225 protein-coding genes, 5 tRNA genes, 1 other RNA gene and 3 pseudogenes (2 of these 234 only partly in view) are annotated in these 225880 nt (G+C 55.5%); 168 read left to right on the top strand and 66 right to left on the bottom strand.

All coding sequences use genetic code 11. The annotated features are described in order from the left end of the window. The 25 genes from rplN to ACZ46D_RS08770 form a co-directional block, all read left to right on the top strand. Positions 1–247, top strand: the 3' portion of a protein-coding gene (gene rplN, locus ACZ46D_RS08890) for a 50S ribosomal protein L14 (RefSeq protein ID WP_464927086.1). It extends 122 nt beyond the left edge of the window; 247 of the gene's 369 nt are visible here — the last part of the coding sequence; its start codon lies beyond the left edge, outside the window; the stop codon is at positions 245–247. 76 nt (positions 248–323) lie between these two features. Continuing rightward, a complete protein-coding gene (rplX, locus tag ACZ46D_RS08885; protein WP_464927085.1) occupies positions 324–656 on the top strand; it encodes a 50S ribosomal protein L24 in 333 nt (110 codons plus the stop codon). Positions 657–686: 30 nt separating this feature from the next. Next, positions 687–1226: a 50S ribosomal protein L5 gene (gene rplE / locus ACZ46D_RS08880; RefSeq protein WP_464927084.1), complete on the top strand. Its 540-nt coding sequence runs from the start codon at positions 687–689 to the stop codon at positions 1224–1226. Between the two features lie 21 nt (positions 1227–1247). Further along, complete coding sequence (locus tag ACZ46D_RS08875; RefSeq protein WP_464927083.1) at positions 1248–1433, top strand: type Z 30S ribosomal protein S14; 186 nt, start codon at positions 1248–1250, stop codon at positions 1431–1433. Positions 1434–1503: 70 nt separating this feature from the next. Then, the gene (rpsH, locus tag ACZ46D_RS08870; protein ID WP_464927082.1) at positions 1504–1902 is read left to right on the top strand and encodes a 30S ribosomal protein S8; all 399 of its coding nucleotides are present in this window, start codon (positions 1504–1506) and stop codon (positions 1900–1902) included. A 54-nt stretch (positions 1903–1956) separates the two neighbouring features. Beyond that, positions 1957–2499 carry a 50S ribosomal protein L6 gene (rplF, locus tag ACZ46D_RS08865; protein WP_464927081.1) on the top strand — a complete coding sequence of 181 codons (543 nt, stop codon included), beginning with the start codon at positions 1957–1959 and terminating at the stop codon, positions 2497–2499. Positions 2500–2556: 57 nt separating this feature from the next. Further along, the gene (gene rplR, locus ACZ46D_RS08860; RefSeq protein WP_464927080.1) at positions 2557–2922 is read left to right on the top strand and encodes a 50S ribosomal protein L18; all 366 of its coding nucleotides are present in this window, start codon (positions 2557–2559) and stop codon (positions 2920–2922) included. A gap of 65 nt (positions 2923–2987) precedes the next feature. Beyond that, positions 2988–3494: a 30S ribosomal protein S5 gene (rpsE, locus tag ACZ46D_RS08855; RefSeq protein ID WP_464927079.1), complete on the top strand. Its 507-nt coding sequence runs from the start codon at positions 2988–2990 to the stop codon at positions 3492–3494. Positions 3495–3604: 110 nt separating this feature from the next. After that, entirely contained in the window at positions 3605–3784 is a 180-nt protein-coding gene (rpmD, locus tag ACZ46D_RS08850; RefSeq protein WP_307632934.1) for a 50S ribosomal protein L30, read from the top strand. Between the two features lie 6 nt (positions 3785–3790). Beyond that, positions 3791–4228 carry a 50S ribosomal protein L15 gene (gene rplO, locus ACZ46D_RS08845; protein ID WP_464929278.1) on the top strand — a complete coding sequence of 146 codons (438 nt, stop codon included), beginning with the start codon at positions 3791–3793 and terminating at the stop codon, positions 4226–4228. A gap of 4 nt (positions 4229–4232) precedes the next feature. Further along, positions 4233–5540 (top strand): preprotein translocase subunit SecY, encoded by a 1308-nt coding sequence (secY, locus tag ACZ46D_RS08840; protein WP_464927078.1) that lies wholly within the window; start codon positions 4233–4235, stop codon positions 5538–5540. A 16-nt stretch (positions 5541–5556) separates the two neighbouring features. Next, positions 5557–6321, top strand: a complete 765-nt coding sequence (gene map / locus ACZ46D_RS08835) for a type I methionyl aminopeptidase (protein WP_464927077.1) — start codon at positions 5557–5559, stop codon at positions 6319–6321. A 134-nt stretch (positions 6322–6455) separates the two neighbouring features. Continuing rightward, positions 6456–6680, top strand: coding sequence for a translation initiation factor IF-1 (infA, locus tag ACZ46D_RS08830; protein ID WP_464927076.1), 225 nt, complete (start codon positions 6456–6458; stop codon positions 6678–6680). Positions 6681–6714: 34 nt separating this feature from the next. Continuing rightward, positions 6715–6828 carry a 50S ribosomal protein L36 gene (gene rpmJ, locus ACZ46D_RS08825; protein WP_307632939.1) on the top strand — a complete coding sequence of 38 codons (114 nt, stop codon included), beginning with the start codon at positions 6715–6717 and terminating at the stop codon, positions 6826–6828. Between the two features lie 37 nt (positions 6829–6865). Beyond that, positions 6866–7234 (top strand): 30S ribosomal protein S13, encoded by a 369-nt coding sequence (gene rpsM / locus ACZ46D_RS08820; RefSeq protein ID WP_464927075.1) that lies wholly within the window; start codon positions 6866–6868, stop codon positions 7232–7234. A gap of 39 nt (positions 7235–7273) precedes the next feature. After that, the gene (gene rpsK, locus ACZ46D_RS08815; RefSeq protein WP_307632941.1) at positions 7274–7666 is read left to right on the top strand and encodes a 30S ribosomal protein S11; all 393 of its coding nucleotides are present in this window, start codon (positions 7274–7276) and stop codon (positions 7664–7666) included. Positions 7667–7736: 70 nt separating this feature from the next. Next, positions 7737–8366 (top strand): 30S ribosomal protein S4, encoded by a 630-nt coding sequence (gene rpsD, locus ACZ46D_RS08810; protein ID WP_464927074.1) that lies wholly within the window; start codon positions 7737–7739, stop codon positions 8364–8366. A gap of 28 nt (positions 8367–8394) precedes the next feature. After that, complete coding sequence (locus ACZ46D_RS08805) at positions 8395–9432, top strand: DNA-directed RNA polymerase subunit alpha (RefSeq protein WP_464927073.1); 1038 nt, start codon at positions 8395–8397, stop codon at positions 9430–9432. A gap of 18 nt (positions 9433–9450) precedes the next feature. After that, positions 9451–9840 (top strand): 50S ribosomal protein L17, encoded by a 390-nt coding sequence (rplQ, locus tag ACZ46D_RS08800; RefSeq protein WP_464927072.1) that lies wholly within the window; start codon positions 9451–9453, stop codon positions 9838–9840. Between the two features lie 325 nt (positions 9841–10165). Then, positions 10166–11298, top strand: a protein-coding gene (locus ACZ46D_RS08795; RefSeq protein ID WP_464926980.1) for an IS3 family transposase whose coding sequence is annotated in 2 segments (ribosomal slippage) — positions 10166–10418 and positions 10418–11298 — 1134 coding nt in all. Because the reading frame shifts where the segments join, the coding sequence is not laid out codon by codon here. Between the two features lie 91 nt (positions 11299–11389). Then, positions 11390–12199: a sulfur carrier protein ThiS adenylyltransferase ThiF gene (gene thiF / locus ACZ46D_RS08790; RefSeq protein WP_464927071.1), complete on the top strand. Its 810-nt coding sequence runs from the start codon at positions 11390–11392 to the stop codon at positions 12197–12199. Next, positions 12200–12400 (top strand): sulfur carrier protein ThiS, encoded by a 201-nt coding sequence (gene thiS, locus ACZ46D_RS08785; RefSeq protein WP_464927070.1) that lies wholly within the window; start codon positions 12200–12202, stop codon positions 12398–12400. A 1-nt stretch (position 12401) separates the two neighbouring features. Then, complete coding sequence (locus ACZ46D_RS08780) at positions 12402–13169, top strand: thiazole synthase (protein WP_464927069.1); 768 nt, start codon at positions 12402–12404, stop codon at positions 13167–13169. 4 nt (positions 13170–13173) lie between these two features. Further along, on the top strand, positions 13174–14295 hold the full coding sequence (thiH, locus tag ACZ46D_RS08775) for a 2-iminoacetate synthase ThiH (RefSeq protein WP_464927068.1): 1122 nt from the start codon (positions 13174–13176) through the stop codon (positions 14293–14295). A 38-nt stretch (positions 14296–14333) separates the two neighbouring features. Further along, entirely contained in the window at positions 14334–15623 is a 1290-nt protein-coding gene (locus ACZ46D_RS08770) for an IMP cyclohydrolase (RefSeq protein ID WP_464927067.1), read from the top strand. 68 nt (positions 15624–15691) lie between these two features. Here the strand turns inward: ACZ46D_RS08770 and ACZ46D_RS08765 are convergent, their stop codons facing one another. Genes ACZ46D_RS08765 through ACZ46D_RS08745 form a run of 5 tightly spaced genes read right to left on the bottom strand, consistent with a single transcriptional unit; the run spans position 15692 to position 20561 of the window. Beyond that, on the bottom strand, positions 15692–16393 hold the full coding sequence (locus ACZ46D_RS08765; protein WP_464929277.1) for an ABC transporter ATP-binding protein: 702 nt from the start codon (positions 16391–16393) through the stop codon (positions 15692–15694). A gap of 5 nt (positions 16394–16398) precedes the next feature. After that, a complete protein-coding gene (locus ACZ46D_RS08760; protein WP_464927066.1) occupies positions 16399–17601 on the bottom strand; it encodes an ABC transporter permease in 1203 nt (400 codons plus the stop codon). Next, on the bottom strand, positions 17598–18647 hold the full coding sequence (locus ACZ46D_RS08755; RefSeq protein WP_464927065.1) for an efflux RND transporter periplasmic adaptor subunit: 1050 nt from the start codon (positions 18645–18647) through the stop codon (positions 17598–17600). The genes ACZ46D_RS08760 and ACZ46D_RS08755 overlap by 4 nt, the downstream gene beginning before the upstream one ends. Before the next feature lie 19 nt (positions 18648–18666). Continuing rightward, positions 18667–19929 (bottom strand): TolC family protein, encoded by a 1263-nt coding sequence (locus ACZ46D_RS08750; protein ID WP_464927064.1) that lies wholly within the window; start codon positions 19927–19929, stop codon positions 18667–18669. Beyond that, complete coding sequence (locus tag ACZ46D_RS08745) at positions 19926–20561, bottom strand: TetR/AcrR family transcriptional regulator (RefSeq protein ID WP_464927063.1); 636 nt, start codon at positions 20559–20561, stop codon at positions 19926–19928. Before ACZ46D_RS08745 ends, ACZ46D_RS08750 begins: the two co-directional genes overlap by 4 nt. 278 nt (positions 20562–20839) lie before the next feature. Here ACZ46D_RS08745 and hgcA point away from each other — a divergent pair, with 278 nt between their 5' ends. Next, complete coding sequence (gene hgcA / locus ACZ46D_RS08740) at positions 20840–21892, top strand: mercury methylation corrinoid protein HgcA (protein WP_464927062.1); 1053 nt, start codon at positions 20840–20842, stop codon at positions 21890–21892. After that, on the top strand, positions 21889–22206 hold the full coding sequence (gene hgcB, locus ACZ46D_RS08735) for a mercury methylation ferredoxin HgcB (protein ID WP_464927061.1): 318 nt from the start codon (positions 21889–21891) through the stop codon (positions 22204–22206). The genes hgcA and hgcB overlap by 4 nt, the downstream gene beginning before the upstream one ends. A 120-nt stretch (positions 22207–22326) precedes the next feature. Here the strand turns inward: hgcB and ACZ46D_RS08730 are convergent, their stop codons facing one another. The 9 genes from ACZ46D_RS08730 to ACZ46D_RS08690 all read right to left on the bottom strand — a co-directional run bounded on the left by ACZ46D_RS08730 (position 22327) and on the right by ACZ46D_RS08690 (position 31576). Then, positions 22327–23232, bottom strand: a complete 906-nt coding sequence (locus ACZ46D_RS08730) for a flagellar motor protein MotB (RefSeq protein ID WP_464927060.1) — start codon at positions 23230–23232, stop codon at positions 22327–22329. Next, positions 23214–24080 carry a flagellar motor stator protein MotA gene (gene motA, locus ACZ46D_RS08725; protein WP_464927059.1) on the bottom strand — a complete coding sequence of 289 codons (867 nt, stop codon included), beginning with the start codon at positions 24078–24080 and terminating at the stop codon, positions 23214–23216. The genes ACZ46D_RS08730 and motA overlap by 19 nt, the downstream gene beginning before the upstream one ends. A gap of 84 nt (positions 24081–24164) precedes the next feature. After that, on the bottom strand, positions 24165–24830 hold the full coding sequence (locus ACZ46D_RS08720; protein WP_464927058.1) for a hypothetical protein: 666 nt from the start codon (positions 24828–24830) through the stop codon (positions 24165–24167). An 81-nt stretch (positions 24831–24911) separates the two neighbouring features. Then, complete coding sequence (locus ACZ46D_RS08715) at positions 24912–26186, bottom strand: Ni/Fe hydrogenase subunit alpha (RefSeq protein WP_464927057.1); 1275 nt, start codon at positions 26184–26186, stop codon at positions 24912–24914. Further along, entirely contained in the window at positions 26183–27055 is an 873-nt protein-coding gene (locus ACZ46D_RS08710) for an NADH-quinone oxidoreductase subunit B family protein (RefSeq protein WP_464927056.1), read from the bottom strand. Before ACZ46D_RS08710 ends, ACZ46D_RS08715 begins: the two co-directional genes overlap by 4 nt. Positions 27056–27221: 166 nt before the next feature. After that, positions 27222–28124, bottom strand: a complete 903-nt coding sequence (locus tag ACZ46D_RS08705) for an FAD/NAD(P)-binding protein (protein ID WP_464927055.1) — start codon at positions 28122–28124, stop codon at positions 27222–27224. A 2-nt stretch (positions 28125–28126) separates the two neighbouring features. Then, positions 28127–29164 (bottom strand): 4Fe-4S dicluster domain-containing protein, encoded by a 1038-nt coding sequence (locus tag ACZ46D_RS08700; RefSeq protein ID WP_464927054.1) that lies wholly within the window; start codon positions 29162–29164, stop codon positions 28127–28129. Between the two features lie 115 nt (positions 29165–29279). Beyond that, a complete protein-coding gene (locus ACZ46D_RS08695; RefSeq protein ID WP_464927053.1) occupies positions 29280–30089 on the bottom strand; it encodes a septal ring lytic transglycosylase RlpA family protein in 810 nt (269 codons plus the stop codon). Then, a complete protein-coding gene (locus ACZ46D_RS08690) occupies positions 30086–31576 on the bottom strand; it encodes a hypothetical protein (protein WP_464927052.1) in 1491 nt (496 codons plus the stop codon). The genes ACZ46D_RS08695 and ACZ46D_RS08690 overlap by 4 nt, the downstream gene beginning before the upstream one ends. 1019 nt (positions 31577–32595) lie before the next feature. Here ACZ46D_RS08690 and ACZ46D_RS08685 point away from each other — a divergent pair. The 16 genes from ACZ46D_RS08685 (at position 32596) to recQ (ending at position 46095) form a co-directional block, all read left to right on the top strand. Beyond that, entirely contained in the window at positions 32596–32829 is a 234-nt protein-coding gene (locus tag ACZ46D_RS08685; protein ID WP_464927051.1) for a CopG family transcriptional regulator, read from the top strand. Continuing rightward, complete coding sequence (locus tag ACZ46D_RS08680) at positions 32816–33076, top strand: type II toxin-antitoxin system RelE family toxin (RefSeq protein ID WP_464927050.1); 261 nt, start codon at positions 32816–32818, stop codon at positions 33074–33076. Before ACZ46D_RS08685 ends, ACZ46D_RS08680 begins: the two co-directional genes overlap by 14 nt. A 248-nt stretch (positions 33077–33324) precedes the next feature. Next, complete coding sequence (locus ACZ46D_RS08675) at positions 33325–34980, top strand: CTP synthase (protein ID WP_464927049.1); 1656 nt, start codon at positions 33325–33327, stop codon at positions 34978–34980. Positions 34981–35022: 42 nt separating this feature from the next. Continuing rightward, positions 35023–35865 (top strand): 3-deoxy-8-phosphooctulonate synthase, encoded by an 843-nt coding sequence (kdsA, locus tag ACZ46D_RS08670; RefSeq protein ID WP_464927048.1) that lies wholly within the window; start codon positions 35023–35025, stop codon positions 35863–35865. Then, a complete protein-coding gene (locus ACZ46D_RS08665; RefSeq protein WP_464927047.1) occupies positions 35862–36506 on the top strand; it encodes a KdsC family phosphatase in 645 nt (214 codons plus the stop codon). The genes kdsA and ACZ46D_RS08665 overlap by 4 nt, the downstream gene beginning before the upstream one ends. Next, entirely contained in the window at positions 36503–37072 is a 570-nt protein-coding gene (gene lptC / locus ACZ46D_RS08660; protein WP_464927046.1) for an LPS export ABC transporter periplasmic protein LptC, read from the top strand. The genes ACZ46D_RS08665 and lptC overlap by 4 nt, the downstream gene beginning before the upstream one ends. A 26-nt stretch (positions 37073–37098) precedes the next feature. Next, positions 37099–37806, top strand: coding sequence for an orotidine-5'-phosphate decarboxylase (gene pyrF / locus ACZ46D_RS08655; protein ID WP_464927045.1), 708 nt, complete (start codon positions 37099–37101; stop codon positions 37804–37806). A 225-nt stretch (positions 37807–38031) separates the two neighbouring features. Further along, positions 38032–38280, top strand: a complete 249-nt coding sequence (locus ACZ46D_RS08650; protein ID WP_464927044.1) for a hypothetical protein — start codon at positions 38032–38034, stop codon at positions 38278–38280. 163 nt (positions 38281–38443) lie between these two features. Then, positions 38444–38746, top strand: coding sequence for a hypothetical protein (locus ACZ46D_RS08645; protein ID WP_464927043.1), 303 nt, complete (start codon positions 38444–38446; stop codon positions 38744–38746). A gap of 485 nt (positions 38747–39231) precedes the next feature. Beyond that, positions 39232–39513: a ferritin family protein gene (locus ACZ46D_RS08640; RefSeq protein WP_464927042.1), complete on the top strand. Its 282-nt coding sequence runs from the start codon at positions 39232–39234 to the stop codon at positions 39511–39513. A 259-nt stretch (positions 39514–39772) separates the two neighbouring features. Next, entirely contained in the window at positions 39773–40225 is a 453-nt protein-coding gene (locus ACZ46D_RS08635) for a hypothetical protein (protein WP_464927041.1), read from the top strand. Positions 40226–40332: 107 nt separating this feature from the next. Beyond that, positions 40333–41223 carry an NAD(P)/FAD-dependent oxidoreductase gene (locus tag ACZ46D_RS08630; RefSeq protein WP_464927040.1) on the top strand — a complete coding sequence of 297 codons (891 nt, stop codon included), beginning with the start codon at positions 40333–40335 and terminating at the stop codon, positions 41221–41223. Positions 41224–41295: 72 nt separating this feature from the next. Then, on the top strand, positions 41296–41592 hold the full coding sequence (locus ACZ46D_RS08625) for a hypothetical protein (protein WP_464927039.1): 297 nt from the start codon (positions 41296–41298) through the stop codon (positions 41590–41592). A gap of 18 nt (positions 41593–41610) precedes the next feature. Next, positions 41611–43317, top strand: a complete 1707-nt coding sequence (locus ACZ46D_RS08620; RefSeq protein WP_464927038.1) for a 2-oxoacid:acceptor oxidoreductase subunit alpha — start codon at positions 41611–41613, stop codon at positions 43315–43317. Then, a complete protein-coding gene (locus ACZ46D_RS08615) occupies positions 43314–44165 on the top strand; it encodes a 2-oxoacid:ferredoxin oxidoreductase subunit beta (protein WP_464927037.1) in 852 nt (283 codons plus the stop codon). The genes ACZ46D_RS08620 and ACZ46D_RS08615 overlap by 4 nt, the downstream gene beginning before the upstream one ends. 115 nt (positions 44166–44280) lie before the next feature. After that, positions 44281–46095: a DNA helicase RecQ gene (gene recQ / locus ACZ46D_RS08610; RefSeq protein ID WP_464929276.1), complete on the top strand. Its 1815-nt coding sequence runs from the start codon at positions 44281–44283 to the stop codon at positions 46093–46095. A 25-nt stretch (positions 46096–46120) separates the two neighbouring features. On the opposite strand, the gene ACZ46D_RS08605 is transcribed toward recQ, so the two are convergent. Next, positions 46121–46585, bottom strand: a complete 465-nt coding sequence (locus ACZ46D_RS08605) for a NanQ anomerase/TabA/YiaL family protein (RefSeq protein WP_464927036.1) — start codon at positions 46583–46585, stop codon at positions 46121–46123. Positions 46586–46688: 103 nt separating this feature from the next. Continuing rightward, complete coding sequence (locus tag ACZ46D_RS08600) at positions 46689–47663, bottom strand: LysR substrate-binding domain-containing protein (RefSeq protein ID WP_464927035.1); 975 nt, start codon at positions 47661–47663, stop codon at positions 46689–46691. A 232-nt stretch (positions 47664–47895) separates the two neighbouring features. On the opposite strand from ACZ46D_RS08600, the gene ACZ46D_RS08595 reads away from it, so the two are divergent. Then, positions 47896–48501 (top strand): PilZ domain-containing protein, encoded by a 606-nt coding sequence (locus tag ACZ46D_RS08595; protein ID WP_464927034.1) that lies wholly within the window; start codon positions 47896–47898, stop codon positions 48499–48501. Next, on the top strand, positions 48479–48916 hold the full coding sequence (locus ACZ46D_RS08590; protein ID WP_464927033.1) for a hypothetical protein: 438 nt from the start codon (positions 48479–48481) through the stop codon (positions 48914–48916). Before ACZ46D_RS08595 ends, ACZ46D_RS08590 begins: the two co-directional genes overlap by 23 nt. A gap of 133 nt (positions 48917–49049) precedes the next feature. Here ACZ46D_RS08590 and ACZ46D_RS08585 read toward each other — a convergent pair whose 3' ends face one another. From ACZ46D_RS08585 to galU, 10 genes are all read right to left on the bottom strand, one after another. Next, complete coding sequence (locus tag ACZ46D_RS08585) at positions 49050–52301, bottom strand: DUF748 domain-containing protein (protein WP_464927032.1); 3252 nt, start codon at positions 52299–52301, stop codon at positions 49050–49052. A 95-nt stretch (positions 52302–52396) separates the two neighbouring features. Continuing rightward, on the bottom strand, positions 52397–52852 hold the full coding sequence (locus tag ACZ46D_RS08580) for a phosphatidylglycerophosphatase A family protein (protein WP_464927031.1): 456 nt from the start codon (positions 52850–52852) through the stop codon (positions 52397–52399). After that, complete coding sequence (larC, locus tag ACZ46D_RS08575; RefSeq protein WP_464927030.1) at positions 52853–54046, bottom strand: nickel pincer cofactor biosynthesis protein LarC; 1194 nt, start codon at positions 54044–54046, stop codon at positions 52853–52855. It lies immediately after the preceding gene. Beyond that, entirely contained in the window at positions 54039–54800 is a 762-nt protein-coding gene (locus ACZ46D_RS08570; RefSeq protein ID WP_464927029.1) for a TVP38/TMEM64 family protein, read from the bottom strand. The genes larC and ACZ46D_RS08570 overlap by 8 nt, the downstream gene beginning before the upstream one ends. Beyond that, positions 54797–55714, bottom strand: coding sequence for a methionyl-tRNA formyltransferase (gene fmt, locus ACZ46D_RS08565; protein ID WP_464929275.1), 918 nt, complete (start codon positions 55712–55714; stop codon positions 54797–54799). The genes ACZ46D_RS08570 and fmt overlap by 4 nt, the downstream gene beginning before the upstream one ends. Before the next feature lie 33 nt (positions 55715–55747). Further along, positions 55748–56263: a peptide deformylase gene (def, locus tag ACZ46D_RS08560; RefSeq protein ID WP_464927028.1), complete on the bottom strand. Its 516-nt coding sequence runs from the start codon at positions 56261–56263 to the stop codon at positions 55748–55750. A 59-nt stretch (positions 56264–56322) separates the two neighbouring features. Further along, positions 56323–56595 (bottom strand): type II toxin-antitoxin system RelE family toxin, encoded by a 273-nt coding sequence (locus tag ACZ46D_RS08555; RefSeq protein WP_464927027.1) that lies wholly within the window; start codon positions 56593–56595, stop codon positions 56323–56325. Further along, on the bottom strand, positions 56595–56822 hold the full coding sequence (locus ACZ46D_RS08550; protein ID WP_464927026.1) for a toxin-antitoxin system, antitoxin component: 228 nt from the start codon (positions 56820–56822) through the stop codon (positions 56595–56597). Before ACZ46D_RS08550 ends, ACZ46D_RS08555 begins: the two co-directional genes overlap by 1 nt. A 62-nt stretch (positions 56823–56884) precedes the next feature. Next, a complete protein-coding gene (priA, locus tag ACZ46D_RS08545; protein WP_464927025.1) occupies positions 56885–59335 on the bottom strand; it encodes a replication restart helicase PriA in 2451 nt (816 codons plus the stop codon). 190 nt (positions 59336–59525) lie between these two features. Continuing rightward, positions 59526–60395, bottom strand: a complete 870-nt coding sequence (gene galU, locus ACZ46D_RS08540; protein ID WP_464927024.1) for a UTP--glucose-1-phosphate uridylyltransferase GalU — start codon at positions 60393–60395, stop codon at positions 59526–59528. 115 nt (positions 60396–60510) lie between these two features. On the opposite strand from galU, the gene tilS reads away from it, so the two are divergent. From tilS to ACZ46D_RS08525, 3 genes are all read left to right on the top strand, one after another. Continuing rightward, a complete protein-coding gene (tilS, locus tag ACZ46D_RS08535) occupies positions 60511–61986 on the top strand; it encodes a tRNA lysidine(34) synthetase TilS (protein WP_464927023.1) in 1476 nt (491 codons plus the stop codon). A 27-nt stretch (positions 61987–62013) separates the two neighbouring features. Next, positions 62014–62090, top strand: a tRNA-Arg gene (locus ACZ46D_RS08530). 238 nt (positions 62091–62328) lie between these two features. Beyond that, positions 62329–62727 (top strand): response regulator, encoded by a 399-nt coding sequence (locus tag ACZ46D_RS08525; RefSeq protein ID WP_464929274.1) that lies wholly within the window; start codon positions 62329–62331, stop codon positions 62725–62727. 101 nt (positions 62728–62828) lie between these two features. Here the strand turns inward: ACZ46D_RS08525 and ACZ46D_RS08520 are convergent, their stop codons facing one another. From ACZ46D_RS08520 to ACZ46D_RS08485, 8 genes are all read right to left on the bottom strand, one after another. Further along, positions 62829–63134 (bottom strand): DUF6763 family protein, encoded by a 306-nt coding sequence (locus ACZ46D_RS08520; protein ID WP_464927022.1) that lies wholly within the window; start codon positions 63132–63134, stop codon positions 62829–62831. Positions 63135–63166: 32 nt separating this feature from the next. Further along, on the bottom strand, positions 63167–63349 hold the full coding sequence (locus ACZ46D_RS08515) for a Rho termination factor N-terminal domain-containing protein (protein ID WP_464927021.1): 183 nt from the start codon (positions 63347–63349) through the stop codon (positions 63167–63169). Between the two features lie 46 nt (positions 63350–63395). Further along, positions 63396–63842: a universal stress protein gene (locus tag ACZ46D_RS08510; protein WP_464927020.1), complete on the bottom strand. Its 447-nt coding sequence runs from the start codon at positions 63840–63842 to the stop codon at positions 63396–63398. A gap of 53 nt (positions 63843–63895) precedes the next feature. Then, positions 63896–64234 carry an inorganic pyrophosphatase Ppa gene (locus tag ACZ46D_RS08505; protein WP_464927019.1) on the bottom strand — a complete coding sequence of 113 codons (339 nt, stop codon included), beginning with the start codon at positions 64232–64234 and terminating at the stop codon, positions 63896–63898. A gap of 152 nt (positions 64235–64386) precedes the next feature. Then, positions 64387–64773, bottom strand: coding sequence for an acyl-CoA thioesterase (locus tag ACZ46D_RS08500; RefSeq protein ID WP_464929273.1), 387 nt, complete (start codon positions 64771–64773; stop codon positions 64387–64389). 100 nt (positions 64774–64873) lie between these two features. Then, positions 64874–64996, bottom strand: a complete 123-nt coding sequence (locus tag ACZ46D_RS08495) for a hypothetical protein (RefSeq protein ID WP_464927018.1) — start codon at positions 64994–64996, stop codon at positions 64874–64876. Positions 64997–65048: 52 nt separating this feature from the next. Continuing rightward, a complete protein-coding gene (locus tag ACZ46D_RS08490; RefSeq protein WP_464927017.1) occupies positions 65049–65567 on the bottom strand; it encodes a thioredoxin family protein in 519 nt (172 codons plus the stop codon). Between the two features lie 37 nt (positions 65568–65604). Beyond that, the gene (locus ACZ46D_RS08485) at positions 65605–68853 is read right to left on the bottom strand and encodes a UvrD-helicase domain-containing protein (RefSeq protein ID WP_464927016.1); all 3249 of its coding nucleotides are present in this window, start codon (positions 68851–68853) and stop codon (positions 65605–65607) included. Positions 68854–69037: 184 nt separating this feature from the next. Here ACZ46D_RS08485 and ACZ46D_RS08480 point away from each other — a divergent pair, with 184 nt between their 5' ends. The 6 genes from ACZ46D_RS08480 (at position 69038) to ACZ46D_RS08455 (ending at position 73857) form a co-directional block, all read left to right on the top strand. Beyond that, positions 69038–69961: an NAD(P)/FAD-dependent oxidoreductase gene (locus tag ACZ46D_RS08480; protein ID WP_464927015.1), complete on the top strand. Its 924-nt coding sequence runs from the start codon at positions 69038–69040 to the stop codon at positions 69959–69961. 19 nt (positions 69962–69980) lie between these two features. Then, positions 69981–70442 carry a tRNA adenosine(34) deaminase TadA gene (gene tadA, locus ACZ46D_RS08475; RefSeq protein WP_464927014.1) on the top strand — a complete coding sequence of 154 codons (462 nt, stop codon included), beginning with the start codon at positions 69981–69983 and terminating at the stop codon, positions 70440–70442. Positions 70443–70480: 38 nt separating this feature from the next. After that, a tRNA-Ser gene (locus ACZ46D_RS08470) sits at positions 70481–70572 on the top strand. A gap of 113 nt (positions 70573–70685) precedes the next feature. Beyond that, positions 70686–71207, top strand: coding sequence for a transcriptional activator RfaH (locus ACZ46D_RS08465; RefSeq protein WP_464927013.1), 522 nt, complete (start codon positions 70686–70688; stop codon positions 71205–71207). A gap of 173 nt (positions 71208–71380) precedes the next feature. Next, a complete protein-coding gene (locus ACZ46D_RS08460; RefSeq protein ID WP_464927012.1) occupies positions 71381–72451 on the top strand; it encodes a Wzz/FepE/Etk N-terminal domain-containing protein in 1071 nt (356 codons plus the stop codon). A gap of 83 nt (positions 72452–72534) precedes the next feature. Continuing rightward, positions 72535–73857, top strand: a complete 1323-nt coding sequence (locus tag ACZ46D_RS08455) for a nucleotide sugar dehydrogenase (RefSeq protein WP_464927011.1) — start codon at positions 72535–72537, stop codon at positions 73855–73857. Here the strand turns inward: ACZ46D_RS08455 and ACZ46D_RS08450 are convergent. After that, positions 73855–74110: pseudogene (locus ACZ46D_RS08450) on the bottom strand (IS1595 family transposase); the annotation flags it as partial. The gene ACZ46D_RS08455 and the pseudogene ACZ46D_RS08450 overlap by 3 nt on opposite strands. Before the next feature lie 41 nt (positions 74111–74151). Here ACZ46D_RS08450 and ACZ46D_RS08445 point away from each other — a divergent pair. The 31 genes and pseudogenes from ACZ46D_RS08445 to ACZ46D_RS08295 form a co-directional block, all read left to right on the top strand. Then, a pseudogene (locus ACZ46D_RS08445) lies at positions 74152–74399 on the top strand (NAD-dependent epimerase/dehydratase family protein); the annotation flags it as partial. A 185-nt stretch (positions 74400–74584) separates the two neighbouring features. Then, positions 74585–75601, top strand: coding sequence for an NAD-dependent 4,6-dehydratase LegB (locus ACZ46D_RS08440; protein ID WP_464927010.1), 1017 nt, complete (start codon positions 74585–74587; stop codon positions 75599–75601). A 5-nt stretch (positions 75602–75606) separates the two neighbouring features. Then, positions 75607–76785, top strand: a complete 1179-nt coding sequence (locus ACZ46D_RS08435) for a LegC family aminotransferase (protein WP_464927009.1) — start codon at positions 75607–75609, stop codon at positions 76783–76785. Continuing rightward, complete coding sequence (locus tag ACZ46D_RS08430) at positions 76782–77411, top strand: acetyltransferase (RefSeq protein WP_464927008.1); 630 nt, start codon at positions 76782–76784, stop codon at positions 77409–77411. The genes ACZ46D_RS08435 and ACZ46D_RS08430 overlap by 4 nt, the downstream gene beginning before the upstream one ends. Beyond that, positions 77408–78415, top strand: a complete 1008-nt coding sequence (gene neuB, locus ACZ46D_RS08425; RefSeq protein ID WP_464927007.1) for an N-acetylneuraminate synthase — start codon at positions 77408–77410, stop codon at positions 78413–78415. The genes ACZ46D_RS08430 and neuB overlap by 4 nt, the downstream gene beginning before the upstream one ends. Continuing rightward, positions 78412–79572 carry a UDP-N-acetylglucosamine 2-epimerase gene (neuC, locus tag ACZ46D_RS08420; RefSeq protein ID WP_464927006.1) on the top strand — a complete coding sequence of 387 codons (1161 nt, stop codon included), beginning with the start codon at positions 78412–78414 and terminating at the stop codon, positions 79570–79572. Before neuB ends, neuC begins: the two co-directional genes overlap by 4 nt. Positions 79573–79591: 19 nt before the next feature. Beyond that, positions 79592–80647: a nucleotidyltransferase family protein gene (locus ACZ46D_RS08415; RefSeq protein WP_464927005.1), complete on the top strand. Its 1056-nt coding sequence runs from the start codon at positions 79592–79594 to the stop codon at positions 80645–80647. 17 nt (positions 80648–80664) lie between these two features. After that, on the top strand, positions 80665–81825 hold the full coding sequence (locus tag ACZ46D_RS08410) for an N-acetyl sugar amidotransferase (RefSeq protein ID WP_464927004.1): 1161 nt from the start codon (positions 80665–80667) through the stop codon (positions 81823–81825). Between the two features lie 10 nt (positions 81826–81835). Next, positions 81836–82606 (top strand): imidazole glycerol phosphate synthase subunit HisF, encoded by a 771-nt coding sequence (gene hisF, locus ACZ46D_RS08405; RefSeq protein WP_464927003.1) that lies wholly within the window; start codon positions 81836–81838, stop codon positions 82604–82606. Continuing rightward, a complete protein-coding gene (gene hisH, locus ACZ46D_RS08400) occupies positions 82593–83237 on the top strand; it encodes an imidazole glycerol phosphate synthase subunit HisH (RefSeq protein WP_464927002.1) in 645 nt (214 codons plus the stop codon). The genes hisF and hisH (ACZ46D_RS08400) overlap by 14 nt, the downstream gene beginning before the upstream one ends. Further along, positions 83237–83923 carry an acylneuraminate cytidylyltransferase family protein gene (locus tag ACZ46D_RS08395; RefSeq protein WP_464927001.1) on the top strand — a complete coding sequence of 229 codons (687 nt, stop codon included), beginning with the start codon at positions 83237–83239 and terminating at the stop codon, positions 83921–83923. The genes hisH (ACZ46D_RS08400) and ACZ46D_RS08395 overlap by 1 nt, the downstream gene beginning before the upstream one ends. 50 nt (positions 83924–83973) lie before the next feature. Further along, positions 83974–84798 (top strand): methyltransferase domain-containing protein, encoded by an 825-nt coding sequence (locus ACZ46D_RS08390; protein ID WP_464927000.1) that lies wholly within the window; start codon positions 83974–83976, stop codon positions 84796–84798. Between the two features lie 140 nt (positions 84799–84938). Next, the gene (locus tag ACZ46D_RS08385; RefSeq protein WP_464926999.1) at positions 84939–86735 is read left to right on the top strand and encodes an ABC transporter ATP-binding protein; all 1797 of its coding nucleotides are present in this window, start codon (positions 84939–84941) and stop codon (positions 86733–86735) included. Next, positions 86736–87515 carry a glucose-1-phosphate cytidylyltransferase gene (gene rfbF, locus ACZ46D_RS08380; protein WP_464926998.1) on the top strand — a complete coding sequence of 260 codons (780 nt, stop codon included), beginning with the start codon at positions 86736–86738 and terminating at the stop codon, positions 87513–87515. It begins immediately after the preceding gene. Continuing rightward, complete coding sequence (rfbG, locus tag ACZ46D_RS08375) at positions 87512–88579, top strand: CDP-glucose 4,6-dehydratase (RefSeq protein WP_464926997.1); 1068 nt, start codon at positions 87512–87514, stop codon at positions 88577–88579. Before rfbF ends, rfbG begins: the two co-directional genes overlap by 4 nt. Before the next feature lie 13 nt (positions 88580–88592). Beyond that, positions 88593–89141 carry a dTDP-4-dehydrorhamnose 3,5-epimerase gene (gene rfbC, locus ACZ46D_RS08370; protein ID WP_464926996.1) on the top strand — a complete coding sequence of 183 codons (549 nt, stop codon included), beginning with the start codon at positions 88593–88595 and terminating at the stop codon, positions 89139–89141. 42 nt (positions 89142–89183) lie between these two features. Then, positions 89184–90110 carry an NAD-dependent epimerase/dehydratase family protein gene (locus ACZ46D_RS08365; RefSeq protein ID WP_464926995.1) on the top strand — a complete coding sequence of 309 codons (927 nt, stop codon included), beginning with the start codon at positions 89184–89186 and terminating at the stop codon, positions 90108–90110. Positions 90111–90117: 7 nt separating this feature from the next. Next, positions 90118–90864: a cephalosporin hydroxylase family protein gene (locus ACZ46D_RS08360; RefSeq protein WP_464926994.1), complete on the top strand. Its 747-nt coding sequence runs from the start codon at positions 90118–90120 to the stop codon at positions 90862–90864. Between the two features lie 85 nt (positions 90865–90949). Beyond that, positions 90950–93085, top strand: a complete 2136-nt coding sequence (locus ACZ46D_RS08355; RefSeq protein WP_464926993.1) for a carbamoyltransferase family protein — start codon at positions 90950–90952, stop codon at positions 93083–93085. Between the two features lie 89 nt (positions 93086–93174). Next, the gene (locus ACZ46D_RS08350; RefSeq protein ID WP_464926992.1) at positions 93175–93939 is read left to right on the top strand and encodes a TylF/MycF/NovP-related O-methyltransferase; all 765 of its coding nucleotides are present in this window, start codon (positions 93175–93177) and stop codon (positions 93937–93939) included. Between the two features lie 65 nt (positions 93940–94004). Continuing rightward, entirely contained in the window at positions 94005–95141 is a 1137-nt protein-coding gene (locus tag ACZ46D_RS08345) for a TIGR00180 family glycosyltransferase (RefSeq protein ID WP_464926991.1), read from the top strand. A gap of 56 nt (positions 95142–95197) precedes the next feature. After that, positions 95198–96214: a Gfo/Idh/MocA family protein gene (locus ACZ46D_RS08340; RefSeq protein WP_464926990.1), complete on the top strand. Its 1017-nt coding sequence runs from the start codon at positions 95198–95200 to the stop codon at positions 96212–96214. Positions 96215–96243: 29 nt separating this feature from the next. Further along, positions 96244–97215: a Gfo/Idh/MocA family protein gene (locus ACZ46D_RS08335; RefSeq protein ID WP_464926989.1), complete on the top strand. Its 972-nt coding sequence runs from the start codon at positions 96244–96246 to the stop codon at positions 97213–97215. A 279-nt stretch (positions 97216–97494) separates the two neighbouring features. After that, positions 97495–98913, top strand: a complete 1419-nt coding sequence (locus tag ACZ46D_RS08330; RefSeq protein ID WP_464926988.1) for a hypothetical protein — start codon at positions 97495–97497, stop codon at positions 98911–98913. Between the two features lie 128 nt (positions 98914–99041). Beyond that, entirely contained in the window at positions 99042–100508 is a 1467-nt protein-coding gene (locus ACZ46D_RS08325; RefSeq protein WP_464926987.1) for a hypothetical protein, read from the top strand. Between the two features lie 132 nt (positions 100509–100640). After that, on the top strand, positions 100641–101486 hold the full coding sequence (locus ACZ46D_RS08320; RefSeq protein WP_464926986.1) for a class I SAM-dependent methyltransferase: 846 nt from the start codon (positions 100641–100643) through the stop codon (positions 101484–101486). Then, a complete protein-coding gene (locus ACZ46D_RS08315) occupies positions 101487–102632 on the top strand; it encodes a glycosyltransferase (RefSeq protein WP_464926985.1) in 1146 nt (381 codons plus the stop codon). A 56-nt stretch (positions 102633–102688) separates the two neighbouring features. Continuing rightward, positions 102689–104566: an asparagine synthase (glutamine-hydrolyzing) gene (gene asnB / locus ACZ46D_RS08310; RefSeq protein WP_464926984.1), complete on the top strand. Its 1878-nt coding sequence runs from the start codon at positions 102689–102691 to the stop codon at positions 104564–104566. A gap of 18 nt (positions 104567–104584) precedes the next feature. After that, positions 104585–105583 carry a methyltransferase domain-containing protein gene (locus ACZ46D_RS08305; RefSeq protein ID WP_464926983.1) on the top strand — a complete coding sequence of 333 codons (999 nt, stop codon included), beginning with the start codon at positions 104585–104587 and terminating at the stop codon, positions 105581–105583. 15 nt (positions 105584–105598) lie between these two features. Further along, positions 105599–106666, top strand: coding sequence for an NAD-dependent epimerase/dehydratase family protein (locus tag ACZ46D_RS08300; RefSeq protein WP_464926982.1), 1068 nt, complete (start codon positions 105599–105601; stop codon positions 106664–106666). 567 nt (positions 106667–107233) lie between these two features. Next, the gene (locus ACZ46D_RS08295; RefSeq protein ID WP_464926981.1) at positions 107234–108379 is read left to right on the top strand and encodes a glycosyltransferase family 4 protein; all 1146 of its coding nucleotides are present in this window, start codon (positions 107234–107236) and stop codon (positions 108377–108379) included. Between the two features lie 42 nt (positions 108380–108421). Here the strand turns inward: ACZ46D_RS08295 and ACZ46D_RS08290 are convergent. Then, positions 108422–109554 (bottom strand): IS3 family transposase gene (locus ACZ46D_RS08290; RefSeq protein ID WP_464926980.1). Its coding sequence is split into 2 segments (ribosomal slippage): positions 108422–109302 and positions 109302–109554, totalling 1134 coding nucleotides; the frame shifts between segments, so codons are not numbered across the junction. Positions 109555–109629: 75 nt separating this feature from the next. On the opposite strand from ACZ46D_RS08290, the gene ACZ46D_RS08285 reads away from it, so the two are divergent. From ACZ46D_RS08285 to ACZ46D_RS08165, 25 genes are all read left to right on the top strand, one after another. Continuing rightward, entirely contained in the window at positions 109630–110733 is a 1104-nt protein-coding gene (locus tag ACZ46D_RS08285) for an N-acetyl sugar amidotransferase (protein WP_464926979.1), read from the top strand. After that, a complete protein-coding gene (gene hisH, locus ACZ46D_RS08280) occupies positions 110730–111344 on the top strand; it encodes an imidazole glycerol phosphate synthase subunit HisH (protein WP_464926978.1) in 615 nt (204 codons plus the stop codon). The genes ACZ46D_RS08285 and hisH (ACZ46D_RS08280) overlap by 4 nt, the downstream gene beginning before the upstream one ends. A gap of 2 nt (positions 111345–111346) precedes the next feature. Next, complete coding sequence (locus tag ACZ46D_RS08275; RefSeq protein WP_464926977.1) at positions 111347–112123, top strand: AglZ/HisF2 family acetamidino modification protein; 777 nt, start codon at positions 111347–111349, stop codon at positions 112121–112123. Positions 112124–112167: 44 nt separating this feature from the next. Continuing rightward, the gene (locus ACZ46D_RS08270; RefSeq protein WP_464926976.1) at positions 112168–113022 is read left to right on the top strand and encodes a dTDP-4-dehydrorhamnose reductase family protein; all 855 of its coding nucleotides are present in this window, start codon (positions 112168–112170) and stop codon (positions 113020–113022) included. Between the two features lie 20 nt (positions 113023–113042). Continuing rightward, positions 113043–114053: a polysaccharide biosynthesis protein gene (locus tag ACZ46D_RS08265; RefSeq protein ID WP_464926975.1), complete on the top strand. Its 1011-nt coding sequence runs from the start codon at positions 113043–113045 to the stop codon at positions 114051–114053. Then, positions 114046–115176 carry a non-hydrolyzing UDP-N-acetylglucosamine 2-epimerase gene (wecB, locus tag ACZ46D_RS08260; RefSeq protein ID WP_464929272.1) on the top strand — a complete coding sequence of 377 codons (1131 nt, stop codon included), beginning with the start codon at positions 114046–114048 and terminating at the stop codon, positions 115174–115176. The genes ACZ46D_RS08265 and wecB overlap by 8 nt, the downstream gene beginning before the upstream one ends. Positions 115177–115183: 7 nt before the next feature. Further along, positions 115184–116437 carry a glycosyltransferase family 4 protein gene (locus tag ACZ46D_RS08255; protein ID WP_464926974.1) on the top strand — a complete coding sequence of 418 codons (1254 nt, stop codon included), beginning with the start codon at positions 115184–115186 and terminating at the stop codon, positions 116435–116437. Then, positions 116434–117390, top strand: coding sequence for a UDP-glucose 4-epimerase family protein (locus ACZ46D_RS08250; protein WP_464926973.1), 957 nt, complete (start codon positions 116434–116436; stop codon positions 117388–117390). Before ACZ46D_RS08255 ends, ACZ46D_RS08250 begins: the two co-directional genes overlap by 4 nt. Positions 117391–117786: 396 nt before the next feature. Then, a complete protein-coding gene (locus ACZ46D_RS08245; protein ID WP_464926972.1) occupies positions 117787–118077 on the top strand; it encodes a hypothetical protein in 291 nt (96 codons plus the stop codon). A 358-nt stretch (positions 118078–118435) separates the two neighbouring features. Next, the gene (locus ACZ46D_RS08240; RefSeq protein ID WP_464926971.1) at positions 118436–120337 is read left to right on the top strand and encodes a polysaccharide biosynthesis protein; all 1902 of its coding nucleotides are present in this window, start codon (positions 118436–118438) and stop codon (positions 120335–120337) included. A gap of 159 nt (positions 120338–120496) precedes the next feature. Next, a tRNA-Ser gene (locus ACZ46D_RS08235) sits at positions 120497–120584 on the top strand. An 18-nt stretch (positions 120585–120602) separates the two neighbouring features. Then, positions 120603–120701: signal recognition particle sRNA small type (ffs, locus tag ACZ46D_RS08230), an RNA gene on the top strand. 210 nt (positions 120702–120911) lie between these two features. Then, positions 120912–122654, top strand: coding sequence for a DNA polymerase III subunit gamma/tau (dnaX, locus tag ACZ46D_RS08225; protein ID WP_464926970.1), 1743 nt, complete (start codon positions 120912–120914; stop codon positions 122652–122654). A 105-nt stretch (positions 122655–122759) separates the two neighbouring features. Further along, entirely contained in the window at positions 122760–123068 is a 309-nt protein-coding gene (locus ACZ46D_RS08220) for a YbaB/EbfC family nucleoid-associated protein (RefSeq protein WP_464926969.1), read from the top strand. A 98-nt stretch (positions 123069–123166) separates the two neighbouring features. Then, positions 123167–123775, top strand: a complete 609-nt coding sequence (gene recR / locus ACZ46D_RS08215) for a recombination mediator RecR (protein WP_464926968.1) — start codon at positions 123167–123169, stop codon at positions 123773–123775. 180 nt (positions 123776–123955) lie between these two features. Then, positions 123956–124032, top strand: a tRNA-Val gene (locus ACZ46D_RS08210). A 137-nt stretch (positions 124033–124169) separates the two neighbouring features. Beyond that, complete coding sequence (gene thrS, locus ACZ46D_RS08205) at positions 124170–126110, top strand: threonine--tRNA ligase (RefSeq protein ID WP_464926967.1); 1941 nt, start codon at positions 124170–124172, stop codon at positions 126108–126110. Positions 126111–126193: 83 nt separating this feature from the next. Further along, positions 126194–126742 carry a translation initiation factor IF-3 gene (gene infC / locus ACZ46D_RS08200; protein WP_464926966.1) on the top strand — a complete coding sequence of 183 codons (549 nt, stop codon included), beginning with the start codon at positions 126194–126196 and terminating at the stop codon, positions 126740–126742. An 83-nt stretch (positions 126743–126825) separates the two neighbouring features. Beyond that, the gene (gene rpmI / locus ACZ46D_RS08195) at positions 126826–127023 is read left to right on the top strand and encodes a 50S ribosomal protein L35 (protein ID WP_464926965.1); all 198 of its coding nucleotides are present in this window, start codon (positions 126826–126828) and stop codon (positions 127021–127023) included. 99 nt (positions 127024–127122) lie between these two features. Beyond that, positions 127123–127476: a 50S ribosomal protein L20 gene (gene rplT / locus ACZ46D_RS08190; RefSeq protein WP_464926964.1), complete on the top strand. Its 354-nt coding sequence runs from the start codon at positions 127123–127125 to the stop codon at positions 127474–127476. 17 nt (positions 127477–127493) lie between these two features. Continuing rightward, positions 127494–128504: a phenylalanine--tRNA ligase subunit alpha gene (pheS, locus tag ACZ46D_RS08185; protein ID WP_464926963.1), complete on the top strand. Its 1011-nt coding sequence runs from the start codon at positions 127494–127496 to the stop codon at positions 128502–128504. Positions 128505–128618: 114 nt separating this feature from the next. Beyond that, positions 128619–131042, top strand: coding sequence for a phenylalanine--tRNA ligase subunit beta (gene pheT, locus ACZ46D_RS08180; protein ID WP_464926962.1), 2424 nt, complete (start codon positions 128619–128621; stop codon positions 131040–131042). Positions 131043–131045: 3 nt separating this feature from the next. Next, entirely contained in the window at positions 131046–131339 is a 294-nt protein-coding gene (locus tag ACZ46D_RS08175; RefSeq protein ID WP_464926961.1) for an integration host factor subunit alpha, read from the top strand. 66 nt (positions 131340–131405) lie between these two features. Next, positions 131406–131771 (top strand): MerR family transcriptional regulator, encoded by a 366-nt coding sequence (locus tag ACZ46D_RS08170; RefSeq protein ID WP_464929271.1) that lies wholly within the window; start codon positions 131406–131408, stop codon positions 131769–131771. Between the two features lie 82 nt (positions 131772–131853). After that, positions 131854–131930, top strand: a tRNA-Pro gene (locus tag ACZ46D_RS08165). Positions 131931–131993: 63 nt separating this feature from the next. On the opposite strand, the gene ACZ46D_RS08160 is transcribed toward ACZ46D_RS08165, so the two are convergent. Together ACZ46D_RS08160 and ACZ46D_RS08155 are read right to left on the bottom strand one after the other, a co-directional pair. After that, entirely contained in the window at positions 131994–133019 is a 1026-nt protein-coding gene (locus tag ACZ46D_RS08160; protein WP_464929270.1) for an MraY family glycosyltransferase, read from the bottom strand. Positions 133020–133059: 40 nt separating this feature from the next. Next, positions 133060–134799 (bottom strand): LTA synthase family protein, encoded by a 1740-nt coding sequence (locus tag ACZ46D_RS08155; RefSeq protein WP_464926960.1) that lies wholly within the window; start codon positions 134797–134799, stop codon positions 133060–133062. Between the two features lie 258 nt (positions 134800–135057). On the opposite strand from ACZ46D_RS08155, the gene ACZ46D_RS08150 reads away from it, so the two are divergent. From ACZ46D_RS08150 to ACZ46D_RS08130, 5 genes are all read left to right on the top strand, one after another. Next, positions 135058–135732 carry a response regulator transcription factor gene (locus tag ACZ46D_RS08150; RefSeq protein ID WP_464926959.1) on the top strand — a complete coding sequence of 225 codons (675 nt, stop codon included), beginning with the start codon at positions 135058–135060 and terminating at the stop codon, positions 135730–135732. Next, positions 135713–137128 carry a sensor histidine kinase gene (locus ACZ46D_RS08145; protein ID WP_464926958.1) on the top strand — a complete coding sequence of 472 codons (1416 nt, stop codon included), beginning with the start codon at positions 135713–135715 and terminating at the stop codon, positions 137126–137128. Before ACZ46D_RS08150 ends, ACZ46D_RS08145 begins: the two co-directional genes overlap by 20 nt. Before the next feature lie 224 nt (positions 137129–137352). Further along, positions 137353–139437 (top strand): LTA synthase family protein, encoded by a 2085-nt coding sequence (locus tag ACZ46D_RS08140; RefSeq protein WP_464926957.1) that lies wholly within the window; start codon positions 137353–137355, stop codon positions 139435–139437. 104 nt (positions 139438–139541) lie between these two features. Beyond that, on the top strand, positions 139542–140279 hold the full coding sequence (gene cmoA / locus ACZ46D_RS08135; RefSeq protein WP_464926956.1) for a carboxy-S-adenosyl-L-methionine synthase CmoA: 738 nt from the start codon (positions 139542–139544) through the stop codon (positions 140277–140279). After that, positions 140276–141022, top strand: a complete 747-nt coding sequence (locus ACZ46D_RS08130) for a methyltransferase family protein (protein WP_464926955.1) — start codon at positions 140276–140278, stop codon at positions 141020–141022. Before cmoA ends, ACZ46D_RS08130 begins: the two co-directional genes overlap by 4 nt. A 33-nt stretch (positions 141023–141055) precedes the next feature. Here ACZ46D_RS08130 and phoU read toward each other — a convergent pair whose 3' ends face one another. The 10 genes from phoU to corA form a co-directional block, all read right to left on the bottom strand. After that, positions 141056–141724, bottom strand: a complete 669-nt coding sequence (gene phoU / locus ACZ46D_RS08125; protein ID WP_464926954.1) for a phosphate signaling complex protein PhoU — start codon at positions 141722–141724, stop codon at positions 141056–141058. 16 nt (positions 141725–141740) lie between these two features. After that, positions 141741–142526, bottom strand: coding sequence for a phosphate ABC transporter ATP-binding protein PstB (gene pstB / locus ACZ46D_RS08120; protein WP_464926953.1), 786 nt, complete (start codon positions 142524–142526; stop codon positions 141741–141743). After that, positions 142520–143368, bottom strand: coding sequence for a phosphate ABC transporter permease PstA (gene pstA, locus ACZ46D_RS08115; protein WP_464926952.1), 849 nt, complete (start codon positions 143366–143368; stop codon positions 142520–142522). The genes pstB and pstA overlap by 7 nt, the downstream gene beginning before the upstream one ends. Beyond that, entirely contained in the window at positions 143365–144252 is an 888-nt protein-coding gene (gene pstC / locus ACZ46D_RS08110; protein ID WP_464926951.1) for a phosphate ABC transporter permease subunit PstC, read from the bottom strand. Before pstC ends, pstA begins: the two co-directional genes overlap by 4 nt. Further along, complete coding sequence (locus ACZ46D_RS08105; RefSeq protein WP_464926950.1) at positions 144236–145096, bottom strand: PstS family phosphate ABC transporter substrate-binding protein; 861 nt, start codon at positions 145094–145096, stop codon at positions 144236–144238. The genes pstC and ACZ46D_RS08105 overlap by 17 nt, the downstream gene beginning before the upstream one ends. Positions 145097–145291: 195 nt before the next feature. Further along, positions 145292–145936 carry a DUF599 domain-containing protein gene (locus ACZ46D_RS08100; protein ID WP_464926949.1) on the bottom strand — a complete coding sequence of 215 codons (645 nt, stop codon included), beginning with the start codon at positions 145934–145936 and terminating at the stop codon, positions 145292–145294. After that, the gene (locus ACZ46D_RS08095; RefSeq protein ID WP_464929269.1) at positions 145933–149223 is read right to left on the bottom strand and encodes an efflux RND transporter permease subunit; all 3291 of its coding nucleotides are present in this window, start codon (positions 149221–149223) and stop codon (positions 145933–145935) included. The genes ACZ46D_RS08100 and ACZ46D_RS08095 overlap by 4 nt, the downstream gene beginning before the upstream one ends. Further along, complete coding sequence (locus ACZ46D_RS08090) at positions 149223–150257, bottom strand: efflux RND transporter periplasmic adaptor subunit (protein WP_464926948.1); 1035 nt, start codon at positions 150255–150257, stop codon at positions 149223–149225. Before ACZ46D_RS08090 ends, ACZ46D_RS08095 begins: the two co-directional genes overlap by 1 nt. A gap of 17 nt (positions 150258–150274) precedes the next feature. Beyond that, positions 150275–151708, bottom strand: a complete 1434-nt coding sequence (locus ACZ46D_RS08085; RefSeq protein ID WP_464926947.1) for a TolC family protein — start codon at positions 151706–151708, stop codon at positions 150275–150277. Positions 151709–151999: 291 nt separating this feature from the next. Next, positions 152000–153082, bottom strand: coding sequence for a magnesium/cobalt transporter CorA (gene corA, locus ACZ46D_RS08080; RefSeq protein WP_464926946.1), 1083 nt, complete (start codon positions 153080–153082; stop codon positions 152000–152002). Between the two features lie 274 nt (positions 153083–153356). Between corA and ACZ46D_RS08075 the strand changes: the two genes are divergently transcribed. From ACZ46D_RS08075 to ACZ46D_RS08000, 16 genes are all read left to right on the top strand, one after another. Further along, on the top strand, positions 153357–153752 hold the full coding sequence (locus ACZ46D_RS08075) for a flagellar export chaperone FliS (protein ID WP_464926945.1): 396 nt from the start codon (positions 153357–153359) through the stop codon (positions 153750–153752). A 116-nt stretch (positions 153753–153868) separates the two neighbouring features. Beyond that, the gene (locus ACZ46D_RS08070; protein ID WP_464926944.1) at positions 153869–154477 is read left to right on the top strand and encodes a DUF116 domain-containing protein; all 609 of its coding nucleotides are present in this window, start codon (positions 153869–153871) and stop codon (positions 154475–154477) included. A gap of 162 nt (positions 154478–154639) precedes the next feature. Continuing rightward, positions 154640–156520 carry a hybrid sensor histidine kinase/response regulator gene (locus ACZ46D_RS08065; RefSeq protein WP_464926943.1) on the top strand — a complete coding sequence of 627 codons (1881 nt, stop codon included), beginning with the start codon at positions 154640–154642 and terminating at the stop codon, positions 156518–156520. 231 nt (positions 156521–156751) lie between these two features. Next, positions 156752–157102, top strand: coding sequence for a cytoplasmic protein (locus tag ACZ46D_RS08060; protein WP_464926942.1), 351 nt, complete (start codon positions 156752–156754; stop codon positions 157100–157102). A 29-nt stretch (positions 157103–157131) separates the two neighbouring features. Further along, positions 157132–157917: a sterol desaturase family protein gene (locus ACZ46D_RS08055; RefSeq protein ID WP_464926941.1), complete on the top strand. Its 786-nt coding sequence runs from the start codon at positions 157132–157134 to the stop codon at positions 157915–157917. Positions 157918–157966: 49 nt separating this feature from the next. After that, positions 157967–158788, top strand: a complete 822-nt coding sequence (locus ACZ46D_RS08050) for a rhodanese-like domain-containing protein (RefSeq protein WP_464926940.1) — start codon at positions 157967–157969, stop codon at positions 158786–158788. Positions 158789–158828: 40 nt separating this feature from the next. Beyond that, on the top strand, positions 158829–160409 hold the full coding sequence (locus ACZ46D_RS08045) for a PAS domain-containing sensor histidine kinase (protein WP_464926939.1): 1581 nt from the start codon (positions 158829–158831) through the stop codon (positions 160407–160409). Between the two features lie 42 nt (positions 160410–160451). Beyond that, positions 160452–162239: a sigma-54 dependent transcriptional regulator gene (locus tag ACZ46D_RS08040; RefSeq protein WP_464926938.1), complete on the top strand. Its 1788-nt coding sequence runs from the start codon at positions 160452–160454 to the stop codon at positions 162237–162239. Positions 162240–162616: 377 nt separating this feature from the next. Then, on the top strand, positions 162617–162832 hold the full coding sequence (locus tag ACZ46D_RS08035; RefSeq protein WP_464926937.1) for a hypothetical protein: 216 nt from the start codon (positions 162617–162619) through the stop codon (positions 162830–162832). Between the two features lie 67 nt (positions 162833–162899). After that, positions 162900–163208: a hypothetical protein gene (locus ACZ46D_RS08030; protein WP_464926936.1), complete on the top strand. Its 309-nt coding sequence runs from the start codon at positions 162900–162902 to the stop codon at positions 163206–163208. A 240-nt stretch (positions 163209–163448) separates the two neighbouring features. Next, positions 163449–165260: an ATP-dependent zinc metalloprotease FtsH gene (gene ftsH / locus ACZ46D_RS08025; protein WP_464926935.1), complete on the top strand. Its 1812-nt coding sequence runs from the start codon at positions 163449–163451 to the stop codon at positions 165258–165260. Positions 165261–165690: 430 nt separating this feature from the next. Further along, on the top strand, positions 165691–166224 hold the full coding sequence (locus tag ACZ46D_RS08020) for a cytochrome c3 family protein (RefSeq protein WP_464926934.1): 534 nt from the start codon (positions 165691–165693) through the stop codon (positions 166222–166224). 55 nt (positions 166225–166279) lie between these two features. Beyond that, complete coding sequence (locus tag ACZ46D_RS08015) at positions 166280–167206, top strand: 4Fe-4S dicluster domain-containing protein (protein WP_464926933.1); 927 nt, start codon at positions 166280–166282, stop codon at positions 167204–167206. A gap of 16 nt (positions 167207–167222) precedes the next feature. Next, the gene (gene nrfD / locus ACZ46D_RS08010) at positions 167223–168473 is read left to right on the top strand and encodes an NrfD/PsrC family molybdoenzyme membrane anchor subunit (protein WP_464926932.1); all 1251 of its coding nucleotides are present in this window, start codon (positions 167223–167225) and stop codon (positions 168471–168473) included. Between the two features lie 235 nt (positions 168474–168708). Beyond that, positions 168709–171036 (top strand): GAF domain-containing protein, encoded by a 2328-nt coding sequence (locus tag ACZ46D_RS08005; protein ID WP_464926931.1) that lies wholly within the window; start codon positions 168709–168711, stop codon positions 171034–171036. Positions 171037–171079: 43 nt separating this feature from the next. Next, entirely contained in the window at positions 171080–171397 is a 318-nt protein-coding gene (locus tag ACZ46D_RS08000; protein WP_464926930.1) for a MerR family transcriptional regulator, read from the top strand. 22 nt (positions 171398–171419) lie between these two features. Here the strand turns inward: ACZ46D_RS08000 and ACZ46D_RS07995 are convergent, their stop codons facing one another. Together ACZ46D_RS07995 and ACZ46D_RS07990 are read right to left on the bottom strand one after the other, a co-directional pair. Then, positions 171420–172232, bottom strand: a complete 813-nt coding sequence (locus ACZ46D_RS07995) for a 50S ribosomal protein L11 methyltransferase (protein WP_464926929.1) — start codon at positions 172230–172232, stop codon at positions 171420–171422. Between the two features lie 14 nt (positions 172233–172246). After that, entirely contained in the window at positions 172247–173185 is a 939-nt protein-coding gene (locus ACZ46D_RS07990; protein WP_464929268.1) for a DUF748 domain-containing protein, read from the bottom strand. Between the two features lie 154 nt (positions 173186–173339). Here ACZ46D_RS07990 and ACZ46D_RS07985 point away from each other — a divergent pair, with 154 nt between their 5' ends. Beyond that, positions 173340–174053, top strand: coding sequence for a lysophospholipid acyltransferase family protein (locus tag ACZ46D_RS07985; RefSeq protein ID WP_464926928.1), 714 nt, complete (start codon positions 173340–173342; stop codon positions 174051–174053). Between the two features lie 31 nt (positions 174054–174084). Here the strand turns inward: ACZ46D_RS07985 and ACZ46D_RS07980 are convergent, their stop codons facing one another. Both ACZ46D_RS07980 and ACZ46D_RS07975 read right to left on the bottom strand, forming a co-directional pair. Continuing rightward, a complete protein-coding gene (locus tag ACZ46D_RS07980; protein ID WP_464926927.1) occupies positions 174085–175005 on the bottom strand; it encodes a S66 peptidase family protein in 921 nt (306 codons plus the stop codon). After that, entirely contained in the window at positions 174989–175762 is a 774-nt protein-coding gene (locus tag ACZ46D_RS07975) for a type III pantothenate kinase (RefSeq protein ID WP_464926926.1), read from the bottom strand. Before ACZ46D_RS07975 ends, ACZ46D_RS07980 begins: the two co-directional genes overlap by 17 nt. A gap of 187 nt (positions 175763–175949) precedes the next feature. Here ACZ46D_RS07975 and cutA point away from each other — a divergent pair, with 187 nt between their 5' ends. Beyond that, positions 175950–176276: a divalent-cation tolerance protein CutA gene (gene cutA / locus ACZ46D_RS07970; RefSeq protein ID WP_464926925.1), complete on the top strand. Its 327-nt coding sequence runs from the start codon at positions 175950–175952 to the stop codon at positions 176274–176276. A gap of 268 nt (positions 176277–176544) precedes the next feature. Next, on the top strand, positions 176545–176898 hold the full coding sequence (locus tag ACZ46D_RS07965; RefSeq protein ID WP_464926924.1) for a hypothetical protein: 354 nt from the start codon (positions 176545–176547) through the stop codon (positions 176896–176898). 28 nt (positions 176899–176926) lie between these two features. Here ACZ46D_RS07965 and ACZ46D_RS07960 read toward each other — a convergent pair whose 3' ends face one another. The 6 genes from ACZ46D_RS07960 to ACZ46D_RS07935 form a co-directional block, all read right to left on the bottom strand. Continuing rightward, a complete protein-coding gene (locus ACZ46D_RS07960; protein ID WP_464926923.1) occupies positions 176927–177400 on the bottom strand; it encodes a YaiI/YqxD family protein in 474 nt (157 codons plus the stop codon). A 101-nt stretch (positions 177401–177501) separates the two neighbouring features. After that, on the bottom strand, positions 177502–177960 hold the full coding sequence (locus tag ACZ46D_RS07955; protein ID WP_464926922.1) for a glycine zipper domain-containing protein: 459 nt from the start codon (positions 177958–177960) through the stop codon (positions 177502–177504). A gap of 116 nt (positions 177961–178076) precedes the next feature. Next, a complete protein-coding gene (gene thiD, locus ACZ46D_RS07950) occupies positions 178077–178931 on the bottom strand; it encodes a bifunctional hydroxymethylpyrimidine kinase/phosphomethylpyrimidine kinase (protein ID WP_464926921.1) in 855 nt (284 codons plus the stop codon). Positions 178932–178946: 15 nt separating this feature from the next. Beyond that, positions 178947–179465, bottom strand: a complete 519-nt coding sequence (locus ACZ46D_RS07945) for an FKBP-type peptidyl-prolyl cis-trans isomerase (protein ID WP_464926920.1) — start codon at positions 179463–179465, stop codon at positions 178947–178949. 67 nt (positions 179466–179532) lie between these two features. Next, positions 179533–179754, bottom strand: coding sequence for a hypothetical protein (locus ACZ46D_RS07940; RefSeq protein ID WP_464926919.1), 222 nt, complete (start codon positions 179752–179754; stop codon positions 179533–179535). Positions 179755–179756: 2 nt separating this feature from the next. Next, positions 179757–181259 (bottom strand): hypothetical protein, encoded by a 1503-nt coding sequence (locus tag ACZ46D_RS07935; protein ID WP_464926918.1) that lies wholly within the window; start codon positions 181257–181259, stop codon positions 179757–179759. A gap of 230 nt (positions 181260–181489) precedes the next feature. Here ACZ46D_RS07935 and ACZ46D_RS07930 point away from each other — a divergent pair, with 230 nt between their 5' ends. From ACZ46D_RS07930 to ACZ46D_RS07910, 5 genes are all read left to right on the top strand, one after another. After that, on the top strand, positions 181490–181663 hold the full coding sequence (locus tag ACZ46D_RS07930) for an RNA polymerase II-associated protein (RefSeq protein WP_464926917.1): 174 nt from the start codon (positions 181490–181492) through the stop codon (positions 181661–181663). A gap of 26 nt (positions 181664–181689) precedes the next feature. After that, positions 181690–182067 carry a phosphoribosyl-AMP cyclohydrolase gene (gene hisI / locus ACZ46D_RS07925; protein WP_464926916.1) on the top strand — a complete coding sequence of 126 codons (378 nt, stop codon included), beginning with the start codon at positions 181690–181692 and terminating at the stop codon, positions 182065–182067. Next, positions 182064–182936, top strand: coding sequence for an ATP phosphoribosyltransferase (gene hisG, locus ACZ46D_RS07920; protein WP_464926915.1), 873 nt, complete (start codon positions 182064–182066; stop codon positions 182934–182936). Before hisI ends, hisG begins: the two co-directional genes overlap by 4 nt. 60 nt (positions 182937–182996) lie before the next feature. Then, entirely contained in the window at positions 182997–183593 is a 597-nt protein-coding gene (yihA, locus tag ACZ46D_RS07915; protein ID WP_464926914.1) for a ribosome biogenesis GTP-binding protein YihA/YsxC, read from the top strand. Positions 183594–183785: 192 nt separating this feature from the next. After that, a complete protein-coding gene (locus ACZ46D_RS07910; protein ID WP_464926913.1) occupies positions 183786–184061 on the top strand; it encodes a hypothetical protein in 276 nt (91 codons plus the stop codon). Positions 184062–184110: 49 nt separating this feature from the next. Here the strand turns inward: ACZ46D_RS07910 and lepA are convergent, their stop codons facing one another. Continuing rightward, positions 184111–185901, bottom strand: coding sequence for a translation elongation factor 4 (lepA, locus tag ACZ46D_RS07905; protein WP_464926912.1), 1791 nt, complete (start codon positions 185899–185901; stop codon positions 184111–184113). 255 nt (positions 185902–186156) lie between these two features. Here lepA and ACZ46D_RS07900 point away from each other — a divergent pair, with 255 nt between their 5' ends. The 4 genes from ACZ46D_RS07900 to greA all read left to right on the top strand — a co-directional run bounded on the left by ACZ46D_RS07900 (position 186157) and on the right by greA (position 193689). Then, on the top strand, positions 186157–187134 hold the full coding sequence (locus ACZ46D_RS07900; protein WP_464926911.1) for a sigma-70 family RNA polymerase sigma factor: 978 nt from the start codon (positions 186157–186159) through the stop codon (positions 187132–187134). 238 nt (positions 187135–187372) lie between these two features. Further along, positions 187373–188566 (top strand): DegT/DnrJ/EryC1/StrS family aminotransferase, encoded by a 1194-nt coding sequence (locus ACZ46D_RS07895; RefSeq protein WP_464926910.1) that lies wholly within the window; start codon positions 187373–187375, stop codon positions 188564–188566. Positions 188567–188638: 72 nt separating this feature from the next. Continuing rightward, a complete protein-coding gene (locus ACZ46D_RS07890) occupies positions 188639–192790 on the top strand; it encodes a tetratricopeptide repeat protein (protein ID WP_464926909.1) in 4152 nt (1383 codons plus the stop codon). Positions 192791–193203: 413 nt separating this feature from the next. Further along, complete coding sequence (greA, locus tag ACZ46D_RS07885; protein WP_464926908.1) at positions 193204–193689, top strand: transcription elongation factor GreA; 486 nt, start codon at positions 193204–193206, stop codon at positions 193687–193689. 142 nt (positions 193690–193831) lie between these two features. Here greA and ACZ46D_RS07880 read toward each other — a convergent pair whose 3' ends face one another. Beyond that, positions 193832–194425: a TetR/AcrR family transcriptional regulator gene (locus ACZ46D_RS07880; protein WP_464926907.1), complete on the bottom strand. Its 594-nt coding sequence runs from the start codon at positions 194423–194425 to the stop codon at positions 193832–193834. A gap of 204 nt (positions 194426–194629) precedes the next feature. Between ACZ46D_RS07880 and ACZ46D_RS07875 the strand changes: the two genes are divergently transcribed. From ACZ46D_RS07875 to ACZ46D_RS07850, 6 genes and pseudogenes are all read left to right on the top strand, one after another. Continuing rightward, positions 194630–194758, top strand: a complete 129-nt coding sequence (locus ACZ46D_RS07875) for a hypothetical protein (protein ID WP_464926906.1) — start codon at positions 194630–194632, stop codon at positions 194756–194758. Positions 194759–194842: 84 nt separating this feature from the next. Further along, a pseudogene (gene purD, locus ACZ46D_RS07870) lies at positions 194843–196787 on the top strand (phosphoribosylamine--glycine ligase). Between the two features lie 14 nt (positions 196788–196801). After that, positions 196802–197419, top strand: coding sequence for an L-threonylcarbamoyladenylate synthase (locus ACZ46D_RS07865; protein WP_464926905.1), 618 nt, complete (start codon positions 196802–196804; stop codon positions 197417–197419). 189 nt (positions 197420–197608) lie between these two features. Beyond that, complete coding sequence (locus ACZ46D_RS07860; RefSeq protein ID WP_464926904.1) at positions 197609–197935, top strand: Hpt domain-containing protein; 327 nt, start codon at positions 197609–197611, stop codon at positions 197933–197935. A 71-nt stretch (positions 197936–198006) separates the two neighbouring features. Then, on the top strand, positions 198007–198849 hold the full coding sequence (locus tag ACZ46D_RS07855) for an HDOD domain-containing protein (protein ID WP_464926903.1): 843 nt from the start codon (positions 198007–198009) through the stop codon (positions 198847–198849). Between the two features lie 7 nt (positions 198850–198856). Beyond that, the gene (locus tag ACZ46D_RS07850) at positions 198857–200641 is read left to right on the top strand and encodes an ATP-binding protein (protein WP_464926902.1); all 1785 of its coding nucleotides are present in this window, start codon (positions 198857–198859) and stop codon (positions 200639–200641) included. A gap of 24 nt (positions 200642–200665) precedes the next feature. Here the strand turns inward: ACZ46D_RS07850 and tsaE are convergent, their stop codons facing one another. The 3 genes from tsaE to ACZ46D_RS07835 form a co-directional block, all read right to left on the bottom strand. After that, positions 200666–201163, bottom strand: coding sequence for a tRNA (adenosine(37)-N6)-threonylcarbamoyltransferase complex ATPase subunit type 1 TsaE (tsaE, locus tag ACZ46D_RS07845; protein WP_464926901.1), 498 nt, complete (start codon positions 201161–201163; stop codon positions 200666–200668). 189 nt (positions 201164–201352) lie between these two features. Beyond that, a complete protein-coding gene (locus tag ACZ46D_RS07840; protein ID WP_464926900.1) occupies positions 201353–201625 on the bottom strand; it encodes a hypothetical protein in 273 nt (90 codons plus the stop codon). 11 nt (positions 201626–201636) lie between these two features. Next, positions 201637–202668, bottom strand: coding sequence for an NAD(P)/FAD-dependent oxidoreductase (locus tag ACZ46D_RS07835; protein WP_464926899.1), 1032 nt, complete (start codon positions 202666–202668; stop codon positions 201637–201639). A gap of 319 nt (positions 202669–202987) precedes the next feature. Here ACZ46D_RS07835 and ACZ46D_RS07830 point away from each other — a divergent pair, with 319 nt between their 5' ends. From ACZ46D_RS07830 to ACZ46D_RS07815, 4 genes are all read left to right on the top strand, one after another. Continuing rightward, complete coding sequence (locus tag ACZ46D_RS07830) at positions 202988–204358, top strand: M23 family metallopeptidase (protein ID WP_464926898.1); 1371 nt, start codon at positions 202988–202990, stop codon at positions 204356–204358. Between the two features lie 3 nt (positions 204359–204361). Beyond that, positions 204362–206227 carry a DNA mismatch repair endonuclease MutL gene (gene mutL / locus ACZ46D_RS07825; protein WP_464926897.1) on the top strand — a complete coding sequence of 622 codons (1866 nt, stop codon included), beginning with the start codon at positions 204362–204364 and terminating at the stop codon, positions 206225–206227. A gap of 153 nt (positions 206228–206380) precedes the next feature. Continuing rightward, positions 206381–207271, top strand: coding sequence for a phosphoribosylaminoimidazolesuccinocarboxamide synthase (locus ACZ46D_RS07820; RefSeq protein WP_464926896.1), 891 nt, complete (start codon positions 206381–206383; stop codon positions 207269–207271). Positions 207272–207317: 46 nt separating this feature from the next. Next, the gene (locus tag ACZ46D_RS07815) at positions 207318–208031 is read left to right on the top strand and encodes a hypothetical protein (RefSeq protein ID WP_464926895.1); all 714 of its coding nucleotides are present in this window, start codon (positions 207318–207320) and stop codon (positions 208029–208031) included. Between the two features lie 13 nt (positions 208032–208044). On the opposite strand, the gene ACZ46D_RS07810 is transcribed toward ACZ46D_RS07815, so the two are convergent. From ACZ46D_RS07810 to ACZ46D_RS07800, 3 genes are all read right to left on the bottom strand, one after another. After that, positions 208045–208983, bottom strand: a complete 939-nt coding sequence (locus ACZ46D_RS07810; protein ID WP_464926894.1) for a DnaJ C-terminal domain-containing protein — start codon at positions 208981–208983, stop codon at positions 208045–208047. Positions 208984–209030: 47 nt separating this feature from the next. Further along, entirely contained in the window at positions 209031–209441 is a 411-nt protein-coding gene (locus ACZ46D_RS07805; protein ID WP_464926893.1) for a single-stranded DNA-binding protein, read from the bottom strand. Between the two features lie 243 nt (positions 209442–209684). Further along, positions 209685–210824, bottom strand: coding sequence for an SPL family radical SAM protein (locus ACZ46D_RS07800; protein ID WP_464926892.1), 1140 nt, complete (start codon positions 210822–210824; stop codon positions 209685–209687). Between the two features lie 243 nt (positions 210825–211067). Here ACZ46D_RS07800 and ACZ46D_RS07795 point away from each other — a divergent pair, with 243 nt between their 5' ends. From ACZ46D_RS07795 to ACZ46D_RS07725, 15 genes are all read left to right on the top strand, one after another. Continuing rightward, positions 211068–212192 carry a hydrogenase small subunit gene (locus ACZ46D_RS07795; RefSeq protein WP_464926891.1) on the top strand — a complete coding sequence of 375 codons (1125 nt, stop codon included), beginning with the start codon at positions 211068–211070 and terminating at the stop codon, positions 212190–212192. A 3-nt stretch (positions 212193–212195) separates the two neighbouring features. Next, positions 212196–213146: a hydrogenase 2 operon protein HybA gene (hybA, locus tag ACZ46D_RS07790; protein WP_464926890.1), complete on the top strand. Its 951-nt coding sequence runs from the start codon at positions 212196–212198 to the stop codon at positions 213144–213146. Between the two features lie 39 nt (positions 213147–213185). Then, positions 213186–214322 (top strand): Ni/Fe-hydrogenase cytochrome b subunit, encoded by a 1137-nt coding sequence (gene hybB / locus ACZ46D_RS07785; protein WP_464926889.1) that lies wholly within the window; start codon positions 213186–213188, stop codon positions 214320–214322. Between the two features lie 184 nt (positions 214323–214506). Continuing rightward, positions 214507–216210, top strand: a complete 1704-nt coding sequence (locus tag ACZ46D_RS07780) for a nickel-dependent hydrogenase large subunit (RefSeq protein WP_464926888.1) — start codon at positions 214507–214509, stop codon at positions 216208–216210. A gap of 77 nt (positions 216211–216287) precedes the next feature. Beyond that, positions 216288–216776 carry a HyaD/HybD family hydrogenase maturation endopeptidase gene (locus tag ACZ46D_RS07775; RefSeq protein WP_464926887.1) on the top strand — a complete coding sequence of 163 codons (489 nt, stop codon included), beginning with the start codon at positions 216288–216290 and terminating at the stop codon, positions 216774–216776. 159 nt (positions 216777–216935) lie between these two features. Further along, positions 216936–217610, top strand: a complete 675-nt coding sequence (locus tag ACZ46D_RS07770; RefSeq protein WP_464926886.1) for a response regulator — start codon at positions 216936–216938, stop codon at positions 217608–217610. Between the two features lie 44 nt (positions 217611–217654). Further along, positions 217655–218014 (top strand): hydrogenase maturation nickel metallochaperone HypA, encoded by a 360-nt coding sequence (gene hypA / locus ACZ46D_RS07765; protein ID WP_464926885.1) that lies wholly within the window; start codon positions 217655–217657, stop codon positions 218012–218014. Between the two features lie 17 nt (positions 218015–218031). Further along, a complete protein-coding gene (gene hypB, locus ACZ46D_RS07760; protein ID WP_464926884.1) occupies positions 218032–218784 on the top strand; it encodes a hydrogenase nickel incorporation protein HypB in 753 nt (250 codons plus the stop codon). A gap of 21 nt (positions 218785–218805) precedes the next feature. Further along, positions 218806–221076 carry a carbamoyltransferase HypF gene (gene hypF / locus ACZ46D_RS07755; RefSeq protein WP_464926883.1) on the top strand — a complete coding sequence of 757 codons (2271 nt, stop codon included), beginning with the start codon at positions 218806–218808 and terminating at the stop codon, positions 221074–221076. Between the two features lie 4 nt (positions 221077–221080). Next, entirely contained in the window at positions 221081–221353 is a 273-nt protein-coding gene (locus ACZ46D_RS07750) for a HypC/HybG/HupF family hydrogenase formation chaperone (protein WP_464926882.1), read from the top strand. Between the two features lie 18 nt (positions 221354–221371). Next, the gene (gene hypD / locus ACZ46D_RS07745; RefSeq protein ID WP_464926881.1) at positions 221372–222466 is read left to right on the top strand and encodes a hydrogenase formation protein HypD; all 1095 of its coding nucleotides are present in this window, start codon (positions 221372–221374) and stop codon (positions 222464–222466) included. Next, on the top strand, positions 222459–223514 hold the full coding sequence (hypE, locus tag ACZ46D_RS07740) for a hydrogenase expression/formation protein HypE (RefSeq protein WP_464926880.1): 1056 nt from the start codon (positions 222459–222461) through the stop codon (positions 223512–223514). Before hypD ends, hypE begins: the two co-directional genes overlap by 8 nt. A 160-nt stretch (positions 223515–223674) precedes the next feature. Continuing rightward, positions 223675–223977 (top strand): c-type cytochrome, encoded by a 303-nt coding sequence (locus ACZ46D_RS07735; RefSeq protein ID WP_464926879.1) that lies wholly within the window; start codon positions 223675–223677, stop codon positions 223975–223977. Between the two features lie 42 nt (positions 223978–224019). Beyond that, positions 224020–225477 carry a DUF3373 family protein gene (locus ACZ46D_RS07730; protein ID WP_464926878.1) on the top strand — a complete coding sequence of 486 codons (1458 nt, stop codon included), beginning with the start codon at positions 224020–224022 and terminating at the stop codon, positions 225475–225477. Positions 225478–225679: 202 nt separating this feature from the next. Then, on the top strand, positions 225680–225880 hold the 5' portion of the coding sequence (locus tag ACZ46D_RS07725; RefSeq protein WP_464926877.1) for a M48 family metalloprotease. Its footprint extends 1116 nt past the window's final position; 201 of the gene's 1317 nt are visible here — the first part of the coding sequence; it begins with the start codon at positions 225680–225682; its stop codon lies off the right edge, out of view.

Raw genomic sequence — 225880 nt, 5'->3', positions numbered from 1 at the left:
CACTGTCAAAGAGGCGATCCCGAACGCGAAAGTTAAGAAGGGCGATGTTCTCAGGGCAGTCGTGGTAAGGACTGTTAAAGAGATTCGTCGCGAGGATGATACGATTGTTCGCTTTGATGATAACTCCGCCGTATTGCTGGCAAATTCAGGGGAACCGGTTGGCAGTCGTATTTTTGGACCGGTTGCCAGGGAGTTGCGTCCGAAGGGGTATATGAAGATTATTTCCTTGGCTCCTGAGGTTCTGTAACTGCGGATGAAACGAAGATCTGGATATTCAAAGAGTTCCCCCGTTCGTGATTTTGGGCGGTTGAGAGGCTGAAGGCATGAGAGCAAAAACACATTTGAAAGTTAATGATCAGGTTGAGGTGATCGCCGGCAAGGACAAAGGTCGGGTCGGCAAGGTCATCAAGGTCAATGCGACCGATGGCAAAGCCATTGTCGAAAAGATCAACATGATAAAACGGCATACGAAGCCCAGTCAAACGAATCAGCAGGGCGGAATCATTGAGAAGGAGGCGGCCATTGATGCTTCCAACCTGATGGTGATTTGTCCGAAATGTTCAAAGACTTCACGGGTAGGCAAAAAAATACTGGAAGATGGATCTAAGGTTCGCATTTGCAAGAAATGTACTGAATCTGTAGAGGCGAAAGCCTAAGAGGTCCTGATTTTTTTTTTGGAGGCAAGAATGGCTGGGGTAAAAGAGATATATCAGGGCGAGTGTGTCCCGCAGCTTATGCAGGAATTCGGCTACCAGAACATCATGCAGGTGCCGAAGATCACCAAGATCGTACTGAATATGGGCTTGGGTGAGGCTGTGCAGAACCCGAAGATCATCGACAGTGCGGTTCAGGAACTGACCATGATTGCTGGGCAGAAGGCGGTTGTTACCAAAGCGAAGAAATCCATCGCCGGGTTTAAGTTGCGTGCTGGAGTGCCCATTGGTTGCCGGGTAACGCTCCGTGGCGACCGGATGTATGATTTTTTTGCCAAGCTGGTTCACATTGCCTTGCCGCGAGTCCGGGATTTCCGCGGGTTATCCCTGAAGTCGTTTGATGGGCGCGGGAATTATGCCATGGGCATCAAAGAGCATATCATCTTCCCTGAAATTGATTATGATAAAATCGACAAAATCAAGGGACTCAATATAGCGATTACTACGACCGCCGAGTCTGATGATGAAGGTCGGTTTCTTTTGAAAGTAATGGGAATGCCCTTCAGGAAATAGCACAGGGTAAGGAGGAAGAAGTTGGCTAAAAAGTCTTTGATAGCAAAGTGCAAGCGGACGCCGAAGTTTCCAGTGAGGGCTTATAACCGTTGCGGGTTGTGCGGCCGGTCGAGAGCCTTTTATCGGAAATTCGGGGTATGCCGTATCTGTTTCCGGAGCTTGGCTAATCGTGGTGAAATTACCGGTGTTACCAAATCAAGTTGGTAACAGTGTTGATTGTGATCGCCGTAGATATGTTAACTGTTTGTTTTAAAAAACATCATAGGGAGCAAGCACTATGTGCATGACTGACCCCCTGGCTGATATGCTGACCAGGATAAGAAATGCCGGCATGGTCAAGTTCGAGACTGTTGAAATGCCGCTTTCGAAAGTGAAAACCGGTGTTGCCGCGATCCTGAAAAAGGAAGGTTTCATCAATGACTATCAGGTCCTTGATACGGACACGCAAGGTGTTTTGCGTATTGAAATGAAATACGACCAGAACAATGAGCGGATTATTACGAACCTGAAGCGGGTCAGCAAGCCGGGCCGCCGCATTTATGTGAAGCATGACCAGATCCCCAAGGTAATGAGTGGCCTTGGTATCGCGATTATTTCGACTTCCAAAGGAATTTTTACGGATAAAGAAGCACGGTCCATGAAAATTGGTGGCGAGCTTCTCTGTGAAGTTTGGTAGTTCGAATTTGTAATTGCTAACTATTGAGTATTTCGTAACGAGTGGAGAGTCGTCATGTCGAGGATTGGCAATCAACCTATCTCTGTACCTAAAGGGATTAAGCTTGATATAAATGGAACGTACGTTAAGGTCGCCGGGCCCAAAGGGACCCTGGAGCGGAATATCCGCCCTGAGATTGGCCTGCAGGCAGAAGGTGATAACCTGATCGTTGTCCGGAAGGACAACAGTAAAAGGACCAGGGCCTTCTCTGGCCTTACCCGGACCTTAGTCAACAATATGATTATTGGTGTGGATAAGGGGTTCCAGAAAAAATTGTCTATAGAAGGGGTTGGTTACCGGGCCGAGGTCAAGGGCTCTGTTTTGAACCTCAGCGTTGGCTATTCCAATCCGGTGGCGTTTGACCTTCCAAAAGGGGTTACCGCTGAGGTCGACAAAGCAAACAATGTCACCTTGGATTGCATTGATAAAGAGCTGCTTGGTGAAACTGCCGCGAAAATCCGCGCAGTGCGTCCGCCTGAGCCCTATAAGGGGAAAGGCATTCGCTACACGGATGAATACATAGCCCGGAAGGCTGGTAAATCTGCTTCTAAGAAGTAGAGGGACCGCGTAATCTTTACGCGGCTTGCAAGAGATAAATATTTATAAGGCAAAACAATGGGTAAGACAAATCCGAAAGAGATTGCTCGTGAAAAGCGGGTTAAGCGGATCAGGAAAAATATTGCCGGGACTCCGGAGAGACCTCGGTTGCGAGTCTTTAAAAGCGCCAAACATATCTATTGCCAGATTATAGACGATGTTGCCGGAAACACCTTGGCTGCCATGTCCACTGTGGATAAAGGGATGATTGCCGCTGATATCAAGGGAAAAGCCGAGAAGGCGCGTCAGGTCGGGTTGAAGATCGCCGAACTTGCCAAAGGCAAAGGTATTGAAAAGGTGGTTTTCGATCGGGGTGGCTATCTGTATCATGGCCGGGTCAAGGCTCTGTCGGATGGTGCCCGTGAAGGCGGTCTTGATTTCTAATTGGCTGTGCATGAAAAAAAATTCTTATCCCTGTAAAAAAATCCAAAGCAATTTGGGGGTGAACCTTGGCAGATTTTAATAAGAACACAAGTGGCGACGAGTTTATTGAAAAGATCGTTCATATCAACAGGACTGCGAAGGTAGTCAAAGGTGGACGTCGTTTCAGCTTCAGCGCCATTGTTGTTGTTGGTGATGGAAAAGGAAAGGTCGGTTGCGGTCTTGGTAAAGCCAATCAGGTTCCCGAGGCAATCAGGAAAGGGGTTGAGCAGGCACGCAAGGACATGAAAAGTGTTTCCATAACCAACATGAGTATCCCGCATGAGGTTTTTGGGAAGTTTGGCGCTGGCAATGTCATGCTGAAACCCGCAGTAGAAGGAACCGGTGTTATTGCCGGCGGGGCGGTCCGCGCCGTGCTCGAAGCGGTAGGTGTTCATAATATTCTGACCAAGTGTATCGGCTCTCATAACCCGCATAATCTGGTCAAAGCGACCCTCGATGGTTTGCGGCGGCTGCGTACTCCGCAGCAGATCGCACTGAGTCGTGGGAAATCCGTCGAAGAAATTTCTGCCTGAACAGTTCGTCCCCTGATTATAGAGTGCGAATGTCTGTCGGGGATTGATTAAGTTTTTCAATTGTGTGCTGAAAACAGCATGACCTTAATGAAGAGTGAATGGGTATCCATATGGCAAATCAGCTCAAAGTGACCCTGAAGAAAAGCAAGATCGGGAGCACTGAAAAAATACGTGCGACGTTGATCGGCCTGGGGCTGACAAAGATCAATAAAACGGTTATTCGGCAGGACACCCCTGAAATCCGGGGGATGATTAAAAAAGTCGAACATCTGGTTGAGGTGGAGGATTAATTTATGTTGACCTTAGGTAATTTGTCGCCGCAGCCAGGTTCGAGAAAGCCGAGAAAAAGAATAGGCCGGGGCCTTGGTTCTGGGCATGGTAAAACTGCTACGCGTGGTCATAAAGGGCATAAAGCCCGTTCCGGTGGCGGGATCAAGATTGGGTTTGAAGGCGGCCAGATGCCTCTCCAGCGTCGGTTGCCGAAACGCGGCTTTAATAATATCTTCAAGAAAGTCTACACCATTATTAATGTCCAGGAACTGGAACGGTTTGCCGCTGACACCAGGGTTGACCGCCAGGCCTTGATCGCTGCCGGGCTTGTTTCCAAGAATGACAAACTTGTGAAAATTCTTGGAAACGGCGAGTTGACGAATGCGATAACCGTTGCTGTCGACAAGGTGAGTGGTTCTGCGCGTCAGAAGATTGAAGCAGTTGGTGGCAAGGTTGAGGAATAAATAGATGCGCGCTGGGGTTCAGAATGCTGCAAATATCCCGGAATTAAGGCGCCGGATCTTATTCACGGTGATAATGCTGGCCGTTTACCGAGCCGGAGTGCAGATTCCCACGCCAGGAATCAACGGCGAGGCGCTGAATCAATTTTTTCAGAAAAGCGCTGGCTCCCTTTTTGATATGTTCAACATGTTTTCCGGTGGCGCTTTGGAAAAATTTTCCATTTTCGCTCTGGGCATCATGCCATACATCAGCGCCTCGATTATCTTTCAATTATTGACTGTGGTCGTTCCCCAACTGGAGGCACTCTCAAAAGAGGGTGAGTCCGGACGCCGCAAGATTACACAATACACCCGTTATGCCACGGTTATCTTAAGTCTGGTGCAAGGGCTGTTCATCAGTATTGGCCTGGAAAGCATGAGTGCGCCCGGAACCGGCGAGATGGTGGTCATCGCCGCTGGTTGGCATTTTCGGTTGATGACGATGCTGACGTTGACTTCCGGCACCGCTTTTATCATGTGGCTTGGCGAGCAGATGACCGAGCGTGGTATTGGCAACGGGATTTCCATGATAATCTTTGCGGGGATCGTGGCGAGAATGCCCGCTGCCCTTGTAAATACTTTCAAAATGGCCAGCGCGGGCGAGATATCCTATATTATGTTGCCAGTGTTGTTGGCCATGATTGCCGCAGTGATTGCTTTTGTCATCTTTTTTGAAACTGCGCAACGGCGTATTCCCATTCAGTATGCGAAACGGATGGTCGGTCGGCAAATGTATGGAGGGCAGCAATCACACCTTCCTCTGAAAATCAATATGTCCGGGGTTATCCCGCCGATTTTTGCCTCTTCCATCATGATGTTTCCCGCCACCATCGGACAGTTTATCCAGGTTGATTGGGTGCAGAAGATGAGCGCTGCGCTCAGTTGGGGCAGCCTGCCACACACCCTGCTTTTCATCGGTTTTATCGTGTTTTTCTGCTTTTTCTACACGGCGGTTACTTTTAACCCGGTTGACATCGCGGAAAACTTGAAGAAACATGGCGGCTTTGTTCCTGGGATCAGACCGGGGAAGAAAACTTCCGACTTTATCGACAAGATTGTGGTGCGGATGACTGTGATCGGTGCTGCTTATATCAGCGTTATCTGTGTGCTGCCGACCATCTTGATCAACAAGCTGCATGTGCCTTTTTATTTCGGCGGCACCGCCCTGTTGATTGTTGTTGGGGTGGCTATTGATACCATCGCCCAGATTGAGTCCCATACGGTTATGCGGAACTATGATGGTTTTATGAAGTCAGGTGGCTTCAAGGGACGTTGAGAGCGTTTTTAGTGGCATGAACATGGCAATTATTCTGAAGTCGCCTCGAGAAATAGAGCTATTGCACGAGGCCAACCAGATCGTTGCTAGGACCTTGGCCCTGCTTACCGAGAAGATTGAGGCAGGTTGCACAACGTTCGCTCTGGATGCGCTGGCAGAGAAATATTGTCGTGATTGTGGCGCTGAGCCTGCCTTTAAAGGATATCGCGGCTTTCCAGGCAGTCTGTGTGTGTCCATCAACGAACAGGTTGTGCATGGGATTCCATCCAAGAAGGTCATTGTCAGGGATGGCGATATAGTCAGCATAGATTTTGGTGTAAAATATAAAGGGTATTACGGGGATGCGGCGGTAAGCATTCCTGTGGGTACGGTTGCTGCAGAGTGGCGGTCCTTGCTTGAGGTGACGCGGGCAGCTCTTTATAAAGGGATTGCCCAGGCAATCCCTGGGAATAGAATAAACGATATCTCACAGGCCGTGCAGGAACATGTGGAAAAGCACGGTTTTTCAGTTGTCCGGCAGTTTGTCGGCCATGGCATTGGGAGCCAGCTCCATGAGGCCCCGGAAATACCAAATTATGTCCGGTCGGAACGTACACCCAAGCTCATGGCGGGCATGGTTCTTGCCATAGAACCCATGGTAAATCTTGGCACCCATGCGGTTGATGTATTGCGGGATGGGTGGACGGTTGTAACAAGGGATAGGAAGATTTCGGCGCATTTCGAGCATTCTATTGCGGTAACAGACGGCGCGCCCATAATTCTGAGCGAGTTGCCTGCGTAGCTTTTTTTGTTTTTATGAAAAAAAATAAGGCAAAAAAAAATAAATAAGGTAATATCCTCTGCTTTCTGTCTGCCAGAAACATCGTATGTTTGCATTAGGGCAGAGAGAAGTGCATTGTAGGAAATAAGGGGTTTATGACCAAAGAAGAAGCTATTCAGGTTGAAGGAACCATCGTTGAGCCTCTCCCCAATGCAATGTTTCGGGTTGAGCTCGATAATGGGCATAAGATATTAGCCCATATTTCCGGAAAGATGAGGATGCATTTTATTAAGATTCTCCCGGGAGATCGTGTCACTGTTGAATTATCTCCTTATGATCTCACACGGGGAAGAGTGACATTCAGGGCAAAGAAGAAGTAGAATATTTTTTGCCGCATAACAAAAGGGTTGCGCAATGAAAGTAAGATCTTCTGTGAAAAAAATTTGTAGTGACTGCCGGGTGTTCAAACGGAAAGGCGTCTTACGTGTTTCATGTAAGATAAAAAAGCACAAACAGCGGCAGGGATAATTTTTTAATTTATTTTGACTAGCAAGGGAGGCATGCCTTGGCACGTTTAGCTGGTGTTGATTTACCAAGAAATAAGCACATGGTTATTGCTTTAACCTACATCCACGGAATTGGCAGAACTTCTGCCCGCAAAATTCTGGATTCGGTTGGTTTGCCGCACACAACGAACAGCGATGATTTGTCTGAAAGTGATGTTACCAACATCAGAAAAATCATGGATGATGAGTTTGTTGTTGAAGGCGACCGTCGGCGGGAAGTAGCCATGGATGTCAAACGGTTGACCGATGCGGGATGCTACCGCGGAATCCGTCATCGTAAGGGGCTGCCTTGTCGAGGACAGCGCACCAAGACCAATGCTAGGACGAGGAAAGGTCCGAGGCGTTCAGCGATTAAAAGCAAAAAGTAGACATTAAATAATCATTCTGGATTGTTTATAGGAGTTATAATGGCTAGTCCGAAAGCGAGTCGTCCGAAACGCAAGGAAAAGAAGAACGTACCCGAGGGAATATGTTTTATTCACTCCACCTTCAACAACACCCTTGTTACTTTTGCGGACAGGCAGGGGAATGTGATTTCCTGGTCGAGTGCCGGTTGTTTGGGTTTTAAGGGGTCACGGAAAAGCACTCCTTTTGCTGCGCAAAATACGGTTGATGCTGCGGCGAAAAAAGCCCAGGAACATGGCATGCGCAAAGTCGAGGTCAGGGTCAATGGACCTGGGCCGGGACGCGAATCTGCTATTCGGGCTTTGCAGACCAACGGATTTGATGTGAGCGTTATTCGTGATGTGACCCCAGTGCCGCATAATGGCTGCAAGCCTCCCAAGCGTAGAAGGGTATAGTGGAGCAGGGCTGGTCGCAGGGCGTTTGATAATTAAAGTATGATTGCGTGAGATTGAGTGGAGGTCCAAATTGGCCAGATATACAGGCGCGGAATGCCGGCAGTGTCGGCGCGAAAAACTCAAGTTGTTTTTGAAGGGCGACAGATGCTATTCAGATAAGTGCGCCTTTGAGAGGCGTTCCTTTCCACCGGGACAGCATGGTCAGGCCCGGGTGCGCAAGGTTTCTGACTATTCCATTCAGCTGCGGGAAAAACAAAAAGTCCGCCGCATGTATGGTATGCTGGAAGGCCAATTTCACAAATATTTCGAGATTGCTGAGCGGATCAAGGGTGTTACTGGTGAAAACCTGTTGATGCTCCTGGAAAGCCGCCTTGATAATGTGATTTACCGCCTTGGTTATGCAAGCTCGCGGAATCAGGGGCGGCAGTTGGTACGGCACGATCATATTCAGGTGAACGGCAGGAAGGTGAACATTCCTTCTTACCGGGTTTCCGTGAATGACGTTATTACCTTGAAAGAAAAGAGCCGCAAGGTTGCCGCCATCAATGAGAGCCTTGAGGCTGTTGTGCGCCGTGGTGTGCCAAGCTGGTTGGAGCTTGATAAAGAGAACTACAAGGGTACTGTGAAAGCCTTACCGATTCGGCAGGAAATCACCATGCCGATTCAGGAGCAGTTGATTGTAGAGCTTTACTCCAAATAATTAGCCAACCGTGGAGCAATAGGAAACTATGACACTTGAGTCTGATCCGTTTTACAGAAATTGGCATGAGCTTATCATTCCTGAAAGACTGGAAGTAGACCAGGACAGCCATACAAAAAGTTTCGGCAAATTCACCTGTCAGCCTTTGGAGCGAGGGTTTGCCACGACTATAGGGAATTCCCTGCGCAGGATACTTTTGTCCTCTATTCAGGGGGCTGCTATTGTTTCGGTGAAAATTGATGGTGCGCTTCACGAGCTGTCAACCATTCCCGGGGTTAAGGAAGATGTTACCCAGATCATCCTTAATCTTAAAGAAGTGCGCCTGAAGCTCAATACTCCCGGCTCGCAGATCGTCAAGATTGAAAAGAACAAACTTGGCACTGTTACCGCCGGAGATATTACCTCCGGCGGAAAGGTGGAGGTGATGAATCCTGAGAAGGAGATTTGCACCATCACCGGCGAGGGTGTGTTTAAGGCGGAGTTTGAGGTGAAGTGGGGGAAAGGCTACGTCACCGCTGAGAAAAACAAGGCGGAGGAGCAGGTGATCGGGGTAATTCCCATCGATGCTATTTTTACGCCCATTGTCAATGTGAAGTCCCTTGTCAGCCAGGCGCGTGTTGGTCAGCAGACCGATTATGACAAGCTGATTCTGGAAATAACCACCGATGGCAGCGTGCGGCCTGAAGATGCCTTGGCCTATGCCGCCAAAATAATGAAAGAACAGTTGCAGGTTTTCATCGCTTTTGATGAGGAATCTGTTGAGCCGGCCATTGATGATACCCGCGTAGATCGTGTGTCGCCAGTCAATGAGAATCTCTATCGCAGTGTAGAGGATCTGGAACTTTCTGTTCGTTCCGCGAATTGTCTGCGGAATGCGGATATCCGTCACATCGGCGAATTGGTGCAGAAATCCGAGGCTGAGATGCTGAAGACCAAAAACTTTGGTCGTAAATCTCTTAATGAGATCAAGCAGCTGCTGTCTGAGATGGAGCTTTCGCTGGGCATGAAATTAGAAGGCTGGGAGCCTCCTGTTGTGTCAGACAAGGTGTCTGAAGAGCAGTCATAAATCCGGGAAGAGGTAGTTATGAGACATAGAAAAGCAGGCAGAAGACTTGGCAGGACAACATCCAACCGTCTGGCCATGGTTCGCAATATGGTGACTTCTCTGATCGAGCATGAGAGAATTATTACCACCGCCCCCAAGGCTAAGGAAGTTCGCAAGGTGGCGGATCAGATGATTACTTTGGCCAAGCGTGGTGATCTCCACGCCCGGCGTCAGGCCTTATCCTTCATGCAGGATAAAAAGGTTGTCGCCAAGCTGTTTGATGTTCTCAAGGATGAGTACATGACCAGAAACGGCGGGTATACCAGGATTATTAGAACCGGCAATCGCCTTGGCGACGCGGCAGAGATGGCCATCCTTGAGCTGGTGAATTACAGCGAAGGGAAAGGGGAGAAGAAAGAGGATAATTAGTTTTTAATCCTGTCTTAAAAAGCCCAAGCTGGTTTGAACGTACTGTTCAAACCAGCTTTTTTTTGTGAAAAATCTGTCGCGCATTGGTCGGAGATTTTTATAGGTTAGTGGTATGGTTGCTGCTTTCCTGACCGGGATGGTGGCTGGTCGAGGCAAACCGTTGTCCCAAATAACATTGTCGGCCTCTGGATGGCCAAAACGGCACAAAAAACCGTAACGAAATGGCCAAGAAAGCAGAGGATGTTGTGTAACTGACCTTGCCCCTAAAAACTGAGCCATTGCGAAGTTAGTGATTTCGGTCTAGAACCTCACCGAGGAGACGGACATGAAATCGAAACGATTCAGCGAAGAACAGATTATAAGCATACTGAAACAGGCCCAGGCGGGGATGAAAATCGTAGATCTCTGCCGTCAACACGGGATCAGCGATGTGACTTTTTACAACTGGCGCAGCAAGTATGGCGGGATGGAGGTTTCAGAGGCCAAACGGCTGAAGACGCTTGAAAAGGAAAACAAACAGCTCAAACAAATGCTTGCTGACGCAATGCTTGAAAACCGGGCGATCAAGGACGTTCTCTCAAAAAAGTGGTAACGCCTGTCGCTCGGCGGAACGTGGTGATCTATCTACAAGAGAACCATCAGTTCAGCGAACGACGGGCCTGCGATGTTGTCGGGTTGTGCCGGAGCAGTTGCCGGTACCAGGCGATACCCAAGAACGATGAAGAAATCAGGTCCCGCCTGCGAGAGCTGGCGGAACAGCGGCGCAAGTTTGGCGCTCCTCGTTTGCACACCATGTTGCTGCGGGAAGGCTATCAGATCAATCATAAGCGGACGGAACGGCTGTACCGGGAAGAAGGGCTCTCCCTTCGCTTAAAGAAGCGCAAGAAACGGACAAGCCATCTCCGGGTTGTCCTGGATCGTCCGGAACGGATCAATCAACACTGGTCCATGGATTTTGTTTCCGACAACCTTTTCAGTGGCCGCCGTTTTCGGGTATTGACTGTTGTCGATGACTTCAGCAGAGAATGTCCGGTTCTGGAGGCAGACCACTCGCTCACCGGGCAGCGAGTAAGCCGGGTGCTTGATCGTGTCGCCCTGACTCGCGGGTTGCCGGAGGTGATAACGGTGGATAACGGCCCGGAGTTTATCAGCAAAGCTCTTGATCTTTGGGCCTTTGAAAACAAGGTCAAGCTCAGGTTTATTCAGCCGGGGAAGCCGGTTCAGAACGCCTTTATCGAGAGCTTCAATGGGAAGTTCCGAGACGAATGCCTCAATGAGCATGTATTCGTCAGCCTGCACAAGGCCCAAGAAATAATTGAATTATGGCGAACGGATTATAATGTAAATCGGCCCCATAGCTCTCTGGACAACATGACCCCAGAAGAATTTTCAGCAGCCTTTAAACGGGCTCAAAAAGCCGAAATCGCTAATCGCAGACTGGAACAATCACAGGGGTAAGGTCATAACGGCTCCTAAAAAAATATACCATCGTGGGTGTCTGTCGGTTAGTATTACGGCTTTTGCAGGGGTTGAGCAAAAGGATATCAGCATGCTGCGGGTAAATGAAAACGAGGTTGCCTTTCAGGCCGGAATGACTGTTGCGGACTTGGCGCGGGCACAGGGTGGCGACGCTGACATCTTGCTCGTGAACGGCTATCCGGCCACCTTGCAAACCACATTGTCCGACGGGGACCAATGCTGGCTGTGGCAGCGGGGGAAAGCGCCTTCCGCGGAAGAGATGCGGCATCTGCTCTATGCCCGGCACAGCCCAGGCGTGCAGGACCGCCTCCAGGAAAAGGTGGTCGGGATTATGGGGCTGGGAGGCCTTGGTTCCTTGGTGGCCATCGCCCTTGCCCGAATGGGCATTGGCTCCCTGCTCCTTGTCGACTACGATGTGGTGGAGCCCACCAACCTCAATCGGCAACAGTATTTTGTGGACCAGATCGGCCAGAAGAAAACCGCAGCGCTTGGGGACATCCTGCAACGGGTGAATCCCCATGTTTGTGTGACCGCCATTGATAGGCGGTTGGCAGAAGACGATATCGGCGTGGTCTTTAAGAATGTCCACGCCCTGGTGGAGTGTTTCGATGATCCGGCCATGAAGGCTGCGGGTCTGCGGGCCGCTCTGCACAATCTCCCCGGAGTTTTTTATGTATGTGCCTCCGGGCTCGCTGGCTATGGCGAGAACAATGCGATTCGGACCAGGCGGTTGTACCCCGGCATATATCTTGTCGGCGATGAGCTCAGCGCTGCCGGGCCGGGACAGGGGCTCATGGCGGCTCGGGTCGGGATTGCCGCCCACCACCAGGCTAACCAGGTGGTCCGGCTCCTGTTGGGTGTTGAAAATGAGGCTGAGTAGATGAAGATTTTCTGTAACGGCGAAGCGCTGGAGATCGGCTCCGGAATCCGGGTGGCGGATTATCTCAGCCAGCTTGGCCTGGATGCCTCTTCGGTGGTGGTCGAGTGTGACGGGAAGATTTTGACTCGGGAAGAATATGGGAGCCATGTTTTGCAGGATGGCTCGGTCCTTGAATTGATACGGTTTGTGGGGGGCGGTTGAGATGTTGACCATTGCGGGAAGAAAATTTCGCTCACGGCTCTTCGGCGGTACCGGGAAATTCTCCTCGCCGGAGGTCATGAAGGAGGCGCTTGCCGCCTCTGGCTGTGAGATGGTCACCGTGGCGTTGCGCCGCGTTGATCTCAACAACCCGGCCGATGATATCATGGGCGTGCTGGACCGTGACCGCTACCTGTTTCTGCCCAACACCTCCGGAGCCCGGGATGCTGGTGAAGCGATCCGGCTTGCCCGCTTGGCCAGGGCCTCCGGCGGCGGGGAATGGCTCAAGCTTGAGGTGACCCCCGATCCGAGAACCCTGCTCCCTGACCCCATTGAAACCCTGAAGGCCACGGAAGAATTGGTTAAGGAAGGGTTCAAGGTGCTGCCTTATATGAACGCCGATCCGATTCTGGCCCTGCGCCTCCAAGACGCGGGCGCTGTTGCCGTCATGCCCCTTGGCTCGCCCATCGGCACCAACCAGGGGATATTGACCCGGTTTCAGATCGAGATCATCATTGCCCAGGCCCAGGTGCCGGTTATCGTTGACGCAGGGCTTGGCGCACCGTCGCACGTGGCCGAGGCCATGGAGATGGGCGCCGATGCGGTGCTGGTCAACACGGCCATTGCCGTGGCCGGGGATCCGGTCCGCATGGCCCGGGCCTTTGCCATGGCGGTGGAGGCGGGCCGGATCGCCTATGAAGCAGGCCTCGGCATGGTGACTAAGGATGCCGCCCCCTCCTCGCCCGAGGACGGGCTGGGATTTTTGCGTTAATCCCATGTTCACGATCCCCGAATTTCCCGCATTGCAGGAGGCGATCAGCCGTGCCACCGAGACAGAGGTGCTGCGAGCCCTTCACGCTGATCGTCCGGGTCTGGCAGGGTTGGCCGCCCTGTTGTCGCCTGCGGCGGAGCCGCATCTTGGAGCCATGGCCAAACGCTCCGCTGCCATTACCAGCCAGCGTTTCGGTCGGACCATGCAGATGTATGCGCCTGTCTATGTCTCCAGTTTTTGCGCCAACCGCTGCGCCTATTGCGGCTTTTCGGCGGATAATACTATTGAGAGGCGGGTGCTGACCTTTGCCGAGGCGGAAAGCGAGGCCATGATCCTGCACCAGCGCGGATTCAGCCATCTGCTCCTCGTTTCCGGCGAAGCGCCGGCCAAGGTCGGCGTGGATTATCTCGAAGAATTGGCCCTGCGGCTGCGTGATCGCTTTGCCGCCTTGTCCATCGAGGTACAGCCCCTGGCCACCGAGGAATATGCGAGACTTTTCCGCGCCGGCATTACCGCCGTGGCCGTGTATCAGGAAACCTATGACCGGGGGGTGTACAAGCAGGTGCATCTGGCCGGGCGCAAGGCTGATTTTGACTATCGGTTGGAAACCCCGGCCAGGGCTGCAGCCGCCGGCATGCGGGAGGTCGGGATCGGCGCTCTGCTTGGTCTTGCGGACTGGCGGGCGGAAGGACTGGCCCTGGGCCAACATCTTGCCTGGTTGCGAAAAAATTATTGGCGGACCGGACTCACCGTCTCCTTTCCGCGCATGCGTCCGGCGCAAGGGGAGTTCAAACCCTTGTTGCCGGTGAGTGAGAGAAATCTCAGCCAGATGATCTTTGCCCTGCGGATTTTCGACCCGAATGTCGGGTTGTACCTCTCAACCAGGGAGGAGGCCCGGTTTCGCGACGGCATGATCGGCCTAGGACCTACCCGGTATTCGGCGGGCTCTTGCACTGCGCCGGGAGGATACGGCCTGGCAGATGCGGGCGGGGAGCAGTTCGAGGTTGGCGATAGCCGGAGCCTCGCCGAGGTGAGTGCCGCCATCCAGCAAAAGGGCTTTGACCCGGTCCTTAAGGATTGGGATGCTGTTTTTCAAGTGCAGGGAGACGGGCAGCAGGCTGCCTGAACGATACGCGCAACCATAAGGAAGGAGGGGTGAACCCAATGGCAGATTTGAAGAAAATGTACACCACCATTCTTGGTGACCACTTTCCCATGGAGATGAAAATCACCTTTGGCGACCAGGAACTGGTCTACCGGAAGAAGACCTGGAAGATCGTGGCCGAGGACGGCAGCGTTGATGAGCGGGGGGTGCGCTATGGCGAGAACCCGGACCAGGAGGCGGCCCTTTACGAACTGACCAACGGTAATTTGGTGCTGGGCGACTGCCGGTTCATCGAGCCAGGTAAGGGGCTGGTCAGCGGGATCAAGGCGGAGGACATGCTCCAGGTGGGCAAGCATCCCGGCAAGATCAACCTCACCGACATCGACAACGGCTTAAACATCATCAAGTATCTCATGGACCATCCGGCCGCGGTGATCCTCAAGCATAACAACCCATGCGGCGCGGCCTGCGGCGAGACTCTGGCCCGCGCCTATGACCGGGCCAACCGGGCCGACCGCATCGCCGCCTTCGGCGGGGCGGTGATTCTCAACCGGCCCTGCGACAAGGAAACCGCCGAGCTTTTGAGCAAGAACTATCTGGAGGTGGTCTGCGCCCCTGAGTTCGAGACGGGAAGCCTGGAGATCCTCGCGGCCCGGAAAAATCTGCGGGTGGTGCGGATCAGCCGGATCGACCGGCTCGCCGACTATGAGAAATACCGTTATGTCGATTTCAAAAGTCTGATCGATGGCGGCCTCATTGTCCAACAATCGGCGGTGAACTCCATCCGTTCCGTAGCCGACCTGAAGCCGGCGGTGAGTATCTCGAAGGGCCAGGAATACAAGGTCGAACGGGAGCCCACCCAGCGGGAGATCGATGACATGATCTTTGGCTGGGCCGTGGAGCATGGGGTGACCTCCAACTCGGTCATCTACGTGAAGGATGGCTGCACGGTGGGCATCGGCACCGGCGAGCAGGACCGGGTCGGGGTGGCTGACATCGCGGTGTACAAGGCCTATACCAAGTATGCCGATATGCTTTGTTTCGATACCTTTGGTCTTCCCTATGCGGATATGGTGCTGGAGATCGAGCAGGGCAAGCGGAACAAGGCGGACCAGGAGAAGATTGACGGACAGACCAAGGCGGACAAGGCAGGCCTCCCCGGCTCGGTGATGATCTCCGACGCCTTTTTCCCGTACCGGGACGGTGCCGATGTCGGCATCCGGCAGGGGGTTTCCGCCATTCTCCAGGCGGGCGGCTCCATGCGCGATTTTGAGACCATCCAGGCCTGCAACGAGGCTAAGCCGCAGGTGGCCATGAAGTTCACCGGACAAAGGTCTTTCAAGCATTAAGAAGGCAGCAAAATATTTTTTAAAAAAGCCCGACCTGAAAAGGCCGGGCTTTTTTAAAGCAATCCGCCTCAGCCCGCATGGTTCCGCTTTTCGTCAACGATCCGACCATCGCTGAAGGTAAAGATCCGGTCAAAGCCTTCCACCATCCGTTGGTCGTGGGTGACCACCATGATGGCGGAGTTGTTCTCCACTGCCAGCTTCTTGAGCAGGGCCATGACGTGTTTGCCGTTTTCCGTGTCCAGAGCGGCGGTGGGCTCATCGGCCAGGATCACCCGGGGTCGGTTGGCCAGGGCTCTGGCAATGGCGGTGCGCTGCGACTCACCGCCGGAGAGCAGGGCCGGATAATGGTTTAGGCGGTGGCCCAGGCCCAGGTTTTCCAGAATAGCAATGCTCCGGGCTCGCGCCTCCTTGCTTCCCACCCCGTTGTTCTCCAAGGCGATCATCACGTTTTCCACCGTGGTGAGGAAGGGGATCAGGTTGTGGGACTGGAAGATGAATCCCAGTTTTTCCCGCCGCACCCGTTTGAGATCGAGGCCCGGCGGCCAGCCGCCGTCGGCGATCAGCTCTCCGTCCAGCACCACTCTCCCCCGGGTCGGTTCGGTAACCAGGCCGATGGTGGTCAAGAGCGTGGTCTTGCCGGAGCCCGAGGGCCCCAGGATGGCCACCAGTTCTCCGGGAGCCACGTCGAAGGTGGCGTCGGCCAAGGCCACGACCTCGGTGCCGCCGCTGCCGTAAATCTTGGTAAGGTTTTCAATCTGCACCGCGTACATTTGTCTCATCCTCCCAAGGCTTCCGCCGGTTCGACCCGCATGGCCTTGCGGATGCCCACCAGGCTTGCGCCGATGCAGATCAGGATCACGATGCCGAACAGGAGCTGCAGATCGATGGCCACCAGATCCACCCTCCGGGGAAATTTATCGTGGGTGAGCCAGATCAGGGCAAAACCGATGACGTAGGCGATCAGCCCCATGAGAAGCGACTGCTGGAGTATCAGTCCGACGATTACCCGGTTTCTGGTGCCGATCAGCTTGAGGGTGGCGATCACCCGCAGCTTGTCCAGAGTCATGGTGTAGATAATGAGCGAGATGATGACCCCGGAGATGACGAGGAGAATGGCCCGAAACAGGCCGAGCTGCATCTTGGCCTTCTTGATCATGCCCTCGGTGAGGATGCGTTCCTGGTCCTTGCCGGTCAGGGGGCGGAAGTGGTTCCAGCGGTTGATCCGCTCTTGCACCTGGGCAAGGTCCGCCCCTGGGGCGAGCCGTGCCACCACGGTGTTGGCGATGTGAGTCGAACCGACTATGCCTGCGATCTGTGGGGTGAGTTGGTTGGCCTGGTTTGGGGAAAGAAACGGCAGACGGCGGAGCTGGTCTGCGAGTTTTTCTCGGCTGTTACGGATGGCGTTGTTGTCATCCTTGAATTGGATTTTCTGGGCGTCGGCCAGGGTTACATAGGCCACCGGGTCGCCAGCCGAGGAAACCATCTTGGCGGTAAGACCTACCACGGTGTAGTCGTCCCCTGCCAACCGCAGCTGCTCACCCAGGGCGATCTTCATGGCGCGATCCACCACGATCTCGTAATGTTTTTGCCTGAGAGGCCGTCCGGCGACGATGGTGGGCGGGCCGCCCAGGCCTCCCAACTCATAGCCCACCAGGAAGAAACGGAAGGGCTTGCCGTTGCGTTCGCTCTGGATGTTTTGAAAGGAGAGGGCCGAGGCCTGCGCCACCCCGGGCACCGCCCTGATCCGGTATTTAATCTCCTCGGGAATGCGTGAGGTAGCGGCGAAGGGACCGCTGGTGTCCTGCTGCACCACCCAGAGGTCCGCCTCGGTGGCGCGTAGAATGGCGGTGGCGTCGGTGAACAGACCCCGGTAGATGCCGCCCATGCTCATCACCACCCCGAGGAGCAGGCCGAGGCCGAGGCAGGTCTGGATAAAGCGGCTTTTGTTGTGCCGGATGTCGCGCAGGGCCAGATTCATTTGCGTATCCGGACCTTCTGGCCGTCGCTGAACTTTTGCATTTTTTCCGGAGCGGCCAGGGCGATGGCCTCGTTTTCGGTAAGGCCGCTGGTGATTTCGATCATTCCCTGGGGGTCTTCAAGGCCGGTAACGACCTCCTGAAAGCGGAGGCGGCTGTTTTCTACCACCCAGACTCCGCGCTGCTTTCCCTTGGTCACCAAAGCGGTCTTGGGAAGGGACGGCGCTTGCTGTCTGGCGCCTGTCACGATCAGCACCTCGGCCTGTTCGCCAATGCGAAAGTTTTTCCGCGCCGGAGTAAAAGCCACGTCCACCTCGAGTTCCTCGGTGACCCGGTCGCTTTCCCAGGCAAGGCGGGCCACCTGGCCGGGAAATTTTTCACCCGGCGCGGAGCGGAGGGTGATGGTTGCCGGCCGCCCAGGGGCCACCCCCTTAAGCTGTGATTCGTCCACATTGGCCTTCACCCAGACGGTTTCCGGGTTGGCCAGCAGGAAAATCGGCAGCCCTGCGGTTACCGTGGCCCCGGGTTCAAGATCCCGCCGGATAATGACGCCGTCCTCCGGTGCCAAAATCAGGGCGTCGTCCAGCCGGGAGCGGCTCGCGACCACCGCTTCCTTGGCCAACAGATAGGCGGTTTGATACTGTTCCGCCTCCTGCACTGAAACCAGTTCCTTGGCAGCCAGGGCCTTGAACCGGGCCGCATTCTTTGTCGCCAGCGCCAAAGTTGCCTCGGCCTGCCGATTCTGGGCCTGCAATTCGCTGAGGTCAAGTTTCGCCAGGACCTGCCCCCGCTTGACCGCATCCCCCTGGTCCGCGCCGACCTCGGCGATCCGGCCTGTAATCTTGCTGGCGATGTTGACCACCACCTTGGCTTCCACCGTGCCGTTGCCGTAAATCTGGGCTGTCAGATCCCGCTTGGCAAGATGCACCACCTGCACCTTGGGAGGGGCAAAAACCGTGAGCCGGAGGACAAGGCCCAGGGCCAGAATCCCGGCCAGCGCCAGGAGATGTTTTTTTTGTATTTTCTGCATCGTCGGAAGTTGTCTCATATTTTTCTCCATTGCGGCTCTATGGTCTACCCAGAGCGCGGTCCAACCTGGCCCAGGCAATTTTTTGGTCGTATGCAGCTTGGATCTGGGCGGTTTCCGCGTTCAAGGCTTGGGCTTGAGCGTCAATGGCCTCGATCATTGTTCCCAATCCTTCCCGGTAGCGTTCCATGGCCAGGCGCTGGCTTTCCTGGGCTGACACCGTCTCTTTGTTGCTTGCCGCAAGACGGGCTTGGGCCTCGGTGATCCCCAGCCAAGCGGATTCCACTTCCTTGGCCACCTGCATCCGTAGGTTTTTTTGCTGTGCCTCCACCCCTTGCATTGCGGCGTCGGCCTCACGCACCTGTTCCTGGGTGGCGAATCCGGAAAAAACCGGCAGGGTGAGATTGACGCCTACTGCCCAGACCTGGCCTTCCGGGAGCATGCTCTGGGAGGCTTCGCCATAGCTGGCCGTGCCCGAAACGGTGGGAAGGTAGCCGCTGCGCGCTGCCCGCAAAGAGCCTGAGGCCGCATCCTTGAGGGAGGAGAGCCGCTTGAGTTCATTTCTGTTGCGTAATCCCTCATCCTGCAGGCTGGCCAGATCTTTTGGCGCGGAGTCCGCTTTTGCCTCCGGCTCGGCCAGGGTCCGGTCCGCAAGAGAGGTAAGTCCCATGGCGTTGGCCAGTTCCAACCGGGCCAGATTCCGGTTGTTCTCGGCTCTGATCAGCAGGCTTTTGCCTGCGAATAGAGCGGCTTCGGTCCTAGCCACCTCCACTTTGGAGCGGATCCCGTGCCGAAAAAACTCCTCGGCCTGGCGGGACAGCCCTTCTCGGGCAGCCACGGTTTTGCGGCTGGCCTCCACCTGTTTTTCCGCCGCCAGGACGAGATACCAGGCGCCCTTGACCCGAAAGGCCACATCCTGCCGGCTGACCGATACTCCTTCCGCGGCAGCGGCCTTGGCCCCGCGTGCAGCATCGGTGGCCCCGGCGGTACGGCCAAAATCATAGATATTTTGTCGGACCACCACCGAGGTGGTGGAAACCTCGGTTTCCTTGATGCCGCCCAGGGCGGTGAGAAAGGTGTCCCCCTTGTTCCAGTCGCCGGCAAGATTAATTTGGGGCCAGTAATTGGCCTTGGTCTGGCCGAGCTTGGCCTGCATGAGCGAGAGGTTTGCTGCCGCTTCTTCAATCTGGGGATGATTTTTGTCGGCGGTTTTAAGCGCCTCCGCCAGGGTAAGCGGTTCCTCCGCCCTGGCCGGGTGGCTGAGAAAGAGGGCGAGCATTAAAAAAATGAGTGTTTTTTTCATACGGGTTCCATGGGGTTGGTTTCTCTTGGCGCTGGCAAAGGGGCTGGTTGAATAAGCCGCAGGAAATTGTGCCACAGCTGCTCTGCCTCGGCATCCAGGTTGAAAGCACCCCGGGTGATGGACCAGCGCAGGGCGGTGAACTGGATCATACCAAGCAGGGTGATCGCTGTTTCCCTTGGGGAAACGGAGCGGAGCTCGCCGGTTTTTATTCCCGCACCAATGAGGTTGGTGAGGGTTTCGATGTATCCCCGCATCTTGTCGGCTATGGTTTTGGCCAGAAGCGGGTCTCCGAGGTGGATCTCTTCGGAAAACATGAAGCGGGGCAGGCCGGGGTTTGCGGCAATCAGGGCGGCGTGGGAACGAAAAATGATCTCAAGTTTTTCCAGGGCGGAACCTTTTCCAGCCGCAATGCCCGCGGCCTTGCCCATCACCACCTCGCTGATGAAATCCCCCAATGCTCCGAGAATCTCTTGCTTGCCCTTGAAGTGGCGGTAGATATTGGCATCGCTCATCCCTGCCCGTCCGGCAATCTCGGTGATGGTGAGGCCGTGCACCCCTTTTTCGCCGATGACCTGAAGCGCGGCCTGGACAATCTCTTCCCTGCGGATATGGGTGCTTTTTTTCGGCGGCACAGCGGCTCCTTCATGTGAATGCTCGTTCACATTACCAGGAGGTCAGAAACCCTGTCAAGGAATTTTCCGGGGGAAGGGCTGGCGGGGGGCCTGCCTGCAAAATAACAGTAAGCTTGCGCTGGCTTGATCAGGCTTGACGAGTGCTTATCTTACAAGCTAGGTTGAAGCAATCGTGGACATGAAAAAATTGTGGGGCAAGGCAGATGGAACAGAATAAAAACGTTTTTCCCGGCGGTCAGCAAAGCTGTTGAGGCCCGAAGCTCCCTCCTCGGGCAGGAGTGGCCATAGCTGAGCAAGCCTTTGTCACCGGCGTGCTTGCGACTCCGCTGGGCGCGATGCCGCTGGTCGCCACGGTGCTTGCCTGGCGGGACCGCTGGGGCGCATTCCGGGTTCGCCTGGGCTTTAAGCGGATGCAATATACCGTTGAGCCTGGCCTGTACGGAGTTGGTGCCCCCACAGAGGATGCGCCCGTTCTGATCACGGCCAATTACAAGTTGAGTTTCGACCATCTCCGTGCTGCCCTGGCGGGGCACGATGCTTGGCTTCTGGCCCTTGACACCAACGGGATCAATGTTTGGTGCGCTGCGGGCAAGGGGACTTTTGGCACTGTTGCGCTCTGTGCCCAGGTGGCTGCGAGCCGGCTTGCCCAACTGGTCCGGCATCGCAGGCTTGTTGTCCCCCAACTCGGTGCGCCGGGCATCGCGGCGCATGCGGTGAAGCAACAGAGCGGCTTTAGCGTGGTGTACGGGCCGGTCATGGCCCGGGATCTTCCGGAGTTTTTGGCTCGCGGGATGCAGGCCACCCCGGCAATGCGGCGCAAGACTTTTTTTCTGCCGGAACGGGCGGTGTTGATTCCGGTGGAACTCGTCATCGTCTGTAAATGGGCGGTGCCCCTGTCCGTTGTGCTGTATGGGGCGAGCGGTCTGTTTGGTTCGGGGTCATTCTGGGAGAATGTCCGGGTGCATAGTGGTTGGACAGTGGCTGGCCTGTGGAGCGGAATCGTTGCCGGGACGGTGCTGACCCCCTTGCTGTTGCCGGTGCTGCCTGGGCGCGCCTTTTCCCTGAAGGGGGGCGTGGCGGGGCTCATGGTCGCCTTGGTTGTCGCGGTCTTTTTTTTCCGGTCAGGGGGGGCGGGCAACACCCTGACCGGTTTGGCCTGGTTGCTGCTCATCCCGGCCATTGCTTCCTTTCTCGGCATGGAATTTACCGGGGCCTCGACCTACACCTCGCTTTCCGGGGTGAAGAAGGAGATGCGCATTGCTGTGCCGCTGCAGGTTGCGGCGGTACTCTGCGGGCTGTTTCTGCTGGTCTGGGCAAGGAGGTTGCAATGAAGGAAACGGGAAGGCTGTTATATCTCAAGGGAGTTGCCACCCTGCGTCTTGAACAGGAGGCCTGCATCGGTTGCGGCATGTGCCTGACGGTCTGTCCGCAGGAGGTTTTTTCTCTGGCGCACGGCAAGGCGCGGATCATCGAACAGGATGCCTGTATGGAGTGCGGGGCCTGCATGATGAATTGCCCGACTGGGGCGGTTTGGGTGCAAAGCGGAGTGGGCTGCGCCCAGGCGGTATTCAATACCATGCTGGGCCGCAGCAGCGACGCCTGTTGTTCGGTGGCGGGGAAACCGGGCGGCGGTTCCTGTTGCTGAGTTACTCCGTTCGTCCGGCAGGCCGTTGTACCGCAGTGCTAACGGGTTGAAATGGGGTGAGCCACAGAAGGGGCTGGAACGAAAAGTGACTTCGTAACGGCCCCTTGAGTTTCGCCGTGGTTACTTCATTCGCGCCGGCTGAACCTGGGGCGCAGCCTGCGGTGTGCTGGGGGTGGCAGCCTGAGCCGGGGCTTGCTGCGGTGGTGGTTGCGGCACAACCTGTGTCTGGGCAGGAGACTTGCCTGATTTATCGGGGTAGAGGCGCAGGCTTATTCTCCGGTTGCGGGGATCAAAAGGGTTGTCCTTGATAATCGGCTCCGTGGCCGCATAGCCGGAAACCCGGAGGAGGCGGCTGGGCGGGATGCCGTTCTTTTCCACCTCAAGCCGGGCGGCAGAGGCCCTGGAGGTGGAAAGCTCCCAGTTGCCGAATTCTTTTTTTGCATAACTCACCGCATCGGTATGGCCTTCGATTTCAATGCGGTTTGAGGTGTTTTTGATGTTGTCGCAGAGCACCTTCAAAATCTTCTGGCCGCTTTCGGTCAGGGTCGTGCTGCCTAAGGGAAACATGGGGTTTCCCTCCTTGTCCATGATGTCCACTTTGACCCCACCCTCGACCACCTCGATGCGCACCTGATCTTTGAGATCGGCAAGTCGCTGCTCGATTTCCTTTTGCAGCTGGTCCTTGAGCTGCTCCAGGCCTGCGGCGGTTCCCTCTCCTTCCGTTGCCCCGGAGGCGGCGGCTGGGGCTTGGGTAACGGTGATCTGGGCTGCGGGCTGTGCCTGTTCCGTGGAGATCATCTGCGTGGTTCCGCCCGCGCCGCCCTCGGCAAAGATGCTGTACTCCTGAAAATACTTGGCGAGCTCCTCCTTTTGCGGTTTGGTGGTCATGTTGACCAGCCACATGAGGAGGAAAAAAGCCATCATGCCGGTCATGAAGTCGGCAAAGGCCACTTTCCAGCTGCCGCCGTGGTGGCCGCCGCCTTGGACCTTCTTGACTTTTTTTATGATTATGCTTTTGTCTTCCATTTCTTGATGGCCTCCTCGGTCTCGGCGAAGGAGGGACGATCGTCGCCGGGGATGGCCCGTCGGCCGGCCTCAACGGCGAACTGCACCATGAAGCTGGTGGAATAGGCGGCAAGCAGGGAGGTTTTGATCACTCGCAGATAGGTCTCGCGTTCCTGGGCATGGTGCTCGAGCTTGGTGGCCATGGGTCCGACAAAGCCGTAACAGGCAAGGACGCCGAAGAAGGTGCCGACCAGGGCCGCGCCGATATGGTGGCCTAAAACCTCGGCCGATTCGTTGATGTAGCCCATGGTGATAACAATACCCAGAACCGCCGCGACAATACCCAGGCCGGGCAGGGCGTCGCCTACCCGGGCGATGCTGTGGGCGGGCAGCAGCCGTTCATGCTGGTTGGCTTCCAGGTCGATCTCCATGAGGTTGTCCAGCTCATAGGCCGGGTAATTGGCGCTGAGCATGGTGCGGACCGTGTCGCAGATGAATTCCGCCACCTCGCGGTCCTTCATGATGTTGGCGTATTTTTGGAACAGGGGGCTTTTCGGATGATCTTCGATGTCGGACTCGATGGCGACCAACCCTTCCTTCTTGATCTTGAAGAAAACGGCGTTCATCAGCAGCAACAGCTCCAGGTAATGCGCCTTGTTCATGTGGGATTCGGAAAAGATGCTGCCGATGTGTCCGACAATGACTTTCAAAGCCTTGCCCGGCGAGGCAATGATCAGACCGCCGATGGCGGCGCCGAAGATGATAATTACCTCCGCCGGCTGGAACAGGATGTGGAAGTTGCCTTTTCCCATGGCGTAGCCGGTGATAACCGACCCCAGGACAATTGCTATGCCGATGATTGTGAACATGTTGGTAAGTGTTTCCCCATGGAATGCGTATTGGGTTGATGTCGCGCTACTGCCGCCGAATTTCTTCCGCCGAGGCCGGAAAGGTTAGGGCTCCAGCCAGCGCTGACTGATAAGTTGTTCTTTCTGTTTTCTGAGGGCATAGGTGGCGATGGCGTCCTGGATTGCCCCGTTTGTCGGGGCAAACTGGATAGCCACCTGGCAGCCTCCCTCCGGAAGCGGGTTTGCTCGCGTAATCGAACCGCCGACTACGACCCAACAGGGTTGGTCCGTGTAGAGAAGCATGTGGACTTCCACGACATCTCCGGCCGCAAGCGTCTCATGGGAGGTAAGCATGATTCCGCTGGCGCTCAGGCTTACCTCGCCAACGCGCGTTGCTTCCTGTTGTCTGGCAATGAGATGAAAATCAAGGAGGTTGTCCAGCTTGGTGTTGATCTGGAGGAGCAACTGGGTCATGGAGGGTTTGAGATCTTTCGCCTCGTTGTAGCGGGGCATCTTGTAGAACGCAAACAGCAGATCCAGTTTGGCGTTGGCCTCAAGGAGCATCAGGGCAAAGGATGGATCGATTTCGTGGGGCAGCGGATTCAGACCGGCGCCGAGCCTGCCGGAGTCGGAAAGGGCAACGGGAATAATCCTGGCCACGGGCAGGACGCCGTTCTCGATTTTTTGCACCGAGGTGGCCAGCAGATCATCGATCCGGAAATTTTCCCGACGATTTTGGTCGCTGGTGGTTGCAGAGTTGTCGGTTGGCATGCGTATGAATCCCCTATAAAAGACTGAACATCATACCCGGTTGCGGGAATTTTGGAATTATTTTTTGCTGAGCCGGCAAGCTTAATGCACCGAGCAGGAGATGCAGGGGTCATAGGCCCGGACCAGCATCTCGGCCAGCAATTCGATCTCTTGGTCTTTTTTCCCGGTTTGGGCATACTGGCCGGCCAGCGCCTCGATGTCGTGCAGGATGTTGGCGTGGTTCTGGCTGGTGGGGATAACGCAATCCGCCTTGCTGATCTTGCCGTGCTTGTCGAATTTATAATAATGGTAGAGGATGCCCCGGGGAACCTCCACCGCGCCGACCCCTTCGCCTTGTTTCGCCTTTACCGGCTGGCGCGGTTCCTGCCAGGGGCTGCCCAGCAGGGAGTCGATGAGCTGCACGGAATCGAGGGTCACCTGGATGCATTCCACCAGTTGGGCCACATTGCTCATGTAGGGGTTGTGATTTACCGGCACCAGGCCGAGAAATTTCGAGATCTCCCGGGCGGTGGGGTGGAGCAGGGTAAAGTTGTTGTTGAGCCGGGCCAAGGCGCCGACGGCAAAGGAGGCGCGGGAGAGTTTGCTCAGCTTGGAGGTGAAGCCCTTGGCGCAGTATTCATTGGTCATGGCCCGGTATAGGTCTTCCTTTTTCACGACCCCGTCGGAGGAGACCAGCTTGCCGCCGATAAAGGGATAGCCGGTGTCGCCCTTGAGGGAGACGAATTCCGTTTCCCGGCTGAAGTCGGGGATGGTGAAGGTTTTAAACAGCTCCGCCGAGGCGAGCAGATCGGGAACCGAGGCCATCAGCCGCTGGCGGATTTTTTCCAGCTGGCCCTTTTCCGGCAGCATGGTGAAGCCCCCCACCACGGTCCGGGTGGGGTGCAACCGTCTGCCGCCGATAATATCGCAGGCATCGTTGGCCAGCAGTTTGAGTCGCAGGGCCCGCTGCACCACCTCCGGGTGGGTCTTGGCCAGGGGCAGGACGCTGCCTACGCCGAGGAAATCCGGGGCCGCCAGGAAGTACAGGTGCAGGATATGGCTCTGCAGGGTTTCCATGTGCTTGAGCAGGAGCCGCAGATTCGCGGTCTGGGTCGTGGGGGTGATGCCGAAGGCGTTTTCCACCGCCCGGATGCTGGCCAGGGTGTGGCCGATGGAGCAGATCCCGCAGATCCGTCCGCAGATATAGGGCGCGTTTTCCCAGTGCTTGCCCACCAGCATGGCCTCGAAGAAACGGGGCGTTTCCACCACCTCCCATTGCGCCTTTTTGACCACCCCGTTCTTGATGCTGATTTGGATGTTGCCGTGCCCTTCCACCCGGGTCAGGTGGTGGACATTGACCTCGCAGGAGAGCTTCATGATTTTTTCCTCCTGGCCGGGGCCTTTTTGCACCCAGAGGGTATAAGTTTCGTTTGCGCAGGCAAGCTGCTCAACTCAGCTTTATTTTTGGGGCGGAGGGTGTCGGCAAAGGCGGCAAAGCCGCCAAAACATTCCAACCGGTCGAGGATGGTCTCGCTGTCAAAGCCGTAAGTGTGCATGATTTTTTCCAGCTCTTTGAGGTTGGCCCCTTCCGCCGGGCCACGGCAACCCCAGCAGCCCCTGCGGTTACTGGTGCACCAGGCATCGCAGCCAGCCCGGGTGATCGGGCCGAGGCAGGGCTCGCCGAGCTCGAACAGGCAGATGTTCTCGTTGGCCTTGCACTCCATGCACACCGGGTATTCCGGGTGTCGTACCGCCTTGCCCACCACCAGATCGGTGACGATTCTTTCGACCTCCTCCTTTTTGATGGGGCAGCCGAAGATCTCGAGGTCCACCTGGACAAAATTCGCCAGGGGGTGCACTTCCATGGTCTCGATGGGGAAGTCGCCGTACACCTCTTTTTTTACCCAATCCAGATCGCGGAAGCGGTTTTTCAGCTGGTTGACCCCGCCAAAGCAGGCACAGGAGCCAAGGGCGACCAGGATCTTGGCGTTCTTGCGGATCGCTGTGAGTCGGGCGATCTCGTCTTTGCGGGTGACGCTGCCCTCGACAAAGGCGATGTCGTAGTTGTCCCCGCGTTCGCTCATCCCTTCCCGGAAATTGACGACCTCCACCAGGTTGAGAAAATCAAGCAGGGTGGCCTCGTTGTTTAACAGCTGCAACTGGCACCCTTCGCAGGAGCTGAGTTCAAAGAAGCCGACCTTTGGCCGGGCCAGGGGGACGCCGAGGTAGGAGAGTGGTTCGCTCATCTCAGGCAAGCGATTACATGGCACGGCATCTGCTTTGTTATCGGCCTGAGTGCATACCGATGTATGGCCCACAGGCCTCTGTCGCGCATCTGCCGCACCCTGTAATCGTTTGCAGTCCGGGGGGGTGCGCTTGACTTTGTCGTGCCCCTTGAGATCCTTTCCCATCTCAGATCGCCTCCTTGAGATTCATCACCGACCAGTAGTCAAAGACCGGGCCGTCCAGGCAGGTGTAGGTCGAGCCGATGTTGCAGCGGCAGCATTTGCCCCGGCCGCAGTGCATGCGGCGCTCCAGGGAGACGAACATCTTCTGCATGGGCAGTCCGGCCTCGGTGAGCATCTTGCAGACGAAATGGAACATGACCGGCGGCCCGCAGACAATGGCATAGGTGTTCTCCCGCAGGCTTGTGGTCTGGCTGATCCGTTCTTTTAAGAGTTCGGTGATCAGGCCGGTGCGTCCCTGCCAGCCTTTGTCCGCGCGATCCACCGTGATGCCGAGGTTGATGTCAAAGCGGCGCCATTCTTCGTACTGGTAGGTGAAGAGCAGCTCCGCCGGGGTCTTGGCGCCGTACATGATATCCACCCGTCCGTATTTGCTCCGGTTTTCCAGCACGGCTAACAGGGGGGAGCGCAGGGGCACGATGCCCAACCCCCCGCCGATGAGCAGGATGTCTTGCCCCTGCATCTTTTCCAATGGGAAAGAGGTGCCAAATGGGCCGGTTATCCCCACCTTGGTGCCTCGTTCCACCTTGGCCAGGAAATTGGTGAGATTGCCCACTGCCCGGATGCACAGTTCAAGGTCGCCGTGCCGCACCGGGGAAGAGGAGATGGAGAAGGGCGCCTCGCCGATGCCAGGCAGCTCCAGCATGACGAACTGGCCTGGCTTAAAGGAGAAACGGTTCCGCTGGTCAGGGTCGATGATCTGGATCTGGTAGAGTTTTTCGCTGGCGGTGAGCGGGTAGATGCTGGTGATCTCGGCGGGCAGGGTATACTCAAAGCTGCCGGGGTCTTGCTTGCGGTGCGCGCCTGAGGTCTGGCCGAGAATGTCGATAAATTGGAGTTTGTTCTGCATGTTTACTCCTTGCCCCGGACGCTGGCGATGACTTCAGGGGGGGTGATGTCGGCAAGGCAGGCTGTGCCGCAGCGACCGCAGCCGACGCAGAGGGACTCTTCAAAGGCCTCCACAAAGCCGCGGTGTTTGTGGTAGTAGCGGTATTTCAACCGGCTGGCGCTTGTCGGCCGGAAGTTGTGGCCGCCGGCCACCTTGGCAAAGTCGATGAGGTTGCAGGAGTGCAGGGATTTTGTCTTGCTGGCGTGCCTCAGGTCAAGATCGACCTGCTCCTCAACGCCATAGCAGTAACAGGAGGGGCAGACATTGGCGCAGGTCCCGCAGGAAAGGCATTTGTCGCCCCAGTAATCCCAGGCCTTTGATTCAAATTCAAGGTCGAGGATCTTGGTGAGATCCGAGGTGTCCACGGTGGCGGTGTAGCGCGTGCTTTTTTCCTTGGTGACATGCTTGTACAGGGTGTGGTCTTTGGCGCTCGGCTCCTGGCAGCTGATCTGGCTCAGCAGGTCAAAGGCCGTGGCGGTAAGGATCTCCGCAAAATATTTGCCGCCCAGATCGGTGAGAAACAGATCAAAGCCGTGGATGGCGGAATCGGTGCCCATGGAGCGGCAGAAACATTGGGGCTCCGGGTTGCAGCTCAGCCCAACGATGAAGAGGTTTTTTCGTTTGCCCATGTAGTATGGGTTCGGGTAGGTGCTTTGCGCCAGGACCAGATCGAGCTTGTTCAGGGCATTGATGTCGCAGGCATGCATGCCGAAGAAGGCCAGGGGCCGGTAGACATTGAGGTCGACATGCTTCTCCCAGCCGTCGCGGGTCATGGCAAAGGTGGACAAGGTTTCCTGGTAGGGAAGGACAAAGCGTTTGGGCGAATGCACCGTCTGGGTGTAATCAAGGGCGAGTTCGGCAAAATCGTAGACCACATCGAAATCGTACAGGGGCTTGCCGTTGCGGTCGTTGCCCTTGGCCACCGGGCCGACCACGATGTTGACGGCCAGCAGTTCATGGAGGCGGGCGAGCTCCTGTTTTTTGAAGACCTTGAAGATCATGACAGCCCTCCTCGGCAGAGTGGGGAACGGTGCGTGTTTCGTTATAAAGAGGGACTAATCTCTATTGGATATAACGATTGGTCTTCGGCTGTCAAGCGATTGTCCGCCGGCAAGGTTATCTCGCCACTACAAAAGCTCCGGGGAAGCCGGTGCCGGCCATGGTTTGTCCCATCTGTTTGGCTGCGGTCAGGGTTGATCCGGCCTTTACCTGGACGCGGTAGAAAACCTGATCGCCCCGCTCATAGCGGACAGTCTCGGTTTCCTTGCCCTCTTTGTTCATCTTGTCTTTCAGCCGGTCGGCATTCTCCTGGACGGTGAAGGAGCCGATCTGGACATAAAAATCACCCTTCTGGAAATCCTCGTGGGGCAGGAACCGGGCTGCGGTCTTGTTGTCGGCAAGCGTCACGGTTTCCGCCTCGCCCAAGGCGGTGATCCGGACCTGGCCGGTTCCTTCTTTCATGATGCCGAGATCTCGGGCCACATTGTAGGAGAGGTCGATGATTCTCGTTCCCACGAAGGGGCCGCGGTCATTGATCCGCACCGTAGTGGAGCGGCCGTTGCCGAGGTTTTCCACCAGGAGCCGGGTGTTCATGGGCAGGGTTTTGTGGGCCGCAGTCCAATCGTACATATTGTAGGTCTCGCCGTTAGAGGTCTTGCGGCCATGGAAGGGATTGCCATACCAGGAAGCAATGCCGGTTTCGACGTATCCTTCTGCCGAGGGCAGCGGATAGTAGGTCTTGCCCTCAATCTGATAAGGCTTTTGCGTAGCGGGGATTCGACCCGCCTTGGTTGCCGGCTTGGTTGGAGGAGCACCCTTGGGCGGCGGGGTGCTGGTGAGCACTGTCGTACAACCGGAAAAGGTTGCCCCGCACAGAAGCAGAAGGGCAGGGAGGAAGATTGTTCGGATATGTTTTGGGCAACTCATGGTTTTGTCTCGGTAGGGAGGTTGGGCTTGAGCCGTTCGGAGAAGAACGCCCCGGCCTTGCCAACGGTGTGCGGGGTATAGGGGAGGTAGCGTAGCCGCGCAGGCTCTACCCCCACATTGTCGAAAATAACCTTGTTGTCCGCGTCCGTCATGGAAAGATGCAGGTCCAGGATGGGTCGGAAGATGTGAAGCCAGCCGTCCGGCCCAAGGCCGACCAGGGGGGTTTCCCAGCGGCGCAGCTCATAGCCCTTGAGCCACAGGCTTGGGCTTGGCGCTCCGGTGATCTTGTCCCGCAGGAAAGGTCCTTGGGGGGCGGGGGCGTCCAGCTGCTCCTCCACCTCGCGGCTGCCCTGCACACTGAGCCGTGCCCAGGCGGGATGGTCAGGATTATCGGTGCGGAGCAGATGGGTGCCCTGGTCGTTAAAGCTCCACTGGCTGTGGCACACGGTGCAATGGGCCTTTTTTTCGTATTGTCTGTGGGCCGGGTGGACAGGCTGGGGCACCACCAGTTTTTTGCCGGTCAACCGGGTGGTGAGCACAAGGCGGTCCGCCTCAACCTGCAGGTTATCTAGGGGTAGTGGCAGCCCTTTGCGCCAGCCGTGGCAGCTGAGACAGGTGATGGCCGGGGTTGAGCCCTTGGCCGCCCCGTGTCCGCCCATGAGTTCGGCCCCGCTGTGGCAATCGATGCAGGCCATGCCTTTCTGCTGGTGGATGTCCGGAGCCAATTGATGGAACTCAACCCCGTAGGGGCGGGTTTCGGTGGTGTCGGTGCGGTAGGGGGTGCGGTACTCCTGGTTGAAGTCGTGCTCAAAACGGCCATAATAATCAGCACCCACGAAGTTGCCGTAATGGCAGTGCAGGCACTGGCTGTCCGCTGGGGATTTGCTGAAGGCATGGCTGGTCATCTTGCCGTTGGTGTAGGCGAGATGGCAGGCGGCGCAACCTGTGCCGCGCACTGTTTCCGGGTAGGTGTCGCCGGAACTGTACACATGGCAGCGCAGACAGCGCCGGCGCAGCAGGTCGTCGGCAAGGTCAAGCGGGGTGGCGATTGAGTCGTGGGCCGGGATTTCCGCAAGCGAAGCAAGGGGGCCTTGGGCGCCAAAGGCGACACGGACACCATTGACCTCGTTTTGCGCCGTGAAATGCAGTGAAGAGGCGGCCTGGGCTACTTGTTGCGCATGGCATGTGCCGCAGGCCTTCTGCATCTGGTCAGGATGGGCAGGGTGGCTGACAAGTCCGGCATGGGCCTGTTCCTGCGGTGCGCCCTCCGGGTTTCCGCCGTGGCAGTCGGTGCAGGCGAGATTGTGATTGAAATCGAGCCGGACCGTCGGATGGCAACCCTGGCATCCGGGCGGGTGGGCCGGAGCTTCCTGAACAGCGGCCTTTTCCGGAGTCTTGCCTTCCTTGCAGCCGGGCAGGGACAGGGCCACCAGCAGGAAGAGAAGCATCAGGATGGCGCTGGTTTTTATATAGAGGCGAAAAGGCATGGCGGAACGTGTTTCCTCAGGCTTGATAGATGTTCCCGCCATACTACCTTATTAGCGGCACAGGCAACAAGCCGCAATTGCATCGGAGAAGTCTTCGCCGACATTCTCTTTGACTTTCTGTATCCTGTCACATAGAATCGCTTGGTGTTGGAGTTGATAGCGGGACAAATGATATTCTTCTGGTAGTCTTAGATTGCTTGGTCGCCACTAAATTCTTGTTAGGTTCACCAGGGCCCTATGCGTGCATGTCGAGTCTTTTTCTGCGTTTTTGTAGTGCCATCCCTTTTGGTTGCTATGTCCGGTCTGGCAATGTCCCGCGATATATCCCCTGCGGAGATACAAACTTTGGTAGGGATGAAAATTCCTGATGAACGCCATTATCAGGGTCCTGGCTGGCGTCCTGGCTCTATCGGTGATGTCGTAAGTGGGTGGGTCTGCTTGGGAGGGACACGTTCCGGAGAATTCGTTGTTGATCCATGTTATCACCGTGATGGGTCCACAGCTCTTGTGACGATGCGCCATGTGTTGGCTTCACCTGCCTACTCAATAGTTGTAGATGTGCGGGCTATCAAGTCGAAATTGTTGCGGTTTCCCTCCGAAGTAAGGAGACGACTTCAATGGGACGACAAGAAGATACAAGAGAATCGTCGGTGTTCGTCTGCTTTTTTGGATTGCGATAAAGAAAAATCAATTGATGCGAATCCCATCATTTTCGCATTAGCCTTCCCAGAAAAAGGATTTAGTGATTGTTCACACTTCACTCGACGTATTAATCAAGTTTGGCAGCTCGACAAGCAGAGTCAGCGGATGCTCCCTGTATCGCCTAAAGGAGTTTTTTGTTGGTGGAGTGCATGCCTTCTTGAAGACACGTGTCAAGACGAGGACCAATGTAATAGTCCATAACGAAAAAAGTGGACACCATACTTAATTCATTGGCGGATGCCCATTCTGTGATGAAGATAGCTTTCGCTTGACGCTATGACGTTGTAGCGTTAAGTTGTGTGCAGGAGGTACTCGCCATGAGCGCACTCACCAAACGGGCAACCGTGTATTTTGACCCAGCCATGCACCGGGCGCTTCAGCACAAGGCGCTGGTGACATCCCGATCTCTTTCCGATATCGTCAACGAGGCGATACGTCATGCGCTGGCCGAGGATGCGGAAGACTTGGCCGCCTTTGAAGCGCGGGTCAACGAGCCGCTGGTTTCCTACGAAGCTGTGCTGAAAGAGCTCAAGGCCAATGGCCGTCTATAGCATCTTTTTCAAAGATTCTGTCAGGAAGGATCTGGACTCCATTCCCAAAAACGACCTGCAACGGATCATCGAGCGAATAGGAAGCCTTGCCGAGCAGCCCCGCCCCGTGGGGTGCGAAAAACTCTCCGGTCAGGAAAAGTACCGCCTTCGGCAAGGGAATTACCGCATCATTTATTCGATACAGGATACCCAACTGACCATCTGGGTGGTCAAGGTCGGCCACCGCCGAGAAGTCTACCGCAGTTAGAGAAAGCACAAGAAGGGCTCTGAGGGCTGTTCTCGGCTTTCATGGGTCTTTCCCCCACCGCCTCGTCTTTGCTGCAAGCGCCTCGGCAATTTCTCTTGTCGTGGGGGTATTTTCCCTTGGACAAAAGAGGGCGGAATACTGTATTTTGATGGGAATGTAATGCGGCCTGATTGTATGGGTTGCGTTGTTTACGCTGAAAGTCATCCACCGTGGTTTTTTTTCCTATTTTACGAGACCGGCGCCATTTCATGAAAACTACCAATCAGACCCATCGCACCAAGTTCATTTTTATTACCGGCGGCGTTCTCTCTTCCCTGGGAAAAGGACTGGCCGCTGCGTCCATCGGCGCTCTGCTGGAGAGCCGCGGGTTGTCCATCACCTTTCAGAAGCTGGACCCGTACATCAACGTGGACCCTGGCACCATGAACCCCTTCCAGCACGGCGAGGTGTATGTCACCGACGACGGGGCGGAAACCGATCTGGATCTCGGCCATTACGAGCGGTACACCTCGGTGGTCCTGGGGCAGCGCAACAACTACACCTCGGGTCGCATCTATCATTCGGTGATCAGCAAGGAGCGGCGGGGCGAGTATCTGGGCGGCACCGTGCAGGTGATCCCGCATATCACCGACGAGATCAAGACGGCCATCATGCAGTTTGAAGGCGAGGTGGACGTGGCCATCATCGAGATCGGCGGCACCATCGGCGATATCGAAGGGCTGCCATTTTTGGAGGCGATCCGTCAGTTCCGTACCGATGTGGGGAGGGAAAACTCTCTCTATATCCATGTCACCTGGGTTCCCTACATCAAGACCGCGGGCGAGGTGAAAACCAAGCCCACCCAGCACAGTGTCAAGGAGTTGCGGGCCATCGGCATCCAGCCGGATATCCTGCTCTGCCGCACGGAAGGGTTGCTCAGCAATGAGCTGAAGGCCAAGATCTCTCTGTTTTGTAACGTGGAGAAAGAGGCGGTGATCACGGCCCGCGACGTGGACAATATCTACGAGGTGCCGCTCTGTTTCCACGCCGAGGGACTCGACGATATCATTCTCAATAAGCTCAATATCTGGACCGGATCGCCGCGCCTGGATGCCTGGCAGGAGCTGGTTGAGAAGGTCAAGCATCCGAAACGCGAGGTGGAGATCGGCATCATCGGCAAATATGTCGATCTGACCGAGTCGTACAAGAGCCTGCACGAGGCCTTGGTGCATGGGGCCGTGGCCAACGAGGCCAAGGTGCGGCTCCGCTATGTGAGCGCCGAGGAGATCGAAGACAAGGGGGCCGACGGCTTGCTGGCCGGGTGCCACGGGGTGCTGGTCCCGGGCGGCTTCGGCAGTCGCGGGGTGGCGGGGAAGATTCAAGCCGTGACCTTTGCCAGGGAGAAAAAGGTGCCCTATTTCGGCATCTGCCTCGGCATGCAGCTGGCAGTAATCGAGTTTGCCCGCCATATCGCAGGGATGAAAGATGCGGATAGCACCGAGTTCAACCAGCTCACCAAGCATCCGGTCATTTATTTCATCAAGGAGTGGTATGATTACCGCACCGGCAAGGTCCAGATCCGGGATGAATCCACCGCCCTGGGCGGCACCCTGCGGCTGGGCGCCTACCCCTGCAAGATGGTGGAGGGCACCTTTGCCCATAAGGCCTATGGCAGAGACGAGATACAGGAGCGGCACCGGCACCGCTACGAATTCAATAACGCCTTCAAGGACGAGCTGGTGAAACACGGGCTCATCATCAGTGGCACCTCGCCGGACGAGAAGCTGGTGGAGATTGTCGAGTTGCCCGACCATCCGTGGTTTCTGGGCTGCCAATTCCATCCGGAATTCAAATCCGGGCCCATGAAGCCGCATCCCCTGTTCACAAATTTTATTAAGGCAGCCTTGGAGAACGCCGGACTTTAAAGCGGTTCCGGTTTTTATGCCGCCACATTAAGGAGAAAAAAAGTGGAGTCTGTGCGTATCCCAGATTTTTTTGAGGTCGGTCCCAACCGGCCTTTTTTATTGATCGGCGGCCCGTGCGTCATCGAATCGGCCGAACTGTGCCGCGAAGTTGCCGCGGGTCTCAAGGAGATCTGCGCTCGGCTGGGCATCTCCTACATGTTCAAGGCCTCCTTTGACAAGGCCAACCGGACCTCGCTCGATTCCTTTCGGGGCCCCGGCTTGGCCGAGGGTCTGCAAATCTTGGCCGATATCCGCCGGGATTTTGGCGTGCCGGTGGTTTCCGATGTGCATGAGGTGGCCCAGGTCGGGCCGGCCGCTGAGGTGTTGGATGTGTTGCAGATTCCCGCCTTTCTCTGCCGCCAGACCGATCTGCTGGTGGCTGCGGCCAAAAGCGGCAAGGTGGTGAGCCTGAAGAAAGGTCAGTTTGTCTCGCCCTGGGATATGCAACATGCGGTGAGCAAGATCAACGCAGTGGCTAAAAATCGCCTGATGCTCATGGAACGGGGCACCACCTTTGGCTACAATAATTTGGTCGTTGACATGCGTTCCCTGCCGGTCATGCGCTCCTTTGGCTGCCCGGTTATCTACGATGCGACCCACAGCGTCCAGCTGCCCGGCGGGGCAGGGGGCATCTCCGGCGGCCAGCGGGAGTTTATCCCCACCCTGGCCCGGGCCGCAGTGGCGGCCGGGATCGATGGGTTGTTCATGGAGATCCATCCCGATCCGGCCAAGGCCCTGTGCGACGGGCCCAACTCCATGCCCCTCCATGGGTTGGAGCCGTTGCTTGCCCATCTTTTGGAGATTCATACCCTTATCCAGCGACAGACAGGGGAGGCTCGGCCATGACCGACCCCGGCTCCTGCGGCATTTCGGGCGGGCAATACCCTTCCGACTGCGAGGTTATGGAGGGGTTGCGGCAGCGGGCTTTGGCTCGCACCGAGCAGGACGAGCGCGGCTATGTCTGGCGCAACTGCCTGCCGCTGGCCAAGGAAATCCGCCTGTTGCTTCTGGATGTGGACGGGGTTCTCACCGATGGCTCCGTGGTGTATGCCCAGTCGGGCAGCGAGCTGAAATCTTTTAACACCAAGGATGGCTTTGGCATTCGTCTTTTGCAGGAAGCCGGAATTGAAGTGGGCTTGATCACGGCCCGCAGCTCCGAGGCGGTGCAGCGTCGGGCCCAGGATTTGAAACTGGCCCATGTCTATCAGGGGGTGCGCAACAAGATAGAGGCCTTTGACAGAATTCTTGCCGAACAGAAGCTCTCTCCCCAACAGGTCGCCTACATGGGGGATGACTGGCTCGATCTGCCCCTGCTCAGCCGGGTCGGCCTGGCGGTAACGGTGGCCGATGCCGTGACCGAGGTCAAGGCGGTTGCCCATTATGTGACCAGGCGGGAAGGAGGCCGTGGTGCGGTGCGCGAGTTGTGCGAGCTGATCATTGAGGCCAAGGGGCTGCGGGAAGAGTTGCTTGCGAGGTATCTGCGATGATGACCGGCTACCGCAATATCCTCTGGTTGTTGCCCGTGGCCCTTTTGCTGTCCTGGCCGCTTTGGGGTGGAGCCTTCACCAGGGTTTTGGCTCCGCGCGGCGGTCTGGCCACCAACCTTGCCGCGCCGCTGGCCGCGACCACAGGTGCAGGTTTCAACATGGAAGGGGTCTTGTTTTCCCAGCTGAAAAACGGAGTGCGGGATTGGCAGATTCAGGCCAAGCGGCTTTTTTCCGGAGAGGATCAGGACAGAATGCAGCTCGTAACGGTGGAGGCGCAGGTTTTTAAAAACACCGAGCGCAGATTTGTTATCACCGGTCAGGAAGGAGAGTACAACAGCAAAACAAAAATTCTCAGCATGCGAAACGGGGTCAAGGTGCAGGCCGAGAATGGCATGTTGATTCAGTCCGACAGTCTCAGCTATGACGACCAGGCCCGAAAGATCACGACCAGGGTGCCGGTGCAGATTACCGGCAAAGGCCTGGATATCCACGGCAAGGGGATGGATTATGACATGCAGAAGGATGCCTATGATGTCAGCGGTCGGGTGAAGGTAGATATTCAGTAGGATTGGCACAAGGAAAAAGGTCGCACGTGAAAGATATTCCCTTAAAAGAACGGATCATCCTGGCCCTCGACGTGGAAACGCCGGAACAGGCCAAGGAATTGGTAAAAAAAACCGAGTCCCATCTGGGCTTTTACAAGGTCGGGCTGCAGCTGTTCATGGCCGATTGGTTCCAGACCGTTGACTGGCTGGTGGACCGGGGTCATAAGGTGATGCTTGACCTCAAGTTTTTTGATATCCCGGAAACCGTCAAGCTGGCCGTGGCCCAACTCCGGAAACACGGGGTGAGCCTGGCCACGGTCCACGGCAATGACCCGATCATCCGGGCGGCTCTGGAGGAAAAAGGCGGGATCAAGCTGCTGGCTGTGACCGTGCTCACCAGTTTTGGCGAAGAAGACCTGCGGGCCATGGGCATGACCCAGTCCATTGAGGATTTGGTTTATTTTCGGGCCAAACGGGCGTTGGAGCTGGGCTGTGACGGAGTGGTCTCTTCCGGCCTTGAGGCCGCCCGGTTGCGCGACGGACTCGGAGAGAGGCTGTTGCTGGTCACGCCGGGGATCAGGCCAGGGGCCAATGTCCTCGACCATGCCGACGATCAGACCCGGATCATGACCGCCGGCCGCGCCATCAAAAGCGGCGCCGATCAGGTAGTTGTGGGCCGTCCCATCTCCAAGGCCGTTGATCCCATCGCGGTCATTGACGCCATGCAGCAGGAGATTGCCCAGGCCCTCCAGTAAGGGAGGAGCCTGACGAACCTTCTGAGCACCGGACTTTCCTTCTCCCCCTATTTTCTCCCAGAAAATAGCGACTCTTTTTTGTGCGTGAGAAATACTTTTCTGCCACAAAGTCCACCTGGACAAGCCTCCGGGGCAACTTTTTTCCCACCTCTTTACATCCCTTTTCTGAAGGCCTATATTAATATAATAAGAAGCCAGAATAACCGAACAACAGGAGGATATGCCATGCACACCAAAGAAGAACTGTGTGAGAAGATCAAGGCGGTTTTCCCGGAGATCGGCGCCTGCGGTATCGACCTCATGGTTGATTACGACAAGAACAATAAGGCCTGGGTCGTTGACCTTAAGAAGGACAAACACGAGCTCAAGACCTTTCTGGAGGACTCCGAGGCGCAACAGTGCATGGACGGCAAGCAATGCGTGTCGTTGGGGCTGCAGATCGGTCAGCTCAGGAAGAATATCGAGCAACTGTAGCAGGTCACCATTACCTAAGAGGCTGAAACAACTAAAAAACAAACCGGATGCTCAACCCCTCATTTTTAGAGGATAAAAAAAGGAGGTGCGTCCCGAAAACACAGTGCATATTCAATGATACGGGCCAGTCTCAATGTGACAACTTCAACCAAAGGGGTGGGTCATGGACGTTAAGGATTATTGCAGGAATGTGGATACGGAACTCACGGCGTGGAAAGCGAAATTGTATAATGTCATCCGCCAGATGGATAAATTGCCGACAGGCGACAAACAGCGGATGTATGAAAAGGTCAATGGCTTGAATATTGTCATGACCGAGCTAGATGACCGCCTTGATCAACTACGGACGGCGTGCCCAACAGAGTGGAGTCCGGCGCGGAAAGAAATCAAAGGGAAAATAGCCGATCTGGGAAACAAGTACGAGGAGGCCGCACGCGAGTTTTTTGACTATGAGGTTGGCGGCTGACCCCTTTTTTTGGTTTTCAGATTGATTAACCCTTGTGATTCATTGGCAAATCCCGAAAGGAGGAAGCCCCATGCCTTCATTACTATGTCCCGAGTGCCAGCACGAACTTCTGCCCAGTGACCTTGTCGCCCAAGGGGATCATATTATCTGCGGGCGCTGTAGCAGGGAAATATATGAAAAAATAAAGCCTGCCGATAAATTGAAATGCCCGAAGTGCGGCGAGGTTGGTGAACGCAAGACCTTTGTCCTGACTGAATCGTGTTGCTCTGGATAGCCAAGGCTGCCCCGGATTGTCGGGGTAATTACCCGTAATCCGGGACGCAGTTCTTTTAGGTTCAGCCAGGAACTTTCAGGTCTGCAATCAACACTGAAGGGTAGGCCTGCAAAGATTTCCATATATCCGTTCGCGGTGAATGCAACAGTTCTGCAATGGCAAACTCCCTGGCTAGAACATTTCCTAACGTATTGTTTTCGGGAGGAGAAAGATGCTGGCGACCATTCCTTTTAATCTAGAGAAAATCCCCAAGGACGAGGTGGATAAAGAGCTCCTTAGGGCAGCCATCATTGCCGAACTGGACGCGATTAATCTGTATGAGCAGATGGCGAACCTTACAAGAAACAAAGATCTAAAAATTATTTTTCTCGATGTTGCCAGGGAGGAAAAAACCCATGTGGGTGAGTTCCAGGCCTTGCTCCTACAGAAAGATAAGGAACAGCAGCATGAACTTGAGAAGGGCAAGGAAGAAGTGGACGATTTGCTCAAGTGAGGGGGAAATATCCGGCTGGTGACGGGAAGGCCTCTGGGCATGCCCGCAGGGCCAGGTAGGCCTGCGTCCGGCAAGATTTTTCCACATGAGTGTGAAAAGGATGTTGGGTTTCTCCACTAACACCATACGAGGAGGAATAACCATGACAACAAAAATTCAATGGCGCACGGAAATGGACGATGCCCTGTGTCTGGGGCAGAAGGCGGGTAAACCGATCCTGCTCGATTTTTTCAACCCCGGCTGAATTGGCTGTCAACAGATGGATACAGTTACGTATCCCGAAAGTAAGGTTGTCCGCTTCATCGAAGAAAATTTTATCCCGCTCCGCGTCGCGTTTGACAGCAAGCCCCATGCGGAGAAGTACAACGTCAAGTGGACGCCTACCATTATAACCTTGAGTCCGGAAGCCCAGGAACATCACCGGACCGTGGGGTTTCTCGGACCCGAGGAGCTGATTCCCTCGCTTCTGTTGGGGCTTGGCAAATATCATTTTGAAAATGATCGTTTTGACGAGGCCTTGGCCCGCTTTGAGCAACTGGTTGACGGGTATGGTCAAAGCGGCAGCGTTCCGGAGGCCATCTTTCTGACCGGCGTCTGTCGCTACAAGCGGTCGCACGACCCTAAGCCGTTGAAAGCGGCCTATGAAAAGCTGAGCGCTGCTTTCCCCGACAATGAATGGACCAAGCGCGCCTATCCCTACCGGCTCCTCTGAGTAACGGCGCAACGGATCAGCCGAGACTGCCTCGCGCGTCCGGCTGATCCGCGTGTTCCGCCCTGTAAACGATTTCCTGCCGCCGGGGGGAGGACCAGGAAAGGCTTATGAAACAAAACAGCTACGACTGTATCATCATCGGGGCAGGGCCTGGCGGTTTGCAGGCCGCCATCCATCTTGCCCGTTATAACCGCAAGGTTCTTCTCATTGATCACGGCGGCGGTCGGACCCGTCATGCCCTGCATATCGAAAACTATCTCGGTCTCGAAATCACCTCTGGCAAAGAGCTCGTTGATACCGGCATCCGGCAGATAAAATCCTTTGGCGCCGAATTCAGACGTGAGCATGTTGCCTCGGTGCGGGCCGAGAATGGTTTTATTGTCAGCACGGAAAAGGACGAGTACCAGGCGCCCTATGCCATCGTTTCCGCTGGGGCTGTCGAGCATCCGCCAAAAATCAAGGGGATGAACCGGTTCTTCAGCCGGACGGTTTTTACCTGTGTTGACTGCGACGGCTACCGCACCACCGGCAAGAAACTCGTCATCCTCGGCGATTCTCTCGATGCCATGCGCCTTGCCTTTGCCATGCGGCAGATGTTTACCCCGGATATCACCCTCATCCTCCCGAACGGTCTCATGCCGGACGACCACGCCGAACTGCTGGCCGAGGACGGCATTGCCTTTCTGGTCGGCACTCCGCAGGAATTTCTTGGCGATACGGCGTTGGCCGGCGTGCAGCTGGCAGACGGGCAGGAGATTGCCTGCGAGGTGGTCATGCTCAGTTATGATTACACCTTAAACGATTCTTGCCTGGCCGGGCTTGCCCTGAAACGGGAGGGCAACGGGACCACGCTTGCAACCGATCATGCCTGTGAAACCTCTGTTGAAAACCTTTTTGCCCTGGGCGCCCTCAAGGCGGGCAAGGCCCAGGCCATCATTGCCGCCGGTCAGGGAGCCATGGTGGGCATCGAGATTAACCGCCGGCTGCTGGACCTGTGAACAGGCGACGGGAGATTGGGATTTTTCCCATCCCCGTTGACCATGAACCATCCACAATGAAGGAGGAGCGTCATGAAACGTCAGGTTGAAATGGAAGAAACCATGCTGCGTGCGCATCGGGATTTTCTGGGGCATCTCGAAAAATCCCTCAATCTTGTGGCTCAGGATATTGAAGAGGCCGGGGAGATGACGCATATCTGCACCGATGAGTGGTGCATCGCCACCGAGAGCGTGCTCGATGAGCTGGCCAAGGTAATTTTTGCGATCAGCGAACCGCGCTGGCTTGCCAAGGAAGACTCCAAGAAGATCAGCGACCTGCGCCATCGCATCCACGACCTGTATGCTCGCTATAAGGCAGTCAAAAAATAGTACAGGGAGCCACGGATCATGCCACTGGACATCCATCTGCTTATTGGCGGGGAAGCCGGTCAGGGGTTGGTCACTATCGGTCAGTTGCTCGGTAAGGCGCTGGTCCGTGCCGGCTATGAGATTTTTGTCAGCCAGAGTTATCATTCCAGGATTCGCGGCGGGCACAACACCTTTGCCATTCGCCTGGGCAAGGGGCCATTTTTCGCGCCCCGCGAGTCCATTGATATTCTGGTGGCGCTCAATGCCGAAACCGTGGCGCTGCATCGCGGCCAGCTGACCAGCGGGGCATTGCTCATTGCTGATTCCGCCTTTGCCCCGGATCTGCCGGGCACCATTGCGGTGCCCTTTGCCGAACTTGGTCCGGAGCGGCTCTGGAACACCGCGGCCCTCGCCCTGCTCGGCGAAATCTTGGGTATTCCCTCAGAACCGCTCTATCAGGCGCTGGAGGCGATGCTCGGCAAAAAACATCCGGAAGCCTTGGCCGAAAACCGGGAGGTCATGGAGAAAAGCCGGGTCTGGGCTGCGGCCCATATGCCGGAGCATGGCTTAACCCTGACCGGCGGGGCACCGAAAGCGGATCGTCTTTTGCTGAGCGGCAACGAGGCCATTGCCTTGGGCGCTCTGGCCAGCGGCCTCAAGTTCTGCGCCTTTTATCCCATGACCCCGGCCACCTCCATTGTCCTTGAGCTGATCAGCCATGCCGAGGTCATGGGCTGCGTGATCGAGCAGGCGGAGGACGAGATTGGTGCCATCAACATGGCCATCGGCGCGGCTTTCGCCGGAGCGGTCAGCATGGTGGCCACCTCGGGCGGCGGTTTTGCCCTGATGGCCGAGGGGGTCAGTCTGGCCGCCATGACCGAAACGCCGCTACTGATCGCGGTGGCCCAACGGCCCGGTCCGGCCACCGGCATGCCCACCCGGACCGAGCAGGCGGATCTGGAATTCGTCCTCCATGCCGGGCATGGCGAATTTCCTCGGGCGATCTTTGCCCCGGGCAGCATCGAGGCCTGCTACCAGTTGACCCAGAAGGCCTTGGCCCTGGCCGAGCAGGCCCAATTACCGATTTTTCTCCTGACCGACCAGTTCCTGGCCGATTCCTCCCGGCCGGTGGCGCCTTTTGACCTGGCGGCCATCGCCCCGGTCAGGACGGGGGAAGAGCCGGATGCCGTGGCGACCCCTTACCAGCGCTATCGTTTTACGGACAACGGCATCTCGCCCCGCCTGTTGCCGGGAATGTCAGCGCATCTGGTGGTGGCGGACAGCGACGAGCATGACGAAGACGGCCATATCAGCGAAGACCACGGGGTGCGCATCGGTATGGTGGAGAAGCGGCTCCGTAAATCCGCGCTGCTCAGGCAGGAGGCCGTTGCCCCCGAGCTTACCGGGGAAAAAGGCGCGGACCTCCTCCTCGTCTGCTGGGGCTCCAGCCAGGGTCCTGTGCTGGAGGCTGTCGCTGATCTGCGCGGACAGGGGAGGAGTGTCGCCAGCCTCCATTTTTCCCAGGTCTGGCCGCTGGTCCCGGCCCAGTTTGTCGATATTCTCCAGGCTTCCGGCAAGGTCGTCTGCGTGGAGGGTAATGCCACCGGCCAGTTTGCCCGACTCATCCAGCGGGAGACCGGCTTTGCCATGCCAAGCCGGATAGCGCGCTATGACGGGCTGCCCTTTACCGCTCGTTACATCCTGGATCGTCTGGAACGCCTTACAGCTGGGGAGGGAAAAGTATGACATCCATCGAGGAATACGGCAAATACGAAACCGCCTGGTGCCCCGGTTGCGGCAATTTCGGGATTCTCAATGCCCTGAAGCACGCCCTGGTTGCCTGCGACCTTGCGCCCCATCAGGTATTGTTGGTTTCCGGTATCGGCCAGGCAGCTAAAACCCCGCATTATCTGAAGGCCAATGTTTTTAACGGCCTGCATGGCCGCAGCCTGCCCGTGGCCATCGGGGCAAAGCTTGCCAATCCGAAACTCACCGTGATCGCCGAAAGCGGCGATGGCTGCATGTACGGAGAAGGGGGCAACCATTTCCTCGCGGCCCTGCGCCGCAATCTCGACCTCACCATCCTGGCGCACGACAATCGGGTGTACGGTCTTACCAAGGGTCAGGCCAGCCCCACCTCGGAGCAGGGGTTCGTGACCAAAGCCCAGCCCCACGGCGCTTTTGCCGCGCCCTTCAACCCGGTGGCCGTGGCGGTGACCATGGGCGCCTCTTTTGTGGCCCGCGGCTATGCCGGCATGCCGGAGCATCTCGCCACCCTCATCGCCCAGGCCATCAAGCATCGGGGCACGGCCTTGGTCGATATCCTGCAACCCTGCGTGTCGTTCAACAAGGTCAACACCTATCAATGGTACAAGGAACATTGTTATGAACTTGGTGAGGACCATGATCCGGCCGATCATGGCCAGGCCCTGCGCATCGCCCTGGAATTCGGGGAGCGTATTCCGCTCGGCGTTATCTACCAGATAGAAAAGCCGCTCTTCGAGGAACAGTTCGCGGTCCTCAAAAACGGGCCGCTTGCCCTCCAGGAGGTTTCCCGGGAGGGATTGCAGCATGCAATGCAGCGCTATGTTTAGGAAGCTGTCAGGCGGTAATTTTTTTCGGGATAGGCGATAAAGGGTGGCGGGAGTGTTGCCGTGATGGGTAAGATCAAAGATCGATTAAAAATATGGGAGAAGATCTTTGAATCGCATGCACACCACCCCCCTGGAAAGCCTCAAGAAGATATTCGGTTATACCACCTTTCGACCCCCGCAGCAGGAGATCATTGAAGGACTCATCCGGGGGGAAGATGCCTTTGTCCTGATGCCCACCGGCGGCGGCAAGTCGCTGTGTTATCAGATCCCGGCCCTGCACCGTAAAGGCGTGGGCATCGTGATTTCCCCTCTGATTTCCCTGATGAAGGATCAGGTGGATGCCCTGCTCGCCTGCGGGGTGCGGGCGGCCTTTTACAACTCGTCCCTCAAGAGCGAGGAGGCCCGCCAGGTTCTTGCCCAGTTGCACCGGGAGGAGTTGGACCTGCTCTATGTCGCGCCGGAGCGGTTGATGAGCGACGGGTTTGTCGAGCGGCTCCGCGAGATCCCCATCGCCCTGTTTGCCATCGACGAAGCGCACTGCATTTCCCAGTGGGGCCACGATTTCCGTCCCGAATACGCCAAACTCGGCCAGCTGCGCAAGCTCTTTCCCGACATCCCCCTGATCGCCCTCACCGCCACGGCCGAGCCCCATACCCGCAAGGATATCCTCGAACGTTTGGGTCTGAACCCTTCCCAATGCTATGTCTCCGGCTTTGACCGGCCCAATATCCGCTACACCGTGCTGGAAAAACACAAGCCTGTTGCCCAGCTTGCCAATTTTTTGCAGGGGCGGCGGGAGGAGGCAGGGATCGTCTACTGCCTGAGCCGGAAGCGGGTGGAGAAGGTGACGGAGCAGCTGCGGGAGGCCGGGTTTTCCGCAGCCTCCTACCATGCCGGGCTGCCAGCGGGGCAGCGGCAGCGGGTGCAGGAGGATTTCCTGCGGGACGATGTCCAGATCATCGTTGCCACAGTGGCCTTCGGCATGGGCATCGACAAATCCAATATCCGCTATGTGGTGCATTACGACATTCCCAAGAACCTCGAAAGCTATTATCAGGAAACAGGCCGCGCCGGCCGCGACGGGCTGGCCGCCGAGGCTCTGCTCCTGTTCGGCTATGGCGATATCGCCCTGGCCCGCGGCCTGATCGAGAACAGTGACAATGCGGAACAGAAGCGGATCGAACTCCACAAACTCAACACCATGGTGGGCTTTGCCGAGGCCTTGAGCTGCCGGCGCCAGGTGCTGCTCGGCTATTTCGGCGACCGTCTGGAGCAAGACTGCGGGAATTGCGATATCTGCCTCAACCCCCCGGAATTGGTCGATGTGACGGAAGACGCCCGCAAGGCGTTGTCCTGCGTTTTTCGGGTGGAGCAGCGTTTTGGGGTGGGGTATGTGATCGAGGTGCTGCGCGGCTCAAAAAAGGAGCGGCTCCTGCAACTGGGGCATGACCGGCTTTCCACCTATGGCATCGGTGCGGACAAAAGCCAGGAGTACTGGGGCAGCATTCTCCGTCATCTGGTGCAGCAGGGGTATCTGGAACAGGATGTGTCCAACTACTCGGTGCTCAAGCTGAGCGAGGCGGCCCGGCCCCTGCTGCGCGGGGAGCAAACCCTGAGCATGGCCAAACCCAGGGCCAAGGTCGCTGCCTTGCCCAAGGCGGTCCGGCGCAAGGTCGGCGATCTTGAGTGCAATCAGGAGCTGTTTGCCAGGCTGCGCGTGGTGCGAAAGAGTTTGGCCGACGAGGCCGGGGTGCCGCCCTTTGTTATTTTCAGCGATGTCGCCCTGGCTGAGATGGCAGCCCAGCTGCCCACCGACAATGAGGCCTTTTTGCGAATCCACGGCGTCGGCGCCCACAAGCTGGAACGCTACGGGGCGGATTTTCTTGGCGAGATTCAGGAGTTTTGCAAGACAACCGAGGGAGAGGATTAGAGCTTTTTAAGGGGAGGGGATAAACTCACAAGAGATGCATGCCTACCTTGACCACCACCTTTTTGGTGAAGACTGGACCCTGTTTGGTCATCAGCGATGGCATATGGGCATCGTGGGGGAACAACGCCATAAAATTTCCTGGGAATAAATCCACCCGGAGCAATCCTTGTTTGGGGTGTTTGTATAACTCCACATCCTTAACCCCGTCATACGGTTTTTCAATCTCCAGTTCATCGGCCTGTCTCCAGCCAATCACCTCTTCGCCAGTGATAACTACCTGAATATCCAGATATTTCCGGTGCGCTTCCAGCTCGGAGATTTCCGGAGCGCGGGTTTCATAGCTCATAACAATGGCGAAGAGGTCATCGCCAAGCAATGGGTACTTTTTTTCTTCCGCGTCGTGGGGCAACGAGAGGAGAAAATCAAAGGCCAGCTGCCATGCTTTGCCAAAGGGGTACGATGTACAATGATGCAAACGATCAACTATCATAAGTTGTCAATTCCTCTGGGGTTGTTGTTCCGCGCCGGTCCAAATCCCGCTCTGTTTACAGAAGTAACTCCACCCTGTCAAGCTGTGGGATAAGAGCACCGGCTCACGCCCCTGGCTGCTGGCAGGATTTTGCCAGCAGATCCTGCAGTTTCCAGAGCGAGGAGAGGCAGGCGCAGCCCTGACTGCACTCGTTGAGCAGGGCGCAAAAGTTGATGAATTCCTCCATCAGGTTGGTGGTGGCTTTTTTCTTGTATTGGATGATCTGCAGGGTTCGTTGCATGTCGATGCCCTCCACGGGCAGCCCTGCCAGCCACCCCTGTTCCACTTCCCGGCAGACCGCCAGTTTCGAGAGGCAGGCGACCCCTGCCCCCGATTCCACCGCCTTTTTGATGGCCTCGGTATGGCCGAGTTCCATGACCACCTTGAGTCCGGTGACGTGGCGGCCCAGTTTCTTCTTGAAGATCTGGGCCGTGCCCGAGCCCTTTTCCCGCATGACCCACTCGCATTTCTCCAGATCCTCCGGCACCCGGAAGGTCTTATGGGCGCCTATTTCGCTGGCCGGGCTGGCGATCACCATCAGCTCATCCTGAAGCCAGGGGATCGTGGCAATCTGGTCATTGCTGACCTCGCCTTCCACAAAACCCAGATCCATGCTGCCGCCGACGATGAGTTCCTCGGCATGGCTGGTGTTGCAGACCTCCATGTCGATGGCGACCGAGGGATGCATCTGCTTGAAGGCGCCGATCAGGTAGGGCAGGACATAATTGCCGACGGTGGAGCTGGCCACGATTTTGAGGGCGCCGACAACCTTGTCCTTCTTCTCGGTCATCATGGTCTCGATGTTGTTGATCTGGCAGAGGATTTCCTTGGCGAACGGCAGGAGGTAGCGGCCACGGTCATTGATCAACAGAGTGCGGCCCCGGCGGTCAAAAAGAGGGCCGCCCAGTTGGTTCTGTAACTCGCTGAGGGCCATGCTCACCGCCGATTGGGTCAGGAACAGTCTTTCGCTTGCCTTGGTCACCTGCTGGGTTTCGGCTACGGCAACGAAGATTTCCAGTTGTCTCAGGGTAATGCTCATCAGGGGTTCCTCGCGTGATGATGGTTGGGCTGGCATTCTTCCTCAGTATTTACCATAAGTAAAACTTGCCATAAACATCTATATTATTAATTTTTATTTATCATTGGGGTTCGTTACAGTGTCTTCAAGGTCAAGGCAGCACGGGAGAGGAAACAGGCAAGGGTCGTTTTCCTGGGCCCAAGGGTCTGGCTGGCCGAGTCGAAAGATATTTCAGCAAAAAGGAGGAATGGTCATGGGAAAGTCAGAAGATGCCATCTGCAGGATTGCCCCGGTTCGCAACGCCACTCCGGTCAGAAGTGGAGAGGCGTCGGCAAATCGGGCGGGAAACTGGTTCGATACCGGGGGCGGCAAGCATGCCCACGTCAGCCATGTACCGGGCGAGCAGCACGGGAAATTCCCCCGCTTCACCCCGCGCCTGGAGATGTATGTGTTTCATCAGGGGGTCGGCCGAGTGCTCGACATCAGCATGGGCGGCGTCTCGTTTTCATACATTGCCGACAATCCTCCGCCGCAGGAACTGCCGGTGGAAGGAATTCTCTTTACCCACAGCGGCCAGCACATCCAGGGGATTCCCTTTGAGATCATGGCCGATGAGGTGTGTTCCCGTTTTTTTTCAAGCGACTATTTCGTCAGGGAAAGACGGGTCCGTTTTGGCGAGCTTTCCGAGGGACAGATCAGGCAGCTGGAAAGCTTTATCCTGACCAATGCCCATATCCCGCAATTTTCCTACGACACGCGGTACACGGAGTACAAATCCGTGTATGCCACCTCGGGACTGCCTTATTTTGAGAGGAAAGTGCGGGCGAGGGAGGAGCATGCGGGTGTACGCCTGGCTTGACCGAGCCGACATCAGGATTTCCGCGGGGATGGACCGTTACTGCCAGCCCCTGATGCGGTACTCTATCGCCTTCATCTTTATCTGGTTCGGCTTGTTGAAGCCTTTGGGCATGAGTCCGGAAGCGGAGCTGATCAAGCGGACGGTCTACTGGGTTTCTCCGCAGATTTTCTTGCCGGTTCTCGGTTGGTGGGAAGTTACCGTAGGCCTGTGTCTCCTCTATCGGCCGTTGATCCGCATCGCCCTGCTGTTCCTGCTTCTCCAGTTGCCGGGGACGATGCTGCCCTTGCTCCTGCTGCCGGAAATTTGCTTTACCCATCCGCCCTTTGGGTTGTCCTTGGAAGGGCAATATATCGTGAAGAATATCTTTTTGGTGAGCGCGGCTTTTATGATTGGTGGCAAGGTCCGCGCCCAGTGATCGCCCTCAGCACCGGCTGCGCCCTTCCCTCGTGGCCGGGGCGACTGCGGCCTTGTCCAGCCTTTCTCCCCTGGCAAGGCCGCAGAGTTTTTTTTAAGAATGTGGGGGATATTTTCCGGCAGGCGCTGATTTTTCAGCGAAGGCTTAATTCGAGCTTGGCAGGGACACCCTCCTCCTGTTCTTCGGTCTGCACGGGAGCGCCGGTGCTTATCCTGGCGGTATCCCCTCCGAATCGGCTTGTGAGTTCCTGGACGATGGCCAACCCACGTTGTTCGGCCAAGGTCTGCAGCTCCGCTTGGGGCAGGGGTGCGGTTTCCACCAGATGGTCAAACAGGGCTCGATAGAAAGCGGAATCCTCGCTGGCCCTTCCGAGCAAGGCAAGAGCCGGATTGACCCGCTTGACCTTTTGGCCGGTGGTTTCTTCATAGCCGGACTGAAAGGCGGCCAACTTGTCTTCGCCCAGTTTTTCCAGGGCGCGTTGGGTTTTGGCGTTGTCAAAGGCCGGGGAGCCCGGTTTGGTCCCAAATTTCTGTACCAGGGTCCGGCGTAGCTGCGATCTCTTGATTGCCGTACCGTCAAGGCCAGGCTCAAACCCGCCATGCACGGTGAGTTGGAGCTGTTGCCGTTTGCCAAGAGCCTCTGCCACATTTTTAAGTTTTTCCTGCTCAGGTGGAGCCAGCTCCGCCCGGCCCGGTTCGAAGAGGATGGTGTCCGGATTTTCGGAACTGGTGCCGAACATGGAGCCCAAGGCGCGAAAAGGCGCGGTCACGATCTTGGTGAGCAGATTGAACAACGCCTGCCTGATCACGTGCCCGTAAGAGAATTCCGGATGGTCGATGTTGCCCCGGATGGGCACCGCGATATCGATCTTGCCCTCGCTGTCGGTGAGCAGGGCAATGGCTAGGTCCAGGGGCAGGTCCATGGCGCTTGGGCTCTCAACCCGCTCGCCCAGGGTAAAATCTTCCAGCACCACCGAGTTTTCCCCGAGCAGCTCGCTGTCCTTGATGTCATAGCCCAGATCGAGGTTGAGTTTGCCCGAGGCAATGCGCCGTCCGGCGAAGGTGGCGCTATAAGGGGAGAGGGGCATCATGGCGACATTGCGGAAGGTGACCTTGATGTCGGTGAACTGCTTGGGGTTGGACGGGATCAGGATGCCCTTGGCCTTGGCCTGACCGAACTCGCCGACTTTCCCCTCGAATTTGAGCGAGGCGCGGCTGGCCGGCTTGGTGGAGATGCTGGTGACCGCGCCCTTGCATTGCTCGATCCGGGTGGCAAAGGGCAGGACCAGACTCAAGTCGGCAAAATCGACCACCCCGTTATCCAGGCGGACCCGTTCCACCGCCACGGGAAAGGGCGGCTTCTTTGTTTCGTCTTCTTTTGCCTGTTTGCGAATCTTGGCCAGATTGAGGCTCCTGTCCTTGAAGATGGTGATTTTCACCCCCGGCTCCCGCAGCCGAATCTGCTCGATGGTCAGCCGGTCCGGGTTGAGTCCGAAGTCAAGGCCGCTGGCGGTAAGTTCTTTCCAGGCAAGAAGGCGCGCCCCGGTTCCCTCCTCGTTGAGCAGCAGTTTTCCGATCGTTGCCTCGCCCTTCACGGTGAGTGAAGGCTCTGTCTCGCCCGTGGCATAGCGCAGGTGCATGTTTGTCGAGAGGTTGCCGGAAACCAGGGACAGGGCGGCATGCTCTGTAACCAGGGAGGCAAGCGGCTTGAGGTTCATCTCGGTGATCCCGACCTGGCCCTCGATTTGGCCGAGTTTGCCGGCTGATTGCGCTATGGTTCCGCTCAGGCGGGTTGAGCCGCCTGAGCGTATTCCCGCCTGAGCCTCGAAGGAGACCGGTGTGTCGGCGGTGCTGCCAAAATCCTTTACCTGAGCCTTCAGGTCGGTCAGCTCATAGGTGAGGGGCGGGGTGTTTTTCTGGTCGACAAAGCCAAGGCGAAACCCGGAAACGTCGAGCTGGTTGAGCACCATTTTCCAGGGATGTTTTTGGTTCGGCCCGGTTTCTCGCGGTGTTGATTTCTGTCCGTTCACGGACCGGATGTTTTGTTTTGCAGATTTGTTGTGGTTGAGCGGATTTTGGGTATAGGTAACTTCCCCGCCGGTAAGGGCAAGACGTTTGACCAAGGCTTCCTGTCGGCCGAGGTCGAGGCTGCCTCCGGACAGCGAAAGGGCAAGATTTGCCTTCAGGCTGATGGGGGTGGCGCGGCTGGCATCGCTGTAATGCAGCCCGAGGTTGGTGGCGGTGAAAGAGTCGAGGGCAATCCGCCAAGGGGGCGTCTTGTCGGTGTCGGCTTTGGTGTTTGTGGCCGGAGGGTTAGGCGTTGCCTTGACAAGCCTTTGCCAGTTGCCGACCCCTGCGGTATTGACCATGGCCGCGAAGCGACCACCCTTGAGAATAATGGAGGGAAAGGAGATTTGGCGGGTGCCAAAGTCAATGTGGCCGTCCGAGGCGGTGAGGCTCTCGATGTTCAGGAGCGGCTCTGTCTGGTTTTTTTCGGTGAGAGATAGGCCCTGCACTTCAAGGCGGATGGGGTTTATCCGCAGCTCGGATTTTCCGTTGCTGGAGGAAAAATTGTAGCCTGCCGTCAGCTGCGCCGTGCCGGTTGGCTCCACCAGATTTAATCGGTCCTGGCAGAGGTGCCAGATTCCGGCAGGCTTGAAGTCTTTGAGTTCAATGGCGCCGGTGGCTGAGAGCGGTTCGAGTGACATTTCTCCCTGCCAGCCAAGGGTTCCGCTGTCAGGGAGGGAGGCGGAAACAGTATAGGCGCCGCGGTGTTCCGGCAGGGTGGAAATGTTTTTGAGCTCAAGGGCAATGGGTGTAACCGTGGTGCTGCTGGGCTTTGTTTTGGAATGGTCGGCTAGCTGCACCGTGCCGCCGGATAGGGCCAGGTGCTTCAGCAGCAGGCGTGGGGAAGTTTGCTTTCCCGTGTTTGGCTGCGGTTCTGATTTTGGCAGCCTCTCAATCAGCTCGGCCAGGTTGAGGCGGCCATCCTTGCCGATCACCAGATGCAGGGAAGGGCTTTCGATGACAAGGTCTCTAAAGGTCCAGGCCCGGCGGAAGACGCTTTCGAGCTCGAAGTCGACAAAGAGCCTTTGCACTGAGAAGAGCGGTTCGTCCCCGTCGTTGATTTGTAGGCGGAGGTCTTCGGCCTCGCAGGTAAAGAGCAGGGGATTGATCCGCACCTTGCCGAGCAGGAGTTTGCACCGGAGCTGCTCTTCGGCATACTGCGGAGCATAGCGGGAGATGAGGTAGGGGGCCAGGAAGAACCCCGCCATGGTATAGACGGTGAGCAGCGTGGCGAGGCTGATACCCAGGATGGAGAGCCGGCGGCGCCAGAGTGGCGGCAGGGGAAAGAACTGCCGCGCGGTGGCGAGAATTTTTGACATGGCATTCTCCGTGGGGAAAGTGTCCTTGGAACGGAGGGCGGCCCGGTTTTATGAGGCCACTACCATAAGGCCTGGGTCCAGGGGAGATTTTTCCTCTATCCTATTATAGCATAACAGAAAATTTGCAGGACGATGAGACTGTAAATCCCGGCCAGCACATCATCCAGGACGATGCCCATGCCGCCGTTGATCCGCTGGTCGATGAGGCGGATGGGGTAGGGCTTGAAGATGTCGAAAAAACGGAAAAGGAGAAAACCCAGCAGCCAGATCAAGGGGTTGTTCGGCGCACCAATGAGGGTGATGAGCATGCCGATGACCTCGTCGATCACCACCACGCCCGGGTCTTTGCGGTCCAGAATTTTTTCCGCCTGCCCGGCCGTGATGACGGCGATGAAAAAGATACCTCCCAAGGCAAGGGCATAATGGTTCGGCGCCAGTTGCCGCAGAAAAAAATGCAAGGGCAGGGCCAGCAGAGAGCCCCAGGTGCCGGGGGCCTTGGGCAGATAGCCCGCGCCAAAACCGGTGGCGATACCCATGAACAATCGATCCATTTACCTTTCCCCTTTAAACTTTTCGCGTTCGGCGCATCCCACTTCGGCGTACACCTCTTTGATCGGCACGTTGTTTGCGATTGCCACCCGTTTGCAGTCCTCATATTCCGGGGTCAATACCTCCCCGGCCGGAGTCGTTACCTTTTTTACCCGCACCTCGCCCCAGCGGGTGGGAACCGTACCCCCTTCCCGGGGCAGGGTCCAGCGCTGCTCCGTGCGGAAACGCAACCCGATGGCCGTGGTTTCGCTCAAGATGCATTCCTTAATCGGTAGGGATGCCGCCCGGTCGCAGATCACCCGCAAGAGGAAGCCGGGCCGCCCCTTTTTCATCTGGATGGGGATCAGGGCCACATCCAGGGCGCTTAAGGAAAATAGCCGTTCACTGAGATAGGGAAAGGTTTCCGGCGACCAGTCGTCCAGATGGGTTTCGATCACCTCCACCTCCAGGGCCTCGACTGCGATGCGGGCGGTGCCGAGCACCAGGCGCAGAAGATTGGGCTGGCCATTGGCCAGTTCCTGGCTGCCGGCCCCGTAGCCTACACCGGTTATGGTCATGGTCGGCATGGGGCCAAAATTGGTGGCCAGAGCCTTGACGATGGCAGCCCCGGTTGGGGTGACCAGCTCCTGGCTCAGTTCGACTCCGTAGGTGGGCACCCCATGCAGCAGTTCGCAGACTGCGGGTGCGGGCAGGGGCAGCAGGCCATGGGCACACTGGACCCAACCGCGCGGCATGGGCAGGGGGGCGCAATGCAGGTGGGTGATATTCAAGGCACCAAGACCGATGGCCGTGCCGACAATATCAACAATAGAGTCGATTCCGCCCACCTCATGGAAATGCACCGTATCCACCGGCCTGCCATGCACCTTGGCCTCGGCCTCGGCCAGCAGGGAAAAGATGGAAAGCGCTGTTGCCTTGACCGGCTCTGCGAGGTTGCTTGCGGTGATGAGCTGCCTAATATCCCCCAAGGTGCGGTGCGGATGGCTCTCAACGGTCTGGACCGAGAGCGTGGTGGCGGCGATGGCCCCGCAATTCTTTTTGCCCACGGTTAGGGTATAACCGTCAAGGCCAAGCAGGGCCAGCTGGCGTTGCAACTCCTCTTCCTGTAACCCGGCATCGAGCAGGGCACCAAGGAACATGTCGCCGCTGATCCCGGAAAAACAGTCGATATAGGCGAGGGTGCGCGGGTTAGTCATTTTTTTCCGGAGGATCAAGGTTGTTGGGGGTGTCGTTGGGAAAGGACCGTCTGCTGTAATGGGTGAGCCAGGCGAGAATCCGCTTGTGGTAGAAGGCATAGGGGATGGCGACTAGGGCGGAAAGTCCCAGGAGAATCGCAAATTTCAGATAGTTGCCTTGATAGATCTCGGCCCCCTGGAAGGAAAGGAGCAGGGTGCCCGGCATCCGGCCCACAAAGGTAATGAACAGAAATACCGGCAGCGGCATGTGGCTCATGCCCAACAGATAGGCTAGGGAATCTTTGGGGAAGCCGGGCAGGAGAAAGAGCACAAAGGGAATGATGAAATCACCCTTGCCGACCAGGTGGTTGAAGCGCCGGTAGAGGGCGGTGTGTTCCAAACGACGGCGGACCAGATCGCTCAGCAGACGACCGACCATGAAAGCCAGCCAGGAACCGATGGTAAGCCCCAGGGTGGAATAGACAAAGGCCGGCAGGACGCCGAAGAGGTAGCCGCCCAAGACGCCGCTTGCCTCGCCGGGGATGGGGGCGATTAGGACCTGGAGAATCTGCAGGGAGATGAAGATGAGCGGCGCGAAGATGCCTTTGGCCAGGATGACCTCCCGGATCTGTTCCCCGTGCTGCCGTGAATTTTGCAAATAGGAAAGGATTCTGCCGAAAAGGTTGTCCTCCTGGAGCGCGTAGAAGGTAACGGCAGCAATCCCGGCAAGAATGAGCAGAAGGTAGAAGATGCGGCTTTTCAGGAACCGGGTCATGTGGGGAACCTGATGCCAGAAGCAAGCGGTCTGCCCCGGAGAAAGGCGTCCGCGCTCATCCGCTTGGCCCCTTCAAGCTGCACCTCGCCGAGGCGGAGATAATCTTCACCCGTGGCCACCACCAGCCCTGCCTTGTTGGCTCGGCACAGGGTGCCGGGCGCTTCGCGGACAGGGCCAGGGATCACCTGCGGGGCAAAAAAACGCAGCCACTTGCCCTCCAGGGTGGTGTGCGCCATGGGCCATGGGTCCAGCCCTCTGATCTGGCAGCTGATTTCCCGGGCCGATCGGTGCCAGTCGATTGCGCTCAATTCCTTGGACAGCGGCGGGGCAGGGGTGGCCAGGCTGTCGTTCTGTTTCTGCGGGGGGAGGTTCCCTGTTTTGAGCCGTTCCAGGGCCTCGATGAGCAGCCTGCCTCCGAGTTGGGCCATCTTGACGGCCAGGGTGCCGGCGGTGTCGTCGGGTTCGATGGCCAGGCGCACCGGCAGAAGGATGTCCCCGGTATCCATGCCCTCGTCCATCTGCATGATGGTGATGCCGGTTTCCGGGTCGCCGTTGAGCACCGCCCACTGGACCGGCGCCGCGCCCCGGTATTTGGGGAGGAGTGAGCCGTGTACGTTGATGGTGCCTAAGCGCGGCAGGCTGAGTACCGGCCCGGTCAGGATACGGCCATAGGCGGTTACCACCATAAGATCCGGCTTATAGGCGCGGAGCTCTTCCAAAAACTCAGGGGTTCTGACCTTGGTCGGCTGGAGTACCGGAAGGCCCGCAGCCAGGGCCAATTCTTTGACCGGCGGCGGGGCCAGCTTGCGGCCTCTGCCCTTGGGCTTGTCCGGCTGGCAGACCACGGCGACCACCTCTTCTCCGTGGTCGAGAAGCGCCTGCAGCGAGGGCACGGCAAAATCCGGGGTGCCCATGAAGATGATGCGGTACCTGTTGGTTGCCACCGGCTATTGCTCCTCTTCGGCTTTGAGCATTTTCTTGAGCTTCTTTTTGTAGAGCGTTCGCTTGAGGGAGCTGATCCGGTCGATGAACAGGGTGCCGTGCAGGTGATCGAGCTCGTGCTGGATCACCCGGGCGTAATAGCCTTCCGCCTCGAAACTCATGGGCTGGCCGGTGATATCCTGCGCTTCCACCCAGATCTTGGCATAGCGGGGTACGTTGCTGCAATACTCCCGCACGCTGAGGCACCCCTCTTCGTCGATCTCTTGACCCTCGCCCTTGATGATCTTGGGGTTGGCCAGCACGATCAGCTCCCTGGGCGCATCCTTGGGCGAAATATCAATGACGCAGAGCTGCAGGGGGATGTTGATCTGCGGGGCCGCCAGGCCGACGCCGGGGGCGTCGTACATGGTTTCCGCCATGTCGGCCACCAGCTTTTCAAGTTCGGGGCCGAAGTCGGTCACCGGCTTGGCCGTGTCTTTAAGGATGGGAAAGGGGTAGGTGACAATCTCTCGCAGAGCCATGATGTGTCCTTAACTATGGTTGACGCTTTGAAAATGAAAACCGATGACATCTCGGTTCGTTACACCCTGCCGTGCACCTCTTCATAAACCCGGCTGCGGTGTTTGATGGCAAATACTACCACCTCGTTGTTGCGAATGGCATACACCACCCGCCAGTCTCCCACGCGAAGTTTCCAGTATCCTGCCAGTGTGCCCCTCAATGGCTTGCCGTAACGGGACGGGTCGGTGGTCAGGCGGGTTTCAATCGCAATTTTTATTCGTTCCCGCATGGCCTTGGGAAGGGCAGCGGCATCATCCTTGACCTCTGGATGAAAAACAACGGGAAAAGGCATCAGCCGAAAACCTGATCAGCAGTCAGGGCCTTGTTCCGGTCAAAGTTTGCCGCCCGGGCATCAACCACCTTGGTCAGGGCGATGTCCTCGCGCAGTTCCAGCGATTCCAGAAGCAGATCGTGGGCCACCGAGGAAAGGGACGCACCGTCCTGCGCGGCCAGTTTGGCGATGGTTGCGTACAGGTCTTTTTCGCAGACAATGTGGATGCGGGGATTGGGTGTCGGCATGGTATGCTCCTTATTTTTTACAAACTGTAACACTAGTGGTGCACCATGTCAATGCTGTGCTTCTATAGCATACTCTCCGGATCAACGTCCACCGACAAATTCACCGCTCCAGCCAACCGGGTGTGCTCCTGTTCCAACTCCAGGCAGAGGGAGTGCAGCTCTTCGAGGTCCGGCCCTTTGAGGAGGATCTGCCAGCGGAATCGGCCCCGCAACCGGGCCAGGGGCGCCGGGGCCGGGCCGAGGATGGCGGTTTTTTGATAGCGGCGCAACGTTTTTCCCTTGGCGGCGAGGACTTCTGCCCGTTTTTGCACCAACTCTTCCTGCTCGCCGTCGAGGACCAGGTTGATGAGGCGACTGAAGGGCGGATAGCCCAGGGCCTTGCGCAGCCCGATCTCTTTTGCGAAAAAACGGGGGTAATCGTGGTCGCGGGCAGCGGCGATGCTGTAATGGCCGGGTTGGTGGGTCTGGACGATGACCCTACCCGGCTGTTCGCCACGGCCCGCCCGGCCGGTCACCTGGGCCAGGAGCTGGAAGGTGCGCTCGCCTGCCTTGTAATCGGGCATACCCAGCCCGGCATCGGCCCAGACAATGCCCACCAGGGTGACATGGGGGAAATGATGGCCCTTGGTGATCATCTGGGTGCCGACCAGGATGTCCACCTCCCGGTCATGCACCGCCCGGAGGATACGGAGGAAATCCTGGCGGTTGCGGGTGGTGTCGTGGTCGAGCCGGGCGATGCGGGCCTTGGGGAACATCCCCGCAAGCTCCTCTTCGATGCGTTCCGTGCCGAAACCGATGGGAGAGAGGTTTATCGAGCGGCAATTGGTGCAGACCGTGCGGCTGTTGGTGGCATAGCCGCAGTAATGGCAGACCAGTTCGCCCCTCCCCTTATGCAGGGTCAGGGTTATCCGGCAATGGGGGCATTGCACCGCCTGGCCGCAGTCGGAGCAGAGCATGCAGCCGGCAAAACCGCGGCGGTTTAAAAAGACCAGGCTTTGCTCCTGCCGGGCCAGGGTTGCCCGCAGCGCCTGTTTGAGTTGCGGGGAAAAAAGCGGCGGCCGGCCGGAGACCGTGTTCACCGCCTGGAGATCGACCAGTTCCACCTGGGGCAGGGGCCGATTTTCTATGCGGCTCGGCAGGTTCAACAGGGTGTACTTGCCGTTGAGCGCGTGCTGGTAGCTGGCCAGCGACGGGGTGGCCGAGCCGAGCAGCACCGTGGCCCCGCCCTGGCTGCCCCGAAGCAGGGCCAGGTCGCGGCCTTGGTAGCGGAGGCTGTCTTCCTGCTTGTAGGCGCCGTCGTGTTCCTCATCGACGATGATCAACCCCGGGTCACCAAGGGGGGCAAAGATGGCGGAGCGGGCGCCGATTACGATGCGGGCCTCCCCGGAAACAACCCGCTGCCACTGGTCAAAACGCTCGCCTCGGGCCAGGCCGCTGTGGAGCAGGGCCACCGTCTCGCCGAAGCGGGAAAGAAAATGCGCCTCCAGCTGGGTTGCCAGGGCGATCTCCGGCACCAGGACCAGAACGCTGCGGCCCAAGGCCAGGGTGGTTTCCGCCGCCTGCAGGTAGACCTCGGTCTTGCCGCTGCCGGTGACGCCATGCAGCAGGAAGGGTGCGTATTGTTTTTTGGCGATGGCCGGATTCAGTTGGGTCAGGGCATTCTGCTGATCAACGGTGAGTTGGGTGGGCCTGGGGTAAAAAAGCGGGGTTTCGCCAAAGGGGTCGCGATACACCGGGCGTTCTGTCAGACGGATGATGCCCCTTTCTGCCAGCGAGGTGAGGGCTTTGGCCGCGCCGCTGTATGCCTTGGTCAGCTCCCTCCGGGGAAGCCCTTGCGTCGAATCTGTCTGCAGCTCCTCAAGGAGGGCGAGGGTCTTCGTTTCCGAGGGCTTGAGGGTGGCGCGGATTTCCGGGGCAAGCGGTTCGGCGGCCAGGAGCAGGCAGGTTTCGGTCTTCTGGCCGATGGATGCCCCGGAGATAATCTGTTCCAACGAGATCAGCCCCTGTTCCCCCCACTGCTCAATGAGCCGTCTTTCCTTGCCCCGCCAGAGCTTGCGCACGGTGGCGGCGCTCAGTTTTTTGTTGGCCAGCAGATTGGCGAGCCAGGGATGGTCCTGGGAAAGGTGTGGTTGGTCGGTAAGAAAATAGTGCAGCCCCGCCTCGGTAACCTTGAGCTGGCGGCCGCTTTGCGAGGTGAGTCCGCCGGGCAGCGCGCCCCGGATCACCTCGCCGATGGGATAATGGTAGTAGCGGGCCACCCAGCGAAAAAAGGGAACCAATGCTTCCGGGAACACCGGGAAGGCATCGAGGATCTCGGTCACTCGTTTGAGCCGGAACTCTGGCTTTTCTTCGGTTAAGGCCAGCACATAGCCGGTGAGCAACCGTTTGCCCAAGGGAACCAGCACCCGCTGGCCTGGGACGGGAATCTCCCCGCTGGTAGGGACGGCGTAGGTCAGGGTCTGCGGCAGGGGCGCGGCTACGGCGACTTCCAGATAGGTGGGGGATGCGGACATGGGGCCTGTGGGTGAAAGTGAGAGGCCGCCCTTCTGCTTGGCAGAGGGGCGGCCCGGTATGGAGACTCGGTATCAGCCCTTCCGGCCTCTAAGCCGTTGTTGAAAAGTAGAGGGCCAATTGATTGACCAACGCGGCATAAGGAGCCATAACGAAATAATCTTACAGAGATGAGTTGGTTCGCAACGGCTCCTAAAAATCCGCGCAGACTTCCTTGATGTGTTTCTTGAACTCCTTGCATACCACGGGGTGCCGCAGGGCATAGGCGACAATGGCCTTGAGATAGCCGAGCTTGTCCCCGGCGTCGAAGCGGGTGCCGGTGAATTCATAGGCATACATGGGCCGCTGTTTGGCCAGGGCCAGCAGGGCGTCGGTGAGCTGGATCTCCCCGCCGTGGCCGGGGGTGGTTTTTTCAAGCATGGCGAAGATCTCCGGGGTCAGCAGATAGCGGCCGATGATCGCCAGGTTGGAGTCGGTGGTGCCGGGCGCGGGTTTTTCCACCATGCGGTCTATCTGATACACCCCTGGCCTGACCTGGGTTCCCTCCACGATCCCGTACTGGTTGGTTTCCTCGGTCGGCACCTTCTGGATAGCCACGATGGGCGCGTCCAGTTCCTCGTGCAGGGTGAGCATCTGCTGGCAGCACGGGACCTTGCTCAAGACCAGGTCATCGCCCAGCAGCACCAGGAAGGGTTCGTCGCCGATGACGTTTCGGGTGGTCCAGATGGCGTGGCCCAGTCCCAATGGTTTTTTCTGGCGGACCGTGGTAATGTCGATGAGGTTTGAGATGTGGTTGATCTCTTCGCAGAGCGCATCCTTGCCCTTTTGCCGGAGGATGGTGTCGAGTTCGAAATCGTAGTCAAAATGATTCTCGATGGCGGATTTGCCCTGGCTGGTGACAAAAACGATCTCTTCGATCCCGGAGGCGACCACCTCTTCGACAATGTACTGGATGGTCGGCCTATCGACGATGGTGAGCATTTCTTTGGGGATCGCCTTGCTGGCGGGGAGAAAGCGGGTGCCCTTGCCGGCCACCGGGATAACAGCTTTGCGTACGTTCATGGGAGACCCGTTGCTGAGTGTTTTTCTGAAAAAAAGGAGACGCTTTAAGTATGGCATATCACATAGCCAAAGACAACCGCTTGTTCAAGGGAATAATGATCACCAGCCGGGACCTATGCATTTTTTCGTAAAAAAGGTGGGAGAAACCATTCGCCGTGAGGGGCTGCTTGTTGCCGGCGAGCGCTGTGTCGTGGCCGTTTCCGGTGGACCGGATTCCATGGCCCTGCTTCAGGTGCTGGCGCAGCTGGCCCCACCCCTGGACCTTTTTCTGGTGGTTGCCCATGTGGATCATGGCCTGCGGCCCGAGGAGGCGGAGGCGGAGGCGCGCCTGGTAGAGGAAGCGGCCCAGGGGCTGGGGCTTGCTTATGAGTGCGGCAGGCTTGATGTTGCCGCCTGTGCCCGAGAGCAGGGACTGTCCCGTGAGCATGCGGCCCGCAATCTGCGTTACGGATTTTTGGCGGAGGTGGCGGTGCGGTACCGGGCCACGAAGATTGCCGTGGCCCATACAGCGGATGATCAGGCCGAGGAGATCCTGCTGCGGCTTATCCGGGGGACCGGCCGTGCGGGCCTGACCGGGATGGCGAGGCTGCGTGATGGCCTTGTGATCCGGCCTTTTTTAGAAATAGCCAAGGAAGAGATTCTTGGCTATCTTGCCGCGGAAAACATTCCCTATTGCCTGGACAGCTCCAATCGGCAGCGGATTTATCTGCGCAACCGGATCAGGCTCGATCTGCTGCCCTACTTGCAAGAGCATTTCAACCCCAATATCGGCAATTCCCTCCGAGAAACGGCGGCGATTTTACAAGGGGAAGAAGAGCTGCTGGCAGAGATGGCCAGTCAGGCTTACAATCAGGTGGTTGCGGAGGAGGACGGCGAATCGGTCGGGCTGACGATCCAGCGGGCGGATTTTTTGTCTCAGCCCTTGGCCATCAGGCGGCGCATTCTGGAAACAGCCTGCTGGTATATGGGTTGTCGGCCAACTTTCAGGCAGATTGCCCAGCTCCTCTCTCTGGCTGAATCCGGGGCCGAGGGGGCGGAGTTGCATCTGGCCCAAGGGTTGCGGGTTGTCACGACAGAGGGGCGGCTGGGATTTAGCTATCCCCAGGGGCGGCAGGCGGTGCGTGGCAATCTTTCGGAGGCGGGCACGGAAGAGATTCCTTTTGCCAGGGAGTTTTCCGGCCCGGGGGAGTATTTCCTTGAAGATATTGGGGTAATGGTCACGCTTCGTCTTCTGGATGCGCTTCCTGCGGATTGGGAATCCCAGACTCCGGCGACCCTGTACTGCGATGCCGGAAAGATCCGTTTCCCTCTGATGGCCCGGTCCTTCCAGGTGGGAGACCGGTTTCACCCTCTGGGGGCACCGGGCCGGAAAAAGGTCGGTGACTTTTTTACCGATCATAAGATTCCCCCGGCCCAACGGAACCGGATACCCATCCTGGCCGACCAGGAGGGGATCATCGCCATCCTCGGTGTGCGCCCTGACCAGCGGGCGGCCATTGGCCCCAGTAACAGAAGGATCCTCGCCGTAAGCCTGCACCCTTTGGCGACCGGTGAAAATGGCTTTACTGAAAAAGCGATACATGGTAAGTAAGTGGCCACTGCGAACATGAAAACCCGAGGGCGGGTAGCTCAGTTGGATAGAGTGTTGGCCTCCGAAGCCAAAGGTCGTGGGTTCGATCCCCGCTCCGCCCACCAGAAAATATAAGGAATCAGCCGTAAAAGGTTGGTTCCTTTTTTTTGTGGATATGCCGCCTGGCTTGGGAAGAATCTTTCCTGCACTCTCTTCGCCTTCGCCCTGGAAGGACGATTTGTTCCATGAATAGCTTTGCTTCCTTTCCGGCCTCCGTTATAATCGGGAATCAGGGGCGTTACCAGCGCTCCGTCTGCTTCGATAATCTGGCGAAAGCCTCTACCTGGCAAGTGTTGCGAAATGATGGAGCCCGATCCTCACATGAAGGTGTTGGTGGTTGATGATTCGCTGGTCATGCGGAGGATCATCACCAATCACCTGCGGGCTTTGGGGTATTCCAACATCCTTGAGGCGGACAACGGGGAAAAGGCGCTGCGGATTCTGGAGCAGGAACCGGTGGACCTGATTCTTTCCGACTGGTGCATGCGGGTCATGCATGGCATTGAGGTGTTGCGCAGTGTCCGAAAAAATGAGGCAACCAAGAACATCCCCTTTATCATGGTAACGGCCGAGGCGCAGCCGCACCTGATTCTTGAAGCGATTCGGGCTCAGGTCAGTGATTATGTGGTCAAGCCCTTTACTCGGGAGAATCTGCGGGAAAGCATCGAGAAGGTTCTTGCCTTGGGGCAGGTGACTGGCTGAAGGCTGCAAGTAAAGATTTTACCGAATGAACATTGTCGGGGCTTGGGCACATCTCTTCATGCTGAGGTGGTTGCCTGGAAAGAACTGTCCTCAGGCGAATCTTACTCGTCAGGCTCTGGCAACGGCTCTCCCCAATCGTCATCCTCTTGCTTTTCTGCCGGGCAACCGCCCGGGGTGTCATCGTCCTGATCAGCCGAATCATCAAACAGCCCTGCTTCGTCTGGCGGGGCAATGGCGGCAAGATCGGCCTCCTGCCAGGCTTCGAGGGTGATTTCTTCGGGGGTCCCATCGTCATGCTGGAGTTCAACAATCCCCTCCTCCTCGTCAACGGTGACCACGAAAAAGCGGGCGCCATCCTCGATGGCCTCGTACCAGTTGCCTTCAATGGGTTCTATATCGGTCGGCATGCTTTTTTTCGTCCGGGGAGAGCGAGGTGTTGTTACATGAACAGGCAATCCTCCCGCCAGCTACAGTCTTCCTGGCTGCAATGCTCCAAGGCCGAGCCGAAACAGGGGAAGTTGCCTTCTTTCTCCTGGATGGCGCGGATGAGATCCTCTTTTTTCATCTTGCCGGGCTTGAGGCCAAGCTCTTTCGCCTTTGCTTTGATGTCGGGCATCTTCATGGAAAACCTCCGTGGATGTTGGAAATGATGCGGTAACTCCGTATCTTTAAAGGCAGGGATTCATGCTGAGCACAGGGCAGCTGGCGGTTTTGATTACTCGCTCGGTAACGCTGCCGAACAGGGCTTTTTCCACCCCTTTGCAGGTCTGGGTACCGATCATGATCAGGTCGCAGCTTTTGGCCTCGGCGTGGCGGACGATTTCTTTCGGGACATTGCCGTTGAGCACCGCGCTCGCATGGGGGATGTCCTTGTCCATGTTTTCGGCGATGAATTCCGTCATCTTGCGTTTGGCCCGTTCGAGCAGGTCCTTTTCCAGATTTTCCAGGGGCAGATGGGGCACGGCAAAACCGGCATAGGCGTCAAGGCTTTCCACGACAAAAACCACCTCGATGGCCGCCCCGAATTTGCGGGCGATCATGGTGGCGGCTTGTAGAACCCGGTTGGAATGTTCGGAAAAATCCGTGGGGACCAGAATTTTTGTGATGTTGATCATGGTCGAGCCTCCCGTTGGAAAGAGATGTTGGAACAGTCTGGCGCTTGCCTTATTTATGGCCTGGTACTTTCCACCACAAAAGGGGTGCTGCGTATGGCAATGCTTTTTTTCTTGACCCAGAGCCTGGCCATGGGGATCACCTCGCCGTCCATGGTGACGATGTTGGCCAGCTCTTCAACGTAGGAGATGTCCGGTGTTTTGAATTCGTAATAAAAGGTGTTGTCGCTGTAAGGGTCGACCACCAGAATGATTTTCTCCGGGTTGGTCGGGTGTTTTTGGGGGGCGCCGGAAAAGGCGATGTGGGTGTCGCGCAGGCGTTTTTCGTCGTTGGGGCGTTGGTACACCTGGATCTCAAAACGAATTACCGCCTGGGGGAAATTGGAGAGGGGCATGGCTGACCTCTGCACCGTGTGCTGATTGCCTTGTCGGCAACAACCGTATCGAAGCTCTTACTTCATAGTATACAGATTCTCCGGAGTGAATCAAAAAATAAAGTGATCGTGGGTAATTTTTCGCCACCATCCCTGGCCGGTCCAGGCAGGCATTATTTCTTCACCGGAATCGGGCGCATGGCTTCGTCAACTGCGACAAAGGTGAAAAGCCCCTCGATGGCCTTTTCCCTGGTTTCGTCGTACATCTGCTCAAGATATACGGTCACCCGCACCTGGATGCTGGTGTTGCCGATCTTGACCACCTGACCGATCAGTTCGACAAAGGTTCCGGCCGGGATCGGCGTCTTGAAATCGATGCGGTCCGAGCAGACGGTGACGATTTTTTGCCGGGAAAAGCGGGTGGCGGTGATAAAGGCCGCTTCGTCCATCCACTGCAGGGCCGTACCGCCGAACAGGGTGGCGTAGTGGTTGGTGGTGTTGGGGAAAACCGCCTTGGTGATGCGGGTTTCAGCGGATTCCATTCTCTGGGTAATGTTCATGGCGGCCTCGATGGCTGTCTGGGGGGAAAGCGTTGCGGAGGGAAAGGGTTGCGAGCAGGACGGGCGATGCGACCGATCCTGCCCGCACATGGTCTTTCTGCTAAAGCGAGATCAGATACAATGCCGCAACAACACAGAGAAAGATAATGCCGACCTTGAAACAGGCTTCCGGTTCATCGTGGCCGTAGCCGTGGGGGTCGTCGTGGTGATCGTGGGCGCTCATGGGCAAACTCCTCCTTGGTTGGTGATGGTTTCTGATTTTTGGAAAATATCCTTTATTCTACCCGCTTCACTCGTAATTTTTCACCCTCTTCCCGAACCCATTCCTCGACCTCTGTCGGGGATGGCATCCGTCCGGCGCATTTCACCGCGCCGTTGATGATCAGGGCCGGGGTTTTTGTGACCCCGAAGCGCCAGATCTCATCGAGGTCATGCACCGACTCCATGTCGGCGGCCAGGCCGAATTTTTGCAAGGACTCAAAGAGCATGGCGCTGAGTTTGTTGCAGGTTACACAGCCGGAGCCCAGCACCCGGACGGTGAGGATTCCCGGTTCGGCTCCTTGTCTGCCCTGACGGCGTCGGTATTCTGCGAGCAAGGCCTCCCGATAGATCGGTTCTGCTGTTGCGGGGACGTAATTTTCCCTGGCAATGGTACCGAAAAGAAAATCCACCGCGGCCTTTTCCTCCATCTGTCCGGTCAGTGCCTTGTTCAGGGCCTGGTCAAGGCCGATCAGGCCAACATTGGCCGCGCCGATTCGGATGGTGCGGGGTGCTGGTCTGTCCTTGTTTTCCATGGGATTCCTATTTGTGATAAGCGTTTGCCAATTTTCGCTAAAAAAGTGGCAGTTGCCGACCGCCGGCATTGCGTCGTTTGGCCAGGGGCTGCTCAGCCGTACTCAGCAAAGAGGCCGGAATCTCCTGGATAAAGCGGGAGACGCGGTGGTCGGCGGTTCGATTGAAAACGGTGCGGCTTGCCGCGGCGCTTAAGACCAGGCTCTCTTGCGCCCTGGTCATGGCAACATAGAAGAGACGGCGCTCTTCTTCCACATCGCTGTGCAGATTGGCAATGGTGCAGGGGAGGATTTCCTCTTCAATGCCGGCCAGAAAGACCACTGGGAATTCCAGCCCCTTGGCACCATGCATGGTCATGAGAGCCACGGCTTCGGCCCGTGCGTCATAGGCGGTGGCCAGGGCGTTTTGTCTAAGATGTTCGCAAAAGGTCTGGAGGTCGTGGCCAAAGGCGTTGGCCAGTTGGAGCAGCCGCTTGGCCTCGGCCCCCTGAGGATCGATGCCCAGTCCGGGCATGGCCTCGGCCAGGGGGAGGGCAAGTCCATGCTCCGCCGCCGTGCGGAAGTTTTTGAGGGTTTCTCCCATCCTCCCGATGCTTTTTGCCGCAGCGGCTGGGAGGGGAAGGGCAAGCGCTTCGCTGGGGAAATCAGGGCAGCGGAGGGGCAGCTCTTTTTCCAGGAGGGAGATGGTTGCCTCTCCGACCCCTGGAAGGTCTGCCATCAGCTGGAGATGCTCGCTTAAGCCCGCGTCCGGTGCACTGGCCAGGAGGAAATGGCAGGCGGCTTTCAGGTCGGCTTTCAGGTAAAAGGGGGTGGCGCCAACGAGCTGGAAGGGGATGCCTTTGCGATGCAGGGCTTCGGCAATGGGCTCGGCCATCTGGCTGAGCCGGTAGAGGATGGCGAAGTCGGCAAAGCTCCGGGCCTGGCCGCTGCTTTGGCCTGCATGCCGGGAAAGGCTGCTGATGCCGCCCAATCCCTCTTCGATGCGGTGCACGATAAACTCCGCCTCGGCCTGGGCATTTTCCGCCTGATGCCACTCGATGAGTGCCGCGCTGGTGCTTTCGGCCACCAGCTGGGTATCGCCGCTTTGCCGGTTCCGCCGGATGAGAGCGGCGGCGCCATCGATAATGGCAGGGGCGGAACGGTAGTTGCGGATCAGGGCCAGGGTGGTGACGCCCACCCTTTCGCGGAACCGCTGGAACAGGGTGAGGTCGCTGCCGCGAAAGCCGTAAATGGCCTGGTTGGGGTCGCCGATGGCAAATACCCGCGCCTGTTCGCCAAGCAGCAGAACCAGCTGGTACTGGGGATGGTTCAGATCCTGGAATTCGTCGACAAAGAGATGGGCCACCCTGCCACTGACCTGTCTGGCAAAGGCGGGGTCTCGGCTAAGGCGCTCCACGCACCAGGGGATGACCAGGTCGAGGTCAATGGCCTTGTTCGGCATGAGTGAGGCAAGATAGCGCGCAAGGAGATCCGGCAGGGCTCCGTCGGCAGGGAGCGTCCCCCGGTTGAGCTGGTCAACGTAGGCGGTAAGTTGTTTTTTTAGGATATGGTGTTCGGCCCGGGGCATGGCCGGGAAGGCCTTGCGCAGATAGAGGTCGCGTTCCTCCTCGCCGATGACCACGAGGTCGGGGGTTTCCTTGCGCAGCAGGGCCAGGCAATAGCCATGGAAAGTGCCCACGAAGATGGCCTGGGCTGCCTCGCCGAGGTCACGGCTCAAGCGCTCTTGCATCTCGCGGGCTGCCCGGTTGGTGAAGGTGATGGCCACCATCTCTTCTGGGTGGGCATGCTCCGCACCCAGCAGATGTTCGATCCTGGCCACCAGGGTAAAGGTTTTGCCGGTGCCCGGCCCGGCAGCAACGAGGATGGATTCTCCCTTGCTGGTGATGGCGGCCAGCTGTTCCGGATTGGGCTTTCTCTGGGCTTTTGGTATCTCGGTGGGCGGAGGGAGCTTTTTTTCAGGGGGCAGCGGGCTGCGGCCCTGTTTTTTTACGGGAGCAGGGTTTTTCCCGGAAAACAGGCTGATCTGGCCGGCCAGCTCCTGCCGCTCCCCTTCGGCAAAGACCCGGATCACCCCGAATTCGCCATCGTAACCAGGGGTGCGGATGACCTTGCCCGTGCGGAGGCGGGCCACTGCCTCGCCCAACACCGGGGACATTCGATTGATCTCTTCCACCGGCGTGTCGAGCAGCAGGTTGAACTCCGACCCGAAGCGGTCAATGACCTTTGCGTACAGGGCCATCACCCCCTTGGTGGCCGGTCCGGCGCCGAGAATCTCGCCCAACACCTCGGGCAGCGGGATAAGGCTGTGCACCGCAGGTGAGCCGGGCGGGTAGTACGGTTCGGTCCGCTCGGCCAGTTCCATGACCCGGTGCAACACCCCCACGGTCAGGGGCCTGCCGCAGACCGGGCAGATGGCCCCGATTTTCCGGGTCTCGGCGGGCTCAAGGCAAACCCGGCAGTTCCGGTGGCCGTCGGCGTGGTATTTCCCTTCTTCCGGGTAGAATTCAATCGTCGCGGCAAAGGCGTCGGTCAGGGGATTTTTGAGGGCCTCGCGCAGATCGAAAAAGTTGAAGCCGGTGTTGAAGATATTGGCCTCCCTCCCGAGCTTGCCCGGAGAATGGCAATCGGAGTTGGAGATCAGGGCGAAGCGGTCCAGGGCCGGGATGAGCCGGTTCATGTCCGGGTCCGAGGAAAGGCCGGTTTCGAGAGCAAAGACGTGCGAGCTGAGATCGCCGTAGCATTCCTCAATGGTATTGAAGCCGGAGCGGGAGCCGAACAGGGAGAACCACGGCGTCCAGATGTGGGCCGGAACCAAAAACCCTTCCGGCGCTTTTTCCAGCAGGATTTCAAGCAGATCGCGGGAGTCAAGGCCCAGGATGGGGCGGCCGTCGGACTCGATGTTGCCGATGCCGGCCAGGACGCTGTTGATCCGTTCGGCCGAGGCGAAATCGGGTACGTAGAGCAGGTTGTGGACCTTGCGCACCGCGCCGTGCCGTTTGTAAATGGAGCTGATCTCGGCGGTGAGCAGGAAGCGGCTGGGCAGGGCAACCGGGATTGCCTGCGGCAGGGCCGGGGGAATCACCTCATTCTTGAGCTTGAAAAATCCCGGTTCGGCAGGAACCAGCTGCTCCTTGAGCTGACTGAACCAGCCGGGATGGGTGAAGTCGCCCGTGCCGAGGAGGTGGATGCCCTTGACCCTGGCCCAGGCGGCAAGGCCCTGCAGGTTGCCGGCCTTGCTGGTCGCGCGGGAGAAGGGGGAATGGATGTGAAGATCAGCGATATAGCGCATTTTTTCGTTGCCGTTAAAAAAGAGGGAAACCGACGTGAACCAATGAATCTTACACAGATTCACTCTTCCTGTCCACGCCCTATTTTCCTACGAAAAAGACGGAAAAGGATGGCCTTCCTTTGAGAAAATCGCTATATATTGAGCAGTTCATTTCGAACTTTTTTTAATGAGAGGGAGACCGGAAATGGTTGAACAGATAACAGGCGTGGTGATTATCGGCGCTGGCCCGGCAGGGTTGCAGGCCGCCGTGCACGCAGCCCGGAAAAAGGCTTCGGTGCTAGTGTTGGGGCGGGTGGAAAACAGCAGTATTTCCCAGGCCCATGTTGAGAATTATCTCTGTGTCGATGGCGTGACCGCTGGGGCAGAGTTGTTGCGGGTCGCCTTGGCCCAGGCCACTCGTTTTGGCGCGGAGGTGTGGCCCGAGGATGTTCTAAATCTTGGCCAGGAAGGAGAGCTGTTCACGGTCAAGGTGGAAAGCGGACGGCAGGTCACGGCCCGAACCCTGATCCTTGCCACCGGCACCTCACGTAAAAAGTTGAAGGTGCCTGGCGAGAAGGAGCTGCTGGGGCGTGGGGTCAGTTATTGTGTGGATTGTGATGCCAATTTTTATCGCAACGCCAAGGTGGCGGTGGTGGGCAACGAATCCGCCGCGGTGGACGGAGCCCTGACCCTTACCAAGTATGCCGCCGAGGTCCATTTGGTTTGTAAGGATATGACGGTCACCAAGGAGCTTGGCGAAAAGCTGGCCGCCAGCTCGGTGGTGGTCCATAAGGGAGTATGGCCTCAGGAGATCGTCGGCGAAAAGGCGGTGAGCGGTCTTGTGCTGGACAGCGGCGAGACCCTTGCGGTGGACGGGGTCTTTGTCGAACTCGGGGCCAAGGGGGCCATGGAGCTTGCCACCAGCATCGGCGTCCTGCTCGACACGGAAACCTTCTCCTTTATCGAAACCAACAAGAAGCAGGAAACCAATATCCCCGGCATCTATGCGGCCGGCGATATCGCCGGGCCTCCCTGGCAGATGGCCAAGGCGGTGGGCGAGGGGTGCGTGGCCGGCTGGGAGGCCGCCAATTATGCCAACCGGCTCAAGCGTACGCAGGAAAGCGCGTAACGTGCCGGATTTTTTGCCGATGGACTCCCCCGAACAGTACATGGCAGTCGCCCTTGCCGAGGCGCGGCTTGCGGCGGAGCGGGGCGAAGTGCCCATCGGCGCGGTGCTGGTGGATAGCGATGGACAGATCATCGCCCAAAACGGCAATCGCACCATTGAGCTGTGCGACCCAGGAGCGCACGCGGAGATGCTGGTGCTGCGACAGGCGGGCCGTTTGCAGGGGAATTACCGGTTGCCCGGCACCACCCTCTATGTTACTCTTGAACCCTGCGTGATGTGCGCTGGTGCCTTGGTGCATGCCCGGGTGAGCCGCCTGGTCTATGGGGCTGTCGACCCCAAGGCCGGCGGGGTAGTTTCCCTTTTTCAGGTCGGACAGGACACGCGGCTTAACCATCTGCTGGCAGTGGAAGGCGGTCTGCTGGCCGAAGAGAGCGCCACTTTGCTTAAGGATTTTTTTCGGCAAAGAAGGGTGAGGGCATAGGGGAGGAGCGGCTTCAGCCGCGATAATCTGCGTGAAACGGAGAGGTGCCAGAGTGGCCGAACGGGAGCGACTCGAAATCGCTTGACCTGAGAGATCAGGTCCGTGGGTTCGAATCCCACCCTCTCCTCCAGTCCTGCCGGAAAAAGATTCGGCAGGGCGTTTTGAAGTAAGGGGAAAAATGCGAAATTTCTTGCTGCGCCCGACACGGGCCAGCCTTTTAATCCCAGTATCCCTTCGCCTTGCATGAATCAGGACGCAGCAAGAGAGTGGTTCGCCATCCGCACCAAGCCCCAGCAGGAAAAGGTTGCCAAACTGCATTACCAACGGCAGGGGTATGTGGTCTATCTTCCCATGATGCGTACCATTGTCCGGCACGCCCGACGGACAGAAGAGAAGCTTAAGCCCTTTTTCCCCGGCTATCTTTTCTTGCATCTTGCCCCTCTCGAACGGAATTGGGTGGCAATCTCCTCCACCCGCGGCGCCTTGGGCCCGATATGTTTTGGCGACCAGTATGTGCCGGTGCCAGCCTGGATCATCGCCGACCTGCAGGCCAAGGAAGATGGGAACGGAGCGGTCCCCTTGGCGGATCTGCAGAAAAAAGGGCTGACTCCGGGCGCTGCGGTTTCGGTGCAGCTTGATGATGACACCTCTGCTCAGGGCCTGTTTTATTCATTCTCCGGTCAGGAGAATGTGGTGGTGCTTTTAAGTTTTCTCAATCGCCAGGTGAAGGCTACGCTTCCTCTGGATAGAGTGCAACGGCAATAAGGAGCGAAGGCTGTTTCATCTTTTTTGTTTAAGTCCCGTTTTTGTTTGACACTGGCTGAAAATGTCATGTATACCGGGGCAACGGTTGAGCAGGCGTTCACCCGAAGGGCGGTAGCGTGCCTTTTTCCCATTGCAGTGAATTTGTCTGGGATTGTTTTCAGAGAGGAAAAGATATGAAAGAGCAAAAGGAACAACAGTCGCATCAAGTATCGTCAGGGGTTTATCCTGTTGCTGTCTGCCCAGCAGACGATGAAATCAACCTGATTGACCTCTGGCGTGTTCTGGTGCGGCAGTGGAAGGTAATTGGTGTGATCACCGGTTTGTCGGTTCTGGGGGCTGTGGCCTATGTACTCCTGGCAACCCCGGTCTATGAAGCAGAAGCGATTTTGCGGCCACCTGAGAGCAAATATGTGGAGGCCTTGAATATCTCTGGCATTAGCCAGATATCCAGCGCTGATATATTTGCCAAATTTACAGGAAATCTCAAAACAGGGATTTTCCAAAACAGTTCCCTGCGCCAGCAGTTTGTTGTTGAAAACCCACAGTTTTCTTCCTTGCAAAGAAACCTGCTGGGTATCAAGGAGGGGGCGAAAAACGAACTCGGTTCCGTTTTTGTGAGCCTTCAGGGTTACGATTCCAAACTCGTGGCGGATTGGGTGAACGGCTTCATTCTGCTGGCAGAGAGAAGAACTCTTGGCGAATTATTTGATGGTATTGAAATAAAAATAGCCAATCAAAAAAGCGAGATACAGAATCAGCTCCAGGTAGCACGGGATTTTGCAGGCCAACGTCGTCTGGACAGGATTGCCCAACTGGAGGACCAGATAGCCATTGCCCGGGCTTCGAAGATCTTTGACCGGAAACTCTCCAACTATACAACGATGGCGAGCCAAAGCGTTGGGGTGACCTTGAACACTGCGCAAGAGCCGCTGTATATGCGTGGAGTCAAGGAGCTAACTGCTGAAAAGGCAGAACTGGAAAAGCGCAAGAATGACGAGCCGTTTATTGACGGGTTCCGGGATAAACAGGAGCGTTTGGCGCAGTTGGATGCAGGCTTGAAGCAGTTGCAGGCGGCAAAGGCAATTGCCCATGCTGTTATAGTTGATCAGCCGGCGACTCAGGCCAAAATTCCTGTAAAACCGAGGCGGAGGTTTGTGTTGGCTTTGAGTGTTGTGTTTGGGGCCATGATCGGGGTTTTTGTCGCGTTTGTCGTCAATTTTATCGAGCAGAAGAAAAAAAGATAATGAGAAGCCGGCACTCTGCCTGCGGTTCCCGCTAGCCTGTAACCTCTCTTGGGGTGGGCCACAATTTGTATCGGACGGAAAAAATGAACACTCTGGAAACACTGATTAAACGGTTTGAAACCCGTCGGGCTGTTGTCGGTATTGTCGGACTAGGCTATGTTGGTTTGCCACTGATGTTGCGTTTTCAGGCCGTGGGCTTTCGGGTACTAGGTATTGATGTCGACCCCCGCAAGATACAAAAACTTAATGAAGGGCAAAGCTACATCGCCCATATCCCTGCCGCCAGAATTGCCGAGGCCCGCCAAGCCGGTTTTGAAGCTACCAGCGATTTCAGACGGGCCACCGAAGCCGATGCCCTGATTATTTGCGTCCCCACTCCGCTCAACAAAAACCGCGAACCGGACCTTTCCTTTGTCACCGGAACCGTCGAGGCCTTGGTCCCTTACCTGCGTTCGGGCCAGGTTCTTTCTTTGGAGAGCACCACCTATCCGGGCACCACTGAGGAAGAACTGCTGCCGCGCATCGCCAAGGCTGGCTTCGAAATGGGCGAGGACTTTTTCCTAGTTTATTCGCCGGAGCGAGAAGACCCCGGCAGCAAGAACTTCAACCCTGGCAATATCCCCAAGGTAATCGGCGGCCATACATCTGCTTGTCTCAAGGCTGGCAATGCCCTCTATGCTCCTGCCATTGATAAATTGGTGCCAGTCAGCTCCACCAAGGCGGCGGAGATGACTAAGCTGTTAGAAAATATTTTCCGTAGCGTCAACATCGCTCTGGTCAACGAACTGAAGGTGCTCTGTCTGCGAATGGGTATCGATATTCATGAGGTCATCCGTGCCGCCGCCACCAAGCCCTTCGGTTTCATGCCGTTTTATCCCGGGCCCGGGTTGGGCGGCCACTGCATTCCAATTGACCCCTTCTACCTTACCTCCAAAGCCCGGGAATACGATATTTCCACCCGCTTCATCGAGCTGGCCGGGGAGATCAACAGCGCTATGCCCTATTTCGTGGTTCAGCGGGTGATGGAAGCCCTCAACGACCACGGGAAAGCCATGAAGGGTGCTAAAATCCTGATTTTGGGCGCGGCCTACAAGAAAAACGTGGACGACGATCGGGAATCTCCGTCCTATAAATTGATGGAACTGCTGCTGGCCAGAGGCGCATCGGTGGAATATAACGACCCGCATATCCCGGCGCTACGGGCGGGACGCAAACATGATTTCGGCCTCACCAGCACCCTGCTTAATGAATTCAACCTGGCCCAAGCCGATTGCATTCTGCTGGTTACCGACCACGAAGCCTACGATGCGGCCTTCATTATGCAACACGCCAAGTTAATCGTGGACACCCGCGACTTCTTCTTCGCCGACACACCGGAAGCCGCCAATAAACTATATAAAGCCTAACCCGAAAATTTGGGTCTTAACTTTGCCCTTGCGTTTGCCACCAAAATAACTTTTATCGACTTCGATCTCTCCTGAAAAATGAGTCTCATCTTCGACGGCTTTGCAAATGAGTTCTCGAAGGCGATGGAAATAATACGAGGCAGTAGACTTGTTAACCCCCTACCAGAACCGCTGTTGTACGTGCTGTTGTCCCAGCAACAAAGTGTTCGATCAGTCGGTCTTGTTTAGTTTTACTCAGTCTACTTTTTCTCATCCGACCATCCTAAATAATTTTCATTATCTAGGACAACCCCATTTTTTAATATGTTCGTCGCCGCCCGCGAGGCGCAGGTCCTGCGCTTTGTTTACGCGGCCTCCATCATCTCGGCCTGACCAAGGTGGGGGATATCATCGGGTTGCGTTACTTTAATATTTTCCGCCGCCGTCAGGAGCTGGAAGGTGCTTATGCCGTAGTTATCCCCAAATGGGTGGCGGCAATGGTCAAAAACGAAGCGGTCTTCATCAACGGCGATGGAGAAACCAGCCGGGATTTCTGCTGCGTCAGGTTATTTCGTTCAATCCCATTTGCATGAGTTCTGGTCCGAGAAAGCTAAAGCTCGGGCGCCTTTCGTCTCAGAAATTCGACGCTGGCGAGGGGGCAATATGATGAGTTGCGCACAACAAGTGCGACTGGCAATAAGTCAACCGGTGCCTATCTATCGTATTATAAACCAAGCGGTATGAACCTATGAATCCAACGACCAAAAACTCGACCATTCTTGTCACCGGCGCCGATGGCTTTATAGGCTCTCACCTTACCGAATCCCTGGTTCGCCAAGGCCATAAAGTCCGCGCTTTTGTGCTTTACAACTCGTTCAACTCATGGGGCTGGCTGGATCATTGCTCAGCCGATGTTAGGGGCCAGTTCGAGGTATTCGCAGGCGATATCCGCGACCCGCACGGGGTGAAAGAGGCGATGAAGGGTTGCGACGCAGTGCTTCATCTCGCCGCCCTCATTGCAATCCCCTATTCCTATCACTCGCCCGACACCTATGTCGATACCAATGTCAAAGGCACGCTGAATGTATTGCAAGCGGCGCGGGAACTGGGCGTTAAACGCGTAATTCATACCTCGACCAGCGAGGTCTATGGCACCGCGCGTTTTGTACCGATTACCGAAGAACATCCTTTACAGGGGCAGTCGCCATACTCGGCGACCAAGATCGCAGCCGATCAGTTGGCCTATTCCTTCTACGCATCCTTCGGTCTGCCTGTGGTGATTGCTCGACCCTTTAACACCTATGGTCCGCGTCAGTCCGCCCGTGCGGTGATCCCGACCATCATCACCCAGATCGCTAACGGAAAACGCCAGATCAAGCTCGGCGCGGTATCACCCACGCGTGATTTCAACTTTGTGAAAGACACAGTGGCGGGTTTCATCGCCACACTAAACTCAGACCTGGGTCTGGGCGAAGTCGTTAACTTCGGCAGCAATTTTGAGATTTCCATCGGTGACACGGCCCAGTTGATTGCAGAAGCAATGAACACAGAGATCGAAATCATCACTGACGAAGCCCGATTGCGCCCGGAAAACTCGGAGATTGAACGTTTGTGGGCCGACAACACAAAAGCCAAACAACTCTTTGACTGGCAGCCGAGCTACGGCGGGCGCGACGGGTTCAAGCGCGGCCTCGCCGAAACCGCCGAATGGTTCGCTCAGCCCGACAATCTGCGTGGCTATAAAGCGGATATCTATAACTTGTGAAAGCCATGAGTATCCCGAACACTCTCGCGGAACAAGTCGTCGGCGCTATACGCGCCGTTGTCGGGCTTGGTCCTGCTGTTTTGCACGAACCAAACTTCACCGGTAACGAGTGGTTATATCTTAAAGAGTGTCTTGATTCGACCTTCGTCTCGTCAGTCGGCAAGTTTGTCGATCGTTTTGAGGCCGATCTGGCGGCTTATACAGGCGCAAAACACGCGATTGCTGTCGTTAATGGTACGGCAGCGCTGCACATTGCCTTAAAACTCGCCGGTGTTAAAGCCGACGATGAAGTCTTGATTCCTGCGCTGACCTTTGTCGCCACGGCTAATGCCGTGACTTATTGTGGAGCCGTACCGCATTTTGTCGATAGTGAGGCCTACACCTTGGGCGTGAATGCTGCAAAATTGCGTGAATGGCTCAGCAGCCACACAGCGCAACACGCCAGCCAGTGCGTCAATCGTGCTACTGGTCGAGTCATTCGTGTCCTTGTGCCCATGCACACTTTCGGTCATCCAGTGGACATGGAAGGTCTTTTGGCAGTGGCGCACGATTTCAATATTGCGATAGTCGAAGATGCAGCCGAGTCCTTGGGCAGTTTTTACCACGGCCAGCATACCGGTACCTTCGGATTAATGGGTACGTTGAGTTTTAACGGCAACAAGACCATCACCACCGGTGGCGGTGGCGCGATTCTGACCAACGATCCAAAACTCGCGCGTCATGCTAAGCACCTGACCACCACTGCCAAATTGCCGCACGCTTGGGAATACCGTCACGACGAAATTGGCTACAACTACCGTTTGCCCAACCTGAATGCTGCCTTGGGTTGCGCCCAGTTGGAGCAACTGCCGGGAATGCTTGAGGCAAAAAGAGAACTGTTTAAGCGTTACCAAGCGGCATTTGGACCAGTGTCGGGTGTTAAATTGGTGGTTGAGCCAAAAGAATGCCAAAGCAATTACTGGCTGCAGACACTGTTGCTGGAGGCTGAGCAAATGGATCAGCGCGATCTTGTATTGAAGGTTACCAATGAAGCTGGTTTCATGACGCGCCCCGCCTGGACACTGATGCACGAGTTAGCACCTTTCACGGGAAATCCTCGTATGGATCTGGCAACCGCTAACTCCCTGTCCCGGCGCTTGATTAATATTCCGAGTAGTTCTTGGCTTGCTTCCCTCTCCGTATGAGCAAGCCAAGTCTGATCCTGATCGGTGCCGGCGGCCACGCCCATTCGTGTATCGATGTCATCGAGCAGCACGGACAATACCAGATTGCCGGTTTGGTCGGCATACCAGAGGAAATGAATACTCAACACCTTGGGTATTTAGTCATCGCCACAGACACTGTTCTGGCGGAACTCGCCAAAACTTATCAATACGCCGTAATCGCAGTAGGTCACATTCGGTCAGCAGATATCCGCGTCCGTCTCTATCAGCAGGCCACTGAACTCGGGTTCCAATTCCCAGTCATCGTCGCGCCCACCGCGCATGTGTCCCGCCACGCGACCATTGGTGCAGGCACCATCGTCATGCACGGTGCCATCGTCAATGCAGGGGCCAAGATCGGAAACAACTGCATCATTAATACGCACGCACTGATTGAACACGACACGACCGTAGAAGACTACTGCCACATTTCCACCGGAGCGATTCTCAACGGTGATGTAACTATTGGCACTGGCAGTTTTGTCGGCAGTGGCAGTATCGTCAAAGAGGGCATTTCAATTGGACAAAGCTGTTTGGTAGGAATGGGCCTATCTGTGCGCCATAACCTGGTGGGGCACGCCCACTTTGTAGATAGCCAGAAATTATGATAAACCGCACCCTTATCATCGCCGAAGCCGGCGTCAATCATAACGGTGACCTCGAATTGGCCAAACAATTGATCGATGCGGCTGCCGAGGCCGGTGCGGATATCGTCAAGTTCCAGACTTTCAACGCCAATCGTCAAGTTACGCGCACCGCCCAAAAAGCGGGTTACCAAATCCAGACCACAGACAGCACAGAAACCCAGCACGAAATGCTTCGCCGCCTGGAACTCACCGTTGACATGCATCGTGAACTCATCTCTCACTGTGCGAAACGCAACGTCGGTTTTTTCTCTACCGGTTTTGATATCGAGAGTGTTAATCTCCTTGTAAGTCTCGGCCAGAACCATTTCAAAATTCCGTCCGGTGAGATCACTAACCTGCCGTACCTGCGTCATATCGGCCAAATCGGCAAGAAAATCATCCTCTCCACCGGTATGGCGACGCTGGGTGAGATCGAGGCGGCCATTGATATACTTGAGCAAGCTGGCACGCCGCGTGCCAACATCACGGTACTGCACTGCACTACTGAATACCCCACGCCCATGAATGAAGTAAACCTGCGTGCCATGCAGAGCATTCATGCAGCCTTTAGCGTAGCAGTAGGGTATTCTGACCATACGCCCGGCATCGCAGTGGCGATTGCCGCAGTGGCCATGGGTGCTGCCGTCATTGAAAAGCACTTCACGCTAGACCGTAACTTACCCGGTCCTGATCATAAGGCTAGTATTGAGCCAAATGAACTAAAGTCTATGGTGGCAGCTATTCGCGAGATAGAAGTCGCCCTGGGCGATGGCATCAAACGTCTTACCCCCAGTGAAGTTAGAAATAAACCGGTTGCCCGTAAATCACTAGTGGCCAGTCGAGCAATTAAAGCGGGCGAAATATTTACTGCCGAGAATATCACCGCCAAGCGGCCCGGTACTGGCATCTCGCCTATGCGTTGGGATGAAGTCATTGGTCGTCCTGCGCAACATGATTTCGCAATAGACGAGTTGATCGAACTATGACCCGCAAGATTTGCGTCATAACCGGTACGCGTGCTGAATATGGCTTACTGCGCTGGGTCATGCAAGGTATCAAAGATGATCCAGAACTGACGCTGCAAATCATCGCGACTGGCATGCATCTGTCGCCTGAGTTCGGTCTTACTTTCCGCGAGATTGAAAAGAACGGGTTCCAGATCGATCGCAAAGTCGAAATGTTGACGAGTTCTGATACTTCCGTGGGCATCGCCAAATCCATGGGCTTGGGGTTGATTGGTTTTGCAGATGCCTTGAACGAATTAGGCCCCGACCTTATCGTCGTACTTGGAGATCGTTTTGAAATTTTCTCAGCGGTGTCCGCTGCACTCGTTGCGCGTATACCTGTCGCCCATTTACATGGGGGAGAGACCACTGTCGGTGCTTTTGACGAGGCGTTTAGGCATTCAATTACCAAAATGTCGCACCTGCATTTTGTGGCAGCCGAGGAATATCGGCAGCGCGTGATCCAATTGGGAGAGCAGCCTGATCGGGTGTTTTTGGTGGGTGGTCTCGGAATTGACAGCATCAAGCGCTTGAAACTTCTTGACCGTCCAGAGCTTGAGGCTTCGCTTGACTTCAAACTGGGCCTCAAAAACCTGCTGATTACTTTTCATCCGGTCACGCTTGAGACTGCGACTGCCTCAGATCAAATGGCGGAACTCTTGGCGGCCTTGGCTGACCTGATGGATACACAGCTTATCTTCACCCTGCCGAATGCGGATACCGATGGCCGAGCTCTAATTAAGATGGTGGAACAATTTGTGGCGCAACACGCGAACGCCCGTGTCTACACATCCCTTGGCCAACTGCGTTACTTCTCGTGCATTGCCCAGGTTGATGGGGTTGTGGGTAATTCTTCCAGCGGTCTGACAGAAGTCCCCAGCTTCAAGAAGGGCACGATCAACATCGGCGATCGCCAATGGGGTCGATTGCAGGCAACCAGCGTGATCAACTGCGAATCGACCCGTGAGAGTATCTCTATTGCCTTGAGGACTCTTTACTCCGTAAACTTTCAAGCGAATTTGAGTCAAGCACGGAACCCCTATGGTGATGGGGGGGCAAGTGAAAAGGTAGTTAAAACCATAAAGCACCATGCGACCGATGGCATCGTCAAGAAAACCTTCCATGATTTACATGAATAGTAATTTAGGGTGCAAATAAGTGAGCTCATCTGAAGAACTTTGGCACCAAGCTATCCTGCCCGCTAATGCCACCATACAGCAGGCGATACGCAACTTGGATCAGGTCGCAATCAAAATTGTCTTGGTGGTCAATGATGCTGGCGTGCTAGAAGGCACAATCTCCGATGGCGATATACGGCGCGGTTTACTCAAAGGGTTGGATCTCAATAGCCCAATCGCAAGCGTCATTCATCGCAATGCACTAGTAGTGCCGTCTGAGATGGGACGGGAGATGGTCAAACAGTTGATGGTCGCGAATAAGGTCCAACAGATCCCCATGGTTGATGAGCACCATCATCTCGTCGGCTTGCATCTCTGGGATGAAATCACCACGCCACCTAAACGGTCCAATTTGATGGTTATCATGGCCGGTGGGATGGGCACACGACTCCGCCCGCATACGGAAAATTGTCCTAAGCCCTTGTTGCCTGTTGCAGGCAAACCGATGCTGGAGCACATCATCGATCGCGCCAAGCTGGAAGGCTTCAGCCATTTTGTGCTCGCCATCCATTACCTGGGGCAAATGATCGAAGAACATTTTGGCAATGGCGAGCGCCTGAACGTTCAGATAGATTACCTGCGAGAGCAGTCACCCCTCGGCACCGCGGGCGCGATAGGCTTGCTTAATCCACGCCCCAGCGCCCCGTTTGTGGTTACCAATGGTGATGTAATTACAGATATTCGCTATGGAGAACTGCTCGATTTTCATATACGACACGACGCGACCGCCACCATGGCCGTGCGCGTACACGAATGGCAACACCCCTTTGGTGTGGTGCAGACCCAAGGCCTGGAAATTATCGGCTTCGAAGAAAAGCCCGTAGCGCGTAGCCATATAAATGCGGGGGTCTATGCGCTTGATCCGGCAGCGCTGAGTTTCTTGAGCGCGGAGGCGCACTGCGACATGCCAACCTTGTTTGAGCGCCTACAGGCGAAAGCGAAGAGAACGGTGGCGTATCCGATGCATGAGCCATGGCTGGATGTGGGCAGGCCGGATGATTTGGGTCGTGCTTTAGGTGCCGTCGAAAATAATTGACGTAAGGAATTATATCCATGAAAAGAGATTTGATTAAGCAATACAACCTGCCACGGGAGGTTAAGTTCTGCAAGAAATGTACCGTTTCCAATCAACGGCCACGAATCATGTTGGATGAGCACGGCGTTTGTTCAGCATGTAATTACGCCGAATTCAAACGCACAAAAATAGATTGGAAAGCGCGTGAAGATGAACTTGTCGCGCTCTGTAACAAACATCGAAAAAGAAATGGTGAATACGATGTTGTCGTTCCCTGTAGTGGGGGCAAGGACGGTAGTTTTGTAGCTCATCAACTGAAATACAAATATGGCATGAATCCGCTTGCAGTGACATGGGCGCCACTAAAAGCTACTGCAATTGGCCGTAATAATCTTGATGCCTTCATTGCTTCAGGGTTTAACCATATTTTAGGTACGCCTAATCCGCAGGTTACAAAAAAACTCACGCAGTTATCCTTCAAGCATCTTGGCGATCCATTTCAGCCATTTATCTATGGGCAAACAAATTTCCCTCTTCACATGGCCATAAAGCATAATATTCAGTTGATTATGTACGGTGAAAATGGTGAGGTTGAATATGGTGGCGATATGAAGAATGCCTTCCGCGCAACACGAGATATTCAGGATCATGACAAGCATTATTTTTCTGGGATGCCACCAGAGTTTTGGGCGGAGCATGGCATTTCGTTAGTTGATCTTTACCCCTTTATGGCACCAAGATTTGAAGAAACAATAAGTAATAATACTGAAATTCACTTTTTGGGTTATTACAAGTTTTGGGATCCTCAGGAGAATTACTATTACTGCCATGAACACACGGGTTTTACCTCGAATACCGAAAGATCGGAGGGCACCTATTCAAAGTATGCGAGTCTAGATGATCAACTTGATGGGTTTCACTACTATCTTTCTTACATTAAGTTTGGTATCGGGCGGACAACATCGGATACTGCTCATGAAATACGCGATGGGAAAATCACGCGTGAAGAGGGTGTAGCGCTAGTAAAACGCTATGACCATGAGTTTCCTAGAAAATACTACAAGGAGTTCTTGGATTTTTGTTCAATCACCGATGAAGAGGTTCATGCAGTGATTGATAGTTGGCGTTCTGATCATATTTGGTGCAAGAAGAATGGTGAGTGGAACTTGCGTCATGCGGTTTGGCACGACAAGAAATGAGTAGGATGTTGTGAGAAATATTCGCCTGATCGCTCGTCTCGACATCAAGGGCCCCAATCTGATCAAGGGTATTCATCTGGAAGGCCTACGTGTCATGGGGAACCCCAATGAACATGCGATACGCTACTACTTGCAGGGCGTGGACGAACTGATTTACATGGATTGCGTGGCCAGTCTTTATGGCCGCAATCACTTGGGCGACATTGTCAAGTCTGCGGCAAAAGACATTTTTGTCCCCATGACGGTGGGTGGTGGTATTCGATCGGTTGACGATGCAACGGAGATTTTGCGTTCCGGGGCCGACAAGGTGGCAGTTAATACCGCAGCAGTTGCCAATCCCCAACTCATCACTGACATTGCCCGGCGCTTTGGCAGCCAATGTATGGTTCTCTCTGTCGAAGCCAAGCAAATCGATTCAGGACGCTGGGAAGTCTATACCGACAATGGTCGTGAACGCACTGGGCTAGATGTCATCGAATGGGTGAAGCGAGGCATAGGCATGGGTGCGGGCGAAGTGTTGCTGACATCGGTGGACCGTGAGGGTACACGGAAAGGCTTTGATACTGCCTTGGTGAAGGCTGTAACCGCAGAGGTGTCAGTCCCTGTGATTGCCAGTGGTGGCATGGGTAACCCCGAAGATTTGATTGAGGTTGTTTGCAACGGTGGTGCAGATGCCGTTGCGATGGCCGATATCCTGCATTACAAGCGTGCGACGATTGGCGATATCAGAGTCGTAGCCCAGGCAGCGGGATTGGGAGTGAGACACTATGGGTGCGCTTGAAGTCATCGTGATTGATTACGGCGTGGGCAATCTGCTCAGCGTGCAGCGTGGTCTTGAACACTGCGGTGCAAAAGTTACTTTAACCGCAGATCCGGAGCAAATTCTTGCCGCCAGGCGAGTGGTGCTGCCTGGAGTAGGGGCCTTCGGCAATGCAATGCAAGCATTAGAGCGGTTAGGTTTGGTTACGGTAATTCGAGAGCTTGCTCATTGTAACATACCGTTGCTTGGCATTTGTTTAGGTATGCAACTCTTGTTAGATGAAAGTGAGGAGTTTGGTCACACTTCGGGTTTGGGGTTAATCCCCGGTCGCGTGATCCATGTGCCGACCCAAACGCTGTTGGGCGAGAAGCAGAAGATTCCATACATCGGTTGGAATGCACTACAGCCATCGGCTTCATCGACTGATTGGAGCGAGACCGTTCTGCAGAACACCAAGCCAGGAGAGGCCGCGTATTTCGTGCACTCTTTTATGGCCGTGCCCACAAAACCTGCACATCGCATTGCAGAGTGCGTCTGCGGCGGACATAAAGTTGCGGCAGTGATCGGCCGTGATCAGATAATGGGTTGCCAATTCCACCCAGAGAAAAGTGGTGAAGTAGGCTTGGAAATCTTGCGTAGGTTCATTTTGTAATGAGAATTCTTGCCTTGGTTACAGCGCGTGGCGGATCCAAAAGATTGCCAGGGAAAAATGTTCGCATACTAGGGAGTAAACCCCTGATTGTCTGGTCCATTGATGTTGCCAAAGATATTCCAGAGATTTGCGAAATTCTTGTTTCCACAGATGACCCGGAAATTGCGGCAGTTTGTTCGGACGCAGGTGCATATGTGCCATGGTCGCGTCCTGCTGAATTGGCAACTGATACCGCAAGCTCGGTTGACGTAGCCATTCATGCGCTGAACTGGTATGAAAAAGAAAAGGGCGTCGTTGACGGGCTTCTCCTGTTACAGCCGACCTCGCCTTTCCGAACTAGAGAGACAGTGCAACGGGGAATAGAACTGTATTGCAGGTGTGGTCAGCAACCAGTTCTGGGCGTTTCGCTGACCCATGCCCACCCGATGTGGACGTTAAAGATGGAGGGCAAGTATCTGATACCGTTTATGCCCGAGCACGGGCTAGAAACTCGATCTCAAGATTTGATTCCGGCTTATATTGTTAATGGCAGTTTTTATTTAATATCCCCAGAACTACTCCGAACACACAGGTCATTTGTGGGAGTAAAAGCACTACCGTTATTGATTGAGTCGCCACAAGAGGCTTTGGATATTGATACCGAATGGGATTGGTCGGTTGCATATTCGATTGTTAATAATAAATGAAAAAATTATAAGTAACAAGCTTAATAACTAACAGGAAAGGATGTTATATAGTGGTATACAATAGACCGATCTCAGTTGAAATATCTGATGACGAATATTTGACCTTATACGGTACAGTAGCGAAGGCGAAACAGCGACTCTACAATATTGGCGCGGGAACATGGTCACATGCTTATTGGACTAATATTGATCTGCCAGCACAAACAGAAGAATTTGCCGCAATACAGGCACCATGTATTCCTCATGATTTAATAGCACAATCAGATTTTCCTATTCCGACGGAAACGGTTGACGCATTCTATTGTTCGCATGTTGTTGAACATCTCCCTGACAATATCGTTTTAAATATGATGAAAGAAGTATTCCGGTGCTTAGATAAGGGTGGTGTTTTTAGAATAACTACGGGGCCATGCGCCGACCTCGATTGGAATGCACTTTTGAGAAATGATGAAAATTGGTGGTTTTGGTTTAAGGACGCCGATTCAAGTAAGGCGGGCAAAAAAAATATGGGGTTAATGTCTATCTACGACCAGTGGTTGTATTCTGTTGCAACGCCAAGATCACCCTGGTCAGAGACTGAATGCAAAAAAAAATATTGCACTGATGAAGTGAAAAAGCTTGTTGAGGCCAATAAGGCGAACCCGCGCACTTTGTTGGATACACTTACCCAGTCTCTTGAATTCGATTATTCATCCCCAGGGAACCATATAAGTTGGTGGAATTCAAGTAAGCTACATGAGCTTTTAAGTTTGGCTGGATTTAGAAATATATATCGTTCAGGGTATGGTCAAAGTGCTTCTGTTTTGATGCGTGATCTGCGTTATTTTGATCAAACATATCCGCAAATATCTGTTTATGTTGAAGCTGTGAAGTGAGACTTAATTTTCTGCTGGCAGTAGCGCACCAACCGTTCAATACCTTGGGCGCCGACGTTATTCGCACACTGGGCAAAACCCCGCTGCGTTCTACAGCCTTAAACATCCTACTCGCAGAGCAAAGCGATCTCCGGCTATAAATGGTTAAAACCCTTAAAAAACTTTTCGACCTCCTCACGCCCCATGAACGCCGCCGGGCGGCGCTGTTGCTCGGTATGATTCTGATCACGGCGTTCTTGGATGTGGTCGGGGTGGCGTCTATCATGCCGTTTATGGCGGTGGCAGCAAACCCGCAGATGATCGAGACCAACGCTATCCTTGCTGGCGCCTACGATACCCTCGGCTTTATGGACCCCCAAGGCTTTCTATTCTTCCTCGGCGTTATGGTTTTTGGGGCCTTGGTGGTCTCCATCTCTTTTAAGGCGCTCGCTACCTACGTTCAGTTGCGGTTTGTCCTAATGCATGAATACAGCATTAGTCGGCGTTTAGTGGAAGCCTACCTGCATCAACCTTATGCCTGGTTCCTCAACCAACATAGTGCCGATCTCGGAAAGAGTGTTTTGTCGGAAGTAACTCAAGTAGTTTACAGCGCGGTGATGCCGATGATACAATTCATCGCTCAAGGTGCAGTAGTCTTAGCGATAATCGTTTTACTGTTGGTAATTGATCCTTGGCTGTCGCTGGTTGCAGGGGGGGTGGTGGGGCTTGTCTATGGACTCATCTACAAACTCATGCGTGATTATCTTACGCGCATCGGCACTGAACGTCTTTTTGCCAATGAGATGCGTTTCGCGACAGTAAGCGAGGCCTTCGGCGGCATTAAGGAAGTCAAGGTGGGGGGGCTTGAAGAGTCGTACATCCAGCGTTTTTCCCGTCCGGCGCAGCTTTATGCCAGTCATCAGGCATCTTCGCAAGCCATCTCCCTGCTACCGCGGTTTGCGTTGGAGATTTTGGCGTTTGGTGGCATGTTGCTTCTGATGCTTCATCTTTTGACCAGTACCGAGGGTCTTGCGAAGGCACTACCCATTATCGCCATGTACGCTTTCGCCGGTTACCGGCTGATGCCCGCCGTGCAGCAGATGTATAGCTGCATCACCCAATTGCGCTTTACCGGCCCGGCCCTCGACGCGCTTCATAGCGACCTGGCGACTCTCGCACCGCAAAGAACATCGAGTGTGGTGGGCAGCATGCCGATCATCTTGAGCCAGGCCATCACCCTGAAAGACATCACTTACACCTACCCCAAGGCTACGCAACCCACCTTGGTGGATCTCAACCTAACCATCCCGGCACATAGCACCATCGGACTGGTAGGCGCCACGGGCAGCGGCAAGACCACCACAGTGGATCTAATCCTGGGGCTGCTTGAGCCCGAGCGCGGCATTTTGGCAGTGGACGGCACGCCCATCGTTTCCGGCAATCGTCGCCAATGGCAGCGGGCCATCGGCTATGTGCCCCAGCATATCTATCTTGCCGATGACACTGTAGCCGCCAATATCGCCTTTGGTGTGGCGCCAGAGCAGATCGATCAGAAGGCTGTGGAGCGCTCCGCCCGCATTGCCAACCTGCACGACTTTGTTGCCAAGCAACTACCCCAAGGCTACGCCACTACGGTGGGCGAACGCGGCGTGCGGCTCTCCGGTGGTCAACGCCAGCGCATCGGGATTGCCCGCGCCCTTTACCACAACCCGCAGGTGTTGATTCTGGACGAAGCCACCAGTGCACTGGACAATCTCACAGAACAAGCTGTGATGGAGGCGGTGCATAACCTGGGGCACGAGATCACAACCATCCTCATTGCCCACCGTCTTACTACTGTGAGGGAATGCGACGGTATATACCTGCTCGAAAAGGGCCGTGTAATAGGCCAAGGCAATTATGACGAACTCAAAGCCAGTAATAAGCGATTCCAAAATATGACAAAGGTAGCTGTATAAATGAAAGCAATTATTCTCGCCGGAGGTCTCGGCACTCGCATCTCCGAGGAAACTCACCTCAAGCCTAAACCTATGATCGAGATCGGCGGTAAGCCGATTTTGTGGCACATCATGAAGCTTTATTCTGAGCACGGTGTGAATGACTTTGTCATCTGCTGCGGCTACAAGGGCTATGTAATCAAGGAGTATTTCGCCAATTATTTCTTGCACACCTCGGATGTCACCTTCGACATGGCCCACAACACCATGGACGTCCATGAGCGTCATGGGGAGCCTTGGCGGGTGACGCTGGTGGATACGGGCGAGGACACTCTTACAGGCGGCCGCTTGAAGCGTGTGGCGGGCTATGTGAAGGATGAGGCTGCGTTTTGCTTTACTTACGGAGATGGCCTCTCCGATGTCGATATCGGTGCTACCCTCCGTTTTCACCAACAGCACGGCAAACAGGCCACGATCACGGCCGTACAACCGCCGGGGCGTTATGGTGCCCTGCAATTGGCGACGCAGCAGGTGACGGGTTTTATAGAAAAACCCCGTGGCGATGGGGGGGTGATCAATGGCGGTTTTTTTGTGTTGTCTCCTCAGGTGCTGGATTTGATCGCTGGTGACCAAACCAGTTGGGAAGGCGAGCCGCTGATCCAACTGGCGCAACTGGGCGAGATGATGGCCTATGAGCACCATGGCTTTTGGCAACCTATGGATACCCTGCGGGACAAGACCCAACTGGAAGAGCTTTGGGCGTCGGGCCGCGCCCCCTGGAAAATTTGGACATCACCATGAGCCGACCCGATCGTGAGTTTTGGCGCGATAAGCGCGTTTTGTTAACTGGGCATACCGGCTTCAAGGGTGCATGGCTGGTGATCTGGCTTCACCAATTGGGCGCCAAGGTTACCGGCATCAGCCTACCGCCAGCAACGCACTCGAATCTTTTCGCTCTGGCTAAAGTCGAGGATCTATGCCAAAGTCATTTTTGTGATATCCGTGATGCCACAGCGATGGCGAACCATATCCGTGACGCGGAACCGGAAATCGTTCTGCACTTCGCCGCGCAACCCTTGGTCCGGGCCAGTTATCGGGATCCGATCGAAACCTTTTCTACTAATATCATGGGCACGGCCCACGTGCTGGATTCCTTGCGTGGTCTGGATAGTGTCAAAGTCGCCGTGATGATTACCACCGACAAGGTCTATCGCAACCACGAATGGTCTTGGCCCTACCGGGAAGACGATGCCCTGGGAGGCCATGACCCCTACAGCGCCAGCAAGGCGGCCTGTGAATTGGTGATTGCCAGTTACCGGGATGCCTTTTTGCGTCACCAAGGAGTGGCTGTTGCCAGTGCCCGTGCCGGCAATGTCATCGGTGGCGGCGATTGGTCGGAGGACCGGTTGATTCCAGATGCGATCCGCGCCTGGCAATCGGATCAGCTACTTGAGATTCGTCGCCCTCAGGCTATTCGACCCTGGCAGCATGTACTGGAGCCCCTGGCTGGTTATTTGAGTCTGGCGCAAACCCTGTGGGCGCAGCCCCAGCTGGCTGGAGGCTATAACTTTGGCCCGGAAACCAGCGATGCCACCTCGGTGCAAGCCGTCATTGAGTTGGCGCACAAAGCCTACGGCGGCGGCAAGGTGAAGTATGGAGACGGGTCAGAAGGAGCGCACGAAGCAGGCTTCTTGGCCCTGGAAATAGCCAAGGCGCGTACCGCTCTCGATTTCAAGCCGCGCTGGGGCCTGTCCAAGGCCATCAGTCGTACGATGGGCTGGTATCGTGATCAGAACGATGGCGCCGATGCCCGCACCCTGTGTGTAACCGATATCGCCGCTTACGCGGAATCTATGGACAGCTAACTTACAGGAAACTATGAAATTTACGGAAATCCCACTGCCAGGTAGCTATTTAATTGATTTGGAACCGCGCGCCGACGATCGAGGTTTCTTTTCTCGCTATTTTTGCGAGCGGGAGTTCTTGGCACAGGGACTCAATACTAGCTGGGTGCAAATCAATAACTCGTTGAGCAATGAAGCGGGGACTCTGCGAGGCCTGCATTTTCAAAGGCCGCCGAAAGCTGAGGTCAAAATGGTGCGTTGCCTACAAGGTGCCATTTGGGATGTGATAGTTGATCTAAGGGCGGAATCCATGACTTTCGGAAAATGGTTTGGTGCTGAACTGACTGCGCAAAACAGAACGATGATGTATGTTCCTAAAGGTTTTGCACATGGATTTGTTTCCTTGCAGCCCCACTCCGAAATTCTCTATTTGGTTTCAGAATTTTACTCACCTGAATTTGAGGGGACACTCCTGTGGAACACCCCAGAGGTCGGTATTCAATGGCCGACTAAACCTCTACACATTTCCGAGAAGGATACGCAAGGAAAAGGGCTCTCGGAGATTGAGCCAGTAATCTCGTGATTTTAGTGGGTTGGCCTCCATTTTTAGAAATGAGTGAAAGAAATGAGTAAACCTTCAAAGCTATTGATTACAGGCGCATCCGGATTTATTGGGAGTCGGTTGGTCATTCGTGCGCAGCAAGCTGGGTACACGGTGATCGGGGCCAGCAGACATTCAACGGAGAATCTCCAAAAAGAGCTTGGTGCAGAGATTATCAGCCTTGATGTTCTAAATTCGGCCTGTGAGATACCTGCGGTAGATACAATCGTCCATTGCGCCACAGCCAACGATATTCTATCCCGCGATTTTGAGGCCGGCGTTATGCTCTCTGTATTTGGAACCCGGAATTTATTGGAAAAAGCGATGGTGTCAGGCGTAAAGCGTTTTGTTTTCTTCTCCACGTTACAAGTATATGGAACGGAGCTCAATGGCGATATTGACGAATCCACGCCTGTTAATTGCGAAACGTCTTACGCACTCAATCACTTCTTCGGTGAAGAACTGTGTCGTATGTATGCTAAGCGTTTCGGTATTGATGTTATTGTGTTGCGGCCCTCGAATGTTTATGGTGTGCCAGATATTTCAACCGTCAATCGCACAACGCTGGTTCCAATGTGTTTTGTCCAAGAGGCGGTTAGTCAGGGGGCAATCACGCTGTTGTCCTCAGGGATGCAAACAAGAAATTTTGTCTCCACCGATGAAGTGGCAGATGTTGTTCTGGCCGCACTGCGCGATTTCTCCAACGGTTTTACTATTCTGAATGCCTCTTCTGGTTGGAATAGTTCGATACTCGCTATTGCTCGAATGACAGCAGCTGCATATCATGATGTATTTAATAGAAATTCGAAAATAAATATTAAAAGCTCATCACCAGAATCATCGAACAATTTTAGCGTTAGATCAGGGCTATCCTATATACGACTATCCGAATATGAATCTGCTGCCAAAATGCAACAAACAATTTTATCCCTTCTTCAGATAGGAAAATAAGACAAACATGAAAGAACAAGACCCAGTATCCGAATTCTTTTCCGAGCGTAAGGAAGATATATTAGCAATGGGCGCCGACAATGAACTTCGGCGTAAATCCCTTGAGTGGATGCTTCACGCAGACAAATACAAATATACGTACAATTTCACATGGATGGGACGGCCTATCATTAAGTTCCCTTCAGATATAGTGATTCAGCAAGAGATCATGTGGGAACTCAAGCCGGATCTGGTGATCGAGACCGGAATTGCTCATGGTGGCTCGATAGTCTTTACCGCCTCAATGATGGAAATGATGGGTATTGATGGTGAGGTAGTAGGCATCGATATCGATATTCGAAGGCATAATCGAACGTTAATTGAAGAACATCCAATGTATAAGCGCATAACGATGTACGAGGGTAGCTCTACGGATCCTCAAATTATTGAAAAAGTAAGACGCCATGCTGAAGGGAAAAAAACTGTGCTGGTAATTTTGGATTCGCTGCACAGTCATCAGCATGTGTATGATGAACTCAAGGCGTATGCGCCTTTGGTAACCGTTGGATCCTACTGTGTTCTCCCTGATACGTTTATTGAATTTTTCCCCAGAGGCTATTTTTCAGCGAATCGGCCGTGGGATGTTGGCGACAATCCATACACTGCAATGAAACAATTCCTAGAAGAGCAATCGGATTATGAAGTTGACAAAAGGCTTTCAGACAAAGCGATGATTTCGGAGACAATTGATGGCTATTTAAAGCGCGTTAAGTGAATCGAGTTATAACTGAAATTTTGTGAGCGCTTCTTGGAAACCTGTATAAGTTGTACTTCAATTTTGAATCAGCGGAGTAAGATTGATGAGCTACAAAATAAAAAGCGAAGCACCTGAACTCTTTGATGTAGTAATCCCAGAAATTTCCAAAAAATATTCTCAAATTTTCTTTGGGTCACAAGCAAAGACGGCAGTTCTTGGCCTAGGTGTATTGACGCATGATTCTTCCGCAGCTTTAGTCTCTGCGGCTACGGGCGACGTATTATATGCTAGTGCAGAGGAGAGGTTGTCGAATGTAAAGCATGATAGCCGTTTTCCGTGGGCGTCCATTGAAAAATGTTGCGAAATAGCACAGGAACTTGACTTGAAAATCGAGTCTGTAGCTGTAAATTTTAAACCTGAGCTCTTTCTTCCCGGTATTCTTGAGGACGAGTTGAGTTCCGTCAATATAGACAAAAGACTTTCAGATGAATTTTTTACGCAACTAAAGTTGTATGCGACGAAAAAACAACCTCTTGATCTTGCTATTGATTCAACCATTAAAACTGCAATCGTAAATCTAGTCAAAACAGTTTCAGATTCAACTGCCATTGACCCTAAACAGTTGCTTGTTAAAACAAGTTGGTATTTTAATGTAGCTGTAAAATATTACTGTCTTGTTGACATTATTAATCGGTGTTTTCCTGGCGTTAAGGTGAACTACTATCCGCACCACGATTGTCATGCGGCGACCGCATGGTTTGGTTCTGGGCTTCTTGAGACATCGATACTGGTGATCGATGGTCATGGTGAAGTCGATACTACAACGATGCATGAGGCAAGTGCTTTGGGTTTGATGAGAAAGGCGCAAACCAGATGGCCTGCGAGTATGGGGTCGGTATATCTAGCCTTCACCCGCTACCTGGGTTTTGACCATGGCGACGAATACAAGGTAATGGGGATGTCAGCCTATGGTCGCCCAGTGTTTCTCCCTCAACTCAAAGACGCTGTATATATATCGGAGAGTGGGACAGTTGAGTACTGTGACACCGAGTATTTTAGTGTTGCGAATGTGCAAAATTCTGGGCATGTCAGATTTAAAATCAAAGAAACGTTCTCTAGTCTATGTGCATTGCGTAACCCAGATCAGGAGATAAGACAAGAACACTTCAACTTAGCTGCATCCGTTCAAGCTTTAATTGAACATTTGGGTGTTGTTTTAGCGCGTAGGACAGTGAGCTTTACATCTGTTAATTCGCTCGCTATTGCCGGTGGGGTGGCCCTTAACGGTTTAATGAATGAAGCGATTCGCCAATCAGGCGATGTATCCGATATCTTTATTTATCCGGCTGCTTCCGATGATGGAACGAGTGCGGGAGCGGCGATGCTTTATTTGATTGACAAAGGGGTGCGGCCTTCGAAAAGGCTAGATTCATGTTATTTTGGCTATGCCCCCAGGCAAAATGAAATAACAGAGACGCTTTTGTCAATGGGAATAAAGTATAGCAAGCCAGATTCGATTAATGATGAGATTGCCAGGGCAGTCTTCCAAGGGAAAATTGTTGCTCGCTATAACGGCGCTTCTGAGTATGGGCCGCGGGCTCTTGGCAATCGATCCATTTTGGCAAATCCCACAATGGTGGACATGAAGGATATTCTTAACGTTCGCATCAAGCATCGTGAACAATTTAGGCCTTTTGCGCCAGCATGTTTGAGGGAACATGTTTCGACCTTCTTCGATTTTGATGGCGATGCACCGTTCATGATAATGATTGTGCGGGCTAAAGATGATGCTGTTAAGACAATTCCGGCAGTGATACATAGTGACGGCACAGCACGTGTACAAACGGTCACGGAACGTCAAAATCCTGATTTTCATAGAACATTACAGTCATTTTATAAGCTTAGTGGGGTGCCGGTGCTTATCAATACTAGCTTCAATGTTAATGGGGAGGCCATAGTAGATACCCCGCTGGATGCTATCGAATCGTTTGCTTTTATGGACATTGACTACCTCGCAATTGGGGATTTCTGGGTTGCCAAGGCGAACAACAAAAATATTCTGGGCGAAATTACACACAATGATTATTTGGAACTCCGCAGGGATCGCTATATACAGTCTCAAGGAGAGGGGCTTGCCAGTCTCAATGTCAGAAAATACGAATCCTGGTTTTACCCAAGCACCGAGGAAATTTCAATGGCCCTTCGCAAGGGCTCAGACGAATGTAATCCAGGAAGGTGAACTTTGTGAAAAAATCAGTCGAGGAAGCTTTCTCAAAAGTTTTCTTTTTAAACAACGTATCACTTTTCGTCGCGTAGGAGCCGAGAATAATGATCTTTGTTAAGCGATTGTTACGAATTTTTCTTCCGAACTTTCTTTATGAAAAGCTGAAGGAGTATTTATTATCTAGTTTTTTTTCGGCCTACCATTACCATCAAGACGGCCTCGCAACGCAACATAATTGTGATTTCATGAAAGACCCAAGATTCATGAGAGCCTATTCCGCCGGCGAAAAAACAGGATCGTGGGGGGCGCCAATTCATTGGCGAGCATTCGTGGTGTGTTGGGCTGCTCAGTCTGGTCTCAAAAGGGACGGTGACTTTGTAGAGTGTGGAGTAAACAGAGGTGGTTTTGCGGCAACCGTTCTCGAGTATACAGAGCTGTTTAAAACACAGAAGAAATTTTATTTGTTAGACACCTTTTGCGGTTTGGTAGACACGCAGATTAGTGAGGAAGAACGTGTGTTGGGTGTAAAAGGAGGGGGGTATGAGGACTGCTACGATTCAGTTGTTAAGACATTTTCAGCCTACACTGAAAATGTTGTAATTATCAAAGGAATGGTTCCCGAGACCCTTACGTTAGTTCCATCAGAGAGAATCGCGTTCTTGTCAATCGACATGAATTGCGCAAAACCCGAGATAGAAGCGGTTGAGTATTTTTGGGATAAGCTTTCTAGCGGTGCAATTATAGTGCTTGATGATTATGGCTGGCCAGGGCGTATCGTTCAAAAGACTGCTTTTGATAAGTTCTGTTATGAACGGGATGTGCAGGTGTTGGCGCTTCCAACAGGTCAGGGATTAATAATCAAGCCTTAGGTAGATTTGGATTCTATAGCAGTATAACTGCGACACCCGCTACCATAAATGGAATTTTCAACACAATGAACCAACCAACGGAACTTCTTAAAGAACTCACGCTTGTGATACCAAGTTATAATCGTCAATCGTATCTTCTTCGCAGTCTGAAGTACTGGGACGGTAGAGGCCCTCAAGTTTATGCACTGGACGGTAGTGGACAGGCTATTTCGGAAAATGCAATCAAAGATTTTGGTGAAAACATACACTATCTACATTTGCCGCTATCTTATAGGGAGCGCTTAAACAAAGCTCGTAACATAATACGTACTAGGTACGTCGCGCTTCTTGCTGATGACGATTTCTATTTGCCAAGCGGCCTTGTGGCGGCAATTGCTTCTCTGGAGTCGGATTCTTCTCTAGTTGCTTGTGTCGGGAGACCGTTGGGATTTAACTATAACAAAAAGAACGCTGTGGTGGGCATTAATGGTGTCTATCAAGACATGTATAACGATTATATCATCGATTCAGAAAAACCAGCGATGCGTATATTTGATCATATGAACCGATATATGCCATCAACAATGTACGCTATTCTAAGAACAGAGGATTGGAGGAAATCACTTGAAGCGCATGTCAGGCATGAATTTCCAATTTTTTCCATCATTGAATTGCAGATGGAGCTGACAATCAGCTACCTAGGAAAGACGAAAGTCATTCCATTTTTAAGTTGGTTGAAATCTACAGAACTGGAACAAGCAGCTGGACCTGATATCTCTCTGCTAAGAACAAACGAATTCCATGATTGGTGGCCATCGCCGGAATATAAGCAAGTATTTCGGGATAAATTCCTTGAAGTTACGGCTGAAGTTTTTTCTGAATTTGATGGCAGGGATAGATGTGTTATTTCAAAGGAAATTGAAGTGGCGATGGATGCCTATGTCGCGTGGTGTGAAAGATATTTTAAAAAGGCGGTTTCTTTCTACAGATTAAGAGAAGCGTTAAAAGTATGCTTGCCTAAAATTATCGTATCCGTAATTACACACGCAACAAGGAAGATGAGACGGCTTCAGAATTCTCCGGAATCACAGCGTACGCTCATTGAGTGTGCGAAGGCCGTGGAGAAATCGGGCACTTCTGTAAATTTTCATGAACTCAATGAAATTGTTGCACTGGTTGCTGACTTTCACGCCAATAGCCTGAAGAAACAATGCCAGCCATGATATATCAGGGGGAAAGGGAATTGCCCGTACACACTCGGATTTATGAGTCGTAAGATATGACCACCTTGGCGATAATTGGTGCAGGGCGAATGGGGCAGCGTCATATTGGTGTGGCTCGTAAGCTGGACCTCCAGATCTGCGGCATCGTTGATCTTCGATCAAATGCTTTATTTGATGCCCAGGCTGTATATGGTCTTGCAAATAACCTTCTTTTCGCTAACCATGACGCACTATATGAAGTGATCGTACCCGATATCTTGATCATTTCAACAACGGCAGACTCACATTGCGAGCTTACCTGCGCGGCGGCGGAACGAGGCGTTAAATACATCCTTGTCGAAAAGCCGCTTGCGGTTTCTTTGGAAGAGTGTGAAAGGATGATGAGTGTTTGCCGAAGATATGGCGCAAGATTATCAGTCAATCACCAGATGCGGTTTATGGAGCAGTACTCCAAACCCAAGGCACTTCTTGATAGCGACGCCTATGGTGGTTTGAAAAGTATGACCGTGGTTGGCGGTAACTTCGGTATTTCGATGAATGGAACGCATTATTTTGAGGCGTTTCGGTATATGGTGAACGAGGCACCTGTATCCGTAACGGCATGGTTTGACCCTGACGCGGTTGCTAATCCTCGCGGACCACAATTTCAAGACCGTGCCGGTTCGATTCGTGTCACCACTGAAAGCGGTAAGCGGCTGTATATCGAAATTGGATGCGAGCAAGGGCATGGGTTAGAGGTGATTTACGCGGCACGCAATGGAATGATAACCATCAGCGAACTGACTGGCAGCATGAGATTGGCCGTGCGTCAATCCGAATACCGGGACCTGTCGACAACACGATACGGCATGCCTGCTGAGAGTTTCCATGAGACGATCGCTCCGGTAGAAGTCATTGACTCCACGGCGATGGTGCTAAACGCATTGCTCAAGGGCGAGAACATCGTGACCGCAGAGGAAGGAATGATGGCGATTAAGGTCTTGGTCGCTGCCTACACTTCAGCCGAAAATGGCAACATTCCCGTTAGACTAGACGAGCGACTCGACCGTACTCGAATCTTCCCCTGGGCTTGATAAAAGGCAAACTGATACAACATGCCGAAATGACAGACGATAACGTTTCACTGAAAATTGCCTTTGTCGGCGCTGGTTATATGACAACGGAGCATCTCAAGGCGTTTCGTGATATTCCCACGGTAAACCTTACTGGTATTTTTAGTAGAACGCGAAGCCGGGCTGATCAGCTTGCCACGGAGTATGGCTTAAGCGCAGTCTGCGCTTCCATTGATGAGTTATACGAGACAACGCAAGCCAAATTAGTTGTGATCTCGGTGCCAGAGCTGTCAGTTCGGGAGGCATGTGTTGAGGCATTTAAGTATCCTTGGACATGCTTGATAGAGAAACCAGCGGGATACGATGTAGCCGATGCAGAACATATTTTGGCAAGCGCACACGAGCACAAAGCGCAAGCATTTGTGGCATTGAATCGCCGTCACTACAGCAGTACGCGAGCAGTGGTGAAGGAACTCGCTCACCACGAGGGGGCGAGACTTATCCATGTTTATGATCAGCAAGATCAGATCGCTGCCAGAAAAGCGGGGCAACCGGAGTCTGTTGTCCAGAACTGGATGTATGCAAATTCAATCCATGTCATTGACTATCTCACTATTCTTGGCCGAGGCGAGATTGTCGCGGTGGAGCCAGTGATTCCATGGGTGCCCAACTGCCCAAGTTTTGTTGCAGCAAAGATTATGTATGACTCCGGGGATATTGCCCTATACGAGGCCGTGTGGAATGGTCCGGGTCCTTGGGCTGTGACGGTCACTACGCAAGAAAAAAGATGGGAGATGCGCCCCTTGGAGCAAGCCTTTGTGCAACCCTATGGATCACGAAAGCTTGAATCTATCGTTGCTCACAAATGGGATACAGATTTTAAGCCCGGACTCAGAGCGCAAGCGGAGGAGGCGATTAAGGCAATTGGCGGACAGGAGCATGCGCTGCCCAGTCTAGAAGAAGCATTGAGATCAATGCGGTTGGCGCGGGCAATATACGGTGGCGGTAGTTGGCATGCCTAATATTTTCGTCCTAGTTCTTGGCGCTGCACACCAATCGAAGCGCTGACGGTAGGCAACTGCTTCTTGAAAAAAAGAAGACCAGAATTCGGCTCTCAAACTGAATTATGAAAGCGCGTTCGAATTGGATTAGAGGATGGCAATCCCTCAGTCATTCCTTTCTACCGTACTCAAGCGACGACGAGTCCGAAGTTTGTCGTCATGGCGTTTGAGTGCGAAAGCTCTGGCAGACTGGATGTTCAGAGAGAAATCCATAAAACAAAGTTTATCAGGAATGCCGAATTGAACATTAAAAAAGAAGGCGGCGAGTTTCATGTGCTCACATTGGGCTACGGCTTACGTCTTGTTGATCATTTGTGGGCCCCCCTTGAGGAGGCAACTGGTTTTTCGGTTTCTCACCTCCTGCATCCATCCCTGCATCAAAAAGATTTATCCGAACGTGAGAGCCATTTGCATTTGTATTGCATACGTAATGAACCTGAGGAAACAATGCCACGACCAGACATAGAGTATTTAGCATCTCTGGAAGGTGACAATGTTCCCACGATACACAATATGATTATGTGTGACTCGGTATTGCGGGAGCTCCCGTACAGCGAAGCGATCGCTTATGCTTCGTATGTCGGCCGTCGAATGGAGAACCTTTTTAAAGACTTAGAGCCATCCGTAATTATAAGTGGATTCGATGGATTTCAAAGTAGTATGTCGTTGGCAGTAGCAAAGAAGCTGAGCGTTCCTTGGTTTGCTCTTAGTTTTTCGGTCATGCCCAGAGGGCTGACTGGGTTTGCCTCCGGTATGAATACTAGCAGTACTTTCTCGGCACTGTCTGCTTCCCAATGTACAATTCGAACTCTCGCTGAGCGAACATTGTTAGAGTTTGAGGCGGGCAGGTTGCTGGCACCTAGCATTAAAACAGAAAACAATATTAAGACAATTATCAATTTGCTACCCACACGCATTTTGAACTTGTTTAGCGCATTAAAGGAAAATATCACAGGACAATCTGATAAATTTAGCCGGCGTCCCGTGAGCCGTTCAGTTTCGGATTATTTCCGAAGACGTTTGAATCTAATTCGCCTCCCCAGACAATCACTGCTTAAAACTCCACCAGATACGCCTTATTTGTTTATCGGTTTGCATATGCAGCCAGAAATGGCGATCGACGTGTGGGCGCCGTTTTACGCGGATCAGTTTAGCGTTATCGAAGCAATCGCGAGGTCATCCCCGCCAACACATAGGCTGTTGGTAAAGTTGCATAAAATAGATGCAGATAACTACTCTCCGAGGCAGTTGCATCAATTGACGCGACTACCTGGTGTCGAACTTGTTTCTCCATTTGCGTCATCGCGTCAATTTATTGAGAAGGCTTCGTTGATTCTGTCAATCCAGGGAACAATTACTCTGGAGGCTGCGTTGCTGGGGCGACCGGTGTTGGTGTTCGGAGAAACTGTATACACAGATTTGCCGAGCGTAACAAAAGTAGGGCGGATCACAGACTTGCCTGAGCAGATCCGTTCTAAACTTGCTGAGGAACCCTTAGCAAGAGAGAGCATCATGCTCGGCTTGGGATCAGTTCTTCGCCGTTATGCTCCCGGGTGTTTTAATGATTGGGATGTTTTGCCAAGCGCGTCTGAGATTGAAGCTCTTGCAACCCATTTTGAAGCCTTACAATGTTACATTGCAAAAGAGATATCTGCGTAGACTTGGCAACAGTGCCTTCCCGTCATTAATATGATAAGGCCTATCCTCTACATGGAAAAGGGCCTTCAATCCCCATCAACTTCATATTTGAATTCAGAGAAGATGGTTGAAGATAAAGATACTAAGAGATGGTCATTTACAAAAAACATTTAACAACAACACTTCCCTTGGCGCTGTTGGGAATAGTTACTTTGATGTCCATAAATGTGCAAGCCCGCTACGTATTAGCCCCCGGCATTGCGTGCGTCTTAATTGTTATTGGGCTGCTGGTTTCGCTGTGGCAAAGAGACCGCCAACTACCATTTTTTGATATCGGTATGCTTTGTGTTTCGATGACATGTGTTTATTCAGTGTATCCACTAGTTAACTTTATGTTCGGAGATTTCAGTTTCGGCACTCTAGGAGATGGACGACTGACCCACTATGGACCAAGTCCATCAGAAATTGGATTGTTTCACTTCCGACATGTAGTCTACTTACTGTTCCTTGGGATCTTTTATTCGGTTTTTCGTGGGCGTAAAGTGATTTTCATATCGGGAAAGGTGGCAGAACCTAGTCATCGAACCCAACAAATAATTATACTTGGGTTTGTCTTGTTAAATGTCTATTTTCTCATCTTGAATGTGGCAACTGGAATCAACTTTAATCATGGTTACGATCCGGATTCGGTTGCAAATAATCTTGCGGTTAACGCGAGCGCACCTCTCATTTTGTTGCAGTTATCTGGGAAGCTTGCTGGATTAGAGTTTATCTTTCAAACAGCTGTAATTACGCTTATTATACTCCGGTGTAACCAGAAAAAATGGCTTATCGGATTGATAATTTTGATATTTATTGTAACGATTCAATCGTTTTTAGAGAAAGGTTCTAGGGGCGGCTTGATGGCCTTTATGCTTCTGACACTACTCATGTATCACCGAGTCCACAGAGTATCATTAAGATTTTTGTTTGGATCAATATCAATTCTTTTCTTGTACTTTATGTTTATGGGGTGGTATCGGGCATTTGATGATTTCACATCGTGGCAGGGTGCTTTTGACAATTTTAGTGTTGTGATGTCCGCAGGAAATGAATTTCAAAGTCTGCTCGGCACGGCGTACGATGTTTATCTGAGAAAGTTGTCAGGGATAGAGCTCCCGTGGTATTTAGCGATAAACGATTTCACTCCAATACTTCCGCCGCAACAGCTATTACCATTTGAAAAGGTAACCGGAGCAGAGTGGTATTTAAGGCAAATTGGCATAAGTGGCACTGGGCAGGGATTTATGTGGGGTGTTATTACCCAGGCAATTGTCGGTTTCGACTGGATTGAGTTGGCGTTGCGCGGCGCTTTATTGGGGTACATACTGGCACGAATCCATCGTTGGTATCAAGAGAGGCAAGAGGGTTTTCTTGAAACGCTGTTTTATTCAATTCTTTGCGTTTACGTTTTAGGGACTTTTAGAGATACAACAGGTGCCATTTTCTGGCCGATATTTTGGGAGTTTATCCCTTTTTATATTACCCTTCGTTTGCTTGGTGGACCCAAGATTCGTCATCGTAGCAGAATTCGCGAAGTGCGGGAAGTGTGTGTTGATGCTAAAGTGGTGAATTGAATTGTTACGATTTTTCTCGATAATAAGAAGTGGTTCTTCATCACGCCAGCCCCTGAGATAAGCCATATTAGGTTAGTTCTTTGCTGATCGTACAACATTTGGAAGTATATATATAATATAGGTGATTATTAGGTGCAAAAGGAAAATGTTGTTTCTGCGCGATTAATTGATGTTGAAGGTAACAGGCTTGTTTACCTTGGGGCAAGGGCTACGCCAGAACTATGGGATTCGTTATGGTCAATGGATAAGGAGACTGTGCAGAAAAGCATAGCCGCCTCACGTGATGGTGGTCAACTGGTAGCATTGACCAAACGCTACTGTAAGCCAGCAGACGGGATTATCCTAGAAGGAGGCTGTGGGAGAGGGCACTATGTAGCTGCGCTGCACCGTGCAGGCTATAAGTGTGTTGGCATAGACTTTGCCCCGATGGCGGTTAATGCTCTCAATGAGCACGCGCCAGAGCTCGATATCAGGCTTGGTGATTTGCGGGCGCTTCCTTTTTCTGACGCATCAGTTGCAGGATACTGGTCTCTAGGTGTTATTGAACACTTCTGGGATGGCTACCATCCTCTTGCAAGTGAAATGTCGCGAGTCATCAAGGACGGAGGGTATCTTTTTTGCGCTTTTCCTTACATGAGTCCCTTGCGAAAAATCAAGGCTTGGTTGGGTTGTTACCCCATAAGTAGGTTTAAATCTGAACCAGCGGATTTTTATCAGTTTGCATTGTCTGAAAAAACTGTAATCGAGACCATGGCGCAGTTCGGTTTCATTTTCCAGAAAAGCTGGAGCTCAGCTGGTCTCAAGGCTATCCAAGGTGAATGTGGTTATCTTTCGACTATATTTGAACGCCTTTATAGCTACGAAGGCCAATCGCTGTTTCTTCGTAGTTTACGGCGTATGATTGATTTTGGTTTAGTGCATGTGGGCACTTCACATTCTGTTTTATGTGTATTCCGTCGTTGCCAAAGGGAAATCTAATTGCCTAACGTAACGCCGAGACCTTTTCTTGCGCTATTCTTGCCAACACTTGATGGTGGCGGTGCCGAACGGGCTTTTGTTGAGTTGGCGAACCAATGCGCATTATTCTTAGGTGTTCGCGTTGATTTGGTATGCTCGAAGCTTAAAGGGCCATATGTTGAAGAGGTGTCGACTGCCGTTCGGGTAATTGACCTGTCAACTACAAGTAAACTCCTGACCTTGGCTCGGTTGATAAAATATTTAAGAACAGAGAAGCCTGATGCGTTACTCTCGTGTCCAGATCTCGCAAACGTTGGTGCTGTTTTCGCTTGTGCTCTGACAGGGAAAATTGATAAATGTTTTATTAGTGAAAGAACAGTATTGACGGAATTCTTTGTGAGATTTCACCCTTACCGCTTTATTTTTTTAAAGCCTCTATTTCGTATCTTCTATAAGCGTGCAAAGCTTATCATTTGCAATTCTTACGCGGCAAAAAAAGATTTAATGACTGTTCTGGGGGTTAAGGGCTCAATATGTAAAGTCATACATAATTCGGTTGATATTGCGAATGTTGAAAATCTCTCAAAGGAAGAGCTGGTTTTCACTTTGGGTGATGATCGTAATCCTACCATGTTATGCGCAATTGGCAGTTTTAGTCCGGTAAAAGATCGATCCACACTTGTTAAGGCTTTTGCCCTTGTGCGAAAAAAAATTCCTTGTTATCTCTTTCTTCTTGGGGAAGGGGAAGAGAGGGAAAAGCTTGAGCGGTTAGCTCGCGCGCTAGATGTTGATAAATATATACTCATGCCTGGCTTCGACACCAACCCATTTCGATGGCTCGCAAAAGCGGATGTGTTTATCAGTTCGTCGTTGATTGAAGGCTGCCCGAATGTTATTCAGCAAGCGCTCGCGTTAGGGGTTCGTATTGTCGCCACTGATTGTCCCGGCGGAACTGCGGAAATACTCGAAAATGGGAAGTGGGGCCGTTTGGTACCTATGGGAGATTCACGGGCAATGGCGGAAGCAATAATTTCCACTCTCAGCGACAAATCCCTCCCAGATGGTAGGTTGAGAGCAATTGATTTTGAGCCGCGTCGAGTAGCTCGGGCGTATCTCAAATTGATTTTTCCAGAGTTTGTTCCTCAAGAAATCGCGTGCAGCGACTAGCCCGCTTTAAAAACCGACCAGCTACGGTGCCGCTGGCGGTTGTTAATTCCTAGAGTATGTGTGGATTAATTGGAATAGCATCGGTTTTCGTGTGGCCAGAACGCGCCTGGCTCACCGCTGGTCGTGATGCTATGGCCCATCGTGGGCCGGACGATGCTGGTGAATGGTGGGCCGACGACGGGCGGGTGGGGTTGGCTCATCGTCGTCTATCGATTATTGAGCTCTCGCTCGCCGGGCATCAGCCGATGCGGGACGAAGCCCGTGGCCTCACCATTGTATTCAATGGTGAGATTTACAACTTCCGTGAGTTGCGTGACGAACTGGAGCAATGCGGTTACGTCTTTCGCTCATCCAGCGATACGGAAGTGCTGCTGGCCGCCTACGACGTATGGGATACGGATTGCCTGTCGCGATTGAACGGCATGTTTGCTTTTGCGATACACGACGCAAGGCGGCAGCGTGTGTTTATGGCGCGTGATCGTGCCGGAGAAAAGCCGCTTTTCTATCACGTGGCGAATGGCACACTGCGTTTCGCCTCTGAACTCAAGGCCCTGCTGGCAGACGCAAGCCTGCCGCGCCGCATCAGCCCAGAGGCGTTCGACTGTTATCTGGCCATGGGCTTTGTGCCGGGCGATCGCTGTATCCTGCAGGGCTTCCACAAACTGCCCCCCGCCCATGCCCTGACCTTTGATCTCACCGCGGGTACGGCCAGGGTATGGCGCTATTGGCAACTGCCGGAATTGGAACCCCAAGCCGACACTGGTGCGGTGGATGAAGCGGCTCTTCTCGATGAACTGGAGGCGCTGCTTGAAAACGCCGTGGGGCGACAGTTGCTGGCCGATGTCCCAGTAGGGGTACTGCTCAGTGGTGGAGTTGATTCTAGCCTGATCACTGCCATGGCGGTGCGCCAGGCAAGCAAGGTGAAGACCTTCACAATAGGCTTCCCTGGCCACGGCAAGTTGGATGAGACAGGGCATGCCCGCCTAATTGCCCGACATTTTGGTACCCAGCACACGGAACTGATGGCTGAGCCAGCTACGGCAGACCTGCTGCCGTGTTTGGCTCGCCAGTTTGACGAACCGATGGTGGATTCGTCGACGATCCCTACTTTTCTTGTCAGTCAGTTGGTGCGTCAGCACTGCACCGTGGCATTGGGTGGTGATGGTGGCGACGAGTTGTTTGGCGGGTATGGACATTACAGTCGCTTGTTATGGATGCAGAGGCGATTGGGGTTCTTTCCTTACCCGCTGCGGCAGCTTACAGCCTTGGCTGCCGAACGCTTTTTGCCGCTTGGGTTTGCGAACAGCAATATTCGAACGTGGCTGATGGCATCAAGTGAGGATCTGCGTTATGGATTGCCCCAGATCGCCAGCTGCTTCGACGCCACCATTCGGCGGAAGCTCATGGCGGCCTACCCCGGCTATGGTTTGGTTGCCGAGGCCATTCATCGTGATTGCGTACCACGCCATCTTGACCTGCTTCAACGGGCCACCCGCATGGATTTTCAGAATTACCTGGCAGAGGACATTCTGGTCAAGGTGGATCGTGCCAGCATGCTGAACTCTCTGGAAGTGCGCGCGCCGTTGCTCGATTACCGTCTGATTGAGTTTGCCTTTGGCAAGGTGCCCTCGTATTTGAAGGCAACCGCGCAGGAGAAGAAGATATTGCTCAAGCGGTTGACCGCCCGCGTGTTGCCGCCAGAGTTCGACCGACAGCGAAAACAGGGCTTTTCAATTCCGCTGGCGGAGTGGCTTAAGGGCGGGGCATATCGGACGCTGTTTAATGAGGTATTGCGTGACTCGCAGTGCAGCTTTGATGCACGAACAGTTAATGGGCTGCTACGTGGCCAAGATCGTGGACGCAGCAATGGCGAGCGTCTGTTTGCTTTGGTTCTGTTTGAGTTATGGCGGCGGGAGTATGGGGTTACGTTTTGATTGTATTGGAGAATACGTGTGAAAACTGAATTGCTGGAACTGCTGCGTTGTCCGAAGACCGGGCAACGGTTGATGTTGGAGACCGACGAAAATAATTCACAAGAAATCGAGTCGGGTTGGCTGGTCTCAGAAGATGGCCAGCATCGGTATCCTGTCCGTGGCGGTATACCGCGCTTCGTCCCGCAGTCGAATTATGCCGATAACTTCGGTATGCAGTGGAACCATTTTCGCCAAACCCAGCTGGATAGCTATTCCGGTCTACCAATTTCCGCTGATCGGTTCTGGTTGGCCACAGCCTGGTCGCCGGATAAGCTAAAGGGACAATGGGTGCTTGATGTCGGCTGCGGCGCTGGACGCTTTGCCGAAGTGGCATTGAAGGCCGGCGCAAAGGTAGTGGCGCTGGATTACTCCAGCGCGGTAGATGCATGTTATGCCAACTTGAAGCACCACTCAAATCTGCATGTTGTGCAAGGCGATATCTATGCGTTACCATTCGCGCTGGGCGAGTTTCCGTTTGTCTACTCTTTGGGTGTCCTCCAGCACACGCCTGATGTCGCCGCAGCTTTTGCGGCGTTGCCGCCGATGATGCGGGAGGGGGGGCAGTTGTGCGTGGATTTTTACTGGAAACGTTTCAGAACGATGCTGCACACAAAGTATCTACTAAGGCCATTCACTCAACGCATGTCACAGCCAAAGTTGTTCGGTTTGTTGGAGCGGTGGGTGCCGAGTCTATTGGCCGTTAGCCAACGTCTGGGGCGTGTGCCGCTACTTGGGCGAGTACTCAAACGACTGGTCCCCGTTGCGGACTACACCGGTATTTATCCCCTGACCGATCAGCAGTTGAGGGAGTGGGCACTTCTGGATACGTTCGACATGTTGGCGCCCGCGTATGACAACCCCCAGACGGCAGCAATGATTCGGCGATGGCTAAATGATGCGAAGCTTGTAGATGTTGAGGTAGGCCACTGGGGGCATCTGGTTGGTCGTGGTACCAAGTTGGCACAAATTTCTGCCTGAGAAAAGGAACATTTTATGAGTACGAATAATTTTAATTCTGCCTATGCCGAACTTCAAACCCGGCTCGTCGCCGACCCCAAGGGATGGCTTGTAACGGGTATCGCCGGGTTTATTGGCAGCAATCTGCTTGAAACCTTGCTCAAGCTCAATCAGCGTGTGGTTGGTCTGGATAATTTTTCGACTGGCCACCAGCGTAATCTGGACGAAGTCAAGACCCTTGTTTCCCCGGAACAATGGTCAAATTTCCATTTTATTGAAGGCGATATCCGGACGCTGGAGGACTGCCATAAGGCCAGCCAAGGCGTCGATTACATCCTCCACCAAGCCGCCTTGGGTTCCGTGCCGCGCAGCATTGAAGATCCCATCACCACCAATGCCAACAACATCGATGGCTTCCTCAATATGCTGGTCGCCGCGCGTGATGCAAACGTCAAGCGTTTCGTTTATGCCGCTAGCAGCTCCACTTACGGCGACCACCCTGATCTTCCCAAAGTTGAAGCAAATATCGGGAAACCATTGTCGCCCTATGCGGTGACCAAACTTGTCAACGAACTTTATGCCGATGTCTTCGCGCGGACCTACGACTTTAAAACAATTGGTCTGCGTTATTTCAATATCTTTGGACAACGGCAAGATCCGAACGGCGCCTATGCAGCAGTTATCCCAAAATGGACTTCTGCCGTACTCCTGAATCAGCCAGTTTTCATTAATGGGGACGGAGAAACCAGCCGCGACTTTTGTTACATAGATAACGCCGTACAGGCCAACCTGCTCGCCGCCACATGTGAAAATGCAGATGCTGCAAATCAGGTTTATAACGTGGCCGTCAGCGGCAGAACCACCTTAAATAGTTTGTTCGAAATGATTCGCGAGAACCTCAAGGACTTTGGTGTGCTGGCGAATACCCAGGCTATATACCGCGATTTTCGACCCGGAGATGTTCGTCATTCTCAGGCTGATATTGGTAAAGCCCAACGTTTTCTTGGTTACCAACCAAGCCACACAATTTCCCAGGGTATTAATGCGGCGATGTCTTGGTATGTTCACGCCCATCGTCACGGCAGCGTTAAGACCATGCCCTGACACGCAACTCATTTTGCCTGAATCGTTCGCATAAATTCGAACACCTTGGGTAAAGTCTTTGGCATGTTGCAAACCCAGCCAGAGGATTTTTTTATCTGTTTTTCCGTCGCTTTCGCGTCCTAGGAATCCGCCGAACATCACGATCTATCGGATGAGATCACGAATGCTTGGCGGTGTTTTCGGTAGTGGCTTCTTTGCCAAACAAAATATACGCGCCCTACCACCCTAGTAACCATGTCGTCGAGTTTGCCGATTACCAAATTAGCATTATTAATGTAGAGGTCAAATTATGAACCTGATAGAACCCATGTCGTCGGGGTTGCCGATTGTCTGCTTCAACCGTGACCCCATGCCGTGGGGTTTGGACGATCTCGGGGGGGCCTTTGATCCTGAGCTCCCGGTGGGCATTGCGCGAGCGCGACGTGAGTTAACTGTGTCGCTACAGCTACGAACCGGAAAGGTGCAAGTAAGCGTTGAGAGGTCATGGCGACTCACCTGGCAGCGCTGTGCAGATGACACTTTTACATTTCTGGCGAAGATAGCCCTCAGCGCAGACAGGAGGGCTCCTTGAGCGGCATCACGATTGGCATCGATGCATCACGCAATCGTTCCGGTGGCGCGGTGGCGCATTTGGTTGGCATACTTTCTGGGGGGGATCCGATCCAGTTCGGGATCAGCACGGTTCATGTTTGGGCATATCGATCGTTGTTAAATGTCCTACCAGACCGTCCATGGCTTATCAAGCATAATCCGCCCGAAATAGAACAGTCCCTTCTAATGCAAATGTGGTGGCAGCGCTTCAGCTTTCCTCGCGTGGCGAGGAAAGCTGGTTGCTCAATAGTCCTAAATACCGATGCGGGTACTATTTCACCGTTCCGGCCATCCGTCACTATGAGCCGCGATATGCTTTCGTATGAACCCGGTGAAATCGAGCGCTTCGGTTTTAGTCGGGATCGCTTGAGGCTGATACTATTGCGTTACATGCAGAATCGATCGCTTCGGGTGGCTGATGGCGTTATTTTTCTTACCCATTACGCAGCTAATGTAATTCAGCGTTCATGCGGGTCGTTGCCACGTGTTGCCCGTATACCCCATGGTGTGGGCAGAGATTTTAAATGTACCCAGCCAGCCCACTCTTGGCCTGAGAATGGTGAGCGTCCTCTCCGTTGCCTGTATGTCTCTCCCGTATGGGAGTATAAACATCAATGGGTTGTGATCCGGGCTATTGAGGCCCTCCGGAAACGAGACTATCGCATCACACTAGCCTTAGTTGGAGGTGGAAATGGTCGTGCCAAGCGCCTTTTAAATGAACAATTGAGTGTCTCTGATCCCCACCGTACCTTTGTGCAGCAAATGGAATTTGTTCCGCAAAGGGACTTGCCAGGCCATCTTGCTAATGCAGACATATTTATTTTCGCTTCTAGTTGCGAAAATATGCCGAACACCCTAGTCGAGGCCATGGCGGTGGGGTTGCCAATTGCTTGCTCAAATCGTGGCCCCATGCCGGAGGTGCTTGCTGATGGTGGCACATATTTCGACCCGGAAGATGCCGAATCTATTGCTGAAGCCATAGAGCAGATTATTAAAGATCCGGTGCTTCGGGTGAGAATCGCTCAGCGTGCCAAAATCCTTTCCGAACAGTACTCTTGGTTGCGATGCTCAGATGAAACTTGGGCATTTATTGAGAATACCTACAATAGCATCAAAAAATGAAAAAACGACAATACCAAATCTGTACTAACTGCGCTATTGACCTTACCCCTGTGATTGTTCCAGTCTGCGATTAGCGATTTCGGCTTTTTGAGCCCGTTTAAAGGCTGCTGAAAATTCTTCTGGGGTCATGTTGTCCAGAGAGCTATGGGGCCGATTTACATTATAATCCGTTCGCCATAATTCAATTATTTCTTGGGCCTTGTGCAGGCTGACGAATACATGCTCATTGAGGCATTCGTCTCGGAACTTCCCATTGAAGCTCTCGATAAAGGCGTTCTGAACCGGCTTCCCCGGCTGAATAAACCTGAGCTTGACCTTGTTTTCAAAGGCCCAAAGATCAAGAGCTTTGCTGATAAACTCCGGGCCGTTATCCACCGTTATCACCTCCGGCAACCCGCGAGTCAGGGCGACACGATCAAGCACCCGGCTTACTCGCTGCCCGGTGAGCGAGTGGTCTGCCTCCAGAACCGGACATTCTCTGCTGAAGTCATCGACAACAGTCAATACCCGAAAACGGCGGCCACTGAAAAGGTTGTCGGAAACAAAATCCATGGACCAGTGTTGATTGATCCGTTCCGGACGATCCAGGACAACCCGGAGATGGCTTGTCCGTTTCTTGCGCTTCTTTAAGCGAAGGGAGAGCCCTTCTTCCCGGTACAGCCGTTCCGTCCGCTTATGATTGATCTGATAGCCTTCCCGCAGCAACATGGTGTGCAAACGAGGAGCGCCAAACTTGCGCCGCTGTTCCGCCAGCTCTCGCAGGCGGGACCTGATTTCTTCATCGTTCTTGGGTATCGCCTGGTACCGGCAACTGCTCCGGCACAACCCGACAACATCGCAGGCCCGTCGTTCGCTGAACTGATGGTTCTCTTGTAGATAGATCACCACGTTCCGCCGAGCGACAGGCGTTACCACTTTTTTGAGAGAACGTCCTTGATCGCCCGGTTTTCAAGCATTGCGTCAGCAAGCATTTGTTTGAGCTGTTTGTTTTCCTTTTCAAGCGTCTTCAGCCGTTTGGCCTCTGAAACCTCCATCCCGCCATACTTGCTGCGCCAGTTGTAAAAAGTCACATCGCTGATCCCGTGTTGACGGCAGAGATCTACGATTTTCATCCCCGCCTGGGCCTGTTTCAGTATGCTTATAATCTGTTCTTCGCTGAATCGTTTCGATTTCATGTCCGTCTCCTCGGTGAGGTTCTAGACCGAAATCACTAACTTCGCAATGGCTCAGTTTTTAGGGGCAAGGTCACTATGGATACGACGGATTCCTTGATCGAGTTTGACGCAAACGGGGTTTGTGATTATTGCAATAATTACTACTCAAATATCCATCCAAATTGGCATCCTGACGAACTGGGGGAACAGAAACTACGTAACGTAACCGAAAAAATTAAAGCGCAAGGTAAAGGGAAAGATTTCGATTGCATTATTGGTTTGAGTGGCGGTCTTGATAGTTCATATTTGACCTATATTGCCAAAGAAAAATTGGGATTACGTCCCTTGCTGTTCCATGTTGATGCAGGTTGGAACACCGACCAAGCGGTAGGAAACATCGAAAAGTTGGTCGATGGATTGGGCCTTGATTTGTATACTGAGGTAATCAATTGGGAGGAGATCAAGGATCTTCAAGTGTCACTATTGAAATCGCAAATTCCCCATCAGGATATTGCTCAAGATACCGCTTTTTTTTCGACGCTTTATAAATTCGCACGCGTAAATAGAATCAAGTACGTTTTGACTGGTGGCAATTATTCAACAGAGTGTTGCCGAGAGCCAGAAGAGTGGGGCGCCTACCCTGGAACAGACAAAACCTTGATATTGGACATTCATTCAAGATTTGGGAAAACTCCATTAAAAACCTTTCCGATCATCGATGTATTTATTTCCAAGATATACTACAAATACATCTTGGGTATGCAAGTGGTTAAGCCGCTGGATCTAATTCCTTATATTAAAAAAGATGCTGAGTTGTTGCTTGAAAAACGGTTTGGATGGAAAAAGTTTCAGCACAAACATCACGAATCCCGGTTTACTCGTTTTTTTGAAGACTATTGGCTGCCACGGAAATTTGGTTTCGACAGGCGGCGAGCCCACTTTTCGAGCTTAATTCTCACGGGGCAAATGACAAGACAAGAGGCGCTAGCGAGAATTGCCAAACCAGAACTTGATGAACATTTTTTAGAGTGTGAATTTGAGTATGTTGCTCACAAGTTAGATTTGACCGTTGAAGAATTAAGGGAGATATTCAATGGTGAAAACAAATCTAGTTATGACTATAAAAGCAAACGAACTTTAATAGAAATTGGTTCCCGAGCAATGAGTATTCTTGGTTTGGAAAAAAGACTGTACAAATGATTACCATCATTGATTATGGACTGGGCAATGTTCTGGCGTTTGTGAATGTATACAGCCGCTTGAATATTCCAGTCGCGGTTGCGAAGTCTGCCGGTGATTTGGTTAAAGCCACCAAGTTGATTTTGCCCGGAGTGGGTGCTTTTGATCATGCGATGCAGCAGCTGAATTTGTCGGGTATGCGTCAGGCGGTTGAGCAGTTGGTTTTACAAAAAGGGATACCGGTACTTGGTATCTGCGTCGGGATGCAGATGTTGGCCAAATCAAGTGATGAGGGGGTATTGCCCGGCTTGGGGTGGATTGATGGCAAGGTCAGAAGGTTTGATGTGTCAGCGATGCCGCATGGCACTAATTTGCCGCACATGGGTTGGAACGATGTGATGCCGGTGGCTGATAGTGGTTTGTTTAAACGTATGGAGCCGGAGGCCCGGTTTTACTTTCTGCACTCTTACTATTTCGAGTGTCATCAGCAGGCAAACGTTTTGGCAGTCACTGATTACGGCGATCAGTTCAGTTGCGCAGTGAGACATGATAATGTGTATGGCGTTCAATTTCATCCAGAAAAAAGCCATCATTTCGGCAGCCAACTGTTAAGAAACTTCGCGGAAATATAGACATGCTACGCCCTAGAATTATTCCTTGTTTGCTGGTAAGAAATAAAGGGTTGGTTAAGACCGTGAAGTTCGGTCCATCGAAATATGTCGGTGATCCGATTAACGCAGTAAAAATATTTAATGAGAAAGAAGCTGACGAGTTGATTGTGTTGGATATTGATGCCACCGCAACAGGTTCTGCACCTGATTTTGTGATGATTCAAAAATTGGCAGCTGAATGTCGTATGCCTTTGTGTTATGGCGGAGGGGTGAAAACCGTAGAACAGGCGAAACAAATTATCGGGTTGGGTGTAGAGAAGGTTGCGATTAGTTCTGCCGCCCTGAGTGATCCGACTTTGATCACGGCTATTGCTACCGAGATAGGTTGCCAAAGTGTGGTGGTCATCCTTGATGTGAAGAAATCGTTGTTTGGCAAGTACGAGGTTTACACTCATAACGGCCAGAAAAGCACAGGGCGATCACCAGTAGAATTTGCGAAACAGGCTGAAGAATTGGGTGCTGGTGAAATTGTTATCAACTCGATTGATCTGGACGGACAGATGAAGGGATACGATTTAGACTTCGCTGTTAAAGTGCGCGAAGCTGTTTGTTTGCCGATGTCAGTTTTGGGTGGGGCCGGATCGCTTGCCGATATTGAGGCGCTGATTCACGCTTGTGGTGTGGTGGGTGCAGCGGCAGGAAGCTTATTTGTGTTCAAGGGTGTCTATCGGGCTGTTTTGATTAATTATCCCAGTATAATTGAGCGCGATCGTTTAATCCGCAGCTCGTTGAAAAACTAGTGATGCATTATTGCGTCTAGGAGCGCATCATAGGAATTAATCCAATGAGAATACTGATTCTTGGCGTTACCGGAATGTTAGGCAGTGCTATGTTTCGTTTATTGTCGGTAGATCCACGTTTTGAGATTTTTGGAAGTGCTCGAAGTGAAACGGCTAAAAAGTATTTTGATGCTCACTTGCAACAGCAGATTATTTGCGGGGTTGATGTTGAGCATCATGATTCATTGGTGAGGGTTTTTGGTACAGCCAAACCAGAAATAGTGATAAATTGCATTGGTCTTGTTAAGCAAGTTGCGGATGTTAAAGATCCGCTTCAGGCAATTCCTATCAACACTCTTTTGCCTCACCGCCTGGCAGCACTTTGTGCAATTGGCGGAACCCGCCTTATACATATCAGTACAGACTGTGTTTTTTCTGGAACCAAAGGTGGTTATTCGGAGGCTGATTTCCCAGATGCCGATGATCTCTATGGTCGTAGCAAGTTATTGGGCGAGGTGGATTACTCTCATGCGATTACGCTCCGTACATCAATTATCGGTCATGAATTGGCAGGGCATAGAAGTCTGATAAGCTGGTTTTTGTCTCAGGAAAAGCAGGTTAAAGGTTATTCAAGCGCTGTTTTTTCAGGTTTGCCGACGGTTGAACTTTCTCGTGTTGTTCGAGATTTTGTTCTGCCTCACGGTGAGTTGAGAGGCGTTTATCACGTCGCGGCGGCGCCAATTAACAAATTTGATTTACTTACATTGGTTGCAGATGTGTATGGCAAGACGATTGAGGTTATACCGGATGAGTCTCTTGTGATTGATCGCTCTCTGGATTCAAGCCGCTTTCGTTTAGCTACGGGTTATCAACCAAAGGCCTGGCTTGATCTTGTTCGATCTATGCACGAATTCCACTGATTTGCTTAAGTGTGGGGAAAATGTTTAAAGACAAAGTGTTGATGATTACCGGTGGCACAGGCTCTTTCGGGAACACTGTGCTTAAGCGCTTCCTTTCTACGGCGGTGCGCGAGATACGCATCTTCAGCCGGGACGAAAAGAAACAGGAAGAAATGCGTATTGTGTTGAACAATCCGAAACTTAAGTTTTATATCGGTGATGTGCGTGATTACGGCAGTATCCATCAGGCGATGAAAGGGGTGGACTATGTGTTTCATGCCGCAGCATTGAAGCAAGTGCCATCGTGCGAATTTTATCCGATGGAGGCCGTGCGTACCAATGTTATCGGTACCGAAAACATGATGAACGCCGCATCGGCTAATGGCGTTAAGCGAGTGGTGGTGCTGAGTACGGATAAAGCGGTGTATCCCATCAATGCGATGGGTATCACTAAAGCTATGGCTGAAAAATTGATGGTTGCCAAAGCACGTATGCAGGGTGAGGGGGAAACAGTGTTGTGTGCTACTCGCTATGGTAATGTGATGGCCTCGCGCGGTTCGGTTATTCCTTTGTTTGTGTCGCAGCTTAGAGAAGGAAAATCTCTGACAGTAACTGACCCAAAGATGACGCGCTTTTTGATGTCGCTAGAAGATTCTGTGGATTTAGTGCTGTATGCCTTTGAGCATGGCAACCAAGGAGATATTTTTGTGCAAAAGGCACCAGCTTCGACGGTTGCCGACTTAGCGCAAGCTATAAAAGAACTGTTCAATAATGATGAGCCTGTTCGCGTTATCGGAACACGACATGGCGAGAAGTTGTATGAATCATTAATCTCGCGTGAAGAAATGGCGAAGGCTCAGGATGTGGGGGGCTATTACCGTATTCCGGCGGATAACCGTGACCTCAATTACGCTCAGTATTTCAGTGAGGGCGAAGAAAAAATATCGCATCAAGAAGATTACACCTCTCACAATACGGAACGCTTGAATGTAGACCAGGTAAAAGCGTTGTTGCTGAAGCTGGATTACATTAAGGATGAACTTCGTGCTTAATGTAATGACTATCGTCGGCACACGGCCCGAACTGATCAAAATGAGTCGGGTAATTGCCGAGTTTGATCAACACACCAACCATATTCTGGTACACACCGGACAAAATTACGATTACGAACTAAACCAAGTGTTCTTTGAAGACTTGGGTATCCGCAAGCCCGATCATTTTCTCGAAGCGGTGGGGGAGACCGCCGTTCAGACGATCGCGCGGGTAATCGAAAAGTCCGATGAAGTGATGGAAAAGGAATTGCCGGATGCTGTAATGCTGTATGGCGATACCAATTCCTGTCTGGCCGTTATAGCGGCCAAGCGTCGCAAGATTCCGGTGTTCCATATGGAGGCCGGCAATCGCTGCTTTGATCAGCGCGTGCCAGAGGAACTAAACCGCAAGGTGTTGGATCACTTGAGCGACATCAATCTGGTGCTGACCGAGCATGCCCGCCGTTACTTGATCGCCGAAGGAATACGTCCCGAGACCATCATCAAGACTGGGTCGCACATGCGGGAGGTGCTGGATCACTACATGCCAAAGATTGAGAAGTCGGATGTGCTGCAACGGCTGGGTCTTGTGACGAACGAGTTTTTTATTGTGAGCGCCCACCGCGAGGAGAATATTGATACACCGCAGAATCTGCTGGATATGGTCGAGACGCTCAATGCATTGGCGGCAACCTACAACTACCCGGTGATCGTCTCCACGCATCCGCGGACTCGGAAGCGTCTTGACGCTTTGAAGTTGGGAATGGTTAGTCCGCATATACAGTTTCTCAAACCCTTCGGATTTTGCGATTACATCAAATTGCAGATGGAGGCGTTGTGCGTCGTGTCCGATAGCGGCACGATCACTGAGGAGAGTTCCTTGCTTAATTTGCCAGCGATTATGATTCGCAACTCGCATGAGCGCCCCGAAGGAATGGATGTAGGTACGCTCATCATGAGCGGGTTGAAGAAAGATCGGGTATTGGATTCGATGCGCGTGATCATTGCCCAGCATGACAAGATAAAGCGTGTGATGCAGCCTGTCGAGGACTACGAGGCAATCGCAGTTTCCAAGAAAGTTCTGCGGGTTGTTCTGAGCTATGTCGATTATGTAAATCGCACGGTTTGGACGAAACAGTGCTGACTGATGCATGATGAGAGTATTACTCGTTAGTCAGTATTTTTGGCCCGAGAATTTTCGCGTTAACGATTTGGTTCGTGAGCTTGTCGAGCGGGGTCACACCGTGTCAGTATTGACCGGAAAGCCAAACTACCCTTCTGGCAAGGTGTTTGATGAGTTCAGGCTGAACCCCACCGGTTTTGATAATTACTTTGGCGCGGCCATATACCGGGTGCCCATGCTTGCAAGAGGAACCGGTAGTTTGCGGTTGATACTCAATTATTTGAGTTTTGCTATTGGCGCATGTAGTTTTGGCTCATTGCGTTTGATCGGGAAGCGATTTGACATTATTTTTGTGTATGAACCATCACCCATTACGGTGGGTTTGCCTGCTGTTTTTATTGCTTGTTTGAAACGCACACCTGTAGTTTTTTGGGTTCAAGATTTGTGGCCTGAGACATTGGTTGCGCTTGGAGTGGTACGTTCCAAAATAGTACTGGGTGCGGTTGGGTCCTTAGTTAAATTTATCTATAATCGCTGTGCTCTGGTACTAGGCCAATCGCATGGATTTCTCGGCAGTATCTCTAGGTACTGTAGCGACGAAAGGAAGATTCGGTACTTCCCAAACTGGGCAGAAGATGGCGTTTCATCCCTCAAGGTTGCAGGGGCTCCGGAGATGCCAGCACAGGTCGGCATTTTTACTATATTGTTTGCCGGGAACGTTGGGGAAGCGCAAGATTTTCCGGCTATCTTAGATGCCGCTGAAAGTCTGAAATCCAATCCTGCGGTTCGCTGGGTTGTTGTCGGTGATGGCCGGAAGAGTGATTGGTTGCGCCAAGAAGTTGTGCGACGAGGCTTAGTGAGTTGCTTTTCTTTGTTGGGCCGATTTCCAGTGGAGCGCATGTCATCGTTTTATGCGCAGGCGGACGCTCTGCTTGTTTCGCTTAGACGTGATCCCGTGTTTGTGCTGACTATTCCTAGCAAGGTTCAATCCTATCTGATGGCGGGTGTCCCGTTGTTGGGCATGCTGGACGGTGAAGGTGCGGCCATTATTTCCGAGGCTAATGCAGGTTTGGTGTGTTCGGCGGGGGATTCGGCAGGACTCGCCCAGGCGGTGCGAGAACTTTTGTCCATGCCAAAAGAGGAGCGGGCAAGACTTGGCGACAATGGACGTGCTTACGCACAAAGTGAATTCGGACGGGAAGTTCTTATGGATCGGTTAGAGACGTGGTTCGCTGAGCTTGCCGCAGCTAATGAGCGGCTTCGCTTGAGAGAAAACATGTGATTCTGGTTACTGGTGCAACGGGCTTTGTTGGCGCTAACCTTATTGCTAGACTGTCGTTTGGTAATGTGGCCGTTCGTGCTGCTGTGCGCAGCGAGGGTTGTCACGCACCTAAGGGTATTGATGTGGCAAAGGTAGGCGACTTGGGTCCCGATACAGATTGGTCCGGAGCGTTAGTCGGCGTCTCTTCCGTGGTTCATGCCGCAGCGCGGGTACATGTAATGGCCGACACGGCGACCGATCCTTTAGGCGAATTTCGCCAAACAAACGTGGCAGGCACTCTGAACTTTGCGCGTCAGGCCGCCAGATCGGGAGTTAATCGATTTGTCTTTGTTAGCTCGATTAAAGTTAATGGCGAACATACTCTTTTCGGACAGCGCTATGGCCCGAATGACACGCCGAAGCCTTCTGGCCCTTATGGCATTTCAAAGTGTGAGGCAGAGGAGGGCTTGCGACGGATCGCCGAAGAGACGGGGATGGACGTCGTCGTCATTCGCTCCGTCTTGGTCTATGGGCCCGGCGTAAAAGGAAATTTTTTGTCGATGATGCGCTGGTTGCACAAAGGAATCCCGCTTCCTTTTGGTGCAATCAACAATTCACGCAGCCTTGTCGCTCTCGACAACCTGGTCGATCTTCTCGTTACCTGTTTGCAACACCCGGCTGCAGCGAATCAAACGTTTTTAGTGAGCGATGACGAAGATCTTTCCACGACTGAGTTGCTGAAACGTACTGCGGCAGCGATGGGAATTAAAGCCAGGTTGATCCCCGTGTCGGCATTAATCCTTCAGGCCGGCGCCCGCCTCTTGGGAAAACATGATGTTGGTCAGCGTCTCTGTAGTTCGCTGCAAGTGGATATCAGCAGAACACGGGAACTCCTCGGTTGGACGCCTCCCGTAACGGTCGATCAGGCTATTAAAAAGACGGTAGCGCATTTTTTGAGAAATCAGATTCGTTAGACAATGACGACTGGTTGGAGCCTGATTGCCGTTGAGGTGAGTCGGCAATAGTGGACACCAAAACAGTCTCGCCACTGTCTGCATTTTATCAAATCGACGAGCAAAGGCCGCCGGGGAAAGATAACCGAGTTCTCTTTGTTTTTTTTGGCGTTTATAAAAAACCTTTGTGTATTCTGTAATCTCCCGGATTGCTTCTTGCCGGGGTTGATAACGCCGGTGGAAAACGATCTCGATTTTCAGCGTCCCCCAGGCTTTCCTTGGGGGCGTTGTTATAACAGTTATTTTTTCACTCATGGAGGATTGTATCTTGGACTGCTCTAGTAAACTTCGATACTCATAATACTGACTTCCCGGGCGGAGTGATGAGTTAGATCGATCTGCGCCCGTTTGGCGGCGATGCCCGAAAAAGCGATTGACTCACCAGCTTTTTTGGTCAAGCGGCTGCGCATGGCAAAGCCGCCCCATTTCGCCGGGACACATGCCTTTATGGCCAGCCAGGTAGAGCCCTCCCTCACTGGTTGGGATATACGTGATGTCTGTCAGTCAAACCTAGGTGGGTGCGGTTGCGGCAAAATTCTGTGCCAGCAGGTTGTCCGCCACAGGCAGGAAATGGGCGAAATTGGTCGTGGTTTTGATTTTTTGTTTCTGCGCGACAGCGCAGGCCAAGTTCTTGACGCAAGCGTTTGATCCGATGAATCTCGCCTTGCACTCCGTAATCCGGCAGTTTTTTGCAGACGTTCCGGCCCACAGCTTTCTCGAGTCCGGCGACGGGCGGTTTTGATCTCAACCCCCAATCGTGCGGCCTCTTCCCGTAAATTATTAATATAACTGCCATCCCGATTTTTTTCCATATTGACACCTCCGCCTTGTTTGGGATCAAAACATTGGTGTCCATTTGTTCAACCTACAGCAAGCATATGTGGGAATTGAGAGGAACACATGGTTATAAATGGTAAAATTCAGTGGGCGCGAACAAAGCGGCCTTCCATTTTGAACAGATGACGTCTTTTTTCCGTGTATGTAAAATGCACAAAGGTCATTAGGTATGAAGTACCAGTTTCGTAAACTGAATTTTTGGATCGTGCTCGGGGTTGATCTGCTACTGCTGGTCGCTGCGCATTTGCTGGCCTACCTAATTCGTTTCGATGGCGTTGTGCCGCAGGAACAGCGGGCCAACATCTCCGCGGTCCTCGGTTTCCTTCTTGCCGCTAAGCTGGCGCTGTTCCATTTGTTTGGGTTGTATCGGGGTATGTGGAGGTACACTTCTCTGGCCGACCTGCTAAACATTCTCAAAGCTTGCGTGGTTGCGGGTTTTATTACCTTGGGCGGCATTCTGTTGTTGAACCGTTTTGAGGGGTTTTCTAGGTCGGTCTTTGTCCTCGATGCTCTGTTGACTTTTCTTTTCATTGCTGGCTTTCGTGTCAGCCTCAGGCTCTCGTGCCAGAGTGCTTTTTGTCTGCCTTTTCTTCGGGAGGATGTCAGCAAACGGCAGCGTCGCAAGCGGTTGCTTATTATCGGGGCAGGTGACGCGGCTGAGAAGGTGACGCGGGAAATCAACGATAATAAGGCGTTGCCCTACATGGTGGCTGGGTTTCTCGACGATCATTCCGCCAAGATCGGACAGCAGATTCACGGTATTCCGGTTCTCGGCTCAATTGCGGATCTTTCGGAGTATGTCTTTAAGACCAAGGCCCAGGAGGTGCTTATTGCCATTCCCTCGGCCAGCCGTGATCAGATGCAGAGGATTGTCGAACTGTGTCGGGCTTGCGGAATTCCGTTCAAGACCTTGCCCGGGTTAGGAGAGCTGATCAGCGACCGGGTTTCCATCAAGGCCATCCGTGATGTCTCGTACAAAGATCTCCTGGGGCGGCCACCGGTGCGTCTCGAGCTGGAACAAATTGGTGAGTTTCTGGCAGGGAAGACGGTTCTCGTCACCGGGGCCGGCGGGTCCATAGGTTCGGAGCTCTGCCGTCAGATTGTTCGCTTTCGGCCTGGAATGCTTATTCTCATGGATGCCAGCGAACAGAACCTGTACCAGATCGAGATGGAGTTGCTCCACGAATATGGCTTTAAGAACTATGTTGCTGTGCTCGGTAAGGTGCAGGACAAGGCTTTGCTGGAGTCGTTGTTCCCGCACTATCGGCCAACGGTGGTTTTTCATGCCGCAGCCTACAAACATGTGCCCATGGTTGAGCGCAACCCCTGGGAGGGGGTGTACAATAATATTTTTGCCTCCAAGCGGTTGATGGAGGTTTCGGTGCGGTTCGGGGTGGAACGCTTTATCGTGATTTCCACCGACAAGGCGGTGCGGCCCACCAATGTCATGGGTGCCACCAAGCGGATGACCGAGATCCTCATGCAGGGTTTTTGCGAAAAGGCCCGATTGGCAGGAGCAGGAACCCTGTTCATGGCGGTGCGTTTTGGCAATGTCCTCGGCTCTTCGGGCTCGGTCATCCCCCTGTTTCGGCGGCAGATCGAGTTGGGTGGTCCGGTCACCGTCACCCACCCGGATATGACCCGTTATTTTATGTCCATCGAGGAGGCGAGCCAGCTTATTCTCCAGGCCGCGACCATGGGCGAGGGCGGGGAGATATTTATTCTGGAGATGGGGACGCCGGTGCGGATAGGTCAGATGGCCCGGGATTTGATCAAGCTCTGCGGCAAGGAGCCGGACACTGAGATCGAGATCATCTATACCGGGCTTCGGCCCGGGGAAAAGATGTACGAGGAGTTGATCACCGAGGGCGAGGGGATTGTGCCCACCGGCCATGAGAAAATCATGGTGCTGCGTGGGAACGGCGCTTGTCTGGAAGATTTGCAGGAATCGCTGGAAAATCTCAAGCAGTTCGCTTCAACCCATGACTCAGAGGGGATCAAGGCCGAGCTTGGCAAGGTGATCCCAGAATACACTTCCCAGGCCAGTGAATCCGTTTTTCCCAGGGGGTGAGCGTTGCTTTTGTCTGTATATCTTTTTGGAATAATTGATAAAATTATTGGTTGAGACGGTCATCTCTTTCTCTTGGATATTTTGTTCTTTGCAAGAGGGAGCAGGTGTTGTAAAGTGGTGCCCCATTGGCCAGCGTGCCTGTTTGACTTAGAAAACGCTGGAGAGGTGACCGAGTGGCTTAAGGTGCACGCCTGGAACGCGTGTGTGCGGCAACGTACCGTGGGTTCGAATCCCACCTTCTCCACCAGATATTTTACGGTTTGATAGCCGGGTCCTGCGCAACAGAGACTTGCGAACCCCGCCAGGTCCGGAAGGAAGCAACGGTAGTGAGTTACTCTGTGTGCCGCAGGGGTGCCTGGCTATCATTTTTTTGTAAATGTGCAGCAGCACCGCATCTGCGTTGTCATCGGCCTGCTTATGTGCGCAAGCACACTTCGCAGGCCTCTTCCTAGCATCTGCGGTGCTGCTGCACATTTACCTTTTTACCTTTCGGAAGGCGGCTTGGACCTTCGGCCCTTTGCCCATCTTTCGTCTCACTCCCAGAAAAACCGGTTCTGACACCCGAGGACTGAAAATGTCCTACCTTGTTCTCGCCAGAAAATGGCGTCCCCAGAATTTTGATGAGGTTGTCGGTCAGCAGGCCGTGGTGCGCACTTTGCGCAATGCGCTGACCCGGAACCGGGTGGCCCATGCCATGCTTTTTTCCGGGGTGCGCGGGGTCGGGAAAACCACCCTGGCGCGGCTCATGGCTAAGGCGCTCAATTGCCGGCAGGGCGAGCCCGATGTGCCCTGCGATCAGTGCGAGTCCTGCCTGGAGATCATGGCCGGCAACGCCATGGATCTGCATGAGATCGATGGTGCCTCCAACCGCGGCATCCAGGAGATCCGCGAACTCAAGGAAAACATCCGCTTTTTTCCCGCTAAGGGTCGCTATAAAATTATCATCATCGATGAAGTGCACATGCTCACCACCGAGGCCTTCAACGCCCTGTTGAAGACACTGGAAGAGCCGCCCGCCCATGTCTATTTCATGTTCGCCACCACTGAGCTGCACAAGATTCCCATCACCATCCTCTCCCGCTGTCAGCGTTATGAGCTCAAACGGGTACCCTTTGCCGAGCTGGTCGCATTTTTTGCCAGGATCGCCGGGGCGGAAGGGGTTGCCATCTCCCAACGTGCCCTGGAGATGATCGGGCGGGAGGCTGAAGGCAGTGTGCGGGACGGTTTGAGTCTTCTCGATCAGCTCTTTTCCTTTGGCGGTGAGGAGATCAGCGATGGGGATGTGGCCGAGGTTCTGGGGCTGGTTGATCGCCGAATCTATGAAAACCTGGCCCGAGCGCTTTTGGCGGCGGATCTGGCCGGTTGCCTGGAGATCTTTGAGCAGGGCCAAGCCGCGGGCATGGATCTCAAGCGGTTTGCCAACGATCTGCTGGGATTTTTTCGGGCCTTACTGATTGCCAAGGTCAAGGCCCGGCCCGAGGAGTTACTGGATCTTTCCGATCAGGAACTGGCGGCCATCAAGGACATTGCCGCAGGCGCCAGCCAGGAAACGCTCTACCAGTATTTTTCCCTGCTGCTAAAGGGAAGTGAGGAGATGCAGTACTCTTCCCGGCCTCGCCTTGCGCTGGAGATGGCTTTTGTTCGGGCCACCCAGGCCGGACAGATTGTGCCGACGGCTACCCTGCTGGGACGTCTTGACGGATTGCTGGCCGGAGTCGTTCCCCTGCCGCAGGGCGCCGGGAGGTCGATCTCGCCGGCGATTTCCACGGCGGAACCCGAGCCAGCCGCGCCCAGGGCTATGCCCCGGTCATCGATGGCATCTTCTTCTGGAATGGTGCCGGAACAAAAAAAAAATGAAATAGCGCCCGAAGCCACGCCTCCCCAAGCACAGAGCGGGCAATCGTCTCCTTCGGCCGCTGTTCTTCCTGCTGGCCGGGAAGTAAAAAGGCACTGGGATGCGTTTGTTGAATATGTCAAGGAACGTAAGCGCTGGATGGCCCCTGTGTTGCAGTTGTGCGCTTCGGCACGGGATGAGGGGGGCGAACTGGTCCTGAGGTTTGATGACCCCTCCGACTGCAAGCTGTTGCAGGAGCATGACAATCTGAAGCTCCTGCAGACCTTTGCTCTGGATTTTTTTCAGCACGATTTTCGGGTCGTTTTCAAGGTGCGCGGCGCACAGGCCTCTGAGAATGGCGACGGCGACGAGGCGGAGAGCCTTCTTGTCGAGCGGCGGGTTTTGGCCAATGATCCCATGGTTCAGATGACCACTGAGATTTTTGGTGGGCAGGTAGGGAGTATCAGGACCGGGCCGAGTTGAAAGGGAACTTAAAAGTTAAGAATTGCAAGTGAAGGACAGCAGGAGTAGGCAGTTGCTTTTGCTGTCGGACCACTGGGCCAAAAAGTCAATGCCGGAGATATGTGGATGGATATGAAGCAGATGATGAAACAGGCGCAACAGTTCCAGAAACGCCTGACGGAGTTGCAGGGCGAGTTGGCGGGCAGGCAGGTCAGCGCCACGGTGGGTGGCGGCATGGTAAGTGCGACGGTGAATGGTAGGCATGAGCTCATCAGCCTGACCATTGACAAAGAGGTGGTGGACCCTGCGGACCCGCAGATGTTGCAGGATCTTGTGGTTTCCGCAGTGAACGAGGCCATGCGTAAGGCCCAGGCGATGAGCGATGCCGAGATGGCCAAGCTCACCGGCGGGGTCAAGATTCCGGGAATGTTTTAAGTGAAAGGCGCAAAGGAAAAAATGCAGCCTGAAAAAACGCGGCTGTCTGAGCCTGTTCCTTTCCTTTTTCATCTTTTGCCTTGGGTTTCCTTCTCCCTATGAATGTCGTTCCTCCGGCCCTGAGCCGTCTCATCACCGACCTGAACCGGTTGCCGGGGATCGGCATGAAAACCGCGACCCGGTTGGCGCTCCATATCTTGCGGCGGCCCGCCAGCGAGGCCCAGAGCCTGGCCAGGGATCTGGGGGAGCTGCACCGGACCATCAAACTGTGCGGCAGCTGTTTTGCCTTTGCGGAAAGCGATCCGTGCGCCATCTGCAAGGATTCAGAGCGTGATGCCGGGCTGGTTTGCGTGGTAGAGGAATCCGCCGACCTCATGGCCATTGAGAAAACCGGGGCCTTCAAGGGCAAGTACCATATTCTCCACGGGGTTCTTTCTCCCATGGACGGCATCGGTCCGGAGGAAATCAAGGCGGATGCCCTGCTGAAAAGGATCAGGAAGCAGCAGGTGCGGGAGGTGCTGATCGCCACCAGTTCCACCGTGCCGGGGGAAGCGACGGCCGCCTATCTCATCAAGCGGTTGCAGGAGGAGGTGGCGGTCAAGGTGACCAGGCTGGCCTGCGGGATTCCCATGGGTATGGACATTAAGTATGCCGATGAGCTCACGCTTAGCCGGGCCATTGAATCCAGGAAAGACACCTGTTCCTGAAGAAGGAGGATATCGCCAGGAACAGGGGCATCGGCTGGTTTTTTTCGCGGGTGAAGGCGGGCGATGTAAACTAATTTGTCCTTGACACCTGGGGGAATTGTTGGTATTTGGTTGCCGTTTGGAAGTTTTGTCTTAAAAAGAAAGGGCTGTCGCCATGGGCGGCGCGCTCATTATTTTTTTAGGCGCGTAGCTCAGTTGGTTAGAGCGCTTGCCCGACACGCAAGAGGTCGGCGGTTCGAATCCGCCCGCGCCTACCAGAAAAAATCACGAATACCTTGGCGTCGCGAGGCTTGGCAGGGAGCAGTTTCGCCAAACCTCATTGTGCAGGCAGATTGACCTGGTCAATGTGCTTGTTTTTGTTTGTGCATTTGCGGAAAGGCTGAGCCCAACAACCATGACGGAAATATCCCTCACCCTTCCCTCCGGGGAGCAGAAAACGGTCCCTGCGGGGACCACGGTGGCCGAGGCCCTGAAAGAGCTGGTTTCCAACAAGGAGCGTAAGCAGACCATTGCCGCCCGGTTGGATGACAGGCTGGTGGATCTTTCCGCGCCCATCGATGCCGATGCGGCCTTTGCGCCCGTAACCGTCGACAGCCCCGAGGCCTTGGAAATTCTGCGGCACAGCGCGGCCCATGTCATGGCCGAGGCTGTTCTTGCCCTGTTCGGCAAGGAGGTGCAGGTTGCCATCGGACCAGCCATCGCCGATGGATTCTACTATGATTTTGACCGGGCGGAGCCGTTCACCCCAGACGATCTTGCCCGGATTGAAGCAAAAATGCAGGAGCTCGTTGCTCTCGCCGCTCCTTTTTCTCGGGAGACAATGTCTTCCGCCCAGGCGATTGAGCTTTTTGAAAAGAGTGGTCAGTCTTACAAGGTTGAGCTGCTGAATGATCTTGGTGCCGAGACTGTTTCGCTCTACCGGCAGGGCGATTTTGTTGATCTCTGCCGTGGACCGCACTTGCCGCATGCCGGCTGGTTGAAGGCCGTCAAGGTTATCAAGCTGGCTGGCGCCTACTGGCGTGGCGATGAAAACCGGAAGATGCTGCAGCGCATCTATGGCACGGCGTTTTTTGACCCCAAGGATCTGAAGGCCTATCTTTTTCAGCTCGAAGAGGCAAAGAAGCGCGATCACCGGAAGCTTGGCAAGGAGCTGGAGTTGTTTGCCGTTTCCGACCAAGTCGGACCGGGCCTGATTCTCTGGCAACCCAAGGGCGCGCTGCTCCGGAAGATCATTGAGGATCACTGGCGCGAAGAACATTATCGAAACGGCTACGAACTGCTGTTCACCCCGCATATTGCCCGGCGTGACATGTGGCAGACCAGCGGCCATCTCGATTTTTATGGGGAGAACATGTTTTCCGCCATGGAGATCGAGGAGGTAAGCTATCAGCTCAAGCCGATGAATTGCCCGTTTCATATCGCCATCTATAATACGCGCAAACGCAGCTACCGGGAGTTTCCCCTGCGCTGGTGCGAGCTGGGCACGGTGTACCGTTTCGAGAAAACCGGCGCCCTGCATGGCCTGATGCGGGTTCGCGGTTTCACCCAGGATGATGCCCATATATTTTGTCGGCCCGATAACCTGGAAGAGGAGATTTTTAATATCCTTGACCTGAATCTGCACATCCTCAAGACCTTCGGCTTTGAGCACTATGAGGTCTATCTCTCCACCCGGCCGGAGAAATCCGTGGGTAGCGACGAGCACTGGGAGCAGGCCACCACCGCCCTGAAGCTGGCCCTGGAGAAAAAGGGACTGGCTTACGAGCTTGACCCTGGCGAAGGGGTGTTTTACGGGCCGAAGATCGATATCAAAATCAAGGATGTTTTGGGCCGGAGCTGGCAGTGCTCCACGATCCAGGTGGATTTCAACCTGCCCGAACGTTTTGAGATGACCTATACCGGGGAAGACGGCAAGGAGCATCAGCCGATCATGATCCACCGGGCCCTCATGGGCTCGTTGGAGCGTTTCATTGGGGTGCTTATCGAGCATTATGCCGGCGCCTTTCCGGTATGGCTGGCCCCGGCGCAGGCCAGGATCATGAATATCACCGATGCGCAGAGCGATTACGCGGAAGAGGTGTATGGGGAGCTGCGGCGGGCAGGGGTGCGGCTTGAAAAGGATCTCCGCAACGAAAAGCTCAATTACAAAATCCGTGAAGCCCAGATGCAGAAGATTCCCTACATGCTGATCATCGGCGACAAGGAAGTGGAGGCGCGCCAGATCACGGTGCGGCTGCGCAACGGCGATAATCTTCCGGCCATGTCAATCCCCGAGTTTGCGGCGCTGATTGCCAGGGAAAATGAAGCTGGCCGAACTGGCGCTTGCAATAGCTAGGTGTTTCAGAGTAGTATGCAATATTTCAGCGTGCGGATGCCCGGCATCGTGTGCGGTGTTTTAAGAATAATGTGTGCGGAGGTATGAGTATTAAAGGGAAAAAAGTTGGCGACCGACCAGAGCGGGAAGTGCGGGCCAGAATCAACCATGAGATTGATTGTAAGGAAGTCCGTCTCATTGACGAGGAAGGGCAGCAGGTAGGGGTTGTGCCTGTCCGCGAAGCGCTGGCAAAGTCCGAAGCGGTAGGGCTTGATCTTGTAGAACTGTCGGCTGCGGCTGATCCTCCGGTCTGCCGGATCATGGATTTCGGAAAATTTCGTTACGAGCAGAGCAAGAAACAGCAGGAAGCCAAGAAGAAGCAGACGGTTATCGAGGTCAAGGAAATCAAGCTGAGGCCCAAAACCGAGAAGCATGACCTTGAATTCAAGATCAAGAACATCAAGAAGTTTCTGCAGCAGAAGAACAAGGTGAAAATCACCCTGCGGTTTCGTGGCCGCGAGATTGTTTATGCCGACACCCTCGGCATGGAGGTGATGAACAAGGTGGTCGAGGAGTTGAAGGAAGACGCGGTTATTTTGCAGCCTCCCAAGATGGAAGGGCGGCAGATGGCCATGTTTGTAGGGCCGAAATAACAGTTCCGTCAAGGTTGGCGGATAAGCATAGTGTATTGGCCGGTGTAGGTCTGCCGGCGAAGATATGAAAAAGGGAGAAAACCATGCCGAAGATGAAAACAAACAGAGGGGCTGCCAAGCGGTTTAAGTGTACTGGCACCGGCAAGATTGTTCGCCGCAAGGCCTTTACCAGCCATATCCTCACCAAAAAGAGCACCAAGCGGAAAAGGAATTTGCGCCAAGCCGGGATTGTTGATGCTACCAATCTCAAAGGGATCAAGCGTCTCTTGCCCTACATGTAAAAAAATCGGCAGGGCAGATTGTCCGCCTCAAGATGATTACCAGTATAAACACTGCCGACGGGAAGAAAACGTCGGAGAATGTCAATAAGGAGAAGTACGATGCCTCGCGTAACACGTGGATTTAAAGCGCGCCGGAGAAGAAAAAAAGTTTTGAAGTTGGCCAGTGGTTTTATCGGTGGCCGGAACAGCCTGTACCGGACGGCAACGGAAGCCGTGGATCGGGCCTTGGTCTACGCCTACCGCGACCGTCGCCAGAAAAAGCGCGATTTCCGGAAATTGTGGATTGTGCGGATCGGTGCGGCTTGCCATGAAAACGATACCACCTACAGCCGCATGATGGGCGCCTTGAAAAAGGTCAATGTGGAATTGGACCGCAAGGTTCTCGCCAATCTGGCTGTTCTTGATCCGGGGGCCTTTACCCAGGTTGCCAATCTGGCTCGCGTCAGCAACTGATTGTTGCCGTGCCCAGCATGCACGAAGAACTTCTTCGTCTGAAAACCGCTGCCGGTGAAGAGCTCGCCGCAATCTCCCAGCTCGACGAGCTTGAGCCGTTTCGGGTCAAGTATCTGGGCCGGAAAGGGGAGTTTACCCTTGTCCTGCGGCAATTGGGCCAAGCCCCTCCGGAGGAGCGCCCACGGCTCGGACAACTGGCAAACGAGATCAAGCAGGAGCTGGAATCAGCATATGCTGCGCGGGAAGCCCGGCTTGCCGAAGCTGGCGCCGGCGCAGCCCAGGCCACCCTTGATCTGACCCTGCCCGGGCGGACAACGCCTTTTGGCAAGCTGCATCCGGTGACCCAGGTCATGGACGCGGTCTGCGCCATCTTCGAAGGCTTGGGTTTTGCCGTGGCCGAGGGGCCGGATGTCGAGGTTGATTTTTATAATTTCGAGGCCTTGAATATCCCGCCGCATCACCCGGCCCGGGCTATGCATGATACCTTCTATATCAGTGACAACCTGCTGCTCAGAACCCATACCTCGCCCATGCAGGCCAGGATCATGGAGAAGGAGCAGCCGCCCCTGCGGATGATCGCGCCGGGCAAGGTCTACCGCTGCGATTCGGATATCACCCATACCCCCATGTTTCATCAGGTGGAAGGGTTTCTTGTTGACCGCAACATCTCATTCGCCGACCTCAAGGGCGTGCTTTCGGTGTTCATCACCAGGATGTTCGCTGAAAATACCCCCATCCGTTTTCGCCCCAGTTTCTTCCCCTTTACCGAGCCCAGCGCCGAAGTGGATATCGGTTGTGTCATTTGTGGCGGCAAGGGTTGCCGGGTATGCAAACACACCGGCTGGCTTGAGATTTTAGGCGCCGGGATGATCGACCCGGAGGTCTTTAAAAAGGTCGGCTACGATCCGGAAGAGTACAGCGGCTTCGCCTTTGGTCTTGGTATCGAGCGGATTTCCATGTTGAAGTACGGCATCACCGATATCCGCCTTTTTTATGAAAACGACCTGCGTTTTCTTTCCCAGTTTTAGGAGCTGTTACTGAGTAATTAACGCCGTTGCCGCTGATGCTGCTACGGCTCTTTGCGCCGTTTTTTTCACAACGGCTTAAGCCCCTTTGCGGGCGACGACCATAAGACACGATCCATGAAGTTTACGCTCAATTGGCTGCGCGAATACATTGACACGGACCTGGAGCCGGGGCAGATTGCCGACCACCTGACCATGCTTGGTCTTGAGGTGGACGCCTGCGTGCCGTGTTATCCGGAGTTGACCGGGGTTGTGGTAGCGAGGATCGAGGCGGTTTCCCCCCATCCCAACGCGGATAAGCTGGTGCTCTGTGACGTGAATGTGGGCCAGGAGCTGAAAAGAGTGGTCTGTGGCGCACCCAACGCGCGTGCCGGATTGGTTACGGCTCTTGCCTTGCCCGGAGCGGTGTTGCCGGGAGGACTCACCATCAAACCGGCAAAGATCCGCGGCGAGGAATCCTGTGGTATGCTCTGTTCGGCCAAGGAACTTGGGATCACCGAAGACCAGGCCGGGATCATGGAGTTGGCTGCGGAGCTGCAACCGGGGCAACCGCTCAGCCAGGCTCTGGGTCTGGTGGATACCATGATTGAGGTCGATCTCACCCCGAACAGGCCCGATTGCGCCAGTGTGCTGGGGATTGCCCGTGAGGTGGGCGGGGTGATCGGCAAGCGGATCACTCCGCCGGTGGTAGTCGCCCCTGTGCTGACCAGCGAGAATCTCCCCTTCAGTGTGGAGGTGGAATCCGCTGCTGATTGCCCGCGCTATGCCGCCAGGCTGGTTAAAAATGTAAAGATCGGGCCTTCGCCCTGGTGGCTGCAACAGCGATTGCTGGCTGTGGGTATGCGCCCGATCAGCAATATCGTCGATATCACCAACTTTGTCATGCTGGAATACGGTCAGCCTCTGCATGCCTTTGATTTCAACAAACTGGCCGGGGGCAGGATCGTGGTCCGGCGGGCGAGGTCCGGCGAGGGGCTTTCCACCCTGGACGGGACCGAGCACCAGCTTGACAGTCAGATGCTGATGATCTGCGACGCCGAAAGGCCCGTGGCCGTGGCTGGGATCATGGGCGGGGCCAATTCCGAGGTTGGGGCAGAGACCTGCGACATTCTTCTGGAAAGTGCCTGCTTTGCCGCCATCGGCATCCGGCGTACCGCAGGCAGGCTCAACATGAGCACCGAGGCGTCTTACCGTTTCGAACGGGGCGTTGATCCGCAAGGCGTGCCCATGGCCATGGAGCGGGCAGTTCAGCTCATGGCCGCCCTGGCCGGCGGGGAGATTGTCGCGGGCGGTGTTGATTACCGTGAGGGTGTTGTCGCCCCGGCCCCTATTACCTTGCGGGGGAAACGAACATGCGCCCTGCTGGGCATGGATCTTACCCTGGACCAGATTGGTGCTGCCCTGACCGGTATTGAAATTGAGGTGGAACGGATTGATGACGATACCCTGCGGGTGACGCCCCCGAGTTTCCGGGTTGATCTTGAGCGGGAGATTGACCTCATTGAAGAGGTTGCCCGGATCGTGGGCTACAACCTGCTGCCCACCACCCTGCCCATGGTGCCCATGAGTTTTTCCGAGCAGGATGCTCTTCGGGAACTGCGGAAAAAGGTGGCTGAGACCCTCACCTCCCTCGGGTTTTATGAGGCGATCAATTACAGCTTCGTGGCCCCGCAGCATCATGATCTGCTGGGATTGACCGGAGACGACGCCAGGCGACAGACCGTGCATTTGTTAAACCCTCTGGCGGAAGATCAGAGTGTTTTGCGGACCACGCTTTTGCCTGGACTTTTGGAGAATCTGCGGCGTAATCTCAATCATCAGAGCCATGATGTTCGGCTTTTTGAAGTAGGCAAGGTCTTTCATCCCCAGGGGAGTCAGCAGCCCGAGGAGCCTTTTCGCCTGGCCGCAGTTATTTCCGGACGTCGGAATCCGGGGGCGCCCGTGTTCCATGCCGGGGAAACCCCGGTAGACATCTTCGATGTCAAAGGGGTTATGGCGCAAGTTCTTGACCGTCTGCGGCTTGGCGCGACAATCACCTGCCAGGCAGGTGTTGCCGAACAGGAGCTTCCCTTTGCCGAACCGGGCAGTGTCCTGGCCGTCATGGGCGGCGAGAAAATCCTGGGCTGGTGCGGCGCTTTCAGTCAAAAAACGCTGAAAGGTTTTGGCATCAAGCAGCAGGCTTTTTTTGTGGATCTTGATCTTGCCGCGCTCGGCGGTTTTTCGCCCCAGGCAAAAACCTTTGCTCCGTTGCCCAAGTTTCCCTTTGTGAAATGGGACATGGCCCTCATCGTGCCCGAAGGGGCGGCTGCCGGAGAAATGCTTTCCGCCATTCATGGGTGCGGGGAAAAGCTTATCGAGCGGGCCGAGATCTTTGATGTGTTCCAGGGGAAGAATATTGAGGCAGGGAAAAAGAGTGTCGCAATTTCCATCACCTATCGGGCGCTTGATCGAACCCTGGATGACGAAACAGTTGGCAAGATCCACCAAAAAATTATCGAGATGATGATTTCCCGTTTTAACGGTCAGTTACGTGAGGCATAATAGATGAAACGATCCAATCTTACCAGAAAAGAACTCTCGCAGACCATCAACGAGAAGATGGGTTTTTCCCAGCGGAGCGCAGGAGAAATGGTTGATGCTGTTTTTGATGCGCTCAAGAAAACCCTGCTTCAGGGGGAGGCCATCAAGATCGTGCAGTTCGGCACCTTCACCGTGCGGAAAAAATCCTCGCGGGTGGGCCGCAACCCCCGGACCGGAGAAACCATGGAGATCTCCAAGCGGCATATGGTCTCCTTCAGGCCCAGCAAGGTAGTTCGGGAGAATCTGAACAAGGAATAAAGGACCAGTGTGACCAAAACATCTTGCCAGAGTTTTGATGAGGGTCAAGGAACAGCAGGCGCTCGCCTGCCGGGAATTCCTGACAAGCGGTATTTCAAGATTGGCGAGGTGTGTGCGATAACCGGGGTGAAGCAGCATGTGCTTCGCTACTGGGAATCGGAATTCAGGATCCTCCACCCGCAGCGGGCCCAGTCCAAACAGCGGCTCTATCGTCGGGTGGATGTGGAAACGGTCCTGGCGATCAAAAGGCTGCTCAAGGATGAGGGCTTTACCATCAGCGGGGCAAAAAAAGCCTTGGCGCGAGATGGTGGCGGGCAGGAGCATGATTGTGCCGCGTCCCAAACAGAGCAGGAGTTGCCGGGGAAACCGGTGGATATTTTTGGCCAGGTTAAGGCGGAGTTGTTGGCCTTGCAGAAAATTCTCGAGGAATGAGGGTGTCGGAGAGAGTCCAGCTTGACAGGTGCCTCGGGCCATGCTAAATAGGGGGCCAACCTGTTGAGGGAATATATTTTGTCGGGATGTAGCGCAGTCTGGTAGCGCACTTGGATGGGGTCCAAGGGGCCGGAGGTTCGAATCCTCTCATCCCGACCAGCAATAGCAAAGGGGTTAACCGTTTTCGGTTAACCCCTTTTTTTGTGCAAACATTAGCCGCAATTACACGCCCTGGTGCTCCTTTGCCCCAGCCTTGCAGCGAAAGGCACCCCACACCAGCGGGGTGTAGGCAATCAGCAGCCCGGCCAAGCCAGGAAGCGATCCCCGCGCTACCAGCAGAGTAATGGGCAACAACCAGAGAAGATTGATCAGCCCGACCGCGAGGGACACCTGCCGGTGCGTGGCAAAATGGCGGACGGCGTACTGGTAAGCGTGACTGCGATGGGCTTCATGAAAGGCCTCGCCCCGTATCACTCGGCGTAACAAAGTCGTGGTGGCGTCAACTATAAAAACCCCGAGCAGGATAAGCCAGCACCAGAAGAGTTCCGGGGCAACCTGAGCTGCCTGAATCGAGAGAAGCCCCAGAGTCAGCCCCAGGAACCCACTGCCGGAGTCTCCCATGAAAATCCTGGCCCGCGGAAAATTCCAGTACAGAAAGCCGACAACCGAAGACAGCAGCAAGGCCGGAATCTGCCAGCTCTGCCCATCCGGGGCAGAGAGCACAGAGACAAGGCTCCCGCCCAGGCAGACCGTGATCGCCTCAATGCTGGCGATGCCATCGATGCCGTCCATGAAATTGTACAGGTTGAGCAGCCAGACAAGATACACTGCGGCCAGCAAATAGCCAGGCCAACTAAGATAGAACAGGTGTCCGAATAGAGAGAGGGGCGGCAGTTGCCCCAGCCAGAAAAGCCCCCAGATTGCCCCTAGAAAATGAGCGGCCAGCCGCCATTGTGGCGCAATATGGCGGCGGTCATCTAGAAAACCAACCCAGGCAACCAGTCCTCCCGCGCCGGTCAGGGCCAACAATACCTTGGTCGGCAAAGAGCCTATCAGCCACAGGGACAACAGCCCTGCAAAAAAAGTTGCCACTATGGCCAGCCCACCCCCTCGCGGAGTAGGCGCCTGGTGCGAGCTCCGATGGTTGGGAACATCGATAAGGTTGCGTGCCAAGGCGTAACGCCGGATAAGCCCGGTCAGCCACAGGGACAACCCGGCGCTAAAAAGGAAAATCCCCCAGGGATACATTAAGCCAGGCATGTTTTTTGGGACCGCGACCACATCGGCTTCATTGCACACATTGCGTCTTTGAACCGATCATGCGGATGGCTGAGGTGGCATCCATGGCCTGGGACATGATGTCCAGGTAGTCGCCCCGGTAAGCGTTTCTGGCAACCGGAGTGTCCTGGGCCGTGAAATTGCAGTCGTGCTCCTGACAGTATTTCCCCTTGGTCGCGTAGTTGAGGATGATGCGGGGAATGTCATAATGATGGATGGTGTTCTGCCTCACAGGGCGGCCGTTTTCGATGATGTAGATCCGGTTGTGAAAGGTGGCTTCCCCGGTTCCGCCGAGATAGTTGAGATCCTTGTAGGTTTGGCCTCCCGACAGGCTTGGCAGGTGATCGCTCACCAGGATGATCAGCGACTTCGGGTCTGCCGCGATCAGCCCCTTGACAAAGGTGGCGATGGCCTCGGTGCGGTAGTAGTACTGGTTGACGGCTTTCTCCAGTCCTTCGTCCTGGAATTTGCCGAGCATTGCTATGACCTTGGGCCGTTTGCTGTTGTTAAGATCATGGGGGGTGTGCCCGTACATGCTGATGATGTAGTTGAAGATGGGGAGCTTCGGGTTTTCCTTGATCCGCCTGGTGATGAATTCCAGATTTTGGGAGAAAAGTACCCCGTCGAACATATAATCCTCGTCCGTCACGTCCCCCGCAGAGAAATACGTATCGTAGCCTGCGGCGAATTCCTGCGGGTAGTACCTTTTTTCAAAGCCAATTCCGGTATAGGCGTTGGTTGAGTTAAAAAAATCAGGTTTGTAGGCGTTGGTGGCGTTGGTCTCGTAGCCGCCCTGGGCAAGAATTCTGGGAAGGCAGGAGGCCTTGGCCCCGGTGAACACATCGAACTCAATGCCGGAAAACTCCCGCAGGGCCGGAGCCCCGCAGAGAACCTCGAACTCGGCCTGAGCAGTACCCCCGGCAAATACCGGCGATATGGAAATGCCCCCCTTTTTTCCGAACAGTTTGCGGAAAGCGGGATGGGCGGGGTCACGGGAAAAACGGGCTTCCTTTAAAAGCTCTGGGTCCAGGAAGCTCTCAAGAACGATCAGGTGGATATTCCTTTTTCCCGGCTGATCTTTGAGTTCGGCAATCACTCTGTCGAAATCAATGAGGGAAGCGGGATTCATCTGGTGTCCGGCAATTTTCGCATGGTAGCTTTTCCGTCTGGCTTCATTATACAGCATCATGCTCAGGCGGCCGTTGTTGCGGGCGTTGGCTGTGTCGGAATAGATGACGATCTCCTGCTGGGTCTGCTGGAAGGCCGCCATGAAGAAATCCGGGGCTATTTCAACCATCAGCGACAGTGCCAAGAGAGGCAGCGAGGCCATGGCCAGGGCTGGCCGGCGGGTGCGGAGTTCAAGGGAAGCGAGAAAGGCCAGCAGGGGGAGGCCAAGCAGTACTCCGATCAGGGCGAGGGCCAAGGGGGGGAGCACCTGCAGCATCTCCGGCAGTTCGGTTATTTCGGTGATGCGCAGCATCCTGCCGAACATGAGGTAGTAGGCATCGAACACGCCGTAAAACAGGACGAGCGGCGCCGCGGCCACAAACGGTTGCAGGCGTGATTTGCGGAGGAGCTGATTGAAAAAAAAGTAGAGATAGAGGAGCAGGGGGATTTCCAGGCGCCACGCCGGCAGTAATGCGGGCAGGCCGCCGTTTTGCTGAAGAATCGCCGTGTAGCCGAGAAGAAAGAGCAGGAATAGGGTATAGCGGTTTATCGCCACTTTGAGCCGGGAGAGATATGGGAGCACGGTTGGGATCATGGTCATTGTGTGGGGAAAAGAAATCTCGCCGACGGTAAGCCCTGCATCTTCCGGTCAAAAACTGCTTGAGTCCCGGAAAAAACAAAGCAGGGAAGTATACCATACCGACCAGCCAGCCCGCACATATTCTTTTTTGCGGACGGAGTTCGTTCTCGACTCTTCCCCGGCAAAGTTCTGATTGCCGGTTGGATGCAGGCCTGCTAATCTTTGTGAGGGCAACGGTGATTTTTTCAGGATAAGGCGGCCATGCGCATACTCGTAGTCGAAGATGATCATAAAATTGCCTCCTTCATCAGCATGGGGCTCCGGCAGGCGGGTTTTTCCGTTGATGTCGTCGATAATGGCGAGGATGGCCTTTTTCGGGCGCTGGATGGCGCCTATGATCTTGCCGTTCTTGATATTATGCTGCCAAGGCTTGATGGCCTTGCCCTGCTTGATCAGCTCCGTCGTCGGCAGGTCAATACCCCGGTGCTCATTTTAAGCGCCAAACGATCGGTTGCGGATCGGGTTAAGGGCTTGCAGGCCGGTGGGGACGATTATCTCACCAAGCCGTTTTCCTTTTCCGAGCTGCTGGCCAGGGTGCAGGCCCTGATCCGTCGGGCAGGCGCCGCGCCGGAAGCCACGGTCCTGCGGGTGGGGGATCTCTCCCTTAACAAGCTGACGCGGGAGGTTTGCAGGGGGGAGCGCAAGATCGATCTTCAGCCCAGGGAGTTTTCCCTTCTCGAATATCTCATGGGCAACCCGGGGCGGGTCATTTCCAAGACCATGATTTTAGAGCATGTCTGGGATTATAATTTTGACCCCCAGACCAATGTGGTGGACGTCCTCATTTGTCGGTTGCGCAATAAAATTGACCGGGATTTTGGACGCAAGCTAATTCAAACGATTCGCGGGGTCGGCTATGCCCTTGGTGACGATTAAAAATCTAACAAAAACCACGGGGTTTCGGCTGGCCCTGTGGTATTCCCTTATTTTTATTTCCAGCTCGCTCCTGCTTTTTGCCCTGCTGTACTTTCCTTTGCGTTCCGCGATTCTGGAAAAGGATCGGAACATCATCCTGGCCAAACTCAGCGAGTACACCCTACAAGAACAGCAGAGCGGCCTTCAGGCCATGCTTGCCGAGATCCGTCTTGAGGACGAACATAACAGCCAGGCTGGTTTTTTTGTGCGGGTAGCCGACCCCACCGGGCAATCGCTCATTGTCACCCTGCCCCCGGATTGGCGGGAGTTGGCCAGCGGCTTTTCCCCGCTATTCCGCAGTGGGGGCAGGTCTGATGACTGGATTGTCCTCCCTGCGAAAGGAAGAGGCGATTCCCTTGAGATTGTCAATAGACGGCTTGGGGGCGGGTATCTGCTCCAGATTGGCCGAGGTTCTGGGGAACGGCAGAAAATTCTGGAAAATTTCGGTGAGGTTTTTGCGGGGATCATGCTGCCGATGATCATCTTTGGTTTTCTCGGCGGGTTTTTCCTGGCTTTCCGCTCTCTGCGACCGGTGCGCGATCTCATTGAGGTCGTGCGCAGCATCGATATCGGCAAAATGGACGCTCGGGTGCCATCGCGGCACACCGGCGATGAATTGGATGAACTGGTCCGTCTCTTCAACACCATGCTGGAAAAAATCGAACAGCTGCTCACCGGCATGCGGGCGGCTCTGGATAATGTGGCCCATGATCTGCGCACCCCTGTGACTCGCCTGCGGGCAGGAATCGAAACCGCCTTGCAGTCCGACAACACGGCCGAGGTTTTGCGCGAGGCCCTGCTGGACTGCGCCGAAGAGTCAGAGCGTATCATCACTATGCTCAACACCCTGATGGACATCTCCGAGGCGGAGACAGGGGTGATGAAGTTGCATCGCCAACCCATTGCGGTTGTTTCGCTGCTTGCCGAGGTGGTTGATCTGTATCAGTACGTGGCCGAGGAAAAAGGGGTGGCTGTTTCCGTCTCCGGCCCGTCTGACCTTGCGATGATGGCGGATATGGACCGGATGCGGCAGGTTGTCGGCAATCTGCTTGACAACAGCCTCAAGCATACCCCGACCGGTGGTCGCATAGAACTCACCTGTGCCCGTCAGGCTGAAAATGTGGTAATCCGGGTGCAAGATAACGGGGCAGGCATTCCACCCCACGATCTGCCCCTGATTTTTGATCGGTTGTATCGGGGAGATCATAGCCGCAGCCAGCGTGGTCTTGGTCTCGGATTGAGCCTCGTTAAAGCAGTCATTCAGGCCCATGCGGGGAGTATCGAGGTGGAAAGCTCGTCCGGCCATGGGACGACGTTCAGCCTGCGCTTGCCTGCCGATTCATCAATTCTGTCCTGAAGCGGTAGCCTGTTCTTAGTTCATCTTCGTTGTCGTGGGCAGGATAGGTCCATGCATCCTCAACAATTATGCAACCTTTCACGTTTGTAATGCCCAGGAAATAGTCTGGTAATTCTTGGTGTGCTAGATTCAGCGATAGCTGTGCTCTTTCTTGGGAAAAAACGTGGTTATTCTGGCCGCAATCAAGGGGAGGGCTTACGCGAAGGAGCAGGTCAGCCGCCATTATGCCAAAGATCATACATCTACATCCCGTGTTTTCCCGATTTTCCAGCCTTCCCTCTTTCGGCCGTTTTCAGCTTCTCCGTCTTTTTTTCATCTGCTACAGTCTGTATGCCTTTGCGGTACGCCTTGCGTTGTTGATCCACAGTTGGCCCCAGATCGGGCATTCGCCCCTCACCGTGGGCACCATCTTTTTGGTCGGACTGTTGTATGATCTGGTCAATGCCGCATATTTTGCCATTCCCATTGTTTTGTATTTGTTGGTCATGCCCCAGCGTTTTTTTGTCAGCCGCTGGCAAAGGGTTGTCCTCTATCCCCTTGTTTTTGCCCTGTGTTATGGCCTGGTCTTCTCCGCCCTGGCTGAATGGCTGTTCTGGGATGAGTTTGGTGTGCGTTTCAACTTCATCGCCGTGGACTATCTGGTCTATACCCATGAGGTAATAGGCAATATCCGGGAGTCCTATCCGGTTCCTCAGCTGCTTGCCCTCGTTGGCGTTGCGACAGCATTGATTTTTCTCATCATCCGGCCCCGGATTGAAGCAGCCATAGCCTCGGTGCGATTACAGGGGGGCCGAGGCGCAGCGCTTGCACCCCGTCTGAGTGCTGGAGCAGTTTTCCTGCTCTTGCCCGCACTTCTCTTTCTCACTGTGGATGGCTCCCTTGTTGGCAAGGCCTTCGATAATCGCTATGAAAAAGAATTGGCGGAAAATGGGATCTACCAGCTGTTTTCCGCCTTTCGCAACAACAGCCTGGACTACGCGACCTTTTATAAAAACATGGACGAAAAGGCTGCCTTCAGTGGTCTGCGCACCCTGCTTAAGACCAAAAACAGCCGTTATATCGATGATAACCCCACGGACATAGAGCGAGTGGTTACCTCCGTGGCTCCGGAAAAACGTCATAACGTCGTGTTGATCATGGTGGAAAGCCTGAGCGCGGAGTATCTTGGCTCTTTTGGCAACACCGCAGGTCTTACTCCTAATCTTGATGCCCTGGCCAAGGATGGGCTGCTGTTTAATCGGCTGTATGCCACAGGCACCCGAACTGTTCGCGGGATGGAGGCGGTCACTCTTTCCGTGCCTCCGACACCCGGACAGTCCATTGTTAAACGGCCCAATAACGCCAATATGTTTTCCTTGGGCTTCGTTTTTCGGGACAAAGGCTATGACACCAGGTTTTTTTACGGGGGCTTCGGATATTTTGACAACATGAACGCCTTTTTCGGCGGCAACGGTTTTGATGTTACCGACCGCAGCAATCTCCGTGCGGAAGAGAGCACCTTTGCCAATATTTGGGGCGTGTGCGATGAGGATATTCTGGGTAGGGCTCTGCGGGAATTCGACCAATCTGCGAGCCGGAAGAAACCTTTCTTCGGTTATGTGATGACCACTTCAAACCACAGGCCTTTCACCTATCCCGAGGGGAAAATCGATATCCCTTCAAAAACCGGGCGATCCGGGGGAGTCAAGTATACCGATTATGCCATCGGCAGATTCATTGCAGAGGCGCGTCATCATTCCTGGTTTAACAATACCATTTTCGTCATTGTCGCGGATCATTGCGCCGGCAGTGCCGGGCGTCAGGAACTTCCGGTGCATAGCTATCATATCCCCTTGATTTTTTATGGGCCGGGAATCATTAAGCCAGGGGTGAACAGCACTCTGGCAAGTCAGGTGGATCTGGGCCCCACCCTGTTTGGTCTACTGAAGTGGCAATACCACAGCAAGTTCTTTGGCAAGGATATTTTGGCAGCTGATTTCACGCCCCGTGCCTTTATCGGCAACTACCAGCGGCTTGGTTATCTGGAGGATGGGTATCTGGCCATCCTCAATGAACGGCAGGGGATTGCCCAGTATCAGGTGGTCAAAGAAACCATGCAGGATGCGGTGCTGGTCCCGGTAGCGGAGAAAAAGGAACTGAGCGGCAAGGCCATCTGTTCCTATCAGGGGGCCAGCCTGCTCTACCAGAGAGGCCTGGACCGCTGGTCGCCTGAAGAGAGGCTCCCCCGGCTCAGCCAGGCAGCGGCCACGGTATCCCGATCCGGGGTTAAAAAAGAGGGGATAAGCATGGATTTTCGTCGCGCTTTGTGATAATAAAGGAAGCTGGTTTGCGATAACCGCACGAAGCATCCGGACTGTGGCTCACGCCCATGTCCGAATTCCAGAATACTATACGAGCAGAAAAAGAGGATTTCATGGCGAAGAAGGATGAAATTTTTGCAACCCCGCATGGTACGGTGGCCGATTTCAGTTTTGACGCGAAAACAGCCTCCGTCTTCGACGACATGCTGGTCCGTTCGGTTCCTTTTTATCTTGAAGTGCAGCGGATGATGTCCGAGTTGACCCGGGATTTCGCCGTGCCGGGGACGAACGTCTACGACCTGGGCTGTTCCACTGGAACGACCTTGATCCAGCTTGACCCCATCCTCCCTGCGGGCGTAAGGATGGTGGGCTGCGATTATTCCGAGGAGATGCTGAAAAAAGCCGAGGAAAAGCTGAAGAGCCACGGCATGCAGCATGATTACCATCTTGAGTGCATGGATCTCAACAACGAGGTGCGGGTCGAGAACGCCTCGGTGGTGATCATGAACCTCACCCTCCAGTTCGTCCGGCCCTTGAACCGGGAGCGCTTGATCCAGAATATCGCAAAAGGGGTTAACGAAAACGGCTGCCTCATCCTCATCGAGAAGGTGCTGAGCCGGGATTCGCTGCTCAACCGGTTTTTCATCAAGTACTACTATGATTTCAAAGAGGCAAGCGGCTACAGCAAGCTTGAGATCAGCCAGAAACGTGAGGCCTTGGAGAATGTACTCATCCCCTACCGGGTGCAGGAAAACGAGGAACTCGTCTTGCAGAACGGCTTCAGCGAATGCGAAATATTTTTCAAGTGGTACAATTTCTGCGGCTATATCATTCGTAAGGGGGCAAAATGAGATTGAGCAACCCCTTCATGGTCGGGGCTGGGAACTTTTTCTTCCGCTACCGGGCCTATATGTTCCCGGTTATCTTCATCGCCATGCTCTTTGTTTTCAGGCCGCAGATTATCATAAGTGAGACCGTCACCAGTTGGTTGACCAGTCTGGGGTTGGTGGTGACCTTGTTGGGTGAGGGGTTGCGGTTCTTTACCATTGGGTTTGATTACATCGAGCGGGGGGGGAAGGATGGCAAGGTCAACGCCAGCCGTTTGGTGACCGGCGGCATCTACAACCATGTCCGCAACCCCATGTATCTTGGCAACATCTTGATCGCCATCGGCATCGGCTTGTATGGCGGTGCGCCCTTGGCTTTTGTAACGGTGCTGCCGTTCTTCGTCTTCTTCTACTATGCGATTATGGCCACCGAGGAAAAGTTCCTGCAGGGGAAATTCGGGGAGGAATACGAAGCATTCTGTCGCAGGACGCGTCGGCTGTGGCCGTCGTTTGCCAATATCGGGCAGACCTTGTCCGGGTTCAATTTCCATTGGTGGCGCGCCCTGATCAAGGATAGCGGCACCGCCTTCTGGACCTTTGTCGCCCTGGCGCTGATTCCGTTGTGGCGGGAATACTTTCTTCACGGCACCACGCTGAGCGAATCGGCGTACACTCCCTACGCTGGGGGCATCGTGGTCGTTTTACTTCCCTGCTACATCGGTCTGCGCATTCTCAAGAAGAAGGGCAGCATCGACATCTCGTCCTAAGGCTGGGCAAGGCCCGGTCTGCTGCGCCTACGCCTACTCGTCGTAAAGCTCGGGCGTGTGCCGGATGATCTGGGCATCGACCAGATAGATCACATCTTCGGCAATGTTGGTCGCATGGTCGGCAATCCTTTCCAGATGCCGTCCCACGGAGAGGACATGCAGGAGGTTGTTCACATGCTCGGTATCGGTGGTGAGCATCCCCTTGAGTTGGGTGTACATCTCCCGGTTCATGGCGTCCATGGTGTCGTCCGCCGCCCGGATATGGTGGGCCAAGCGTACATCATGGTTGATCAGGGCGTCGATGCTTTCCGTGACCATTTTTTCGGCTAGGTTGACCATGGCCGTCAGGTCAAAGGGGATTTCAAACTTCTCCTGACCGGCGAGGAATAACCCCCGTTCAGCGATGTTCACCGCCAGATCCCCGATCCGTTCCAGATCGCTGTTGATTTTCAGCGCCGCCACGATGAAGCGCAGGTCGATGGCCACCGGCTGATACAAGGCGAGAATCTTCAGGCAATCTTCCTCGATCTCCACCTCCATGTCGTCAACTTCCCGATCCCCTTTGATCACCGCGTTTGCCTTGCCCGGGTCGCGGTTGATCACGGAAAGCGTGGCCTGGTAAACCCGGTCTTCCACGGCTTCGCCCATGGCGATGATCTTTGCCTTCAGTTTGTCGATGTCGTGCTGCATGTGTTTTGCCATGATCGTTACTCCCTTTTCATCCGAAGCGGCCGGTTATGTAATCTTCTGTCTGTTTCTCTCTGGGGTTGGTAAAAATTTTCGGGGTCCGGTCGCATTCAATCAGATGGCCTTCATAGAAAAAGGCGGTGTAGTCGGAAACCCGGGCGGCCTGTTGCATGTTGTGGGTGACGATGACAATGGTGTAGTTGGTGCGCAGCTCGCCGATCAGATCCTCGATCCGCATGGTTGCTTTTGGGTCAAGGGCCGAGGCCGGCTCGTCCATGAGCAGAATCTTCGGTCCGACGGCCAGTGCCCTGGCGATGCAGAGTCGCTGCTGCTGGCCACCCGATAATCCCATGGCATTGGCGTGCAGGCGGTCCTTGACCTCGTCCCAGATGGCGGCCTGCTGCAGGCTTTGCTCCACGATTTCCGCCAACCGTTTCGGATTTTTCTCGCCGTGGATTCTGGGGCCGTAGGCAACGTTGTCGAAGATGGACTTGGGGAAGGGGTTTGATTTCTGGAAAACCATCCCCACCTCCTTGCGCAGCTCCACCACATCGGTGCCCGGGGCATAGATATCTTTCAGGTTGATGGAGATTTCTCCCTCCACCCGGCTGTGGGGGATGGTGTCGTTCATCCGGTTCAGGCATCTGAGAAAGGTCGATTTGCCGCAGCCGGACGGCCCGATCAGGGCAGTGACATGCTTGGCCGGGATCAGCAGGGAGATGTCAAAAAGCGCCTGGGTGGTCCCGTAGAAGAAATTGACCTGGCTGGTGGTGATGACCATTTGCAGATCTGGGGGGTAAATAGACTGTTCTACCATCGGAATTTTTTCCTGAAATGGGTTCGAATGAGTATTGCGCCAAGGCTTAAGCCCAAAACCAGTAAAAGGAGAACCAGGGCGGTGCCGTATTGCATATGTCTGATCCGGTCCGCTTCCGGATGCTGGGTGGCAAGGATGTAGAGATGGTAGGGCAGGGCCATGACCTGATCAAAAATAGAGTTGGGCAGTCTGGGGAGAAAAAAAGCGGCCACGGTCAGAAGGATGGGGGCGGTTTCCCCTGCGGCTCGGCCAATGCCCAGGATCGAGCCGGTTATCATGCCGGAAAGGGAATAGGGCAGGATGTTGGTGCGGATCATTTCCCACTTGGTGGCCCCCAAGGCCAGGCTGGCATCGCGGAATCCCTTGGGCACGGCACGCAGCGATTCTTCACTGGCCACGATAATGGTGGGCAGGACCATGCAGGCGAGGGTCAGACTGCCTGCCAGGATGGAGGGGCCGAAGCCGCAGAAGAGCACAAAGAGACCAAGGCCGAATAGGCCAAAGACAATGGAAGGGACTCCGGCCAGGGTGATAATGGCCAACCGGATCAGGGTGTTGAATCGGCCCTGATCCGCATATTCGGAAAGATAGATCGCCCCGCCGACCCCAAGCGGCAGGGAAACGGCGATGGTGCCCACCACCAGCAACAGGGTGCCGACGATGGCGGGAAAAATGCCGCCCGCTGCCCCGCTTCTCCGGGGAAAGCTGCTGACGAACTGCCAGTTGAGGGCCGGGGCTCCGTGTCGGATGATGTCAAAGAGGATGTAGCCGATCACCAAGACAATGGCGTAGGTGATGAGCCGCAGGGAGAAGAGGATGAATTTATCCGCGGTGTTGTTCATTTCATCATGCCGTATTTTTTCAGCACGCGCTGTGCAACGATGTTGAGGGCAAAGGTGATGACCAGCAGGATGATTCCTATCCAGAAAAGCGCTTGATAATGCACGCTGCCAAAAGGCACCTCGCCCATCTCCGCGGCGATGGTGGCGGTCATGGTCCGCACCGAGGCCAGAGGGGAAAAGGTGAGGATGGCCGAATTGCCGGTGACCATCAGCACCGCCATGGTTTCCCCGATAACCCTGCCGATCCCGAGCATCACCGCAGCCACGATCCCAGGCAGGGCCGCGGGCAAGGTGACCCGGAAGATGGTCTGCAGATGGCTGGCGCCCAACGCCAGGGAGGCGTTTTTCAAGGCGTAGGGCACGCTGACCAGGGCATCCTCCGACAGGGAGATGATGGTGGGAATGGCCATGAGCGAGAGGAGCAGGGCGCCGGTTAAGGCGGTGAGTCCGGTGCTGAGGCCGAAGGTTGCCTTGACGATGGGGGCCACCACCAGCAGGCCGAAGAAACCCAGAACCACCGAGGGGATGCTGGCCAGGATTTCAATGAAGGGCTTGAGGAATTCCCGTTCGGTGGGCAGGGCGATTTCCGCGATGTAGATTGCCACCAGCACGGAGATGGGCACCGTGACCAGCATGGCCAGGGCGGTTACCAGGGCGGAGCCGGAAAGCAGGGGGCCGAGGCCGAAGTGTTCCTCCTGGAAGGAGACCGGAATCCACTGGCTGTCCATGAGCTTGCCCAGCCCGGGAGCGAGCGCAAACGGCCCCGCCTCCCTGAACAGAAAGAGAAAGATCAGGCAGACGACAAGAACGCTGGTCGAGGCGGCGCCCACCAGCAGCAGCCGCATCAACTTGTCGGTTATGAATAGCTTACGAGACCGGGACATATCCTGTTTCTCTCACAATCTTCTGCCCTGCCGGACTCAGGCAGAAATCGATGAACTGCTTTGCCGTATCCTTGGGCGCCCCGTTGGTATAGAAGAACAGCGGCCGGGAAACAGCATATGCCCCGGAACGAACGGTCTCCTCGCTGGGGACCACCGGGCTGGGCTGCTCCTTGGCCTGGATGCCAAGGGTTTTCGCCGTACCTTTCGCCTCCGCGGCAAAGCCCAAGCCAACATAGGCGATGGCCCCACGGTCGGCGGCCACGGCCTGCACCAAGGCGGAGGTGCCTGGGAGCAACCGGGCGGAGGAGCTGAAATCCTCCTTGTTCAGGACATGCTCCTGGAAGAAGATAAAGGTCCCGGAGCTGGACTCGCGGGAGAGGAGGAGAATGGGGGTGTCGGCGCCGCCGACCTCCTTCCAGTTGGTCACTTTGCCCGTGTAGATCAGGCGCAGCTGGTCAATGGTCAGGCTGTTCACCGGGTTTTCCGGATGCACGATCAGGGCGATGCCGTCGCGGGCCACCGGGATTTCCACGGGGGAAACCTTGTTCCCTTCGGCTTGTTTCTGTTCTTTTTCCTTCATGCCCCTGGAGGCTGCGCAGATATCGGTGGTGCCGTTGATCAGGGCGGCGATGCCGGTGCCGGAGCCGCCGCCGGTCACGGAGATGTCAACCTCGGCATGGCCTTTCATGAATTCTTCCGTCCAAGAGCTGACCAGATGAACCATGGTGTCGGAACCTTTAATGGAAAGAGTCTGGATGGGCGCTGATTGTTGCTTGGGGCCGGAGTCGCAACCGGTTATCGCTGTTACGAGCAGTAGGCTAAGGGTCAGGATGATTTTTTTCATGATCTCCTCCGTGTGCGGTGGGCACAATGGTTGGTAAAATTCAAAACAAGAAAAAAAGTGTGGCGAGTGTTTGTAACCCTTTGATTTTACGTGGGCAGGACCAACCAATTCCTGCACAGCTCCGATACCAGAAATTCGGGGTATTTGCCAGTGTAAAATTATACCCACGATTGCCGTGTCCACCTGTAAGAAAAATTAGCCGGTACGATCTACATGATAGAGGGTGGCGATGATGATCAGGGTCCCGGCCAGCAGCCAGCCCGGCCCGAAAAGCCACAGGGCCAAGGGCACGGATAGGTAATAGCCCCGCATCCCCAGGGTGTAGTGGGCCGCGCCGTACTGGATTGTTTCGACCACCGGGGCATGTGCCGAGGAGGTCGAATCCGAGGGGGCGTTGATCATGAAGCCCAGATGGTTGTAATAGCGGATGGCCATGGTGAAATTGAAGAAGGTGAAGAAAAAGTCCACCGAGAGGATGAGCAGTTTGATCTGGTGCAGGCTCTCGATTCGTTTGCCCATGAAGCTGAACAGCTGCATGCTGGCGTCGGCAGGGTGGCCTGGGGTCAGAACGATATTGAGCAGGGCCAGGGCGATGAGGATTGCCGTGGAGGCAAGAAAGCTTGCGGCCATGGTCCAGTTGCGCAGGGTTTGTACGGCCAGGATGTCGCGCTGGTTTTCCATCATCTCCCGGACCCAGGCCGCCCTGGTTGCGGCGTTGCGGGCGTAGATCGTGGCTGCCGGGCAACAGCCTTTTGTGATCAGTAACCCCAGATGATAGACGAGTAAGAGCAGAAAGGCCGTGGCTGTGAACGGGGTTATTTCCAGGGAGAAAAATGTCATGGTCCCTCCTCGGCGATCCTGCTTGGTGCATCTGTTTTCGGCTGGCGGCGGTTGCGCAACATAAAATAGAGGACCGGCACCGCCATGCGGCTAATGAGCAGCGAGGCGATCTCCCCGAACATCAGCGAGATGGCGAGACCTTGGAAGATCGGGTCGGCCAGGATTACCGAGGCCCCGACCACCACGGCCAGGGCGGTGAGGAGCATGGGCCGAAAGCGGATGGCTCCGGCCTCCACCACCGCTTCCTTAAGCGGCAGGCCGTGGCTGATGCGTAACTCGATGAAGTCTACGAGAATAATGGAGTTGCGCACCACGATTCCGGCCCCGGCCATGAAGCCGATCATGGAGGTGGCGGTGAAGAAGGCGCCGAAAGCCCAATGGGCCGGAAGAATGCCGATCAGCGAAAAGGGGATGGCGGCCATCACCACGAGCGGCACGGTGTAATCCTTGAACCAGCCCACCATGAGCATGTAGATGAGGATCATCACCGCGCAGAAGGCGAAGCCAAGATCCCGGAAGACCTCCAGGGTGATGTGCCACTCCCCGTCCCACTTGATCGTCGGCTCCAGCCCGCAAACGGGCTGTTTGAGGTTGTAGATGGCGATGGTCTTCTGTTCGCCCCCGTATTCCCTCCCATCGAGTTGGGCAAGTTTTTTGTTCAGGGCGAAGATGGCGTAGGCCGGGCTCTCCGCCGCCCCGGCCACGTCGCCGGTTACATAGATAACCGGTTTCAGGTTTTTGCGGTAGATGGGCTGGTCAATGGGCGCTTCGCTTACCGTGACCAGCTCCCGCAGGGGCACCAAGGGTCCGGCGGGATTCAGGCCGGAGCGGAGCTGGAGGTTCAGGATGCTCTCCACCCGTGCCCGTAGCGCCCGGGGCAGCTCCAGGACGATGTTGATTTCCTCCTTGTCGTCGGGGTGGTGGAAAAGGGTGATGGGCAACCCCTTGATTGCCAAATCGACGGCCTGGGTGATCTCGCCTTCGGAGATGCCGTTGAGGGCGGCCTTTTCCTTGTCCACCGCGATGACGGTCTTGAGCCGCTCCGCCTCGCGGTACCAGTCCACGTCGACCACTCCTTCCGTGGCGGTGAAGAGTTCCTTGACCTTGCTGGCCAGCTTTAGCCGTTGGGCATCGGTCTGGCCGTAGATTTCCGCGACCAGGGTTTGCAGCACCGGCGGGCCGGGCGGCACCTCGGCCACGGCCACGGAGGCTCCGTATTTTGCCGCGATGGCCACAACCTTGGGCCGGATGCGCTTGGCAATCTCATGGCTCTGGGCCTTGCGTTCACCCTTGGGCAGCAGATTGATCTGGATATCCGCCAGGTTGGCGCTGTTGCGCAGGTAGTAATGGCGGACCAGCCCGTTGAAATTGTAAGGCGAGGCAGTCCCGGCGTAGACCTGATAGTTGATCACCTCCGCTTCCCGGCCGACGACCGCGGCCATTTCCCTGGCTGCTTGGGTGGTTGCCTCCAGGGTAGAGCCTTCGGGCATATCCAGCATGATCTGGAACTCGCTCTTGTTGTCAAAGGGCAGCATCTTGACCTTGACCTGCCCGAAATACACCATGGCGCAGGAGGCAAGAAGCAGACCGACAATGCTCAGGAAGAAGATCAGCCGCCAGCGGGCGTGGGCAAGAAGCGGATCCATGACCCGGTGATAGAGGCGGGTGAAGAAGTCATCCGGGGCTTGGCCGTGCTCTTCTTCCTGCTCCGCCTCCTCCTCGGCATCGATGGGACATTCCGCAGGGGAGCAGTTCTTTTTCAGCACCCGGACTGCGGCCCAGGGGGTAACGGTAAAGGCGATGAACAGCGAAAAGATCATCGCCGCGGAGGAGCCGATGGGGATCGGCCGCATGTAGGGACCCATCAGCCCGCCGACAAAGGCCATGGGCAGAATGGCGGCGATCACCGCCCAGGTGGCGAGGATGGTTGGGTTGCCCACCTCGTTCACCGCCTCGATGGCGATCTTGAGCAGAGGTTTGCGCTGGTTGGCGGGCAGCCTCAGATGGCGAACGATGTTTTCCACCACCACGATGGCGTCATCCACCAGGATGCCGATGGAAAAGATCAGGGCGAACAGGGTGATGCGGTTCAGGGTGTAGCCGTACAGGTAGAACAGGAGCAGGGTCAGCGCCAGGGTCGAAGGGATGGCGAGAATAACGATAATCGACTCCCGCCAGCCCAGGAAGAAAAGGATGAGCAGGGTCACGCCGAACACGGCGATAGCCATGTGCAACAGCAGCTCGTTGGATTTTTCCGCCGCGGTTTCGCCGTAATTTCTGGTCACGCTCACCGTAACATCGCTGGGAATAAGGGCGCCCTTGAGGGTCTCGATCTTGGCCAACACCGATTCCACCACCTGCACGGCGTTGGCCCCCGGCCGTTTGGCCAGAGAGAGGGTCACGGCTGCTTCTTCCGTCTGCCCTTTGTGCGAGCCGAAAAGCACATAGTTGGTCGGATCTTCCGGGCCATCGACTACACTGGCCACCTCGTCGAGATATACCGGTCGGTTGGCGTAAACACCAACGACGATGCGGCCGATCTCCTTGGCCGAGGCAAGAAACTGCCCGGTTTGCAGGAGGACTTCCTTGTTCAGGGATTGCAGGGGGCCGGAGTACGATTGCAGGTTCCCCTGTTGCAGTTTGGGGATAATTTCCGTCGCGGTCAGCCGCCGGGCGGCAAGGCGCGCGGGATCGAAGAGGATTCGGACCTGTCGCTGGGCGCCGCCGATGAGCTTTGTTTCGGCCACCTCGGGAACGTTCTTGACCGCATCGTCGAGCTGGGCCGCGAGACGCCGGAGGGTGTAATGGTCATAATGCGAACTGTGTAGGGTCAGGGCGAGCACCGGCACGTCGTCAATGGTGTGCGGCTTGACCAGGGGCGGCGCGACGCCTTGGGGGATACGGTCGAAATTGGTGGCCAGCTTCTGGTTGAGGCGAACAATGGCGTCTTCCATCTTCTCGCCCACGTAAAAACGGGCGACGAGTAGACACTGGCCCGGCATGGAGGTGGTATAGATGTATTCGACCCCCGGAATTTCGTAGAGGAGTTTTTCCATGGGGATGGCAACCCGTTCCTCCACCTCCTTGGGGGTGGCGCCGGGCATGGCGACCATGACGTCGATCATCGGCACCTTGATCTGCGGCTCTTCCTCCCGTGGCAGCATGGTCACGGCCATGACTCCGAGGAGCAGGGAAGCGATGATCAGGATGGGGGTCAGCCTGGATGCAACGAAAATCGAGGCGAGCCTGCCTGCAAAACTGTGTTGTTGGCTGGGGGGGTGGTTCATCACGGCACGATCTTTACGGATTGACCATCAACAAGCCTCTCCCCGCCCTGGACCACGACCTGTTCTCCTCCATTGAGACCGGCAAGGATTTCCACCTGGCCTTCCCGGTGTTCTCCGCTGCGCACCAGGCGCAAATGGGCTATGTTGTCCTGAGTCACAAAGAGCCGTTCCATCTGGCCGAAGCGGGACAGCGCTGCCTCCGGCACCAGGAAGGTGTTGACCCCCGCCGCGCCGGGAAGGGCCACCCGCGCATACTGCCCGGGCCGCAAGGCTCCGTTGCCGTCGATCCGGATTTTGACCAGGGCGGTCCGCGAGGCGCTATCCGCCGCCGGCCCGATCTCGGTCACGGTTCCGGTCCGGGAAAGCTCGGCGGCCGGGACCGTGACGGCAAGGGTGTCCCCTGTGTTGATTTTCAGGACCAGAGCCTCCGGCACCGCCGCAACCACCTGCAAGTGCTCGGTGTTTTCCAGTACCAGGAGCGGCATTCCAGGGGTGGCCAGATCACCGGCATTGGCCATTTTCTGGGAGATGATTCCGGCAAAGGGGGCGGTGATCTGGGTGTAGTCGCGCATGGCCCTGGCTTCGCGCACCCCTGCCTCCGCGACCCGGTAGGCGTCTTCCTGGGATTTGACCGTTTCCCTGGTGGAGGCGTCTTGTTCGAGCAAGCGTTTTTCGCGGTCGAAATTCCTTTGCGCCTGGCCGAATTGAGTCTCGGCCTGCGACAACCGGGCGGCAATCTCTCCGGCGCTGATGCGTGCCAGGAGCGCGCCTTTTTTCACCGTGGATCCCAGAGTCACCGGCATCTCCTCGATGGGCCCGGCTATCTTGGCGCCGATGGTTGCCCGCTGGAGTGCCTCCACGGCGCCGGCCACCTCGTTTTGCCGCTGGGCCGTTTGGCCGGCCACGGTGACCACCCGAACTTGGGCGGCGGGGAGGGTTTGGGAGGTTGCGCCGTCAGGGGCGGGTTTCTGGCAACCGGCAGCGGTGAGGAGCAAGCACAGAAGAAGCGTGGGAGAAAGATGTTTACGAGGCATGGTTTTCCTGTCCTGTTTCAGGGCTTATTGGCAGCCGTTGTTTTTTTGGGCTGGGGCTCCGCCGGTGTCTCCGGAGTTTCCGGAAACTGGGGCAGGCCGAGGGCGCGCCGCAAATCGGCAACGGCAATGCGTTGGGAGGTTTCCGCCACGATGCGCCGCACCTGGGCGTCGGTCAGCCGGTTTTCCACCCCGAGAAGATCGGCGGAAAGCAGGGTTCCTTCCTTGAACCGGAGCCGGTTGATGCGGGCGCTTTCCTGGGCCTGGGCCACGCTCTTTTCCGTAACCTGCAAACGCTCCCTGGCATCTTGTGCGGCAAACTCCGCCTGCTTTACCTCAAGGGTGATGGCCAGCTCGGTTTTGCGTTTTCTCTCCTGCGCTTCGGACAGCAAGGCGGAGGCTCTGGCAATCTCAGCCGAGGTCCGGCCGCCCTCGGAAAGGTTGAACTGCAACTTGACCCCGGCCTGCCATGAGTCGCCGGAGCCGTCCGTGACATAGCCTTTCTCCGCGTCGTATCCGGCATACCCTTCCAGCGAGGGGTAATAGCCGCCCTGGGCCTGCCGGACCCTGGCCTTGGCTGCCAGAATCATGGCCTCCATGCTTTTGAGCTCATAGCGTTGTGCATGATCGGCGGATTGCGGCATTTCCTGCACGCAGCCTTGGGCCGGGTCGAGGATCACCGGGCCATCCTCAAGCCCCAGCAGGCTGAGGAATATCCTGCGGCTCAGCTCAAGGGTGTGGTGGGCCTGGCTGAGCCCTTCCTGCGCCTTGGACTGCTGCACTTCCAGATCGAGGAGGTCGGCCTTCAGCAGCACCCCTTCCTGATAACGGGCTTGCGCCACAGCCAGGGATGCAGTGATCGCATTCACCGCTGCCTGTTGCGCCTTGAGCAGCTCCTCCGCCTGGATGATGAGCTGAAAGGTTCGGACCACCTCAAAGGCAAGCTGGGCCTGCACCGCCCCAAGCTCCATTTGCGAGGAAACGGTTTGTGCTTCGGCGGCTTTCAATCCGGCCAGGTCGCGGCCGCCGTTGAAAAACCGGTAGCCCAGCCGGACCCCCATGCCCAGGGTGTCGGTGCGGCCGGGATTGTTGAAATCGATGGTATTGTTGAAGGCACCCTGGTTCAGGATATTGCCGAAGGAGTACATGGGATTGTTGGTCTGGTCGTAGCGGGAGTTCAGGTCCAGCTTCGGGAAAAAGGAGGATCGCTCCATGGTGATGGCGGCTTGGGCCGCCTCAATGCGATTTTTGCCCATCCGGCTGTCCGGGTTGTTTTGCACGGCAAAGCGCACCGCATTGCGGATTGTCCATACCTCCGGCCTGGCCGTGGCCGTATTGACCTCTGCGGCCTGGGAAAAACCGGCCGGCAGCAGGAGACTGGCGCAGAGGAAACCGATTATGGGCCAGGAGGGAAGAAAGCGATTGGTGTTTTCGGGAGGTGTTAGCTGGCTCATGGTACCGTGGTTCCTTGTCTAAAGCCCCCGGAAGCGAGGAGCTCGCTGATGATATTCAGTATTTAATTATATAATTACAAACTGAACTATTCGCCACAGGTTTTTAAAAGTTTTTTACGGTCGCGGAAGCAAGCGCTCTTTCTGGCGCCATGAGTCTCCTTATCATTATATCATAGGGGAATGACGGGGAAGCACAGGTATTTTTCCAGAAAAATTATTAGGTAAAATGGCGGCATTCACCCGGATAATTTCGGCCCATCTTTCGATAGGGTTTTTGGGGTTGCGGGTTTTTTAAAACCATTTCTTCTTTTTAAAATAGATCAGCATGGTGATGGCTGTCCCCGCCATCAGGAAGAGGGCGAAGGGGTAGCCGAAATACCAATTGAGTTCTGGCATGTTGAGGGGGCTCTGGCTGGTGTTGAAATTCATGCCGTACAGCCCGGCGATAAAGGTGAGAGGAATGAAGATCACTGCGAAGATGGTCAGCACCTTCATGACCTCATTCATCCGGTTGCTCACCGAGGAAAGATAGATGTCGATCATGCCCGAGATGATGTCGCGGAAGGTTTCCACCGTGTCGAGCACCTGGATGGTATGGTCGTAGAGATCCTTGAGATAGACCCGGATCGATTCCCCCATGAACGCGGTCTCATCCCGTTGCAGCCCGTTGATGACCTCCCGAAGCGGCCAGACCGATTTGCGGAGCAGGATCATCTCCCGTTTCAGGAGATGGATGGCCTGGAGGGTGTCCGGAGAAGGCTCGGCAACCAGTTCCTCTTCCAGCTCCTCGACCTCCTCGCCGATTTTTTCCAGCACGGAAAAGAAGTTGTCCACCACCCTGTCGAGCAGGGAATACAGCAGGTAATCGACTCCCATTTTTCGGGTGCGCCCCTTGTTGTTTTCAAGGCGGACCAGCACCTCTTTGAAAATGGAGTCGTCTTTTTCGTGAAAGGTGAGCAGGTAGCGGGAGCCAAGCACGAAGCTGATCTGCTCCATGCTCATCTCTTTGGTGGCGTCGTCATAGTTGATCAGGTTGATGACCAGGAACAGATAGTCTTCATAGTGATCGATCTTCGGACGCTGGCCGGTATGGAGAATATCTTCAATGGTCAGAGGATGCAGGCCGAAACTGAGGCAGAACTTGTCCACCGCCTCGGCGTCATGCAGGCCGTGGACCCTGATCCAGGTATTGCTGGGGGTTTCTTTCAGCAGATGGAACTCGTCAAGCCGGACCGGGGTGCTGAGGGAAAGGCTCTCGGCATCGTAATCGACCATGTCCAGACCGAATTTTTCCGTTACTTTTTTGCCGATGAACACGGGGCTGCCTGGAGGAAGCCCGGCTTTGCGTGAGGAGGTTTTGACAAGCTTGAGCATCGCTGTTTCCGTAAAGTGAGGATGGTTTTCTTGGGGGTTTGCCCTGTAAAGGGAAGTCCACTGTGTAGTTGAAACAGGATACCATATCCGGCGGCTTTCCGTGAACCCCATTGTCCGCCGGCCCGAATATCTCCCTGGCATTTTAAAAACGGGGAAGATTTTTTTCGCAAAAGACGCTATGGAATCCGGGTCTGATATGCGAGGATGAAAAGTAAACGGGGAAGGGAAAAGGTATTTGGAAAATTCCCTGGCAGAGGCAAGGAAAGAGATGGGGATGAAACAGCCCGGCCCGCAGTATTTGAAAACCATGGTTGAGACCGCAAGTCCGGTGGGCAACATCATCGCCTTGTACGAGAAATGTCTGTTTCACCTGACCAGTGCGCGGGAAAGTCTTGTTGCCGGGGATATTGCCCCCAAGGCGGAAAACCTGCGCAAGGCCATGGATATCCTCTTTTATCTGGACAATGCCCTGGATCTTGCCGACCAGGAATCCGCGCAGCCGTTGCACGAGAGTTACCAGATGATTCTGGCTCAATTGAGTCTGGCCAACAGCGGAAATTCGTCGGAAGCACTGGCTCTGGCCGAGAAATGGCTGGCCGGCTTGCTGGAGGCCTGGGGGGGTATTGCCTCTGGCCGCGGAAATCAGGGTCCGGCGGGGCCGAGTCTCTGAAAACTGTCTGCGGAGAGGAGATAGTGTGGTAAGTTGAGCCTGGTAGGGCTGTTGAAGATTCCCGTTGTTCGGCATCTGCATGGGCCGCAAGAAAAAATTTTACCATCATTGAGATCATGACCTTATCCTTTCCCTCTTGGCTGACCCTTCCCGTTTTGGTTTTTTTCTACCGGCCCCTGGCCCGTTTTTTTCCGAAGATGGACAAGGATGCCTATGTCCGCAAGGTCGTGGCGGCAGGGAATCGCTTTTTCCGGCAGAGATTTGTCCGGACACCTTACGCCGAAAGGATGCTTTTTTTGCCCTACTGCCTGCGGGCAGAAGGGTGCGTCACGGTGATCGACCAGGAAAAAGGGTTGTTGTGCCCGGATGATTGTCGCATCCCTTGCCGTCTGCGGGAGATGCGGGAGATGGCTTTGTCCTTGGGTTACCTGGATGTTTCCATCGTGGTGAGCGGCAGGCTGCACAAAAAAGACGGGGTGCTCCGCAGCCGGGATTTTTTGGTGCGCCGGATCGGACAGCGCCAGCCGCGCGCGGTGCTCGGCTGCCTCTGCACCCGTGACCTGCGGGAGAAATATCTGCGCTCCGCCAATGTCTCGCCGGAGGGCTCCCTTGGGGGGCACGGGCTCAAGGTGATCCCCCAGGTGTGTCTGCTGAAGGACTGCAACTGTCGGCAAAGCTCCGTAGACTGGCAGGAGCTTGAGGCGCTCATTCGGGCCCAGGACTAAAGATGTCCTTGCCTTGTGCTCCGGAAACCGGGAAAAAAATCGCAAGAAAAAGAAAAGGTGTGGGTCCAAATTCTCGCCAAACGGCAAGGCGCAGGGTATCTTTATTAAGAAAGCGCCTTACGGTCAGAGCATTATCAATCGAATACGAAAGTTGGATGCAGCGTGGACAATCAAGAATTAAACACACTCTTTAAGCGCATTGTTGATACGGCAAACGTGGAGTTTTATTTGTTCAACGCCGAGGGCGGGTTTGTTTATGTGAATCAGGCCGCAGCCAAAAACCTTGGCTATTCCGAGGCAGAGCTTCTGGCCTTGAACCTTGCTGACATCGATCCGGCGTTCGGTCCCAAGATCGGGCAGTTCTGGCCCGAGTGGAAAAGGCAGGGCAATCTGCACCTGGAAACCATCCATCGGACAAAGAGCGGGCAGATTGTCCAGAAAGAAGTCGATGCTGTCTGCGTTACCCTTGGCACATCCGAGTATATCTGCGCTTTTGTCCGGGATATCACCGAGCGCAAGCGCATGGAGACGGCCCTGCTGGAAAGCGGGGAGCAATACCGCGATCTTTTTGAAAGCGCCAGCGATCTCATTCAGTTCGTCCGGCCGGATGGCAGCTTTCTCCGGGTCAACCCGGCCTGGCGGGCCACCTTTGGCTATTCGGAGGAAGAGGTCGAGCAGCTCACCATCTTTGATCTCATCGACCCGGACTGCACGACTCACTGCCTGGAGACCTTTCAGCGAGTTCAGGAACAGGGACGGGTCGACAGGATAGAAACAGCCTTTGTCGCCAAAAACGGCGACAAGATTATGATCCAGGGCGCTGCCAGCTGTCGCTACGAAAACGGCAAGCCCCAGTTGACCCGCTGCATTTTCCGTAACGTCAGCGAGGAAAAAAAATTGCAGGCCCAATTGCTGCAATCCCAGAAACTGGAGGCCATCGGTCGGCTGACCAGCGGGGTGGCCCACGATTTCAACAACCTGCTCACCACGATTTTAAGTTACAGCGAGCTGTATTTGCGGCGGCTACCGGCCAGTGACCCGTTGGCGGAAGCCCTGCGCTCCATCCGTGATGCCGGCCTCCGCGGCGCGGCCCTGACCCGCCAGCTGCTCACCTTCAGCCGGCATCAGGTCGTGGATGTGCGGGTTATCGACTTAAACAGCGTTGTCTCGGAGGTAAGTGCCATGATCCGGCGGCTTATCCATCCCGGCATTCATTTTACCGTGGAGACCCAGCCCGGCGGGCAGGGACGGATTCTGGCCGATCAGCACCAGATTGAGCAGGTGTTGTTGAATCTGGCCATCAACGCACGGGATGCCATGGCGGACGGGGATGTCTTGACCGTTTCCTGCGTGGAGGAGGTTCTGGAGCAGAGCGAGTTCTCCAACTTCGGCGAGATTGCGCCGGGACGGTATGTGGTCCTGGTGGTGCGTGACACCGGGGCAGGCATGAGCAACGAGGTGCAGGAGCATATCTTCGAGCCATTTTTTACCACCAAACCCCAGGGCAAGGGAACGGGCCTCGGGCTGGCCACGGCCTACGGCATTGTCAAGCAGCATAGCGGCTACATTGTGGTGCAGAGCGAGCCTGGCAAGGGAACCACCTTCCGCTTGTATTTTCCCAGGGTGGAAGCTCCGGTGGCATCTGCGGTGGCGGGTGTGGCTCTTGAGGTATTGCAGGGCAGTGAAACCATTCTCGTGGTTGACGACGAGCCGGAAATCCTTGCTGTTATCCGTCATTCCCTCGAGGCCATAGGCTATACCGTGCTTACCGCGGCATCTGCCGAGGAGGCTTTGCATCTGGTCGAAGAGGGTGAAGAAAAGATAGACCTCCTGCTCACCGATGTGGTCATGCCGGGGATGAACGGGCACGGACTGGCCGCCAGGGTGCAGGCGGCTGAGCCCCGGATCCGGGTGTTGTTCATGTCGGGCTACACCGATTCCATGCTCGAAGAACACGGCGTTTCCCGGACGCACGCCAATTTCATCAGCAAGCCGCTTTCCCCAAGTGAACTTGCCATTAAAATCCGCAAGGTGCTGACTTAGTTTCGTTGGCTAGAGCTGCCAATCCGGCTCCAGCCTCCCCCGCAGCAGCCCCGTCTTTTTTAAGTGACCTCTGGTGGCCCTGCGCCCTCCCCGGCAATACCGCGCAAGACTTTCTTCGCTCGAGATGGAACATGATTTTTTCCGGTTTTTTGGAAAAAACATGGTAGTTTTTCGGGAGAAGCAGAGGCCCTATCGCATCATCTCAACTGCTGTGTCTGAACGGAGGACGCCATGGAACAGAAGATAGTTATTGTTGCCTTTGCCGGAGAACCGGCCTGTTTTGCCCATGCCCTGCTGAACGGTTTGGATATGCGGGCCAGGGGCTGGGATGTCAAACTCGTTATCGAAGGGAGGGCCACGGCCCTGATTAAAGAGCTGGCCGAACCGGACGTGCCCTTTGCCCCTCTCTACGATAAGGCGAAAAAGGCCGGGCTTATTGACTGCGTCTGCCGGGCCTGCGCCAACAAGATGGGGGCTTTGGCCGCAGCCGAGGCGCAGGGCTTGCCCCTGGCCGACGAGATGCAGGGGCATCCTGCCATGGCCCGCTATCTGGAGGCGGGTTATACGGTGATTACCATATAGGAAAGTAAACAGGTTAAGGAGGAGTTAGTATGGATCTGTATGCAGCCAAGCCCTACCTCTATTGGGGCGGAGTTTTTATCTTTCTGCTGAGTGAACAGTTTTTTTCCTACCGGGAACCCACCGTCCCCCGCGCCAGGCGCTGGCTCGCCAATCTGCCGCTCTCCATCATGAACGGCACGATCTACCACCTCTTGTACACCAGTGCCATAGTCGCCCTGATTTTCGCCGGGCAGGAGAAAAATACCGGCCTGCTCAATGCCTGGGATTTGCCCGAGTGGTTCAAGATTGTTGCCTCCATCCTGATTCTAGATTTTTTCATTTATCTTTGGCATCTGCTCACCCATGTGCTGCCCTTCCTCTGGCGGTTCCACCGGGTCCACCACAGTGACCTGAACATGGACGTGACCACGGCCAACCGTTTTCACTTGGGCGAGTTTCTTTTCACCGGCTTGATCCGGTTGGCGGTGATTTATACCTTCGGCATTCCCCTGACTGCTTACATCCTGTTTGAGATTTGGGTGAACCTCTCCGTGCAGTTCCACCACAGCAGCATTCGGGTGCCGGCTTGGTTTGAGCGAGGGTGGGTGCTTCTCTTTGTCCCGCCTTTTTTGCACCGCATCCACCATTCGGTGCGGATCAAGGAGCGGGATTCCAATTACGGGGTGATCTTTTCCATCTGGGATCGGATGCTGGGCACTCTGATCACCGAGGTGGAACAGGAGAAGATCGTCATCGGCATCGGTTCGCACCGGGAGATCGAAGAACTGGGATTCTGGGGGCTGCTGGCGCTGCCCTTCAGGCGCAACACCCCGTGAAGGCAAGATAGATCATCGCGGCGGGAAATAGACAACAAGGGGGTGAGCAATGAACTGGAAGAATCTGTTTGTGCCGGGCAAGGATTTCAGCGTGGCCCAGGCCAAGGAGTACATGGAGACGCGGGGGGCGGATGCCTATCAGCTGCTGGATGTTCGCCAGCCCAAGGAGTACGAGGAGGGGCACCTGGCCGGGGCCAAACTTATTCCGCTCAAGGAGTTGCCAGGAAGGCTCGGTGAGCTGGAAAAGGAGAAGCCGGTCATTGTCTATTGCGCCGTCGGCGGCAGAAGTAAGGCAGCGGCCCAGCTGCTCGCTGGCAAGGATTTTGCAAGCGTTTACAATATGGCCGGGGGCATCAAGGCCTGGCAGGGGGAGCAGGCCCGGGGGGGAGAAGAGGCAGGGCTGGAGTTTTTCACCGGCCAGGAAGAGTATGAGGATGGGGTGAGTCTGGCCTATGCCATGGAGGATGGGTTGCAGGAGTTCTACCACCGCATGGCCGAGCGGGCGCAAGATGACGAGGCCCGCCAGCTCTATACCCGGTTGATGGGCTTTGAGGATACGCACAAGGGTCGGCTCCTTGCCGAATACCGCCAGACGCACGGGCCAGAGGCAATGCCGGGCAAGGGGGTGGCTGGAATCATGGAGGGCGGCGGCAGGGTGGATGATTTTTTCGCCCAGGCTGATGTCCGTCTGCACAGCAAACGGGATATCCTGGAATTTGCCATGGCGTTAGAGACCCAGGCCCTGGATCTTTACAGCCGCATGGCCCAAAAGAGTGAACAGCCGGAGGTTCGGGCCTTTTTTCTGCGCCTGGCCGACGAGGAAAAAGCGCATCTCGCCTACCTGGCCGAGGCGCTGGATAAGATGTTGTAAACGTAAGGGGGCCGCGCGGCCTTGGAAACAAAACAGGTGGATGATGGGAAACAAAAAGCAGCAGTGCGGAGAGGCCAGGGACGAAGAAATCAAGGCCCTGCTTCACGCCAATCAGGAGTTGCAGCGGGAGCTTGACAAGCGGCGGCAGACCGAGGCTCGGCTCGCTCGGGAGCTTGCCCAGGCCGAGCTTACCTTGCAGGTTATTCCCAGCGCCGCGGTAAGCCTTGACCTGAACGGCAAGATCACTAGCTGGAACAACAAGGCCGAACGGGTCACCGGCTTCAGGCGGGAAGAGGTGTTGGGCCACGCCTGCGATATTTTTGTCCTTCCCCCCTGCTCGCAGGAGTGCGGGGCTTTTGTCGATGAGCAGGGGAACCCCCTTATGGGCAAGGTCTGCCAGATCAAAACCAAGGACGGCAGGGTGCGGAGTGTTGCCAAAAACACCGATCTGCTGAGGGACCCGGACGGCAAGGTGAGAGGGGCGGTGGTGACCTTCAAGGATATCACCGAGCAGCTGGAAATCGAGTTGCAGCTTCGCACCGAGCGGGACAAGTTCCGGGGGATTCTCTCCGCCCTCGACCAGGGCATGCACATCCTCAACCGCGATTATGTGATCGAGTACCAAAACGAGATCCTGCGTCGGACCTTTGGCGACAAGATCGGCGAGAAATGCTATGAGGTTTATAAGCAGCGCGACAAGCCCTGCGAGGTGTGCCGCATGCACGCCGCCATCGAGCGCAACGAGATCCAGCGCACCGAGGAGATCATGTCTGACCGGCGCCATTATGAGCAAAGCTATGTGCCCTTTGCCGATGTCGATGGCCAGACCAAGGCCCTGATCCTCCTGCGGGATGTCACCGAGGAAAAGATGTACCGGGCCGAAACCATGCGGGCCGGGCAGCTTGCCTCCATCGGCGAACTGGCCGCAGGCGTCGCCCATGAAATCAACAACCCCATCAACGGTATCATCAATTACGCCCAGGTACTGCTCGACGACTCGAGCCAGGTGTCGCTGGAGGGCGAAGGCGGCCATCCGATCCAGCGGGAGATGCTCGACCGCATCATTAAGGAGGGAGAGCGGATCGCCTATATCGTGCGCAATCTCCTCTTTTTTGCCCGGCAGCGGGAGGAGGAGGCGGAGGTGGTCTCAATCGAGGCGATCATCCACGATTCCCTTTCCCTGATCAAGCACCAGCTTCAGAAAGACGGGGTGAGTATCCACACCGATATCCCGGAGGACCTGCCGACCATCCGGGTGCATCCGCAGCAGTTGCAGCAGGTTTTTCTCAATCTGCTCAGCAACGCCCGCTACGCCCTCAATCAACGCTATCCTGGGCGGGACCCCGGCAAAAAGGTGGAAATCCGTTGCCGGGCCGCACAGGGCCAAGGGGGCACGGTGCTCAGAACGGAAATCACCGATTATGGCGCAGGAATACCGCCGGAGCTGCTCACCCAGATTTTCGAGCCGTTTTTTTCCTCCAAGAAACCGGGGGAGGGGACCGGCCTGGGTCTCTCCATCAGTGCCGGTTTGGTCAGGGATTTTCAGGGAGATCTCCGGGTGGAGAGCGAACTGGGCGCGCAAACCACCATGATCGTGGATCTGCCCGCTTATGAAGAGTGAATCGCGTAACGTATTGGGCATTGGCGTGCCAGGGGAGCACTAATGATCGATTTGGACAAATCAGAGACCAGGATACTGGTGGTGGATGACGAGGAAAGCCTGCGGCTGACCTTTCAGATGTTTCTTGGCCGTGAGGGGTACGGGCCGGTGCTGACCGCCTCGACCTTTGAAGAGGCCTTGGGACTCATTGAACAGCAGACCTTCGATCTGATCATCAGCGACATCGTCATGGAGGGAGCCTCGGGCATCGACCTGCTGCGGCGGGTGCGGGAGCTGGGGTTGGAGTGCCCGGTGGTCATGGTCACCGGCTATCCCAACATCAACACCGCCTCCGAAGCGGTGCGGTTGGGCGCCTTCGACTATCTGGCCAAGCCGGTGAAAAAGGCCGATCTGTTGCGCACCGCGCGCATGGCCTTGCAGCAGTATGGACTCTGGAAGGAGAAGGAACGGTTGACCGAGGAAAAGGAGCGCTCCCAGCAGTATCTGGAGACGATTTTCCGCAGCGTCCGGGACATGATCATCACCGTTGACCATGACCTGCGGGTGGTACAGATGAATGATCAGGCCAAGAAATGGGCGGCAACGCGTATGCCCGGTCTTGCCATTGGTACCAGTCTGGAGGAGGTGGCCGATTCCTTTGCTGTGTTCGCCACGGACGCGCAGAAGGTTCTGGAATGCCGGGAAGCGGTGCGTGAACATCGCATCGAAGCCAATCTGGAGACCGGCGGCCATGTTGTGTTCCGTCTCAGCGCGGCGCCCCTGGAAAGCCAGCAGGACAAGGGTTTCCTCGGCGTGGTGCTGGTGTTTCGCGATGTGAGCCGGCTGGAGGATCTGGAAAAGCGGGGCAAGCGCACCTACTTTCACCGGCTGGCCGGGGTGAGCCGGGCCATGCAGACCGTGTACACCCTTATAGAAAACGTCGGCCAGGTGGACACCTCGGTGCTGATCACCGGAGAATCGGGGACCGGCAAGGAGCTGGTGGCCGAGGCCCTGCATGCGGAAAGCCCGCGACGGGACATGCCCCTGGTGAAGTTCGACTGCACCTCCATCCCGGAAAATCTCATGGAGTCCGAGTTGTTCGGCCACAAGAAGGGCTCTTTCACCGGGGCGGATCGCAACCGGGAGGGGCGGATTCTCCAGGCGGACGGCGGCACCCTGTTCCTCGATGAGATAGGCGATATCTCGCCGCTCATGCAGCTGCGGCTGCTGCGCTTTCTGCAGGAACGCACCTTCTATCCCGTAGGCGAGGACAAGCCCGTCACCGTGGATGTTCGGGTGGTGGCCGCCACCAATGCCGATCTGAAGCAGAAGGTCCAACGGGGAGAGTTCCGGGAGGATCTCTACTACCGGCTGCGGGTGATTGACATCACCTTGCCGCCGCTCAGAGATCGGCAGGGTGACCTGCCCATTCTGGTGGAGCTGTTCCTGGCCCGCTTCAGCAAGCGATTGAACAAGAACATCACCGGCATTTCCGATCAGGCTTTGCAGCTGCTTGCCGCCTACCGCTGGCCGGGCAATGTCCGTGAGTTGGAGCATGTGGTGGAACGGGCCTGTGTGCTGTGCGCGGACGACACCATCACCACCACCAATCTTCCGGAAGAGGTGCGCAGCGGTGGCCGCGCCGCTGCGGCAACACCTGGGGGGGCTGGGTTTGAAACCGTGGCTGTCGCTGAGACCCCCGGCACAGCCCCGGTCTCGCAGGAAAGCGAGAAGGCGCACATCCTCGACATCATCGCCCAGACCGACGGCAACAAGGCTAAGGCTGCCCGGCTGCTTGGTATTGACCGCAGCACCCTGTACCGAAAAATGAAGGCATACGGCCTGGAATAGCAGAGTGTTGCACCTGCAACACTCTGCCACACATGCTACAGCAAAAGTGTGGCGCCACAATCCGCGGCGCCACACTTTTTGTTTTTGTTCCTCCCTGTCATCCCCCCGTTGTGGATGTTCCCCGGCCATCTCCGAAAAAATCTCATAACATCACGATATTAAAAGATTTATTTGCCTTCTGATCGGCTCTGCCACCCCTTCTTCCCTGCGCAGAGAACGATTTTTTATTTCCTTTGTAATCGAATAGTTACAGCCGCGTGTTGGAAAATTCCCCCCTGTTTCCTGGGTTGTGTTGGCACACCCTGTGCAATGTCTCCTGATCAAACGAGATCAACATCGTGATAAGAACGAAAAAACAAAATCATAGGAGGCTCACCATGAAGAACACATTGCAGAAACAAGGACTCGGTCTTGGCGAACTTGATCAGGAAGCAATCGGTGAGGGAATCTCCCAGGCAGGTGTGGCAGTCATCCTTACCCTGGCAGCATTGATCGGCGTATGGGGCATTGCCTGCCTGATCGGCGGGATGAGCACCATGGGTGGGGTTATGGAGATGGGTCGCAGCTGGCTTACCGCAGTAACTGGGATGTAACAAGCTAAAAACAAGATTGGGATCATTCAAGATCATAGAAAAACAGAATTCAACAAGGAGAAGCATCATGGCACAGGCAACAGCAGAAAAGAAGGGCGCAGGAATCTTCATGGCAATAATGGGCGGCATCGGCGCAGCCGTCGGGTTGTGGGCGCTTGCTGCCTTGAGTTTCAGCCTTTCCAAGGTGGGCTTGAGTGAAGTGGCGCGGCAGTACATGGTGGCCATCGGCCTGATCAGTGAGCAGGCCACCATGGTGGATTTTTACACCCACATTAAAGGCGTGGAGTACCTGGTCTGCCTCGCCTTCTTCGCCGCGTTCCCGGTATTCTTCAAGTATGTCAACACCCCGAAGGTTACGGTTCCCGGCCAACGCTGATTAGGAGCCGTGCGGATGCTTTGTTCTTTGAAGCATCCGTTACGGCACTTGATGCCGTTTTACGGCTAACCTTGTAGTACCTCCCTCTAAGCCCGGATTCGTCCGGGCTTTTTTTTGCCGTTTTTTCTTGGGAACTGGCAGGCTGGCAAAGCTGCATGGTCCGGTTGTTGCAACATAATGTGTTCAGTTGCAACAAGGCAGTCACTCTAAATTTCATTCATCCTTTCCAGGAGGGAGATCGTGGCCAAATACGTGCGAAATTATCTGCTGCTCATGCTGGCGGCAACCCTGGCCGTTGTCGTTTACAACGTCTGGATCGTGGAGAACCGGTCGCCCATGCTTGAGTATTCCAGCTTCCTTGCCAAGCTGGAAAATAACGAGATCCGGGAGGCGCTGATCCGGGGCCAGGAGATTACCGGTACGGACAGCTACGGCCAATCTTTCTCGACCTATGCCCCGGACGTGCCGCAGCTTCTGCCCAAGCTTGAGAAGAAGAATGTCCGCATCTCCGCCAGGGCACCCCAAGGGGCTTCGCCTTTCTGGACTTCCACCTTTCCGGTTCTCCTGCTCATGGGTGGTTGGATGTTCTTCATGCTCCGCAGTCAGAAAGGCGGTGGCAGCAGCGGCTTTGGCAAGAAAAAGATCGCCATGGACCCGGACAAGGCCCGACGAGTGACCTTTGATGATGTGGCCGGCATTCCGGAGGCAAAGGAAGAGCTGGTCGAGATCGTGGAATTCTTGAAGGATTCCAAAAAGATCACCCGGCTCGGCGGCAAGATCCCCAAGGGGGTGCTGCTGCAAGGCCCACCGGGAACCGGGAAAACCCTGCTTGCCAAGGCTATTGCCGGTGAGGCGGGGGTTCCGTTTTACAGCATCAGCGGATCTGACTTTGTCGAGATGTTTGTCGGGGTCGGCGCCTCGCGGGTGCGGGATCTTTTCGCCCAGGCCAAGAAAAGTGCGCCCTGCATCATCTTTATCGATGAAATAGACGCGGTGGGCCGTAGCCGTGGGGCTGCCGGGGCCATGGGCGGCCAGGATGAGCGGGAACAGACCCTCAACGCCCTGCTCGTGGAGATGGATGGGTTTCAGAGCGACCAAACCGTCATCATCGTAGCGGCGACCAACCGGCCGGATGTTCTGGACCCTGCCTTGATGCGGCCGGGGCGGTTCGATCGCCAAGTCACCATCATGCCCCCCGATGTCAAGGGGCGGCGCAAGATCTTGGAGGTGCATTCCCGCAACGTGATGATGGACCCGGACGTTGACTTGCAGGTGGTGGCTCAGTCCACGCCGGGCTTCACCGGTGCCGAACTTGCCAACCTCATCAACGAGTCCGCCCTGATGGCGGCGCGCAAGGGCAAGGCGGGCATCCAGCTCAGCGATATCGAGGATGCCAAGGACAAGATCCTCATGGGTGCCGAAAGGACGGGGTTGGTCATCAGCGAACAACAGCGCAAGGTCACGGCCTACCATGAAGCCGGGCATGCGATCATTGCCAAGGTTCTGCCCAACACCGACCCGGTGCACAAGATCACCATCATTCCCAGGGGGCAGGCCATGGGCGTGATGCAACAGATGCCCATTGATGACCGCCACGCCTATTCGAAGGAGTATCTGACCAACCGGATCACCATCCTGCTTGGCGGTAGAACATCGGAGGAAATCATTTTCAATGAATTTTCCACCGGAGCCAGCAACGATTTGCAGGTGGCCACGGATATCGCCACCCGGATGGTCTGTGAATTCGGGATGAGCGAACGGCTCGGGCCACGGGCCTTTGTCACCCCGGATCAGGGCTTTCTCGGCCTCGGTGCGCGGCAGCGCCCCTACAGCGAAGAGATCGCCAGGGCCATTGATGAGGAGGTCACCAGGATCATCGCGGAGTGCTATCAGGAGGCGATCATTGTCTTGGAAGGGCGGATAACCTTCCTGCATAAGCTGGCCGAGGTTCTTCTGCTCAATGAGACCATTGACGCGGAAGAGGTTGATATCATAGTGACCTGCCCCAAATTGACCGAAGAAAACAAAGCGCAAACCGGGTTATCCCGATAGGCAAATGTTCCATTTGCTGCGCCACCTGTCGCATGCAACACTTCTGTAGCGCCACATGTGTTGCATGCAACACTTCTTTCCTGCATCGCACCTTGCCATCGCAACGGAAAAATAGTGGGTGATGATTTTTTTTTTTGCCCCTCGCATGACACCCTCTCCCAGCCTGCAATTATCCAACCCAGTTGTTTTTAATCGGTAGTCCCTTTTTTCGCAGCCCTTGCGCTTTCTGTCTCGGAGTGTGGCGTCAGTGTTCATGCACTTTGAGACAAGGCTTGGCACAGGATGTGCTTAAGCAGATGCTGGAATACTCGGAATCCCGCCGGAATGGAGTTTGAAGCCCAGGTCTTGGCGGAGAGAATTCCCTTGCCGCACTGATAATGCAAACCGGAGTTTGTTTTTTACGAGATTACTTTTTTACAAGGAGAGCAACATGGGAGGAAGAAAGAAAACACTCTTGGGGATGGCGGCGCTTATGCTCCTGACCGCACCCCTGGCCGCGCAGAGCTGGGCCGCAGAAGGCCCTGGCACGGTGGAACTTGGCAGCCTGGCAAATTATTATTCCGCAGTGACCTTTGATCATGCCATGCATACCGGTGTGGCACCAAGCTGCGCTGAGTGTCATCACCACACAACCGGGCTCGCGCCCACCGATCCGAACTGCGCCCGCTGCCATGAGGCCGGGGCAAAAGCGAAATCGGTGGCCTGCAAGAGCTGCCATTCCGACAAGCGCTTTTCCGCGGAAGACCTGGCGAAAATCGAGGGGAATCCGCAGTTGCACCACAAGGGGAAGCTTGGCCTGAAAGGGGCCTATCATCAGAAATGCCTTGGCTGCCATACCGCCATGGGCGGACCAACCGGCTGCCAGGATTGCCATACCCGTAACGACAAGGGGGACGCCTTTTTTAATTCGGGTAAATATGCCCCGGCTCCTGGCGCTTCCGCCGGGCATGGCGGCGGTCATTGATTGAAGATCTCAGAGGCTTAGAAGTTACGCTGAAACGATATCAGAGGGTTACATTATGAAAAAGTTGAACCGCAGAAGTTTCTTGAAAGGCGGCCTGGCCGGTGGCGCTGCCATCGCCGCCGTCGGGACAAGCAAACAGGCCGTGGCCGGAACGCATAATTTTGGCGGCTACCCGGACAGCATGGGCGTGCTTGTTGATCTCACCAAATGTGTCGGCTGTCGGACCTGCGAAGCCGCCTGCAACAAAGAGCAGAATCTTCCTGCACCGGACAAACCATTCGACGACCCCTCCGTATTTGAGGAGAAGCGCGAGGGTGGATTGCCGCGAAGGACAACGGAAAAGGCGTATACCGTGGTGCAGAAGTATGATGTGCCGGGCCGGGAACACCCGTTGTTCCGGAAGGTGCAGTGCAATCATTGCAACGAACCTGCTTGTCTGACCTCTTGTTTTGTCAATGCCTACAAGAAGACGCCGGAAGGCGCCGTTATCTACGATAAAACCGTGTGTGTCGGTTGCCGGACCTGTATGGTCGCCTGTCCTTTCTATATCCCGGCCTACAGCTACTCCAGCCCCACCAATCCGGTGATAAAAAAATGCATCATGTGCTACGACACCCGCCTCAAATTCGGCCGGCCGCCGGCCTGTGTCGAGGCTTGCCCCCAGGAGGTCATGACCTTTGGCAAGCGCAAGGATCTCCTCAAGCTGGCGCACCAGCGGATCAGCGATAAGCCTGATGCCTACGTGGATCACGTGTATGGCGAAAACGAGGTCGGCGGCACCGCCTGGATGTATCTCTCCGACGTGCCCTTTGACAAGATCGGCTATGACACCCATCTGGGAACCCAGCCGATCATCAGTTATGTCAAGGAGTTCCTTGGGATGGTGCCGATGGTTCTCACCATCTGGCCTGCGCTCTTTACCGGCTTCCATTTGCTGAGCAACCGGAAGGACGCAACGAAAAACGAAGAAAATAAAAGCTGAGGAGAGGTGGAAGACGATGAATAGCTTAAAATCACAAGGGTTCGCCCCTGTTGTCTCCGATCTCAAAAAAGATGGGAGTGAGTGGACCGTAAAAGAGAAGATCATGCTGGGGCTTTCCCCCAAAGAGTACTGGGCGGTTCAGCTGCGCAACCCGTTCAACTGGGTGCTCTGGGCCATTTATGCCATCGGGTTGCCGATCCTGGTGGGGCGTTTTATTTTTGGCTTGGGTTGGGTAACGCATTCCTCCTATGACTACCCCTGGGGGCTGTTTCTGGGCTGGGGTCTGTTCACCATGGTGCCGCTTTCCGCCTCCGGCTTCATGATGGGAACCACGGTGGAGCTTTTTGGCCGTAAGGATTTCAAGTCCATCGAGCGACTCGGCCTACTGAACGGACTTCTGGGCTATCTGTTTGCGGTCGTGTTTCTGCAGGTGGATCTGGGCCAACCCTGGCGTTTGATCTACCCCATGTTCGTTTCTCTGGGACCGGCGGCGGTGCTGTTTCTCGTGGCCTGGCATGTGGCCACCTATCTTACCTGTCAGGTGGCGGAGCTGGTGCCGGCATTCTCCGAGTGGATGGGCTTTCCCAAGGCCAAGAAGTTTATCAAGAGCATCGTCCTCGGTTTGACCATTGCCGGGATCATCCTTTCCACCCTGCATCAGGGGGCGTTGGGCGCGTTGTTCACCTATGCTCCGGGCAAGGTGCATCCGCTCTGGTATTCCTCTCCGTTTCAATGGCTCCATTTTTTCGTGTCCGCGGTGTTTGCCGGCTTGTCCATGCTCATTGTGGTCAGTACCCTGACCAAATGGTTCATGCGCTGGCGGTGTGATGAAAATTATCTGAGCAACCTCAGCAAGCTGACCCTGGGTCTGGCCAAGGGCGCTTCCATGGCCTTGATCACTTATCTGGTCATCAAGATCATCGGGATTGCCCACGACAATAACTGGGCGTATCTGCTCACCGGCTGGGGAGCCTGGTTTATGTTTGAGATGGTGGTGGGGGTCATCCTGCCGCTGATTTTCTACACCATGGCGGTGCGGAACAGCAACGCCTCCTTGGCCCGTTTCGCCGCGATTCTGGCGGTGTTTGGTATTGCCTTGAACCGGTTGAATACGGCGCTCATTGCCTTCAACTGGCAACTGTATCGGGAAATCCCCCACTGGCGTGAATTGGTGATCGTCTTCACCGTCTATGCCACCTACATCGTGGTCTATCGGGCGGTTCTGGCCAGGATGCCGATTCTCTACACCTGGAAGGAAAAGAAGTAATACTGCGTCAGTGATGAAAAATGGCAGGGCCGGGTTTCCGGCCCTGCCGCAACTCGCAACTCCGGGCTGACTGAAATGTAAAGGTCCAGCAGCACCGCATCTGCTTTGTCATCGGCCTATTCGCATAGAGGGGCTATAGCGAACAGGCCTCCTTCGCGCATCTACGGCACTGCTGAACGTTTACAGGCCGGGGATAGTGGCAAGTGTTTAGCCCCAGGTTAACGGTTACACTGAAATGGCATTTCCTTTAAAGAAGACAATCCATGCCACCGCGGTCTCGGTCGTGCTGATCCTTGTGGCCCTGCTGGGGCTGGGAATCAGGCAATATCAGCTGTACCGCAATCATGTCGAGGTCAGCCAACAGACCGAAAAACTCATCTTCCAGTTTTCCATCATCCGGGAGCATGTCACCGAAAACCTGCTGGAAGGGCAGTATGCAGGGCTGGCCCCGGTGGGCGCGGAGCTGGAGGAACTCAATCGCAATTTGGTCTCTGTTATCGGGAACCGGTTCATAGACGATCATTACAAACTCACCCTAGCCAACGCCATTGATCTGCCCGGCCTTGTCCTGCTGGTGCGAAAGATCAGCGCCGGGCCGGTCAAGCCGGAAAATCTGCGGCAACTCAATACGGATATCCGCACCCTGGGCGAGAGGCTCATGCTTTTTGACCGGGTGCTGGTCGAGCATGGCAAGCGCGAGCTGATCAGCTTTCAGAATGTGGTGATCGGCGCCCTGGCCATGGTGGTCAGCCTGATTATCGTCCTGCTTCTTTTTTTTCAGCGGCGCTTGATCGCCCCGTTGCTGGATCTTGTCCAGCAGGTGAAGGAGGTGGCCGCAGGTTCCCGGCCCGGGCTTTCCATTGTCGGGAGAAGCGGGGAGATTTCCGAGCTGGCCTATTCCTTCCACGACCTCTTGATGGCCCGGGAGATCACGGCTAAGGGATTGGCAAAGTTTCAGCGGGTGGCTGCGGCGATTAAAGGGGCGCAACTGGCCATCGCCAGGGCGAAAACCAGGGATTCCCTGTTCAAGGAGGTTTGCCGGGCCCTGCTGGCGAACCACGAGTATTGCCTGGTCTGGATAGGCCAGGGTGACGAGACCGGGGATGTCATGCCGGTGACCGCAGACGGCGCAACCTCCATGAGCAACAAGGAATGTGAAGCCTGCATGGCTGTACTCCTTACCGAGGCCGAGGAAAAGGGGCCGGAGCAGAATCCGGCGGCCCTGGCCCTGCGCTCCAAAGCACCGGTGGTGCGGATGGATATCCTGGCTGGAATTCCCAGGGGGTTGCTCAAGGGAACACCCTTGGCCGATGGGCATGCGGCCTGCGCTGCTCTGCCGATTATTTGGCAAAATATTGTCTACGGCGTGCTTTCCATCTACGCCCTCTCCCCCACGGATTTCGACACCAAGGAGATGGAGCTGCTCGAAGGATTGGCAGGCGATCTCGGCCTGGCGCTGCACACCATCGAAGGGCAGCAGCATCTCGCCAGCAGGGAGAACCTGCATGGCCGGCTTTTTGAAGCCCTGCGGGTGATCCAGCTGACCCTGTCGCCGGCAGGGACTATCCTTGACGCGAACCCGGTTTTTGGTGGCATGGCAGGTTGTGGGGCCGATCAGATCCCCGGTCGTCCGTGGGGTGATTTTTTGATGCCGGGAAAACCTGGTCTGGCCCACGACACCCCAGGATTGATGGAAAAACTGCGCTCGGCAGAGGGCGCTCCCCTGGCTTTTTCCGGGATCACGCCCCCTGAGCGCTTCCTGTGTCGATTGGTCCCGGACGGGGAGCCGGAACGGTTGATCCTGGTGGGGTATCCCCTTGCCCCACAGGAAGGGATCGGGGGGAGGGAGGTGGGGCTGCGGCTGGAAATGATCGCGGCTCTGGCCAGCGGAGTGTCGCATGAGGTGAGCGATCTCAGCAACGGCCTGATCAACTATGCCCAGGTGCTGGCCGATGAGGAGCAACTCAAAAGACCGGGCCAGCCGGAAAACGAGCTGCTGGTCAAGATCATCGAGGCTGGCGAACGTATTGCCGAGATCGTCCGCAAGTTTATCCTCTATGGCCAGGAAGAAGGGGTGACGGCGGGAGAATTCCTGCCCGTGGCCGCGGTGCTGGAGGATGCCCTGCTGCTCATCGGCTATCATCTGAAAAGCGAGGGCATCGGGCTGGAGACCGATCTGGAGGCTGCGCCGCCAGTGGTGCCGGTGCAGGCCCAGCAGATGCAGCAGGTTTTCCTGAGCATCCTGGGCAGCATCCGGACCGCTCTTGCCGAGAGGTTCATCGGCAGGGACCCGCGGAAGAAAATCGCCATTGCCACCCAGACCATGGTGGAGAATGGTCAGGGCCGGATATTTGAGATCAGCATCGTGGAGCACGGGGCGGTGATCCCGCTGGACCGACGGCCTGAGTCAGGGCTCGGCAAGGACCCCACAGCCCAGGGCTGGGGGCGGATACTTGCTGTCTGCCGCCGAATTGTCGAAGACCATGGCGGTCTCCTGCTGATCAGCGGGGAAGAAGGAAAATATACCAGGATAGCGTTCCGTTTTCCCATGAAGGGTGATTGAGCGCCGTTGTTGTAAACATTAGAGAGAATGAAAAGGATTACCCATGCGATGCCAAACCCATCCTTCGGTCTACCGGATTTCCGCCGCAGCCGATATGCTGGCCCTGCACCCGCGCACCTTGCGCAATTATGAAAAAGCGGGGCTTGTCACTCCGAGTCGCAAAGGGAAATGGCGGTATTACAGCGCCGATGATATCGCCTGGATCAGGTGTCTGTTCAGCATGATCCATGGCGGCGGCATCACCATCGCCTCCATAGGCAAGCTGTTGCACTATGCCCCCTGCTGGGAGGTTGCCGACTGCTCCTTGGAAAAACGCGGGCAATGTCCGGTGTACCTGCAGCGTAGCAGAGAATCTCGCTGAAAGTTGGGGCAACGGCCTGGGTTCATTGTCGCAGTAGGGTCCAGCTGCACCAGCGGTCGTTCCGCCTTCGTTCCAGAAAGGTGATTCCGCTCTGCGGCAGGGCGGCGAGCAGATCCTCTTCCATGCCGGAGATAAAGCCGGAGAGTACATAGAGCCTTGCCTGCCAGAAATCAGGATTCTCGAACAGCTCCAGCATCAACCCCTTATAGAGATTGGCCATCACCAGATCCACCCTGGTATCCGGACATTGCCTCCGGAGGTCGGCTTCGAGCACCGTAACTCGATCCTCTACCCCATTGGCCAGGCAGTTGGCGCGGGCCACCTCACAGGCCAGCCGGTTGTTGTCGCAGGCGGTAATCTTGGCCACCCCCTGTTTGGCTGCGGCAATGGCCAGGAGCCCGGTGCCGCAGCCCAGATCCAGGGCGGTGTTGATGGTGACTTCCGGGCTGGACGTGTATTTCAGCAGCCCTTCCAGGCAGAGGCGGGTGGAGGGATGGAAACCGCTGCCGAAGATGACGCTTGGGTCCAGAGAGATATCCGCCGCTGCCTTTTCCCAGACCGGCGCCACGGTTAGGCCGCCCACCGTGAATGGCCCTATTTCCCTGCCCGCCTCCCAATCCGTATAATCCAGATCCGCCTCATAGATAAGCTTGGCCCCCGAGACCTCGCAGAGACTTTTGACCAGCCGTTCCTTGGGGCGGTGGAAAAAGAGGATGGCGGTCTCGTCCTCGATCCAGGTGCCGATGAGGTCCGGATCGTCGATGGCCGGGAGATCCTTGAGGTCGAGATGGTAGGTGTAGAGGCGGCTGTATCGGGTATAGGGCGGGCGGAGCATGGGCGGTATCCGGGTCAGTGGGCAAGGGAGGGCGTCAGGCGCTTGTCCGGCGGGTTGACGGTTTTTTGTAGATACTGTCTGGTAGCCTGGCTGAGTTCCTGAATAAGGGCAATTGCCTCTGCCGTTTTTATTACAGAATCATCGGGCGGGCTTGGGGCGTTGGCGGTCTCTTGCTTTTCCGTTGGCTCAGGCGTGGACGGCAACGGGTCGGCGGCTTGGGTGGGGTTGGCGGTGTCGGGCAAGGTGATCGCAACGCCGTTGATCTTGACCTGCAAGCTTACGGGGCTGGCCTGGCCGGGGGGGCTGGCCAGGGTGAGTTCCTCGGCCAGATAGGTCTTGCCGCTCTGCTCATCGTCAAAAACAAGGCGGCTGTTGCTGACGGCAATGGCGTCGCAGGAAAAGCGCAGAGGCAGTGCAGGCATGGCGGGCAGGAGATCAGCCAGGGCTTGGCCGAGATTATAGCCGCCGCCTTTCCGGCGGACCAGGTGCAGAAAGAAGTGTTCCGCGCCCAGCTTGCAGGCGAACTCTCCGCCAAGCAATCGTTCAGGTAAAAGGTGGAGGGATATCGTGGCCGCGGAGAGCAATGGGTCCACCGGATCATCGGGCGTGGAAAGTTTTGGCCCGACAATGAACTGGCGGAGGGTCAGGGTGCAGGTGCGGGGGTTGAATTCGGCCCTGGCAATGGTCACCGGACGATTCAGGGCTTCGGCAAGATGTTTGGGCAGGAAGGTGGTGGCCAGATAGGGAACCAGCAGAGAGCTGCCAAGCCCCAGGATGAGCGTCAGCCCGAAGAGGAGGCCCACGATTCTCTTAAGCCAGGTCCAGAGGGAAGATCTCCTCGGTCGCCGGGGCAGATGCGGCCCAGACAGGGAGCTGTTCGTCGACTTGCCAGCGCGGATGGGGATGGAACCAAATCGGTCTCGCGGTTTTGGCGTATCGGTAATGCGTATCATCATTTAATCCGACGGGCGCTTGTCCGGTGTTAAAGGTCAGTGCTTGGCAGGAGCACGAAGGAATGCTAAGATACCAAGCCTGTGGGAAAACAAAAGAAAAAACGGCAGACCATTTTTTTCGACACGATACCATAAATATATCGGGGAATTCAACGTGGTTACTTTCTTACGAGGCGTTCTGGTTCTGGTGCTCGCCCCCCTGCTCACGGGGGTAGTCAGCATCGTGGCCATCATCATGGTTCTCATCTTCCGGCGGTCGGCGGCCGAGATTCAGTTTCTCCCCCGCAACTTGGGCAGGATTGTTGCCCGGCTCAGCGGGGTTTCGGTGAGCATGACCGGCGCCGATCTTCTTGAGCCGGGGCAGCCCTACATCTTTGCCGCCAACCACCAGAGCCAGTTTGACATTTTTGCGCTTCAGGGTTATCTGGGTTGTGATTTTCGTTGGCTGCTCAAGCTGGAGCTGTTCAAGATTCCCGTGTTTGGCACGGCCATGCATTTGGCCGGGTATATTCCCGTAGACCGAGCGCATGGCCGCAAGGCGCTCAAGAGTCTGGACGAGGCGGCTCGGCGCATTGCCGGAGGCATCTCGGTAGCCATCTTTCCCGAGGGGACCAGAAGTCCGGACGGCAAGCTGGGCCAGTTCAAGGCAGGGGCCATTGTTTTGGCGATCAAGGCTGGGGTGCCGGTGGTGCCGGTGGCCATTGTCGGCACCCATCAGGTTTTACCCAAGGGCAGTTTGCTGGTCAAGCCAGGCCGGGTGGAGATTCGGGTGGGGGCGCCCATCGCCACCAGCGAGTACACCGTCAAACAGAAGCAGGAATTGGCCGAGCGGTTGCAGGGCAACGTGGCGGAATTGATGGGGCGCTGATGCGGCAGGCTGTTTGGCTTGTAATGCCCGGCTATTGAATCAGCATGGGCTGCGGGAAAACAAGGCAGCCGGCGGAAGAGTCGAGCTGGACCTCCGCCCCAACGGGCAGAATCTGGTTTCTGCTGCCATGGCCGCAGGGGAAGTTGGCCCAGATGGGGATGGGCCGGTGGGCCAGCAGTTCAAGAGCACGCTGCCAGATGGCTTCCCGTTCGCCGCACTGGTCAAAATCTCCCAGGATGAGCCCGGCGATCTGCTCCAGCCGACCAGCGGCCCAGAGGTGGGTGAGCAACCGGTCGATGCGGTAGGGCGCTTCGCCGATGTCCTCCAACACCACAATGGTATCCTTCCACTCCGGTTCCCAGGGGGTGCCCAGCAGATGCACCAGGCTGGTCAGGTTGCCGGGCAAGAGTCTCCCGCTGGCTTGGCCTCCCTTGAGGATTTCTAACCCTTTTATTTTGCTCTCCGGCCTTGGCCTGCCAGTGAGCAGGTCGAAAAAACCCTCCTGCGAATCGCGGTCGCTCCGGGGCAGGGTGGTGAGCATGGGACCGTGGAAGGTAATGAGTCCGGTTTTTTGTTGGATTGCCGAGAGCAGGACCGTGAGGTCGGAAAAACCGATGAGCATTTTCGGTTGCTCACGGATAAGGCTGAAATCCAGGTCCGGCAGGAGCCGCAGGCAACCGTAGCCGCCGCGCACCGCCAAAATGGCTTTGACCTCCGGGTCGCGCCAAAGCTCGTGCAGTTCGGCCAGCCGTTGCTGGTCGGTCCCGGCCAGGTAGTCGTTGTGGCGGAGGATGTCGCCTTGGTATCTGGTCTTGAAGCCCAGCTCGGTGAGAATCTTCAGCCCGGCGGTGAAATCACCTTCGTTGCGCACCGGTCCGGCCGGGGCGATGATGCCGATGGTGTCCCCTTTTTTTAAGGGGGCTGGGAGGATGGGCTTAAGCGTTGCGTTCATGGAGCAGTTGCAGTCCGTTGAGGGTGAGCATGGGGTCAACGTGATCAATGCTGGTGGTGTACGGGGCGATGAGGGTGGCCATGCCGCCGGTCGCCACGGTCTGCGGCATGGCCGGGGCCATCTGCTCCCGCAGCCGGCGGATAAGGCCGTCCACCATGCCGCCATAGCCGAAGAGGATGCCCGATTTGATCGCGGCCACGGTATTGGTGCCGATGGCGGCACCAGGGGGGGTGGAGATGTCAACCTGGGGCAGTTTGGCCGTGCGGCTGCCCAGCGCCTCCATGGCAATGGACAGCCCGGGGGCGATGGCGCCGCCCAGGTATTCCCCGGCCCCGGAAACGCAGTCCCAGGTGATGGCGGTGCCGAAATCAACGACAATGAGAGCAGACTTGAACCTGGCATAGGCGGCCACGGCATTGACCAGACGGTCGGCGCCGATCTCCGCTGGATTGTCGATAAGCACCGGCATGCCGGTCTGCACCGTCTCCGAGCCCACCATCAGCGGAACGGTGTGCAGGTAGCGGGTGGCAAAGGCTGCCCAGGCAGCCTGCATCGTCGGCACCACGCTGGAGATGATCGTGTCGGAGATATCGTTGAAACGGAGGCCTTCCATGGCAAAGAGGGTGTGGAAGATGGCGGCCAGTTCATCAACCGTGCTGCCCTTGTCGGTTTTTACCCGCCAGTGGCAGCGAAGCTTTGGGCCGGCGAAAACCCCGATCACCATGTGGGTATTGCCGATATCAACCGCCAGCAGCATGGGCGACTCCTTGATTGTGGTGTGAGAAAAGTGGTTACGGATTTTCTCATATGTACCAGAGATCGGGCCAGGCTGTCCATGCTCTTGGTCGGTTCGGCAAAAAACTTTGTTTGGTTAGGGGTTGACAGATTCCGGGCGGGGAAGAAGAATAGACAGCAGGCTGTCTGCATCATAAAGGAGTGGTGGAATGAACGAATACATCCAGGTTGCCACCACGGTCGCCACCGAGAAGGAGGCCGCGGCCATCGCCGGATTGCTGGTTGAGCAGCGGCTGGCCGCCTGTGTCCAGGTGATGGGGCCCATAACCAGTCATTACCGCTGGCAGGGGAAGATCGAAATATCCGGGGAGTATCTCTGTCTTGCCAAAAGCCGCGCCGCGCTTTATTCTGAAATTGAGGCGGCGATTAAGGCGATCCACCCCTATGAGGTTGCGGAGATTATTGCCATGCCTATAATTGCCGGAAGCAAGGAGTATCTGGCCTGGCTGGGTGCCGAAGTCAAGGAGCCTTCTTGATCATGGAGGGAGAACAGCCTAAGAAGGCGGGTCGTCGCCGAAATCCCAAGGAGTTCCAATGCCATTGTTGTCGGCGGAAATTGCCCTTCTGCTGGAACTGTCCCTGCGGCTTTCAGATCTGCGATGACTGCTTCAAAGAAAACATGTGGACTATCAGCAATGGCCCGACCTGGGTCTGCCCGGATTGTGGCAGGATACGAATGATGTGATTTTTGTTTGCGTTTAATACAGGGCGGGGGGTGTCCTGAAAAAAAATGGGGGGATGAGTATGGCTAACCAGCGGGAGAGCAGGCGGTGCCGGAGGTTTCCGGTGAAGGACGGGGTGATCGCCCTTGATTCCGTGTACGGCGAAATCATCGACGTGAGCTTCGGCGGGTTGTCTTTTCGGTACACGGCTTATGACGACATGACCACGCAGCCTGCGGAGTTCGGGATCATCTTTGGCGGAGAGAAGCTCTTTTTTGACAATATCCCCCTCACCAATGTCTGTGACATTGTCATCGATGAAAAGGCTGGAGAAGCGGGTGAGGTCAGGCGCCGGGGTATGGCCTTTGGCGATCTTGTCCCGGAGCAGGTTGTAACTCTGGCCAGGTTCATCAGGCAGTTTTCGTTAGAAAAATAAAGAGGAATTTCTGGCGGCAAGGCGCCGTTCATCGAGATACGGTTTGCGGTGCGGTAGTTGCGTATCGGGTCAGGTATCGGTCCAGCTGGTTGGCAAACGCTTGAAGATGCACTTTGCTCAGGGCTGAAGGTCCGCCGGTGATGGTGCCTGTTGAGCGCAACTCGTCCATGAAGTCCCGGCGCGCCAGGTGTTCCTGGATGGTCTCGGGTGTATAGAGCGTGCCCCGCGGATTCAGGGCGGTTGCCGAGGCCGCGACCACCTCGGCCGCAAGGGGAATATCTGCAGTGATCACCAGATCGCCCGGGGCAAGGCTCTTGATGATCCTGGCGTCTGCTACATTGAATCCCGCTGTGACCTGCACCGCTTTGATAAAAGGCGAACGCGGTATTCTCAGGGAGTGATTCGCCACCAGGATACTCTCTACCCGCATCCGCTCCGCAGCCCGGAACAGAATCTCCTTTACTGGGCCGGGGCAGGCATCGGCGTCAATCCAAATGCGCATGGTTTGAGTCTGGCTCTTTTTTCTCAATTATATTCAGGGGCGGCATTCTGTGTCTGGAATATCGCCCCGAATATTGTTGGTCTGGATTATCCGCCAGGGGATTATTTCTGAATCACCCATCTGCCGTTCCTATCCCTGCAGGCCAGGGAGACCACCTTTTCCGGGCGTCCGTCCACGGTGGCGAGGATCTCCGCCTCCCGACAAACCTGACCGGACGGTTCCGTGTAAGCAGGCTGTGGTGTCACGGTGTATGAGCGGTTGGTGTCCGGGTTGACCCATTGGGTGCGTTGATGGGAAGGTGAACTCTCGTATACCTGATTGAGTCGTGCATGGTCGGATTTGTCCATCTCGTTGCCGACGATATAGCCCAGCACGCCGCCTACTGCTGCGCCGAGCAAGGTTCCCGCAGTGTTGTGGCCGATGGCCTGACCGGCGATGGCGCCAGTTGCCGCACCGATAGCCGCGCCGCCTGTTCCTTGCGATGTGTTGGCACACCCGGAGGTGATCAGCATGAAAATAATCGCCACCACCGCCATCTGTAGTCCATGTTTTTTCTGCATGGTTTTCTCCTTATATTGTTGAGTTTTCTGTCCTGGTCATGTCTCAAGCTGCATCAAGAGATGCGATTGCTTATGCAAACGATATAACGCTTGACGTTAAACGTCAATGGTGAGCATCAAATCTTGCCCCGGAAAAGATGATGGGCCAGCGGGCCTTTGCCTCTGCCGAGGGCAAGGTTGGCGCTTTGCCGCAGGACGGTATCCATGAAGGCCACCGCCTTGAAAAAGGCGTCCTGGTCATTGCCGTGGAGCAGATGGTAGGCACCAAAGGCCGAGGCAAAGGTGCAGCCGGTGCCGTGGGTGTTTTTGCTCATGATTCGCGCATGTTTGGCCGTGAGAATCTCCCGGCCTGTTTTTTGCTTGAGGATCAGGAAATCCTCCACCTCCCCGGCCTGTTCCCGGAGATGCCCGCCGGTGAGCACAATGGCCCGCAGCTTGGGGTGGCGGGCAAGCAGGGCGGTTGCCGCTTCCACCGCTTCCTGCGGCGTCTCGAGGTTTCGACCCGCCAGGATTGCCAGCTCGGGGAGGTTGGGGGTGAGGACGGTGGCAACATTGAACAGGGCGTACAGACCGGTATTGCTTTTGGATTTTTGGAAGAGTTCGTGTCCGTCGCTGGCCGTCAGCACCGGATCGCAGATGACCTCGCCGGGGAAATGGTGCAGGGCCTCGGCCATTGCCCCGGCGATTTCGTCGGTGCCAAGCATGCCGGTCTTGATGTGGCTGACAGGCAGATCGGCCAGTACCAGTTGAATCTGTTTCTTGACAAACTCCGGGGCAACGGGCAGATAGGAGGAAACGCCGAGACTGTTCTGGGCGGTGAGACAGGTGATAGCCGCCCCCCCGTAGACCCCGATGGCGGTGAAGGTTTTCAGGTCTGCCTGGATTCCGGCCCCGCCCGAAGGATCGGAACCGGCAATGCTCAGGATCGCCCGTGAATTATGCCGGTCCGGGAGGCGGACTTCCGTGGCCATGGGGAGAAATCCCGGTCAGGCGCAACTGCAGCCGCGGTTCGGGGTGCAGCCGCCTGTGCTGCCCGAGGAGCAACCGCAGCCGGGAGCCTCGGCAACAGGGGTGTCGATGGAAAGCAGGGTGATCTGGTAGGTGATGTCCTGACCAGCCAGCGGATGATTGAAATCAACGGTCATTGTTTCCGCAGCAACCGCGAGCACCGTGGCCGGAACCTTGTGTTGCTGGCCATCCTGTTCCATATTCAGGCCGAGGATCATCCCCGGCGCGATGGCCTGGCCGGCAAAACCCTGGCTGCTCACGGTCATGATCAGGTCTTCATTTTTTAGGCCGTAGGCATCCTTGGCCGCAACGGTGATGCTCTTGGTTTCCTTGGCAGCCATGCCCAGCAGCGCCTGCTCAAAGGCGGGCAGTACAGTGCCGGTTCCCATCTGGAATTGCAGGGGGCCGGTGTCCTGGGAGGAATCAAATTTTTCACCGGTGGGCAGAAATGCGTCGTAGATAATGGTGACGGAGTCGTTTTCAGAAACGTGCTGCATAATGGTTACTCCTCAATAATATATATATAGGGTAGTGTTGATGGCCTGTGTGCTGCAGGGGCCTGGGTCAAGGGCGGCCATGGGACAGCCACCACTTGAGGCCAAGCAGCAGCAAAGGGGCCAGATGGAAGAAGAGGTCAAAGATGTCAATCGGCCGATGGAGCTGGCCGTTTTTCAGCATGATGATCTTTTCCACCACGTGCGGCATGGGATGAAACGGCGCCAGCAGCATGAAAACCGCAAAGACGATCAGAACCGGAAAGGGAAGTTGGTCGAGGAACTGGAGCATGGTCAGATTTTAGCGCTTTCCAGGTTTGCGGTGCGCACTTCCAGCTTGGCGATGAGATGTCCCACCGTGGTCTTGTGTGCCTTGGTCGGCTTCTCGTCCTTGTCGTCGGTGCTGAAATCGGTGGTTTCAAAGCTGTATAACAGTTTTTCGAGTCGGGAGCCGTAGGTGCTTATGGCCTCTTTGGCCGTCAGGTAGAGGCCTTCGTAGGGAAAAGGCTGATCGAAGTCGCAGAGTTTGGCGTCGATGAACTTGTGCAGCCGGGCAATATCCCCTTTGCTGTTGCCATAGTAGATGTCGCAGGTGTTGAGGAGATCGAGGAGTATGCGGTGTAAATCCTCTGACTTTACGGCTTTTTGGCCGCCTGCGGCGCTGAAAAGCAGCTTGATGGCCCGCACAAAACCCTTCAGCCCCATGAAAAAATCGGTGGTTTTTTCGGCGGCAATCGTGTGGGGGTTTACCGGAGAGCCTGGCGCGGTAATCTGACGTTTCAGCTCCGGGAGGATGGTGTTTTTCATGGTGTAATGGAAGGTCCGCGTTTCTTCCAGAACTATGGGAAGAAGTTGGATTTGTTTCAGGCTCTGCGCCTTGTTCCGCAGGCCGATGAGGTTTCTGGACAGGCTGGAGGTAATGGCTTCGATTCTTGCCAGAATCCCTGGGGCCGGAGTCTCCCGCAGACTGATCAGTTCCTGCTGGACCTTGTCCACCACCGTAATCTCCCCCGGAAGATTTTTCAGGAAAAATTCAATGAATTCCTTGAGTTGGTCGGTGGCGGTCATTGCCACCTGGAGATTGTGATCGACAATGGCCCGGGCGAGTCCGGTGAGGCCGTTGAGGTCGACATTACGAATCCTTTTTTCCAGATCAATGGACTGGGTATGGTAGTCATGCAGGGTGGGGGTGTCGTTCTGGCCGCTTTCGTCCCTGACCATGCGGTAAAAATTGTAGCCTTCGTCCACCATTGGTGCGGTTCGTCTGCCGAGCGCTCTGGTCAGGGGGAGCAGACCGCGTACCGAGAGCCGCTCGCGGAGAGATTTGTCCGCTTCGGTTAAAATGGTGATCTGGTCCCGCCAGTTTTTTACGGTTTTTTGGTAGGTGGCGCATTCTTGTACGATTTGTTGCGCCTGGTTGACAGCCTTGACGGGTTGAATGGTTTTGCGGCGGATATCGATATCCAGGGCACCCAACTCGTTTTCGCATTTTTCAATGTGCTTGAGGATCTTTGTCGCTTTCGCGGGCTGCTGATCCCTGACCTCGGCCATGGTGTCCGGCAGACCGAGAAAGCCCAGGATGTGGTTGTAGTTGTTAAAGTTGCAATCCTGCCATTGGGTCACGCGGGAGTCGGTGGAGAGGGAGAGCGTTTCTTTTTTCTGTGCGGCCAGAGTCTCTTTGGCCTGGCTGATAACGCTTTCGGCCTGGGCAAGTGTGGCAGATTGGCCTTGGCCCGGCGCCACGGGGGGCTGGTCAAGTTTTGGCTGCATGGCGGCAAAGGGCACGGGGGTGATCATGGCTTGTGACTTTATCCAGTTGAAAAACAAAGAAAAATGAAAGGTTATCGCTCAGGGACGGTTTTTTCGCGCGGCGCAAGAAATCTAAAAAAATAGTCTTTTTCTCCAGGATATGCTACTTTAATTTTTTTATAAATGCCGGGTCAGATTTTTTGGGATGTCTGCCATTGCCGCAACTACTTGACAAGATAGAAAGATAGGCATATTTTGCCTGTTTTTCAGGTGGCGATATGGACCTGGTCTGTGAAAAATACAAGGAAAAGGTTGATTCTAAAAAGGCTGTCTGCCGGAGGCCCACGGAATATTGTAAATTCAGGAGCGCCTGCCTGCTTTATTTCCTAGCCAGGGAAAAAGCCGGGGAGGAGAAAAAAGAGCCGGAGGATATGGACGGCGAGGGCAAGTAAGCAATGCCTGCCGTTGTGGGAGAATTATGAGTGTGCTGCGATTTGACAAGGGAGGCGGCTTGCTGCCGGCCATCGCCCAGGACCACCTGACCAGGGAGGTCCTCATGCTTGCCTATATCAATGAAGAGGCTTGGCAAAAAACCCTGGAAACAGGCAAGGCCCATTACTGGAGCCGTTCCCGCAATCAGCTCTGGCTCAAGGGAGAGACCTCCGGGCATGTGCAGCTGGTAAAAGAGATCCTGGTTGACTGCGACGCGGACACCGTGGTTTTTTTGGTGGAACAGCTGGGCGGCGCTGCCTGTCATAAGGGGTACCGGAGCTGTTTTTTCAGAAAGGTGCAGGGCAGCGGGCTTGAGGTAAACGATACGCCGGTTTTTGATCCCGGGAAGGTCTATAAAAAATGAACATCTTGAAACTGGGTATCCCCAAGGGCAGTCTGGAAAAGGCGACCGTTGAGCTTTTTGAAAAGTCTGGCTGGCGGATCAAGCTCTCCTCCCGCAATTATTTCCCGGAGGTGGATGATCCCGAATTGTCCTGCTCCATCTGTCGGCCCCAGGAAATGTCCTGCTATGTGGAAAAGGAGGTGCTGGACGCGGGCATCACCGGCAAGGACTGGACCCTGGAGAACGAATCCGACATCGTGGTGGTGGCCGACCTGATCTATTCCAAGGTCAGCAGGCGGTCGACCCGCTGGGTTATCGCCGTGCCCGGAGACTCCAATATCCAGCGGCTTGAGGATCTGGAAGGCAAGAAGATCGCCACTGAGCTGGTGGGCTATACCCGGAAATTTTTCGCCGAAAAGGGGATCAACGTCGATATCTCCTTTTCCTGGGGCGCCACCGAGGCCAAGGTCGTTTCCGGGCTGGCCGACGCCATCGTCGAGGTCACGGAAACGGAAAGCACCATCCGCGCCCATGGCTTGCGGATCATTCACGAGCTGATGACCTCCAACACCCAATTCATCGCCTCCAAGGCTGCCTGGGCCGATCCCTGGAAGCGGGAGAAGATCGAAAACATCGCCCTCCTGTTGCAGGGGGCGCTCAGGGCCGACAAGATCGTCGGGCTCAAGATGAATGTGCCCCAGACCCATCTGGATCAGGTGATCGGGATTCTGCCCAGCCTGAACGCCCCCACGGTGGCGCATTTGTATCACTCGGACTGGTATTCGGTGGAAACGGTCATCTCCGAGCATGAGGTGCGGGATCTTATCCCGAGACTTTTGAAGAATGGTGCCGAAGGCATCATCGAATACTCCTTGAACAAGGTTATCTGAGTTCCGTCCGGACAGGGCTGTCAAACAAAGACTGGGCGACTGTGTCGCCAGGGAGAAAATGTGACCGACTCTGCCGTGAATTACGCAAAGATCGAATTTGTGAAAAGCGCCTACAAGATGGTGCAGGTGCCTGAGGAATCGCTTCCGGAAATCGCTTTTGCCGGGCGATCCAATGTGGGCAAGTCAAGCCTGATCAACCGTCTGGTGAACCGCAATGGGTTGGTTAAGGTCAGCGCCCGACCGGGCAAGACCCAGAGCCTCAACTATTTTATCGTCGATTCCAAGCTCTATCTGGTTGATTTGCCGGGTTACGGCTTTGCCAAGGTCTCCAGGAAACTCCAGGACGACTGGCAGGAGCTGGTTACCGACTACCTGTCCACCAGTCCAACCCTGCGTTGCGTGGTGGTGCTGATCGACATCCGGCATGCACTGAAGGCCCAGGACCGGGAGCTGATCGAATGGCTCCGGAGCCGGGGTAGGCCATTTATTATCGTCTATACCAAGCGGGATAAGCTTTCCAACAACGAGCAGGCCAAGCAGGCCGCGAGTCTCGACGCCGCCCTCGGCCTGAGCAAGCAGGACCGGGTGCTGTTTTCCGCGAAAACCGGCGATGGCAAAGATGAGTTAATGGCGGCAATCGCCACCTTTTTGGGATAGACTGCCGTGGCAAAAAAATCTTGTCGTCTGGAGGGCAAGAACGGCAGCAGCGCTAGCGGCGTAAGGAGCCGTAACGGAACAACTTTTATTTCGTAACGGCTCCTGATTTTCTTCGGGCCTTGATCGTGATGACAATGCCGTCGGCTTGGGCCGGGGGCTTCTCTCTTTTTAGGAAGTGTGGGGACGCAAACCATGATGATTCAAGATGAATGGCACTGTTGGCAGATTACCCTTTGCGGGAGCGAGGACAGCTGTCTTGCCTGGAAGCAGGGTCTCGAGAACAGACCGTGCTGGGAGGTTGCCCAGGAACTGGACGATTACCGCAGCGCGCTCAATGTCTGCAAGGACTGCATCGTTTTTATCTCTAAAGAGAACAGCGCCGCCTTAAGCGAAGAGGAAGTTCAGGAAATCATGGAGCGCAAGATCGAGTGCGTGCTTGCCACGCAATGCCCGAGAAGAAGGGTGTAAGGAAGGCTGTTGCCGGGCAGTCTGATCCCCGGCGGCTGTTTCGGCCTTACTAGTCCGACTTGAGCACCGCCAGGAAGGCGCTCTGCGGAATCTCCACGTTGCCCACGGTTTTCATCCGCTTTTTCCCGGCCTTCTGTTTTTCCAGCAGTTTCCGCTTGCGGCTGATGTCGCCGCCGTAGCATTTCGCCAGCACGTCCTTGCGCAGGGCGGAGATGGTTTCCCTGCCGATGATGTTGCCCCCCACCGCCGCCTGGATGGCGATCTTGAACATCTGCCTGGGGATTTCCTCTTTCAGTTTTTCGCAGGCATGGAGCCCGCGCGCCCTGGCATTGTTGCTGTGCACCAGTTGGGAGAGGGCATCCACCCGCTCGCCGTTCACCAGGATGTCCAGCTTGACCAGATCGCTTTCCCGGTAATCCAGGAGATCGTAATCAAAGGAGCCGTACCCCTGGGTGACGGACTTGAGGCGGTCGTAAAAATCGTAGATGATTTCCGCCAGGGGCAGCTCGCAGGTGAACTCGATTCTGCCGGGGATGGGGTAGTGGTAGTGGGTGTTTTCGCCGCGCCGCTCCATGCACAGGGTCATCACCACCCCCATGTAGCGTTCCGGGATGAGGATGGTCGCCTTGATAAAGGGCTCCTCGATGCGCTCGATGGTGGTGGGGTCCGGGTAATGGGCCGGGTTGTCCACCTCTTTCATGGTCCCTTCCTTGAGGAAGATCTTGTAGTTCACCGAAGGCACGGTGAGGATCAGCGAGAGATCGAACTCCCGCTCCAGCCGTTCCTGGACCACCTCCAGATGGAGCAGCCCCAGGAAGCCGCAGCGGAAACCGAAGCCCAGCGCGGTGGAGGCGTCCTTCTGGAAGGAGAGGGAGGCATCGTTGAGGGTGAGCTTTTCCAGGGCCGTGGCCAGAATCTCATAGTCGTCGGTGGACACGGGATAGATGGAGGAAAACACCACCTGCTTGATCTCCTGGAACCCAGGCAAAGGCTTGGCGCAGGGGCGGTCCTTTAGGGTGATGGTGTCGCCGGGCCTGGTATCGGTGATGTTTTTGATCCCGGCGATGATGTAGCCGACCTGGCCTGCACTCAGTTCTTTCTGCGGTTCGCGGGTCAGGCGGAAAAAGCCCACCTCTTCGACCCGGTAGGCGGCATTGTTGGCCATGAAGAGCATGGTGTCTCCGGCCTTGATCCGTCCTTCAAAGATGCGGCAGGAGATGATGGTCCCCCGGAACGGGTCGTAGGAGGCGTCAAAGATCAGGGCTTCCAGAGGCTTTTCCGGGTCGCCCTTGGGCGGGGGCAGGAGATTGACCACCGCCTCCAGCACCGCATCGACGCCCAGACCGGTTTTTGCCGAACAGAGCTGGATGTGGTCGGCGTCCAGGCCGAGGTCTTCCTCGATCTGCAGGGCAACCCCCTCCGGGTCGGCGGAGGGGAGATCGATCTTGTTGATGACCGGGATGATCTCCAGGTTGTGCTCCATGGCCAGGTAGAGGTTGGCCAGGGTTTGGGCTTCAATGCCCTGAGCCGCGTCCACAAGCAGCAGCGCCCCTTCGCAGGAGGCAAGGGCTCGGGAGACCTCGTAGCTGAAATCGACGTGGCCCGGGGTGTCAACGAGGTTGAGGATGTAGTCCTTGCCGTTCTTGGCCCGGTACGGAAGGCAGATCGCCTGGCTTTTGATGGTGATCCCCCGCTCCCGTTCGATATCCATGCTGTCCAAGAGCTGGTCGTGGAACTGGCGGTCGGTGACCATGCCGCAGAGCTGGATAAAGCGGTCGGCCAGGGTGGATTTTCCGTGGTCTATGTGGGCGATGATGCTGAAGTTTCGGATGTTTTCCATGGATGAGCCGGGGAGGTCCTGTTTTTTCGGTGAGGCTGTTGTTGTACTGTATCAGAATCATGAAGATGGGCGGAAAAAATATCCTGATCCCACAGAAGAGGCTATCTATCATAAAAAGGTAGCCTTGCAAAGGCAATTTTAAAAAGGGATTAGGTCCCACTGTCATTGTAAAGAGGCATGCGGCGAGGCAGGGATGGGCCAAGCTGTTGTGGAAAGAGATTGACCTTTGGCGCGGTTCTATTAATAATAACCCCCATGAAAGAAGACCCGGAAGTCCTTGAAATACTCGATGATGATGAGGATGCGCAGGAAGTATTGCATCCCCTTGTCGCCCTGCCGGACGATGACAATCTCCCGGCCCTGGGCAATGCGGGCCTCCATCGGTATTTGCAGGAAATCAGCCAGTACAAGCTCATGAGCCGCGAAGAGACCGACGCGCTGGCCCGCCATTTCCAGGAAACAGGCGACCCGGAGGCGGCCTATAAGCTGGTCACCTCCAATCTGCGGCTGGTGGTCAAGGTGGCCATGGATTTCCAGAAGTACTGGATGCAGAACTTCCTTGATCTCATCCAGGAAGGCAATGTCGGCCTGGTGCAGGCGGTGAAGAAATTCGATCCCTACCGGCAGGTGAAGTTTTCCTATTATGCCGCCTACTGGATCCGGGCCTATATTCTCAAGTTCATCATGGATAACTGGCGGCTGGTCAAGATCGGCACCACCCAGGCCCAGCGCAAACTGTTTTTCAGCTTGAATAAAGAAAAAAAACTGCTAGAATCGCAGGGCTTTGCCCCCGAGGTCAAATTGCTGGCCCAGCGCCTCAATGTGAAGGAAAGCGAAGTCATTGAGATGAGCCAGCGCATGGACAACTGGGATGTCTCCCTGGAAAGTCCTGTGCGGGAAGGTTCTGACGAGGAGCAGAAAAATTTTCTGCCCATGGTCGGGCCCACCGTGGAAGAACGGGTGGCGGAAAAGGAAGTGCAGGAGTGGATGGCCACCGTTCTCGATAAGCTGCGCGAGACCCTAAACGACAAGGAAAAGGCCATCCTGACCAGCCGACTGCTGAGCGACGAGCCCCTTACCCTGCAGGATATTGCCGACAAGTTTGACATCTCCCGGGAAAGGGTGCGGCAGATCGAAGCCAATCTCTTGAAAAAGATGCGGGAGTATTTTGAAAAGGAAGTGCCTGATATCAAGGACTTCCTTGCTGAATTCCTCAACCCCTGGCGCTCCTGATTGGTAACTGTCCAGCCGCACCGCATCTGCGTCGCAGTCTCACGGTGCTCGCTTAGCTGTCATCGGCCTGCTCATGTGCACCAGCACACTTCGCAGGCCTCTTCCTAGCAGCTACGGCAGCAGCGAAGCGGCGCTGCTGATTAGTTACTTTTTTAACCTTTGCCAATTTTTCCGGCTTCGAGCTGGATAGTTACAATTATTTTACCAGCCGTCCTCGGCGATACCTGGAAAAGAACATATGCGAGTTCCTCTTTTAGACTTACATGGCCAAATGGCTCCCCTGCGTGACGAGATTCTTGCCGCGGTGACCGAGGTCATTGATTCGACCCAGTACATCCTCGGCCCCAAGGTCGAACAGTTTGAGAAAAATGTCGCCGCCTATTGTGGCTCTGGGTATGGGATCGGCGTTGCCAGCGGCACCGACGCCCTGCTTGCCGCGCTCATGGCCCTGGGGATCGGTCCCGGCGATGCGGTCTTGACCACGCCTTACTCTTTTTTTGCCACCATGGGCTGCATCCTCAGGCTGGGTGCAAAGCCGGTTTTTGCTGATATCGATCCGGTCACCTACAATATCGACCCGGAGCGGATGGCGGAGGCCTTGGCCCAGGATGCCAAAGCCGGAAAGCGGATCAAGGCGATCATTCCGGTGCATCTTTATGGCCAATGTGCAGACATGGGGCGGATTCTTGCCCTGGCCAAGGAGTACGGCCTGCCGGTGGTGGAGGATGCCGCCCAGGCCATTGGCGCCGTGTATCCCATGAAAACCGATGGTCAGACCGTTTGGCATCGGGCCGGATCCATGGGAGAGGCCGGCTGCTTTTCTTTTTTCCCCAGCAAAAATCTCGGCGGCATCGGCGACGGTGGATTGATTACCTGCAACGATCCCGCTTTGGCTGAGCGGATCAGGATAATCCGGGTGCATGGCGGGGCGCCCAAGTATCACCACGGGGTGGTGGGGGGGAATTTCCGGATTGATCCCATCCAGACCGTGGTTCTTGATATTAAACTCTCCCGGTTGCCCGAGTGGCACAGGGCAAGACGGCGTAATGCCGCCAACTATCGCCGTCTGTTCGCGCAAACCGGCCTGCTGGAAAACGGTGCGGTTTCTCTGCCCGAAGCGGTGTATCAGGCAGAGGGTGTGGCGGTGGGGGAAGAGTGCGATTACCACATCTATAACCAGTTTGTCATCCGGGCCAGGGACCGTGATGGGCTGCTCCAGCATCTTCAGCGCAACGAGGTCGGGGCGGAGATCTATTATCCCATTCCCCTCCACCGGCAGGGATGTCTCGCTGGCCTGGGGTACGCAGATGTTGCATTTCCCGAAGCGGAGCGGGCGGCACTTGAGACTCTAGCCTTGCCCATTTTTCCCGAACTCACGGGGGAGATGCAGTCCTTTGTCGTTGAAAAGATTGCGGAGTTTTATTCACGGTAGATTCTGTTTTTCTTTGTATTCGTTTCTGAAGCCGGTCCTTTTCACGGTTGCCAAAAAGGACACCCTCTGCTGATGCGTATCAGATTGCCTATCTTCCTGCACCTCGACCTGTCTTTCCCACGGGCGAGAACCCTCGCCCTCGTTTCGGGGTCTGTTTTCTTCCTTTTTTCGCATACCTTTCTTCCCGCTCCGGGCTATGCGGCGGAGCCTTCTGCGCCACCACAGGGCAAGCAGGTTGTTCCGGCGCGGAACATTCAGCTCAAGGAGGACAAGGATGTCGCCTGGAAGGCTTTATGGGATCAGGGGCGGGAGTTGGCGCGCAACGGCAGGCTTGCCGAGGCGGTCCCTGTTTACGAGGCATTGCTGGGCATGCGGGAGGGGCTTGAGGTTGCCCGGTGGGAGCTGGTCACCATTCTCCTGCAACTGAAGAGGGAAGAGGTCGCCCTGCCCCATCTTGAATCGTTGGTTGAGGCTGCTCCTCGGAATCCGCAGTATCTGTTGGCCCTGGCAGAGGCGAGCAGGGGTCAGGGCAATGGTGCGCGGGCTGTGGAGTTGTACAAAAAGGTTCTCCAGCGGGAGCCGGATAATCGCCAGGCCTTGCGCGGTGCTGCTTCTGCCCTGCTTGCCCAGCAGAAAAAGGCCGAAGCGGCAGCCATGCTGGAAGCCCTGCTCCTGCGGGAGCCCGCTCGGCCCGCCTTGCGGGAAGAGTTGGCCAATCTCTATTACGAGATGGGCGCCTACAACAAGGCCAGGGTCCATTTTACCGTTCTGGCCAGGGAAAATCAGACCGACCCGGCAATTCTGCTCAAGACGGCCCAGGTGTATGACAAATCGGGGCTTGAGAGCCAGGCGGTTGAGTACTGGCAACGTCTGGCGCGCACCCCCCAGAGTGGCGAGGCAAAAGAACGGTTGACCGCCTATTATCTGAAGGGCGGCAAGGGGGAGGATGCTTTGGCCTATCTCCTTCCCCTTTTTGAGAAGGAGCCATCCTCCCCTAGGCTTCTCAAGCGTCTTGGCCAGATCTATTCCAGCCTGTCCCGCCTCCCCGAGGCCCTTGCCTATTTTGAACGGTATATTTCCCTCAAGCCCGAGGACAAGGAGGTGTTGCGGCAGGTGATCGACATCCATGCCGTCTTGGGGAACAAGACCGAGATGACGACTCTTGGGCGGGGCCTCAGCCTTGAATCTGCGCCAAACCTTGAGAATCTGGAGCGCGGGGCCGGGCAGTATGAGGCCAATGGCGAACTTCCGGAGGCTGTCGCCCTGTATGACCAGATTCTGGCGGTGACTCCCGATGACCCAAAGATCTTGGCCAAACGGGCCAAGGCTCTGTTGGCAGGCGGCAATGACGACGAGGCCAGCGTCATGTGGGCCCATTTGGAGCGAAGGCAGAAACTCCTCGAAGTGCTTGAAATCCTGTTCAGAATGGAGCCGGGGAACAGAACGGTTCTCAAGAAACTGGCCCGCATGTACCTTGACCGAGGGGAACTGTCCAAGAGCTTGGATATGTTTTCCCGTCTGGGAGCCCTCGGGGTCAGGACACCGGAAGTTTTGGCCGGCCAGGCTTTGGTGTATGAGCGGCTTGGGTATTCCGCCAAAGCCCTGGCCCTGTATGAGCAGCTTCTGGAGGGGGCTGACGAAACCGGCATGTTCAGGCTGCGTTGCGTGCAGTTGGCAGGGGGACTTGGCCTGTTTGGGAAAACCCAGGTTCACCTTGCTCGCTTACAGGAAAAATTCCCCGAATTGTATGAATCTCTGCAGACTCAGCTGCTTATCGCCAAGGCTCTGACTGGGGTTGCTTCCTATGGGGCAGCCAGGGAATGCTATGCCGGGATATTTGCAAAGCATCCAACTGACGGAGAACTGGTCATGGCTGCTTTTTTCGGCCTGGCCGAGACCTATCGGCAGAGCGGTCTGCTCTATGAGGCGGAGCAGGTTCTGCGACAGGCCTATCTCCGCCATCCACAGGATGAAGCGGTTCTGGGACGCTTGTTTGAGTTGGCCCTTGAGGAAAAGCGTTTTGCCGAGGCCTGGGGCTGGCTTGAGCAACTGACACAACAGGATGGCAAGGCTCCCCGGAAAACCGTTGTCCCGGCGAAAGAATTCTTTGATGTCAGGCTGTCGCGGGTACGGTTGCTGGCGGCAGAGGGCGAAACCGGGGAGGCAGTCAAGATCTTGGAGCAGTTGGCCCGAGAGTTGCCGGACAAAGCTGAGAACGGGTTGTTGACGCCGTTGCCATTGCTCCGTCGGGAGGTTGATTTACAGCTCGCCCGGCTGTTGTTTGCCGACCACCGTTATGACGAGGCCGAGCCGTTGGCCGCATCTCTGTCGGGGCAGCGTGGCAATCCCGAGGCAGACCTGCTTCTGCTCCGCATTTACCGCGCTCAGGGAAAGAGCGAGGCGGAAAAGGCGATTTTTCAACGAGTTCTGGCGGAATTTACCCAGGATCAGGGCCTTGTCCTTGATCTCTTGAAGGGGCTAAAAGAGGAGGGGCTGGTTGCGGAGCTGTGCGAGAGGGCGGAGGTGGCCAGTCGGCAGTATCCCGAGTCCGTCACAATCCGCTCGTTGTTTGCCTCGGCCCGGGAGGCCAATGGCGAGATCGGCGCGGCCATTGAAATCTGGCAGGGATTGGTCAGGGATTTTCCGGAGCAGGAGTTTGCCGCCGTGCGTCTTGCCCAGCAGCTTTTCAACCGAGGGCGCTTTGTCGAGGCCAGGGCGGTGGCAGATAGTTTTCCGCAAATCGCGGCGCGACCGGATATGATCCTGCTCAAGGCGCGGATTCTCTGGGCAGAGCATGAGTGGGAAAAAGCCGTGGCGGTGTACGATGCGTTTCTGGACCCCTCGGTGGCGGACAGTCTTGCGGCCCAGGGAAGGGCTAGGGGCGTGACTTTGCCCCGAGACGAGGGGCCTGGTCTCTGGACCAAGTTGACCGTTGCCGAGGTTGACAGGCAGACGATGGTTGATTCGCTGATGGAGCCTAGTGCCCTGCTTGATTCCGGGGCTGAGGCAACTGCGTTGAACCAGCTGGCGGTTCCGTTTTATGCCAAATATCGCTGGCACAAACAGTTTGCTCTGGAAAAAACCGCCAGGCAGGCGGTGATGCAGCGTGAGTATTTGGCGGCTGCAGATTATTTCAAAACCCTGCTGCGGGAATATCCGGCGGACGCCTCCCTGCAGTTTGATCTTGCCGGGATTTACAGCCGATTCGGGCAGTTGGGACATGAGGCGGCGCTCTACGAGGAGATAAACACCGCGGGGGGCGATTTTCCTGGGCTGACTGAGGCCAGGCAGAGAAACGAACTGAAGCGTCAACCCCGGGCTGCTTTAGGGTATGGCTATCTCAAGGAAGAGGGCAGGGAAGGCTATAAGGCGATCAGGAAAAGCTGGGAAGGGGCTAGTCTGCAATACTCGCCCTATCTGCAGCATGACCTGGAGTTGAACCTTGCCCGGCTCGACTACCAGGATACTGGCGGCAATGGCAAGATTCGAGGAACCCGCGCCCTTGTTTCCTATGCGGCCAATATCAATGAGCAGCTTCTCCTGCGCGGCGGGGTAGGGGCGGAGCTGCTGGAAAACAGCCAACCCGATACCACTCTTTTTGAGATGGCCGCGGAGGGTCGCCTGGGAGACCGGTTGACCGGGATTCTTTCCTATGGCCGGGATGTCAAGCATGATACCCTGGCCAGCCTGAGTCGGAATATCGTGCAGCAGGATTATAAGGCGGATTTTGTGCTGGACATGGTCCGCAGTGTCCAGGCGGGAGGGGGGTATCTCTACTCCAGTTTTTCCGACGATAATACCATGCAGGGCTATGATCTCTGGGCCGCCTACCAGATTTTCTTTGAGCCGGCATTTTTAAAATTCAGCTACATGTACGACTTTAAGGACACCGCTGAGGGAAGAGGCGGCGGCCCCCTGCAACCGGATGGGTTTGGTGCCTTCGACCATCCATACTGGACTCCGATAAATTACTGGCAGAACCGCTTCAGTGTATATTTCAAGCACCAGCTCTCCGATGATCAGTTCCGGCGGGGGGTGCCCCGGTACTATGATCTTGAGTATGCTGTTGTTTATGATGAAATGGGGTATGCTATGCAAACTTGGAAAGGTGGTTTTTTTGTGGAGTATGTCCCGCAGGTCATTTTTGCCGCAACGACAGAGCTGACTTCCGGCCCGGAGTATCGGGCCAAGGAGTTTTTTCTTTCGGCGATTTACCGCTGGTAGGCGCCAGGTTTCCTGGTGCGCTTTCCCTTGCAATCTTTTTTTCTGTATGCTAATTGAAGAGCTTGTTGTCCTGTCGCTCCGTATCTCCGGAGCGTGTCGGCCAGAGGATGTGTTGCAAAGGGTGCCGTTTTGTCCGGGGTAATCGCTGCGGTGATTGTCTGCCGGGGAAACGGCTATTTTTTTTAGGAGTTGTGACGGAATAACCATCGTCGTTGATAGCAGCGTAAGCGGCGCTGCTCCGGTGACCATTTCGTTGCGAAGGCCAAGGGGGCGGCCAGGTTCGCTCGTTCCGTGGACGGATAAAGAGCGAATCGGCGCTTTACGCGTTGGCATTGCTGCTGATCACGATATTCCAAATAGTACACATTTTGAACAATGGCCTATAGGGCTATTGTCTCGGTAAGGAGGGTGTTATGGTTGTGCGTATTCCCATGTCTCAGGAGGGATATGCCAGATTGCGTCAGGAGTTGGACCGGCTGGTGAAGAAAGAACGGCCCACGGTCATTGAGGCGATTGAGGTGGCACGGGGGCACGGCGATTTGAAGGAAAACGCCGAATACCACGCGGCCAAGGAGCGTCAGGGGCACATCGAAGGGCGGATCATGGAGCTTAAAGACAAGCTCGGTCGCGCCGAGGTCATTGACTGCACAAACGTGGACTGTTCTCGGGTGGTTTTTGGTACGGTTGTCTCTCTTGTTGATCTGGATACGGATGACGAGATACGGTATCAGCTTCTGGGGCCGCTGGAGGCGGACGTGAGTACGGGCAGCATTTCCGTACTTTCCCCCATTGGTCAAGCAATGATCGGGAAAAGCGTGGGTGATGAGATAACCGTGAAAACTCCGGGCGGGGTGCGGCAGTTGGAGGTCATGGAAATCAAGCCCCCAGAGCGGGCTTGATTTGTAACCGATCAGCAGTACCGCATCTGCTTTGCAGTCTCGCTCTGTGCTCGCTTAGCTGTCATCGGCCCGCTCATGTGCAACAGCACACTTCGCAGACCTCTTCCGCGCATCTGCGGCACTGCTGATCGGTTACGAAGAATCAGGCCTGGCCTTCAGTCATGATCCCGGAAATGAAGATGTCGCTGATCTGCCGGGCTGCTTCGGCAATGGTATAGTTGTGGTCCGGCGATAGAACCCAGAGCCTGGATGTTTCATCCAGCGCGCCGAAAAAGGCCCGCTTGAACACGCCCGGCAGGAGGCTTTGGCGGAACACCCCCTCTTCCTGGCCCTTGTGGACAATGGCGGAAACCACATCCACATATTCAATAAACTTCGTATTCCTGTACTCTCTCATGAACTTGTTGCTCTGACGCAACTCCATCTGCAAAACCTCGGCAAGCTCTTTTTTCTCCTCCATGAGCTGCATGTGGTGCAGGGCGAAAATGTGGAGCATCTTCCGGGGATCGGTCTCTTTCTCCAGAAGGAGTTTAACCTCCAGGATGATTTTGCCGATCTCTTCCTCGAACAGAGAAATGAGTATGTCGTATTTGTTGTTGAAGTACAGGTAAATGGTCCCATCGGCAACCTGGGCTTCCTTGGCGATGTCGGAAATGCGGGCGCTGAAAAAACCCTTTCTGGCGAAAACGGTGATGGCTGCGTCGATAATCTTGGTATGTTTGTCTGAGGTTCTCATGGATTTTTCAGCAGGATAAGCAGAGGTGGAGGCGATGCGCCTGTTGTGTTATGAATGCGTATTCATTCATTTTTTGGCCTATCATAGAAGGGGAAGGGGCGGGTGTCAAGGCAAAAATTTGCGCGTTATGTGAGTAAATTTTTTTTTGGCAGGTGCAGGGAAGTGTTGGGCGGTGGCGGGAACAGTGGGATTTTAGGAGACGTTATGCAGGTACCCCTGCGCCGTCCTGATCCTTTCTCTGCGGCGGCGCCTTGTGCTGTTCTTGCCATTCAGATGCCGACATTATTTTATCGCAACGGTTTAATGCTTTCTTGCCCGGTGGTTTTGGAGTAAAATGCCTCACTCCGTTTCTGGGGCATTTCCCAATGACTCCAAGGAGATAATTGGGCATTACAGCAAAAGGCGAGGAGATTTTTAATGAAGATTCTGGTTGTTGGTTCGGGGGGCAGAGAACATGCCCTGGTCTGGAAATTGCGGCAGAGTCCCAGGGTAACAAAGATTTTTTGCGCTCCGGGCAATGCCGGAATCAGCGGACTGGCAACCTGCGTCAAGATCAGCGCCACCGACATTGAGGCGCTGGCGGACTTTGCCCGGGCGGAAGGGATTGATCTCACCGTGGTTGGCCCTGAAGTGCCGCTCTCCCTGGGAATCGTCGATCTCTTTGAAGAAAAAGGGTTGCGGGTCTTTGGCCCCCGGCGCAACGCCGCCACTCTTGAAGGCAGCAAGGTCTTCATGAAGGATCTGCTTGAAAAATATCATATCCCCTCTGCGTTTTACGCGACTTTTACCGACAGAGAGGAGGCGCTTCGCTACGTTGAAAAACAGGCCGCACCGCTGGTGGTCAAGACCGATGGCCTGGCTGCGGGCAAGGGCGTGGTGGTGGCCCAGAGCATCGACGAGGCCAAGGCGGCGGTGGACCTGTTCATGAAGGAGAAGGCCTTTGGCGAGGCAGGCAGCCGAGTGGTAATCGAGGAGTTTCTCCGGGGCGAGGAGGCCTCTTTCTTGGCCTTCACCGATGGAGAGACGGTTTTGCCCCTGCCGACCTCCCAGGATCATAAAGCGATTTTTGATGGCGACAAGGGCCCGAACACCGGCGGTATGGGGGCCTATTCCCCAGCGCCGGTGGTGACCGAAGCCCTGCACCGGCAGGTCATGGAAACGGTGATGCTGCCGACGGTCAAGGGACTGGCTGCGGAAGGCTGCCCCTATAAAGGGGTGCTCTATGCCGGCCTGATGATTGACCAGGGGGTGATCAAGGTGCTGGAGTTCAACTGCCGGTTCGGCGACCCCGAGGCCCAGCCCCTGCTCATGCGGCTTAAAACCGATCTGGTGGAGGTTATGGAGGCGGTAATCGATGGCCGCCTGGCCGAGATCTCCCTGGAGATTGATCCGCGCCCCACGGTTTGTGTGGTCATGGCGGCCGGAGGATATCCCGGGAAGTACGAAAATGGCAAGGCCATTCAGGGGCTAGCCAAGGCGGGTGAGCATCAGGATGTGGTGGTCTTTCATGCCGGTACCGAACTCAAGGGAGATACGGTTGTCACCAACGGCGGACGGGTGTTGGGAGTGACCGCCATCGGCGACACGGTGCAGGAGGCCATTGCCAAGGCCTATAAGGCTGCGGCAGAGATCAACTGGGACGGCTGTTATTACCGGAAGGATATCGGCCGCAAGGCCTTGGACCGAAAATAAACGTTCAGCAGCACCGCATCTGCATTGTCATCGGCCTGCTCGTGTGCAACAGCACACTTCACGGCCTCTTTCGCGCATCTGCGGCAGCAGGGAAGCGGCGCTGCTGAACGTTTATTGTACATAGTGACATAGTGGATTTTTGTTTCTGGCGAATGATTATGATCGAAAAGGGGAGTGAGCTATGATCGGTATTGTCATGGGCAGTGATTCGGATCTGCCGGTTATGCAGGGTTGCCTGGATTTTTTGAAGAAGATGGAAATCCCCTACGAGATAACGGTGGCTTCCGCCCATCGCAGCCCGGCGCGGGCCATGGAATATGCAAGCAGCGCCAAGGGCCGCGGCTTGAAAATTATCATCGCCGCCGCCGGGATGGCTGCCCATCTGGCCGGAGTTCTGGCGGCCCACACCACCCTGCCTGTTATCGGGGTGCCGGTGGATTCCTCCTCCTTAAACGGTCTTGATGCCCTGCTTTCCACGGTGCAGATGCCGCCGGGGGTGCCGGTGGCCACCATGGGCATCGGCAAGGCCGGGGCGAAAAACGGGGCTATTCTTGCGGCGCAGATTTTGGCGCTTGGTGATGAGCGTTTGGCTGGAAGGCTTGTGGCCTTTAAAGAAGAGATGGCCCGGGAGGTTGAGGAAAAGGCGCAACGGCTCGTCGGAAGCCGGTGACAGGATAAGCTGGAGTGGAACCCCAAGTAACAGACGAGGCCCTGGCCCATGCTTGTGCGGTCCTCCGGGCTGGAGGGGTTGTCGCCTTTCCCACGGAAACATATTACGGGCTGGCGGTTGATCCTTTCAACCAGGCGGCCCTTGCCCGTCTTTTTGCGTTAAAAAGACGCGCCGTTGATAAACCGGTTTTGCTGATTGTTGACGATCCCACTCAGCTTGCAAGGCTGGTCGCGGAGATTCCCTCTCCCTTCGCCATTCTGATGGAGAGGTTCTGGCCCGGGCCATTGACCCTTGTTTTTCCGGGGGCTTCATCATTGTCGGGGATGCTCACCGGACACCGGGGTACCATCGGGGTCCGAGTCTCTTCCCACCCCGTGGCCCGGCAACTTGTCCGGGCCTTTGGCCAACCGATAACGGCCACCAGTGCTAATCTTTCCGGGCATCCTGCAGCGGTGGCTGCCAGCGGCGTACTTGATCAGCTGGGGCCGGAGGTGGACGTTGTTCTTGATGGCGGAGAAACTCCGGGCGGCCAGGGCTCTACCCTCCTGGGCTATCAAGAGGGCAAGATCTGCCTGATCAGGGCCGGGGCCATCCCTTTTGCCGAAATAGAGGCGGTGTTGGCCGGGGCATAGGTGCTCGCCGGTTTTTCCTCTGTGCACTGACGGGGAAAAACGGTGGATGATTTTTCCATTTATACATTTGCCGATCTGTAACGCTTTCGGTATGATAAAATTATGGGCCGGGGCATTGTTTTGATTGCCGTTGTCGCGCCCATTATTTTTTTGGCGTGATGACCACCAACTTCATGATAAGGAAGAGAGATGGCAGACCTTGATTGGGATAGAAATTTTGCCCTGGAGCAGGCTGGAGACGACGAAGAGATGCTGGCGGAGTTGCTGGTCCTTTTCCACGATTCTTCCGCCTCGGACCTGGCGCGGATCAATGACGGCCTTGCTGCGGAAGATCCTGTGGCTGTGGCTGACGCCGCGCACAGCATCAAGGGTGCCTCGGCCAGTCTTGGGGTGGAGGGGGTGCGCAAGATTGCGGCCGAGCTTGAAAAAAAAGGCCGAGCCGGCGACCTGTCCCAGGGAAAAGAGCTTGCGGCTCAGCTTGCCGCGCTTCTCAAGGCTTTTGGCAGTCAGCAATGAAAACGCCCTGGGCAGAAGGCCCACAACACCTTCCAGGGGCAAGATTTTCCCTGAATTCACGTGCGTGAGCCATGCCCAGCGCTAAAGATATACTGAGAAAATTCACCGAACTTAAAACGCTCCCGCATGTGGCGATCAAAGTGACCCAATTGGTCAATGACGATCGCAGCACCATGCAGGATTTCGAGGAGATCATCAAACTCGATCCCGTCTTGGTCACCCGGCTGCTGCGGCTGGTCAACAGCCCCTATTTCGGTTTATCCCAAAAGGTTGAATCCATTTCCAAGGCCGTGGTTTTTGCCGGCATGAAGCAGCTCCGCAATCTGGTTGCGGTTGAAGGGTTGCGCGGGCTGTTCAAGGGCGATGACGCTGATTTCTCGGCGCAAAAACTCTGGATGCATTCCGCCACCGTGGCCATCCTCTCGGGAATGATCGCCAAGCGTATTTTCGGCAAGGATGGCGAGGATGTTTTTCTGGCCGGCATCATCCATGACATCGGACTCATCGTCGAAAATCAGATAGTCGGGGAGCAGCTGCGGGAAGCCTGCAAGGCCTTCCGGGAGGGAAAGGGAACCCTGACCGAGTGTGAGCGCAATGCCATTGGCGCCGATCATGCCGAGGTGGGCTATCTGCTTACCAAGAGTTGGGGGTTGCCCCAGGAAGTACTCGCTTCCATCAAGTCGCATCATCTGTCCAAGCAGGTGAAATCCGCTTCCAGCACCGGCAGTATCTTGCAGCTGGCTGAATTCATGGCGGGAAAGATGCAGTACTGGAATGTCCCCGGCCCCATCGAGGCGTTGCCCCCCGAACTGACCGAGCATGTAAAAGAGCGGGTGGCGGATTACAAGATTATCATCAGGGATCTGCCTGGGGAAATGGCCAAGGCCAAAGAACTGTACGAATCGGACGAATGACGCGCTGATGACCGAGCCCACTTTTGATGCCATATTCGATGACCTCATCGACGCCAACGAGGAACAGCAAAGTTACCTGGCGATTCTCGATGCCTTGCTGCCGGAAGCCTCGATGCTCCTGGTGAGCGAGTCCGGTGCCTTGCTTGATGGGGCGCGCCCCCTGGCGCTTGCCCTGCCGGTGCGGGAAAAGCTGGTGCTTGAGGCCCGAGCGACCGATGGCGTTGTTACGGGAAAAACGGATAACGGTGCACGCTGCCATGCGGTGTATCTTGCCAAACTGTCTGCAGTATTGATCATCTCTTGCCCCGCAACCCTGAAAGATGATGCGGAAGCAGGTTCTGCGATCATCTCCCTGTTGCGCAATACCCTTGAGCTTGCCCAATACCGGCAGGAGCGGGAGATGCTTGTCGCCGATCATGAACAGTCGGTCCGGCAGATCAATATCCTCCAGCAGCAGCATGGCAAGCTGATTGAGGACAACTACCGACAATACCGGCTCAATCAGGATCGGGAAAAAGAGTATGCGAGGAAGCTGGAAAGCGAAATAGCCAAACAAACCGGGGAGTTGCGGGAAGCCAATGCGCGGCTTGAGGAGATCAGTCGGCTGAAGAGCGATTTTCTGGCCAATATGAGCCACGAGTTGCGGACGCCCATGAATGCCATCATCGGCTTCAGCGAGCTCCTGTCCGAAACCCCCCTTGCCGAAGAGCAGCTCGATTACACCAGAACCATCGCCCAATCCGCGACAAGCCTGCTGACCCTGATCAACGACATCCTTGATCTGGCAAAAATCGAGGCGGGAAAGCTTGAGCTTGAACGGTTGCCCTTTGATCTTGCCGAGGTGATCGACAACGTGGCCGCCATGTTCAAGATTCCAGCCAGGGAAAAGGGGGTTGTGGTCACCTGCAAGATTGACAGCCGTATCCCGAAAAGAATAATGGGGGACAGCAACCGGCTGCGCCAGGTTTTGGTGAATCTTGCCGGAAACGCCATGAAATTCACCGAGCAGGGCGGGGTTGACATTGAGGTTGGCTATGAGCGTGAAGCTGCGGGCCAGATTGTCAGTCGTTTTTCGGTCCACGACAGCGGCATAGGTATTCCCGCCGACAGGGTTGAGGCAATTTTTGAAAAATTTACCCAGGCCGACGGCTCGACCACCAGGAAGTATGGGGGCACGGGTCTGGGGTTGGCCATCTGTCTCCAGCTCGTGGAGCTCATGGGCGGTCGTCTCGCGGTGGAGAGCGAGGTGGGCAAGGGCAGCACCTTTTATTTTGTGATTCCCCTGGACGAGGCTCCGGCAGAGATCATCTCCTTGCAAGAGCATAAGGCGGCGGGCCGTGAAAAGGCGGGCAGCGGCGGGAGGATTCTTCTGGTTGAGGATAACGCGGTCAACCAGCGGCTGGCCAGCATCCTGATCACCCGGCAAGGATATGAGGTCGAGGTGGCCTCCGATGGGGTCGAAGCCCTGGAGCATCTTCGGAATCAGACCTTTGATCTTGTTCTGATGGATGTCCAGATGCCCAATATGGACGGCATGGAGGCCACCAGAAGAATCAGGGAGATTGAGGCTGACCAGCCTCTGCGGCAGAGCTATGTAGGGTTGCGCGCCCTGAAACAGCCGCTGGCTATAATCGGGCTCACGGCCCACGCCAGAAAAGAGGATGAGACTGCCTGCTATGAGGCGGGGATGACCGGTTTTCTCACCAAGCCTATTATCAAGGCGAAGCTGGCCATGATCCTCAACGAGATGATGCCGCGGATTTCCTGCCTGGAAAACGAAGATCCTTCCTGATCCCTTCCGATTTCTGCTGTTCTTTCAGCCGTTGCTGCTTGGCCTCTGCCACTCCTGGCTGGCCTGCATTATGGCGATTTTTTCCTGCCACGTCTTGCCATGGGCGGTGATCTCCGCCCGCCGCGCTGTTTCGTTCACCATGCTCAGTTCGATATGGAGCCGTTCCTCGGGCATAAGGCTGCCCAGTCTGTCCGGCCATTCGATCACGGAAAGGCCTGTTCCGTAGAGATATTCCAGCAGGCCGAGATCCTCGATTTCCGTTTCATCGCTCAACCGGTAGAGATCCAGGTGATAGAGGGGTAGCCGCCCCGGATATTCGTGCAGGAGGCTGAAGGTGGGGCTGGTTATGTAGCAGGAGGGGGGCACCTGCAACCCCTGGCCGATGGCCTGGGTGAGGGTGGTTTTCCCTGCTCCCAGAGAGCCGGCCAGGGTGATCACCTCGCCGGGACGGGCGGTCTCTCCCAGATAGCGACCCAGAGCCTGGGTGCTAGGCAAATCCGGCAAGGAAATGGTGATTTTCATCTTACGTACTATCCAGTTAAAGTCAAAAAAACAGGCTGAAACAATCCAAACTATAACTGTTCAGCAGCACCGCATATGCGCGGAAGAGGCCGGCGAAGTGTGCCCTTGCACACGAGCCATCCGATGACAGCTAAGCGAGCGCAGAGCGAGACTGCGAAGCAGATGCGGTGCTGCTGGGCAGTTATCATCTTACTTGTATTTCTTGTGGCAAAAGAGGCATCGGTATTTCGGGGGATGGCCTTGGGGAAGAGGCGCCTGGCCTTCTGGGGCATGGCAGGCGGTGCAATGTTTTTCAGCCTCTTTCTTGTCCATGGGGTAGAATTGCAGGTGGATTTCGTCCCGGGGCAGTTTGGTGGTTGATTCTGGCGGTGCCTTGAGTAAAAAAACAAGGATGGCTGCACAGCCGGCGATGAACAGGAGGTTGAACAGCCGGGTTTTGTTTTTTTTTGGCTCAGGGTTCACGGGCAACTCCGTCATGAGGGTTGGTCAATTCCCATTTCCAGGGCGTTGAAAGGGATAAGGCCGGTGCGCAGGCAGAAAACCAGCCCCTCCAAAACAAGTTTTCCAGCCAGTTTGCCGCCCGAGGCCAGCTCGAGAACACGGGCATGCTGGTGGTGTTTTTGGATGAGCTGGGTCATTTTTTTGCTTTCATACCCATCGTCCAAGATGGTGCGCGCGGTCTCTTCCCCGGAAACGATGGCGGAATAGATGCCCTCGCCGGTGAGACCCGAGGCAAGGCCTGCCGCATCGCCGATTAGAAAGCGGTTGTTGAAACGCCAGCCGCGAAAGTCGGAGTTGATCAGGGCTGCCTGCGGCTGCCGGGACTTGAGCTCAAGGTTGTGGTGGGCACCCCAATGGTGCAGGCTGTTCAGGAGCAAGCCGGGTTTGCTGGTGCTGCGCCGGGCGTATACGCCGATGGAGGCCGTATCCTGGTGGGGGAAGATCCAGGCGTAACCATTGCCGAAAAGATCAGTGTTCAGATGCCACTGCATTTCGGGGAAATCCCCTGCTATCTGGTAGTTGATGCCAACCCCCATTTCTGCGGTGGGAATGCCAAGCTGACGGCGCACCAGGGAGCTGCTCCCGTCGGCGCCCACCAGAAAATCATAGCCAAACTCCTCGCCCCCCCTGGTAGCCACCCGGTCTTCGCTGATTTTCAGAACAAGCGCGTTGGTGGCGATGCTGACTCCGGCGGCCACGGCTTTTTCCGCCATCCAGCGCCCGAGCCGCCCCCTGTCAACGGTGCGGATAATCGGGTTTTCGTTCTGGATCACGGTGTGTTGCCAGTTGCTGTTGATCTGTTGGCGGGTGAAGGATTTTTCCCACAGGGCCTCCGGAAAGTCGAGGTTTTGGGCAACGGAGGGAATGCCGCCGGCGCAGACCTTGGGGCCGATGGCGCTGTTGCGCTCAAGCACCAGGACCTCTTTGCCCTGCCGGGCAAGAAGGGTGGCGCAGGCCAGCCCCCCAGGGCCGCCGCCCACGATGACGGTATGGAAATTTTTCATGGTCGTTGCCTCGAATTTCCTGCTGAAAACACCTCGCACACTATATGAGGATGGCTTTTCCTGTCAAGATATTAGGAGCCGTTACGGAATAAAACCCTTGTCAGGCTGCGCCGTTACGGCTCTTTATGCCGTCATTATTATTCAGACGGTGAGGCTGTTTTGTCACCACGGCTTAAGAGCTCTGGAATCATGGGAAGGTTCATGGTATTATCGCGAAAATTTAAAGACGAGAGCGGGCCTGGGGGATGTCCCTGTGGGCCATGTTTGCCATATCAAAGAAGTCTCCTGCCGGGAGACGCTTGTATACGAGGATTACAGCATGAATCTTGACCCGTTTGATAAAGTGACAAAAAACAAGAGCGCACTTCCCTCGCTGATCCTTGTGGGGACGGGGTTGCTTGCCCTGACTCTGGCAACCTTCTTCTGGCTGGTGGGGGAGATGGAAAAGCCGCAGGTGGTGCTCAATGGGGATAGCGCCCACCTCGGCCTGAGCAGGCAGATATCCTTGGTGGCCAGCGATGCCAAGAGTGGTCTTTCTTCCATCGAGGTTGCCTTGGTGCAGGAGGGCAAGAAGGCGGTACTGCTCGAAAGGGCTTATCCCAGAGCGGGGTATTTTTCCGGGGCTGGGCCGCAGAAAGTCGAGGAGACCATTGAGATAACCCCCAAGGCCCTTGGCTTTAAGGATGGCTCGGCGGAACTGGTGGTGACGGTGGCCGATTTCTCCTGGTGGAACTGGCTCAGGGGCAATATTACCGTGCAGTCCACGGCTGTCACCATCGACACCAAGCCGCCGGTGATCAGCGTGATGGAGTCGCCCAAGTATATCAAGGGCGGCGGCGCCGGGGTGGTTATCTACCGGGTCAGCGAGTCGGCGGGCAGGCACGGGGTATTGATCAACGAGATCTTCTATCCTGGCTTTCCTCTGCCCAAGCGGGGCGAGGGGATCTATGGCGCCTGCATGGGGCTGCCCCACGATATCGCCGTGCTGGAAAAATCCTTTGTCGTTGCGGCGGATCTGGCCGGCAACGAGGCCAAGACCCCCTTTACCATGAACCTGCATGTGCGCAAGATTGTCAGTGACAAAATCACCATCAGCGACGGGTTTCTCTCCGCCAAGCTGCCGGAGTTTGCCAGTCACTATCCGGAGCTCTCTGGCACGCCCGTGGAGCAGTATGTCACGGTGAACAACGATATCCGGGCGGCTAATTACCAGAAGATTCAAGAGGTCTGCGCGAAATTCCGGCCCGAGCGCCTCTGGGATGGCCGTTTTGGGCGCATGGAAGGAAGCCCGCGGGCCGGATACGCCGACCACCGCACCTACCTGTACAACAACGAGAAGATCGATGAGCAGGTCCATCTGGGGGTTGACATTGCCTCGCTGGAGCATGCCAATATCGAGGCTGCCAATCGGGGCGTGGTGGTTTTTGCCGAGTATCTGGGAATCTACGGAAATACCGTTATCCTCGATCATGGCCAGGGGATCTTCAGCCTCTACTCCCATATGAGTCAGATTGATGTTCCGGTGGGCGCTATGGCAGAAAAGGGCTCGGTTGTAGGGCTTTCCGGCACCACCGGCATGGCGGGCGGCGATCATCTCCACTTCGGCATCCTGGTCAACGGAATCTTTGTCGACCCGCGGGAGTGGTGGGACGAGGAGTGGTTGAAACTCCACATGCTGAGCGTGCTCTAAGCCTTGTCCAGAATCAGAATTCTTCCGGAAAATCTGGCCAACCAGATCGCGGCCGGCGAGGTTGTCGAGCGGCCTGCCTCGGTGGTCAAGGAGTTGCTGGAGAACGCCATCGATGCCGGGGCCACTCAGGTCTCCATCCAGGTGGAAGGGGACGGCACCCGCCTGATCCGGGTGATTGATGACGGTTCCGGCATGGATCAGGATGATGTGCTCCTCTGTCTGGAGCGCCATGCCACCAGCAAGATAACCAGCCTTGCCGAGCTTGGCTCTATCCGTTCCCTCGGCTTCCGGGGCGAGGCCGTGCCCAGCATCGCCTCGGTTTCCCGGCTGCGGATTACCTCGCGTCTTGCGGGCCAAGCCTTGGGAACCCAGGTTGATCTTCGTTTCGGTAAGGTTCTCAAGGTGCATGAGATGGGGGGCAGCCCAGGCACCTCCTTTGAGGTTGCCGATCTTTTCGGCAATGTCCCGGCCCGGAAAAAATTTCTCAAATCCACCCGAACGGAACTGGCCCACATCGAAGAGGTGGTGAAGAATTACGCCTTGGCCCGCCCGGAACTGGGGTTTGCTTACACGGTGGATGGGCGCGAGATTTTGCGGTTGCCGACCGGGCTTGATACCCACCGGAGCCGAGCGGCACGGATTTTCGGTAAAGGGGGCGGCTCTCTAGTGGAGGTGGGGCCGCAACCCCTGAACGAGACCGAACTTGGGGTCTCCGGTTTTCTTTTGCCGCCGGATGCCCCTGCCGCGGCCCGGCTCAGGATCTTTGTCAATGGCAGGGCGATCCATGACCGGCTGATCACCCACGCGGTGAGCGAAGGGCTCCAGAACTATCTCATGAAAGGGCGGGGGCCGGGCGGGGTGATTTTTCTCGCTCTGCCGCTGGAAAGCGTTGATGTCAACGTTCATCCCACCAAGCAGGAGGTCAGGTTCCACAAACCGGCCATGGTGCACCAGGCCGTGGTCGCTGCGGTTCAGGCCGCCATGGCGGATTATCAGCAGACCTTGCGCCAGGAAATATTCCGGCCCGCTCCCGTTGGCTCAGGCGGGGTGCAGGCCCAAGCCGCCCCGACCGAGGCCTATGTCCCGGTCTCCGCACCTCCGGCGCCTGCGGTCCAGGAGGTGCTGCCGCTTTTTAAGACCGCGGCCAGGCCTGCTGAGCCTTCGTCTCTCCAAGCGACCCCTGCCGAGGAACAGAGTCCCGTCTTCTCGGAAAGCGGATTTGCTGGGCAGGCGCAGCATGGCCTTGAGGCAGAACAGCTTCAGACCATGTCGCCGGGGAAAAGCGCTCCTCCCCTTGGCGGGTTGCGTTATCTGGGGCAGTTGCTGGACACCTATCTGCTCTGCGCCACGGAAAACGGCCTGCTTGCCGTTGACCAGCATGCCGCCCATGAACGGCTGCTGTTTGAGACCCTGAAAAGGCAGTTTTCCGGCAAAAAGATCGCCCGTCAGACCCTGCTCTTCCCAAAGGTTCTGGAGTGCACCCTGGAGGAGATCCAGATTCTCCGCCAATATGGCGAGGAGATTGCCGCTCTCGGGGTCGAGATCGAGGATTTCGGCGGGGGAAGTCAGGTGGTGAAGGCCGTGCCTGCGGTGCTTGGCCGTTCTCCGGTGGAGGAGGTGATGGCTGGGATCTTTTCCCGCTTTGCCGAATCAGGCTCCGGGAAAGGCGGGGTGCGGGCCGAGGAAGTGCTTTCCGATATGGCCTGCAAGGCAGCGATCAAGGCAGGCCAAAGCCTGAGCCCCAAGGAAGCCGAAGCCCTGCTCGACGAGATGCAACGGGCCGAGGTTTTTTCCCATTGCCCCCATGGCCGACCGGTGGCCAAGAGCTTTACGGCTTACGAGATCAAAAAATGGTTCTATCGCGGGTAACTTATGCAACAGCAATGAAGCGGTGCTGCTGAATAAGTTACAAAAAAACATCGCGCAAGTGGTTGGGAAAATGTATTCTTTTTCGAGAGCATCCGGCATTCTCATGCCTCCGCCGCTGCTGCGCAGCTGTAATTTTTTGATAAGGAAAATCCCATGACAACCCCCATAACCCAAACGAATTTTGCCAATCTCCATCTGCTGCATCGCGGCAAGGTTCGGGACCTCTACGAAGTGAACGACCATCTGTTGATGGTGGCCTCGGACCGAATTTCCGCCTTTGACGTGGTTATGGATGATCCCATCCCCAACAAGGGCGCGATTCTGACCAAGCTTTCCCTGTTCTGGTTTGACTATCTCCAGCACATTGTGCCCAATCATCTGATTACGGCAAATGTTGCGGAATATCCGGCTGCCTGCGCGCCTTACCTGGAGCAACTCGCGGGCCGGAGTCTGCTGGTGAAAAAAGCCAAGCCCCTGCCGGTGGAGTGCATTGTCCGCGGGTATCTCTCTGGGTCGTTTTGGCAGGCATATAAAAAAGACCCCACCGTCTGCGGTTTTGCTTTGCCCGCCGGGATGCGGGAGTCGGACAAGTTTCCCGAGCCGCTCTTCACCCCCTCCACCAAGGCAGCGCTTGGCACGCATGATGAAAACATCTCCCTGGCTGAGATGGAAAAGATCGTGGGCAAGGAACAGACCGCGCGGATCAAGGATATCTGTGTGCGTCTCTATGTGAAGGCGGCGGACTATGCCCGCAGTAGGGGAATCATCATTGCCGACACCAAGTTTGAACTTGGCCTCTGCGATGGCGAGTTGATCCTGATCGATGAGGTGCTGACTCCTGATTCATCGAGGTTCTGGCCTCAAGACCAGTACCAGCCCGGCGCGGGACAACCGAGTTTTGACAAGCAGTTTCTTCGGGACTATCTTTCCACCCTCAATTGGGGGAAAAACCCGCCGCCGCCCAAGCTGCCACAGGAAATTATCGAGAAAACCGCTTCCCGCTATCGGGAGGCGCTGGTCAAGATAACCGGCGGAGATATTTAAAACTTACAGCTTACAGTTTTAAGCCCTGGTGTTACGAGGTGGTGTGATGTCGAGGCCCGTTGTCTGGGTCCTGAGCAAAACCGTTGCCCTCATACCGATGGTTTTTATCCTGTTCGGCCTTGCCGGATGCGGCTTTTCCGGAAGCAGCGCCAGCGATGGCATCAGGGATTTTTTCACTCCGACGGATGTCGGCATCATCCGCCACCATATGCATCTGTATCGCGTCTCTTTGCGGGATTTTACCGCGCGCCTGTACGCCAAGAACCCCAAATATGAGAAAGACCCGCTCCAGCAACGGCGGAAGATTGATTCCATTTTTGCTTCCCTGGCAACCGGGGAGCAGGTGTATGCCTACAAGCCTTCCCACGAGATACTCACGGCGGCGTTTCAAGGGGAGGGTGCCGAGCAGGATCGCGTATACCTGCTGAGCCTTGGCCTGTGGAAAAGTATCCGGGAGGCCTATGATATTCGGGAGGGGGATTTTTTTCTGAGCGGTCTCCAGGTTTCCCTGGAGCGGTTGCAGCGGCTCCATCATAATATCAGCCAAGTGAACTGGCGGCTGAAAACCTACAAGGATAAGAGCGGGAAACTATTGTTCGTCACCAATGAAGCCGGGAAGGACGGCTACCTCAATATGGGTTACGAGGTTATCATGACCCAGATTCTTACCCGCATTGAGGATGATATCATCATGCGGGGAGGGTTGCCGCAGCAATACATGTTCAAGATGTCCACGCTGTTTGTCGGCATCCTCATCTGAGGGGCGGCAACCGCTACAGTCCGGACTCCTTCAGTTTCTCCAGCAAATCCTTTTGTTCCTCCGACAACTCCTTTGGCACCGCCACCAAGATTTTTACCAGTAGGTCTCCCCGTGTTCCTCCCTGGCTGTCCGGCAACCCGTGTTTGCGAAGGCGCAGTTTTGCCTGGGGCTGACAGCCCGGCGGAACCTTGACCTTGAGCTGCTTGCCCTCCAGGGTGGGGACCGCCACCTCAGCACCAAACACGGCGGAGCTGTACGGTATTTGCAGGTCCATGGTGAGATGCGATCCTTCCCGGGTAAAGGTCGGGTGCGGTTCGACCCTGATCAGCAGATAGAGGTCCCCCGGCGGCCCACCCATGGGCGAGGGAGAGCCCTTGCCGGAAATCCGCAGTTTCTTGCCGGTCTCGATTCCGGCGGGAATCTTTACGGAAACCTTTTCCGCCGTAGAGCCGCGGCCAAGGGCGATGGTTTTTTCGGCGCCGGTCAGCACTTCATCAAGGGTGATCGGCAGTTCCAAGGAAAGATCAGTGCCCTTCACCTGTTGCTGCTGGCGGAAATCCTGAAAGCCATGGCTGGCGCGCCCCCCTGCCCCCGGCTGGCGGAACATCTCCTCGAAACCGCCCCCCCCACCGGAGCTCCGGAAGGTGGCGCGGCCCCCGCCGAAGTTGATCCCGAATTCCCGCAGGATATCGCCCAGATCGGCGTTGCGGAAAATGTCTTCCTGGGAATAGCGCTGCTGGAACCCGGCGGAGCCAACGGTATCGTATTGCTGCCGTTTCTCCTTGTCGGAGAGAACGGCGTAAGCCTCGCTGATCTTTTTAAACTGCTCCTCCGCCTCCTTGTTTCCCTTGTTGCGGTCCGGGTGGTGCTTGAGGGCAAGTTTGCGGTAGGCTTTCTTGATTTCCTCCGGGGAAGCGGTTTTTTCCACACCGAGTAATTTATAGTAATCCATACCTAGCCTGCCTGTTTGTCCTGGCGTCTGTCATTAAAAAGGGAACTCTAGAACGGAACATCATCACCCATGACCGGCTCGGGAAAAGGCTGATCGTTGTACTGCTGGGACTGCGAAGAATCTCCGCCGCTGCCCCGGGGGGAGAGCATCTTCATCTCCCTGGCCACGATCTCGGTGGTGTATTTGGTGTTGCCGTCTTTGTCATCCCACTTTCTGGTTTGCAATCTTCCTTCGATGAAAACCTTGGAGCCTTTTGACAGGTACTCCCCGCAAATCTCGCCCAGGCGGCCAAAGGCCACGATCCGGTGCCATTCGGTCAACTCTTCCTTGGTGCCGTCTTGCTTCTTCCAGGTTTCCGTGGTGGCTACGTTGAAGCTGGCGATGGCGGCCCCTGCCTGTGAGTAGCGCACTTCCGGGTCTTTGCCGAGGTTGCCGATGAGGATGACTTTGTTGACCATTTTTTCTCCTTATATTTTTGATCGGGTTTGCAAAAAAAGATGAGGCGCTGTCTTGATGGCCCGCCCATCATAACGGCTATTGCCTGAGCCTGCACCAACCTTTTCCGGGTGCGAAAACTCTGCCGTCTTCAGTGCGTGGCTGCAGAGTAAAGATATACCATAGTAAGGATGGCCCGTTTAAAAATCAACACCCAAAAGGGTGGCTCCCGGAATTGGCGTCAGCCCTGACTGACGCCCTCGGACTCAGGGCGGGCCGCATTTTGTCCGGGCAGCCAGATCGAGCATGGCGGGCAGCCCGCCCCTCTCTTCCGGGGAAAAGCCGAAGACCTCCCGCCAGATTTCATCGCTCTCCATGCAGAAATAGAGGCAGGTATCCGGGTCCAGGTGGCGGGAGAGATGGTGCGCCATGTGGTGGTACATCTCCGTGCGCAGCGGGCGGAAGTAACGGAATTTGTTGTCCAGTCCCAGGATAAACTCTTCATGGAAAAAGCGGGATCTGGGAAAACGTCCGGTGGCAATGTTTTTCAAGGCGGGGAGAAAACGCAGCGCTCCCATGCTGATCCAGACAATGCTTGCCGCCGGTACCGTGGCAAAGAGCCGGTCTATGGTCTCTTGGTAGCCCTTCTGCCAGCCGGGGTGATAGATGAGCGGATCAAAATGAAAGGCCAGTTTGTAGCCCCAGGCGGCGCACTGGGCCGCCGCGGCCAACCGCTGGTCCAAGGTGGCGGTGCGCAGCTCTTCCTTGGCCATGATTTCCGTGCTGTTGAGCGACCAGGCCATGATGGTGCGCCCGCCATGCGCGCAGTGCTCAAGGTTATCCAGGGCAACCGCTTTTGATTTCAGTTCAAGCACCGCGTTGGGCTGATCTTTAAAAAACTCAATGAGGATTCGGCTCAAGCCCGTGACCCGGTCCAGGGCCATGGAGTCGGTAAATTCGCCGGTGCCGATGCGCCGGAAAGTCTGCGGGGATTCGGCAAAGGTGGTGGTGAGCTCGGCCAGCAGATCATCGATATTCACAAAAAAAGAAAGCCAGGGATTGTTGAGGTAGGCTTGCAGGATGCAGTACACGCAGTCCATGGGGCAGTTCATGCCGACATTGAGGACCTGGTAGTCGCAACAGCGGTATTCCCTGGTCGCGGGGCAGGGCTTGAGAAAACGGCCCCGGTTTTTGCAGAGGACAAGATGCTTTTTTCCGCTGGTGAGGCTGTGGGGGCCGGGAATGGCGGCGGAAAGGTCCGGGCCGGAACGGGGCGGAATAATTTGCACATCCCGGCCCGGAAGATTGGCCAGGATGTTTTTGGTGAGGGGCAAATCCCGGCAGTCATCCTCCACATAGACATGTTGGATAATGCTGGCCGGATCAAGGTGGAAGGTCTGAGGCATGGTGTTGGGCTTCCCTGGTTGTGTTTTGGTTGCGGCACCATACCGTAAAGAATCTGGACGGCCAACGAGAAAATTCTTGACCCCCGGCGGAAAATTGCACTACCATTTTCTAGGTGTTTATACCCAGTTGTATCGTGCTTGACTTGCGGCAGGTTTTTATGATGCAATGATAAGCAATCTTTTGAAGTTCCGCTGTTACTTGGAAATGGGGCTGATACCCCACACACGCAAAAGAGGCGAACGATGAAAGAGCAGGATTTTTCCAGGGTCAGAGAGCGTCTGAACGGGATATCGCGTCGTGATTTTATGAAATTTTGCACGGTGATCGCCGCTGGCATGGGGCTTCCCCTTGAGGTCGCGCCGCAGATCGCGGCGGCGATCACGGCCCCGCAACGCCCCCCGGTGATCTGGCTTTCCGGTTCGGCCTGCACCGGCTGCACAGAATCGTTGCTACGGCCCTCCCACCCTTCCCTCGAGCATCTTATTCTTGACCTTATCTCCCTTGATTATAATGAAACCCTCAACGCCGGGGCCGGGCATCAGGCGGAAGCGGCGTTGCAGGCCTCGATTAAGAAGAATGCCGGTAAGTTTATCCTGGTGGTGGAAGGTGCCATTCCCGTCAAGGACAACGGGGTGTACTGCATGATCGGTGGCAAGCCTTTCAGCGAAATCGTGCGTGATACCGCAGCCAAGGCTGCCGCTGTTATCGCCATCGGTTCCTGCGCCTCCTGGGGCGGGGTTGCCGCGGCAAAGCCAAACCCCACCGGCGCCATCGGCGCACCGGAGTTTCTCAAAGGCAAGACCGTGGTGACGATTCCCGGTTGCCCGCCCAATGCCTATAATTTTCTTTCCACTGTGATCCATTTCCTGACCTTCAAAAAATTGCCCGCCCTGGATGAAAAAGGCAGGCCGAAATTCGCCTATGGCCGTCTTATCCACGAAAATTGCGAACGCAGGCCCCATTTTGACGCAGGCCGCTTTGCCATCAAATTCGGCGACGAGGGGCATCGGAAAGGCTATTGCCTGTTCAAGCTCGGGTGCAAGGGGCCGATGACCTTTGCCAACTGCCCGGCCATCCTGTTTAACGAGGTCGGTCCAGGCGCCTGGCCTGTGGGTACCGGGCATCCCTGTTTCGGCTGCACCGAAGAAGGGGTGGGTTTTAATATCCCCCTGCATACCCAGGCCGACCTGAAGTACATCACCCCAGGGGCCGCGTATCCGCACATTGTCACCGAGCGGGGAGAGGGCGCCTCGGTGGGCGCGGTGGCCCTTGCCGCCGGGGTGGCGGGCGTGGCGCTGGGAGCCGGGGTGGCGGTTGCCAAGAACCTTGGCAAGACCGGGCAAGGGTCTTCGTCAGAGGGAGAATAGGCCATGAAGATACGACGCAGGGATTTTTTAAAAGGGGTTGCGGCCAGCGGCTTGCTGCTCGCCGCGGAGCAAACCCCGGCCCAGGCCAAACGGGCCCGAAAGGATCTGCCCCCCAATGCCGTTGGTATCCTGTACGATTCCACCCTCTGTGTCGGCTGTAAGGTCTGTGAGCATGCCTGCAAACAGGCGAACAACAAGCCGGTGGAGCACACCAACCCCAAGGAGCCGATGTGGGATGATCCCCAAGATCTGTCCTCTAAAACCTTAAACATCATCAAACGCTACGGTGTTGAGGGGCAAAAAGACTCGGTCGCTGGTTTTGCCTTCATCAAGCGGCATTGCATGCATTGCATTGATCCCGCTTGCGTTTCGGCCTGTCCGGTTTCGGCGCTGGTGAAAAATTCCGAGAACGGGGTGGTGACGTACAACAAAAAGGCCTGCATCGGCTGCCGTTACTGCCAGGTGGCCTGTCCCTACAATATTCCTAAATTTGAGTGGGATTCGCCCTTCCCCGAGATCACCAAGTGCCAGATGTGTGCCCATCTCTTGGCCAAAGGCGGGATTTCCGCCTGTTGCGCCGCCTGCCCCACCGGCGCCTCCCTGTTCGGACCGGTGGAAAAGCTGCGGCTTGAGGCCAAGCGGCGGCTGGCCATGGCGCCCGGAGAGTATTACGATTTTCCGGTGGCCAATATTGAATCCACCGAGGTGCAGCAGCACCGGGCCGGCGGTTACATCAAGCATGTCTATGGCGAACGGGAGCTCGGCGGCTCCCAGGTTCTCTATCTGGCCGGGGTGCCCTTTGCCAACCTAGGCCTGCCCGATCTGCCCGAGGATTCCTATGTGGCCCTGGCGGACGGCATCCAGTACGCCATTTATAAGGGTATGGTCTATCCCCTCGTGGTTCTGGGCGGTCTGATCTACATTATCCGGAACAGGGAAGAGAAAAAAGAGTAGGGGCGCAAGCCCTGGCTTTTCACGGAAAGGAGTGTTCCCATGCAGGAAAGACAAGCATTAGGAGGCAAGGTGCTGACCGTGCCCTTCAAGGTATGCGCGGCTATCGTGCTTATCGGCCTTTTTTTCATCGGCAAACGTTTTATCTTCGGCATCGGTTCGGTTACCAACATGAACGACGGCTATCCCTGGGGGATCTGGATCGCCTACGACGTGGTGGTGGGTACGGCCCTTGCCTGTGCCGGGTATTCCATCGCCCTGATCGTCTATGTGTTCAACAAGGGGGAATACTCGCCTCTGGTGCGGCCCGCCCTGATGACCAGTATGTTCGGTTACACCCTGGCCGGAATCTCGGTTATCTTCGACATCGGCCGTTATTGGCAGGCTTACAACATCTTCCTGCCCTGGCTCAGCAACCTGCATTCGGTCATGTTTGAGGTCGCCCTCTGCATAGGCACCTATATTCTGGTGCTGTGGATGGAGTTTGCCCCGGTTCTGTTGGATAAGTTCAAGGCAGACCAGTTGAAGGCCAGGCTCAACCGGATCATCTTCGTCTTCATCGCGCTGGGCATCCTGCTGCCCACCATGCACCAATCCTCGCTGGGCACCATGATGCTCATGGCCGGGCACAAGCTTTCCCCCCTCTGGTGGAGCGGCTTTTTGCCCCTGCTCTTTCTCATCACCGCCGTGGTCATCGGCTATGCCGCGGTGATTTTTGAGTCCCTCGTTGCCGCCATTGCCTTCAAACGGCCCATGGAGATGCATCTGCTCAGCAAGATCTCGGCGCTCATGCCCTGGTTGCTTGGCCTCTATCTGGTGGTCCGCATCGAGGATGTGAACCTGCGCGGCTATCTGCCCCTGGCCTTTGACGGAGGACTCCTGGGCAACCTCTTTCTCCTGGAAAACCTGCTGTTCCTCGCCGCCCTGCTGATTCTGGCCTATCCCAATAACCGGCAGAGCCCGCAGCTGCTGTTCATCGCTTCCTGCGCCATGCTGCTGGGGGGGAGCATGTATCGGTTCAACACCTATATTGTCGGCTTTGATCCCGGCACCGGTTGGCGGTATTTCCCCTCGGTGCCAGAAATGTTCATCACCTTCGGTATCATCGCCGCCGAGGTGATGGCCTATCTGTGGTTTGTCAAAACTTTGCCGGTATTGCCCAGACTCACCAAGGCATAATGCATATTTGAAAGATAAATTATAACTTCGGGCCGGAAAGGTTCCGTAAACCACGAAACGTAACTGTTCAGCAGTGTCGCAGGTGCGCGGAAGAGGTCTGTGAAATGTGCTGTTGCACATGAGCAGGCCGATGACAAAGCAGATGCGGTGCTGCTGGGCAGTTACACCTGAAGGAGAGATGTTCATGGCTAAGAGAATCGTCGTTGATCCCATCACCAGAATCGAAGGGCATCTCCGGATTGATTGCGAGATTGATAATGGCCGGGTAACCAAGGCATGGTCGTCCGGCCAGATGTGGCGCGGAATCGAGTTGATTCTCCAGGGCCGCGACCCTCGTGACGCCTGGGTGTTCACCCAGCGGATCTGCGGGGTTTGCACCACGGTGCACGCCATTGCCTCGGTGCGGGCCGTGGAGAATGCCCTGGGGCTGGAGGTGCCGCTCAATGCCCAGTACATCCGAAACATGATGATCGGTGCCCATGGGATCTTCGACCATATTGTTCATTTTTACCACCTCTCCGCTCTGGACTGGGTGGACATCGTTTCCGCCCTCAAGGGGAGTCCCAAGGCGGCGGCCGCCCTTGGCCAGCAGCTTTCTCCCTGGCCCCGCAACAGCGAACAGGAAATCAAGGCGGTGCAGGAAAGGCTGAAAGGCTTTGTCGGCACCGGCCAGCTTGGCATTTTTGCCAGCGGTTACTGGGGCCACCCGGCCATGAAACTCTCCCCGGATGTCAATCTGCTTGCCGCCACCCATTATTTCCAGGCCCTTGAGTACCAGAGACAGATCAATAAGGTGGTGGCCATTCTCGGCAGCAAGACCCCGCATATCCAGAACCTGGCCGTGGGCGGGGTGGCCAACCCCATCAACCCGGACAGCCAGTCCACCCTGACCATTGAGCGGCTCTATTACATCAAGACCCTGATTGACGAGATCGGGGATTTTATCAAGAATGTGTACATGGTCGATGTCGCTGCCATAGGCGCTTTTTATGCGGATTGGACCAAGTACGGGGCCGGGGTGACCAATTATCTCTCGGTGCCGGATATGCCCCTGGACACCAAGGGAACGGCATTTGATCTCCCCGGCGGCTACATTGGTGATGGCAATGTGGGCTCGTTCAAGCCGATCACCGGGTTCAACGACGATTTCTTCAAGCAGGGGGTCAAGGAGGGGATCAAACACTCCTGGTACAAGGGAGACTGGGACCGCCATCCCTGGGAGGAGGAGACCGTGCCCCAGCACACCGAGTTCCAGGATAACGGTAAGTATTCCTGGGTCAAATCCCCGACCTTCAATGGTAAGCCGGCCCAGGTCGGCCCGCTGGCCAATGTCTTGTGCATGTACGCGGCAGGGCACGGTCCGACCAAGACGTACACCGACGGTCTTTTGCAAACGGTGAGCAAGCTGGCCGGGGCCAAGGTCGGGATTGACGCCCTCCATTCCACCATTGGTCGCCATGCGGCACGGGCGGTGCGCTGCGCCGTGCTGCACGATTCCCTGCTTGGTCAGTGGCAGGCTCTGATGGACAATATCGGCAAGGGGGATTATACGACCTTCAACCAGCCGGTGTTCCCGAAGGGCGAGCAGCGCGGGGTGGGTTTTCATGAGGCACCGCGCGGGGTGTTGTCCCACTGGGTCGTGATCCAGGACGGCAAGATCAAGAATTATCAGTGCGTGGTCCCTTCCACCTGGAACGCCGGTCCCAGAAACAATAAAGACGCCCCTGGACCATACGAAGCCTCGCTGGTCGGTAATCCGGTGGCTGATCCGGAAAAACCCCTGGAGGTGTTGCGGACGATCCATTCCTTTGACCCGTGCCTGGCCTGCGCCATCCATCTGCTGGACCCGGAGAGCCGGGAAATCGTTACGGTCAGGACCGCTGTATAAGAAAGATTGTTGCTTGGATTAACCATTGAAAACAGGCCGCCCCGGGTATCGGGACGGCCTGTTTTATAAGGAGGGGTATGTCTCTTAACATTCTGGTGCTTGGCGTGGGAAACGTGTTGCTTACCGATGAGGGTGCGGGAGTACGAGCGGTGGAGCAGCTCAAGCGCCAGTATGTTTTTCCTCCCCAGGTGGAGCTCATCGATGGCGGCACCATGGGCCTTGACCTCCTGGGGTATCTTGATGACAAAACCCATCTGTTCATTGTGGATGCAATCCTTTCGACGCAACCTCCTGGTTCGGTGATCATCGAAAAATTGCTCGATCCTCCCGCCTATTTCCGGCAAAAAATTTCCCCCCACCAAATCGGGCTTTCCGAGCTTCTGGCCGTTGCCGCCATGCAGGATTGTCTGCCTCCAGCCATCACCCTTTTTGGTATTGTCCCCCTTGATCTCTCCACCGGCATAGAGATGTCGCCTGCCGTCACCGCTGCGGTTGACCACGTGGTTCTGGCCGTGGCGAAAGAGCTTGGTCTGCTGGGAATCGAGGTGGGTGCGGCAAGCCGTTAATCCGTTTTTCATGGTTGCCGCCGTGTATCGTCTCTGGAAAAAAACTTGATCCTGACCGGCAAATAGTATTGTATGAAAACTCTACCTGTATCCTGATGCGGCATGTAGGGCAGGCACGTGCGGTTGTGTGGCTCAGCTGCTTTTTTTCAAGGGGAAAGGATGGCGAAGATCGCGGTTTTTGTGGCGGATGATCATTCCATCGTCAGGGAAGGGTTGCGGCAGATGCTTGTCAGAAGCCGCGACCTTGAGCTGGTTGGCGAGGCGGCGGATGGCGAGGCCGCTGTCAAGGAGATCCGGAGATTGCAGCCGGACGTGGCGATCCTTGATATTGCCATGCCCATGGTCAGCGGCCTTGAATGTATTCCCTTGATTAAGCATGATTCTCCCGACACGGCAATTGTAATTCTGTCGATGTTCGCTCGCGAGATGTATGTGCATCAAGCTCTGGCCGCCGGAGCCCTGGGCTATGTGTTAAAAACCGCGCCCTGGGACGAGGTTTTTGAAGCGGTGGGGATGGTGGCCCAGGGCAAGTATTTTTTGAGCCGGGAGATAAATTCCGACCTCATCTGCGGGTACCTCAATAATGGAGAGCGAAAAACCGCCGAGTCGAGCAGGTACGATCTCTTGTCCGAGCGGGAACAGCAGATATTCAGGCTGGTCATCGAAGGCAATCCTACAAAATCCATAGCCGAGCTCCTGTGTCTCAGCCCTAAGACAGTAGAAAAGCACCGTTCCAACATAAGTAAAAAGATCGGCATGAGCGACCCGCTGGCTATGCTGAAATTTGCCATGAAGATCGGGGTGGCCGATCCCGAACTCTGGCCGGATTCATAAAAAGCAGGGCTTGCCTCTCTTGCCTGGAAGAAACTCCGGGCATCGTGTATCATCAAACAATGCATGAAATGTCGCTGGCTGTAAGCATTGTTGAACTTGTTTCCGAAAAGGCGCAGGCCGTCGGGGCGTTGAAGATCACGGCCATCGAGCTTGAGATCGGGAAGCTTTCCGGTCTGATGGCAGAGGCCCTTGTCTTCTGTTTTGAGGCCGCCGCCCGCAACACTCCGGCTGAAGGGGCAGAGCTTCTGATCCGAGAACTTGACGGTCGCGGTAACTGCTTGACTTGCGGCCATTCCTTTGTTGTGGATTCCCTGCTCGGCCAATGTCCGCAATGCGACGGGTATGCAGTGGAGACCGTGCAGGGCAGGGAATTGAAGGTCGTATCCTTCACGGTTGACGAATAAGAAGAATAGGTGGAACCATGTGTGATTCCTGCGGCTGCAGTCAGCCGGAGAACAGCGTAACCGTAAGAAGGCCGGGGCAAGCCATGTCCGGACCCGCGACGGCAGGGCACCACCATTCGCATCAGGGCCGAGTTGTGGAGGTGCGGGAGGCGGTGCTCGGGAAAAACGACGGGATTGCCGCGCATAACCGGGATTTCTTCAGGGAAAAGCGGATCGTGGCGCTCAATCTGGTCAGTTCTCCCGGCTCGGGCAAGACTACAATCCTGGAGCGAACCATCCGGGAGTTGCGGGGCGAGATCCCCATGGCGGTCATCGAGGGGGATCAGCAGACCATGCTCGATGCCGAACGGATCGATGCCACCGGGGTGCCCGTGGTTCAGGTAAACACCGGAGCCGGCTGCCATCTTGACGCGGATATGGTGCATCAGGCCCTGCATCAGCTGGAGCTGGCAGAGAACTCCCTGCTTTTTATCGAAAATGTCGGCAATCTGGTTTGCCCGGCCATGTTTGATTTGGGCGAGGCGGCCAAGGTTGTGATCATCAGCGTCACCGAGGGGGAGGACAAGCCCCTCAAATATCCGGCCATGTTTGATGCTGCCAGCCTCTGCCTGATCAACAAAACCGACCTTCTTCCCCATGTGGATTTTGATGTGGCCCGCTGCCGGGAATATGCCCTGCGGGTGAACCACCATCTGGAATTTTTTGAGATCTCCGCCAGAACCGGCGAGGGCATGCCGGCTTGGCTGGCGTGGCTGCGTCGGCAGCTCTGACGTTTGGGCGAAAGAGATTTCATGCCAACCGAGCGCTGGAAGATATCGGTCAGCGGCATTGTCCAGGGTGTCGGCTTTCGGCCCTTTGTTTTTCGGTTGGCCAGAGAACGCGGACTGACCGGCTTTGTGGCCAATACCCCGGAGGGGGTTGCCATTGAGGCCCAGGGCCAGGCTCCGCAGCTTGAGGATTTTCTTGCTGCCCTGCGGAAAGAAGCGCCCCCCCTGGCCCAGGTCAACGAGATCGTTTCTTTCCCCATCCCCCTGAGCCAGGAGGGCGAATTTGTCCTTCGGCATTCGGCCAGTTCTGGCCCGGTTTCCACCCTGATCTCCCCCGATGTTGCTGTGTGCGAGGCCTGCCTGGCCGAGTTCTTCAGCCCGTCTGACCGCCGTTTCCGCTATCCCTTCATCAACTGCACCAACTGCGGCCCCCGCTATACCATTGTCGAGCGTATCCCCTATGATCGGCCCCATACGACCATGCGTGGGTTTATCATGTGCGCACCCTGCCAGCGGGAATACGATGATCCCGGAAACCGGCGATTCCATGCTCAGCCCAATTGCTGCCCCGATTGCGGGCCGCAGCTCAGTCTGGTCTTGGCGGATGGGCACCAGGTGGCTGAGCGGGATGGGGCGCTCAACGAGGCAGTTCGACGGTTGGCGGCAGGCGAGATTGTGGCGGTCAAGGGGGTGGGCGGTTTTCATCTGGCGGTGGACGCAGCCAACGGCCAGGCAGTAAGGCGTCTGCGGCAGAGGAAAGGGCGGGAAGCCAAGCCTCTGGCGGTCATGGTTGCCGATCTTTCGGCGGCCCGCAAGATCTGTCGGCTGGAGGTTTTAGAAGAACAGGCCCTTACCGGTCAGGAGCGGCCCATTGTTCTGGCTGCCAAAAAAGAGGGGCATGGCTTGGCGGAAGAGGTCGCGCCGGGATGCGACCAATTCGGCCTCATGCTGCCCTATGCGCCGCTCCACTATCTTTTGCTGCAGGGATCGGCGCAGGCCTTGGTTATGACCAGCGGTAATCGCAGCGAAGAGCCGATCTGTATTGGAAATGACGAGGCGGTGCAGCGTTTGGCCGGGATCGCCGACTCTTTTCTTCTGCATGACCGGGGTATCCACCTGCCCTGCGATGATTCGGTGGTTGCCCTCCAGGCCGGAATGATCCGTCAGGTTCGACGCAGCAGGGGTTTTGCTCCGAAGCCTATCGTGATTGAGGGAACCGGAGCAATGGTTCTCGGAGTGGGGGCGGAGATCAAGAACACTGTCTGTCTGCTCAAAGACAACCAGGCTTTTTGCAGCCAGCACATTGGGGATTTGAAAAATCTGGAGGCTTACCGGGTTTTTCAGCAAAGCCTCGGCCAGCTGGGAGCTCTTTTTGAAATCAGCCCGGCCTTGATCGTGCATGACCTGCATCCCCAGTACCTCTCCAGTCGTTGGGCCAAGGAGCAGAAGGGGCTACCCACCTTGGCCGTGCAGCACCACCATGCGCATCTGGCCGCCTGTCTGGCCGAGAACCGGCATGATGGCCCGGCCATCGGCATTATTCTCGATGGGACTGGGTACGGGCCCGACCAGACCATCTGGGGTGGCGAGGTTTTGTTGGGAGACGCCTGCGGTTATCAGCGGTTTTCCGCTCTGGAGGCCTTGCCTCTGCCGGGCGGAGATGCCGCGGTGCAGGCCCCCTGGCGAACCGCGCTGAGTTATCTCCATGCTGCTCATGGCGCGGCGTTGCCCGACCTGCCCTTTATGGCGGGCCACGAAGGTGGGGTGATTCTGGCCATGGTGCAAAAAGGGGTGAACTCTCCCCTGACCAGCAGTTGCGGCAGGCTTTTTGATGCGGTGGCCGCCATGAGCGGGGGTAGACAGATCATCCAGTATGAGGCCCAGGCCGCCATCGAGCTGATGCAGACTGCGGGCGGCTTGCTTGGTGAGGAGGTATTTCCCTGCGAAGTCTACGCAGAAGATGCTATGCTGAAAATCTCGGTGCGTTCCTTGATCCGGGCGGTGGCCCAAGCCGTGCAGACCGGCATGGCGCAAAGAGAAATCAGTCGCAGGTTCCATGGTGGCCTGGTTGCGGTTTTCACTCGGGTGGCTGAGGAGGCGCGACGCCGGGAAAAGATTAAGACCGTGGCCTTGAGTGGCGGCGTTTTTCAGAATCGATTGTTCCTGGAGGGGATGGTGGCCTCTCTGGGGCGGGCTGGGTTCCAGGTGCTGGTTCACAAAGAGCTGCCCTGTAATGATGGTTGCATTTCCTTGGGGCAGGCCGTGATCGGTCGGCAAGCACTGAAAAAAGGGTGATGGTATGTGTCTGGCGATTCCCGGCAGGGTGGTGGAAATATTTCAGGAAAATGGCCTGCTCATGGGCCATGTGGACTACAGCGGCACGGTCAATAAGATCTGTCTCGAGTATGTGCCGGAGATCGCGGTGGGCCAATACACCGTGGTGCATGCCGGCTTTGCCCTGTCGGTGCTGGATGAGGAAGAGGCGCGGCTGAGTTTCGCGGCCTGGCAGGAATTGGTCCAGGCCGTGGCGGCCCAGGGCACGGATATCTTTGGGAAGCCGTTGGAGAAGTAAGGAGGTGCTTGTCTCCCCATGAAATTTGTTGATGAATACCGCGATCCGGCCCTGGCCGGGCGCCTTTTGGAGGAAATCCGGCAGACCGTGACCCGCCCCTGGGTGGTCATGGAGATCTGCGGCGGTCATACCCATGCCATCATGAAAAACGGGCTGGATCAGCTTCTTCCCGCCCAGGTGGAACTGGTGCATGGGCCGGGTTGTCCGGTCTGCGTGACCCCGGTGGAGACCATTGACCGGGCGGTGGCCATCGCCGCCAGACCCGAGGTGATCTTTACCAGTTTCGGCGACATGCTCCGGGTGCCGGGCAGCAGTTCCAGCCTGTTCATGGCGAAATCCGCCGGGGCCGATGTGCGCATGGTTTATTCGCCGCTGGAAGCCGTGGCCTTGGCCCGGCAGAACCCCGAGCGGGAGGTGGTTTTTCTGGCCGTTGGTTTTGAAACAACAGCGCCGGGCAATGGTATGGCCCTGTTGCAAGCCAAACGCGAAGGGCTGACCAACTTCAGCCTGCTGGCCAGCCATGTTCTGGTGCCCCCCGCCATCCGGGCCTTGCTCTCCTCGCCCGGGAACCGGGTGCAGGGTTATTTGGCTCCGGGGCATGTCTGCACCATCATGGGCTGGCAGGAATACGAGCCCCTTGCCGAGGAATTCCGGGTGCCCATCGTGGTCACCGGCTTTGAGCCCATCGATATCCTCGCCGGTCTGCTCATGGTTCTCCGTCAGCTTGAGGCGGGGTGCCATGCGGTGGAAAACCAGTACGGCCGGTCGGTGAGCCGGGAAGGCAACAAGGCGGCGCAACGTGTTTTGGCTGAAGTGTTTGTGGTGCGCGATCGCCCTTGGCGGGGAATCGGGGTGTTGCCTGCCAGCGGCCTGGTGATCCGGGAACATCTCGCTGCCTATGACGCCGGGCGGAAGTTTGCTGTGGAGACCATCAAGGTGCGGGAATCGGAACTGTGCAAGAGCGGCAGCGTGTTGCAGGGGTTGATCAAACCCGACAGTTGTCCGGCCTTTGCCAGAGAATGCACCCCGGAGCATCCCCTGGGGGCGACCATGGTCTCGGGCGAGGGTGCCTGCGCCGCTTATTACAAATATCACAGGACGCGTCATGACTAATGTGAATCCGGAAGATTTTAGCTGCCCCCTGCCCATCATGGAATATGAAACGATCCAATTGGCGCACGGCAGCGGTGGTCGGCTGTCCGCCGAGCTTGTCAGCCGGTTCTTTCTGCCGCGCTTCGGCAATGAAACCCTGAACCGGCTGGAGGATCAGGCGGTGGTTGATTTTCCCCAAGGGCGTTTGGCCTTGACCACCGATTCTTTTGTGGTTGATCCCCTTTTTTTCCCAGGGGGCGACATCGGCGATCTGGCGATCAACGGGACCGTGAACGATGTCTGCATGAGCGGCGCCACGCCGCTTTATCTGGCTGCGGCTTTTATCCTCGAAGAGGGTCTGCCCATGGCCACCCTGCATCGCGTCCTGCTCTCCATGGAAAAGGCGGCGAAAACCGCCGGAGTGCAGATCGTGACCGGGGACACCAAGGTGGTCAACCGGGGCTGCTGCGACAAACTCTTCATCACCACCACCGGGGTGGGCCGGGTGCCGGAAGGGGTGAACATCTCCGCAGCCAATCTTAAGACCGGGGACAAGGTCATTCTTTCCGGCTCCATTGCGGACCATGGCATGGCGATTTTGACCAGCCGGGAGGGGCTTTCCTTTGCCTCCCGGGTGCAGAGCGATACGGCCCCCTTGAATGATCTGGTGGAACAGATGCTGCTCGTCTCCCCCCGCATTCATGCCATGCGCGACCCCACCCGGGGAGGGCTTGCCACCACGCTCAATGAATTTGCCGCCGCTTCCCAGGTGGGCATCATGCTGGAGGAGGCAGCCGTTCCGGTGCGGCCCGAGGTGCGGGGCGCCTGCGAGGTGTTGGGTATCGACCCGATGTATGTCGCCAACGAGGGCAAGCTGGTGGCCGTTGTTCCGGCGGAGGTTGTCGATAAGATGGTGGCTGCCATGCGGCGCCATCCCCTGGGCCGGGAGGCCCAGGTTATCGGCGAGGTTGTTGCGGACAACCGGGGAATGGTGGCCATGCGCACCGCTCTTGGGGCGCACCGGATTGTCGACATGCCGGTGGGCGAACAGCTGCCCAGAATCTGCTGATCTGGCAGCAAAAAGCGCCGACCTTGGAGAAATAAAGGATTGGCGGCAGGTAGAGAAATAAAAAAAGCAGATGATGGGTTGACTTTTTTTCAAGTAACCATGTATAAACTCTCAGGAAACAGGATTTCTGTTATCAATTTTTACAAAGGGAGGTGAGTTGGTGCAGAAGCGAATCGTAACAATGTTGACAGCAATGTCGCTGATGCTTCCGGCTGTCGCTTTGGCGGCCAGCGGGGATGCGCTCTTTTTACAGAGCTGTGGCGCATGTCATAAAAAGGGAGGCAAGGCTGCTATCGTAAACCCTGCCGACAAGGCAGGCAGTGTGTGGGAAAAATTCTTTACCCGTGGACGTCATACGGCTGATATGGGCATGAGTGATGCAGACCTGCAGGCGGTGGTGAAGTATTTGGTGTCGCACGCAGCCGACAGTGATCAACCGGCAGCCGCGGTTATTCCTAAATAATTCACTGGCGAAAAAAGATATTCACTGGGAGGAGGAGAATAAGTGAAAAAGATTTTATTGACCGCAGGTGCATTACTGGCCTGGACAAGCTGCGCCGCTGCAGGAGCAGGTGGCCAGACTGTAGCCATTCCGGTAGAAGACTATAAGGCGATTTTACAACGTCTGGACACCTTGCAGAAGCGTGTTGACCAGATGGAGAAAGCCGAGAGCCCTTCCGGTAAGGCAGCTTCCGCCGCCATGCCGAGCAAGTTGGCCAAGGATGTGGAAAACATCTTCGATACTCTGGACAAGGTTGAAACCAAAACCTTGAAAGATCGGATCAACCTGGGCGCGGAGTTGCGCACCAGGGTAGACAGTTTTAAGTTGAAGGATGATCAAATCCTTGGGGTTGCTGGTGGTGTAGGCACTGACCACAATGATAATTACTGGACCAATCGCTTTCGGTTGAATCTGGATTCTGAGATCCGGAAGAATCTGCTCTTCACCGGTCGTGTCACCGCCTACAAGAATTTTTCTAACCAAGGTCTTACAGCTCAAAATGATGCCAGCCAAGCCCATGTTCCTAGCGACTCCAGCCTAAAGCTGGACAGAGCCTATGTGGACTGGATTCCAGAGGGCATGCCCATTCCGTTGGCCTTGACCTTTGGCCGCCATCCCTCTTCCGAAGGTCCACCTTCCGAACTGAAGGAAAACCGGCTCCGCCAGTCCACCTACCCGTCCCTGTTGTTTGACGGCGAGGCGGACGGCGTGGTGGCCACCGTTGGTCTCGAGCGGTATCTGGGCTGGAAGAATTCCGGTATCCGTTTTGCCTACGGCAAGGGCTATCAGGACTCTAACACAGCTGTGAGTTACTTGGATAACGGGAGCCACCCGTATGATGACATCAATGTCTATGCCATGTTCTTTGAAACCGAGATTCCTGGCGTGCGGGACAGTCTGTTGGTCTTGAGCGCTCTACAGGCAACAGATATAAATGGCATGAGTGGGGGCGGCGACAAGATAGGCGATATGAGCCTGTACGGTGTTCATGCCCAGGCCAATAACGTTGCGGATTCCGGCTTTGATATCTTCCTTTCCACTGGCATTAATCAAACGGATCCGAATGGACGGACATTTATAGGTGCGGGGGGTGCCACAACTGGGCTATTGAATAATGATGGAACAAGCGAGCATACTGGTTGGTCGGTGTACACCGGTTTGCGCTACAACATCCCCTATAAAGCATGGAACAACCCCAAGGTCGGGTTTGAGTACAACCATGGCAGTGAATATTGGGCCAGCTTTACCTGGGGACCCTCGGAGCTGTACAATAAGCTTGCCACCCGTGGCGATGCCTATGATTTCTACTACCTCCAGCCGTTTAACGACAACCTCTTTGGCCGCTTGGGTTACACCCATATAAACTACGATCATGGGTCGATGTCTCAGGTGTTTGGTGAGCCCGGTGATTCCGTGGCCGAACTGGACAATATTTACTTTTTGCTCGACGTGCGCTTCTAAAGCGAGAGCAAGACTGTTTTGTTATACGAGGGTGGCCGTCTGGCCACCCTTTTTTTTATTTTTTATCGAACAGGTCGCTGTCCGTCGCCTCCAAAGAGTGTTTCACGTGTGGCGAACCCGCTTGCGCATGATGGGTGAATTGAATAGACTGGTGAGTATCGTCTGCATCCTTCTTCAAACGTAACCCGACTGGTGTTTCGTCATGGATATTCGTTCACTGTTTTCCTTGCCTGTGCTGACCGCGCTGGTATTTCTCCTTTCCGGCTGTGCCTTGAATCCCGTCACCGGCAAGTCGGAGCTGGCTTTTTACAGCATGAGTGAACAGGAAGAAGTCTCCCTGGGCAGAAAGGCCTTTCCCGAGGCGATCCAACGGATGCAGGGGGAATACGATGACCCGCGGCTT

Source organism: Thiovibrio sp. Mzg5 (genome assembly GCF_055379285.1).
The sequence above is the reverse complement of the archived record's forward strand: the minus strand, read 5'-3'. Positions and strand labels throughout refer to the sequence as shown.

What these genes read in the sequence shown, in the direction of transcription:
- ACZ46D_RS08335 (WP_464926989.1), top strand. Translation starts at nt 96,244, where the DNA reads ATGACAGACGATAACGTTTCACTGAAAATTGCCTTTGTCGGCGCTGGT.
- ACZ46D_RS07835 (WP_464926899.1), bottom strand. Translation starts at nt 202,668, where the DNA reads ATGAAAAATTTCCATACCGTCATCGTGGGCGGCGGCCCTGGGGGGCTG.
- rpsH (WP_464927082.1), top strand. Translation starts at nt 1,504, where the DNA reads ATGTGCATGACTGACCCCCTGGCTGATATGCTGACCAGGATAAGAAAT.
- ACZ46D_RS08015 (WP_464926933.1), top strand. Translation starts at nt 166,280, where the DNA reads ATGAAAAAGTTGAACCGCAGAAGTTTCTTGAAAGGCGGCCTGGCCGGT.
- ACZ46D_RS07810 (WP_464926894.1), bottom strand. Translation starts at nt 208,983, where the DNA reads ATGGATTACTATAAATTACTCGGTGTGGAAAAAACCGCTTCCCCGGAG.
- rplR (WP_464927080.1), top strand. Translation starts at nt 2,557, where the DNA reads ATGGGTAAGACAAATCCGAAAGAGATTGCTCGTGAAAAGCGGGTTAAG.
- ACZ46D_RS07965 (WP_464926924.1), top strand. Translation starts at nt 176,545, where the DNA reads ATGGCTAACCAGCGGGAGAGCAGGCGGTGCCGGAGGTTTCCGGTGAAG.
- hybB (WP_464926889.1), top strand. Translation starts at nt 213,186, where the DNA reads ATGCAGGAAAGACAAGCATTAGGAGGCAAGGTGCTGACCGTGCCCTTC.
- ACZ46D_RS07820 (WP_464926896.1), top strand. Translation starts at nt 206,381, where the DNA reads ATGACAACCCCCATAACCCAAACGAATTTTGCCAATCTCCATCTGCTG.
- rplE (WP_464927084.1), top strand. Translation starts at nt 687, where the DNA reads ATGGCTGGGGTAAAAGAGATATATCAGGGCGAGTGTGTCCCGCAGCTT.
- ACZ46D_RS08505 (WP_464927019.1), bottom strand. Translation starts at nt 64,234, where the DNA reads ATGCCCCTCTCCAATTTCCCCCAGGCGGTAATTCGTTTTGAGATCCAG.
- ACZ46D_RS08340 (WP_464926990.1), top strand. Translation starts at nt 95,198, where the DNA reads ATGACCACCTTGGCGATAATTGGTGCAGGGCGAATGGGGCAGCGTCAT.
- ACZ46D_RS08525 (WP_464929274.1), top strand. Translation starts at nt 62,329, where the DNA reads ATGGAGCCCGATCCTCACATGAAGGTGTTGGTGGTTGATGATTCGCTG.
- hisH (WP_464926978.1), top strand. Translation starts at nt 110,730, where the DNA reads ATGATTACCATCATTGATTATGGACTGGGCAATGTTCTGGCGTTTGTG.
- thiD (WP_464926921.1), bottom strand. Translation starts at nt 178,931, where the DNA reads ATGGCCACGGAAGTCCGCCTCCCGGACCGGCATAATTCACGGGCGATC.
- ACZ46D_RS08630 (WP_464927040.1), top strand. Translation starts at nt 40,333, where the DNA reads ATGAAACAAAACAGCTACGACTGTATCATCATCGGGGCAGGGCCTGGC.
- ACZ46D_RS08435 (WP_464927009.1), top strand. Translation starts at nt 75,607, where the DNA reads ATGAGTATCCCGAACACTCTCGCGGAACAAGTCGTCGGCGCTATACGC.
- ACZ46D_RS07860 (WP_464926904.1), top strand. Translation starts at nt 197,609, where the DNA reads ATGGCAGACCTTGATTGGGATAGAAATTTTGCCCTGGAGCAGGCTGGA.
- ACZ46D_RS08715 (WP_464927057.1), bottom strand. Translation starts at nt 26,186, where the DNA reads ATGAAGCTCTCCTGCGAGGTCAATGTCCACCACCTGACCCGGGTGGAA.
- ACZ46D_RS07770 (WP_464926886.1), top strand. Translation starts at nt 216,936, where the DNA reads ATGGCGAAGATCGCGGTTTTTGTGGCGGATGATCATTCCATCGTCAGG.
- ACZ46D_RS07895 (WP_464926910.1), top strand. Translation starts at nt 187,373, where the DNA reads ATGCGAGTTCCTCTTTTAGACTTACATGGCCAAATGGCTCCCCTGCGT.
- neuC (WP_464927006.1), top strand. Translation starts at nt 78,412, where the DNA reads ATGACCCGCAAGATTTGCGTCATAACCGGTACGCGTGCTGAATATGGC.
- ACZ46D_RS07855 (WP_464926903.1), top strand. Translation starts at nt 198,007, where the DNA reads ATGCCCAGCGCTAAAGATATACTGAGAAAATTCACCGAACTTAAAACG.
- pstC (WP_464926951.1), bottom strand. Translation starts at nt 144,252, where the DNA reads ATGTCCCGGTCTCGTAAGCTATTCATAACCGACAAGTTGATGCGGCTG.
- ACZ46D_RS08090 (WP_464926948.1), bottom strand. Translation starts at nt 150,257, where the DNA reads ATGCCTCGTAAACATCTTTCTCCCACGCTTCTTCTGTGCTTGCTCCTC.
- ACZ46D_RS07945 (WP_464926920.1), bottom strand. Translation starts at nt 179,465, where the DNA reads ATGCAGCACGTTTCTGAAAACGACTCCGTCACCATTATCTACGACGCA.
- ACZ46D_RS08070 (WP_464926944.1), top strand. Translation starts at nt 153,869, where the DNA reads ATGACCTTATCCTTTCCCTCTTGGCTGACCCTTCCCGTTTTGGTTTTT.
- ACZ46D_RS08350 (WP_464926992.1), top strand. Translation starts at nt 93,175, where the DNA reads ATGATCTTTGTTAAGCGATTGTTACGAATTTTTCTTCCGAACTTTCTT.
- ACZ46D_RS07795 (WP_464926891.1), top strand. Translation starts at nt 211,068, where the DNA reads ATGAAAGAGCAGGATTTTTCCAGGGTCAGAGAGCGTCTGAACGGGATA.
- hypF (WP_464926883.1), top strand. Translation starts at nt 218,806, where the DNA reads ATGCCAACCGAGCGCTGGAAGATATCGGTCAGCGGCATTGTCCAGGGT.
- ACZ46D_RS07975 (WP_464926926.1), bottom strand. Translation starts at nt 175,762, where the DNA reads ATGCTGCTGGCGGTTGATATCGGCAATACCCACATGGTGATCGGGGTT.
- ACZ46D_RS08270 (WP_464926976.1), top strand. Translation starts at nt 112,168, where the DNA reads ATGAGAATACTGATTCTTGGCGTTACCGGAATGTTAGGCAGTGCTATG.
- ACZ46D_RS08075 (WP_464926945.1), top strand. Translation starts at nt 153,357, where the DNA reads ATGAAACAGCCCGGCCCGCAGTATTTGAAAACCATGGTTGAGACCGCA.
- ACZ46D_RS08480 (WP_464927015.1), top strand. Translation starts at nt 69,038, where the DNA reads ATGGTTGAACAGATAACAGGCGTGGTGATTATCGGCGCTGGCCCGGCA.
- ACZ46D_RS08765 (WP_464929277.1), bottom strand. Translation starts at nt 16,393, where the DNA reads ATGTACGCGGTGCAGATTGAAAACCTTACCAAGATTTACGGCAGCGGC.
- ACZ46D_RS08690 (WP_464927052.1), bottom strand. Translation starts at nt 31,576, where the DNA reads ATGCCTTTTCGCCTCTATATAAAAACCAGCGCCATCCTGATGCTTCTC.
- ACZ46D_RS08685 (WP_464927051.1), top strand. Translation starts at nt 32,596, where the DNA reads ATGAGCGCACTCACCAAACGGGCAACCGTGTATTTTGACCCAGCCATG.
- ACZ46D_RS08640 (WP_464927042.1), top strand. Translation starts at nt 39,232, where the DNA reads ATGCTGGCGACCATTCCTTTTAATCTAGAGAAAATCCCCAAGGACGAG.
- ACZ46D_RS08805 (WP_464927073.1), top strand. Translation starts at nt 8,395, where the DNA reads ATGACACTTGAGTCTGATCCGTTTTACAGAAATTGGCATGAGCTTATC.
- ACZ46D_RS08500 (WP_464929273.1), bottom strand. Translation starts at nt 64,773, where the DNA reads ATGAACATTACCCAGAGAATGGAATCCGCTGAAACCCGCATCACCAAG.
- rpmJ (WP_307632939.1), top strand. Translation starts at nt 6,715, where the DNA reads ATGAAAGTAAGATCTTCTGTGAAAAAAATTTGTAGTGACTGCCGGGTG.
- priA (WP_464927025.1), bottom strand. Translation starts at nt 59,335, where the DNA reads ATGTCCGCATCCCCCACCTATCTGGAAGTCGCCGTAGCCGCGCCCCTG.
- ACZ46D_RS07890 (WP_464926909.1), top strand. Translation starts at nt 188,639, where the DNA reads ATGCGTATCAGATTGCCTATCTTCCTGCACCTCGACCTGTCTTTCCCA.
- lptC (WP_464927046.1), top strand. Translation starts at nt 36,503, where the DNA reads ATGATGACCGGCTACCGCAATATCCTCTGGTTGTTGCCCGTGGCCCTT.
- ACZ46D_RS08635 (WP_464927041.1), top strand. Translation starts at nt 39,773, where the DNA reads ATGGATACAGTTACGTATCCCGAAAGTAAGGTTGTCCGCTTCATCGAA.
- ACZ46D_RS08265 (WP_464926975.1), top strand. Translation starts at nt 113,043, where the DNA reads ATGTTTAAAGACAAAGTGTTGATGATTACCGGTGGCACAGGCTCTTTC.
- ACZ46D_RS08550 (WP_464927026.1), bottom strand. Translation starts at nt 56,822, where the DNA reads ATGCCGACACCCAATCCCCGCATCCACATTGTCTGCGAAAAAGACCTG.
- ACZ46D_RS08730 (WP_464927060.1), bottom strand. Translation starts at nt 23,232, where the DNA reads ATGGAAGACAAAAGCATAATCATAAAAAAAGTCAAGAAGGTCCAAGGC.
- ACZ46D_RS08590 (WP_464927033.1), top strand. Translation starts at nt 48,479, where the DNA reads ATGCGGGTGTACGCCTGGCTTGACCGAGCCGACATCAGGATTTCCGCG.
- ACZ46D_RS08245 (WP_464926972.1), top strand. Translation starts at nt 117,787, where the DNA reads ATGCCCGAAAAAGCGATTGACTCACCAGCTTTTTTGGTCAAGCGGCTG.
- dnaX (WP_464926970.1), top strand. Translation starts at nt 120,912, where the DNA reads ATGTCCTACCTTGTTCTCGCCAGAAAATGGCGTCCCCAGAATTTTGAT.
- ACZ46D_RS08710 (WP_464927056.1), bottom strand. Translation starts at nt 27,055, where the DNA reads ATGAGCGAACCACTCTCCTACCTCGGCGTCCCCCTGGCCCGGCCAAAG.
- ACZ46D_RS08720 (WP_464927058.1), bottom strand. Translation starts at nt 24,830, where the DNA reads ATGCCAACCGACAACTCTGCAACCACCAGCGACCAAAATCGTCGGGAA.
- recR (WP_464926968.1), top strand. Translation starts at nt 123,167, where the DNA reads ATGAATGTCGTTCCTCCGGCCCTGAGCCGTCTCATCACCGACCTGAAC.
- ACZ46D_RS07805 (WP_464926893.1), bottom strand. Translation starts at nt 209,441, where the DNA reads ATGGTCAACAAAGTCATCCTCATCGGCAACCTCGGCAAAGACCCGGAA.
- tsaE (WP_464926901.1), bottom strand. Translation starts at nt 201,163, where the DNA reads ATGAAAATCACCATTTCCTTGCCGGATTTGCCTAGCACCCAGGCTCTG.
- ACZ46D_RS08045 (WP_464926939.1), top strand. Translation starts at nt 158,829, where the DNA reads ATGATGGGAAACAAAAAGCAGCAGTGCGGAGAGGCCAGGGACGAAGAA.
- lepA (WP_464926912.1), bottom strand. Translation starts at nt 185,901, where the DNA reads ATGGAAAACATCCGAAACTTCAGCATCATCGCCCACATAGACCACGGA.
- ACZ46D_RS08050 (WP_464926940.1), top strand. Translation starts at nt 157,967, where the DNA reads ATGAACTGGAAGAATCTGTTTGTGCCGGGCAAGGATTTCAGCGTGGCC.
- ACZ46D_RS08345 (WP_464926991.1), top strand. Translation starts at nt 94,005, where the DNA reads ATGAACCAACCAACGGAACTTCTTAAAGAACTCACGCTTGTGATACCA.
- hypE (WP_464926880.1), top strand. Translation starts at nt 222,459, where the DNA reads ATGACTAATGTGAATCCGGAAGATTTTAGCTGCCCCCTGCCCATCATG.
- ACZ46D_RS08005 (WP_464926931.1), top strand. Translation starts at nt 168,709, where the DNA reads ATGGCATTTCCTTTAAAGAAGACAATCCATGCCACCGCGGTCTCGGTC.
- rplT (WP_464926964.1), top strand. Translation starts at nt 127,123, where the DNA reads ATGCCTCGCGTAACACGTGGATTTAAAGCGCGCCGGAGAAGAAAAAAA.
- hisG (WP_464926915.1), top strand. Translation starts at nt 182,064, where the DNA reads ATGAACATCTTGAAACTGGGTATCCCCAAGGGCAGTCTGGAAAAGGCG.
- ACZ46D_RS08020 (WP_464926934.1), top strand. Translation starts at nt 165,691, where the DNA reads ATGGGAGGAAGAAAGAAAACACTCTTGGGGATGGCGGCGCTTATGCTC.
- ACZ46D_RS08605 (WP_464927036.1), bottom strand. Translation starts at nt 46,585, where the DNA reads ATGATAGTTGATCGTTTGCATCATTGTACATCGTACCCCTTTGGCAAA.
- ACZ46D_RS08060 (WP_464926942.1), top strand. Translation starts at nt 156,752, where the DNA reads ATGGAACAGAAGATAGTTATTGTTGCCTTTGCCGGAGAACCGGCCTGT.
- ACZ46D_RS08395 (WP_464927001.1), top strand. Translation starts at nt 83,237, where the DNA reads ATGAGAATTCTTGCCTTGGTTACAGCGCGTGGCGGATCCAAAAGATTG.
- thiH (WP_464927068.1), top strand. Translation starts at nt 13,174, where the DNA reads ATGTTCACGATCCCCGAATTTCCCGCATTGCAGGAGGCGATCAGCCGT.
- ACZ46D_RS08510 (WP_464927020.1), bottom strand. Translation starts at nt 63,842, where the DNA reads ATGATCAACATCACAAAAATTCTGGTCCCCACGGATTTTTCCGAACAT.
- ACZ46D_RS07995 (WP_464926929.1), bottom strand. Translation starts at nt 172,232, where the DNA reads ATGCTCCGCCCGCCCTATACCCGATACAGCCGCCTCTACACCTACCAT.
- ACZ46D_RS07960 (WP_464926923.1), bottom strand. Translation starts at nt 177,400, where the DNA reads ATGCGCATTTGGATTGACGCCGATGCCTGCCCCGGCCCAGTAAAGGAG.
- map (WP_464927077.1), top strand. Translation starts at nt 5,557, where the DNA reads ATGAACATGGCAATTATTCTGAAGTCGCCTCGAGAAATAGAGCTATTG.
- ACZ46D_RS08705 (WP_464927055.1), bottom strand. Translation starts at nt 28,124, where the DNA reads ATGCAGAACAAACTCCAATTTATCGACATTCTCGGCCAGACCTCAGGC.
- ACZ46D_RS07875 (WP_464926906.1), top strand. Translation starts at nt 194,630, where the DNA reads ATGCAGGTACCCCTGCGCCGTCCTGATCCTTTCTCTGCGGCGGCGCCT.
- fmt (WP_464929275.1), bottom strand. Translation starts at nt 55,714, where the DNA reads ATGGGCACCCCGGATTTTGCCGTGCCCTCGCTGCAGGCGCTTCTCGAC.
- rplX (WP_464927085.1), top strand. Translation starts at nt 324, where the DNA reads ATGAGAGCAAAAACACATTTGAAAGTTAATGATCAGGTTGAGGTGATC.
- ACZ46D_RS08520 (WP_464927022.1), bottom strand. Translation starts at nt 63,134, where the DNA reads ATGCCGACCGATATAGAACCCATTGAAGGCAACTGGTACGAGGCCATC.
- ACZ46D_RS08440 (WP_464927010.1), top strand. Translation starts at nt 74,585, where the DNA reads ATGAATCCAACGACCAAAAACTCGACCATTCTTGTCACCGGCGCCGAT.
- ACZ46D_RS08695 (WP_464927053.1), bottom strand. Translation starts at nt 30,089, where the DNA reads ATGAGTTGCCCAAAACATATCCGAACAATCTTCCTCCCTGCCCTTCTG.
- ACZ46D_RS07880 (WP_464926907.1), bottom strand. Translation starts at nt 194,425, where the DNA reads ATGAGAACCTCAGACAAACATACCAAGATTATCGACGCAGCCATCACC.
- ACZ46D_RS08140 (WP_464926957.1), top strand. Translation starts at nt 137,353, where the DNA reads ATGCCAAAGATCATACATCTACATCCCGTGTTTTCCCGATTTTCCAGC.
- ACZ46D_RS08130 (WP_464926955.1), top strand. Translation starts at nt 140,276, where the DNA reads ATGAGATTGAGCAACCCCTTCATGGTCGGGGCTGGGAACTTTTTCTTC.
- ACZ46D_RS08485 (WP_464927016.1), bottom strand. Translation starts at nt 68,853, where the DNA reads ATGCGCTATATCGCTGATCTTCACATCCATTCCCCCTTCTCCCGCGCG.
- neuB (WP_464927007.1), top strand. Translation starts at nt 77,408, where the DNA reads ATGATAAACCGCACCCTTATCATCGCCGAAGCCGGCGTCAATCATAAC.
- rpsK (WP_307632941.1), top strand. Translation starts at nt 7,274, where the DNA reads ATGGCTAGTCCGAAAGCGAGTCGTCCGAAACGCAAGGAAAAGAAGAAC.
- ACZ46D_RS08625 (WP_464927039.1), top strand. Translation starts at nt 41,296, where the DNA reads ATGAAACGTCAGGTTGAAATGGAAGAAACCATGCTGCGTGCGCATCGG.
- hgcB (WP_464927061.1), top strand. Translation starts at nt 21,889, where the DNA reads ATGAAGGAAACGGGAAGGCTGTTATATCTCAAGGGAGTTGCCACCCTG.
- infA (WP_464927076.1), top strand. Translation starts at nt 6,456, where the DNA reads ATGACCAAAGAAGAAGCTATTCAGGTTGAAGGAACCATCGTTGAGCCT.
- hisI (WP_464926916.1), top strand. Translation starts at nt 181,690, where the DNA reads ATGAGTGTGCTGCGATTTGACAAGGGAGGCGGCTTGCTGCCGGCCATC.
- ACZ46D_RS08495 (WP_464927018.1), bottom strand. Translation starts at nt 64,996, where the DNA reads ATGAGCGCCCACGATCACCACGACGACCCCCACGGCTACGGCCACGAT.
- ACZ46D_RS08760 (WP_464927066.1), bottom strand. Translation starts at nt 17,601, where the DNA reads ATGAATCTGGCCCTGCGCGACATCCGGCACAACAAAAGCCGCTTTATC.
- ACZ46D_RS08035 (WP_464926937.1), top strand. Translation starts at nt 162,617, where the DNA reads ATGAAGAACACATTGCAGAAACAAGGACTCGGTCTTGGCGAACTTGAT.
- def (WP_464927028.1), bottom strand. Translation starts at nt 56,263, where the DNA reads ATGGCTCTGCGAGAGATTGTCACCTACCCCTTTCCCATCCTTAAAGAC.
- ACZ46D_RS08325 (WP_464926987.1), top strand. Translation starts at nt 99,042, where the DNA reads ATGGTCATTTACAAAAAACATTTAACAACAACACTTCCCTTGGCGCTG.
- ACZ46D_RS07940 (WP_464926919.1), bottom strand. Translation starts at nt 179,754, where the DNA reads ATGCTCCAGTTCCTCGACCAACTTCCCTTTCCGGTTCTGATCGTCTTT.
- ACZ46D_RS08460 (WP_464927012.1), top strand. Translation starts at nt 71,381, where the DNA reads ATGAAAGAGCAAAAGGAACAACAGTCGCATCAAGTATCGTCAGGGGTT.
- ACZ46D_RS08430 (WP_464927008.1), top strand. Translation starts at nt 76,782, where the DNA reads ATGAGCAAGCCAAGTCTGATCCTGATCGGTGCCGGCGGCCACGCCCAT.
- ACZ46D_RS08355 (WP_464926993.1), top strand. Translation starts at nt 90,950, where the DNA reads ATGAGCTACAAAATAAAAAGCGAAGCACCTGAACTCTTTGATGTAGTA.
- ACZ46D_RS07955 (WP_464926922.1), bottom strand. Translation starts at nt 177,960, where the DNA reads ATGCAGAAAAAACATGGACTACAGATGGCGGTGGTGGCGATTATTTTC.
- ACZ46D_RS08150 (WP_464926959.1), top strand. Translation starts at nt 135,058, where the DNA reads ATGCGCATACTCGTAGTCGAAGATGATCATAAAATTGCCTCCTTCATC.
- ACZ46D_RS08615 (WP_464927037.1), top strand. Translation starts at nt 43,314, where the DNA reads ATGACATCCATCGAGGAATACGGCAAATACGAAACCGCCTGGTGCCCC.
- ACZ46D_RS07990 (WP_464929268.1), bottom strand. Translation starts at nt 173,185, where the DNA reads ATGATACGCATTACCGATACGCCAAAACCGCGAGACCGATTTGGTTCC.
- ACZ46D_RS08095 (WP_464929269.1), bottom strand. Translation starts at nt 149,223, where the DNA reads ATGAACCACCCCCCCAGCCAACAACACAGTTTTGCAGGCAGGCTCGCC.
- ACZ46D_RS07980 (WP_464926927.1), bottom strand. Translation starts at nt 175,005, where the DNA reads ATGAACGCAACGCTTAAGCCCATCCTCCCAGCCCCCTTAAAAAAAGGG.
- ACZ46D_RS08220 (WP_464926969.1), top strand. Translation starts at nt 122,760, where the DNA reads ATGGATATGAAGCAGATGATGAAACAGGCGCAACAGTTCCAGAAACGC.
- ACZ46D_RS07775 (WP_464926887.1), top strand. Translation starts at nt 216,288, where the DNA reads ATGTCTCTTAACATTCTGGTGCTTGGCGTGGGAAACGTGTTGCTTACC.
- asnB (WP_464926984.1), top strand. Translation starts at nt 102,689, where the DNA reads ATGTGTGGATTAATTGGAATAGCATCGGTTTTCGTGTGGCCAGAACGC.
- ACZ46D_RS08645 (WP_464927043.1), top strand. Translation starts at nt 38,444, where the DNA reads ATGGACGTTAAGGATTATTGCAGGAATGTGGATACGGAACTCACGGCG.
- tilS (WP_464927023.1), top strand. Translation starts at nt 60,511, where the DNA reads ATGCATTTTTTCGTAAAAAAGGTGGGAGAAACCATTCGCCGTGAGGGG.
- ACZ46D_RS08410 (WP_464927004.1), top strand. Translation starts at nt 80,665, where the DNA reads ATGAAAAGAGATTTGATTAAGCAATACAACCTGCCACGGGAGGTTAAG.
- ACZ46D_RS08770 (WP_464927067.1), top strand. Translation starts at nt 14,334, where the DNA reads ATGGCAGATTTGAAGAAAATGTACACCACCATTCTTGGTGACCACTTT.
- ACZ46D_RS08620 (WP_464927038.1), top strand. Translation starts at nt 41,611, where the DNA reads ATGCCACTGGACATCCATCTGCTTATTGGCGGGGAAGCCGGTCAGGGG.
- ACZ46D_RS08000 (WP_464926930.1), top strand. Translation starts at nt 171,080, where the DNA reads ATGCGATGCCAAACCCATCCTTCGGTCTACCGGATTTCCGCCGCAGCC.
- hypD (WP_464926881.1), top strand. Translation starts at nt 221,372, where the DNA reads ATGAAATTTGTTGATGAATACCGCGATCCGGCCCTGGCCGGGCGCCTT.
- ACZ46D_RS08755 (WP_464927065.1), bottom strand. Translation starts at nt 18,647, where the DNA reads ATGAGACAACTTCCGACGATGCAGAAAATACAAAAAAAACATCTCCTG.
- ACZ46D_RS08240 (WP_464926971.1), top strand. Translation starts at nt 118,436, where the DNA reads ATGAAGTACCAGTTTCGTAAACTGAATTTTTGGATCGTGCTCGGGGTT.
- ACZ46D_RS07930 (WP_464926917.1), top strand. Translation starts at nt 181,490, where the DNA reads ATGGACCTGGTCTGTGAAAAATACAAGGAAAAGGTTGATTCTAAAAAG.
- ACZ46D_RS08675 (WP_464927049.1), top strand. Translation starts at nt 33,325, where the DNA reads ATGAAAACTACCAATCAGACCCATCGCACCAAGTTCATTTTTATTACC.
- ACZ46D_RS08300 (WP_464926982.1), top strand. Translation starts at nt 105,599, where the DNA reads ATGAGTACGAATAATTTTAATTCTGCCTATGCCGAACTTCAAACCCGG.
- rpmD (WP_307632934.1), top strand. Translation starts at nt 3,605, where the DNA reads ATGGCAAATCAGCTCAAAGTGACCCTGAAGAAAAGCAAGATCGGGAGC.
- rfbC (WP_464926996.1), top strand. Translation starts at nt 88,593, where the DNA reads ATGAAATTTACGGAAATCCCACTGCCAGGTAGCTATTTAATTGATTTG.
- ACZ46D_RS08555 (WP_464927027.1), bottom strand. Translation starts at nt 56,595, where the DNA reads ATGCCTTTTCCCGTTGTTTTTCATCCAGAGGTCAAGGATGATGCCGCT.
- thrS (WP_464926967.1), top strand. Translation starts at nt 124,170, where the DNA reads ATGACGGAAATATCCCTCACCCTTCCCTCCGGGGAGCAGAAAACGGTC.
- ACZ46D_RS07800 (WP_464926892.1), bottom strand. Translation starts at nt 210,824, where the DNA reads ATGCCTCAGACCTTCCACCTTGATCCGGCCAGCATTATCCAACATGTC.
- motA (WP_464927059.1), bottom strand. Translation starts at nt 24,080, where the DNA reads ATGTTCACAATCATCGGCATAGCAATTGTCCTGGGGTCGGTTATCACC.
- ACZ46D_RS08585 (WP_464927032.1), bottom strand. Translation starts at nt 52,301, where the DNA reads ATGTCAAAAATTCTCGCCACCGCGCGGCAGTTCTTTCCCCTGCCGCCA.
- ACZ46D_RS08595 (WP_464927034.1), top strand. Translation starts at nt 47,896, where the DNA reads ATGGGAAAGTCAGAAGATGCCATCTGCAGGATTGCCCCGGTTCGCAAC.
- ACZ46D_RS08455 (WP_464927011.1), top strand. Translation starts at nt 72,535, where the DNA reads ATGAACACTCTGGAAACACTGATTAAACGGTTTGAAACCCGTCGGGCT.
- pstA (WP_464926952.1), bottom strand. Translation starts at nt 143,368, where the DNA reads ATGAACAACACCGCGGATAAATTCATCCTCTTCTCCCTGCGGCTCATC.
- rplQ (WP_464927072.1), top strand. Translation starts at nt 9,451, where the DNA reads ATGAGACATAGAAAAGCAGGCAGAAGACTTGGCAGGACAACATCCAAC.
- ACZ46D_RS08490 (WP_464927017.1), bottom strand. Translation starts at nt 65,567, where the DNA reads ATGGAAAACAAGGACAGACCAGCACCCCGCACCATCCGAATCGGCGCG.
- ACZ46D_RS08175 (WP_464926961.1), top strand. Translation starts at nt 131,046, where the DNA reads ATGAAACGATCCAATCTTACCAGAAAAGAACTCTCGCAGACCATCAAC.
- ACZ46D_RS08360 (WP_464926994.1), top strand. Translation starts at nt 90,118, where the DNA reads ATGAAAGAACAAGACCCAGTATCCGAATTCTTTTCCGAGCGTAAGGAA.
- thiF (WP_464927071.1), top strand. Translation starts at nt 11,390, where the DNA reads ATGCTGCGGGTAAATGAAAACGAGGTTGCCTTTCAGGCCGGAATGACT.
- ACZ46D_RS08600 (WP_464927035.1), bottom strand. Translation starts at nt 47,663, where the DNA reads ATGAGCATTACCCTGAGACAACTGGAAATCTTCGTTGCCGTAGCCGAA.
- ACZ46D_RS08040 (WP_464926938.1), top strand. Translation starts at nt 160,452, where the DNA reads ATGATCGATTTGGACAAATCAGAGACCAGGATACTGGTGGTGGATGAC.
- ACZ46D_RS08105 (WP_464926950.1), bottom strand. Translation starts at nt 145,096, where the DNA reads ATGAAAAAAATCATCCTGACCCTTAGCCTACTGCTCGTAACAGCGATA.
- pheS (WP_464926963.1), top strand. Translation starts at nt 127,494, where the DNA reads ATGCACGAAGAACTTCTTCGTCTGAAAACCGCTGCCGGTGAAGAGCTC.
- ACZ46D_RS08100 (WP_464926949.1), bottom strand. Translation starts at nt 145,936, where the DNA reads ATGACATTTTTCTCCCTGGAAATAACCCCGTTCACAGCCACGGCCTTT.
- ACZ46D_RS08275 (WP_464926977.1), top strand. Translation starts at nt 111,347, where the DNA reads ATGCTACGCCCTAGAATTATTCCTTGTTTGCTGGTAAGAAATAAAGGG.
- ACZ46D_RS07850 (WP_464926902.1), top strand. Translation starts at nt 198,857, where the DNA reads ATGACCGAGCCCACTTTTGATGCCATATTCGATGACCTCATCGACGCC.
- ACZ46D_RS07815 (WP_464926895.1), top strand. Translation starts at nt 207,318, where the DNA reads ATGTCGAGGCCCGTTGTCTGGGTCCTGAGCAAAACCGTTGCCCTCATA.
- ACZ46D_RS08055 (WP_464926941.1), top strand. Translation starts at nt 157,132, where the DNA reads ATGGATCTGTATGCAGCCAAGCCCTACCTCTATTGGGGCGGAGTTTTT.
- ACZ46D_RS08255 (WP_464926974.1), top strand. Translation starts at nt 115,184, where the DNA reads ATGATGAGAGTATTACTCGTTAGTCAGTATTTTTGGCCCGAGAATTTT.
- ACZ46D_RS08085 (WP_464926947.1), bottom strand. Translation starts at nt 151,708, where the DNA reads ATGAGCCAGCTAACACCTCCCGAAAACACCAATCGCTTTCTTCCCTCC.
- hisH (WP_464927002.1), top strand. Translation starts at nt 82,593, where the DNA reads ATGGGTGCGCTTGAAGTCATCGTGATTGATTACGGCGTGGGCAATCTG.
- ACZ46D_RS07830 (WP_464926898.1), top strand. Translation starts at nt 202,988, where the DNA reads ATGAATCTTGACCCGTTTGATAAAGTGACAAAAAACAAGAGCGCACTT.
- ACZ46D_RS08515 (WP_464927021.1), bottom strand. Translation starts at nt 63,349, where the DNA reads ATGAAGATGCCCGACATCAAAGCAAAGGCGAAAGAGCTTGGCCTCAAG.
- ACZ46D_RS07935 (WP_464926918.1), bottom strand. Translation starts at nt 181,259, where the DNA reads ATGATCACCCCCGTGCCCTTTGCCGCCATGCAGCCAAAACTTGACCAG.
- ACZ46D_RS08650 (WP_464927044.1), top strand. Translation starts at nt 38,032, where the DNA reads ATGCACACCAAAGAAGAACTGTGTGAGAAGATCAAGGCGGTTTTCCCG.
- ACZ46D_RS07780 (WP_464926888.1), top strand. Translation starts at nt 214,507, where the DNA reads ATGGCTAAGAGAATCGTCGTTGATCCCATCACCAGAATCGAAGGGCAT.
- ACZ46D_RS07900 (WP_464926911.1), top strand. Translation starts at nt 186,157, where the DNA reads ATGAAAGAAGACCCGGAAGTCCTTGAAATACTCGATGATGATGAGGAT.
- ACZ46D_RS07750 (WP_464926882.1), top strand. Translation starts at nt 221,081, where the DNA reads ATGTGTCTGGCGATTCCCGGCAGGGTGGTGGAAATATTTCAGGAAAAT.
- ACZ46D_RS08365 (WP_464926995.1), top strand. Translation starts at nt 89,184, where the DNA reads ATGAGTAAACCTTCAAAGCTATTGATTACAGGCGCATCCGGATTTATT.
- cmoA (WP_464926956.1), top strand. Translation starts at nt 139,542, where the DNA reads ATGGCGAAGAAGGATGAAATTTTTGCAACCCCGCATGGTACGGTGGCC.
- ACZ46D_RS08160 (WP_464929270.1), bottom strand. Translation starts at nt 133,019, where the DNA reads ATGTATCCCTGGGGGATTTTCCTTTTTAGCGCCGGGTTGTCCCTGTGG.
- rpmI (WP_464926965.1), top strand. Translation starts at nt 126,826, where the DNA reads ATGCCGAAGATGAAAACAAACAGAGGGGCTGCCAAGCGGTTTAAGTGT.
- nrfD (WP_464926932.1), top strand. Translation starts at nt 167,223, where the DNA reads ATGAATAGCTTAAAATCACAAGGGTTCGCCCCTGTTGTCTCCGATCTC.
- recQ (WP_464929276.1), top strand. Translation starts at nt 44,281, where the DNA reads ATGCACACCACCCCCCTGGAAAGCCTCAAGAAGATATTCGGTTATACC.
- ACZ46D_RS08680 (WP_464927050.1), top strand. Translation starts at nt 32,816, where the DNA reads ATGGCCGTCTATAGCATCTTTTTCAAAGATTCTGTCAGGAAGGATCTG.
- galU (WP_464927024.1), bottom strand. Translation starts at nt 60,395, where the DNA reads ATGAACGTACGCAAAGCTGTTATCCCGGTGGCCGGCAAGGGCACCCGC.
- corA (WP_464926946.1), bottom strand. Translation starts at nt 153,082, where the DNA reads ATGCTCAAGCTTGTCAAAACCTCCTCACGCAAAGCCGGGCTTCCTCCA.
- ACZ46D_RS08750 (WP_464927064.1), bottom strand. Translation starts at nt 19,929, where the DNA reads ATGAAAAAAACACTCATTTTTTTAATGCTCGCCCTCTTTCTCAGCCAC.
- larC (WP_464927030.1), bottom strand. Translation starts at nt 54,046, where the DNA reads ATGACTAACCCGCGCACCCTCGCCTATATCGACTGTTTTTCCGGGATC.
- thiS (WP_464927070.1), top strand. Translation starts at nt 12,200, where the DNA reads ATGAAGATTTTCTGTAACGGCGAAGCGCTGGAGATCGGCTCCGGAATC.
- rplF (WP_464927081.1), top strand. Translation starts at nt 1,957, where the DNA reads ATGTCGAGGATTGGCAATCAACCTATCTCTGTACCTAAAGGGATTAAG.
- pheT (WP_464926962.1), top strand. Translation starts at nt 128,619, where the DNA reads ATGAAGTTTACGCTCAATTGGCTGCGCGAATACATTGACACGGACCTG.
- ACZ46D_RS08285 (WP_464926979.1), top strand. Translation starts at nt 109,630, where the DNA reads ATGGATACGACGGATTCCTTGATCGAGTTTGACGCAAACGGGGTTTGT.
- ACZ46D_RS08780 (WP_464927069.1), top strand. Translation starts at nt 12,402, where the DNA reads ATGTTGACCATTGCGGGAAGAAAATTTCGCTCACGGCTCTTCGGCGGT.
- hypB (WP_464926884.1), top strand. Translation starts at nt 218,032, where the DNA reads ATGTGTGATTCCTGCGGCTGCAGTCAGCCGGAGAACAGCGTAACCGTA.
- greA (WP_464926908.1), top strand. Translation starts at nt 193,204, where the DNA reads ATGGTTGTGCGTATTCCCATGTCTCAGGAGGGATATGCCAGATTGCGT.
- ACZ46D_RS08665 (WP_464927047.1), top strand. Translation starts at nt 35,862, where the DNA reads ATGACCGACCCCGGCTCCTGCGGCATTTCGGGCGGGCAATACCCTTCC.
- rfbF (WP_464926998.1), top strand. Translation starts at nt 86,736, where the DNA reads ATGAAAGCAATTATTCTCGCCGGAGGTCTCGGCACTCGCATCTCCGAG.
- tadA (WP_464927014.1), top strand. Translation starts at nt 69,981, where the DNA reads ATGGACTCCCCCGAACAGTACATGGCAGTCGCCCTTGCCGAGGCGCGG.
- hybA (WP_464926890.1), top strand. Translation starts at nt 212,196, where the DNA reads ATGAAGATACGACGCAGGGATTTTTTAAAAGGGGTTGCGGCCAGCGGC.
- ACZ46D_RS08570 (WP_464927029.1), bottom strand. Translation starts at nt 54,800, where the DNA reads ATGACCCGGTTCCTGAAAAGCCGCATCTTCTACCTTCTGCTCATTCTT.
- pstB (WP_464926953.1), bottom strand. Translation starts at nt 142,526, where the DNA reads ATGGTAGAACAGTCTATTTACCCCCCAGATCTGCAAATGGTCATCACC.
- ACZ46D_RS08700 (WP_464927054.1), bottom strand. Translation starts at nt 29,164, where the DNA reads ATGATCTTCAAGGTCTTCAAAAAACAGGAGCTCGCCCGCCTCCATGAA.
- phoU (WP_464926954.1), bottom strand. Translation starts at nt 141,724, where the DNA reads ATGGCAAAACACATGCAGCACGACATCGACAAACTGAAGGCAAAGATC.
- ACZ46D_RS07910 (WP_464926913.1), top strand. Translation starts at nt 183,786, where the DNA reads ATGATGATTCAAGATGAATGGCACTGTTGGCAGATTACCCTTTGCGGG.
- ACZ46D_RS08145 (WP_464926958.1), top strand. Translation starts at nt 135,713, where the DNA reads ATGCCCTTGGTGACGATTAAAAATCTAACAAAAACCACGGGGTTTCGG.
- secY (WP_464927078.1), top strand. Translation starts at nt 4,233, where the DNA reads ATGCGCGCTGGGGTTCAGAATGCTGCAAATATCCCGGAATTAAGGCGC.
- ACZ46D_RS08465 (WP_464927013.1), top strand. Translation starts at nt 70,686, where the DNA reads ATGAATCAGGACGCAGCAAGAGAGTGGTTCGCCATCCGCACCAAGCCC.
- ACZ46D_RS08385 (WP_464926999.1), top strand. Translation starts at nt 84,939, where the DNA reads ATGGTTAAAACCCTTAAAAAACTTTTCGACCTCCTCACGCCCCATGAA.
- infC (WP_464926966.1), top strand. Translation starts at nt 126,194, where the DNA reads ATGAGTATTAAAGGGAAAAAAGTTGGCGACCGACCAGAGCGGGAAGTG.
- ACZ46D_RS08580 (WP_464927031.1), bottom strand. Translation starts at nt 52,852, where the DNA reads ATGGATCGATTGTTCATGGGTATCGCCACCGGTTTTGGCGCGGGCTAT.
- ACZ46D_RS08030 (WP_464926936.1), top strand. Translation starts at nt 162,900, where the DNA reads ATGGCACAGGCAACAGCAGAAAAGAAGGGCGCAGGAATCTTCATGGCA.
- rfbG (WP_464926997.1), top strand. Translation starts at nt 87,512, where the DNA reads ATGAGCCGACCCGATCGTGAGTTTTGGCGCGATAAGCGCGTTTTGTTA.
- cutA (WP_464926925.1), top strand. Translation starts at nt 175,950, where the DNA reads ATGAACGAATACATCCAGGTTGCCACCACGGTCGCCACCGAGAAGGAG.